The sequence below is a fragment of the Romboutsia sp. 1001285H_161024_C4 genome (assembly GCF_015550185.1).
Classification (GTDB): Bacteria; Bacillota; Clostridia; order Peptostreptococcales; family Peptostreptococcaceae; genus Romboutsia_C; species Romboutsia_C hominis.
This window is the reverse complement of record NZ_JADNAJ010000001.1, coordinates 346,029-529,833: the sequence shown is the minus strand read 5'-3', so window position 1 is coordinate 529,833 and position 183,805 is coordinate 346,029. Positions and strand designations below refer to the sequence as shown.

The 183,805-nt window shown below is 26.4% G+C and carries 199 protein-coding genes, 3 tRNA genes, 1 riboswitch and 1 other annotated feature (1 of these 204 running past the window's edge); of the genes, 59 read left to right on the top strand and 143 right to left on the bottom strand.

Annotated features, from left to right (window positions below; translation table 11 throughout):
• Positions 1–427 precede the first annotated feature (427 nt).
• The 5 genes from I1959_RS02755 to I1959_RS02735 all read right to left on the bottom strand — a co-directional run bounded on the left by I1959_RS02755 (position 428) and on the right by I1959_RS02735 (position 8,351).
• Positions 428–2,329 carry an ABC transporter ATP-binding protein gene (locus tag I1959_RS02755; protein WP_195237031.1) on the bottom strand — a complete coding sequence of 634 codons (1,902 nt, stop codon included), beginning with the start codon at positions 2,327–2,329 and terminating at the stop codon, positions 428–430.
• Positions 2,316–4,055, bottom strand: a complete 1,740-nt coding sequence (locus I1959_RS02750; protein ID WP_195237030.1) for an ABC transporter ATP-binding protein — start codon at positions 4,053–4,055, stop codon at positions 2,316–2,318. The genes I1959_RS02755 and I1959_RS02750 overlap by 14 nt, the downstream gene beginning before the upstream one ends.
• A gap of 164 nt (positions 4,056–4,219) precedes the next feature.
• Entirely contained in the window at positions 4,220–4,651 is a 432-nt protein-coding gene (locus I1959_RS02745) for a MarR family winged helix-turn-helix transcriptional regulator (protein ID WP_195237029.1), read from the bottom strand.
• Between the two features lie 332 nt (positions 4,652–4,983).
• Positions 4,984–6,420 carry a 6-phospho-beta-glucosidase gene (locus I1959_RS02740; RefSeq protein WP_195237028.1) on the bottom strand — a complete coding sequence of 479 codons (1,437 nt, stop codon included), beginning with the start codon at positions 6,418–6,420 and terminating at the stop codon, positions 4,984–4,986.
• 32 nt (positions 6,421–6,452) lie between these two features.
• Positions 6,453–8,351 carry a beta-glucoside-specific PTS transporter subunit IIABC gene (locus I1959_RS02735; RefSeq protein WP_195237027.1) on the bottom strand — a complete coding sequence of 633 codons (1,899 nt, stop codon included), beginning with the start codon at positions 8,349–8,351 and terminating at the stop codon, positions 6,453–6,455.
• 197 nt (positions 8,352–8,548) lie between these two features.
• Between I1959_RS02735 and I1959_RS02730 the strand changes: the two genes are divergently transcribed.
• Both I1959_RS02730 and I1959_RS02725 read left to right on the top strand, forming a co-directional pair.
• Positions 8,549–9,256 (top strand): GntR family transcriptional regulator, encoded by a 708-nt coding sequence (locus I1959_RS02730; RefSeq protein ID WP_195237026.1) that lies wholly within the window; start codon positions 8,549–8,551, stop codon positions 9,254–9,256.
• Between the two features lie 481 nt (positions 9,257–9,737).
• On the top strand, positions 9,738–10,427 hold the full coding sequence (locus tag I1959_RS02725; RefSeq protein WP_166505175.1) for a YoaK family protein: 690 nt from the start codon (positions 9,738–9,740) through the stop codon (positions 10,425–10,427).
• Between the two features lie 175 nt (positions 10,428–10,602).
• On the opposite strand, the gene I1959_RS02720 is transcribed toward I1959_RS02725, so the two are convergent.
• From I1959_RS02720 to I1959_RS02615, 24 genes are all read right to left on the bottom strand, one after another.
• On the bottom strand, positions 10,603–11,607 hold the full coding sequence (locus tag I1959_RS02720; protein ID WP_092926424.1) for a sugar kinase: 1,005 nt from the start codon (positions 11,605–11,607) through the stop codon (positions 10,603–10,605).
• Between the two features lie 4 nt (positions 11,608–11,611).
• Complete coding sequence (locus tag I1959_RS02715) at positions 11,612–12,256, bottom strand: bifunctional 2-keto-4-hydroxyglutarate aldolase/2-keto-3-deoxy-6-phosphogluconate aldolase (protein WP_195237025.1); 645 nt, start codon at positions 12,254–12,256, stop codon at positions 11,612–11,614.
• Between the two features lie 92 nt (positions 12,257–12,348).
• The gene (locus I1959_RS02710) at positions 12,349–13,722 is read right to left on the bottom strand and encodes a GntP family permease (protein ID WP_195237024.1); all 1,374 of its coding nucleotides are present in this window, start codon (positions 13,720–13,722) and stop codon (positions 12,349–12,351) included.
• A 31-nt stretch (positions 13,723–13,753) separates the two neighbouring features.
• The gene (gene ilvD / locus I1959_RS02705) at positions 13,754–15,469 is read right to left on the bottom strand and encodes a dihydroxy-acid dehydratase (protein ID WP_195237023.1); all 1,716 of its coding nucleotides are present in this window, start codon (positions 15,467–15,469) and stop codon (positions 13,754–13,756) included.
• A gap of 206 nt (positions 15,470–15,675) precedes the next feature.
• Positions 15,676–16,362 (bottom strand): FadR/GntR family transcriptional regulator, encoded by a 687-nt coding sequence (locus I1959_RS02700; protein WP_166505173.1) that lies wholly within the window; start codon positions 16,360–16,362, stop codon positions 15,676–15,678.
• An 859-nt stretch (positions 16,363–17,221) separates the two neighbouring features.
• Positions 17,222–17,599, bottom strand: a complete 378-nt coding sequence (locus tag I1959_RS02695; RefSeq protein WP_195237022.1) for a hypothetical protein — start codon at positions 17,597–17,599, stop codon at positions 17,222–17,224.
• 23 nt (positions 17,600–17,622) lie between these two features.
• Positions 17,623–18,252 carry an ABC transporter ATP-binding protein gene (locus I1959_RS02690; RefSeq protein WP_195237021.1) on the bottom strand — a complete coding sequence of 210 codons (630 nt, stop codon included), beginning with the start codon at positions 18,250–18,252 and terminating at the stop codon, positions 17,623–17,625.
• Positions 18,253–18,263: 11 nt separating this feature from the next.
• Positions 18,264–19,607: an ABC transporter permease gene (locus I1959_RS02685; RefSeq protein ID WP_195237020.1), complete on the bottom strand. Its 1,344-nt coding sequence runs from the start codon at positions 19,605–19,607 to the stop codon at positions 18,264–18,266.
• A gap of 171 nt (positions 19,608–19,778) precedes the next feature.
• The gene (locus I1959_RS02680; protein ID WP_195237019.1) at positions 19,779–21,230 is read right to left on the bottom strand and encodes a sensor histidine kinase; all 1,452 of its coding nucleotides are present in this window, start codon (positions 21,228–21,230) and stop codon (positions 19,779–19,781) included.
• Positions 21,227–21,895 (bottom strand): response regulator transcription factor, encoded by a 669-nt coding sequence (locus I1959_RS02675; RefSeq protein WP_330615153.1) that lies wholly within the window; start codon positions 21,893–21,895, stop codon positions 21,227–21,229. The genes I1959_RS02680 and I1959_RS02675 overlap by 4 nt, the downstream gene beginning before the upstream one ends.
• A gap of 77 nt (positions 21,896–21,972) precedes the next feature.
• Positions 21,973–22,857: a 4Fe-4S binding protein gene (locus I1959_RS02670; protein WP_195237017.1), complete on the bottom strand. Its 885-nt coding sequence runs from the start codon at positions 22,855–22,857 to the stop codon at positions 21,973–21,975.
• 9 nt (positions 22,858–22,866) lie between these two features.
• Positions 22,867–23,016: a CD1871A family CXXC motif-containing protein gene (locus I1959_RS15830; RefSeq protein ID WP_275890807.1), complete on the bottom strand. Its 150-nt coding sequence runs from the start codon at positions 23,014–23,016 to the stop codon at positions 22,867–22,869.
• Positions 23,009–23,578: a TlpA family protein disulfide reductase gene (locus tag I1959_RS02665; RefSeq protein WP_195237016.1), complete on the bottom strand. Its 570-nt coding sequence runs from the start codon at positions 23,576–23,578 to the stop codon at positions 23,009–23,011. Before I1959_RS02665 ends, I1959_RS15830 begins: the two co-directional genes overlap by 8 nt.
• A gap of 264 nt (positions 23,579–23,842) precedes the next feature.
• Positions 23,843–24,367 (bottom strand): dimethylarginine dimethylaminohydrolase family protein, encoded by a 525-nt coding sequence (locus tag I1959_RS02660; RefSeq protein ID WP_195237015.1) that lies wholly within the window; start codon positions 24,365–24,367, stop codon positions 23,843–23,845.
• 356 nt (positions 24,368–24,723) lie between these two features.
• Complete coding sequence (locus I1959_RS02655) at positions 24,724–26,115, bottom strand: PH domain-containing protein (protein ID WP_195237014.1); 1,392 nt, start codon at positions 26,113–26,115, stop codon at positions 24,724–24,726.
• 15 nt (positions 26,116–26,130) lie between these two features.
• Entirely contained in the window at positions 26,131–26,523 is a 393-nt protein-coding gene (locus tag I1959_RS02650; RefSeq protein WP_195237013.1) for a GntR family transcriptional regulator, read from the bottom strand.
• 669 nt (positions 26,524–27,192) lie between these two features.
• Positions 27,193–28,980: a DUF262 domain-containing protein gene (locus tag I1959_RS02645; protein ID WP_195237012.1), complete on the bottom strand. Its 1,788-nt coding sequence runs from the start codon at positions 28,978–28,980 to the stop codon at positions 27,193–27,195.
• A gap of 3 nt (positions 28,981–28,983) precedes the next feature.
• Positions 28,984–30,285, bottom strand: coding sequence for a DUF262 domain-containing protein (locus I1959_RS02640; RefSeq protein WP_195237011.1), 1,302 nt, complete (start codon positions 30,283–30,285; stop codon positions 28,984–28,986).
• A gap of 49 nt (positions 30,286–30,334) precedes the next feature.
• Positions 30,335–30,457, bottom strand: coding sequence for a hypothetical protein (locus I1959_RS15605; protein ID WP_279309982.1), 123 nt, complete (start codon positions 30,455–30,457; stop codon positions 30,335–30,337).
• 554 nt (positions 30,458–31,011) lie between these two features.
• Entirely contained in the window at positions 31,012–31,722 is a 711-nt protein-coding gene (locus I1959_RS02635) for an ATP-binding protein (protein WP_330615152.1), read from the bottom strand.
• Positions 31,682–32,560 carry a DnaD domain protein gene (locus I1959_RS15755; RefSeq protein WP_195237009.1) on the bottom strand — a complete coding sequence of 293 codons (879 nt, stop codon included), beginning with the start codon at positions 32,558–32,560 and terminating at the stop codon, positions 31,682–31,684. The genes I1959_RS02635 and I1959_RS15755 overlap by 41 nt, the downstream gene beginning before the upstream one ends.
• Positions 32,561–32,568: 8 nt before the next feature.
• Positions 32,569–32,958 (bottom strand): hypothetical protein, encoded by a 390-nt coding sequence (locus I1959_RS02625; protein ID WP_195237008.1) that lies wholly within the window; start codon positions 32,956–32,958, stop codon positions 32,569–32,571.
• A complete protein-coding gene (locus I1959_RS02620) occupies positions 32,933–33,748 on the bottom strand; it encodes a BRO family protein (protein ID WP_195237007.1) in 816 nt (271 codons plus the stop codon). The genes I1959_RS02625 and I1959_RS02620 overlap by 26 nt, the downstream gene beginning before the upstream one ends.
• Before the next feature lie 46 nt (positions 33,749–33,794).
• The gene (locus I1959_RS02615; RefSeq protein WP_092926452.1) at positions 33,795–33,995 is read right to left on the bottom strand and encodes a helix-turn-helix transcriptional regulator; all 201 of its coding nucleotides are present in this window, start codon (positions 33,993–33,995) and stop codon (positions 33,795–33,797) included.
• A 203-nt stretch (positions 33,996–34,198) separates the two neighbouring features.
• Between I1959_RS02615 and I1959_RS02610 the strand changes: the two genes are divergently transcribed.
• A complete protein-coding gene (locus I1959_RS02610; RefSeq protein ID WP_092926454.1) occupies positions 34,199–34,603 on the top strand; it encodes a helix-turn-helix domain-containing protein in 405 nt (134 codons plus the stop codon).
• Positions 34,604–34,625: 22 nt separating this feature from the next.
• Positions 34,626–35,063 carry an ImmA/IrrE family metallo-endopeptidase gene (locus I1959_RS02605; RefSeq protein WP_092926456.1) on the top strand — a complete coding sequence of 146 codons (438 nt, stop codon included), beginning with the start codon at positions 34,626–34,628 and terminating at the stop codon, positions 35,061–35,063.
• Positions 35,064–35,321: 258 nt separating this feature from the next.
• On the opposite strand, the gene I1959_RS02600 is transcribed toward I1959_RS02605, so the two are convergent.
• The 3 genes from I1959_RS02600 to I1959_RS02590 form a co-directional block, all read right to left on the bottom strand.
• A complete protein-coding gene (locus tag I1959_RS02600) occupies positions 35,322–35,801 on the bottom strand; it encodes a GNAT family N-acetyltransferase (protein ID WP_195237006.1) in 480 nt (159 codons plus the stop codon).
• A 128-nt stretch (positions 35,802–35,929) separates the two neighbouring features.
• Complete coding sequence (locus I1959_RS02595; protein ID WP_195237005.1) at positions 35,930–36,430, bottom strand: GNAT family N-acetyltransferase; 501 nt, start codon at positions 36,428–36,430, stop codon at positions 35,930–35,932.
• Between the two features lie 101 nt (positions 36,431–36,531).
• Complete coding sequence (locus I1959_RS02590; RefSeq protein WP_195237004.1) at positions 36,532–37,047, bottom strand: GNAT family N-acetyltransferase; 516 nt, start codon at positions 37,045–37,047, stop codon at positions 36,532–36,534.
• A gap of 248 nt (positions 37,048–37,295) precedes the next feature.
• Between I1959_RS02590 and I1959_RS02585 the strand changes: the two genes are divergently transcribed.
• Entirely contained in the window at positions 37,296–37,499 is a 204-nt protein-coding gene (locus I1959_RS02585) for a hypothetical protein (RefSeq protein WP_195237003.1), read from the top strand.
• An 18-nt stretch (positions 37,500–37,517) separates the two neighbouring features.
• On the top strand, positions 37,518–37,787 hold the full coding sequence (locus I1959_RS02580) for a hypothetical protein (RefSeq protein ID WP_195237002.1): 270 nt from the start codon (positions 37,518–37,520) through the stop codon (positions 37,785–37,787).
• Positions 37,788–38,006: 219 nt separating this feature from the next.
• Here I1959_RS02580 and I1959_RS02575 read toward each other — a convergent pair whose 3' ends face one another.
• From I1959_RS02575 to I1959_RS02550, 6 genes are all read right to left on the bottom strand, one after another.
• Complete coding sequence (locus I1959_RS02575; RefSeq protein ID WP_195237001.1) at positions 38,007–38,387, bottom strand: hypothetical protein; 381 nt, start codon at positions 38,385–38,387, stop codon at positions 38,007–38,009.
• Between the two features lie 601 nt (positions 38,388–38,988).
• Positions 38,989–40,179 carry a dicarboxylate/amino acid:cation symporter gene (locus tag I1959_RS02570; protein ID WP_092926460.1) on the bottom strand — a complete coding sequence of 397 codons (1,191 nt, stop codon included), beginning with the start codon at positions 40,177–40,179 and terminating at the stop codon, positions 38,989–38,991.
• Between the two features lie 209 nt (positions 40,180–40,388).
• Positions 40,389–40,589, bottom strand: a complete 201-nt coding sequence (locus tag I1959_RS02565; protein WP_166505150.1) for a hypothetical protein — start codon at positions 40,587–40,589, stop codon at positions 40,389–40,391.
• 356 nt (positions 40,590–40,945) lie between these two features.
• The gene (locus tag I1959_RS02560; RefSeq protein WP_195237000.1) at positions 40,946–41,584 is read right to left on the bottom strand and encodes a hypothetical protein; all 639 of its coding nucleotides are present in this window, start codon (positions 41,582–41,584) and stop codon (positions 40,946–40,948) included.
• Positions 41,585–41,811: 227 nt separating this feature from the next.
• On the bottom strand, positions 41,812–42,474 hold the full coding sequence (locus I1959_RS02555) for an HD domain-containing protein (RefSeq protein WP_195236999.1): 663 nt from the start codon (positions 42,472–42,474) through the stop codon (positions 41,812–41,814).
• Between the two features lie 114 nt (positions 42,475–42,588).
• Positions 42,589–43,209: a hypothetical protein gene (locus I1959_RS02550; protein WP_195236998.1), complete on the bottom strand. Its 621-nt coding sequence runs from the start codon at positions 43,207–43,209 to the stop codon at positions 42,589–42,591.
• Between the two features lie 270 nt (positions 43,210–43,479).
• On the opposite strand from I1959_RS02550, the gene I1959_RS02545 reads away from it, so the two are divergent.
• The 5 genes from I1959_RS02545 to I1959_RS02525 all read left to right on the top strand — a co-directional run bounded on the left by I1959_RS02545 (position 43,480) and on the right by I1959_RS02525 (position 45,414).
• Complete coding sequence (locus I1959_RS02545; RefSeq protein WP_166505147.1) at positions 43,480–43,809, top strand: PadR family transcriptional regulator; 330 nt, start codon at positions 43,480–43,482, stop codon at positions 43,807–43,809.
• Positions 43,806–44,426, top strand: a complete 621-nt coding sequence (locus tag I1959_RS02540) for a DUF2812 domain-containing protein (protein WP_195236997.1) — start codon at positions 43,806–43,808, stop codon at positions 44,424–44,426. Before I1959_RS02545 ends, I1959_RS02540 begins: the two co-directional genes overlap by 4 nt.
• Positions 44,427–44,699: 273 nt before the next feature.
• Positions 44,700–44,775 (top strand) — tRNA-Asn (locus I1959_RS02535).
• A gap of 244 nt (positions 44,776–45,019) precedes the next feature.
• Positions 45,020–45,095, top strand: a tRNA-Asn gene (locus I1959_RS02530).
• 243 nt (positions 45,096–45,338) lie between these two features.
• Positions 45,339–45,414: transfer RNA gene (locus I1959_RS02525), tRNA-Asn, on the top strand.
• A 264-nt stretch (positions 45,415–45,678) separates the two neighbouring features.
• On the opposite strand, the gene I1959_RS02520 is transcribed toward I1959_RS02525, so the two are convergent.
• The 4 genes from I1959_RS02520 to I1959_RS02505 form a co-directional block, all read right to left on the bottom strand.
• Positions 45,679–46,014, bottom strand: coding sequence for an SdpI family protein (locus tag I1959_RS02520; RefSeq protein ID WP_195236996.1), 336 nt, complete (start codon positions 46,012–46,014; stop codon positions 45,679–45,681).
• Between the two features lie 219 nt (positions 46,015–46,233).
• Positions 46,234–46,713, bottom strand: coding sequence for a hypothetical protein (locus tag I1959_RS02515; protein WP_166505144.1), 480 nt, complete (start codon positions 46,711–46,713; stop codon positions 46,234–46,236).
• Between the two features lie 553 nt (positions 46,714–47,266).
• On the bottom strand, positions 47,267–48,517 hold the full coding sequence (locus tag I1959_RS02510; protein ID WP_195236995.1) for an ABC transporter permease: 1,251 nt from the start codon (positions 48,515–48,517) through the stop codon (positions 47,267–47,269).
• Positions 48,517–49,431 carry an ABC transporter ATP-binding protein gene (locus I1959_RS02505; protein ID WP_195236994.1) on the bottom strand — a complete coding sequence of 305 codons (915 nt, stop codon included), beginning with the start codon at positions 49,429–49,431 and terminating at the stop codon, positions 48,517–48,519. Before I1959_RS02505 ends, I1959_RS02510 begins: the two co-directional genes overlap by 1 nt.
• 298 nt (positions 49,432–49,729) lie before the next feature.
• On the opposite strand from I1959_RS02505, the gene gltS reads away from it, so the two are divergent.
• From gltS to I1959_RS02485, 4 genes are all read left to right on the top strand, one after another.
• Positions 49,730–50,974 (top strand): sodium/glutamate symporter, encoded by a 1,245-nt coding sequence (gene gltS / locus I1959_RS02500; protein ID WP_330615151.1) that lies wholly within the window; start codon positions 49,730–49,732, stop codon positions 50,972–50,974.
• 188 nt (positions 50,975–51,162) lie between these two features.
• Positions 51,163–51,483 carry a hypothetical protein gene (locus I1959_RS02495; RefSeq protein WP_195236993.1) on the top strand — a complete coding sequence of 107 codons (321 nt, stop codon included), beginning with the start codon at positions 51,163–51,165 and terminating at the stop codon, positions 51,481–51,483.
• 121 nt (positions 51,484–51,604) lie between these two features.
• Positions 51,605–51,988, top strand: a complete 384-nt coding sequence (locus tag I1959_RS02490; protein ID WP_195236992.1) for a hypothetical protein — start codon at positions 51,605–51,607, stop codon at positions 51,986–51,988.
• Positions 51,989–52,200: 212 nt separating this feature from the next.
• Positions 52,201–52,680, top strand: coding sequence for a hypothetical protein (locus I1959_RS02485; protein WP_195236991.1), 480 nt, complete (start codon positions 52,201–52,203; stop codon positions 52,678–52,680).
• Between the two features lie 111 nt (positions 52,681–52,791).
• On the opposite strand, the gene I1959_RS02480 is transcribed toward I1959_RS02485, so the two are convergent.
• The 7 genes from I1959_RS02480 to I1959_RS02450 all read right to left on the bottom strand — a co-directional run bounded on the left by I1959_RS02480 (position 52,792) and on the right by I1959_RS02450 (position 57,445).
• Positions 52,792–53,220 (bottom strand): hypothetical protein, encoded by a 429-nt coding sequence (locus tag I1959_RS02480; RefSeq protein ID WP_195236990.1) that lies wholly within the window; start codon positions 53,218–53,220, stop codon positions 52,792–52,794.
• Positions 53,210–53,422, bottom strand: a complete 213-nt coding sequence (locus I1959_RS02475; RefSeq protein WP_195236989.1) for a helix-turn-helix transcriptional regulator — start codon at positions 53,420–53,422, stop codon at positions 53,210–53,212. Before I1959_RS02475 ends, I1959_RS02480 begins: the two co-directional genes overlap by 11 nt.
• 251 nt (positions 53,423–53,673) lie before the next feature.
• Complete coding sequence (locus I1959_RS02470; RefSeq protein WP_092926494.1) at positions 53,674–54,177, bottom strand: GNAT family N-acetyltransferase; 504 nt, start codon at positions 54,175–54,177, stop codon at positions 53,674–53,676.
• Positions 54,167–54,841, bottom strand: a complete 675-nt coding sequence (locus I1959_RS02465) for a YczE/YyaS/YitT family protein (RefSeq protein ID WP_092926496.1) — start codon at positions 54,839–54,841, stop codon at positions 54,167–54,169. The genes I1959_RS02470 and I1959_RS02465 overlap by 11 nt, the downstream gene beginning before the upstream one ends.
• Before the next feature lie 369 nt (positions 54,842–55,210).
• Positions 55,211–55,570, bottom strand: coding sequence for a hypothetical protein (locus tag I1959_RS02460; protein ID WP_195236988.1), 360 nt, complete (start codon positions 55,568–55,570; stop codon positions 55,211–55,213).
• A 186-nt stretch (positions 55,571–55,756) separates the two neighbouring features.
• Entirely contained in the window at positions 55,757–56,377 is a 621-nt protein-coding gene (locus I1959_RS02455) for a class I SAM-dependent methyltransferase (protein ID WP_195236987.1), read from the bottom strand.
• Positions 56,378–56,572: 195 nt separating this feature from the next.
• Complete coding sequence (locus I1959_RS02450; protein WP_195236986.1) at positions 56,573–57,445, bottom strand: hypothetical protein; 873 nt, start codon at positions 57,443–57,445, stop codon at positions 56,573–56,575.
• Between the two features lie 652 nt (positions 57,446–58,097).
• Between I1959_RS02450 and I1959_RS02445 the strand changes: the two genes are divergently transcribed.
• Both I1959_RS02445 and I1959_RS02440 read left to right on the top strand, forming a co-directional pair.
• Positions 58,098–58,946, top strand: coding sequence for a CPBP family intramembrane glutamic endopeptidase (locus tag I1959_RS02445; protein ID WP_195236985.1), 849 nt, complete (start codon positions 58,098–58,100; stop codon positions 58,944–58,946).
• A gap of 30 nt (positions 58,947–58,976) precedes the next feature.
• Complete coding sequence (locus I1959_RS02440; RefSeq protein WP_195236984.1) at positions 58,977–59,255, top strand: hypothetical protein; 279 nt, start codon at positions 58,977–58,979, stop codon at positions 59,253–59,255.
• Positions 59,256–59,431: 176 nt separating this feature from the next.
• Here I1959_RS02440 and I1959_RS02435 read toward each other — a convergent pair whose 3' ends face one another.
• The 10 genes from I1959_RS02435 to I1959_RS02385 all read right to left on the bottom strand — a co-directional run bounded on the left by I1959_RS02435 (position 59,432) and on the right by I1959_RS02385 (position 66,373).
• Entirely contained in the window at positions 59,432–59,644 is a 213-nt protein-coding gene (locus I1959_RS02435; RefSeq protein WP_092926504.1) for a hypothetical protein, read from the bottom strand.
• A gap of 165 nt (positions 59,645–59,809) precedes the next feature.
• On the bottom strand, positions 59,810–60,340 hold the full coding sequence (locus I1959_RS02430; protein WP_195236983.1) for a GNAT family N-acetyltransferase: 531 nt from the start codon (positions 60,338–60,340) through the stop codon (positions 59,810–59,812).
• Positions 60,341–60,643: 303 nt separating this feature from the next.
• On the bottom strand, positions 60,644–61,258 hold the full coding sequence (locus tag I1959_RS02425; RefSeq protein ID WP_195236982.1) for a hypothetical protein: 615 nt from the start codon (positions 61,256–61,258) through the stop codon (positions 60,644–60,646).
• Positions 61,259–61,354: 96 nt separating this feature from the next.
• Entirely contained in the window at positions 61,355–61,666 is a 312-nt protein-coding gene (locus I1959_RS02420) for a hypothetical protein (RefSeq protein WP_195236981.1), read from the bottom strand.
• 155 nt (positions 61,667–61,821) lie between these two features.
• Complete coding sequence (locus I1959_RS15750; protein WP_166505133.1) at positions 61,822–62,904, bottom strand: DUF4179 domain-containing protein; 1,083 nt, start codon at positions 62,902–62,904, stop codon at positions 61,822–61,824.
• Positions 62,905–63,447 (bottom strand): sigma-70 family RNA polymerase sigma factor, encoded by a 543-nt coding sequence (locus tag I1959_RS02410; RefSeq protein ID WP_166505132.1) that lies wholly within the window; start codon positions 63,445–63,447, stop codon positions 62,905–62,907.
• Positions 63,448–64,296: 849 nt separating this feature from the next.
• Positions 64,297–64,500: a helix-turn-helix transcriptional regulator gene (locus I1959_RS02400; RefSeq protein ID WP_166505131.1), complete on the bottom strand. Its 204-nt coding sequence runs from the start codon at positions 64,498–64,500 to the stop codon at positions 64,297–64,299.
• Between the two features lie 5 nt (positions 64,501–64,505).
• Complete coding sequence (locus tag I1959_RS02395) at positions 64,506–64,868, bottom strand: DUF3796 domain-containing protein (RefSeq protein ID WP_166505130.1); 363 nt, start codon at positions 64,866–64,868, stop codon at positions 64,506–64,508.
• A 206-nt stretch (positions 64,869–65,074) separates the two neighbouring features.
• Entirely contained in the window at positions 65,075–65,389 is a 315-nt protein-coding gene (locus I1959_RS02390) for a hypothetical protein (RefSeq protein ID WP_195236980.1), read from the bottom strand.
• A gap of 702 nt (positions 65,390–66,091) precedes the next feature.
• Positions 66,092–66,373 carry a Mor transcription activator family protein gene (locus I1959_RS02385; RefSeq protein ID WP_166505128.1) on the bottom strand — a complete coding sequence of 94 codons (282 nt, stop codon included), beginning with the start codon at positions 66,371–66,373 and terminating at the stop codon, positions 66,092–66,094.
• Between the two features lie 120 nt (positions 66,374–66,493).
• Here I1959_RS02385 and I1959_RS02380 point away from each other — a divergent pair, with 120 nt between their 5' ends.
• From I1959_RS02380 to I1959_RS15825, 3 genes are read left to right on the top strand one after another with little or no spacing between them, the layout of a single operon-like run.
• Positions 66,494–66,718, top strand: coding sequence for a DUF1659 domain-containing protein (locus I1959_RS02380; RefSeq protein ID WP_166505127.1), 225 nt, complete (start codon positions 66,494–66,496; stop codon positions 66,716–66,718).
• 29 nt (positions 66,719–66,747) lie between these two features.
• Positions 66,748–66,975, top strand: a complete 228-nt coding sequence (locus tag I1959_RS02375) for a DUF2922 domain-containing protein (protein ID WP_195236979.1) — start codon at positions 66,748–66,750, stop codon at positions 66,973–66,975.
• Between the two features lie 13 nt (positions 66,976–66,988).
• Complete coding sequence (locus I1959_RS15825) at positions 66,989–67,141, top strand: YvrJ family protein (RefSeq protein WP_195236978.1); 153 nt, start codon at positions 66,989–66,991, stop codon at positions 67,139–67,141.
• A 31-nt stretch (positions 67,142–67,172) separates the two neighbouring features.
• Here I1959_RS15825 and I1959_RS02365 read toward each other — a convergent pair whose 3' ends face one another.
• Positions 67,173–68,144, bottom strand: a complete 972-nt coding sequence (locus I1959_RS02365) for a hypothetical protein (RefSeq protein WP_195236977.1) — start codon at positions 68,142–68,144, stop codon at positions 67,173–67,175.
• Positions 68,145–68,401: 257 nt separating this feature from the next.
• On the opposite strand from I1959_RS02365, the gene I1959_RS02360 reads away from it, so the two are divergent.
• Complete coding sequence (locus I1959_RS02360) at positions 68,402–68,836, top strand: type II toxin-antitoxin system HicB family antitoxin (protein WP_092926524.1); 435 nt, start codon at positions 68,402–68,404, stop codon at positions 68,834–68,836.
• Positions 68,837–69,002: 166 nt separating this feature from the next.
• On the opposite strand, the gene I1959_RS02355 is transcribed toward I1959_RS02360, so the two are convergent.
• The 6 genes from I1959_RS02355 to licT all read right to left on the bottom strand — a co-directional run bounded on the left by I1959_RS02355 (position 69,003) and on the right by licT (position 74,173).
• The gene (locus I1959_RS02355) at positions 69,003–69,596 is read right to left on the bottom strand and encodes a GNAT family N-acetyltransferase (protein WP_195236976.1); all 594 of its coding nucleotides are present in this window, start codon (positions 69,594–69,596) and stop codon (positions 69,003–69,005) included.
• Between the two features lie 156 nt (positions 69,597–69,752).
• Complete coding sequence (locus I1959_RS02350; protein WP_195236975.1) at positions 69,753–69,941, bottom strand: hypothetical protein; 189 nt, start codon at positions 69,939–69,941, stop codon at positions 69,753–69,755.
• Positions 69,942–69,966: 25 nt separating this feature from the next.
• On the bottom strand, positions 69,967–70,167 hold the full coding sequence (locus I1959_RS02345) for a hypothetical protein (protein WP_195236974.1): 201 nt from the start codon (positions 70,165–70,167) through the stop codon (positions 69,967–69,969).
• Positions 70,168–70,293: 126 nt separating this feature from the next.
• A complete protein-coding gene (locus I1959_RS02340) occupies positions 70,294–71,640 on the bottom strand; it encodes a 6-phospho-alpha-glucosidase (protein WP_195236973.1) in 1,347 nt (448 codons plus the stop codon).
• 33 nt (positions 71,641–71,673) lie between these two features.
• On the bottom strand, positions 71,674–73,224 hold the full coding sequence (locus tag I1959_RS02335) for a PTS transporter subunit EIIC (protein ID WP_195236972.1): 1,551 nt from the start codon (positions 73,222–73,224) through the stop codon (positions 71,674–71,676).
• Positions 73,225–73,339: 115 nt separating this feature from the next.
• Positions 73,340–74,173, bottom strand: a complete 834-nt coding sequence (licT, locus tag I1959_RS02330; RefSeq protein WP_195236971.1) for a BglG family transcription antiterminator LicT — start codon at positions 74,171–74,173, stop codon at positions 73,340–73,342.
• Between the two features lie 421 nt (positions 74,174–74,594).
• Here licT and I1959_RS02325 point away from each other — a divergent pair, with 421 nt between their 5' ends.
• Positions 74,595–75,074, top strand: coding sequence for a PTS sugar transporter subunit IIA (locus tag I1959_RS02325; RefSeq protein ID WP_195236970.1), 480 nt, complete (start codon positions 74,595–74,597; stop codon positions 75,072–75,074).
• A 122-nt stretch (positions 75,075–75,196) separates the two neighbouring features.
• The gene (locus tag I1959_RS02320) at positions 75,197–76,159 is read left to right on the top strand and encodes an arsenic resistance protein (RefSeq protein WP_195236969.1); all 963 of its coding nucleotides are present in this window, start codon (positions 75,197–75,199) and stop codon (positions 76,157–76,159) included.
• A 177-nt stretch (positions 76,160–76,336) separates the two neighbouring features.
• Here I1959_RS02320 and I1959_RS02315 read toward each other — a convergent pair whose 3' ends face one another.
• Entirely contained in the window at positions 76,337–78,430 is a 2,094-nt protein-coding gene (locus I1959_RS02315; RefSeq protein WP_243239983.1) for an FtsX-like permease family protein, read from the bottom strand.
• A complete protein-coding gene (locus I1959_RS02310; RefSeq protein ID WP_195236967.1) occupies positions 78,423–79,178 on the bottom strand; it encodes an ABC transporter ATP-binding protein in 756 nt (251 codons plus the stop codon). Before I1959_RS02310 ends, I1959_RS02315 begins: the two co-directional genes overlap by 8 nt.
• A 136-nt stretch (positions 79,179–79,314) precedes the next feature.
• Between I1959_RS02310 and I1959_RS02305 the strand changes: the two genes are divergently transcribed.
• The 4 genes from I1959_RS02305 to I1959_RS02290 all read left to right on the top strand — a co-directional run bounded on the left by I1959_RS02305 (position 79,315) and on the right by I1959_RS02290 (position 82,850).
• On the top strand, positions 79,315–80,016 hold the full coding sequence (locus tag I1959_RS02305) for a LytR/AlgR family response regulator transcription factor (RefSeq protein ID WP_195236966.1): 702 nt from the start codon (positions 79,315–79,317) through the stop codon (positions 80,014–80,016).
• A gap of 8 nt (positions 80,017–80,024) precedes the next feature.
• Positions 80,025–81,296, top strand: a complete 1,272-nt coding sequence (locus tag I1959_RS02300) for a sensor histidine kinase (protein WP_195236965.1) — start codon at positions 80,025–80,027, stop codon at positions 81,294–81,296.
• Positions 81,297–81,681: 385 nt separating this feature from the next.
• Positions 81,682–82,395, top strand: coding sequence for an acyl-[acyl-carrier-protein] thioesterase (locus I1959_RS02295; protein WP_195236964.1), 714 nt, complete (start codon positions 81,682–81,684; stop codon positions 82,393–82,395).
• Positions 82,396–82,418: 23 nt separating this feature from the next.
• Positions 82,419–82,850, top strand: a complete 432-nt coding sequence (locus I1959_RS02290; RefSeq protein ID WP_195236963.1) for a hypothetical protein — start codon at positions 82,419–82,421, stop codon at positions 82,848–82,850.
• Positions 82,851–82,909: 59 nt separating this feature from the next.
• Here I1959_RS02290 and I1959_RS02285 read toward each other — a convergent pair whose 3' ends face one another.
• The 4 genes from I1959_RS02285 to I1959_RS02270 form a co-directional block, all read right to left on the bottom strand.
• Positions 82,910–83,443, bottom strand: a complete 534-nt coding sequence (locus tag I1959_RS02285; protein WP_195236962.1) for a permease — start codon at positions 83,441–83,443, stop codon at positions 82,910–82,912.
• Positions 83,440–83,919 carry a permease gene (locus I1959_RS02280; RefSeq protein WP_166505117.1) on the bottom strand — a complete coding sequence of 160 codons (480 nt, stop codon included), beginning with the start codon at positions 83,917–83,919 and terminating at the stop codon, positions 83,440–83,442. Before I1959_RS02280 ends, I1959_RS02285 begins: the two co-directional genes overlap by 4 nt.
• Before the next feature lie 94 nt (positions 83,920–84,013).
• The gene (locus I1959_RS02275; RefSeq protein WP_166505116.1) at positions 84,014–84,724 is read right to left on the bottom strand and encodes a tRNA threonylcarbamoyladenosine dehydratase; all 711 of its coding nucleotides are present in this window, start codon (positions 84,722–84,724) and stop codon (positions 84,014–84,016) included.
• Between the two features lie 88 nt (positions 84,725–84,812).
• Positions 84,813–86,048 (bottom strand): NupC/NupG family nucleoside CNT transporter, encoded by a 1,236-nt coding sequence (locus I1959_RS02270; RefSeq protein WP_195236961.1) that lies wholly within the window; start codon positions 86,046–86,048, stop codon positions 84,813–84,815.
• Between the two features lie 412 nt (positions 86,049–86,460).
• Here I1959_RS02270 and I1959_RS02265 point away from each other — a divergent pair, with 412 nt between their 5' ends.
• The 3 genes from I1959_RS02265 (at position 86,461) to I1959_RS02255 (ending at position 87,757) form a co-directional block, all read left to right on the top strand.
• The gene (locus I1959_RS02265; protein ID WP_092926550.1) at positions 86,461–86,673 is read left to right on the top strand and encodes a hypothetical protein; all 213 of its coding nucleotides are present in this window, start codon (positions 86,461–86,463) and stop codon (positions 86,671–86,673) included.
• Positions 86,674–86,773: 100 nt separating this feature from the next.
• On the top strand, positions 86,774–87,523 hold the full coding sequence (locus I1959_RS02260) for a DUF6873 family GME fold protein (RefSeq protein ID WP_166505115.1): 750 nt from the start codon (positions 86,774–86,776) through the stop codon (positions 87,521–87,523).
• Positions 87,524–87,544: 21 nt separating this feature from the next.
• Complete coding sequence (locus tag I1959_RS02255) at positions 87,545–87,757, top strand: hypothetical protein (protein ID WP_195236960.1); 213 nt, start codon at positions 87,545–87,547, stop codon at positions 87,755–87,757.
• 32 nt (positions 87,758–87,789) lie between these two features.
• Here the strand turns inward: I1959_RS02255 and I1959_RS02250 are convergent, their stop codons facing one another.
• The 3 genes from I1959_RS02250 to I1959_RS02240 are packed head-to-tail and all read right to left on the bottom strand — an operon-like array spanning position 87,790 to position 88,636.
• Positions 87,790–88,005 carry a hypothetical protein gene (locus I1959_RS02250; protein ID WP_166505114.1) on the bottom strand — a complete coding sequence of 72 codons (216 nt, stop codon included), beginning with the start codon at positions 88,003–88,005 and terminating at the stop codon, positions 87,790–87,792.
• A gap of 11 nt (positions 88,006–88,016) precedes the next feature.
• Positions 88,017–88,220: a helix-turn-helix transcriptional regulator gene (locus I1959_RS02245; protein ID WP_166505113.1), complete on the bottom strand. Its 204-nt coding sequence runs from the start codon at positions 88,218–88,220 to the stop codon at positions 88,017–88,019.
• A 14-nt stretch (positions 88,221–88,234) separates the two neighbouring features.
• Positions 88,235–88,636 (bottom strand): hypothetical protein, encoded by a 402-nt coding sequence (locus I1959_RS02240; RefSeq protein WP_166505112.1) that lies wholly within the window; start codon positions 88,634–88,636, stop codon positions 88,235–88,237.
• A 268-nt stretch (positions 88,637–88,904) separates the two neighbouring features.
• Between I1959_RS02240 and I1959_RS02235 the strand changes: the two genes are divergently transcribed.
• Both I1959_RS02235 and I1959_RS02230 read left to right on the top strand, forming a co-directional pair.
• A complete protein-coding gene (locus I1959_RS02235) occupies positions 88,905–89,624 on the top strand; it encodes an ABC transporter ATP-binding protein (RefSeq protein ID WP_195236959.1) in 720 nt (239 codons plus the stop codon).
• Entirely contained in the window at positions 89,621–90,733 is a 1,113-nt protein-coding gene (locus tag I1959_RS02230) for an ABC transporter permease (protein WP_195236958.1), read from the top strand. The genes I1959_RS02235 and I1959_RS02230 overlap by 4 nt, the downstream gene beginning before the upstream one ends.
• Before the next feature lie 58 nt (positions 90,734–90,791).
• On the opposite strand, the gene I1959_RS02225 is transcribed toward I1959_RS02230, so the two are convergent.
• Together I1959_RS02225 and I1959_RS02220 are read right to left on the bottom strand one after the other, a co-directional pair.
• Positions 90,792–91,664 carry a hypothetical protein gene (locus I1959_RS02225; protein ID WP_195236957.1) on the bottom strand — a complete coding sequence of 291 codons (873 nt, stop codon included), beginning with the start codon at positions 91,662–91,664 and terminating at the stop codon, positions 90,792–90,794.
• A 136-nt stretch (positions 91,665–91,800) separates the two neighbouring features.
• Entirely contained in the window at positions 91,801–92,610 is an 810-nt protein-coding gene (locus I1959_RS02220) for a transporter associated domain-containing protein (protein WP_166505108.1), read from the bottom strand.
• A 437-nt stretch (positions 92,611–93,047) separates the two neighbouring features.
• Here I1959_RS02220 and I1959_RS02215 point away from each other — a divergent pair, with 437 nt between their 5' ends.
• Positions 93,048–94,190, top strand: coding sequence for an AraC family transcriptional regulator (locus I1959_RS02215; RefSeq protein ID WP_092926564.1), 1,143 nt, complete (start codon positions 93,048–93,050; stop codon positions 94,188–94,190).
• Positions 94,191–94,280: 90 nt separating this feature from the next.
• Here I1959_RS02215 and I1959_RS02210 read toward each other — a convergent pair whose 3' ends face one another.
• The 9 genes from I1959_RS02210 to I1959_RS02170 all read right to left on the bottom strand — a co-directional run bounded on the left by I1959_RS02210 (position 94,281) and on the right by I1959_RS02170 (position 100,668).
• Complete coding sequence (locus I1959_RS02210) at positions 94,281–94,496, bottom strand: DUF3955 domain-containing protein (RefSeq protein WP_092926566.1); 216 nt, start codon at positions 94,494–94,496, stop codon at positions 94,281–94,283.
• A gap of 231 nt (positions 94,497–94,727) precedes the next feature.
• A complete protein-coding gene (locus I1959_RS02205) occupies positions 94,728–95,825 on the bottom strand; it encodes a DUF4179 domain-containing protein (protein ID WP_195236956.1) in 1,098 nt (365 codons plus the stop codon).
• Position 95,826: 1 nt separating this feature from the next.
• Complete coding sequence (locus I1959_RS02200) at positions 95,827–96,360, bottom strand: sigma-70 family RNA polymerase sigma factor (RefSeq protein WP_195236955.1); 534 nt, start codon at positions 96,358–96,360, stop codon at positions 95,827–95,829.
• A gap of 491 nt (positions 96,361–96,851) precedes the next feature.
• On the bottom strand, positions 96,852–97,418 hold the full coding sequence (locus tag I1959_RS02195) for a maltose acetyltransferase domain-containing protein (RefSeq protein ID WP_195236954.1): 567 nt from the start codon (positions 97,416–97,418) through the stop codon (positions 96,852–96,854).
• Positions 97,419–97,445: 27 nt separating this feature from the next.
• A complete protein-coding gene (locus tag I1959_RS02190; protein WP_195236953.1) occupies positions 97,446–97,967 on the bottom strand; it encodes a GNAT family N-acetyltransferase in 522 nt (173 codons plus the stop codon).
• 57 nt (positions 97,968–98,024) lie between these two features.
• Positions 98,025–98,861, bottom strand: a complete 837-nt coding sequence (locus I1959_RS02185) for a GNAT family N-acetyltransferase (RefSeq protein WP_195236952.1) — start codon at positions 98,859–98,861, stop codon at positions 98,025–98,027.
• A 284-nt stretch (positions 98,862–99,145) separates the two neighbouring features.
• Positions 99,146–99,418: a hypothetical protein gene (locus I1959_RS02180; protein ID WP_195236951.1), complete on the bottom strand. Its 273-nt coding sequence runs from the start codon at positions 99,416–99,418 to the stop codon at positions 99,146–99,148.
• Positions 99,419–99,608: 190 nt separating this feature from the next.
• Complete coding sequence (pfkB, locus tag I1959_RS02175) at positions 99,609–100,544, bottom strand: 1-phosphofructokinase (RefSeq protein ID WP_195236950.1); 936 nt, start codon at positions 100,542–100,544, stop codon at positions 99,609–99,611.
• Positions 100,522–100,668 carry a hypothetical protein gene (locus I1959_RS02170; protein WP_195236949.1) on the bottom strand — a complete coding sequence of 49 codons (147 nt, stop codon included), beginning with the start codon at positions 100,666–100,668 and terminating at the stop codon, positions 100,522–100,524. The genes pfkB and I1959_RS02170 overlap by 23 nt, the downstream gene beginning before the upstream one ends.
• Before the next feature lie 303 nt (positions 100,669–100,971).
• On the opposite strand from I1959_RS02170, the gene I1959_RS02165 reads away from it, so the two are divergent.
• Together I1959_RS02165 and I1959_RS02160 are read left to right on the top strand one after the other, a co-directional pair.
• Entirely contained in the window at positions 100,972–101,361 is a 390-nt protein-coding gene (locus tag I1959_RS02165) for a 4Fe-4S binding protein (protein ID WP_195236948.1), read from the top strand.
• 145 nt (positions 101,362–101,506) lie between these two features.
• Positions 101,507–102,637 carry an anaerobic sulfatase maturase gene (locus tag I1959_RS02160; RefSeq protein WP_195236947.1) on the top strand — a complete coding sequence of 377 codons (1,131 nt, stop codon included), beginning with the start codon at positions 101,507–101,509 and terminating at the stop codon, positions 102,635–102,637.
• A gap of 157 nt (positions 102,638–102,794) precedes the next feature.
• Here the strand turns inward: I1959_RS02160 and I1959_RS02155 are convergent, their stop codons facing one another.
• From I1959_RS02155 to I1959_RS02140, 4 genes are all read right to left on the bottom strand, one after another.
• Complete coding sequence (locus I1959_RS02155) at positions 102,795–102,959, bottom strand: DUF4177 domain-containing protein (RefSeq protein WP_141664391.1); 165 nt, start codon at positions 102,957–102,959, stop codon at positions 102,795–102,797.
• A 103-nt stretch (positions 102,960–103,062) separates the two neighbouring features.
• Positions 103,063–104,781, bottom strand: coding sequence for an ABC transporter ATP-binding protein (locus tag I1959_RS02150; RefSeq protein WP_195236946.1), 1,719 nt, complete (start codon positions 104,779–104,781; stop codon positions 103,063–103,065).
• Positions 104,782–105,073: 292 nt separating this feature from the next.
• Entirely contained in the window at positions 105,074–107,488 is a 2,415-nt protein-coding gene (locus tag I1959_RS02145) for an ABC transporter permease (RefSeq protein ID WP_195236945.1), read from the bottom strand.
• Entirely contained in the window at positions 107,479–108,165 is a 687-nt protein-coding gene (locus tag I1959_RS02140; RefSeq protein ID WP_330615150.1) for an ABC transporter ATP-binding protein, read from the bottom strand. Before I1959_RS02140 ends, I1959_RS02145 begins: the two co-directional genes overlap by 10 nt.
• A gap of 233 nt (positions 108,166–108,398) precedes the next feature.
• Here I1959_RS02140 and I1959_RS02135 point away from each other — a divergent pair, with 233 nt between their 5' ends.
• The gene (locus I1959_RS02135) at positions 108,399–109,004 is read left to right on the top strand and encodes a hypothetical protein (protein WP_195236944.1); all 606 of its coding nucleotides are present in this window, start codon (positions 108,399–108,401) and stop codon (positions 109,002–109,004) included.
• A gap of 126 nt (positions 109,005–109,130) precedes the next feature.
• Here the strand turns inward: I1959_RS02135 and I1959_RS02130 are convergent, their stop codons facing one another.
• Positions 109,131–109,352 (bottom strand): YdbC family protein, encoded by a 222-nt coding sequence (locus I1959_RS02130; protein WP_092926592.1) that lies wholly within the window; start codon positions 109,350–109,352, stop codon positions 109,131–109,133.
• A gap of 215 nt (positions 109,353–109,567) precedes the next feature.
• Between I1959_RS02130 and rbr the strand changes: the two genes are divergently transcribed.
• Positions 109,568–110,161: a rubrerythrin gene (gene rbr / locus I1959_RS02125; RefSeq protein WP_092926594.1), complete on the top strand. Its 594-nt coding sequence runs from the start codon at positions 109,568–109,570 to the stop codon at positions 110,159–110,161.
• Between the two features lie 31 nt (positions 110,162–110,192).
• On the opposite strand, the gene I1959_RS02120 is transcribed toward rbr, so the two are convergent.
• The gene (locus I1959_RS02120) at positions 110,193–110,726 is read right to left on the bottom strand and encodes a solute carrier organic anion transporter (RefSeq protein ID WP_166505099.1); all 534 of its coding nucleotides are present in this window, start codon (positions 110,724–110,726) and stop codon (positions 110,193–110,195) included.
• A 202-nt stretch (positions 110,727–110,928) separates the two neighbouring features.
• Between I1959_RS02120 and I1959_RS02115 the strand changes: the two genes are divergently transcribed.
• Entirely contained in the window at positions 110,929–111,345 is a 417-nt protein-coding gene (locus tag I1959_RS02115; RefSeq protein WP_195236943.1) for a hypothetical protein, read from the top strand.
• Between the two features lie 80 nt (positions 111,346–111,425).
• Here I1959_RS02115 and I1959_RS02110 read toward each other — a convergent pair whose 3' ends face one another.
• On the bottom strand, positions 111,426–112,829 hold the full coding sequence (locus I1959_RS02110; RefSeq protein ID WP_092926600.1) for a YfcC family protein: 1,404 nt from the start codon (positions 112,827–112,829) through the stop codon (positions 111,426–111,428).
• A gap of 179 nt (positions 112,830–113,008) precedes the next feature.
• Between I1959_RS02110 and I1959_RS02105 the strand changes: the two genes are divergently transcribed.
• The 4 genes from I1959_RS02105 (at position 113,009) to I1959_RS02090 (ending at position 115,885) form a co-directional block, all read left to right on the top strand.
• Positions 113,009–113,356 carry a DUF1622 domain-containing protein gene (locus tag I1959_RS02105; protein WP_166505096.1) on the top strand — a complete coding sequence of 116 codons (348 nt, stop codon included), beginning with the start codon at positions 113,009–113,011 and terminating at the stop codon, positions 113,354–113,356.
• An 85-nt stretch (positions 113,357–113,441) separates the two neighbouring features.
• Positions 113,442–113,701, top strand: a binding site (T-box leader).
• A gap of 93 nt (positions 113,702–113,794) precedes the next feature.
• Entirely contained in the window at positions 113,795–114,586 is a 792-nt protein-coding gene (locus I1959_RS02100) for an amino acid ABC transporter substrate-binding protein (protein ID WP_166505095.1), read from the top strand.
• Positions 114,587–114,603: 17 nt separating this feature from the next.
• Positions 114,604–115,215 carry an amino acid ABC transporter permease gene (locus I1959_RS02095; RefSeq protein WP_166505094.1) on the top strand — a complete coding sequence of 204 codons (612 nt, stop codon included), beginning with the start codon at positions 114,604–114,606 and terminating at the stop codon, positions 115,213–115,215.
• 10 nt (positions 115,216–115,225) lie between these two features.
• Positions 115,226–115,885 (top strand): amino acid ABC transporter ATP-binding protein, encoded by a 660-nt coding sequence (locus tag I1959_RS02090; RefSeq protein ID WP_092926608.1) that lies wholly within the window; start codon positions 115,226–115,228, stop codon positions 115,883–115,885.
• 131 nt (positions 115,886–116,016) lie between these two features.
• Here I1959_RS02090 and I1959_RS02085 read toward each other — a convergent pair whose 3' ends face one another.
• On the bottom strand, positions 116,017–116,427 hold the full coding sequence (locus I1959_RS02085; protein WP_166505093.1) for an FxLYD domain-containing protein: 411 nt from the start codon (positions 116,425–116,427) through the stop codon (positions 116,017–116,019).
• A gap of 261 nt (positions 116,428–116,688) precedes the next feature.
• Positions 116,689–117,663, bottom strand: a complete 975-nt coding sequence (locus tag I1959_RS02080) for a serine/threonine-protein kinase (protein ID WP_207733506.1) — start codon at positions 117,661–117,663, stop codon at positions 116,689–116,691.
• 113 nt (positions 117,664–117,776) lie between these two features.
• On the opposite strand from I1959_RS02080, the gene I1959_RS02075 reads away from it, so the two are divergent.
• Positions 117,777–119,072: an HdeD family acid-resistance protein gene (locus tag I1959_RS02075; RefSeq protein ID WP_195236942.1), complete on the top strand. Its 1,296-nt coding sequence runs from the start codon at positions 117,777–117,779 to the stop codon at positions 119,070–119,072.
• A gap of 15 nt (positions 119,073–119,087) precedes the next feature.
• Positions 119,088–119,522, top strand: coding sequence for an XRE family transcriptional regulator (locus I1959_RS02070; protein ID WP_195236941.1), 435 nt, complete (start codon positions 119,088–119,090; stop codon positions 119,520–119,522).
• Between the two features lie 78 nt (positions 119,523–119,600).
• On the opposite strand, the gene tlp is transcribed toward I1959_RS02070, so the two are convergent.
• Positions 119,601–119,828 carry a small acid-soluble spore protein Tlp gene (gene tlp / locus I1959_RS02065; RefSeq protein ID WP_166505089.1) on the bottom strand — a complete coding sequence of 76 codons (228 nt, stop codon included), beginning with the start codon at positions 119,826–119,828 and terminating at the stop codon, positions 119,601–119,603.
• A gap of 304 nt (positions 119,829–120,132) precedes the next feature.
• Positions 120,133–120,220: riboswitch (glycine riboswitch) on the top strand.
• Between the two features lie 225 nt (positions 120,221–120,445).
• Between tlp and I1959_RS02060 the strand changes: the two genes are divergently transcribed.
• Entirely contained in the window at positions 120,446–121,816 is a 1,371-nt protein-coding gene (locus I1959_RS02060; protein WP_195236940.1) for an alanine/glycine:cation symporter family protein, read from the top strand.
• A gap of 98 nt (positions 121,817–121,914) precedes the next feature.
• Here I1959_RS02060 and I1959_RS02055 read toward each other — a convergent pair whose 3' ends face one another.
• The 23 genes from I1959_RS02055 to I1959_RS01945 form a co-directional block, all read right to left on the bottom strand.
• A complete protein-coding gene (locus tag I1959_RS02055) occupies positions 121,915–122,898 on the bottom strand; it encodes a lipoate--protein ligase (protein ID WP_195236939.1) in 984 nt (327 codons plus the stop codon).
• 18 nt (positions 122,899–122,916) lie between these two features.
• Positions 122,917–123,774: a lipoyl synthase gene (lipA, locus tag I1959_RS02050; protein WP_092926624.1), complete on the bottom strand. Its 858-nt coding sequence runs from the start codon at positions 123,772–123,774 to the stop codon at positions 122,917–122,919.
• Positions 123,775–123,953: 179 nt separating this feature from the next.
• Positions 123,954–125,831, bottom strand: a complete 1,878-nt coding sequence (locus tag I1959_RS02045) for a tetratricopeptide repeat-containing diguanylate cyclase (RefSeq protein WP_176698696.1) — start codon at positions 125,829–125,831, stop codon at positions 123,954–123,956.
• Between the two features lie 185 nt (positions 125,832–126,016).
• Positions 126,017–126,793, bottom strand: coding sequence for a sulfite exporter TauE/SafE family protein (locus I1959_RS02040; protein ID WP_092926628.1), 777 nt, complete (start codon positions 126,791–126,793; stop codon positions 126,017–126,019).
• Positions 126,794–127,554: 761 nt separating this feature from the next.
• Positions 127,555–129,936 (bottom strand): PAS domain-containing sensor histidine kinase, encoded by a 2,382-nt coding sequence (locus tag I1959_RS02035; RefSeq protein WP_195236938.1) that lies wholly within the window; start codon positions 129,934–129,936, stop codon positions 127,555–127,557.
• A gap of 149 nt (positions 129,937–130,085) precedes the next feature.
• Positions 130,086–131,426, bottom strand: coding sequence for a uracil-xanthine permease family protein (locus tag I1959_RS02030; RefSeq protein WP_195236937.1), 1,341 nt, complete (start codon positions 131,424–131,426; stop codon positions 130,086–130,088).
• Between the two features lie 195 nt (positions 131,427–131,621).
• Positions 131,622–132,797 (bottom strand): MFS transporter, encoded by a 1,176-nt coding sequence (locus I1959_RS02025; protein WP_195236936.1) that lies wholly within the window; start codon positions 132,795–132,797, stop codon positions 131,622–131,624.
• Positions 132,798–133,047: 250 nt separating this feature from the next.
• Entirely contained in the window at positions 133,048–133,185 is a 138-nt protein-coding gene (locus tag I1959_RS02020; RefSeq protein ID WP_195236935.1) for a hypothetical protein, read from the bottom strand.
• A gap of 21 nt (positions 133,186–133,206) precedes the next feature.
• The gene (locus I1959_RS02015) at positions 133,207–133,383 is read right to left on the bottom strand and encodes a hypothetical protein (protein ID WP_176698698.1); all 177 of its coding nucleotides are present in this window, start codon (positions 133,381–133,383) and stop codon (positions 133,207–133,209) included.
• A 192-nt stretch (positions 133,384–133,575) separates the two neighbouring features.
• Positions 133,576–134,520, bottom strand: coding sequence for an L-lactate dehydrogenase (locus I1959_RS02010; RefSeq protein ID WP_195236934.1), 945 nt, complete (start codon positions 134,518–134,520; stop codon positions 133,576–133,578).
• Between the two features lie 205 nt (positions 134,521–134,725).
• A complete protein-coding gene (locus I1959_RS02005) occupies positions 134,726–135,580 on the bottom strand; it encodes a DUF4438 domain-containing protein (protein WP_092926638.1) in 855 nt (284 codons plus the stop codon).
• Positions 135,581–135,798: 218 nt separating this feature from the next.
• Entirely contained in the window at positions 135,799–137,238 is a 1,440-nt protein-coding gene (gene nagE / locus I1959_RS02000; protein ID WP_195236933.1) for an N-acetylglucosamine-specific PTS transporter subunit IIBC, read from the bottom strand.
• Between the two features lie 96 nt (positions 137,239–137,334).
• Positions 137,335–137,823: a PTS sugar transporter subunit IIA gene (locus tag I1959_RS01995; protein ID WP_092926642.1), complete on the bottom strand. Its 489-nt coding sequence runs from the start codon at positions 137,821–137,823 to the stop codon at positions 137,335–137,337.
• Positions 137,824–138,044: 221 nt separating this feature from the next.
• Entirely contained in the window at positions 138,045–138,641 is a 597-nt protein-coding gene (locus I1959_RS01990; protein WP_092926644.1) for a TIGR04100 family radical SAM protein, read from the bottom strand.
• 16 nt (positions 138,642–138,657) lie between these two features.
• Positions 138,658–139,179, bottom strand: coding sequence for a TIGR04002 family protein (locus I1959_RS01985; protein ID WP_092926646.1), 522 nt, complete (start codon positions 139,177–139,179; stop codon positions 138,658–138,660).
• Between the two features lie 157 nt (positions 139,180–139,336).
• Positions 139,337–139,546 carry a hypothetical protein gene (locus I1959_RS01980; protein ID WP_092926648.1) on the bottom strand — a complete coding sequence of 70 codons (210 nt, stop codon included), beginning with the start codon at positions 139,544–139,546 and terminating at the stop codon, positions 139,337–139,339.
• A 294-nt stretch (positions 139,547–139,840) separates the two neighbouring features.
• Positions 139,841–141,109 carry a sensor histidine kinase gene (locus tag I1959_RS01975; RefSeq protein WP_092926650.1) on the bottom strand — a complete coding sequence of 423 codons (1,269 nt, stop codon included), beginning with the start codon at positions 141,107–141,109 and terminating at the stop codon, positions 139,841–139,843.
• Complete coding sequence (locus tag I1959_RS01970; RefSeq protein ID WP_092926652.1) at positions 141,093–141,758, bottom strand: response regulator transcription factor; 666 nt, start codon at positions 141,756–141,758, stop codon at positions 141,093–141,095. Before I1959_RS01970 ends, I1959_RS01975 begins: the two co-directional genes overlap by 17 nt.
• 135 nt (positions 141,759–141,893) lie before the next feature.
• Complete coding sequence (locus tag I1959_RS01965) at positions 141,894–142,103, bottom strand: cold-shock protein (protein WP_092926654.1); 210 nt, start codon at positions 142,101–142,103, stop codon at positions 141,894–141,896.
• A 229-nt stretch (positions 142,104–142,332) separates the two neighbouring features.
• Entirely contained in the window at positions 142,333–144,828 is a 2,496-nt protein-coding gene (locus I1959_RS01960) for a heavy metal translocating P-type ATPase (protein ID WP_195236932.1), read from the bottom strand.
• A 275-nt stretch (positions 144,829–145,103) separates the two neighbouring features.
• On the bottom strand, positions 145,104–145,661 hold the full coding sequence (locus I1959_RS01955) for a hypothetical protein (RefSeq protein ID WP_195236931.1): 558 nt from the start codon (positions 145,659–145,661) through the stop codon (positions 145,104–145,106).
• An 80-nt stretch (positions 145,662–145,741) separates the two neighbouring features.
• Positions 145,742–146,416, bottom strand: a complete 675-nt coding sequence (locus I1959_RS01950; protein WP_092926660.1) for a hypothetical protein — start codon at positions 146,414–146,416, stop codon at positions 145,742–145,744.
• A gap of 124 nt (positions 146,417–146,540) precedes the next feature.
• Positions 146,541–147,212 carry a PspA/IM30 family protein gene (locus I1959_RS01945; protein WP_092926662.1) on the bottom strand — a complete coding sequence of 224 codons (672 nt, stop codon included), beginning with the start codon at positions 147,210–147,212 and terminating at the stop codon, positions 146,541–146,543.
• 225 nt (positions 147,213–147,437) lie between these two features.
• On the opposite strand from I1959_RS01945, the gene I1959_RS01940 reads away from it, so the two are divergent.
• Entirely contained in the window at positions 147,438–147,962 is a 525-nt protein-coding gene (locus I1959_RS01940) for a 2'-5' RNA ligase family protein (protein WP_092926664.1), read from the top strand.
• A 51-nt stretch (positions 147,963–148,013) separates the two neighbouring features.
• Here I1959_RS01940 and I1959_RS15595 read toward each other — a convergent pair whose 3' ends face one another.
• Positions 148,014–148,142 (bottom strand): hypothetical protein, encoded by a 129-nt coding sequence (locus I1959_RS15595; RefSeq protein ID WP_271891992.1) that lies wholly within the window; start codon positions 148,140–148,142, stop codon positions 148,014–148,016.
• Positions 148,143–148,597: 455 nt separating this feature from the next.
• Complete coding sequence (locus tag I1959_RS01935) at positions 148,598–148,789, bottom strand: DUF1450 domain-containing protein (RefSeq protein WP_092926666.1); 192 nt, start codon at positions 148,787–148,789, stop codon at positions 148,598–148,600.
• Positions 148,790–149,019: 230 nt separating this feature from the next.
• Here I1959_RS01935 and I1959_RS01930 point away from each other — a divergent pair, with 230 nt between their 5' ends.
• Together I1959_RS01930 and typA are read left to right on the top strand one after the other, a co-directional pair.
• Positions 149,020–149,628 carry an acetate uptake transporter gene (locus tag I1959_RS01930; RefSeq protein ID WP_092926668.1) on the top strand — a complete coding sequence of 203 codons (609 nt, stop codon included), beginning with the start codon at positions 149,020–149,022 and terminating at the stop codon, positions 149,626–149,628.
• A gap of 400 nt (positions 149,629–150,028) precedes the next feature.
• A complete protein-coding gene (gene typA / locus I1959_RS01925; protein ID WP_092926670.1) occupies positions 150,029–151,852 on the top strand; it encodes a translational GTPase TypA in 1,824 nt (607 codons plus the stop codon).
• 79 nt (positions 151,853–151,931) lie between these two features.
• Here typA and I1959_RS01920 read toward each other — a convergent pair whose 3' ends face one another.
• From I1959_RS01920 to I1959_RS01910, 3 genes are all read right to left on the bottom strand, one after another.
• A complete protein-coding gene (locus I1959_RS01920; protein WP_092926672.1) occupies positions 151,932–153,239 on the bottom strand; it encodes an APC family permease in 1,308 nt (435 codons plus the stop codon).
• 31 nt (positions 153,240–153,270) lie between these two features.
• On the bottom strand, positions 153,271–154,005 hold the full coding sequence (locus I1959_RS01915) for a gamma-glutamyl-gamma-aminobutyrate hydrolase family protein (protein ID WP_195236930.1): 735 nt from the start codon (positions 154,003–154,005) through the stop codon (positions 153,271–153,273).
• A 382-nt stretch (positions 154,006–154,387) separates the two neighbouring features.
• A complete protein-coding gene (locus tag I1959_RS01910; RefSeq protein ID WP_092926676.1) occupies positions 154,388–156,403 on the bottom strand; it encodes a sigma-54 interaction domain-containing protein in 2,016 nt (671 codons plus the stop codon).
• A gap of 588 nt (positions 156,404–156,991) precedes the next feature.
• Between I1959_RS01910 and I1959_RS01905 the strand changes: the two genes are divergently transcribed.
• Positions 156,992–158,047: an NAD(P)H-dependent flavin oxidoreductase gene (locus I1959_RS01905; protein ID WP_166506228.1), complete on the top strand. Its 1,056-nt coding sequence runs from the start codon at positions 156,992–156,994 to the stop codon at positions 158,045–158,047.
• 148 nt (positions 158,048–158,195) lie between these two features.
• Here I1959_RS01905 and I1959_RS01900 read toward each other — a convergent pair whose 3' ends face one another.
• Positions 158,196–159,326: an aldo/keto reductase gene (locus tag I1959_RS01900; RefSeq protein ID WP_195236929.1), complete on the bottom strand. Its 1,131-nt coding sequence runs from the start codon at positions 159,324–159,326 to the stop codon at positions 158,196–158,198.
• Positions 159,327–159,703: 377 nt separating this feature from the next.
• Here I1959_RS01900 and I1959_RS01895 point away from each other — a divergent pair, with 377 nt between their 5' ends.
• On the top strand, positions 159,704–160,639 hold the full coding sequence (locus I1959_RS01895) for a magnesium transporter CorA family protein (RefSeq protein WP_092926682.1): 936 nt from the start codon (positions 159,704–159,706) through the stop codon (positions 160,637–160,639).
• Positions 160,640–160,827: 188 nt separating this feature from the next.
• Positions 160,828–161,790 carry a calcium/sodium antiporter gene (locus tag I1959_RS01890; RefSeq protein ID WP_166505075.1) on the top strand — a complete coding sequence of 321 codons (963 nt, stop codon included), beginning with the start codon at positions 160,828–160,830 and terminating at the stop codon, positions 161,788–161,790.
• Between the two features lie 45 nt (positions 161,791–161,835).
• Here I1959_RS01890 and I1959_RS01885 read toward each other — a convergent pair whose 3' ends face one another.
• Positions 161,836–163,695, bottom strand: coding sequence for an SEL1-like repeat protein (locus I1959_RS01885; protein WP_195236928.1), 1,860 nt, complete (start codon positions 163,693–163,695; stop codon positions 161,836–161,838).
• A 291-nt stretch (positions 163,696–163,986) separates the two neighbouring features.
• Between I1959_RS01885 and I1959_RS01880 the strand changes: the two genes are divergently transcribed.
• Positions 163,987–164,133, top strand: a complete 147-nt coding sequence (locus tag I1959_RS01880; RefSeq protein WP_195236927.1) for a hypothetical protein — start codon at positions 163,987–163,989, stop codon at positions 164,131–164,133.
• 43 nt (positions 164,134–164,176) lie between these two features.
• Here I1959_RS01880 and I1959_RS01875 read toward each other — a convergent pair whose 3' ends face one another.
• The 3 genes from I1959_RS01875 to I1959_RS01865 all read right to left on the bottom strand — a co-directional run bounded on the left by I1959_RS01875 (position 164,177) and on the right by I1959_RS01865 (position 166,329).
• The gene (locus I1959_RS01875) at positions 164,177–164,404 is read right to left on the bottom strand and encodes a hypothetical protein (protein ID WP_195237128.1); all 228 of its coding nucleotides are present in this window, start codon (positions 164,402–164,404) and stop codon (positions 164,177–164,179) included.
• 107 nt (positions 164,405–164,511) lie between these two features.
• Positions 164,512–164,916: a hypothetical protein gene (locus tag I1959_RS01870; protein WP_092926688.1), complete on the bottom strand. Its 405-nt coding sequence runs from the start codon at positions 164,914–164,916 to the stop codon at positions 164,512–164,514.
• Positions 164,917–165,165: 249 nt separating this feature from the next.
• Positions 165,166–166,329: an AI-2E family transporter gene (locus tag I1959_RS01865; protein ID WP_092926690.1), complete on the bottom strand. Its 1,164-nt coding sequence runs from the start codon at positions 166,327–166,329 to the stop codon at positions 165,166–165,168.
• A gap of 482 nt (positions 166,330–166,811) precedes the next feature.
• On the opposite strand from I1959_RS01865, the gene I1959_RS01860 reads away from it, so the two are divergent.
• The 3 genes from I1959_RS01860 (at position 166,812) to I1959_RS01850 (ending at position 167,902) form a co-directional block, all read left to right on the top strand.
• Entirely contained in the window at positions 166,812–167,051 is a 240-nt protein-coding gene (locus I1959_RS01860) for a hypothetical protein (protein ID WP_092926692.1), read from the top strand.
• Positions 167,052–167,277: 226 nt separating this feature from the next.
• Positions 167,278–167,493: a hypothetical protein gene (locus I1959_RS01855; protein ID WP_092926694.1), complete on the top strand. Its 216-nt coding sequence runs from the start codon at positions 167,278–167,280 to the stop codon at positions 167,491–167,493.
• A gap of 232 nt (positions 167,494–167,725) precedes the next feature.
• Positions 167,726–167,902, top strand: coding sequence for a hypothetical protein (locus I1959_RS01850; protein WP_176698699.1), 177 nt, complete (start codon positions 167,726–167,728; stop codon positions 167,900–167,902).
• 76 nt (positions 167,903–167,978) lie between these two features.
• Here I1959_RS01850 and I1959_RS01845 read toward each other — a convergent pair whose 3' ends face one another.
• Complete coding sequence (locus tag I1959_RS01845; protein ID WP_195236926.1) at positions 167,979–169,076, bottom strand: hypothetical protein; 1,098 nt, start codon at positions 169,074–169,076, stop codon at positions 167,979–167,981.
• A gap of 249 nt (positions 169,077–169,325) precedes the next feature.
• Between I1959_RS01845 and I1959_RS01840 the strand changes: the two genes are divergently transcribed.
• Entirely contained in the window at positions 169,326–170,225 is a 900-nt protein-coding gene (locus tag I1959_RS01840) for a collagen-like protein (RefSeq protein ID WP_195236925.1), read from the top strand.
• Positions 170,226–170,252: 27 nt separating this feature from the next.
• On the opposite strand, the gene I1959_RS01835 is transcribed toward I1959_RS01840, so the two are convergent.
• The 5 genes from I1959_RS01835 to I1959_RS01815 form a co-directional block, all read right to left on the bottom strand.
• The gene (locus I1959_RS01835) at positions 170,253–170,561 is read right to left on the bottom strand and encodes a GIY-YIG nuclease family protein (RefSeq protein ID WP_092926701.1); all 309 of its coding nucleotides are present in this window, start codon (positions 170,559–170,561) and stop codon (positions 170,253–170,255) included.
• Between the two features lie 76 nt (positions 170,562–170,637).
• Positions 170,638–171,153: a serine O-acetyltransferase EpsC gene (epsC, locus tag I1959_RS01830; RefSeq protein ID WP_092926703.1), complete on the bottom strand. Its 516-nt coding sequence runs from the start codon at positions 171,151–171,153 to the stop codon at positions 170,638–170,640.
• 19 nt (positions 171,154–171,172) lie between these two features.
• Positions 171,173–172,072 (bottom strand): cysteine synthase A, encoded by a 900-nt coding sequence (cysK, locus tag I1959_RS01825; RefSeq protein ID WP_092926705.1) that lies wholly within the window; start codon positions 172,070–172,072, stop codon positions 171,173–171,175.
• A 189-nt stretch (positions 172,073–172,261) separates the two neighbouring features.
• The gene (locus I1959_RS01820) at positions 172,262–172,909 is read right to left on the bottom strand and encodes a C40 family peptidase (RefSeq protein ID WP_166505064.1); all 648 of its coding nucleotides are present in this window, start codon (positions 172,907–172,909) and stop codon (positions 172,262–172,264) included.
• A 90-nt stretch (positions 172,910–172,999) separates the two neighbouring features.
• Entirely contained in the window at positions 173,000–173,602 is a 603-nt protein-coding gene (locus I1959_RS01815; RefSeq protein WP_092926709.1) for an NUDIX hydrolase, read from the bottom strand.
• A gap of 151 nt (positions 173,603–173,753) precedes the next feature.
• On the opposite strand from I1959_RS01815, the gene I1959_RS01810 reads away from it, so the two are divergent.
• Positions 173,754–173,981: a DUF1294 domain-containing protein gene (locus I1959_RS01810; RefSeq protein WP_243239965.1), complete on the top strand. Its 228-nt coding sequence runs from the start codon at positions 173,754–173,756 to the stop codon at positions 173,979–173,981.
• A 46-nt stretch (positions 173,982–174,027) separates the two neighbouring features.
• Here the strand turns inward: I1959_RS01810 and I1959_RS01805 are convergent, their stop codons facing one another.
• On the bottom strand, positions 174,028–174,975 hold the full coding sequence (locus I1959_RS01805; RefSeq protein WP_092926713.1) for a polysaccharide deacetylase family protein: 948 nt from the start codon (positions 174,973–174,975) through the stop codon (positions 174,028–174,030).
• Positions 174,976–175,303: 328 nt separating this feature from the next.
• Here I1959_RS01805 and megL point away from each other — a divergent pair, with 328 nt between their 5' ends.
• Positions 175,304–176,497, top strand: a complete 1,194-nt coding sequence (gene megL / locus I1959_RS01800) for a methionine gamma-lyase (protein WP_166505063.1) — start codon at positions 175,304–175,306, stop codon at positions 176,495–176,497.
• Between the two features lie 62 nt (positions 176,498–176,559).
• Here the strand turns inward: megL and I1959_RS01795 are convergent, their stop codons facing one another.
• On the bottom strand, positions 176,560–177,474 hold the full coding sequence (locus tag I1959_RS01795) for a DNA-processing protein DprA (RefSeq protein ID WP_166505062.1): 915 nt from the start codon (positions 177,472–177,474) through the stop codon (positions 176,560–176,562).
• A 283-nt stretch (positions 177,475–177,757) separates the two neighbouring features.
• Between I1959_RS01795 and nhaC the strand changes: the two genes are divergently transcribed.
• Positions 177,758–179,164, top strand: coding sequence for a Na+/H+ antiporter NhaC (gene nhaC, locus I1959_RS01790; protein WP_092926719.1), 1,407 nt, complete (start codon positions 177,758–177,760; stop codon positions 179,162–179,164).
• Between the two features lie 35 nt (positions 179,165–179,199).
• Here nhaC and I1959_RS01785 read toward each other — a convergent pair whose 3' ends face one another.
• From I1959_RS01785 to thiD, 6 genes are all read right to left on the bottom strand, one after another.
• Entirely contained in the window at positions 179,200–180,855 is a 1,656-nt protein-coding gene (locus tag I1959_RS01785; RefSeq protein ID WP_166505061.1) for a sensor histidine kinase, read from the bottom strand.
• Positions 180,856–180,988: 133 nt separating this feature from the next.
• A complete protein-coding gene (gene thiE, locus I1959_RS01780; protein WP_092926723.1) occupies positions 180,989–181,603 on the bottom strand; it encodes a thiamine phosphate synthase in 615 nt (204 codons plus the stop codon).
• A gap of 29 nt (positions 181,604–181,632) precedes the next feature.
• Entirely contained in the window at positions 181,633–182,256 is a 624-nt protein-coding gene (gene thiT / locus I1959_RS01775) for an energy-coupled thiamine transporter ThiT (RefSeq protein WP_092926725.1), read from the bottom strand.
• Entirely contained in the window at positions 182,244–182,927 is a 684-nt protein-coding gene (gene tenA / locus I1959_RS01770; protein WP_166505059.1) for a thiaminase II, read from the bottom strand. The genes thiT and tenA overlap by 13 nt, the downstream gene beginning before the upstream one ends.
• Positions 182,927–183,712, bottom strand: a complete 786-nt coding sequence (gene thiM, locus I1959_RS01765; protein WP_195236924.1) for a hydroxyethylthiazole kinase — start codon at positions 183,710–183,712, stop codon at positions 182,927–182,929. Before thiM ends, tenA begins: the two co-directional genes overlap by 1 nt.
• Before the next feature lie 16 nt (positions 183,713–183,728).
• Positions 183,729–183,805: the final stretch of a bifunctional hydroxymethylpyrimidine kinase/phosphomethylpyrimidine kinase gene (thiD, locus tag I1959_RS01760; protein WP_092926731.1), read on the bottom strand. Its footprint extends 730 nt past the window's final position; only the last 77 of its 807 coding nucleotides appear in the window; its start codon lies beyond the right edge, outside the window; the stop codon is at positions 183,729–183,731.

Below are 183,805 nucleotides of genomic sequence, written 5' to 3'. Positions count from 1 at the left end.
CCATACAAATACCTCCATTAATAGAAAGTCTTTATTAGTAGCTTATTCTTATTGATATAAATATGTAAGTTGTCTTTTGCCTTTTTATCCTGTATTTTAATTTTCAAATATAGTAAGTTAAAATACTAAATGCTTTTAATCATACTAATAATTTATTTTTAAAGAACTATAATAATTTAAGGTATAATACATATATCATTAATAGTGATATTCACATATTAATATGTAAAAGTATATGAAAAATAATAATCAGATAAAAATTGCATTTAACACAACTATATGTACATTTAAATCTTTTATTATTAACGGTAATTTCACTGCTTAATTTAACCTTATTAAATACCCTCATAATTACCCATTTTGATATATATATCATTATCACATATAAAAAAATAGTGCTTAAATTTAATAAGCACTCTTAAAATATTTAACTTTGTTCAAGTAAACCAGTGTATAGTTCGTAGTAAACTCCTTTTTTATCAATTAACCTATCATGATTTCCTCTTTCAATAATTCTTCCTTGATCAAGAACCATAATAACATCTGAGTTTTTAATTGTAGATAATCTATGGGCAATAACAAATACTGTTCTTCCTTCCATAAGCTTATCCATACCCTCTTGAACAATTTTTTCTGTTCTTGTATCAATACTTGATGTCGCTTCATCTAGAATTAATACAGGAGGATTTGCAACTGCAGCTCTTGCAATTGCAAGTAATTGTCTTTGACCTTGTGATAAATTTCCACCATCTCCAGTCAAAATAGTATCATATCCATTTGGAAGGTGGTCTATAAAGTGGTCAGCATTTGCAAGTTTTGCAGCTGCTATTACTTCTTCATCAGTTGCGTCTAATTTACCGTATCTTATATTTTCCATAACCGTTCCAGTAAATAAATGTGTGTCTTGAAGAACTATTCCAAGTGATCTTCTTAAGTCATTCTTCTTAATCTTATTTATATTAATTCCATCATAACGAATCTTACCATCTTGAATATCATAGAATCTATTTATTAAGTTTGTAATTGTTGTTTTACCAGCTCCTGTTGCTCCTACAAAAGCAATCTTTTCTCCTGGTCTTGCATTAATTACAATATCATGAAGTATAATTTTTTCATAATTATAACCAAAATCTACTCCATCGAACTCTACGTGACCTTCAAGCTTTGTATATGTTGTTGTGCCTTCATCCTTGTGATAATGCCTCCAAGCCCAGATTCCTGTTCTTTCTTTAACTTCAGTAATTGTACCATCTTCATCTATCTTTGCATTTACAAGTTCAACATATCCGTCATCTTCTTCAGATTTTTCATCAAGTAATTCAAATATTCTTTCTGCACCAGCAAGTGCCATAATAACTGAGTTTAATTGCATTGATATTTGTGAAATTGGTTGATTAAATGATTTATTAAATTGTAGGAAAGAAGCAAGCCCACCTAATGTGAAATTACCAACACCTAAAATAGCAAGTAATGAACCAACCATTGCTGTAATAACATAACTTAAATGTCCCATGTTATTCATAATAGGCATTAAAATATTTGCAAACTTATTTGCATTATTTGCACTATCATTAAGTCCTTCATTTAATCTATTAAAGTCTTCAATACTTTTATGTTCATGACAGAAGACCTTAACTATTTTTTGACCTTCAATCATTTCTTCTATATATCCATTTAATGCACCAATATTCTTTTGTTGTGCCATAAAATACTCAGAACTTTTTCCAGCAATTTTTTTAGTTACAAACATCATTAATGAAACCATGATTAAAGTAATAATCGTAAGTGGAATATTTAAAATAATCATTGAAACTAAAACACTTACTACAGTAATTATTGATGATAAAAGCTGTGGTAAACTTTGGCTTATCATTTGACGTAAAGTATCTGTATCATTAGTATAAACACTCATAATATCTCCATGAGCATGAGTGTCAAAATACTTTATAGGAAGTGTTTCCATATGCTCAAATAAATCATCTCTTATTCTCTTTAAGGTCCCTTGAGAAACATTAACCATAATTCTGCTGAATGTCCATGTTGCTAAAACACCAACATAATATACTACTGCCATTTTCATAAGCATCATTAAAAGTGGTGTAAAGTTTACTTCTTTTTGATTTATAAATGGAAGTATATAATCATCAATAAGGTTTTTCAAAAACATTGTTCCAATAACACTTGCAATGGAACTTATTAATATACATGCTAATACTACAAAGCAGTGAATCTTGTAATTCTCAAATATATATCCTAAAAGTCTTTTAACACTCTTCATTGGATTTCTCATCTTAGCTTTTCCTGCCATTGGTTCTCTATTTGCTTTCATCCTTATCAGCTCCTTTCATCTGTGATTGATAAACATCACGATAAATATCACTATTAATAAGCAACTCTTCATGTGTTCCTATGGCATTAATAATACCTTCATCTAAAACAATAATCTTGTCTGCATCTTGAATTGATGAGACTCTTTGAGCAATTATTATCTTAGTTGTGTCAGGTATTTCATCTCTAAAGGCTTTTCTAATTAAAGAATCAGTTTTTGTATCAACAGCACTTGTTGAGTCATCTAAAATTAATATCTTAGGCTTTTTAAGAAGTGCTCTTGCAATACAAAGCCTTTGCTTTTGTCCTCCAGATACATTTGATCCACCTTGTTCAATATATGTGTCATATCCATCTGGGAATTTTGTTATAAACTCATCAGCTTGTGCTAGTTTACATGCTCTTATTAATTCTTCATCAGTAGCATTTTCATTACCCCAACGAAGATTTTCCTTTATAGTTCCTGAGAATAAAACATTCTTTTGAAGAACCATAGCCACTTCATCTCTTAAATATTCTAAGTCATACTCTCTTACATCAATTCCAGAAACCTTAACTGAACCTGTTGAGACATCATATAATCTTGGAATTAATTGAACAAGTGAAGATTTTGCGCTTCCTGTCCCCCCTAAAATACCAATAGTTTCTCCTGAGTTGATTTTTAAGTTAACATTACTTAATACATAGTTTTTGCTTTCTTTCTTATAAGAAAAATTAACATTATCAAATTCAATAGAACCATCTTTTATTTCTTTAATTGGATTTTCAGGATTTGCTATATCAGATTCTTCCTTAATAACTTCAACAATACGCTCTGCTGATGCCTTTGACATTGTAATCATAACAAACATCATAGAAATCATCATAAGGCTCATTAAAATATTAATAATATAAGTGAAAAAACTCATAAGTTCACCAGTAGTTAAGTTATTTGAAACAATCATCTTAGCACCAAGCCAAGATATTAACAGTATACAAGTATACATGGCAAATTGCATTGCTGGCATATTTAAAATAAGAACCTTCTCAGCTTTTACGAAAAGTTTGTAAACATTTGAACTAGCCTTATGGAATTTTTCAATTTCATAATCCTCTCTAACATAAGCCTTAACAACTCTAATTGCATTAACATTTTCTTGAACACTTGAATTTAAATCATCATACTTTTTAAATACATCTGTAAAAATAGGATGAACTGTTTTCATAATAAAATATAGTACCAGTGATAAAAATAATATTGCCCCTAAGAAAACACATGAAAGTTTTGGGCTTATACTAAAAGCCATAGCCATAGCCCCAATAAGCATAAGAGGAGCTCTTACACATGTTCTAATAATCATTTGATATGAGTTTTGAACATTTGTAACATCAGTTGTAAGCCTAGTTATAAGTCCTGCAGTTGAGAATTTATCAATATTTGAAAATGAAAACTCTTGAATATTATCAAACATTGCCTTTCTTAAATTCTTTGCAAAGCCTGCACTAGCACTTGCCGCATACTTTCCTGATAAAACACCAAAAGTTAAAGAAAGTGATGCAATAACAAACATTGATATCCCAATAAATAGAACCATTTTTATATTCTCATTTTCCACACCCTTATCTATAATTGCAGCCATAAGAAGTGGAATTATTATTTCCATAGCAACTTCTCCAACCATATAAAGTGGTGCTTTTAGAGAATCTTTTTTGTACTCCTTTACTTCATTTAGTAATGTCTTTAACATATATACCTCCCCTTATCAAATTTTCGTAAATTTAACTGTTTAATATAGAAACTATTTTGTCGAATTAATAATTTAAGTTATACTTAAGCTATCATTATTTGTTAGTACGCTAATTGTAAGCTTCCTAACAATGTATCCAAAACAAAACCGCTATATTTTGCGGTTTATTCTAAATTCTTCTTAATTTTTTTTGCTATTTTGAAGAATGTTTCTATTTCTTCATTAGTTAATCCACTTTCAATTAAGTTGTCAAGCTTCTCGACTCTTTCTGTTAATTCTTCTTGAGCCCTTATAGCTTTTTCAGTTAAAACTATTTTTTTTAATCTGGCATCCTCTACTACTGATTCTCTTATAATGTAGCCATTCTTTTCAAGTAATTGGAGTATTCCTGTTGCTGTTGAACGTCTGATCTTAAATTCTTTTTCTATATCCTTTTGAAATACATTGCTATATTGTGATTGAATATGAACATATTTAAGTATCCAACCTTGCATTCCAGTAAGATCATTAAACTCAAAAGGGCTTTCATTAATTTTTCGCTTTATAAGGTTACTTATGGTTTTAATTTCAAAACCTATTGTTTCTACCCTTTTCATATAATCACTCCAAACTTAAAATTATCATTTTAATATTATTATATAAATTAATTCTAATGTTTGTCAAATTCTATTTTATAAATATAGCTATTCTATAAAATCTTAACTAATTTATGTTTATATCTTTTCAAGACTTTCTTAGCATTAATAAAACAAACTACTTACCCTTCAATTACAAAAGTAATTTCAATACTTCTATACTAACGAGGAGATATAAAAAGACCGTCGTTCTATTTTTTAGCACGACAGCCCCTTTTCGTGGATTTTAATGGTTGAGACGATTCTTCATAATCATACCCACTATTTTTGTGGTACTAAAAATTTTTATTATCCTATAATTTTTCTCCACAAGAATCAATCACATCTTTGTACCAGAAATATGAATCTTTACATAATCTCTTCATAGTACCATTACCTTCATTATCACGGTCAACATATATCATACCGTATCTCTTTTTCATTTCTCCAGTAGTGAAAGATACTAAATCTATTATTCCCCATGGAGTATATCCCATTAATTCTACTCCATCATAGTTTACTGCTTTTTTCATTTCTTCTATGTGTTTACTTAAATAATCTATACGATAAGAATCGTGTATTTCTTCATTTTCTTCAACTATATCTATTGCTCCAAATCCATTTTCAACTATGAATAATGGAAGTTCATATCTATCATATAGACGGTTTAAAGTGTATCTTAAACCAACTGGGTCAATTGGCCAACCCCAGTCACTAGATTTTATATATGGGTTAGGTACTGAGTTTGATAATGCTCCGTTAACAGAACCTGAATTATCATTATTTACATCAGATTTTACAGCAGTAGACATGTAGTAACTAAATCCTATATAGTCTACAGTTCCAGCCTTTAATATTTCAACATCTCCTTCTTCCATTCCTATATCATAGCCTTGTCTTTCAAATTCTTTTAATGCATATCTTGGATAATGTCCACGTGCGTGCACATCTGGGAAGAAGAATCTTTGACGCATTGCTTCTTCTGCTGCCATTATATCATCTGGGTTACAAGAGTATGGATATATAGGTACATGAGAAACCATACATCCTATTTTAAATTCAGGATTTATTTTACGACCTATTATCACTGCCTTTGCACTTGCTAATAATTCATTATGTGCAACCTTGTATAATATAGCCTTTGGATCTTCTCCTGGCTCAACTGTTACTCCTGAATTTGTCCAAAAGAATAATGGATTATCCGTATCCATTTGATTGTTTATCTCATTGAAAGTCATCCAGTACTTAACTTTATCCTTATATCTCTTGAAACAAACCTCTGCAAAGTTAGCAAATAAATCTACTACTTTACGGTTTCTAAATCCGCCATATTCCTTAGCTATATGTAGTGGTATTTCAAAATGAGATAAAGTTATAACAGGCTCTATATTATACTTTAATAATTCATCAAATAAATCATCATAGAATTTTAAACCTTCTTCATTTGGAACTAATTCATCCCCCTTAGGGAATATTCTTGTCCATGCTATAGAAGTTCTTAAGCACTTAATTCCCATTCCAGCAAGTAATGCTACGTCTTCTTTATATCTATTATAAAAATCTATTGCTTCATGATTTGGATAGAATTTATCTGGCATAACTATTTCAGTTATTTCTCTAGGTACACCATGTGCCCCTGCAGTCATTACATCTACAACACTAGGACCTTTTCCTCCTGCGTTCCATCCACCTTCAAATTGATGGGCAGCAAATGCTCCACCCCATAAAAAATCTTTTGGTAATTGATTCATAGTTATCCTCCTGCATAAATATTTATTTGCGTTTACTTCTCTTTTATATTAATTATTGATTTTCCAAACTCTACTTCTTCATCTATGTATAATGCACATTCTTCATAAGTATCACTATTAGTTATTACTACTGGTGTAACTAATGAATATCCTGCTTTTTCTATTTCCTTTATATCAAATTCTAAAAGTAAATCTCCTTCTTTTACTGTCGAGTTAGCTTCTATTTTAAGATTGAATCCTACTCCATTCATTTTTACAGTATCCATACCTACATGAATTAATAATTCTACACCTTCTTCAGAGCGTAAACCTATTGCATGTTTAGTATCAGCTACAAATTCTACACTTCCATTAAATGGAGCGTATACTTTATTGTCCTTTGGCTCTATAGCTATACCTTTACCCATAGCTCCTGATGAAAATACTGGATCTTTTATATTTTCAAGGGCTATTACTTTACCTGTAATAGGATTTTTTATTTGTATCTCTTTTTTTAATTCTATTACTTCTTCTTTTTCTACTTCTTTTACTTCTTTAATTTTATCTTCTTTGCTTTTTTCTTCTTTTTCACCGATACCTATTATTTGGACAATTATTATTGCTCCGAAAAATGCTATAGCTGATCCTAATAACATACCCATTATTGAACTTGGATTATCAGCACTAATAGCATTAACTATTGTTAACATTCCTGGAAGTCCAGCATATACATAGTACGCAGTGTTAAATAAAGCTGCGACTACTGCACCTACTGCCCCTGCTATGCATCCAGCTATAAATGGTTTCTTAAACTTTAAGTTTACCCCATATATTGCTGGCTCTGTAATACCGAATATACCTGTTATACCTGCCGATAATGATATGTTCTTTGTTGCCATACTTCTAGATTTTATACATACTCCTACAACAGCTCCTACCTGTGCTATAACTGCCATTGTTTGGAATGCTTGGAATGTATCCATCCCATTCATCTCGAAGTTTGCTATATTCATTGGTGTAACTCCCCAATGAACTCCAAATATTACTACGATTTGCCATAACCCACCTATAACTGCAGCTGCAACTGTTGGTGCTATATTATATAAATAGTTGTATCCATTTGCTATAGCTGTAGCTACTCCATCTGATAAAGGTCCTATTACGATTATAGTAAGAGGAACCATAATTAGCATACATAAAAATGGTGTAAATAATGGCTTAACAGCATCCGGTAATTTCTTCTCTATAAATTTTTCTACATAAGACAATAACCATACTAAAAATAATGGAGGCAAAACTGATGAAGTATATGTTGTTTCAGCTAAACCAATTCCTAAAAATGTTACTGTTTCTCCACTAGCTATCCTTGATGCTATCTCTGCCCAACTCGGACTTACAAGTGCCGCACAACATGCTACTGCGATATATGGATTACACTTAAAATGCTTTGATGCTGTAATAGCTATGAATATTGGTAAAAATGTAAATGGTGTCCAAGACATAAAGCTTAATACTTCATATGTTCCTGTACTTGCAAAAGATGGGTTTACCATATTTATTAATATTAAACAACCTTGTAAAATACCTGCTGCAGCTAATATATATATAAATGGTGCAAATACAGCAGACATAGTTGCAATTACTCTATTTAATATACTTGTTTTTGGCTCCTCTTCATCATTTGAAGTATCTAAATTAGTTAAACTTGATAATTTATCAAATACTTTTCCTACATGCATTCCTATAACAACTTGGAACTGACCTCCAGTTTCTACTACTGTTATAACACCAGTAAGCTCTGAAACTTTTTTATCTGCATTTTTAGGAGTTTCTTTTAAAACTAGTCTAAGTCTAGTTGCGCATCTTGATGCTTTAATAACGTTTTCTTTTCCTCCAACGGCTTCTAATATATCTACCGCTAACTTTTCATAGTCACGAATACTATTTGACATAATATTTCCCCCTAAATTATTCTTTTCATCAAACACCATATGTACAATTATATTATATATTCATATTATAATTATACCGGTACAATTTTGTCAATATTTTTTTGAAAACATTTTCTCACATTCCCATTACCTTGGTTTTATTTATCATTTATGCTATACTTAGTAATAAAATAATTTGACTAGTAAAGGGTGTAAAAATGCTGAAATATCAACAAATAGCTAATAATATAGAAAAATATATTTACGATAATGATTTTTCTCAAGGGACAAAGCTACCTACCGTAGAAACTCTTGCTTCAGACTATCATGTAAGTAAAAGTACTATAGTTAAGGCTTTAGAATCCTTAGTTCTTAAAGGAATAGTTTATCAAGTTCAAGGTAGTGGAATATTTGTAAGAAGAAGAAACCGTACCGGTTATATAGACTTAAATGTAACTGCTGGATTCACTACTACTCTAAAAGATTTTAAAGTTACTTCAAAAGTATTAAACTTTGAAGTAATAAATCCAAGTGAAGAAATAGCCCAGTCGCTTGAATGTTCTACGGAAGATGAAGTTTATTCTATTAAAAGAATAAGATATATTGATAGTGAGATTATGTGCTATGAAGAGTCTTACTATAAGAAGAGCGTTGTACCATATTTAACTAAAGAAATTGCTGAAAAGTCTATATTTGAATATTTAGAGGCTGCTTTAGGATTGAATATAGGTTTTTCTGATAGATATGTTCATATAGATAAGTTAAGTGATGATGTAGCTAGTATACTTGAATTAAATTCTGGTGATCCTGCTATGACTGTTCTTGAACAGATATATTTATCATCTGGATTGACGTTTAACTTTACAAAATTGACTTATCATTACAAGCATACACAATTTTTCCTTCAATCTTCGCCAATAAAATAAAGAGTATTGAAAGTAAAATTTCAATACTCTTTATTTTATTCCATTAAATTTTTTCCATTTATATATTAATGTTATTTTTATTAACTTATTTCTAATGTATCTTCTGTTTAGTCAATACTATTGGTAGTCCAAAAAATAATTAAAAATATTTATTCATCTCAACAATCCTACTACCAATAGTCTCATCAATATTAATAAACTCATCAAAGCTATATATATTTTTTTACAATACCATGCTAGATTTACTCATACAAATACCTCCATTAATAGAAAGTCTTTATTAGTAGCTTATTCTTATTGATATAAATATGTAAGTTGTCTTTTGCCTTTTTATCCTGTATTTTAATTTTCAAATATCGTAAGTTAAAATACTAAATGATTTTAATCATACTAATAATTTATTTTTAAAGAACTATCATAATTTAGGGTATAATATATATATCATTAATAGTGATATTCACATGTCAAGAGGTAAAATTATATGAAAAATAATAAAATAAAACAGAAAGTCCCTCCTTGGGAAAAGCCTATATTTATAATGATAGTAACCATTGTTGGAGGGTATATGAATGGATATACCTACATTACAAGGCATCATATATTAGCTAATATGCACACTGCTAATATGTCTAAATTAGGAATTAACATAGCACTTGGTCAGTGGCAAGGTGCACTAAGCTACTTTATTCCAATTGTTGCTTGTATATTAGGTGCTGCATTTAGTGAACTAGTTAAAGCTCTACTTGTAATACATAAATTTAAAGGAGATTGGAGAAAACTAGCCCTAATCTTAGAAGCAATTGCACTATTCTTTATAGGACTTATACCTACTTCTTTCCCGGATATTATTGTTACTAATCTAGTTTCTTTTTTTATGGGATATCAGCTGTGTTTATTTAGAGAATGCCTTGGTATTGCATTTAACACAACTATATGTACAGGAAATATTAGAAATGTTGGTCAATTATTATATAGTGCATTAGACGAAAAAAGTAAAGATTCTATAAGAAAGTTAATTATTTTTACATGTCTTACTTTCTCTTTTGCATTAGGAGCTATTCCAGGTACTTTAATATCTATTGCTATAAGTACTAAGGCTGTATGGGTTTGTAGTTTTATATTATTAACACAAGCAGTTTGGATAAATATCTATGAATGTAGCGTTGTTTAATTTTATAAGAAACTCCCATACCCAAGAAATTCATCTTAGGCATGGGAGTAAAATTTACTTTTATTTAGTCATATAATCATTCTTCCATTGTCATCATACCATATATACAATAGTTATTTTTCAACTTTACTTTGCTATACAATAATACCCACGATTCTCTATATAAAAATATAGATTATCTAGCTATTTTTCCAGCTCCATATTGCATTAAGTTTTCTACATCATCTACATTAACTAAGTTTGCATCTCCATATATACTATGCTTTAAAACTGATGATGCGGTTGCAAATTCTACCAGGTACTCAGCTTCTTTATTATTTAATATAGAATATAGTATTCCAGCAGTTAAGGCATCCCCTCCACCTACTCTATCCACTATATCATCTATAATATATTCTTTAGATGTATAAAACTTTCCTTCAGTATAATAATTACACTGTAAAGTATTTACTGATACTGATTGTATAGTTCTTATGGATGAAAACATATGATTTATATTTGGATAAATCTTATTTATTTCATTATAATAATGACTTAACTTTTCATACTTATCTTCATATTCACAATTCATCTTTAATATATTTTCAGCATCTAATATCCCTGCTGATAGTATATTTACGAAAGGCAATATCTCTAATGTAGCTTGTCTTGCTTCTTCTATAGTCCAAAGCTTTGCTCTATAATTTGAGTCATAACTTACTAATATATTGTTCTTTTTACAATGCTTTAGTATATTCATAGTTAATTCTCTTAGTTCTTTAGATAAAGCTAAAGTTATTCCTGAAAAATGAAATAAATCTACATCTTCTAAAGCTTTTTCTATATCTAAATCAGTAACTTTCATATTACTAAATGCTGAGTTTGCTCTATCATAAATTACTTTTGATGCTCTATTTCCACTTCCTACTTCTAAAAAGTATATTCCCGTTCTTTCTTCACCTTTTTGAACTTGGCTAGTATTTACTCTATGGCTATTTAAATAATTTATGATTCCTTCTCCAATGTCATTATTAGAAACTTTTGTTATCATTTTTGTATCTATTCCAAACTTTGATAAAGATATTAAAACATTTGCTTCTCCTCCACCATAATTTGCATTATAGTTGTTTGTATTAGATATCATAAAACCTTTATTAGTTGCTAGTCTAAGCATTATTTCCCCAAATCCAGCTACTCTCATTTTATTATCCTCTTGCTTTGTTTAATTTTTCTATATATTTTTTGCATATTGATGTTATTTCATCAAATTTCCCTTCTTCTCCGATAGTATTTAACTCTCCACCTATTCCTACTAAATCAGCTCCAGCATTTATCCATACATCTAAGTTATCTATGTTAACGCCTCCAGTTACCATTACATTTGCATATGGAAGTGGTCCTTTTATAGCTTTTATATAGCTTGGTCCAAATGCACTTCCTGGGAATAATTTTATAACATCGACTCCACTTTCATGTGCTAAAACTATTTCATTTATAGTCATAACTCCTGGTATGTAAGCTACTTTATATCTATTACATAAAGTAGCAGTTTCTAAATTAAATGATGGTGATACTATATATTCAGCTCCTTGTAATATAGCAAGTCTCGCAGTTTCAGGATCTAGTACTGTTCCTGCTCCTATTACTACATCGTCTTGAGTTTTAAATTCTTCACTTAATTCACGTATTATTTCATTTGCAAATTTATTAGTATACGTTACTTCTATTGCTTTTACATTTCCTTTTATACAAGCTTTTGCAATGTTTATTCCTGTTTCTTTTGTATTTCCACGAACAACAGCAACTACGCCACACTCTTGTAGTGCTTTTAAAACTTTCATCTTTTTCATAATAAATTCCTCCGATTAAATTTATATATTTAAAAAGAGAATCTCAAATAATTATATATTAATTTTGAGATTCCCATTTATTTAAAAACTAATTACAAAAGACCTGGTAAAACGTTTTGGAATAAAGATAGTATAGATATAAATGCAAGTGCTGATAAACCTGCTATAAATCCACCTACTGTCCAACCTCTTATAGTGTCTTGAACTGATATTTTAAAGAATCTACTTATAGCCCAGAATCCTGAATCATTTGGAAGTGATAAACCTATTCCACCTGCACATATTGCTATTGCACATAATATAGGAGATACAGAACTTGCTGCTATTGTTCCACTTAATATAGATGCTGTTGTCATAAGCGCAACTGTTGTTGAACCTTGTGCACAACGTATAATTTGAGATATTAAGAAACAAAGTAGTAATATTGGTATACTAAATTGTGATAATGAACCAGCTATATAATCTGCTATTCCTGTTGCTTGTAAAACTTTTCCGAAAGCTCCACCTGCTCCAGTTATTAGTAATATAAGACCAATTTGGTCAGCTGCGTCATTCATAATATCAGATATACTTCTAGTTATATATGGTTTTGATATAAGCGCTGCATATATAACACCTATCAACATTGCAACATTTTTATCTCCTAAGAACTTAAATAAAGGTACTACCGAATTGTTCTCTCCTAATGCTAAAGGTACAAAACTACCTAAAAGTATAAGTATTATTGGAACTAATAATATTGATAAAGACTTCATAAAAGATGGCATAGGTCTAGTTTCTTTAGTTGCTTCTAATTCATCTTCTATCTCTTCTATATCTTCAAAAGTATAGAAATGTCCATTTTTCTTATCTTGCTTATCTAAAAACTTACCATATAATATACCACCTGTAATTGTTGCTACAAAAGCTGTTAAAATTGCATATACAAAGAATATTCCTACATCAATTCCTAAACTTTCTGAAACAACAAGTGGTGCTGGTGTAGGTATTACTAATGAATATGTACAAGTTGTTGCTACTGATATTGCACATGCAAATGTTACCATTGATATATTAGTTTTTTTAGATAAAACTCTTAACATAGGTGCAAACATTATATACACTACATCCCCAAATACTGGTATACCAGTTAAAAATCCTGATATAGCTATTGCTGCTGGACTATTTTTCTCACCAAACTTATTAAGTATTGCATTAGATATAGTTTCTATTGCTCCACATTCAAACATAAACTTTCCTAACATTACACCTAATCCAGTTACTATCCCAATTCCACTTAATGTAGATCCAAATCCACCTGAGATAGTAGAGGCTATATCTCCTATTGGCATTCCAACTAAAATAGATGTTACTAATGATGTTATTAATAATGCTATAAATGCATTAAGTCTAAACTTTATTATTGAAACTAGTAATATAGCGATTGCTAATAAAAATACACCTATTAATAATGGTCCAGTTAACATATTTTTCCCCCATTTTATAATTAATTTTTAATTATTTCATATATCCACCTAACATTGGATCAACTGCATTTTTAGAATATATGCTTAGTATTCCTGATTTGTATTTTTCCTCTTTAGGAACCCAATTTTTTCTACGTTCTTCAAATACTTTTTCAACTTCTTCTAAGCTACATTCCTTGCCATTAATTCCTATAACTTGTAACGTTCTACTTTGTATATCAATTTCTATTAAATCATTTTCACAAACTAAAGCTATTGGTCCCCCTACTGCAGCTTCTGGTGATATATGCCCTATTGCAGGACCTTTAGATGCTCCAGAAAATCTTCCATCTGTTAATAATGCTATACTCGCTGATAATTCTTCATCTGATGATATAGCTTCTGTTGTATAAAACATTTCAGGCATTCCACTTCCTTTTGGACCTTCATATCTTATGATAACTGCATCACCTGGCTTTATAGCTTTTGTTAATATTGCATTTATAGCTTCTTCTTCACTATCAAATGGTCTAGCTTTTAATATAGCTTTGTGCATTTCTTTTGGAACTGCAGAGTGCTTAACAACGGCTCCTTTTGGTGCTAGATTACCTCCAAGTATAGCTATTGCACCATTGTCACCTATTGGATTTGTATTTTTACGTATTACGTCTTCTCTTTTTAATCCAACTTTACTTAAATACTCATCACACTTTTCATAATACCCATTTGTTTTTAAATCTTCTAAGTTTTCACCTAATGTTTTTCCTGTAACTGTCATAACATCTAAATGTAAATAATCTTTTATTTCTTCCATTATTGCAGGAACTCCGCCAGCATAGTAGAAGTACTCTGCTGGCCATTTTCCAGCAGGTCTGATGTCTAGTAAGTACGGTATATTTCTATGTATTTTATCAAATTCATTTGCATCAAGGTCTATTCCAAATTCACGTGCAATTGCTGGTATGTGTAATAATGAATTAGTTGAACCTGAGATTGCTGCATGAATCATAATAGCGTTTTCAAAAGATTTATAAGTTACTATATCTCTTGGCTTTAAATTTAACTTAGCTAACTTAACAGCATAACGTCCTGCTTCTTTAGCTACATCTTCTAAATCTTTGCATGTTGCTGGCATTAAAGAACTTCCTGGTAACATTAATCCTAATGCTTCTGCCATAACTTGCATTGTTGAGGCTGTTCCCATAAATGAGCATGCACCACATGAAGGACATGCATTATGCTTGTAATATGTTAACTCTTCTTCTGTTATTTCTCCCCTTTGATACATAGCACTATACATTCCTATTTGCTCTAATGTAAGTAAATTAGGCCCAGCTTCCATAACACCACCAGTAACAACTATTGATGGGATATTTACTCTACCTATTGCCATTAAATGAGATGGAACACCCTTATCACAACTTGAGATAAATACTCCACCATCAAAAGGTGTTGCATTTGCATGTATTTCTATTAACGCTGCTAGTGTATCCCTTGATGCTAAAGAATAATTTATTCCATCATGGCCTTGTGCTTGACCATCACATATATCAGTTGCATAAAATCGAGAACCTTTTCCTCCAAGTTCATTAACACCTTTAATAGCTTGATTTACAAATATATCAAGATGTGCACTTCCTGGATGACTATCTCCAAAAGTACTTTCAATTATTATTTGTGGCTTAGATAAATCATCTACACTCCATCCCATACCTCTCCTTAAAGGATCCATTTCAGGAGCTATTTTTCTAACTTCTTGACTAATCATATCCTACTCTCCTTATTGGTTTTTATAATACGTCTGACGTCTTTCTTTACTTAATATTAACACGTCTGACGTATTTTTACAATATTTTATCTATTTTTTTCGTAAAAACTTTTTCCTAAGGTATTTAAGTAGTTTTAATCAGCATATAATTAAATATAAAAACAAAAATACATCCGATTAATCAGACGTATTTTTGTTTTATTTATTTAATTTTTTTCAGCTACTATCCTATTTATATTTCTACGGTTGTATGCTAAGTGAAGTAACATAGCATCATGTGCTTCATTTGCATTCTTATTTTTTATTGCATTTAAAATCTCTTTATGAGTTTCTATTGTTTCATTTTTTAATTGTGTATTTGTAACGTCTATAAATACTGCTATAGATTTATTTATTATTGGAACTAAACTTGTTGTTACTAAGTTTTTACTGCTTCTAGCTATTGCTGTATGAAATTCTATATCTTTTTCCATATGTGGTATTCCATTTAATATAAGTTCTTCAACTTCATCACATAATTTTGATAGCTCTTCTATATCTTCTTTAGTTGCATTTATAGCTGCTAAACTTGCTATTTTAGGCTCTATCATAAATCTTATTTCTAATAAGTCAACTGCTAGTTTTAGTTTGTCTTTTACAAACATTAATCCTAATGGATCATCTGCTACCCCACATTTTATAAATGTTCCTGAACCTCTTTTTATTTCTAGTATATTTCTTGATACTAATGCTTTTATCGCTTCTCTTATTGTACTTCTACCTACACCTAATTTATCTGCTAGTTCATATTCATTTGGTAATTTGTCTCCTATTTTTAGGTTTTCATCTACTATTAACTTTATTATTTTTTCTGAAGTTGTTTCTCCTAATGGTTTTGTTATTTCTTCCTTCATATTTTACTCCTCTTGTTTTTTGATATGTTTTTTGTAGAGTCTTTACGCTTAATTATGTAATTGCTTATTCTAAGTTTTTATGTCTCCTTATAAAATAAAAAACCACTTATCTATTAACCGTAGAAAAAGTGGTTTAAAGTTTTACTTTAAATTAAATAAAAATAATTTATACTAGAAATCACTACTCTACATGACTAGATTGTGATTTCTTTTTATTTTTCTTACAACTATATTATACTATATTAACTTTAAAAATAAATAGCAAATTTATTCATTCTATAAATTCTTTTTTAGTATAATTCACTACTATACAATTCATTTAATAATTTACTTTTAAAGTAGCTATTAGGATTTAGGCTATAATATATATGTCATTAATAGTGATATTCAATTAGCATAAGCAGTTTGGATAAATATCTATAAATTTAATGTGGTTTAATTTCATGAGAAACTCCCATACCTAAGAAATTCATCTTAGGCATGGGAGTTAAGTTCAATATAGATTAATTTTTAGTTATCTAACTCTGTCCATTTATTTAAAATTTTATTTTCAATTAATATATCTATAAGTAATATATGTCCATTAATTACACTTTCAATAATATGTTTTTCAAGTACATCATCTTCTATATAATCTAATATAGTTGTTACAAAGTATAGCTCATTATAGACTTCAATTTGTATTATTTATAATAACTAAAATAAAAAACGCATTGACAATTAAGTCAATACGTTTTTCGTGTATTTCAATGGTAAAGACGATCCTCATAAATCATATCTACTATTTTCTTAACTATTATTTATTTCTTGTATATGATCTTACATTCATTATTTATATGATTTATTAGCTTTTCATTTATTATTGAATGTTATCGCTTTTCAATTCATTTATAAAAGAATCTAAATCTTCCTCACCTCCTTCTATATTAATATCCTTTTCTACCTGATTATCTTCACTATTTGTCTCATACATTTTTAAGTTATCTAGCTTATATATAATATAACCTATCCCCCAAATAGCTATAGTATAAAATACATATGGCATAGATGCATTTATATAATAAGATACAACACTCATTAACTGTTCACTTATAACTAAACCATTGTTGTTTACAAGTCCCGAAATGTATATATATGAATTATATATACTAAATAATGTATATATAGCTGTAATTGAAGATATAACATATAATACTACAACTATAAAATTCTTATTTTGTTTACTATATTTTCTCATAATTAATCTTCCTTTTTATAAATTTAAATTTCTACTAAATCTCTATTTTTTAATCTTAATATCACATCAGCCTCTTTAGCCATGTCTTTGCTATGAGTTACAACAATTACACACTTTCCATGTTCATGTGCACTTGATTTTAATATTTCTACAATCTCACTTGCCGTATCACTATCTAGATTTCCAGTTGGCTCATCTGCTAATATTATAGGTGAATTAGCAACTAGTGCCCTTGCTATTGCAACACGTTGTTGTTGCCCTCCTGATAATTGTAAAACATTTCTATTTATCTCTTCTTCTTTTAGTCCAAGTACCTCTAAATCCATTTCGGTAGCTTTAGGGTTTACTATTTTTATATTTTCTAATGGTGTTAAATAATCTATTAAATTATAATTTTGAAAAACTAAAGATACATTATTTTTTCTATGGTATTCATATCCTTTTTCTTTTATATCTGTATTTTTGAATAAAATTTGACCTTTTTTAGGTTCATCTAATCCTGCTAATAAGGATAATAATGTACTTTTCCCAGCTCCTGATGTACCTAAAATTGTATAGAACTTACCTTGTTCAAACTCCATATTTATATTTTTTAATACATTTTTTCCATTTTTATATGAATAATCAATTTGATTTAATTTTAAAATAGACATATCCTTCACTCCTAACTCATTTTAGATAATATTTCTTTTGGTTTTAAACGTATTATAGATAATGATGATATAGCTACTGATGCAGTTATAACTGCTGATCCTACAGCCCATACATATACCATTTCTTTAGGAGTTATTTTAACTTCTATATCTTTTGATGTGTAAGTAAGCATCTTAGTGTCAGGGTCATTTCCTAAAGCAAATCCAGCTTCTTGTTTTATACTTTGTACAGTTTCATTTGCTGCCTTTTGCATTAATGAATCCCCAACATTTTGAGCTATTAATTGTCCTGAGAAATATGATAAACTAAATGCTAATACACTAATTATCAATAATTCGCTTATATATTGTGCTATTATCTTAAACTTTGAAACTCCAATAGATAATAATATTCCTGTTTCATGAATTCTTCCTTGAATCCAGAATGTTAATATTAGTGATAATATAACTACACCAATTACTGCACTTCCGATTAACATCATATTTACTATTTTATCCATTGTCTCAAATGACTTAGATAATGCAAGGAATATATCTCCGCTCTTGTCGATTCTTGCACCATTTAAGTTTATAGGTAATTGTTTTACCTTAGATATAACAGAATCTATATTAGTATTCTTATCTGCATAGAAACTTGTTGTATAAAATACATCATCATTATCTGTATATCCATAAAACTCTTGTATAGAATTATTATCAGTTAATAAATAATTTTCTATTAAATCTAAATAAGTACCTTCTCTTTCTGCTTCTTCTATTACATTATCAAATATACCAACAATTTCAAGTGTCATTTGATCTTGACCTTTTCCTGGAACTGCATGACTATCTCTTCCATGCATTTTATTTATAGTTAATTTATCGCCTATCTTTAAATTATTAAGTTTAGCTAAACTCTTATGTACTAGCACTTTGCCTTTATCTCCAGGCTTTATGTGCCTTCCTTCAACTAATTTAATACTCTTATTAACAAACTTAAGATCTGATTCTGTATTATCATTTCCAGTTGCTATAAAAGTTTTTTCTAATCCTTCATAGTCATATGGTGCTTCTTTAGTTGGCTTTACTTTTTTAAGCCCATCAATATTTCCTCCACCATCTATTGATGCATTATAGTTTTTAATGTCCTTAATTTTTAATATCTCTTCTATAGTTTTTCTTGAAATTCTTTGCGAATTTATACTAAAGAAGTTGCTTAACCCTGAGGTAGCATTCTCTTTTGCTATATTTGTAGCTTTTTTTACTGCTATACCACTTAATATAGCTGTAGCTATTGCAAATAATATAAATAGCATTATTAAACTTTTCTTCTTCTTTCTAGTTATATATAACCAAGCTCTCTTTAGTACGTCCATTATTTCTCCTCCTTAAATAATATTTCTTTTGTTTATAGCTAAATAATATAATTCCAATGTGAAACAAATATAAAATTAAATAACTAATCATGTGTATTTTATATATTTCTTCTTCTATTTATAAAAAAAGAACACTGCTAAGTGTTCTTTAATAGTTTCTATACGATTATATTATTTAAAAGTCATAGTAAATTTCATACCTGTTTCAGTAGCATCAAATGAATATGGTATATCTAATGTATTTAATATCTGTTTAACAATATATAGACCTAATCCATTTCCTCCAGTATTTTTATTTCTATCAAATTCCGCTCTATAAAAAGCTTCAAATATTCGCTCTAAATGTTCTTTTGAAATTGGATCACATTCATTTTCTATAATCAATGAATTGTTGTTAAAGTATATATTTATATTTTTTCCTGAATCTGTATAGTTTACTGCATTAGAAATAATATTTGATAAAGCTTTCTTTAATAAACTTTCATCTGTATTTATATTTAATGAATTAGAATAATCAACGCTCATGTTAATATTCTTATATTTTGCTGTGATTTTATATGGCTCTATAGTTTTCTCTAATACATTTTTTATGTTTATAATTTTATATTCACTATGCTCACTTAAAGTATTTAGCCTTGATGTATCTAGTATATCTTGAACCATGTTACTTAAATCAACCACTGCATCCTTACATTTAGGTAAATAAACCTCATGATTTTTATATTTCCCAATATTAAGCATCATATTTTCTAACATTATATGAATACTCATAAGAGGTGTCTTAAGTTCATGAGAAGCACTTCTTAAAAAATCTACTTTACTTTGCTCAGATTTACTTACATTTTCAATTTCTTGTTTTAAAGAATGTATAGTATTCCAAAGGGTTTTATATAAACTATTTATATTGGTTGCTAATAATTCTATTTCATCACCTGTATTTATATTACAATAAACATCTTTATTTAAGTCCTTCATTTCTTTTGTTATTTCACATATTTCTTTTATTGGATCAGTTATTATTTTTACATAAACATATGATGCAAATAGTGAAATAACTAAACTTATCCCTATAGAATATGGTAATATCATAAATACAACACTTCTAGCTTCTTTAAAAGACTGTAAATCCATTACAATTTTTACGGATCCATTTATATTATCTGATGTATTAAACTTTTTATTAGTAATTATTGAGTTGCCTTTTGCCTTTAAGTAATTAGCATTTTGTTTTATTTCATTAGGTAAATTATTTAGTCCTTCTGAGTTTATATCTTTTTCTACTTCAGGAATTATTAAAGATTTTTCATTAATTAATTCAGGCTCTATATACACATCAGCTTGCTTAATACCTTCAAATACGGAGGTTTCATCTTTTATAGTTAATGAAATATTAACATTATATCTATTAGCAAAATCTTTTGCTATACTCTTACTAGCATTTTCATCACTGTCTTTTAACTTTTCTATCAATTGCCTACTAATATTCTCTAAGTCTTGTTGCTTTTTATTAATATAAAATGTAGGTAATAGCATATATAGTAAAGTATGAGAGATAATAATTATTATCCCCATTAATATCATTGTAAATAAATAAGTTTTTTGAAATAGCTTTAATTTTTTCATATCTGCTCCTCAAACTTATATCCAATTCCTTTAACTGTTACAATACAGTCTATCAACAACTTCTTACGAAGGTTTTTAATATACACATCTATTACACGATCAGTTGGAGCTTCATCAATATCCCATAAATTATCTAATATTTGACCCCTAGTTAATACTTGATTTTTATATTTTAATAATAGCTCCAATAATTTAATTTCCTTTGGCTTTAAATCTACTGATTCTCCTTGCTTTTTTGCTGAAAAACCTAAGAAATCTACCTCTATATCTTTATACACCCATTTGTTTGTATTTTCTACATCTTGACTACGTCTTAATAGTGCCTCTATTCTTTTATGAAGTATTATTACAGAGAAAGGCTTAGTTATATAATCATCCGCCTTTTCATTAAAGCTCATAATTTGAGTATAATCATCGCTCATAGCAGTTAACATCATTACTGGCACATTACTTATTTCCCTAATTTGATTTAAAACACCAAATCCATTTAATTTTGGTAGCATTATATCTAATACTACTAAGTCAAATTTACTTCCCTTAAATAAATCAATTCCTTCTTGTCCATCTTCGGCTACCATAACTTCATATCCAACCTCAGATAAATATTCACTTATTCCTTCCCTTATATCTCTTTCATCTTCTACAATTAATATCTTTGCATTCACTTTTAATAACCTCATTATTATTTTAATTAATATAGACAAAACATAATCTAATATATTATACTTTCCATTAGCAAATTTTAAATATTTAACTTCTCATTTAAACCTTTAGATTTAGAAAAAGTAGTTGTTATTGCATTTTTAGGACATACGTCTATACACTTTCCACATCTTATACATTCTACACTATTTGGTGTCTCATGCACAATTACATTCATATCACATTTTTTATGGCATAAATTACATTTTGTGCATTTATTGTAGTCTATTTCATATCTATAAATAGAATATTTATTAAATAAACCATATATAGCTCCTAAAGGACATATATATTTACAAAATGGTCTGTATATCTTAATCGATAAAACAATAATACTTATTAAAATTAGCATTTTCCAAGCAAATAGAGGTCCTATTATACGTCTAAGTGAACTATTCATTGATATAAGTGGTATACCTGCAAGCAGTGTCCCAGAAGGACAAATTAATTTGCAAAACCATGGTTTACCATCACCTGAATAGTTAGATATGGATAATGGTAATATAATTACAAATACTACTAATATAATATATTTTAAAATCCTTAGATACTTATCATTAGGTACCTTTTTTATTTTCTTAATTCCGGGAATCTTATATAATAAATCCTGGACTAATCCAAATGGACATAGCCAACCGCATACAAATCTTCCGATAAATGCACCTATAATCATTAAAAATCCAATTATATAAAATGAAATTTTAAAATCTCTACTTCCAAGTACTGCTTGAAGAGATCCAATTGGACAAGATGCTATTGCACCTGGACATGAATAACAATTTAGCCCAGGTACACATAGTTTTTTACTATCCCCTTTATATATCTTACCATTCATATATCCTAGTAAGTAACCGTTAGTTAAAGCTGTAAATACAATTTGAAAAATTAGTCTAAAATTAGATTTTATTTTGATTATTAAATTCATAGCTATCCCCTACCCAATTCCTATGCATTCAAGACATATAATATTAGATTTTTTGGCTACAGTTAAGTGCTCACCTCTATGAATGCCAAGAAATAATGATAACATGCCTAAAGTTATTAAAGCTAAGCCAATTTTATTTTTTTTTATAAATTTACTCATTTACATCAACCTTTTTTAATACATCTTCTATTCTAGATTTCCATCCTTCATAATCATTAGAACCATCTATTTGATCTACAATATTGCCATCCTTGTCTATAAAAAATGTCGTAGGAAATGCATCTATATTTTTAAAAATATCATTTTCTAACATATTCTTTGACATAGTAATTTGTTGATAACTTGATTTAGATTTACTTAATATTTCCTCTACTACTGATTTTTCTTGTTCAGTTAATCCTACTCCTGACTCTAACAATAATCCTTTTATTGAAACACCTTTTTTCTCATACTCTTTATTTAATTTATCTAATATTGGAATTTCATCTATACAAGGGGTACACCCTGTATTCCATACATTAACTAATGTAAGTTTCTTTTCTGAGAAAATAGAACTATCTACTGTATTCCCATTAATATCTTTAGTCTTCATTTCTTTAAAAATATTACTAGATGAAATATTTTGATTACTATTTTCTGAATTTGTACATCCCACTATTAAAAATATAGTTATAGCTGATAATAATAGTGTAACTCCCTTTTTTAATTTACTTTTATTCATATATTCCCCTCCTAATATTTGTCTTTATAAATATTATAATGTTTTAATGTAAAACCAATATGAAATTAAATGCTTATCTTTATAAAATATAAATTTTTCCTTGTAAAATATTTTTCTATTTTCTATTACTAAATATATATATAATTACGCTAATATTATTAAAATAAAAAAAGATATTAGCAAATTACTAATAACTTTTTTTATTTCATACCCACGATTAAGTTTTTCTAAGTACAATTATTAAAATATTCATTTTATCACTGTTTAATATCTTAATAATGGCTGTGTACTACATCTAAATGATCCTCCTAAACTTCTTGAAATTTCAAAATCAATATATTCAACAGTTATCCCCTTACTAATTAGTTGTTTTCCTATATATTCAAACTCCGGATCTAAAATATATACTGAATCATTAACTGGCAATCCATTTACAGCTAATCTTGATACATCACTATAAGGCACTGATATCTTATCCCAATTTTTTAACTCCTCTGGAATACCATTTATTAAAGCTTCCTCACATACAATCATTAGTCCATCTTTTACCAAACTTAATGCGCAATCTAAATGTAGCACATTATTTTTTAATGGAACTTGAACTACATTATAACCAAAATGTCCTAAAAATGTTTTTAACCATCTATATCCATTGTCATTTGATGCTTGTCCTGAATTTCCTACAAAAACTGTTTTGTAAAGAACTAAAACATCTCCACCTTCTAAAAATGGTCCTAATTCTGAATTTAAACCTTCTGAAGTATCTACCATAGGTAATGATACATACATGGCATTACTAGAAAATGCAATAGTTTCTAAAATACTACGTATAGGTAAAATTTCTTTCCTTCTATGATATTATTTCCTATTGTAAAATAACTATCCATAATAACCTCCTTTTATAGTCTTTATATTTTTACATTATAAGCTATATATATTTTTCTAAGTTATTAGATTTGTAATGATTCTTAAATAAACTTTCATCATTATGTTATTATCTATACTATGAACATATAAATTTACCGCATAAACAAAGAGGAACGAATCGTTCCTCCTATCCATATATACTATAAATTATTTTGTAGTTTTATATTATTAGCACAAGCAGTTTTGATAAATATCTATGAATTTAATGTGGTTTAATTTTATAATTTTTCTATTAACCGATGATATATATCCATAGTCTCATTTTTAGTTTTTTCGTTATATATAAAATAGTTATTTTTCAATTTTACAATGATATATGGTTTACTATTATTGTAAATATATACTCTACACTTTCCATATTCTCTAGATTTAAAATTGCCTCTACAATATTCATCAGTGCCTATACCATTAGTTCTCAGTTTAAAACTAACTTCATCTACTAATTTAATATCTTCTATATCATTAACACTAAATTCATAATCATAATAAGGGTAATCAATACTTATACTTTCATTTGATATATTAATCTTATGATCAGTAAGTTCCATACTTGATAAATTAAAAAATAATGGTATAAAAATCACTGCATATATTATAAATCCTGAATAATATGATATTTTACCTTTTTTAGTAGCTAAGTTGTAAGTATATGTATTAAATCCAAATCTAGGATTTACTTTTGAGTTATAATCATTTTCATTATAATATTTATATCCATCTATCCAATACTCATCATCATCTGTATAAATAACTTCCTTATCTATTTTAAGTAACTCTTCTTCTAAACTTTTTATTCTATTATTAGTATAAATATATACTACAAAAGTAACTATAGCCCCTAAAATAGCTATAATAGTTATAACGTAATAACTTACATTAATAACTTCATAAATTACTAAATATGTAAACAAGAAAACTATACTTGAAGTTAAAGATGTAATAAACCAAGCAATTGAATTTAAATATTTTTCTTCTTTATTCAAAATATAATTAATATCACTATTTTTGCTATACACTTTTAATCTAAGCTTATTACTACCTCTAAATCCTACAAAATATAATAACGCTAATACAGCCATTAATATAACTGCTATAAAAGTTGCATACTTTAAATCTTCATCATATTTAACTATAGATATAATAAGTGGAATCAAAGATATACCAAAAGGTATAAGAATATACTTATTAGGTATAGGCATCTTATCTTTTAACCTACTAATTTTAGTATCCATACTTACAACTCTTTTTTCCCCAATAAACCATTCATTATCTTTCTTCAACTTTTTAAGCTTTCTATTCATATGTATATAAGGTTGCCTAACTAACCATTCTGCCGTAACTAAACTCCAAGCAAGCAAATATAAAACTGATAAAAGTTCCTTATTTATAAAAGCTATTGGCAATCCAGTTAATATAATTACTAAAGTAAATATATTTATTATTCTCTTGTAATCATCAATCATCTTTAAAACAGCATCATCACTTAAAGCTTGCGTTGGAAGAGTAACTCCAAACAATATATTTCTTCTTGGTTTAGCTGCACTCTTCATTGTAAAATAAACCACAATTGTAATCATAATAAATGCAGGCATTAAGATAAAATTCTTCATATATTTTCTTTCCCCCTATTTGCTATCTAAAGACACACATTTCATCAGACTAAATATATTCTCACACATATCCATAAACTCTTCTTTTTTTACCCCTTTGATACTTGCTTCTGATATAACCAAATTCAAGTCTTCTTCTAACTTTTCCTTAAACTCCAACTTTCCACCAGAAAGTAAGTTAACCTTAGCCCCATGCCTTCTATCAATTGTGATAAAACCTTCTCTTTTTAAAAGTCCGTAAGCCTTATTGACTGTCATAGGATTAATCCCTAAATCCTCAGCCATTTGTCTAACAGTAGGAATACCTTCTCCCTGAATAAATTCCCCCTTACCAATTCCTATTACAATCTCATTTCTAAGTTGTAAATAAATAGGAACTTCACTTTCAAAATTTAAATTAATAATCATCAAAACACCTCGATTTTAAAATAATTTTAAACTAAAACAAAGTATTATTTGTATTATATATAGTAATACAAATAATACTTTATTTCAATATTTTTCAAAATTAAAAAAGATATTGACTAAATATGGTCAATACCTTTTTCGTGGATTTCAATGATTAAGACGATTCACAAGAATCATACCCACAATTACATATAAGACTAATATTATTTCTCAATACAATAATGATACTTCTTAAGATAATTAGGTTAACATATTCTCTATTTTATCTCTAGTTATTACCTCTATCATTTCAAAATCCATCTCTTTTAATCTATTTTTGGTTCTACGACTAATCTTATCATAAGTTATAACATACATACCAAAATTTTATTATACTTTAGCAGATTAATCGCAGTTTATTAGGAATAAGTAGACTTTATTGATTGATTACACAATTTTAACCATCCTTACTACCTTCTCCACATGACAATAGAAATTGAGTCGATATCACAACCTATTTTAAGTGCATAAACGCCTTGTTTTTTACAAATTTTTCAATTATCTATTCGTGAGAATAAGTCGATTATACTTTTTAACGTTCTTGCTTCTTTTGAATATATCAAAACCATTCACTACTTTTCTGCAAAAATCATCCTTCTTCATATGTGTATTAATTTTAAAAATATCTTTCTATCCTTTATTTTTTAAAATGTTTATCATTTCATCTTTATGTCTATTCGCCTTTTCTTCTGTCCACTTCCCATCACCAATCCTTGTCATTTTTTCCATTATTTTTAATTTAAGACTTTGATTGATGATACTTGGATATGAGTTTATTTTTCCAGTAGGTGGTAAGTTAGAAAACTTAGAATTTCCAGATACCGTTATTAATGCTAGATTACCGAATCCATTCAAGTCGTCTTGTTCCCAACATTCTCCTTCGACCGGATGTTGCGGTTGGAAATGCTCTATGGAACTTCTAAACAAGAATTGCCAGTCATCTTGAAATGGTGATATGATTTCTTTTCCTTCATATGAATAACCATCACGATAAATTAAATAATCAAGATAAGAAAATACAATTCGTTCAACTCCAAAACCATTCTTGTTTTGGTAATCGGAATCAGCAACCTTGTTCTTACAATAATTTTCTAACAATTGAATAACGTCAGTTTCCTCATTTTCTAACAACTTAGATAAAATCACCGAGATCCAATGCATATTTTTTGGTGATGTATAAGTAATACGCAAACAAGATTGAAGTGTTCTTAGCTTCTTATTATCATTACCTTCATCACCCAATGTACCAACGTATTTGGGTTTATCGTTATTTTTCTTTTTATCACGATATTTTTCTAAACGTTGTAACGACCATTTACCCGTTTCTTTGTAATCTCTAGCAAACTCACGCTTTAACACATACTTGTCAAATATCACTCGACACTTCAATAGATGGAACAAGAAATCTTTTGCATTTTCAGATGTTGACCATGCCCATGATAAATTATTAAGGAAGTATTTATCATCAAGACTTGCATCTTCTTCTCCAAGTTTTCTCATTACCACATTAACTTGCAGTAAGAAGTTTGGAAATGAAATAGGTGATTCAAAACGCTCATTCTCATCTTCAGATTGCACGTTTGACACATTAATCATTTTATTTTCTTTCAAAATATCAATTAAAAAACTTTTATCTATTGATTTATTTTCTGCAGAGATTTTACTTTTTATAGAATCAAAATTCTTAATTGATTGACTTAGACTACTCCAGTCCTCAGTAAAAATTCTTCTTCGCACATCCACATTGAAATTCATTTGAACATATGAATTCATATCAGAACATTTTTCCCAAATCAACGCTGCTACATCTTTGTCGTGATCGCTTTCAAGCACTTCTAACAATTTAGCTTTAGCGATTTCATGAAGTTCCAACTGTTCTCCACGGGTATTCATAATTTCAAAGTAATGGTTTAAATCAATATTCTGAGGGACTTGTACTCGAATAAGAAAAACCCGTTTCAATTTTTGAGTAAATCTGCCTTTGTCGATATTTTTATTCTTGAAGTAGTTATCCACGATTTGAAAACCCTTTAAAATTTCTGGTGATGATAATTCTTCAATTAGTTCTTGATTACTACTATCGCTGACATAAGAAAGGGTACGATTTGATTTTTCACGTGCCTCAAATCGCAACGCTTCTTTCGAAAATACAATTCCTAAATATTTTTCAAGAAGATATAAAGTTGTTAATCGCTGCTGCCCATCAATCACTTCATAAACATTGTTATCCATTTGATTAACAATCAAATTCCCTAAGAAATAGTTTTTATTAAAACCGTCAATAGAGCTTTCAATATCTTCAATCAATTGTTCTATTTGCGTTTCACTCCATGCATAATTACGTTGATAAATCGGCACTAGGTAATTGATGTTGGCAAAAACATCTGATACCGGTATTATTTTTAAATCTTCAGTCATCTTCTACCACCCATTCCATTCACAAAGCAATTTATATACTGCTTTATATTTTTCTTTATTGTTATCATCAATATCTGGCTTTGTAAGCACAAGTAACTTCAACTCTTCTGGGTCAGTCATTTCGCTGATTGCAGAAAACATATCCAGTCCATAGTTTATTCGCTCATGCTGACCTTTTGCATATTTATTGATGGTCTGCGGATACACCGCATTCATTGTCAATCGCAATGAATAACTCCATGAATAAAGTTGCTGCATCACAGATTTGGTTAAACTCTCAAGACCAAACCTATCGGCAAAGAATAATAACGAACATTCATACAGTTGCATAATATAAACATCACCAGAACGCTTTCTTGGAACTTGATCATGGTCATGAAAGCGGTTAATTTGTTTTTGTATCTTTTCTAATAGTTTTCCGTAATGAAGCGTGTAATTAAAGAATCGTTTCCCGGCTATTAAGGGTTGTGTCAATTGGAATTGATTCAAAAACCTTGATGCAAGCAATTCATTACTACCATTAGCATTGAACTGTTCTACATACAGATTACTAGCTTTATGGTAAATTGCATAATTATAGATATTTACTCCCTTAATTCCTTTAAAAGAATCAATTTTACTTGAAGAATAACCTAAACCTTCTTTTCCTTTATACCATTGAGTCAGTGGGTACAAATAATTTCTAAATAAATCGTCTAAATCGTCTTGGTTCATGTTTTCCCAGCTATTTATAATTTTAATTTTCTGGTTTTCATCTTCACTATTCATTTCTCGCAAATGGTATGATTTCAACAAATCATGTGGTGCTAACTCTTTTCCACGAGAATTTTGTGAATCGAAGAACTGAAATGCCTCTTGCTCACTGTCTGTGACAATTTGAACTATGGTGCATTGATTCAAAAGATAATCTTTATATTTTTTAAATTCCTCATCAATTAATTCGTTAGCTCTTTTAGAAAGAACGCCAAAATTTGTGACAATAGCATCATTCGATAATTTGCTATATTTTTCTTTCAACAGCCTTTGTTTATCATCACCTAAGCAATAAAGCAGAATTGATAATGTAGTAAGCCTTTGTTGCCCATCAACAATATTATATTTTCCAGAACGTTCTTTATGTAAGATTATCGATCCAAGGCGGTATTCGTTAATTCCATTCTTAAACGCCTCATATGTATCAATAAATAAGGTATTACTTGACTTCACACTCCAACTATATGGTCGTTGATATGATGGCAATGCTAAATTTATATTAAGCAAGTCTTTTAATTTAGTTATTTTTAATTCATTTTCAATTAGTGCCATTATACTTCTCCTCGTGTTTTATATTAATACCATATCATATATTATTTACTTATAAACAATCACTAACTCTTTTGTTATTAGGTTTTTGTTCCTCAAATTTTATAGAAGAAAATAATGGGTCATATTTAAAATGATCCATGACAATACCTTCTGTTATCATTTCATTTGCCAATTATAATTCTCCTGTATATTCTAAAATAGTTTATAATTAATATATTAGCTACCTTTTAATTCTAAATTAATTATAATTCTACCATATCATATAACATCCCTTCAATTTTTATAATAATTAATGTAGAACTATTACTATTTTATTATTATCATACTTAAATATTAGTTTCTATTATTATAATTACCTACTTAAATTTCTCGCTGTGGCTTTGTTTGTTATGCTATCCAAAAAACATGTGATTTTCCAATAAATTTCTGAACATATTAAAAACACTCGCATCTAATGGAGACGAGGGGAGCCGAACCCCTGTCCGAAATTTAAATACATCTTATGTTAATGTTGATTCTACGTAAATGTTTGTCATTTATACAATAACAACCTTAACATAAGTAAATAACTATATTATCATATAAAATTACCAAAATTGATTTTTATCCCAAATATTACCACCATACCTAAAATCTATAAAATACCTCTAAAAATTAACTTAATAAATTCCAATTTCTAACCATTCCCATTTTACGCATAAACAAAGAGGAACGAATCGTTCCTCCTTATCCATATATCCTATAATTTAACCTCTTCCCCTTAACACTCACCAAGTAATCCTTACTCATCTCAATAATCCTACTACCAATAGCCTCATCAATTTCAACAAGCTCATCAAAACTCTTTTCTGTACTAACAATCATTGGCAAATTATTAAAATATCTTAAATTAACAATCTCAAATACAATATTTATATCACTTTTGCTAATACCACCCTTAAACAAATCATCAATAAGTAGTACCCTAGCCCTTTTATACCTACCAATAGCTTTTCTATAATACTCCTCATCCATAATATTTTGCTTAAGAGATATAATAACATCCCTATAAGGCATATACAAAACAACTACCCCACTATCCATCAAATCATTACTAATAGCTAGAGATAAATGAGTCTTGCCACTTCCTACTTGACCCATAAATATTATAGAGTTTTGTCTAGTCTTTTCTATATCTTTAAAGTTCTTTTTATAGCTTAAAGCCTTGGAATAAGCATCTATTGTCTGAACATCATAAGCATAATTAAAGTTTTTAAAAGTCTTTTTCCTAAATTCATCACTTATGCCACTATTTTTTAATATCTCCTCACACTCTCTTAAAGCCCTACATTCACAAGGTATAGCAGTATTATCTTCTATTATAAATTTTAAATCTCTACATTTAACACATCTATACTCATTGTAGGAGTCTTTGTATTTCTCTGATTTGTTCTTCACTTGGCTTTTGATATATTGACTCGTCTTCAATTTCTCTAATATATCTACTCTTTCCATTTTTCCTATCCCCTTTGTTTTTAGAACTTACTTCATAAACATTTAAATCTTTTAAGCTTCTTATATTGTTATCTATCCATTTATTTATAATGCCATTTATATATCCTTTATTAACATTTCCTCTATTAGTAGCTACTTCTATAGCCCTTTTAAATAATTCTATATCTATATTTTCACTTATATAAATTAGCCACTCACTAACTAATTGATTTATAATCCCTACATTTTCTTCATATAATTTAGCATACCTACCTACATCATTTACTTCTTCTTCTTTATATTCTTCTTTATCTTTTTCTTCTTCTTTTTCTTGTCTTATATTTTCATACGACTCGTTATACGTATGGTAGTACGAGTCGTCATTACTATACATATCAAACAAATCTTTTATTTCTTTTTTAGGTATACTCTCACTTACATATTTTATAAGTGATTTATCTTTTACTTCTTTTAGCTCTTTATTTATACAATCCATCATTGGCTTTCCAGTTCTATCTAGGTTGTACTTTCCCCAATTTTTAATGGCCAATTCTCTAGTTTCTTCATTATATCTTATAGTTTTGTATTTATTTATAAATATGTCCATTAAAGTATTTATAGTTTCAACAGAATAGCCTAGTTCAAAGGCTATCTGTTTTTTAGTTATTTTATATATTCCTATTTGAGTAGTGTTTGGATTGCTAAGAATATAGACCATAAATATTTTACATTCTGGAGTGTATTCTTCTAATACTTTATCATCTCTCCAAAACTGTGTATGTATCTTTCTAAATATTGCCACAACCTCACCTACTTCATTCTAAAAGTTCTAGATGTACTTGTTTTTGTATAATTTTTTATTATTTCTGGGTAATCTATTTTTAATTTTTTAGTATCTATACTATTTTTAATAACTTTTTTCCAAGTTATTTTTCTATCTTTACAAAATGCTGTTTCGTACTCTCTCATTTCACTTTGAATAATATGTTCTATTACCTTTTTTTCTTTTTCAAGCTTGTTTATATTATCTACTATGCTATTGTATTTTTCTATTTTCTCATATAGCCCATCATCTAGCACTACTACTTCATTTAAAGTATCTTTATAAGTTTCTTTTAAAAATTTCCCACACTCATCACTTCCAAATGGTAGGTTTACCTCTTTTTCTTTTTTCTTAATGAAATCTGTAAACTTTCTCATATCCAAATTCCTCCCCTATAATTTTTATAAAATATTTTTGACCCTTTCCTGTTATATAAGTAGTTACTTTTATCTTTTGACCATTATTTGTATTTACTACATACTGACGAGTTTTAAATAGTCCTTGTTCTACATACTTTTGCTTTGGTTGATTTTCATCTCCTTGATTCATAATATATCCATTTACTCTAAACCAATAAAAAAGTCTATTTCTTCCAATATCTATTCCTAGTGAATTTAACATTTTAGCAAATGCACCTATACTTATAGCATCTTCACATTCCCCTACTACTTGTCCTATTTTTATATATGGTTCAAAGTCTTTTATAGCTTTGTTTAGTGCTTTTACCTTTTCTTTTTCACCTTTTAATTTTTGAGCTAGTTTTAATAGAAATTCTGGATTTTTAAGTATTTCATCTACTGTTTCATCACTCATATATCCCCCATTTCTTCTTATGCTTGGTAAAATCTCTTCTACTACCCACTTTTCAAATTTCTTTGCACTAGGTAGTTTAGATTTTAATACTAGCCTATATAAATTTGCTTCATCTATAAATTTTTTATTTATATTTTTAGTTTTTAAACTTCCATCTTTATTTTTTCCAATTATTACTTTTGCCCTATAAATTGTCCCCATATCTTTATCACAATGATCTCTTATTGCTTTTCTAGGATTAGTATATCCTAGTATTTGTGCTACTTTAGTTGCTTCAAAGTATTCTTTGTTATTTTCAAATACTACACTTATTTCTCCATATTCACTACTTTTAAATACCTTTAAATCAAACATTTTATCCCCCATTTTTTAATTAAAATTTATTTCATATTTAGATAATTTATTTGTTACCTAAAAATATGCTTTCCACACTAACTCCAAGTATTTTAGCTAAATCTAATGCTTCATAAACTGTAAATGAGCTTTTCTCATTTTCTTTTTTTACATAAGTTACTTTTGACATATGTATAAGTTTAGCTATCTCCTTTTGTGTAAATCCTTTACTTACCCTTAACCCCTTTAAGTTTCTTTTATATCCCATATTTACTCCTTTATGTATTTTATGATTATTTTTATTTAAACTTTGGTAACTTCCCTTGATAATTTAATAGTATTACCCTTTAGGTAAAATATCAACATGTTTTTATCCAAAAGGTAAAAATATGGTAACAAGTTGTATTTTTAGATAATTTTGTTATACATTTGGACTACTTCTGCTATAATTAAATTAAGGTGGGTGAAAAAATGGAAACTTTATCTATGAGATTAAAAGCTTTAAGAAAAGAAAGAGGATTGACTCTTGAAGAGTTAGCTAAAGAATTAGATACCACTAAGGTAACTCTATCTAGATATGAAAATGGAATAAGAGAGCCAAAAGGTGAAACTTTAAATAAATTAGCAAATTATTTTAATGTTTCTACTGATTATTTGTTTGCTAGAACTGATGATAAAAACTACTTATCAGATGAAGGAATAGCTGATGTTAAATTAGAAATGGATAAAATGCTTAAAAAGATTGGAGCTCATGGTAGTTTAATGTTTGATGGTGAGCCTATGACTGATGAAGAACTAGATAGTTTCTTACAATCAATGGAAGTTGTTCTTACTTTAGCTAAGAAAAAGCAAGAGTCAAAACTAAGGGGAAAATAATTAATGTTATTGGGGAGATTTTATGAATGCTAAATATGAAGCTAAAAAGCTTATAAATAAATATAAAACTAATAATCCTTTTGAACTTATGGATTATTTAGATATAATATATTTTCGTTATCCTCTTAAAGGAAATCTTAGAGGGTATTATACTAAAGAATTTAATCAAAAGGTAATTTGTATTTCTAGTCGTCTTTGTGATGAGGAAGTTAACTTAGTAGCAGCCCATGAACTTGGTCATGCTATACTTCATGAAGATAAAAATATATTATTTATATCTAGAAATACACTTCAATCTAAGGATAAACTAGAAAAACAAGCTAATAAATTTGCTGCTGAAATACTTTTAGATGATAATATATTTAGTGAGTATTATGGTTATTCTTTAGAGGAAATTTCAAAGTGTGAATGTGTTTCTTATGAATTAGTTGAACATAAGTACAATAATCTTAATAAGTAAGTTTTTTAAATTTTAAAGAGGGCTAATTTTAGCCCTCTTTATATGTAATATACTTAAATATATTGTGTAATAAAATATCTATTTTAATTATTTAATATAAAAATAGGAGCATATTTATTTGCTCCCTTTATATTTTCAATATATTAATATTATTAATCCAATTAGCAAATTAGAATTTAAATTTTAAATATTACTTTAAATTCTTCACATACTACTTTTTATCTTTCTAATAAACTTGAAAATAATGTAATAAAGATATCATTCTACCCCTTTTGTATAAACATAAACTTCACTTTGTAATTTATCTATCCATTCATCATATATAAAACCTAAGTTAAGTAATAAATTTTTTGATGGGATATTTTCTTTTTTTGTCATTGCTATTATTTCACATTCCGGATATTTTTTTCTGATTACTGGAAGTATAGCTTTCAAAGACTCCTTTATATATCCTTGTCTAGAGTATATAGGATTAATAGTATATCCTATTGAAATAGTTTTTGCTTTCTTTATAATATAAATATCACCTAAAAGAGTATCTGTAATTCTATCACTAATAGCAAGTCTAATGCCTTTATTAATGTCTTTATTACCTAACAAATCTTTTCTATAATCATCTTTTGTTAAAGATTTCGTGCTTTGATATTTCATCCATTTTTTATTATTTCTATAAGACATAAATGACTCTAAATCATGTTCATTAAAATCTCGTAATATACATCTATCAGTTTCAATCATTATATACCTCACTTAAATTAAATTTCAAAGTGTAAATGTGTTTCTTATAAATTAGTTGAACATAAGTAAAACAATCTTAATAAGTAAATTTTTTATAATTTTATATATTAGCTCTCTTATCTTATAGTTTAATTATTATATAGTTTAGCCATAAAAAATTCATCTACATATTTACCATCTACAATCATTGCATTTTTCTTAACTCCTTCTATTTCAAATCCATTCTTTTCATAAAGATGTTTTGCTACGGTATTAGAACAAATTACACTTAATTCAAGCCTTGTAATATTATTTTTTCTAGCCCATATATCTAATTCAGAAAATAATTTACTTCCAATACCCTTACCTCTGAATTTTTCACGTATTCCAACAACAATATATCCAGTATGTTTAATTCTTTTTGGTACGCCTCTTTGAACAGAAAGAAAGCCAACTATATTTTCATCATCAGTAGCTACTAAAACTAAATTATCACCATTGATACTTTTTTCAATTATATTTTTTGCTATATTAATATCAGTAGGTCGTTCCCCAGGCTCAAACATCATAAATTTAGTTTCTTTATCTAAATTTAAAAGCATATCTAAATAATTGTTAGCATCTTTCATTTTTATCTTTCTAATCTCCATTTTTTACCCTCCATATCCCTTATTTTATATTGTAATAATTATAGCAAAACTTATAGTTAAACAAATGCTTACTAAACCAATGCTTTGTTGAACATATTTAATTATTTAAGAATTAAATTCAATATATTTAAATTACTCTCTTTACCTCCCATATTTACAGTTATTGATTTTATTTGCTGATATCCTAGGGATTTCCAAAATTTTAGACCTTTAGTATTTTGTTCTACTACTCCTATTCGAAGTGTGTCAGCTCCTTGTATTAAAGCATATTTATTAATTTCTTCATGAATAATTGTTCCTAGTTTTTTATTCCTTTCATTTGGTGAAAGTAAAAGTAAACCTATCATCCAAGTTCCATTATCAGGATAGTTTTTAAATATATCTACCATTCCAACTAATAAATCACATTTATTACATACTCCCAATGTTAATGAATCCTCTGATGTTTTTTTATCACTATATTCAAAAATACTGTCTACATCCTCATAAGTTGCATTTTTTCCACTGCACATAATATGATAATCAGAACATAAATCATATAAATTTTTGATTTCATCTCTGTTAGAAGAAGTTATAGGCTTAATTAAATATTCATCATCTAATATACCTTTTATCATAAAAAAATCCCCTTTAGATAATTAAAATCACTAAAAAATTATCAATTTAATTATAGCAGAAAGTGCATTTCCCAAAGTGTCCACTAAAACAGATATTTTTTTGGACACAAATAATGCTATAATAAAAACAAGTACGCAATTGTTATATAATGTGAAAATAATGGTACTTTTGATATTATATAGTTAAATAGAAATTCATGAGTTCTATTGTTTTAGCTCAAAAAATAAAGTTTAAACGGGGGATATCAATGAAAGATAATATAATATGTTCAAAATGTGATTCAACTAAAGTTGTAGAAATTAAAGATGGAGCTGGGATATACCATATACCGATTAATAAATTTAAAGTTGTATCGACATGCAGACGCGTTTGCTGTGATTGTGGGTATATTGATGAACGATGGGTTAGCAATAAAGAAAATTTAGAGCTTATTTATAATACTTATAAATAGGAATTTAGGGGGATTAGTATGATAACAATATTAAGTGTATCAGTGATAGTTTTGGGATTTTTACTTGTGGTTGCAACTATAAAAGAAAGACATGATAAAAAGGATGAAGGGGAATATAATAAAACTAATTTTTCCATAAATTTAATTAAAGGATTTTATTCTATAATAATAGGGTCATTGGAAATATTAAATATAATATCAGAAAGAAATTTTATTAATTTAATGATTCTACTTGCTGGTATAAATATTTTTATTGATTATAAAATTAAAAACCAACCAAATCGTTAAAATCAAAAGTCATAAAGATAAATTCCAATTTGTAGAATTGATTTAGTTAACAATATTAATATAATGCGAACAAAAGTAGGACTTATATCATTATTAAATATAATGTATACCCCTACTTTTTTGTTATTGAAATTGTTCGTAATATCAACATTGTATTAAAACATAGCCTATTATTTAATAACTATAATTTAAGTTATATAAAATTGAATATTTTATTTACTACTTTTTATTATTTTTATTGTTTTTATATGAACTAGTAAATTTTCTAACATCAAGTAATGTAAAAAATAAACCAGGTATTGAAAGTATAAGACCTAATTTATCTCCAGCAGCAAAGAAAACTAACAGTCCACCTGTAAGGCAAAAAATTCCAGTAAATCTAAAAAATAGGTTAAATCTCTTTAGCGTTTTTTCACTCATTGTATCCCATGCACTTCTATGAAAATAATTTACTGTTCCTGTTTGTGCATTTTTTTCTATATTGATTATTCTTTCTTCTTTTTTTATTCTTTGTTCTTCATTTATTTTTTGAATACCTTCTTTTAAATAAATTTTGGCATCATTAAGTTCTTGCTTCATTTCTTTTTTAGTTTTACCCATTAAAAATCTCCTTTAAATAAATTTATGTAAGTATAGCAATCTTAGATTATAAATACAATTAATTTTATTTTAAAAAATAATATTTAAATTGTAAAGCGTATTTTGAACAAATTGGTAAGTGACGAAAAAAATACTCAAGATTATAAGGTATTTACAGCACCTTTAGAAGTTAGATATACTTTCTAGTAGTACCCATACAAGTTTTTTTGTTGATTAAATAACCCATTATATACAAAGTTTATTTTAATTTTTGTTTCCTTATCTATGTATTCATGGGATTTTCGTCCTCTCTCTTTATCATACCAATATTCTTTATAATTAGATCCTAATATATCTGTAATTTGGTCTACATTTTCAAATTTAAATAAATAATTAATACTGATAATTTTCCTATAAATCTTAAATTAATATAAAAAATTCGCTTTGCTCATATCGCCAACGACTTCGTCCGTTGCTGAAAATGTCCTTTTTTACTTTCACGAAGTTATTGATATAACTTTACTTTATAACTTATCCATAGTTTTCTTAGGCGTAAAAAACAAGCCTTATACAAAAATACATCTAGTAAGGCTTGTTTATATTTATAAAATAATTAAATTAACTATAAATTAAAAGATTTATCATCACTCTTTATATTCTTCTTATCAGCAACCCCAGTAAGCATAAGAGTCAACGCACCATCTCCAACAACATTACAAGCTGTTCCAAAACTATCTTGAAGAGCAAATATAGTTAATATAAGAGCTGTTCCAGTTTCATTAAATCCAAGAACACTAGTTATCAAGCCAAGAGATGCCATAACTGTTCCCCCAGGAACACCAGGTGCACCTATTGCAAATACTCCAAGTAATAATATAAATAAAACCATATTCCCAACACTTGGAAGATGACCATAAAGAATTTGAGATACAACCATTACAAAGAATACTTCAGTTAAAACAGAACCACAAAGATGTATATTTGAACAAAGTGGAACAGAAAAATCTAATATATCTTTTCTTAAAACCTTAGACTTATTAGCACATTCTAGTGCTACAGGTAATGTTGCAGCAGAAGACATACTTCCAACAGCTGTTAAATAAGCTGGACCATAATATTTTATAACTTCCATTGGATTTTTTCCTGACATGATACCTGCAATAAGGTATAATACTGACATCCATATAAAGTGACCAATAAGTACAATAACTATAACCTTTAAGAATACTGGAAGATGATTAGTTATAGAACCTTCATATGCTAAACTAGCAAATGTTGTAGCTATAAAGAAAGGTAATATAGGTATTACAACTTTATTAACCAAGCTTAAAACTATATTTTGAAACTCATTTAGAAATTTTTCAACTAAGTCAGCTTTAGTCCAAGTTACAGCTAAACCAACTATTATAGATAAAAATAAAGCACTCATAACAGGCATTACTTGAGGTATGTCTAATTGAAAGATAAGTTCTGGTAATTCACGTAAAGACCCTGTAGTTGAAGCGATTGATAATTTTGGAATTAATATGTAACCAAATATTGCAGAAAATGCTGCTGCACCTACTGATGATATGTAAGCAAAACCAATTGCAAATCCTAATAATTGAGAAGCATTATGTCTTAATTTAGCTATGGATGGAGCTATAAATCCAATGATTATTAATGGAACTGAGAAGAATATAACCTGACCTAAAACGTATTTAAGAGTAACTATTACGTTCATTACGGACTCTGAAGATATAAATCCAACTATAAGACCAATAGTAACTGCTAGTACTAGCTTAAATATTAAGCTATCGAAAATCTTTTTCATAATAAATCCCCCTTTTAATATGAATAAAATTTTAAAATAAAATATTTAGTGTGACAAATTATTATCATCATCAACACAAATGATAGCAAACTAGTACTTAATATTCAACAAAATTTAAGTATTTCTATAATATTAAATCAGATACACAAAAACAGAGTAATAAATTTAGATTACTACCCTGTAAGCTCACAATATATTAAATAAATAAACTACTTAATTTTATCTAACTTATCAAAAAATATTGAAATCTCACCACAATTTGGACAAACAGTAGCCTTTACTTTTCCTTTTGTATCTGAAAAAACTCCACTTCCCTTTCCTAATAACACTGAAGCTTGAGCTGTAAAATTTTCAGTTTTCAACATATAATCTTCAACCATAGTTTCATTACATCTTAAACACTTTCTCATACTATCTCCTCCACAAAAAACATATTTTTGAGCATCATTTACTTTGTTTTGCCCTTTTTAAAATATATTTTAATCTATCATAAAATGTAAACTTATGATTACATTCAGTACAATTTACCACAATAGTTTCCCCTTTCAACCTTTTATTATAATATATAACAATTGTTAATTTAATTATAGCAGAACTTATAGTTAAACAACTGTCCACTAAAAGAAATAATTTGTTAATGATTTAGTATTTATATCTCCATATGCTTTTTAATATTTTATTTTTAACTATCTTAAATAATTACATGATAAATAAGCAATAAAAATAGCTAGACCTATGGGAATTACCCAATATCTAGCTATTTTAACTATATAAATAATCTGATTAAATATGCCAATACTATAGAAGTCATTAAACTATATATAGATCCCTTTGGGGTATCGTATAAAACAACTAATATAGTTATAAAAAACACTGTATTTATTATACTTGTAAAATCAAAATACCACATTCCTATACTAAAAGAACATAATATCATAACTGTAATTATACATACCTTAATCATAAATGGTACAATTCCATTTCCTTTAGCATACCAACAAACAAATGCCAATAACGGAGAAATAATTGTTACTGCATACCATATCATCATGTAATTCATCGGATTAAATCCTGCAAAAATAATACTATATATATGATAGCTAACACACATACCTAAAAAGAATAAAAATACATTAATGCCTGCTCGTAAAGGTGTATTACTAAAAATAGATATACATACTGCTATTAAAATCCATACTCCAAGTAAAGAGAATACATTTCCTAAATCGAGTATACCTAAAATATGTTGCCACCAAATACCATCATCTATAGCTAAAGTATCTAGCCATTTTGAAAAAGTTCCAAGTCCAATTCCAAGAAGAAAAATTATGATTGAATTTATTATCTTTTTTGAAGTCGTCAAATCATTCTTAGGAATTCTTATTCGCTCTAAAAATTTTATCACTGTCTAACTCACTTTCTTATGTAAATTCCTATTTATATATATTATTTGAAATGTTTCTTAAATGAGAACCCATAAGGATAAAAATATTTTAAATCCTCTATTAGTTTACTTTTTATGCTTATTTTTATTATATAAAAATAAGCCAACTCCAGCTATCAATATCCCAAATACTGCAATTGCCCCGTATGGAATTATAAAAAAATATGTAGTCATTTTTATCCTCCCCTTTACTTAACAACTTGTCCACTAAAATTCCATTCATCATAAAACTCATTTAAAAATGCTTCCATAAATTTATGTCTTTTTTCTGCTATTTCTTTTGCTGTATTTGTATTCATTAAATCCTTTAATTTTAATAATTTTTCATAAAAATGATTTATTGTATGATTTTGCGCATTTTTAACTTGATTTAAAGATTTAAAATCTATTGGTTTTATTGTTGGTTCATACATTAATTGATTTTTATTTCCTCCATATGCGAAGGTTCTAGCTATTCCTATAGCCCCTATAGCATCTAACCTATCAGCATCCTGAACTACTTTTCCTTCAATAGTATATTGTGTTGAATCAATAACTCCGCCTTTAAAGGACATAGTTTGTATTATTTTAATTATTTTTTTAAAAGAATCATCATCTATATTTATGGAGTTTAGAAAGTTTTCTGTAACTGTAGTGTTTGCATCATTGGTATTTGAAAATTTCCAGTCATCAATATCGTGTAATAATGCTGTCATCTCAACAATAAAAGAGTCTGCATTTTCTTTTTCTGCTAAATATTTAGCTAAGTTATATACCCTTTCTATGTGAAACCAATCATGTCCACTTCCTTCACCATATAGTTTGTTCCTTACAAACTTCTTAGTTTTCTCTATCATTAAAACCTTATTCATGTCTCTTACTCCTTCATTTAGTAATAAAATATATAACAATTGTTCTTCCAAGAAAATCTCCTCTAAAATGTATCTTATTTAAATTCTAATTATATTAAAATTGTTCAGTATTTATTATGCTAATTTAGTTAATTTTCTCATCCACCAATCCTTAGTTAAATAGATATATCCATTTGGAGTTATTACAATATATTCATCATTTACATCTAATACATCTGGTACCCCCGTATATACTATATCTATATAAAGATTAAATCCCTTAACTTTTCTATTTAATTCACATTCTAATTCATCTATATAATCACAAAATCTATTTTCTACCATAATTTCATAGTAAGAAATCGCACTTTTACCTCCAGCTTGCATATCCCACCACTCAATAAAGTATGGATATGCTTTTTTACAGCATTCCCTAAGCTCAATATATTCCAGCTCTAAAAAATTATTTACATTATATATTTCACTAACAAGCATACTCATTCTATTATGGTTAATATTATTACACCTTTCTTTTATAACTCCATTAAACCATAATTTCCACTGTGATTTTAGCTTTTCAATATGTAAATCATCAAAAACTAAATTTGATAGATTAGTTGGCCAAGGTGTATTCGATTCATTAAAGTTTTCATTATCAATTAAATTATACATACACCCAGTAAATATAATAAAGTTTAATAACTCATCCTTAGATGTTCTAATAGACCAAGATTCATTAGTATATTCACTTATCATTTTAAATACCCCCTTACTATTATTTTTTATTTCATGTTATACAATAATTGTAAACAAATAATCTACATAATTATACTATATGTTATAACTATTTGTATATTTCAACATAATTGACTTTAACTTGTTATCTTATATCTTTAAAATGATAATATACATAAGATTAATGCAAACCTTAATAAAGATATAATTTTATTGTCAATTATTACGTTTACTGATATAATTTTATTACAGTAAACGTAATAAAGGTTACTGTAATAAAGGAGAAATAAAATGAGAGATAATGTAAAAGGTGGTGCTTTAACAGAAACTACACTTTTTATTCTATTGGCACTATACAAGCCTAACCATGGCTATGGTATTATGCAATTTATAGAATTAAAAACAAGTGGTCGTTTATCATTAGGGGCTGGTACTCTTTATGGAGCCATTAATACTTTGTTAAAAAAAGGATGGATAGAGCCATACGAGAGTAAAGATGATAGTAGGAAAAAGGAGTATTTAATAACATCTAAAGGTAAAATCGTAGTTGAAAATGAAATTGCACGATTAAATGATGTTCTTAATATCTCTTTAAAAATAGTAGGGGATGATAAAATATGAAAAAAATAGTGTTTAAGTATTTCTTTGATTTTTTAGAGGGGCAAGAAAAATGGTTAAACCAAATGGCTAAACATGGATATAGACTTGTTAAGGTAGGAAAATTAACCTATGAGTTTGAAAAATGCAATCCATCAGAATATATATACTGTGTTGAATTTGTTGCTGATAAATCAAACTCTGAAATAAAAAAATATAAGAATTTTTTAGAAGATGATATTGGGTATAAGAGTTTTATAAAGAATATAAATATAAATTGGTCATTTGGAAAAATGAAATTTAGACCATGGAGTAATGGTGGTAAAATTTCAACTTCCCCAGGAAGTTTTAACAAAGAATTACTAATATTAGAAAAGCAAAATGATGGAATGGATTTTAACCTACACACAAGTAATGATGATTTAATAAAATATCTTACTCCAATACGAAATATGTATTTATTTACAACTATACTTCTTGCAATAATTACTTTTGTAAGTAAATACAAAGCTTCTAATCATTTATTATTAAATACTCTATTATGGGGATTAATTTTAATTACTCTATTTTTAGGAATACAAACTATAAAATACTTTAACTTAGTAAAGAAATATAAAAAAGATAAAAAGCTTTATGAATAATTCAGCATTAAAAGAGTTATATTATATAAGGTTTAAACTATATAGAATTAAATTTATCAGATAGCTATACCACCATGGCTAAATTAATTTTAGTTACTGTGATATAGCTACTTTTATTGTTTTTTCAACTTTTTCCACTTTCGTATTTTTATTCTAAGTTATTTAAATTCTTATATAAATAATTTAAAAAAATTATTAATAAAATTTAATAAACTGGTTAAAATAATAACTGTAACAGACAGGTAAAAATTTTCTACACTATCCAAAATATATGGGAGTATGGCTCAGTTGGTAGAGCAATTGACTGTTAATCAATGGGTCACAGGTTCGAGCCCTGTTATTCCCGCCACTTTAAAAACTCTTAGTTTTGGCTAAGAGTTTTTTATTTGGATATTTAAATATTTTATCAATTATATTATATAAAGAGTCAACAAAGTTTAATTAACATAATTCTCTTTTGTATATCACAGACTATTTATAAATATTTTATAATAGTTAAATAATTTTAAAAAAATATTAATAAAATTTAATAAACTGGTTAAAATAATAACTGTAACGGACAGGTTAAAATTTTTACCCCATCCAAAATATACGGGAGTATGGCTCAGTTGGTAGAGCAATTGACTGTTAATCAATGGGTCACAGGTTCGAGCCCTGTTATTCCCGCCACTTTAAAAACTCTTAGTTTTGGCTAAGAGTTTTTTATTTGGATATTTAAATATTTTATCAATTATATTATATAAAGGGTCACCAAAGTTTAATTAACATAATTCTCTTTTGTATATTACAGCTATTTATAAATATTTTATAATAGTTAAATAATTTTTAAAAAATATTAATAAAATTTAATAAACTGGTTAAAATAATAACTGTAACGGACAGGTGAAAATTTTCTACCTATCCAAAATATATGGGAGTATGGCTCAGTTGGTAGAGCAATTGACTGTTAATCAATGGGTCACAGGTTCGAGCCCTGTTATTCCCGCCACTTTAAAAACTCTTAGTTTTGGCTAAGAGTTTTTTTATTTGGCTATGTTTTAATAACAAAAAAGTAATTGTATACCTACTTATATACTCCTACTTTTTTATTCACATTTTTACAATGAATACCCATACAATCTTTCAGCCGCAAATTAGCTACCTCTTACCATTGTTTCACCAGTTTTAATTCTATCTTTATCATAAACATCCCATATTTCCATACTTTCACACCTTCAAAATATATATTTAATTATAATCTAACTATATAAACTTAACATGATTTTTTCTTTTCCTTATGTAAATGAATTTCTGTTGCTATTACAATAACCAAGAATACTGTAACAAATACAAACAACGATATACCCACTTCATTTTTTAAAGTAAAAAATCTATCTATGCAATAGAAAACTATAGTATATATAAACCCAAAAACTATACCTAGCTTTCCTGCATATTTATTAGCAATAACCCAATTAGTACCATTTTTACAAGAAGTCCATGTTTTATAGCCTGATGAATTAGGTCTTTCCCCCGCACCATATCTCATAATCAATCCTACAATTATCATTAATATACCTAGATAATATGAATGTTCAAAGTAATTCACATTATACCCCTCCTATTTTTCTACTTATATATAAATATATTATTTATTAAAACTTATCTTACTCTTAAAAATAAGAAATGTTTTACCTAAAAGATATCCAATTCCTATCGCTCCCATGCTAGGAAATAAGTATTTAAATAAAAATTCTATATTATGAATTACTAATTATTTAAACTTCTAGATTTCTTAATTCGTAATATAACAAAATTATAATCTAAATCAGAACTCATTTGATATCATACTTTTTACTTCTTCAATACTATGAAATTTCAAGTATTGATCTATAAAGAATTTATTTTCATCACTACTCAATATATAAACTTTATTATCTTTAATATTTTGAATATATCCTATTTTATTACCTATCCATAAATTATAACGATGGACTCTACTTGATACTCCCTCAATTTTATTATATAAAAATAAGGACATAGTATTTGTTGGTTTTCCTAATTTTCTAGCATTTTCTGAGTTTATATCTATACCATTTTTTCGTTTTGTGAAACAAACCCTAATGATATATTCTTCATCTTCTTTTGAGATATTTTCATTTTTATCAAGGTTAAGTGCACCAATACTTCCACTTATTACTGCTCCACCAAACTCTTCATTACTTTTTACAAATACTTTTATAACAATAAACATAATAATTATTATCAAACCTAATATTAGGATTATCTTGTTTTTCTTCGAATTCATTTTTCCCCCTTGTATAATACTGTATAGCCTATTATATAATTCATAATATATAACAATTTCTAATTAATCTTTTCGTATCTATGCAACCTATGAGGTAATAAATCAAACAAAGGAATAGTTATAAATAATATTAATATTTGCAGTTTAAATTTTAGCATAAAATCATTTAAAATAATGATATTATTAAATACAAATATATTTGACATAGTAATAATAAAAATATATATTCCCCTATATACATTTGCTTTAGATTTATAAATTGAGTTACATTTTGAACATTTCAAATGTCCTTCTAAACTAAAAAAATATTTTAATCTATCATAAAATTTAAACTTATGATTACATTCAGTACAATTTCTCACAATAATTTCCCCTTTCAATCTTTTATTGCAATATATAACAATTGTTAATTTAATTATGTCAAAACTAAAACTTAATAATATGTCCACTAAAGCAGATGATTTTATAAACAATACTATTACATAAAATTATATTTATCAAAATGTTATAAAGAAAAACTAGGCTTAAAGCCTAGTTTCTCATATTTTAATATTTACTTTTCACTTTTAAGCCACTTTAGGGCATTTTTAAGTTTTATTGGATTTCCATACATTAAAGTAGCCATTCTGTATATCTTAGCACCACCTATTCCTGCTAATACTGTTGATACTATTAATATTAATGCAGATATTATAAATTCTACTGATGTAACAGCTCCTGTTGCAACTCTTACTATCATTGTCATTGGAGATGCAAATGGTATGTATGAACAAACCTTTATTAGTGTACTATCTCCATTAGTTAATCCAAATATACTAATCATAAATACTACAATAAATATCATCATTATAGGTCCAACACTTGACCCTATGTCTTCTGTTTTTGATACTAAAGCTCCCAATGCACCAAATATGAATGAATAGAATAGGTAACCTAATATACCAAATATAGCAAATGTAGCTATTAATTCTGGTGGAATTTTAAATAAATTATCTAATATTCCATTCCACGCTTTACTATTTACCTTATATGCAATAAGTACTGATGACATTATTACTCCAACTTGTATTATACTTGCTATTGCACCTGCAATAACTTTACCAAATATCAAATTATTTGTATTTGTACTTGTAACTAATACTTCTATTGCTCTATTACTTTTTTCTGCAGTTATTCCCATGGCAATTAATTGACCATACATTAAAATCATCATATATATAACGAAAATTAATATGTAAGCATAAAAATAATTATTTGCACTATCTTTGCCTAATATCTCGACATTAGATGATATTTTGGTATTATAAATTGCATCTACCTTATTAAAATCTATTCCTTCCCTAGTAATTTTATTTTTTCTATACTCTTTTTGTAAAAGTTCATCAAATATATACTTATTTTCATCATTAAACTTAGTATTTTGAACAACATAATCATACTCAGTTGGATTTTTAACATTAAAACCTGCTTCTACATCTTTATTTTCAACTAACTTATCTAATTCATCTTTATTTTTTACCACTTTCCAATTTGAGTTTGGAAAATAAGTCTTTAACTCTTCTTTATTAGGAATAATATTCTTTTCATCATATATTGCAAAATTAGTTTTATTTTCTTCTGCAAGATCCTCTACTTTAGCTTCACCTTTATTTCCTATTGGCAATATAGATGACATATCTATAAAGTTAGGTAGGGATAATCCAATTATCATTACTAATGAAATTATTATAGTACTTATTATAAAAGATTTTTTATGAAAGTAGTTTCCAAGTTCAAATTTTAATACTGTGAAAAATTGTTTCATTACTCTTCACCTACTTTCTTTACAAATATATCTGTTAAATCTGGTTCATATACAGAAAACTTCTCTATATCTATATTTTCTTTTAATATACTTTCTAAAAGTTGTTTTTTCGTTGCATTTTCATTTAGCACTAGTATTAAATAATCCTTTTTAACTTCATCTACTATTACTAAATCCTTAAACTTATCTTTACATATAGATTCTAAATCATTTAATGTAAAATTCTCTGCACTTAGTATTAATCTATTGTTACCAAATTCTTTTTTTATTTCTTTAAGATTTCCACTCAGCACAATCTCACCTTTATTTAAAATAGCTATTTCTTCACAAAACTCTTCAACATAGCTCATTTGGTGGCTAGAAAATATTACTAGTTTATCTTGATTTATTAATTCTCTCACAGTATCTTTAAGTATCTGTGAATTAACTGGATCTAATCCACTAAATGGTTCATCAAGTATAACTATTTCTGGATCACATACTAATGTTTGTGCTAATTGAACCTTTTGCTGATTTCCTTTTGATAAACTCTCTAATGTTCTATTTGCATATTCTTCTATACCTAATTTTTCAAGCCATATCTTTGTACTTTCTTTTGCTCTCTTAGCATCTGCACCTCTTAACTGAGCTAAGTAAACTATCTGTTCTGTAACTTTCTTTTTAGGATATAATCCTCTTTCTTCTGGTAGGTACCCTATCTGGTAATCTCTTGGGTTAAACTTCTTTCCATCTATTAATACCTCTCCTGAATTAGCCTTGAAAACGTCCATTAATATACGAATTGTTGTAGTTTTTCCTGCACCATTTCTCCCTAATAGTCCAAGTGCCTTTCCACTTTCAACTGAAAAGGATATTCCATGTAATACTTCATTTTCTGAAAAACTTTTTCTTAGATCCTTCACTTCTAGCTTCATATTTTCTCCCCTCTTTAAAGATGTTATCTACTATATAGTATATTAACGATTATTTATATTCAACTATTTCCCTTAACAAATCTAATTCACTAAACACTTTATAATTTATCTATAAAATCTCTTAAGGTATCAGTTAAGTTGACTTTATCAATTTTTTATTGTAATATATAAAATAAGTTCCATGAATTTCAACATCTTCTACTCTCAATTATCAGAAAATAAAATCATAAGAATTTAAGTTTTTAAATTATTCATTATAATGTTTAAAATTTAAATTTATATTAAGGAGGGTAAACTTATGTTTCAATTTTCAAATGAATTAAAAATGATGACCCTAAATTTAGATATAATTCAAAGTATTGCATTTACTACTGCTGTACTTTTAATAGGGTCTTTTATAAAAAGTAAAATCTCTATATTAAATAAATACTGTATACCATCACCAGTTGTAGGAGGATTTTCTTTTGCAGTAATAGCCTTTATATTAAGGCAAACAGGAATAATTACGATAGTATTTGATACAACGCTACAAAATATATTAATGACAGCCTTCTTTACAACGGTTGGATTCACTGCAAGTATGAAAGTCTTAAGAAAAGGTGGAACACAAGTAATTAAGTTTTTAATTATATCAGTATTATTGATATTAGCTCAAAATATAGTTGGTGTTTTCTCTGCTAAGTTAATAGGTGTAGACCCACTATTAGGATTGGTTTCAAGTTCTGTTTCTATGACAGGTGGTCATGGAGCTTCTGGTGCATTTGGCCCTCTTCTTGAAGCAAATGGACTTAAAGGTGCTCTTAGTATAGCTATGGCCTGTGCTACATTTGGATTAGTATCTGGAAGTATTATAGGTGGTCCTCTTGCAAATAGATTAGTTCAAAAACATAAACTTCAACCAGAGGAAATAGAAGTAAAAGAAGAATTAGTATCAACAAACGTAAATGAAGAAGTATCATACAATGAAATATCTATAGGAAAACTTTCAGAAAGTAAATTGACAAGCTCAATTATACAAATAATAATAGCTATGGGACTTGGGACTATAGTATCAGGCTTATTTTCATATATAGGTATAACAATGCCATCTTATATAGGTTCTATGATTGTAGCAGCTATTATGAGAAATATTTCAGATGCAAAAGGGATACATAATGTATCAAGCAATGAATTAGAATGTATAGGTTCAATATGTTTATCATTATTTTTATCAATGGCTATGTGTAGCTTAAAATTATGGGAGCTTGTAGACCTAGCTATACCTATATTAATACTACTAACTTTACAGACATTATTAATGATACTATTTGCCTACTTTGTTACATTTAACGTTATGGGAAAAGATTACACAGCAGCAGTACTTGCAGCAGGACATTGTGGATTTGGTCTTGGAGCTACACCAAATGGAATAGCAAATATGGAATCTGTAACTTCTAAATATGGTCCAGCACCTAATGCATTTTTCATATTACCACTAGTTGGAGCATTATTTATAGAATTTATAAACTCAGCAGTTATAACGACTTTTATGAATCTACTATAAACATATTTATAAAAAATAGTGTATTTAAAATAATTGTATATTTATTTCAAATACATATAATAAAAACCGTATCACTTCTTGTGATACGGTTTTTCCTTTGTAATTCTAAATCACTAATTTATAATGTATAATTATATAGGATATATTGGAATTTCATATGAAAGTAAATGTATTAGGGGGAAAACATAATGTCATTTATAATTTTTGTAATATGGGCATATTTATCAACACTATTATTTAGTTTTTTATTTTATAAGTTAAATCATATCAAACCACAATTATTTCAAAGAGTACAAATAAAAATAAATAATTTAAGTGAAAAAAAGAAACGTAGATTAGGAATAATTGCAAATATATTATTTTTAATAATAATTTTTATTTTACCTATATTTAATGATAGTGATATTATAGCTGGTTTAATTATAGGTTTTTTATTTTCATTCAAGGATATATGTTTTAATAATAATGTTATTGAATATGCGTTAAAAGATCATAATGGGATAAAGTAATATATAAAACAATACAGAGTATAAAAAAATATCAAAATTGCCATTCTTTTTAGTTATTATAATAGGTGTAAATTATCATTTAATATATAACAATTATTTGGTTAATTAGGGGGGGAATATTATGGATAATGTTATTGATTTTAAATTGGTTTTTATATTTATGATTTTTATAATTATGTTTTTAGGGGATTATATATCAGAAAAGAAGTTTAAACCAAATAAAGCACTTCTAGAAGAAATTGAAGACTTAGAATTTTCAAGAAGATTTCGTATATTAACTATAATACTAATTATTGCGATACCGTTATCTTTAAATAAAAATACTTATTTTACTTTATTAATAATTATAGTAGCTTTAATAGCTGAATGGATTAGAATTAAATATGCTTTAAAATTTTTAAGTAATAAAGATGAAAGTGAAAGCACTAAAAAATATATATCAACTATGGCTATTTTTCAATGCGTATATGCGATAGCTTTAGCTTTGTATTTTATATTTTTTTAATAAAATTTTACTTATATAAAGATTGTATTAGGTATTATACCATTATTCATTAGTTTTTATAGAGTTAAAAAAGTATACACTAAGATAAATGATTTCATAAATACAAACAATATTATTACTTAAAATTATATTTAGAAACCATTAATAAGTTTTAAAATTTATATATATTTAATCTATACTTATATATAATAAAATATAAGGGGGTAATATTGATGAATATAGGGAATAAATGTAAAATAAAAGACATTTCAAAATGTTTAGTAGATGAATTTAAAGCTCAACAAATTACTAAAGAAGATCTTTTAAATTTAAGTGGAAATCTTTCTACGATTGAGTTAAATGACAATTCAATAATATATAAAATAAGTGATTTAGATTTTATTCAATCACTATTAAGTGAAAATGAAAAATCAGAAATACAAATAACTATAAAACATTTAAACGAAAATGTTGAAGATATAGATTGCTTATCATATGAATATCAAATAAGTACTGGAAAATTAATAATTATTGTTTTAGAAAGCGAAGATGGAGAAAATTTATCTAGTTTTACAATGGATGGAAATGGAGAACTATTATTTAATTATTTATCAAAATTTATTGGAGATGATATTGAAAAAATAGATAATCCTTTAGATGAAGTAATTGAAGAATTAAATCATTTTAAGCCTTATGGAAAATATTTTAAATAATATAAAAAGTAGATTTATTACTATAATAAATGCTATAAATTTTTACGCTATGTTTAAGTAAAATATTAAAAAATACAATGATTAAAAGGACCGTTATATGGTCCTTTTAAATTAGAATTCTTTATTATATTTATTTATAAGTAGTATCCATAAAATATATTTCAATAAGAAAACACCTAAAATAAGGAATACTAACCATGTTGGATATCCCATTATAATGCAAATATAAGCAATTAATAAAACAAACCAGTTAGAGATATCCCCTGCTTTAGCATTGGCTTTGTCTCTTATAAGTTCATTTCTTTCATCTTTATATTCTATTTCCATTTGCTTAGATTTACCAGGTATTTTTTCAATACGTTTAATCTTATATAGCGAACCTAAACCACCACCAATTAATCCAAACCCTAAGGCAAAAACTAATCCAAATAATCTTGAAATTATATCTCCTTTATCTACAAAAATTGATGCTAATAAACCTACGATTGCTAATACTACTCCTAATATTAGTATAATGAAACTCCTTTTTTTACTTAACATTATTATCCTCCTCTTCATATATAAATATCTCTTCAATTGACATATTAAAATATCGTGCAATTTTAAAAGCAAGAATAATCGAAGGATTATATCTTCCTTTTTCTAAAGAACTAATTGTTTGCCTAGAAACTTCTAATGCAGATGCTAGTTCTTCTTGGGTAATTTGCTTTTGTTTTCTAATTTCTTCTAATCTATTATTCATACTATAATGCACTCCTTCTTAACAGAATGTAAAGTTAACTTTCCATACTTTAATAGTATCATATTAAAATCAAATGTCAAGCTAACTTTACATTCGATATATTATATAATAGAAATATAAAAAAGTCATACACAAAAACATATTTATTTTCATGTACGACTTTTTTTAAATTTCTTTATTTTATAAAATTATTATCTAAACATAAATTTAGAAACTACTAAATAAATTGCCTAATTACCAAATAAATTAAACTACAACAATTTTTCAAAAGCTATTCTTTTACTTGAATCATCTACATATATTATTCCGCAATACTTAAATCCATTTTTCTTAAGTACCCTTTGCATAGGAATATTCTCTTCATGTGTATCAATTTTAATACTATGTACACCGCTATCTACACAAAGTTGTTCTACACATTTAATAATCTCAGTTGATAGACCTAACCCTTTGTGGTTATTACTTACAGCTACTCTATGGATAGCTGCATATTTATTGTTACTTAGCCACTTTCCATCATAGATAGATTCATACGTTGGCTCTCCTTTAAATGTTACCATTGAAGTAGCAACAACCTCACCATCTTTTTCTAGTACATAGCTTTCAACATTTTTTATATCCCCAATAATTGTATCTTCGTTTGGATAACCATTTTGCCATTGGTCTATTCCTTTATTTTTAAAGAATTCTTGGGCTTGATTGATAATTTTCATTATACTTTTTACATCATTTGTTTTTGATTTTCTAAACTTCACTAATATCCTCCTTGTCAGTTACGCATTCTTTAACAAATGCAAAACACTGTTTTATATCTTTATGATTTAAATTTTTAACATCAAAATTAAATACTTTATACATCATTTGAACACAGTAACCTATCCCAAATACAGTTAATAAAGTACCTAGTCCAACAGTCCCACCTAATATCCATCCAGTTATTAGAGCCAGACCTTCTATAAAAAATCTTATTATACTTACAGGCTTTGATGTAAGTTTTACTAAGACTACCATTAATCCATCTCTCGGACCACATCCCATTTCACACCCTATATATAAATAACTTCCTATTGCATTAACAAACATACTTCCTATCATAAGTAGTACGCCGTAAAATAAATTAGCACTTGTAGGAATTATATCTATATAGATTATTAAATCTATGAAACATCCAATCATAATCATATTTGCCAATGTTCCAAATCCTATTTTTATACCTAATATACTAACTATAATTACAATTAATAGACCGACAATTATACTTGCCTGACCGATTGTAAGGCCAACTAAATTAGACAAACCTTGATGAAAAACATCCCATGGACTCAAACCCAAATTTGATTTTATTAACAGTACAGTAGAAAGTGCACATAATAAAAAGCCTGATAACATTCTTAGAAAAAGCATTAATATTTTTTTCATAATTAATCTCCTAAAAAATAATAGCTGAACTTTAACTATTATTTTTAACTATTCTCCAATACCTTTTTAAATATATCTCTATGATATAATTATATTATAACTGTTTATATATATCATCATAATTAATTTTAATCTACTCTTTAAGTTCTTTATTTCCTTTTTCAAGTCTGTTTATTTTTCTTTTTAAACTTACTATAATAATTAAATGAATAGTATAATGAAAAATGACTAGATTTTGATGCACATTACCAAGTCTAGTCATTTTTATATATTTTATATTTTGAATTTAATAATCAAATAGTTTAGCATAGCTTTTAAATAAATATCTACTAAAACAGATGTTTTCGTGGACATTTAAAACAAATATTATTATTTATATTTATTTACTAATGAAGCATGCTTTAACATTCCCATTCCTACACCAAATATAATTCCTAGTATTGTAGATACTCCAATTGTAATCCAGAAATAATTTTTAAAATAAGTAAAGGCAAGAATAATGCCAATTACTACTCCTAAAGTAAGTCCTATTAGAGTAAATCCACCATAATAAAGCCCTATTATTTCATCCATTTGTGGATCTCTTGATAGATAATATTCCATATATTTATTTTTTAAATATTCTGATTCATCACTTTGACTATTTGATGCAAGATTAGTTTTTGCAATTTCTAGTGCTTCTTCCTTAGAGTGATCTTTTTCTATTAAGTCTGTCATATAATCACTCATATAAATTATGAAATCTTCCTGTATTTCTTTAGACTGTCTTGATGTTAATTTAAATACTTTAAACTAATTCTCTAAACATTATTAAAGATGGCTAACTTTAGTCCTCTTTATATAATTTATGCATAATAACTGCGCAAAAAAAGAGAAATAATTTTATTTCTCTCTTGGTACACAATATTAATTATTTTAATCAACCTCTAAAACACCTGCGCAGGAAGATATTTGTGTATATTTTGCATTAACATTATTTTTATATAATGATGGTATTATTTTTTCTTCAATCATATATATTTCATCTTCATCCCATTTATTTAAATTCTTACTTTTACATTCAATTAAGTTATCCTCTGTTTTAAACGCCACATCAGCAATTATTATCTTCCCATCTTCATTTAATAAATCCTTTAACTTAGATATAAATTCTACTTTTTTTTCATTATTTAAATGATGAATTGCATAAGAGGATATAATATAATCAAATTTTTCATGTGCTAATTCTGAAGGTATACCTAAATTAAAATCACTTTGTATAAAAAGTCCATTAGGCATCTTTTCCTTTGCTATATCTATCATTGCTTGTGAAAAATCAATTCCAAATATTTTTGCTCCATCTTCATATAATTTACTAGTTAATAGTCCAGTCCCAAAACCTACATCCAAAATTTTTTTTGATTCTTTGTTAATAATTGAATTATAAATATAATTTAATACATCATAGTAACCATCAAATGGATATTCATTTGAACTTTTTTCTACACTTTTATCATACTCCCTTGCCCATAAATCAAACCCCTTATTATCTAACAATCTATTTCCTCCCATTTTATCCATATAATTAATTTTCCGAATTTATAATAACTGTTAATTTAATTATATCAGAACTTATAGTTTGAGGTATGTGCACTAAAACATATAATTTCGTGATACAAGCAATACTATTAAGTAGCATTATATTAAACATTAATATTAATTACTTTTTTGTATACAACATTACCTATAAACTTACTTTTTACTTTGTACTACATCTTTAATCATAGTTTCCTGCTCTTTTAAATCTTTATTAATCATCGTAATTATTTTAGATTCTTTTTCTGCTTTATCTTCACTACAATATACATTTACTCCATTTGTAGGGCAATCATTTACAATTGAAGTAAAAAATATTTTATTTTCTTCTTTATTATATAAAATAGTAAGCCTAGATTTATCTTTTTCTAGAGTATAACAAGTAGTTACTCCATCCTTTGTGTCATGTTCTATATCCTCTGATTTTTCTCCTAGTATATTCTCTATGGCTTCAACACTTATGCTCTTCCCCTCTTCTACATATGGTGCTAATTCATAATACATATGATATATTTCATCAATTTCTTTTCCCTTTTTAATTAGATTAAAAAACTTTCTTTGTTCAGTTAAATTATCTGGATATAATACTGTCCCTAATATATATGTGTCTTCTTTTTGCTTAAAGTAATTTACTCCTATATATATTTCATTGTCTTCTTTTTTTAATTGATATGATATGAAATTTATATACTCTTCTTGATTATTCTCATTTTTTAAATATGATACCTCTAGCACTTCATTTTTATTTTCAAAGTTATATATATTCATTTTATTTCTATTTCCATTACCTTCATCTTCAGTTTTTCCATAAGTAAATGATTCATCTTTTTCTAAAATATTTTCAATATTTTTCACCAATTCATCTGAAGTAATTTTTTCTCCTTTTATATCATCCTCTATCATTTCAAAATACACTTGTTTTAAGCTTTTTATTTTCTTACCATCATTACCCTTCATATATACCATAACAATTCCTACTATTCCCAATAAAAAACATATCCTTAAGACAATATTTCTTTTTTTGTTCATGAATCTCCCCCTAGATTTAATAATTTTACTAGCTTTTATCTTTAATTATATTGTACTATCAATAGATTAATTTTCTATAATTTTATTTAAATCAAAACACCAATAATATTAAATTATGGTACATAATTATTTTACCTATTTTTAAAATTTAACTAGTTTATATGCACAAAAAAAGTATCTTAAAAATTAAGATACTTTTTTGAATACATAATTTGAATACATAATTAAGGGTTTAAGGATTTATTATAGTTTGGCTACTTCCTCACCAAAGTATATATATCCATTAAAGGAAATTGATTATCTTTATCAAACTTTCTAATTAAATGATAATATTTTTCAATTAATTTGTCAATATTTTTTTAAAATTTTTATCATTAAATTCTCTAATAAATCTACTAAATAAAATTTTGTTAATAATCTTATAACTATTATTAAAGAAGGCTAATTTTTGTCCTCTTTATATACAATATTCTATGCAAAAAAATACCCATTTAATTTCTTTAGCTAACTTAAATCAAAGTACTTTACTTCAAGTTTAATGAAACCATTTTGTAATAGGAAAACGATTAAATATTATGTATAATATAACTAAAGTTTGCAATTGTTATAAATTGTAAATAATATATGTGGGTAAATAATTTAAGGGGTGGAGATGTATAATTTAAAGCAAATATATAAAAATGAAATAAAAATTAAACCAATATCTTTATTAAAATCACTTTTTGCTATAGCTATATATATTTTAGTTCAAAATATAATAAGTTTGTTATCAGTTTTTATTAGTGTTTTAATAAATCCAAATATGTCTTTTGGAAATAATATTATACTTGTAATGATAGTAACAGTATCTATAAGTATAGCTATGGTAATATTGGCAGGGCATATATTTACCGAAAAAGGTAGTACTAAAATAAATAACAATAATTTTAAACCTAACAAGAAAGATTATTTACATATTTGTTTGATAATAATAGGGTATATTTTAATTAGAGAGGCTGTATTGTTTGAAGTATTAACACAGTTTGAAGGACCTATACCTGATGAAACTATTGATTTTATTATTGAAAATTCTAGTGGTATAGAATTTTTTATACTAAGTTTAATGTTATTTTTACAAACACTTATAGAAGCACCTATATTTGAAGAACTGTTTTTTAGGGGAATATTATTAAATGGATTTCTAAGTAAATATAAAATAAATCATAAAAAAGCTATAATATATTCTGCGATAATATTTGCTATTGCACATTTAAATATACCTCAAGGGGTAAATGCCTTTATATTAGGAGTAATACTAGGATATATTTATTATTATACAAAATCTATGAAACTATCTATTTTCGCTCATTTTATAAATAATTTAATTATATTTATACCAGTACCAAGTAATATAATATTTAAAATTGCATACATTTGTTTAGGATTATATTGTATTGTAAAAGGGCTGAGCTACATAAGGCAATTACAAGAAAAAAATAACAAGCTAGCTATAGATAATTAGTTATAAATTTACGTTTGGAGGTATTTTATCATGTTGTTATGGATTATGGTGTTTCTTGGTACTTTACTCTTTGTTGTGGGACTTTATTTTATTGTAAAAAATTATAAAGGTGGAAAATACATAAAAAAATATGGAGTAATTTCTTATATAGGGTTAGGCATAGCAGTTCTTGGAACAATATTATTAATGGAGCCTGTATTTACCAAGTTACCCCCAAATTTATCTGGAGTTGTACCAAGTTTTATATCTTTAGCTATTTTTATGATATCAGCTAAATTATTGCTAAAACCTACATTTTTAAAAAAATAATTACCAATTTATTGAGTAGATTAAATAAAGAATCTTAACATATTTAAACTAAAGTATATAAAAATGGCTAGACTTTTGATAATTCCAATAGTTCTAGCCATTTTTTTGCTTATTTATAATACAAAATTCTAATGAGGTCTGAATTTAATAAAAAAGACATTTATTATACTAATAAGTTATACATTATTTTTATTATCTTTTATTGCCCGTGTTAATTTACGTAAATTATCATTTATAGAAATTAATAATATTAGAATCAAAATACCTATAATTCCTGTGCCACCTGAATTATTTATACTATTATTTACATTATCTACACTATTTTGCAAATTAGATATTTCACTAGATATATCTTTAAGTTGCTCTATTATTTGATTTTGTTCTTCCACTGTCTATCTCCCCATACCCTTTTGTTAAAAATTTTAAAAATTACTTATATAGTTTTTGATATATAGTAATTGTTGCTTTTTTATATTATATACTCTTTAGAATTTTTTTCCAATAATTAAATAAATTAAATCTAGCCCTTATAAATTTAAACTAATTCAATAAATCTATTTTTGAATTAATGAAAATATTTCCACATCCAAAAAGACGCCTTCTTTAAATATACTTTGTCTAAGCATTCCCTCTTTTTTAAATCCAAGCTTTGTTAATAAGTTAGAAGATGAATTATTCCCTATAACAATTTCAGCTTCTATCCTGTGTAAATTTAAATCATAAAATGCATATCTAATTATTTCACTAACAGCTTCCATTCCATAGCCATTGTGCCAATAAGCACTATCTATATCATATCCTAAATTACATTTTTTGTTTTTAAAATCTATGCTATTATACCCTACTAACCCAATTAATTTATTATTTTCCTTAAAAACAATCCCCCATCTCATACCATTACCTTCTGAACTAGCTTTTAAAATTTTATCAATTAATACTTTAGCTTCATTTTCACATTTAAGTGATGTTTTTCCTAGATATTTAGTCACTTCGTCCTTTGATAGATAGTTAAATATATCTAATGAATCATTCTTTGATATGCTTCTTAACAATAATCGATTGGTTTCTAAATTCTTAAAATTCATATTCTAATCCCCTTATTAAAATATTAAGTCTACAATATTTCTTTTTTTATTCATAAATCCCATCCTAGATTTAATAATTTTACCAGTTTTACTCTTTAATCAAATGGCATGGTATATTTTTCTATATTTAGCATTGCAAAGTAAAGTCTTTGAAAAATAAAGTTAATATAGTTATTTCAAAGGATATACTCTTTTGTATATACAGCTATTCCAAAAATCTAAATTTCGGGATTAGTGATTAATTTTATGTATTAAGAATTATAATTAAATAAATATAGATTATCTGATTTATACTTAAACATTCTATTTTAGAGGTTTAGAATATATGTCTTTTAAATAGTTAAGCCTATCAAGCATTTTATTTAGATTTACTTCAACATTTTTTTGATTTTTCTTTCCTTCATAACCTAATTCTTTATTTACATCAAATTCATCATCTACTGCATCAGCATTAACTTTAATTGTTGCAGACATAACTTTCCATTTCCCATTTATTTTTGAAAGATATACTACATAATCATTTCCTGCCCCGGCTTCATTTGTTTTCCCAGTATTTTCATCTTTAAAAGAGTAATATTCCTCTATATAAACATTAACTTTTACACAGTTTCCAGAGCTCACAAAGTTTCCATAATCAAATTTAAAATTTTGAGAAAGTACTTTTTTATAATTTGTTTTATTATTAGTAGCTTTTACAGTATTTCTTGCTAATAGATATTTCTTTAATTGTTCATTTCCAACTGTTGAGAAATCATTCTTTCCTCCATTATAATTGTAATCATCTTTGATAAAAGTTTCCAATACTTCTGTTATAGAACTTCTTTCAAAAATAGCATGTTTATATACATATACACTAGAAATAAGAAAAATTGATAACCCTAGCAAAAGAATAAACCGTTTGTTTTTCGCCTTTATCATGTGATAACCTCCATATATATATAACTAGTCTTAAAGTAAAATTTTAAGACTACTTACTTTAGTTTCGGGGAATAATTATTTTATTTACTAAGTTTTTTAAACACCCGAGTTATATACAATAACATATAGCATAGGAATTGTTATATATGTGATTGCTATTAAGCAATAATGAATTACCATATTTATATTTTTATTTATTATCCAATATATTACTAATAAAAAGCAATATATTAAAAATACACCTGCTACCATTATAGGAATATTATATGGGTAATCATAAACTGTTGCCATTATAGGAACCACATATAGATTGTGGTCTATAATCCAATTAGGTACTGATACAGAGGATAGGGCTAAAATTCCTGCTATAATCCAATCTATCATCTTCCAGTCTTTATACTTACTCATTTCTGAATTCACTCCATTCAAGTTAGCTTATTTACTAATTTTACCATAAATAAATTCAATTCACAAAAAATGACTAGCAATTTCTAATCATGAAATTCTAGTCATTTTTGTGTTTTTTATGTATATTAACATATCTAAGAGAATAACTATTAAGTTTAATCAATATCTAATACAATAGCATCTTCTGTAAATAGTTTTGCTTTGTCATTAATATACACACAAGGTGTTATAATAATTTTTTTCTCATTACCTTTTAAATTAAATTCGTCACCAATATACCATTTTCCATTATTTAGTTGTCCGCCTGCGCCAGACCCTAGTTCTAATTCTTTTCCATTTTGATTTTTTACTATAAAACGAGGTTCACGTCTCTTATTAACACTAATATCAGTATATAAATCATAATTATATTTAACTTTAACTGATAGAGGAGATATTCTAATTTCTTCTATATCTAAATCGCCTTTATATACATCTTCGTCGATTTTAATTTTTTTATTTACTTTATGAACGTGAGTATCTTTAATTATATTCGATGCATTGATTTTGGTGTTGAATTCCCATTTTCCCGAACCAAGATTATACTCTTCTTTATCATTATAATAAAGATTGCTGATAGTCATCTTTAAATTATACTCCTTGCCAGATTCTATATTATCTAAAATTTCATATGAATTTTTATCTGTATTATTTATATCAGTATTTAGATCCCAGAAATTAATTTTTAATAACATATTTACTTTATTCTCCCCTTCGACCTTTTCATATTCTACTACACCACCACTTGGAGCTAATAATGGAATATTATCAATAGTAACAGTAGGAAGAGATGGATGTATCTTAGATGCATCTATATTTTTATCTTTTGGTTTAAAATTTGTATAGTCCATACTCATACTAACTAATATCTGTCCATCATCTATCATTAATTCACCTAAGCTAAATTTTAGTCCATTATCTTCAACAGTTTGCAACCCCTCAAATTTATATTTATCAAATATACTATCCTCTCTGCCTAGAAAAGATTCAATATGTTTTGTTATATTTTCTATATAAGCCCATGTTGTTTCACTATTTATAGCTATAGTTCCTACGATAAGAGCTACGGATAGTCCTGCTGCTATACTTTTTCTTTTACGTGATTTAATTCTCTTTTTTTCACTAAAAGCCTTATCTATAGCCTCATCTATAGCACAATCAAAATTACTCGGTATCTTTATATGATCTAATTTATTCACTTAGTTACCCTCCATTAATATCTTATATAGTTTTTCTTTACCTCGTCTTAGGTAAGTTTTAACTGTATTTTCATTAGTTTCAGTTATATCCGCGATTTCTTTTATAGTCATATCATAAAAATATTGAAGTATTATAGGGGTTTTAAATTTATCTTCTAATATGTCTATAGCATTATACAAATCAATTTTATCTTCTAATTTTTCATATGATATATCTTCAATTGATTCGAGTTTTTCAATATTATTAATAGTTCTGCCCTCATTTCGACTTCTATCGTTAACATTATTTATTAGTATTCTAGTAATCCATGTTTTAAAATAATCAGGATTTTTTAGTTTATGTATATTTATAACTGCTTTATATACTGTTTCTTGGCATACCTCTACAGCATCTTGTTCATTTTTTATGTATAAAAAAGCTGTTTTATATAAGTATTCTTTATGATCGTTTATAATTTTTTCAATTGCATCCCTATTTCCCCTCATAGCTTTTTCTACTATGAGCCTATATCTGTTATTATTTAGATCTTTAATAGTTTTCATTAGTAATAATTCTCCCTTATGTGTCCTTTATATTCCCTTTATTAGACGTAATAAGTGTATCAAAAGTTTCAGTTTTTTTAAAAGTCTTAAAACTTTTTTCTGTCACAAATTATAATTTAAAGACGTTATGTATAGTAAGAAATATTATTTCAAACAAATCAAGGAGTCAAGATCTATAAGAAAGAATATTTTAATTGTTAATTTACTTAAAATTATGTGTTTAATGAGTTTGTCAAGAATATAAAGAATTTTGAATGGAATCAAGTCTTGCAAGAGTTAATTTTCCGGATTATATGAACTTATTTTATCTGGTCAGTATGAATGTATAAAAATACGTAATTTTAATATAATACGAACAAGTATTAATTATCACAGGTAACTTTTTTTAAATGAACTCATTTTTTTATAGTGGTAATTAATGAGAAAAGAGTAAAATGACTAAAGGTTACTGTGTTTTCAATACCTATAGTCATTTTTATTTACTATTAATCACAAAATTATCTAACAGAGACAAATAATGAAATAAAGTAAGAGACAAGATAAATACAATTGATACAAATATAAATAAGGTTAAATTTTTAAGATGATTTATTTATATGTATTTGGAAAAATTAAAAAAATAGGCTATGTTTTAAGTCAATGTTGATATTAGGAACAATTTCAATAATAAAAAAATAGGGGTATACCAATTGGGTAACTCCTACTTTTCGTTCGCATTATATTAATATTATTCTTTAATATCTTCTACTGATATAAAACCAAATCCTTTTTCATTGTTAAACAATTTTACTATTCCGTTATTCATTAAAAATACACCTGTGAACCTATTTCTACGTTTCTCTAAATTTATTAAAATTCAAAAATAAATAATTCTTCAATGGGAGTATTTAACTCCCTTGAAATTCTAACAGCTAATTCAAGTGAAGGATTGTATTTTGCATTTTCTAAACGAGCTATAGTTTCTCTTCTAACACTAACTTTATTAGCTAATTCTTCTTGAGTTAACTCATTAAATTGACGATATTTCTTTAAATTACTAATAAACTTTGCCATATTTTTTACTTCCCTAAATCAAATTTGTAAGTTAAAAATGCCCATAAATTCATTGATATTGCAAAAGTAAGTGCTACTATTAATATTTGTAGTCTATAAAGTGTTAGTACATCTACTGTATATAACTGAATTAATACACTTGATACAATTGCTATAGCAAAACATGCAGGAAATACTATAGAAGCTGCTCTATGTTTATTGTAAATTAATCTCTCATCTTCACAATCACCTAGCTTGTACCACCAATAATTAGCTAATTGACCAAAGAAGGCAAAATATATAAGTCCTAGTGGGTCACCGTTTAATTCTTTAAAACCTAAAAATCCAAAAAGTGCAAAAAAAATTGAATACTTGTTTAACTCTTTCATAAATAAATCCCCCTTCATATATGTGATATATTTATATCTCTATATTACATATATATCACATTGATTTTTATATTATGACTAAAGTAAAAAATATATATTTTAATATTTGGCTATATTAGCCAACTTTGTGATAAATTATAGATAAAAAAAGATGTACCTTAGTTATTTCAATATATTAAAATACTAAGGTGCATCTTTTACTAAATTTAAGATTTTATTTTACAATATATAGAACAAACAATAGCATTTAGTGTAATTGTAATTACAAGAAGTAATGCTGATGCAAGTGCTACTGTACTTAAAGTATCCATCATTGCTGTCCAGTCCTCTATATTAACTAAATGACTTATGTAGAAAATTTGCATACATAATGAAATAGCACATGCACTAGCACTAGCTATAGAGAAAATACTCCAATTCTTATTAATAGACTTATTCTCCCTCATAAGATTAATTATTGGAAGTATAACAGCAATCACTCCAAATAGTAAGCTTCCCCTATTTAACAGACCATAACCCATAATGATATTTACCCCCTAGCTTTCTAACTTATGTATTTGTTTAACGAAAAATAATTGACGTTAAATTACAGTTACTAACTTTGGTTATATTATACATTTTATTGAATTATTTACCAAGTACAAAATAGTTCAAAGTTTTTTAGACAAAGGATACTTAAACTTTATATCTATTATTTATCAATTTAGTGTTCATTAAATAAGCTAGTTATTTATATTAATAAACAAATTAAATCTACATTACTTACTTTTTCTTTTTATTCTTCTTTATCTTATTCTTTTTCTTCTTCTTTTTCTTGTTCTATATTTTAATACGAGTCGTTTTAATTTTTTTCACTACTTGTTAACGATTGGTTATACGTATAGTGGTACGACTCGTTACAATTTTAAAACAAGTAAAACTTAGTATATAAATATAAAAAGGAAGGGATTACATGTTATTTTGAATCCCTTCCTTTATTAAATCTTAAACCTATTTTATTAGTCTCCAATAATTTTAATAAATACTTTATTATAAATTTACCTTATTAGTTAAAACATCATATCCTGTGTATGCTAACGCTAGTGCTCCAGTTAGTAGTCTTTCATGACCAAGTGGGGTTATTGTAGCATCTGCTAATTCTTTTTTCTTAATTTCAGTAATCCCAAGAGCTCTTAAATTTTCATTAAATAATAATTCTTTAATATAAATCCCCCTTTATTTAATTAGCTTTGTCTAATTAATTTAGCTGTTGTTATATCTTCTTTTAGTATTCTTTTTATATGAGTAACACTCATATTGTACTCTCTAGCTAAATTATTTACATTAAACCCATTGTATTTTTTTATAATCTCTCTATTTCTAGCATTTTTTATAGCGCTAGTATATGTTGGTATATAAATATTACTCCCTCCATACATTCTAGCTATTTCTAAAAACTTCTCCTTACCTACTATTTCAAGTAGCACCTCTAATCTTTCACTAACATCTTCATTTTTTATCTTCATATTCTCCTCCTAAACAAAATTTGTACACTTATGTTTTAACTACATGTGTTTAATCTTAAGTACTATCTAATTATAAGTAAGGGAAGTTACTTATAGTTTAAATTTAAAGGGGGAATGAAAATGGCAGTAACTATAACTAAAAATCCATCATATTTAAAGCTTAGATTTGATTGTGGAAAAGATGATGAAACTGGTAAAACAGTAGTAAGAACAAAGTCTTACTCAAATGTAAATCCAGATGCAACTGATCAAGATGTATATGACGTAGGGACTATATTATCATCACTTCAAAATCAAACATTACTTGAAGTGGCTAAAGTTGATAATAATACTTTATCAGCTTAGTATTAATTATAATTTTAAGGAGGTATGCTATGGAAATCAAGAAAAAATTAACTATGTCTTTTAAAACTTTATCTGGTAAAAAAATATCTATATCAGTTGATGACCCTAGAGAAAATTTAACTGAATCTGAAATAAAAACAGCTATGAATACTATATTATCTAAAAATATATTTAAGGTAAATGGTGAGGATTTAGATTCTTTAGTTGAGGCTAAAGTTGTTGAGACTGGCACTACTGAATACGATTTAGTATTATAATATAGGTGATATTATGGAATTTGATATACAAACTTTAATATCTGATATTGGTTTTCCTATCACTTTGTCTATGTATTTACTTATTAGAATTGAGGGAAAGTTATTAGATCTTACTGATAGTATTAATAATTTATCTAAAAATATATTAAGTATAAAAAAGGGATGAATTTCATCCCTTTTTATTATTTAAACAAATATTATTTTAATCCTTTTTTCTCTAAACATTTTTCAGGATTAATATATATTAATTCCCATTTACCATCTTTATTTTTCTTGTAATCAGCTATTTTTATATCAACACCATTAGTTAACTGATAAAATAAAACATAGTATTCATTGCCCTCTTTATCCTTAAAATAAACTCTCTTTTCATACCCTTCTTCCTTAACTTCTATATCACCACTAACTAAAGAACACCAATCTCCATACTCAATGGCAACAAGACTCTTTGCATCATATGACCACCCATGATATGGTGCACACAAATAGTTTTCAGCTGTATATTTTATATCTTTAATTTTATAATATCCATTTTCTTTATCTAAATAAATATATCCATAATAATATGCAAATAATCCCTTTTGCTCCTTAGAACCTTCTATTACTTCTAGTTCAACAAAGTACTTAATTTCATTAGGATTATTTTCACTTGGTGGAACTTCATTTAGCTTTATTAAATTAATATGTAGCTTGTTTTCAAATGATTTTAAATAATCTTTATATGAATATTTTTCTTTATAAGAGTCTGATAAAAAGTTATATGAAACAGGATAAGGACCCTTTGCTTCACCTAATGTGCCACATCCAGTGTTTGTACCTTTAGTAGGATTTGCTGCCTCTCTTAAAACGCTAAAATAGTTTATTATAGTATCCCTTGGAGTTTCTAAAAGCTTTTTAGGTAATTTTACATCAGAAGGTTTGCCATTATAGATATCGTAAAGTGAAGTTTCTATTCTATCGTTTAATATAGGCATATTAGATGGTCTAAAAAATCTTTCTAGGCTATGATGTTCTTCACTATTATCAACATCATGTTCATCTTCTACTTTTCTTTCTTTTATATATTTTCCACCTAGTGTTAATTTATCATGTTTTCCTTCACATATTCCTATTATAGGTGTGCTTATTAGTGCTATTGTAATTAAAAATATGACTTTGATTTTAAACATAGCTGTCCTCTTTTCATTTCTTAGTAAGTTCATTACTATGTTTAACAAATAGAATTAAATTTATTATTAAATTTATAAAAATAAATAAATCACAAATAAAAATATAATTATTTATATATCGGATTATTTTATATTTACCTATTTACACGTATTTAAATACGTATTATTATATATATAGTAATAGATTAAATTAATTATCTTAAACCTATTTTTCTTTATATTAACAAACCAATTATTATCAAAGGAGAAAATAAAAAATGAAAAAAGATTTTTATACTTATATAGCCGTAGTATCTTTAGAAAAAGATGATTCACGTCCTAATGAATATTATGCAGCATATGTCCCAAATTTCGGTGAAGTATATACAGATGGTGAAAACTTAGAAGAACTCTTAAAAAATATAACTGAATGCTTAGAATTTGGAATATATGGAAGAGAAAAAGACAATGAAGATTTACCAGATCCAATAAATCCTATTGAATATAAAGATAAGTTAAATGATAATGAGTTTTTAATGTCTGTAAATGCAATAATGCCTAGAGTGAGAAAGGCTTTTGATAATATATCTATAAAGAAAACTTTAACTATTCCACAATGGTTAAATATAGAGGCTATGAAACAAAATTTAAATTTTTCTCAAATACTACAAGATGCTTTAAAAAAAGAACTTGGAATAGTAGAAAAATATTAATATTTAAATAATTTTTAAAAATATATTAACTATTTTTATTATACTTTTTATAAAATTTATGATATAATATCAAATGTCAATTTTAATACAGATTCCTTTCTGTGTTAAGTTTGTTTTCTGTGTTAAGCTGGTAGGATTTTTTCCTACCAGCTTTTTATTTTTCCTGTTATATTAATTCTTCAACTCTTTCAAATTTAAGTATGTCACTTTTTAAATTATCCCAATCTTTTTTTAATAAATCCATATACATTACATCTGCAAACTTACCATATCGACTATCAAAATAAGCCTCTCTAATTATACCAATTTCTTTAAAGCCTAATTTTCTATATAATTGTTGTGCTCTTTTATTATCACTCATAGTAGTCAGCTCTATTTTATTTATATTTAAGAATTTGAACATAAAATCTATAAAGTGATATAAAGCATCTACTCCATTACCTTTACCTTGCTCTTCAATATTGCATATTTTTATGCCTAACTCAGCTTTCTGATTCCTACTATCCCAATTACAGTAATTTATTTCCCCTATCGGAACCAAAGTATCTTTTTTACAAATAATAAATCTTTTAGAATTTGGAAACATTGTTGTATCTTCAATATCTTTTAAAATGCTCTTCTTTATTGATTCCTTACTCTGTAAAGTTCCAAATACATGAGTAGCATGTTCCATAATATCTCCATCATTCCACCATTTATATAAGTATTCTTCATCTCCTAGTTCCAATTGTCTTATTATTAAATTTTTGCTATTAATCACTTTGCTTATCCCCTTTTAATAAAAATTTTATAATAAACACTACTACATAAAATTTTACATATTAATTTAATATCCTTTAATAACTTATAAGAAAATTAGTGTACATAAAAATAGATGTTTTCGTGAACATTCATATTTATAACCTTTTTACACTCTTTATTTATTATCTAATTTACTAAGTATTAGTTGAGTACAATAAATTATGGTAAATATTATAGTTGCAAACATTGATACATATATCCCAAGCTCTCCTAATACAGAATTTAAAACCATATTTACAACAAACAAACATACCAAAACTATACCTATAGTAATTAATAATGAATATAGTATTTTTTTATCCAAACTATCACCCCTTATCTCCTATTTACTATCCATCGCCATAGTAATCAGCAAAGTATAAAATTCCTTTTTTTACTACTTTATAATTACTAAGTATCCCTTGGGTTGCTTTTTCTACTGGTGGATTAGTTAACGTATAACATTTTGCCTTTTGACTTTCTAAAAACTCTTTGTCTATTTTGTTGTGAAATTCATCATCAACTATATCTGTCGTAATGGCTTCTATCAAATATCCCCTGCAATTTTTGAATACTTATATTATAGCTTAATATTAGTATAATACATTTAAAAAACAACATCTCTTTTAAACATATAAAATAAAAAAGGGAATGAAATACATTCCCTTTTTTATCTATTATTTTAATGTTGGCCAGAAATCTTTATTAGCTTCTATCATATCATCTAATATAGCTTTTGCAGTATGAGCAGAACCTATAGTCTTATTAACTATAAATGCCTCTAATACTTTTTGGTAAGAACCAGTTATAGCTCCCTCTACTAATAATTTTTCTGAAGCTAATTGTTCTTCTATTAATCCTTTATAAAAATCTCCTATTGGCTCTCTAGATATAACTTGTGGACCATCCTTTGTTATATATGCTGGCACTTCAACCATAGCATCATATGGTAAGTTTGGTATAGTTCCTTTATTTTCTACTATTACTAAGAACTTTTTACCTGTATCATTTTTAAGTGCAACAGCTAAGTCCATTATAAAGTTACCATGTTCACCATGATAGAATGTCTTTTTATCCATTTCCCCTGTTTCTAAATACTTTTCAACACCTTTAAATAAATTAGACTCTCTTCCATCCATTACCTCATTTGCTCTAGTTCTGTCTTTGTTAGACTGAGATACTACAAGATCTGATAATAAGTAGTATTGAAGATAACTATTTGGGAAATACTCAGGCATTAATTCAACCATTGTTTTCATATTAGCCCAAGTTTTTAACCAAGAAGCATCATTGTGTCTTATTCCAGCTTCTTTTGCTTGTTCTATCTTTTGTATTATATCTTTTGATAATAATGTTCCATTTTCAATTACATAGTCTTTTGCCTCTTTAAGTATATCCCTTCCTTGATACTCTAACTTTGTAAACCATCCAAAGTGGTTAAGTCCAAAGTAATCATACTCCATTTCATGAGCATTTATATCTAGACATTGTCCTATTTGGTCAAGTATAGCTATTGGCATATCACATATATTTATTATTCTTGCATCTGGTCTTAATCTTCTACAAGCTTCTGATACTATTGCAGCTGGATTTGAGTAGTTTAATATCCAGTGATCTTTTTTAGCATATTTATTTGCATAGTCTATAACTTCTATCATTGGGAATATTGTTCTAAGTCCATATGCAAGACCACCAGCTCCACAAGTTTCTTGACCTACACATCCATGCTTTAAAGGTATTTTTTCATCTTGTTCTCTAAGTGCATATTTCCCAACTCTCATTTGAGCAAATATAAAGTCTGCATCTTTAAATGCTTCTTCTGGTTCATTTGATAATGTTAATTTAGTATCTACATTACACTCTTTTATTATATAATCAACTATTACCCCTACTTTATCTTGTCTTTCTTTATCTATATCATATAAAACTACTTCATCAACTTTTAAATCCTTATTTCTAAGTACTATTGATTTTACTATTCCTGGAGTAAATGTACTTCCCCCACCTACTATTGTTATTTTCATATTTAATTCCTCCCTTTATATTAATTTAATACATTAGCTTGCTTTTATTGTTTGTAAGTATTTATCCACTAATTGTCTTACAGATGATACTTGAAGACCAAATATTATTTGGATATTTTTACCCTTTTTAACTATTCCACTATTTTCAACCTTGTTTATTAAATCATCTTTTATTAAAGATTCATCCTTTATTTCAACTCTTAATCTAGTAAAGCAATTATCAACATTTACAATATTATCTATTCCACCTAATCCATCAACTATATAAGATACATCTATATCATTATCTACTTGATTTAGCTTTTCTTCTTTACTTTCTTTTTTATCTTCTCTTCCTGGAGTTTTTAGATTTAATTTATTTATTAATACTCTAAATAAAGCGTAGTAAAGACCAAGTTGAGCTATACCAACTGCAAAGAAAATTGGCCAGTTAGTTTTATCTACTCCTGCTGCTAAGTTCATTATTATTACATTTATTATTCCGCCCCCAGCAATTGAAGTAACATCTAAAATGTATAAAACAGCAAGTGCTAAACCTGTAAGTAAAGCATGTACTACTAAAAGTATTGGTGCAGCAAATAAAAATGCAAATTCAAGTGGTTCTGTTATACCAACAAGTACTGAAGTTATTGTAGCTGGAAGTAATATTGATTTTACTTTTTGCTTATTTTCAGGCTTTGCACAATGATACATTGCAAGAGAAGCACCAACTAATCCAAACATCTTAGATATTGATGTTGCTTGATATATTATAGATGTTGAGAATTTCGTAATTTCTGGATTATTCATTTCCATCATTGCTATTGGCATTGCACCTGCATATATTTTACCACCAACTTCTACAACTCCACCTAAGTCACTAAATAAAAGTGGTGTGTATACTAAGTGATGAAGACCTGTTGGTACTAATATTCTATCTAAGAATCCATAAGTAAACATTCCAAGTGCTCCTGAATCTGATATAAATCCAGTTGTTTTAGATATTACCCCTTGAATTGATGGCCATACAAATGTCAAACCTACCCCTAAAAATATTGCTATTGGTATAAGTGTTACTAATGTAAACTTTGTACCTGAGTACATCTGCATTGCACCTTTAAATTCTTTATCACAAGTTCTGTTATATACAAATCCTACTAAACATCCTATTAATATTCCTATAAATACTCCCGTATCTAATACTTGAACTCCTAAAACTAATGCTTGTCCTGAACCCATAAGATTTTGAGGGTCTACTAATTTCCCCATCATACTTAACATTGTGTTCATTGATTTTAGATATGTAAAATATATCATTAATGATATAAGTGCTGCTCTATGCTTGTCTTTTTTAGCATATGCTGAAGCTATTCCTATTGCAAATATAATACCTAAGTTTTCTATTATAAACATCATAGATGAATATAATATATTCCCTAACATTTGAAATGGTGCAGCTTTTAGAAATGGTATAAAATTACTTATAGTAGGATTTACTATTAAAACACCAAATGTAGTTATTAGACCTACTATAGCTAAATACATAAGTGGCTGTACCATAGCCTTTGAAAAACCTTCTGTTATCTTAAGAATTTTTTCTTTCATATTTTAGTCCCCCTAATTTTATTTTCATAAATAAATAAGGCAAGAACCAAACTACAACTATCTAAAGTCATAATCTAGGTCTTGCCTTATTTAAAAGTAACAATCCATCGTATTATTAATTTTTACTACTTACTTTTTTTATATGTAATATTAAATATATTATTTCCTGCTTTGAAAGGGTATAATTAAATGATCGTTCTGTGTATTTAGATATTTTATCTACACAATTTTTTTCTTCTTTATACTTACTTACAATCATATTATATATATCGTCATCTTCTAATTTTAGCTGTTCTTTTTTAAATACTCTTTGAGAAAAGAACTTTAAATGAGTTACTAGCCTTATATAATCAAGTGAATCTTCATTGAAATCTAAATTAAAATGAGTTTTTATAATTTTTAATATATCCTTTGTTAATATAGTTATATTCATAGTGTTATACATTTCTTCTCCAAGAGATGCATTAACTATATGAAGTGCTATAAATGCTGCTTCATCCTCAGGAAGTTCTATGTCTAACTTATCTTTAATTAAATTAATAGACCACTGTCCTAATCTATATTCATCTTTGTATAATGTTTTAATTTCCCAAATCATAGGATTTTGAAGTACAATATTTTCTTTAAATCTATCTACTGCAAATACTATATGATCTGTTAAAAGTACATATATAGATGAATTTAATTTTTTCCCTAATACATCTTGAGCATGCTTTACTATTTCCTCTGTTATTAAAAGATACTCACTTGGTGTATTTTCTAATAGTTCTATTAATTTTTGATTTTTTGAAGGATTATCCATAGTAAATATTTTTTCTATATTATCTTTGTCTATAAGGTCCCCTGGCTTTTTTTTAAAACCTATACCCCTTCCCATAACAACTGCTTCTTTATTTTTGGAATCAAGTACGGTTACAACATTGTTATTAACAATCTTGTCTATAATCATATTTTACCCCCTAATTCATAAGTCTATAAACTCGGATGTCTTTTAACTATATAACATTTATCATTAAAATAAAAAAATCTATACCAAGTCTAACGTAATATCGCGACTCAATATAGGTTTTGCCTTCTAAAAGTAACAATCCTTTTTCGTATTTTAACTTTTTATTATGTCTATATTATATATGCCACAGGAAAACATTGTCAATATATTTTTATAGAATTTTCTTAAATTTATTTTTATTTATTCAATTGACAATTTTTACATATATTTGCTAGAATCTAAATAAACGTGTTACTGTTAAATCAGGCATAAGTTTATTTGATAAACTTATGCCTTTTTTTATTATTAAATAAAATAATATATATTTTTTATAAATTATAATATGAAAGGATGGTGAGGTTCCTACTTTAGGAACTAACTTATGTTTAGTATATTTAAAAAGAAAAATTTGGCTTTAAAAGCACCTATATCAGGGAAAGTTATAGATTTATGTAATGTTCCAGATGAAGTTTTTTCAAATAAAATGTTAGGGGATGGAGTTGCTATTGATACTACTGGAGATGTTGTAGTTGCTCCTTGTGATGGTACAATTGAACTTATAATGGATACTAATCATGCTTTTGCTATGAAAAGTAATGATGGTTTAGAATTGTTAGTTCATGTTGGTATTGATACAGTTACTTTAAAAGGACAAGGATTTAAACTTTTACGTAAAGTTGGTGATAAAGTTACTGCTGGTACTCCTATTTTAGAGCTTGATAGACAAATTTTTATTGATAATAATATATCTTTAATTACTCCAGTAATAATTACTAATAATGATGCATTAAAAGAACTTAATTCTATGATTGGATTAGATGTTAAACATGGTGATGATAATATAATTGAATATAAACTTTAGATAAAGAGGAACGAATCGTTCCTCTTTTATTTTCCCATTTTTTATATTTTAATTCTTCTTAATAAACAGTTGCAATTGATAATAAATATCTATAAAATTGTAAATATATAAGGAGGTTTAAAATGGACAATATTAATAAATTTCAAAGTTTGATTATATTATTGATGGTTTTAATAGGAATAATACTCGGGCAAATAAATATTATACAAACCTATTCTGAATATTTAATTATGCCTTCTTTGATAATAATGTTATTTTTAGTATTTATACAAATACCATTAAAAGATATTACAAAATCATTTAAAAATATAAAGTTTACATTAACAGCAATACTTATAAATTTTGTATGGACACCTATTTTAATATTTTTTTTAGGGAAATTTTTCTTACAAAATAGTCCAGAGCTTTTAATTGGATTTATAATGCTTATGGTAACACCTTGTACTGATTGGTATTTAATATTTACAGCTATAGCAAAAGGTAATGTTGCATTAGGAGCATCAATTTTACCACTAAACTTTATGCTTCAATTACTACTGCTTCCTGTGTATGTATTTTTAATTGGAGGCTCAAGTGTAAACATAGATGCATTAAGCCTTACTCAAGGAATGGTTGTAAGCTTATTTATACCTCTTTTATTAGCTACTATTTTTAGAAAAATTACAATTAATAAAAAAGGTTTAAGTTATTTTGAAGAAAATATATCTCCAAAGGCTTGTGATTACCAAGGTTATTTTTTAAATTTAGCAATAATTTCAATGTTTGCATCTCAAGGTAAAGTATTACTTAAAAATCCTCAAGTACTTTTACAGCTTTTACTACCAGTACTACTATTTTTTATAATTAACTTAGTTATTGGACAAGTTGTTGGTAGAAAAATAAAATTAAGTAAAGAGGATAATGTTGCTTTAAGCTTAACTACTTTAGCTAGAAACTCACCTATAGCACTTGCAATAGCAGTTTCAGCTTTTCCTAATGAGCCTTTAATATCATTAGCGCTTATAATAGGACCTTTAATAGAATTGCCTGTGTTATTTCTAGTGTCTAAAATATTATTAAATATTAATTATGTTAAACAAACATAATATAAAAATAACTGTACCTTATGTATTTAAACACTTTAAAATCTCAGGTACAGTTATTTTTTAAATTTTATATTATAGTTTATAATAATAAAATTTACTAATAGTTTTATATTTTCTTTAATTAATATATTAATCATTCAAATAGTTATATAGGCAAGCATAAATATAAACTGCTAGCTAAATTTTAGCTATCTTTTTAACTTTTTCAAGAGAAAACTTATATATTATAAACATAAATAATATTACTAGTAAAATTATTCCTAATCCTACAATAAGAGCTAAAAACTCTCCTTGTGATATATTTCCTCCACTATTTCCGTAGAATATAGTAAGATATATCATATATGTAAAAATACTTCCTATTACTGTTGGATATATAAATACCTTAGCTAATTGCTTTTTAATATTTTTTTCAATATATTTTTTGTTTGCTCCAAGCTTTTTAATATCTGAAAATAGCTGTTTATTATCAAGTCCAATAGTTACTGCTCTAGTATAAGCTATTATTGCCGTTGATGCTAAACATATTATTGCTATATAAATGAATAACATAATAAACACAGCCATATTCTTAAGTAAATCTTGTTTATCTAAAGGTTTAAACATAGGATAATACTTCCACTCATTAAAAAGTTGATTATTATCTGAAGAAAGTTCTAACTTGATATCATAATCATACTCTTCTCCATTTTTTTGTGCTAACATTTTTTCATACTCATCGAAAGAAGTAGATACTGCTACATCTTTTGAACTTCTATTTATAATTTCTTCTTTTAAAGCTTTAGCAAATTCATAAGTTTCATTAGGATTTATAACATTAAATAACACAAACTTCTCGTATTGTTCTTTTGGTAATCCTTTTGAAAGTCTTAAATAATCTTTATCTGATATTACATACTTTCCTTGATGTTCTTTCGCAAAAGGTCTAAAAGAAACTGTTCCTGCAAATTTTATTTTCTCAGATTCACCTGTTACTGGATGAGTTATTGCATCTAAATCATTAAATTTTGACCAAATGCTTTCAGATTCTCCATCAGCTATAACTTTATAATACTCACCTTTAGAAACATCAATATTTTGTCCTGATACTTTATTAAAATCACTTTCTTTGAAAAACTCATTATACTGCATCTTTTCTACATACTCATTTTTAAGCATATTATTTTCATCATAATCTCTATAATATCCATTTGTAATAAGTGAAATAGCATCTACCTCATAGTAGTCTGTTATAGAAACATTATTCTCCTTAGAAAGAGAATATATTTCTTCTTTATTTATTTGATTTTCATTTCCTTTATAGTAAAAAGCATAATCTATAGGATTGTTTTTTATATCTACTAAAAGACCAGTCATCGCTGTAGGTGTATAAAATGCTGCAAACACTCCTCCTGCAATTAAAAATGTTATTACACACATGTTCCTAACTGTCTGTTTTCCTGAAAATCTCATCATATTTGTTGATATAATATTTTTATAATACTTTTTAGGATTTTTTCCTTTTTTGCTATAGATTATTGCGTGAGTTAATACCATATAAAGACCTAAAAATGATAATAAATACATAACATTCCATATAGATGGCATAATATATCCTATTGTTTCTACTATTATATTTGGAACACCATATCCTAAAAACAATCCACTTATAACTAATATCCAGCCAACTACACCAGTCCAAGGTTTAATATCTTTTACAACTTCAGACTTTCTTTGTTCATAGATAATATCCATAATATTGCTTCTTTTTATAAACTTAGCACCATTTATAAATATACATAATGTTACAAAAATACAAAACCCAACTCCAAATATAAGTCCTGTAGCTCCAAACTTATATGCCATTTCTTTTGTATCTATAATAAATATCTGAAAAACTTTCCATATTATATAAGAAACAGGAATACTAAGAACCACCCCAACTATTAAACATATAGGAATAATAAGTATAAGTTCTTTTAATAAAACTTTCTTAAGCTTTGATTTTCTTTCTCCTAATGCCATTAAAATTCCAAACTCACGACTTTTATATTTATAGAATAAAGAGGATGCATAAGTTGTAAATACAGCACATCCAATAATTGCTATGGAAAATATCATATAACCTTGTTTTCTACTATCTCCTCCTGATGGTAAGATGTTCATTACTGTTGGGCTAAAAAACATTAATGCATATGAAGTAACTAATAAAACCGATAAAGTTATACAAAAAGCAAGCATATAATAATTTTTTATGCTGTTTTTTCTAAGCTTTGATATAACATTATTCATTGTCACTATCATCACCTCCTAGTTTTTTAAGTGTATCTAGGAGTCTATCCATAAATTCAATTCTATTTGTAGTTTTAGTAAGCTCTGTATACACTTCACCATCTTTAAGAACTATAACTCTATCACAAAATGATGCTGCAAAACTATCGTGAGTTACCATAAATACAGTTGCACCTAATTCTTTTTTTGCTTGAACAAACGAATCTATAACGGCTCTACACGATTTACTATCTAAGTTTCCAGTTGGTTCATCTGCTAAAATAATATATGGTTTATTAATAAGAGCTCTTGCAACAGCGCTACGTTGTTTTTCTCCTCCTGATATTTCTGCTGGATATTTATTTTTAATATGTGAAATACCAAAAGTAGTACAAAGCTTATTTGCTAGTACTTCCATTTTAGTAACATCTTTATCTGCTATAATTTGTGGTAAACAAATATTTTCTATTACACTTAATCCATCTAATAACATAAAGTCCTGAAAAACAAAGCCTAACTTTTGATTTCTTATATCCGCTAAACTTTCTTCATTTAATCCTGATATATTTTCTCCTCCAAGTAATATTTCACCTTTTTCAAAAGGCACAAAGCAAGAAATACAATTTAAAAGTGTAGTTTTTCCACTTCCTGACGGCCCCATAACGGCTACAAACTCTCCTTTTTTCACATCAAAAGATATATTTTTTAATACATCATAATTTACATTTCCTGTTTTATAACTTTTATATAAATTCTTAACTTTAAGCATAATCTTCCCTCCTAATATTTTATAATTTAATTGTATATTTTTATTAAGGACTTAAAAACTATACCAAATGTAATCTTTTGCAGTGATATTGTAATTTTTGGTATGCTATAATAAAAAAATAGGGGGAATAATTTTTATGCTTAAAATTGCAATATGTGATGATGAAAAATCTCAAATTAATTTACTAAAAAATATATTATCAATACATTTAGATTTAAAGGGGTTAGATTATAAAATCTATGAATTTGATTGTGGAGAAAGTCTTATTAATTCAATTACTAAAGAAAATTATGATATTATATTTTCGGATATAGAAATGAAAGATCTAAATGGAATAGATACTGCAAAAAACATTAGATTACACAATAAAAAATCTATAATTATATTTGTTACATCATATCCTGATTTTGTTTTCCAAGGATATGAAGTTAAGGCATTTAACTATATATTAAAGCCTTATAAACCAGAAAAAATAGGACAAGTTTTAAACTCTGCTCTTGAAGAATTAGATGAAATTCAAGATAAGTTTTATATTGTAGAATCTAAATCTAAAACTGAAAAAATAAACTTAAGTAATACCTATTATTTTACTAGCGATAAGCGTAAGGTAAATGCAGTTACTTTTACGGAAACTATAGATTTTTATGATAAACTAGACAATCTTGAAAAAAATCTGCCTTCATTTTTCGTAAGAATTCATCAACGTTATCTTATTAATATCAATCATGTATCTTCAGTAGAATCTAGTAGTTTAGTTATAAATAAAGAAACATTACCTATAAGTCGTGGTAGATATAATTCATTTATGATTGAGTTTGCAAAAACAATGCTAAGGTAGGTACTTTTATGTATGATATAATTTACAATCTTACAACTTTAATACTTTGTGCAGTAACAAGCTACTATTTTTATAAGGTTATAGCAAATTTTTCATCAGTTAAAGATAATAAATATGCTAAATTTGCTTCTATACTTGGAGCTTATCTTATTCCAAATGTAATTATATATACTTCAGATATTGTTAATGTTTTTTATACTATGATTGGTTTTATTTTAATAATGGTTGTTTTTTATAAATCTAGCTATATTAAAAATATTTCTGCTGTAATGATTTTTTATCCTATTGTAGTATCTATAAATTTAATGGCCAATGACTTTTGTGCTAAGGTTTATATTTATTTAGGTGAAACTTTATGGATGGATTATTTTGCTCAAACACTAGAAATGTGTATTATTTCATTTTCTTGGTTTTTAATTTACCATTTTTCTAAAGACAAGCTAAGTAATATAGGTAGATATATTGATATAAAAACATGGATTATGATAGATATTATATGCTTAGCACCTTTTATTTCCATAATAACAACAATTATAAATACACCTTTAGGAAAAGAATATCAAGCATATCCCATAGCAATTGCATGTATAATTACTAGCTTGAGTATGATATTTCTTATTGAGTATATAGTTAAAAATGTTAAAAATCGCCTTGAAAATCAAAACCTAAAACTAGAATATAGCTACTATAGAGAGCTTGAAGAAAATCAAAAAAAGGTAAGAAAGCTACATCACGATATGAATAACCACTTATCTGTAATATATTCATTTTTAGAATATTATAATTTAGAAGGTGCAAAAGATTATTTTAATGAACTTTCAGATAAGTTTAATGTAAGTAATAGAGTGTTTTGTAAAAATAGTATTGTAAATGCAGTTATAAATTCAAAATACAATTTAGCAATACAAAATCAAATTGATTGTTTTTTTAATATTGATATAGACGAGATGCTTCCTTTAGAAGATATTGACCTTTGTTCTATTTTTTCAAATACACTTGATAATGCTATTGAGGCTTCTTTAAAGTTAAGTGATATTTCGCAGAGAAAAATATCTTTGAAAGCTCGCTGCAATAAAGGTTATTTTAGTTACTCTATTTCTAATAATTATAATGGTATTATTAAATTTAAAAATGGTAAATATAACTCTACTAAGTTAGATTCAAATATGCATGGATTTGGGATTGAAAACATAGATGATATTGTAAAAAAATATAGTGGCACGCTTAATATCACTTATTCTGAGTGTGAATTTAATTTATTGGCAATTATTAAAATTTAAATACTAAATTAACTCCCACATTATAAGTTAAAACTTGTTTGTGAAAGCTAATTATTCATAAAAAAGGAGGAACAAATCGTTCCTCCTTAGCTTTTATATCTATATAAAATACATATTAAGTTTAATAGTTTCAATGCTACCATAAACTTCATTAATAGCTTTATCAACATCTTATTTATTGAAACCTACGAAAAAACCTTATTTTTATTTCTCAAACAACATCTTATTGAATTAACTATACTTAATAATAAAATTTACAAATTTAATGAAATCATTTTGTGATTGGAAGGTAATTGAATATTATGTATAATACTACTTAGGTCACAATTATTATAATGTGAAATTAAGCTAGAAATAGATATATTAAATAGAAAGGTGAATATTTATGATATACTGCAGTAACTATAAAATTGGTTTAGAAGATATAGGAATAAATAATGAAGCGACTAATAAAGCACTTCTTACAATAATGGAAGACGTAGCAGGGCTTCACAGTGCATCTGTAGGCTATGGAGTTTTAGAAATAGAAACTAAAAAGAGAGTATGGATGCTTTTGGATTGGAAGGTGAAGGTCATAAAAAGACCTAAATATAATGATGATATAAAGGCAGAAACATGGTCAAGAAAAGTAGAAAGACTCTATGCATATCGTGATTTTCAGCTTAAGGATAAAGAAGGAAATATAATTGCAATTGGAACATCAAGATGGATATTTGTTGATACAGATAGAAGGAGACCAGTAAGACTTACAGCAGATATTGCAGATTTATATGAATCAGAAACAGATAAAAATGTATTTCCAGAAAAAATAGAAGATATTGAATGTGAAGATTACCTTTTCAAAAAGGACTACTATATTCAAAGAAGAGACATTGATATAAATGAACATATGCATAATTTAAGCTATCTAGATATGGCCTATGAAATTTTACCAGAGGATATTTATAAGAATAAAGTTTTTGACAATATAAGAATAGTATACAAAAAAGAAATATTATATGGCGAAAAGATTGAATGTTATTATGAAGAGCAAAACAATAAGCATATTATTACAGCAAAGACCGAAGATAAGATAAATGCTATAATAGAATTGTCATAGAAACATAATAGAAAGGACTTAAAATGGAAATCTATTTACCAAAAATAATAGCTAATTCACCAACTAAGCTACCTATACTTGAGAAAACAATACTTTACTATATAATAGACAAAGCCTTTAAATCTAAAAATGAAAATACTAAAAATTTAAGCTTAGAAATTAATATAAATGAAATAATAGAAATTATAAAAAATACATCAATAGAATGTATTGATGTAGTATTTCAAACTAAACAAGCTATAAATAATCTTAAAAACATAAAGTTAAGTTTAGTAGATAATGGTTTTCATATAAAGCTTAAACCAATTGAAAATATCTCTTTATACGCTTCAACAGTTTATGTTGACTTAAATCCAATAGTTATAGAATATTTAGACCAAATCCTATTTGGAAACTACATTAAATTTGACCTACTTAAAAATTCTATAGTTAATAAAACTAAAACCTTTATATAAAATTTTATATTAAAATAAAAATACCAAATATAATCATAAATATATTTGGTATTTTTATTTTAACATTCTACTCTCTTTTTAAAAAAAGTTTTTTTATTGTATAAGTAATCAACCAAATAACCCATAACAATAACTCCAACTATATCAATTACAAGTCTAACAAGAGTAAACTCATATCCAATAGCACTTATTTCAAATGTCAACGTAGAAATCTTAACAACACACCAAGCATTTAAAAATATAATTATATTTGAAAACCTAACTCCTTTATCCATAAGAACTTTGGCAAAAGGAAATGCTGCATACATAGGACCTGCTGCAAAACAAGCTAAAGCAAAAGATAAAAATATACCAAGTAGCCCTGATTTATTTCCCATATACTTAATAAAATACTCTCTAGGAACCCACTCTTCCAAAAGAGAAAGTAAAATCATAACCCCTGGAAGTATCCCTAACATTTGTAAAATACTAGATTTTACGTTACTAAAAATACTAGCCCCCAAATTATTATTAAAAAAATATATAAATATGCAAATAATAAATCCAATAAGTACATATTTATATCTATTTAAAATAAATTTTATATTTATCATCCTAAAATTCCCCCTACAAAAGAAGCTACTACAAAAGCAAATAAAAATGCTACAACATTTCTATAAAAAGCAGCCTTCTTTCCTATAAATTTTGATTCTAGTGGAAGTGTTAGTATTCCAACCATAGTAGAAGTTGATATAAATGCTGCTACTTGTGCATATCCAGCCCCACTTTTAAGTAGAGAATCCCCCACTGAAAAAGCTACAAATGTAGGCATCATAGTAACTGCACCTATAACTGATGATATAGTTGTTCCAATAAATTTTGATTCTTCGCCAATAAGCTTTGATATAGACTCTGTGTCTAATACAGATAAGATTATAGCAATTATAATTACAATAAGAAAAAATTGAGGCATTATCGCTTCTAATGATTTCACACCTTTTACAAAAGCACTTTTTGTTTTTTTTGAATCTCTTATAAATGAAAAAATAAATAAAATAATACACATTAAATAAATAATAAAATTAATCAAACATACTCCCCCCGTAGCCATGCTATAATTAGAATTTAATTATAATATGCAATATTTATTATCATTGCCACTTAAAGAAATTATAGAAAAAATTCTATTTATTATTTAACAAATCTCTAACAACTTCAGATGCTATAATAAGACCTCCAGAAGATGACATAAAAGATATACTTCCAGGAATTATTCTATGACCATCTGATATTTTTTCTTTTAACTCTAAAGGGTTTTCACTTGAAAAAACTACTTTTAAATGATCAATATTTCTGTCCCTTAATTCTTTTCTTACTACTTTAGCTAGAGGACAAGTATGAGTTTTTGAAATATCACTTACTTCTATTTTTGTTGGATCTAATTTATTGCCCATACCCATAGAACTAATTATTGGTATATTTCTTTTTTTACACTCTTCTATTAAATGAATTTTAGATGATACCATATCTATTGCATCTACTACATAATCATAATCATCATTAATTATTTCTTTGCTAGTATCTTTATTAAATATAGTATTTATAGCTTTTATATTTAAGTTTTTATTTATATCTAAAAGCCTTTCTTTTACTACTTCTACTTTGTCTTTGCCTAATTTTGAGTTAAGCCCTGGTAGTTGCCTATTAAAATCACTTTCACAAACTTTAGCATAATCTACTATAGTTATATTTCCTATTCCAGCTCTTACTAAAGCTTCTACACAAAAGCTTCCTACTCCCCCTACTCCTATAACTAGAATATTTGAATTTTTAAGTTTCTCTAATCCATCTTCACCTATTAAAATGGCTGTTCTTTTTATAAATTTATTTTCCATTTTAACTCTCCTTTTTATTTATATCTTAATTAGTATAACAAAAAAAGAAGGAACGATTCGTTCCTCCTTAATAATCTTATTTATTTAATTATATAGCTATTATTAATCCAACTACTAATGCACTTAGTACACTAACGAAGAATCCACCTAACATTCCTTTGAATGCTAATTTAGCTAATAAACTTCTCTTTTCTGGACAGAAAACTGATATTCCTGATATACATATACCCATACTTGATATATTAGCAAATCCACAAAGAGATATTGCCATCATAAGACCAGTTCTGTAGTCTAAGTTTGGTAACATTGTACCCAATTGTCCAAAAGCAACGAATTCATTTAATACTAACTTACTTCCTAAAAGCTGAGAAGCTGTTAATATCTTGTCTGTAGGAAGACCCATTAATGCTCCTATTGGTGCAAATATATATGATAATATTTGTTCTAATGATAATCCTACAACTCCTAATATACCATTAACAAGTGCAACTAAAGCTATTATAGCTATAAGTGAAGCACCTATACCTAATGCCATTTGAAGCCCGTCATTAGCACCTTGAGATATTGCAGATATAAGGTTTGGATTATCCCCTTTATTATCTATGCTTATTTCTTCTTTAGAACCTTCATGTTCATGACCCTTAGCTACAAATTCATGTTCAACTTCTGTTTCTGGAAGTATTATCTTAGATACTATTATACTTCCAAGTGGCACTAATGCTCCACCTATAAGTAAGTATTCCATAGGTATTCCAAGACCTGCATATCCCATTAAAACAGTTGCAGACATACTACCCATACCAGATACTAAAACTAACATTATTTCACTTTTAGTCATTCCTGATAAGTACTTTGAAACTAATATTGGAGATTCAGTTTGTCCTAAGAACATATTAGCAACAGCAACGAAACTTTCTACTTTAGAAGTTCCAAGTACTTTACCTATAACCCCACCTATTGCTTTAACAACAGCTCCTATTATACCTAAGTAGTATAATGCAGCTACTAACGCTGATATAAATATTATGTTACCTAAAACTTGTATACCAAATATCATTCCTGTTGGAGCACCTGAATCTGCTAGTGGCCCAAATACAAATGATAAACCTTCAAATCCATAACTTAAAGTAGCAGTTACTACATCAGATACCTTTTGTAGTGCAGCTCTTCCAAGTGGGAATTTTACCAGTAAAAATGCTAGGATAAATTGTATTATAAATGCTTTAGCTATCATCTTTTTATTTATTGCTTTTTTATCAGATGATAATAGATACAATATTCCTAACAAAATAATTATGCCTAGTGCATTTATTAGTATTGTCATATTTTCTCGCCCTCTACTTTTGTTTAATTTCTGATAAATTTAGTTTATTTATCTAGTCTAAGTATTTATAATATGCACTTCTTAAAAATTAAATATTAGAAGCCTTGCCCCACACATATCATTTTTCAATACTTTTCGACAATTAACAAAACTTTATTTACCAATATAATTAAAATGTAAATGTTATTTTTCTTTAATATTATAACCTTTTCTTATTTATTATGACAAGACTTTTATTTTATTTATTAATTATTTATTTACATTTTTATATATATTACCCATTTGTATATATATTACCCATTTTTAATCTTTATATTATCTAAATTTATAACAATTTAATCTAAGTATTAGTATAAAATATATTAGCTTGCATATACTTTTAATATATAATTTATTATCAAAGGAGTATAAAATGAAAAAAAACTCTAACAAAAAACATGATAATTTATCATTTTTAAATCATTTTGATGACCAATACAATCAAATAATAGATAATAACGACGTTTTTGAAAGTTCTGATAGTGAAACTACTGATTTAATAAATTTTAGAGTAATAAATACAAATAACTCTTATCCATCTCAAGATCCTAATATTTATGAAAGTAATAGTGAAGATAACAAATAATAAAGTTACTTAAAAGGCATGTAAAAACATGCCTTTTAATATTGTAAAATATTAAATTTTTATGATAAGCTAAAATTATTATATATTTAGGAGAAAATTTATGAAATTTATAAAAGATTCTTTTATAGTTAATGACTATGTTAAATTAGCAATAGTAGACAAAAGAATTACTCCTACTATGGAGAAAAATTTAAGAGCTAGAGGTATAGATTTAATAAAAACAATTGGATGTAAAAATTCTTATGATGCTATAAAGTTTCATCCAGATATAAGTATATTTAAATTAAATGATGAAAATATAGTTGTATCTCCTGATGTCTATGATTATTATAATGATAAATTAAAAAAGTATAACTTTAATGTCATAAAAGGAAATCTACCTATAGAAAGTAAATATCCAAACAATATACAATACAATGTTTGCTTGTTTGGAAAGTATGCTATTCATAATTTTGATTATACAGACAAAAACATTTTAAAGTACATAAAAGAAAATAATCTTACTATGATTAATGTAAATCAAGGATATACAAAATGTTCAGTATGTATTGTTGATGAAAATTCTATTATAACTTCAGATGAAGGTATATATAAAGAAGTAATAAAACACAATATTGATTGTTTACTTATATCTAAAGGAAATATTGATTTATTTAATATGAATTATGGATTTATAGGTGGATGTAGCGGACTTATATCTCATAAAGAATTAGCTTTTTACGGTAATATCAAGCTTCACCCTGATTATGATAAAATTTATGATTTTGTTAAATCTAAAAATAAAGAAATTATTTCTTTAAGTGATGAAAAATTATTAGACTTAGGCTCTTTAATACCTATTATGTACTAAATTTTGAAAGGTGTGACATATTTGAGCGTTGATAAATTAAAAATAACCTTTAATAATGGCTTTACTAAAATAGTAGAAAGAAATAACATTAAAAACTTTAATGCCCTACTTGATTGGATGGACAAATTTAATTCTAATCAATATATAAGTTTACTTACTGTCTCTGGATTTGAACTTGGTAGTTCTATATCTTTAGATAAAAATAATATAAAATCTATAGAAATAATAGATTAATAAAAAGAGGACTTAAAAGTCCTCTCTTTTATTTATTTAATTATAAAAGATATTATACCTATAACTATACATAAAACTCCACCTAAAAATTGTCCTAGCCCAGATGCTTCTCCCATTAATATTAAATTAAATATGTTTTTACCTGTTTGGCTTTTTCCAAAAAATGCATCATCAGTTTTCATTCTATGTATTCCCCAAAGTGTTAAAATTATTCCAAAAATTATAAATGCTATTCTCATTATTTTCATTTCTCCATTTCTTATTTGTCCCCATCATCAAATATAAATGCTTCTTCAATCGATAAATCAAAAACTGAAGCAATTCTATATGCAAGTAAAACAGATGGGTTATATTTTTGTTTTTCTAAAGATATTATTGTTCTCGAAGATACATATACCTTATCAGCTAATTCTTGTTGTGTTAATCCATGTTCTAACCGTAATTCTTTTACTCTATTCCTCACCAAATCACTCCTAATTAAATCCTACTATTATAATATTTTCTAGCTAAAAATTCAGTGACCATAAAAGATATTATTATAATTAATAAAGCATTATCAGTTTGAATTTTGACCCAGTTTGAAATGAACATAGTAAGTAGGATTATAGCTATTAAAACCCTTAAAGTAAATTTAGCAACTTTACCATCTATTAAGTCATCTCTTTCATCGTACTTTCTTGAAAATTCTTTATCTATTTCTTCTTTATTTACTTGATATTTAATGTTAGAAGCAATAGATAATATAAAAAGAATTCCACCTATAATTGCGGTTAAATATCCAAAATTTACTTCTATAGATGAATTAATTACCATTTCGATAATTCCCATTAGAATAATTATTACTGATATAATAACACGTTGTATAAATTTATCCTCCAAATAGTTCACCTCTAAATATTATAATATTTAATTTTCATGTGAAGTTTATTTCACATGAAGTTAACTTCATATTACATATTTTGTAGAAAAATGTCAATACTTATTTCTCATTTGGAATAACTTACATAAATATATATTATTTTAAATTAAACTTATAAATTTATTTTTATATGAAAATTTTAATTATCCTTAAGTTTTCTAACTTTATTGTAATTGTAGTATAATCATTAATAAGCACAGTACATACTAAAATAGAAAGGAGTATTTTATGAATATTGTTGAAGTTTCAAATATATCTAAGAAACTATCTAAATCTATAATTTTAGATGATTTAAGCTTAGATATAAAAAAAGGTGAAATAGTTGGTCTTATAGGACCTTCTGGTGCTGGTAAAACGACTTTTGTTAAAGCTATAATAGGTATGGAAAAAATAGATAGCGGATTTATAAAAGTATTTAATAAACCCATTCCTAATTTAGATGTATTACAAAACATAGGATATATGGCACAGTCAGATGCTTTATATGAAGATTTAAGTGCAAAAGAAAATTTAGATTTCTTTGGAAAAATATTTGGATTAAATAAATCTAAAATAAAAGAAAGAATAGATTATACTTCAAAATTAGTTAATCTTGAAAATCACCTTTCTAAAAAAGTTAAAAGTTTTTCAGGAGGTATGAAAAGAAGACTATCACTTGCTATATCTCTAATTCAAGACCCTGCTCTTTTAATATTAGATGAACCTACTGTAGGTATAGACCCTCGCCTTAGATTTGATATATGGAATGAGCTTTATAACTTAAAAAATGAAGGAAAATCTATAATAGTAACAACTCACGTTATGGATGAAGCAGTAAAATGTGATAGATTAGCTTTAATAAGGGACGGTAAAATAATTGCTACTGGTACTCCTAATCATTTAATAAAAGAATTTGAAGTTAATACTATAGAAGAAATATTTTTAAAATTAGGAGGTGAAACTAAATGAGAGTTAAAGCATTAGCAATTAGAATTATAAAACAAACTATAAACGATAAAAGAACCCTAGCTCTTATGATGTTTGCACCTCTTATAGTTATGTCTTTAGTATATTTTTTATTTAATTCAAGTAAAGATGTAAAACTAAATATAGGTGTTTATAATACTAATAGTGAATTTAATGATAACTTAAAGGAAACAGATTTAAATATACTAAATTATTCAAATAAGGATAATATAAAAGATAAAATATTAAAAGATGATTTAAGCGCATTTATATATTTAGATGATAATACTTTAAATGTTACTTATGAAAATAGTTCTCCTCAAAATAGTAAACAGATAGAAGCTAAGATAAATGCTACATTAGCAAAAGACGAAATGATTAATATTAAAAATTCACTTAGCTCATATCAAAAGCAATTTGCCTTTTCTAAAAATACACATAACTTAAGCACTAACTTATATATTAGCAAAGTATCTGTTAAAAATAACTATATATATGGAGATAAAAATTTATCTTACTTTGATACTTTAAACCCTATACTAATTGGATTTTTTGTATTCTTCTTTGTATTTTTAGTATCAGGTATATCTCTTTTAAAGGAAAGAACTTCAGGTACATTAGACAAACTGCTTTCTACTCCAATTAAAAGAAGTGAGATTATAAGAGGTTACTTACTAGGTTATGGATTATTCTCAGTTATACAAACTATAATTTTAGTACTATTTTCTGTATATATACTAAATATAAAAATAGTTGGAAGTGTATTTTTAGTAATAATTATAAATATATTAATAGCCTTTGTAGCATTAACTTTAGGTGTTTTAATGTCTACTTTTGCAAATTCAGAATTTCAGATGATGCAATTTATACCAATTATAATAGTTCCTCAAATATTTTTTACAGGAATAATTCCAGTAGAATCTATGGCTAATTGGTTACAAGTTTTATCTAGATTTACACCATTATACTATGGTTCTAATGCACTTAGTGGTGTAGTCCTAAAAGGATATACCTTTAATGATATATATATGGATATAATTATATTGCTACTATTTGCTATAATACTTTCATTATTAAATATAGTAGGTCTAAAAAGATATAGAAAAATATAAAATTAATTTTTTAATCAAATAAAGCGTACCTTATAAAATTATAAGGTACGCTTTATTTTTAGTCTACTCTTCTAAATTTAAATCTAGTTCTTTCATCAGCATTTACTGCCCTTGCTACTAGTCTAGCATCATTTTCTCTAACTCTAACAAAGTATCCATTAGGTGCCCTTAATACATATTCTCTATCACCTGTTCTATATATTGTAAACTCTGTAGCTCCTCTTCTATCAGTATCTGCAATTAAAAAATCTCTATTATCTACTCTTACGAAACTTCCTCCTGCTTCTCTTATTCTTGCTTTATTACCATCTATTATAAGTCTAAATGTATCACCGCTATTAGCATTTTGAGCTGTTGCATATAAAAAAACATCTCTACCAATTACTACAAATTTATCGTCAAATACTGACTTTATCTTTACTCTTGACCTTTCATTACCACTATCAGGCTGTGGCTTTGACTTTAGTTGTTGTTGTTGCTGTGGTTGTGGTTGCGGTGGCATGCTTGGTAAACCAACTTGTCCTGGGGATCCTCCTTGAAATTGTTGATTTGTTCCTTGATTTTGGGATCCCCCTGGAAATTGTTGATTTACGCCTTGATTTTGAGATCCTCCTGGAAATTGTTGATTTGTTCCTTGATTTTGAGATCCCCCTTGAAATTGCTGATTTGTTCCTTGATTTTGAGCCCCTCCTGGAAACTGTTGATTTGTTCCTTGATTTTGAGATCCTCCTGGAAATTGTTGATTTGTTCCTTGATTTTGGGACCCACCTGGAAATTGTTGATTTGTTCCTTGATTTTGAGATCCTCCTGGAAATTGTTGATTTGTTCCTTGATTTTGAGACCCACCTGGAAATTGTTGATTTGTTCCTTGCCCTTGTAAAGATTTATTATTCATATTATTTTTATTCATATTGTCATTATTTAATTGCATGTAAAATCCCCCTAGTTGATTTTTTTATTTTGTATATGTATATGACAATATATAATTAAAAGTTACTCTATTATGTATATCAAATAGATACTATTATTTTTTATAATATTATAAAAAGGTGTAGAATAATCTACACCTATAATATACTTATTTGAATATCTTCTATTCTTCTTTTATTAATTCTTATTAATTTAAGAATTAACTTCCCTAAATTAATCTGTATGTCTTCGTTCTCATTTGGAATCTTTCCTAGCTGATTTATAATATAACCATTTAAGGTGTCATAATCTCCTTCTTCAATGTTAACATTAAATATTTCGTTAAAGTCACTTACACTTAATACTCCTTTAACCATAAAGTTGTTGTCATCTATCTTCTTGATTTTATCATGGTGTAAATCACTTTTGTCATAAGTTATACCCTTGATCTCACAGATTAAATCTTCCATACTTACTATGCCTGAAAATGCTCCATATTCATCTATTAATATAAATAAATTATCATTTTGTGAATCTATTGAATTGAATAATTCACTTACATTTTTAGTTTCTGGTATGAAACATGGTTTATGAAGAATCTTTCTTATGTCTATATTTTTAAATCCTTCTTTTCTAGCCTCAATCATTAAATCTTTTACATGTAAGACTCCTATTATATTGTCTACATATTCTTCGTATACAGGTATTTTCGAATAATTTATTATAGATATATCATCTAATATAGTATCTATATTTTCATTTACATCTATTAAAAATGCATCTTTACTTGATACCATAATTTCTCTAGCTACTTTATCGTTTAATTCAAACTTACTATCTACAGCTAGATTATCTAATTCATTATTTTCTTTTTTACCTGTTATAATGTGAATAATATTATTTATAAAGTCCTTCACATTTTTAAAAATTGATTGTAAGATGGTCCTTTCGGGTTCAGGTTCTAACATACTCATATCTCCTTTAAATATAAATTTTTAAATGATTTTATCACAGTTAATTATATAAGTCAATTTACCTATAGTATATACTATGACTTATGTCTGTATAAGTTGTTAGACAAATATTTACTACGTCTATACTTATATCTTATAATTTTATTTTATATTAAAATTAAATATTTTAAAACCAATTTTTATAAAATTTACTTTGAACTTTTATTCATATATTTTACTTAATAAATTCACTTTAGGATTGTTTCATCCTACAAAAATAATTCATTATACATTTTTTACTTTTATACCCTAATTTACTTAGAATAAACATTTTCCTTTACAACTTTTTTAATAAATACACTTTTATTTATCTTAATTTACATACCATATTAAATAGTATAAAATTATATTAGGGGAAAATTTTAACACATTAAACTTTTTAGGGGGTATCCATGTTCATAAAAACTACTAATCCTGCCTTTAAAAATTTTGGGGAACTAGTTTGTGAAAATTTAGATAGAGATTTTTCAAAAGATATAAATATAAAAAATAAAAGTATTAAGAAATTAAAATTAACATCTGATAACTCTACCTTTTTAAAAGTAAATAAAGGTGTTGTTATGATACTAGTTTCATTAGATGGAAAAGATATAAAATCTTTTATAATAAATAGGATAATTAACTTAAAAAAAGGAATATATTTCAATTTAATATCAATTTCAGATGAAAGTGAAATAAGCATAATATCTAAAGATGAATTTAAGTCTATAAATCTAAAAGAAGAATATACTTATACTAAAATTTCATCTTCCCTTAATATTGATCAAATTTATACTAAGTTTTATCAAGAAAAGGGGACTAACTATTCTTTTGCTGGTGAATCTCACCCTTATTGGGAGCTTACATATGTTGATAAAGGAAACCTATCTACTAATGTAGATGGTAAAGAATATAATTTAAAACAAGGCGATCTCATATTTTATGCTCCATTTCAATTTCATACTCAAGCTACTTCAGATAATATTAGCTCTTACTTAACTATTAACTTTAAAATGGACTCTAATGACTATGAAGTACTTTGTAATAAAGTATTTACTTTAGAAAGAGAATCCTACAATATTATAAGTAAACTTATAGAAGAACTTTCAAACGACGATATATACTCCAATGATTTATCTATTTGTTACTTAAAACAGCTTATTATACATACTGCCAGGCTAAAAAATACCTACTTTCAATCTAAACCAACGACTCACATGCGACAAACTTATGAAAACAGCTTATTAAATGAAATACTTTCATTTATAGATGAACATATATACGAAAAATTATCTATAAATACATTATGTAGTCATTTTTGTATAAGTCCATCTATGATACACTCATTATTTAAAAAGAATATGGATAATACTGTAAAAAATTATATAAATGAATTAAAATTATCAAAAAGTAAAGAACTTATTAAAAACACTTCTTATACTATTAGTGAAATATCTGAGATGCTTGGGTTTTCTTCTATTCACTATTTTTCTAAAAAATTTAAGACATCATTTGGTATTTCTCCAACTGAATACTCAAAGTCAATATATGATTAACCTCATTTTTATTAATTCTAAACAATTTTATACTTAACATAAATTCTATATATATGAAAAAGCTGGCTTATATGCCAGCTTTTAATTTATCTATTGATTACATTTTGATCTTTTAAAATAATTTAATCCTACTCTAACTAATACTCCTATTATTCCTATAAATAAAAATAGATATCCTATAGGTATTAAGAAAAATGGCTCTACTAAAGTACCATCTGGTGCTACTTCACTTCCTATAAAATTAAAACTTACAAAACATCCTATACTTATAATAAATGGTATTAAATTTAAAATATATTTTTTCATATTTCCTCCATACACGATACATAATTATTGTTTTTCGATAAATAGATTATATAATACATAAAGATATATTCCAATACTTTTTTATTGTTTTTCGATATTTTTTTATTACATATTTGCAATTATATTATCTAAAATATTTATATAACCTTATTAAAAATTCACAAAAGTTTAATAAAAATAAATAATACCAATGACTATTAATAATCATTGGTATTATTAAAAAATATTAATTTAAGGAATATCTATTTCTATTTTTTCATCTTCAAAATATTTAGTATTATTTTCCGAATAGATTACAGGAATTATGGTAATCTTCTTTTCGCTACCTTTACGTTCAAAATTATGGTATATACCATTTCCATTTGAATTACCAATTCCCCCACCAAATAATCTATTTCCACTTTCATCTTTTACAGAGACATCTGCATTATGTATTAAGGATGTTACATTGGACTGATCTCCTTCTAATTGTGTTTTAATATTCACTGAAGTAGGAGAAATTCTTACTTGATCAATTTTAAATTTAACTCCTTTACCTATATCTATAACTTTGTTAATATCGACAATTTTTAAATCACTAGATATATTAGAACTATTTATAGTTGTATTAAACTCCCAATTGCCAAAACTTTTACTTAATAACCTTCCTTTTTCAGTCTTTGATTCCCCTATATCAAAATCTTTAAATTTAATTTTTAAATTATAATCTTTATTTTTTTCTAGATTATCAAGTATCTCAAAGTCAGTATCCACAAGTCCATCTCCGTCAGTGTCAATACTAGTTAAATTAACAGTATATAAAAACTCTTTTTTATTTTCAGCTCTTAAATCTCTTTGCATGATTCCCCCACCTTGACCAGGGAAAGACATATTTCCTATAGTTACTATTGGTATATCTGGTATAAAATCTTTTTTATTAATGCCATACTCTTTAAAATCAAAATTAGTATAATCCATACTTAAACTTATAATTAATTGTCTATCATCAAGCATTACATCTCCTAGATTAAGAACTAATCCATTATCTTCTATTGATTGATTCCCTTCAAATTTGTACTTCTCAAATTCACCATAATCTCTATCTAGGAAAGATTCAATATGATTTACTAATCTATCAATATATGCCCATGTAGTTTCATTAGTTAGAGCCACAGAGCCTAGTATAAGTGTTGCTGATATACTTGCTGCTATTAATTTTTTATTTACTTGTTTTCTTGACTTTAACTTAGATTTCATTATATTTTTCATTTTTTCGTTATCAGCTTTTACTTCATCATATCTATCAAATTGAATTTTTTCATTATTTAATACTTTATATTTATCTATCATATTATTTTCCTCCGTCATTTAATAAAGCTTTTCTTATTTTTGCCTTACCCCTAGATAATTTACTATGTATACTTGAAATAGCTAACTTTTTATCATTTGCTATATCTACTACACTTTCATCATCTAGATAATATCGTCTAAATATTTCTTTGTCTTCTTCTGATAAGAAGTTTAATGTCTCATTTAATTCCTCTTGAATTTCTACCTTTAGTAAATTTTTGTCTATATAATATGTTTGTTCATCTAAACTAGATGTCTCTATCTTATTTAGATATTTTCTTTTGTAGTCAATTGCTTTATATTTAGCTATTGCACATATCCAGTTTTTAAAAGAATTTTTATCTTTTTCAAAGCCGTCTATATTATCCCAAATGGCTAGTAAAGTATCACTAACACATTCTTCTTCATAATTAATAAGTGTACCTAAATGATATCTAACTACCGAGGTAATAAGAGTATTGTACTGGTCTATTAAAATTTCCATTCCTTTTTGATTTTTCTTTTTTATATATTTAATCATTAATTTGTCTTGCAAGTTACTTCCTCCTAACTATAAAAGCTTTTACACTAATTAATTCGTAAATTAAATTAAAAAACTTGCATGTTTAAATATTTTTTTATTTTATTGTTTATTTATTATATAATCAAAATATTGACACCAACTAAATTACTCTAGCAAAATCAATACATTTAGCAGTGCCATAAACTATTAATTTATAAAATTTATCACAAAGAACTTTATACCAAATGATTTATAGATACGCAAGTGTAAGTAAAAAACACAAGGATGTATTATTGATTTTTATACAGATAAGTCACTTAGAAAAGAAGTTTAAAATATTTTAAATAAAAAGTTGATATTTTTGGAAGGCATTTATTTGAAGGTTATAATTAATAATATATAACTAAAAATGTACATAAATTAACACCAACTAATATCAGGATAAATTCTATGATATTACTTGGTATTACTTATCTTTAATAAAGTTTTATAGTTTTTGAAAAATATTTTAGAATAGATATTTACTATAAATATTTTATAATTTTAGCAGGATTTCCACCTACTACTACATTATCCAAAACATCTTTTACAACTACAGCTCCAGCTGCAACCACTACATTATCACCAATTGTTACCCCAGGTGCTATAACTGAATTTCCACCAAGCCAAACATTATTTCCAATAGTAACTGGCTTACCATATTCTAAGCCAGATATTCTTAATTCTGCATCTAATGGATGAGTTGCAGTATATATGCATACTCTTGGAGCCATCATACAATTGTCTCCTATTGTTACTTTACAAACGTCTAATATAATGCAATCATAATTTGCAAAGAAATTTTCTCCTACATAAATATTGTATCCATAGTCACAACGGAAAGTAGGTTTTACACAAAAATTTTCACCTGTTTTTCCAAATAGAGATTTTAATATTTCACTTTTATTTATATCTGAAGAATTGTTAAATTCTCTAAGAATGCTTTGAGCTTTCTCATGTTCTTTTTCTAATTCACTATCTAAGGCACAATAGAGTTCTCCTGATAACATTTTTTCTTTTTCTGTTTTTTGATGTATTATTTTCTCCTTCATTGCAAATATCTCCCTAACTAATTTTGATTATAAATTTATCTGTTTTTCCATTCTTATATCACTATACCAATTTCCATTGTAATACACAAAGTTTTCAGATTTTCCTATTGCTCTATATCCATTTTTCTTATAAAAATTTATAGCTTTAGTATTGTATTCAAACACTCCTAACTCTATTTTATTTTTACCTAACTTCATTACCTTATCTTCTAATAGCTTCATTACTTTTAGTCCTATACCCCTACATTTATTATCTCCTACACATATACTAATCCAAGCAGTATCATCACATTCATTAAATAACATTTTAAAATTTGTATCAATAGTTACAAATCCAACCTTTCTATCATTTTTAACTATCATGTATGTATGCTTGTATTCATTTATTCTAGTTCCTTCTATTAATTCCTCTAATGTTATATCTTCTATTTCTCCTTCTTTAAAATTTGGTCTAAGTAAATACTTTATACTGTTGTCATTATTCCATTTTTGTATTAATTTAAAATCATCTATATCTTTATGCGTTATCTTTTTTAATTCTACACCCATTAATTTTTCCCCCTTTATACAAATAAAGTATATAGATTAATCTATATACTTTTACTTCTATTCTTTATAAACATAATACAAACAATCATTTTCAAAATTAGTTAATGACTCATATTTGTTTTCTTTTAACTTACTTATTAATTCATCACTTGGATTATGTATATATATTTCAGCTTCACTATAGTTTTCTTTTAATAAATAATAATTTACACAGTCATTAATACCTTCAAAAGTATTATCTATACATATTATAGAAGGATTTCCTTTTACTTTAACTATACATCTATGACCATTTACTATTACTAAAGAATTACTTTTAACTAACTCCTCATATATTTCTTTACATAAATTAAAATAAGTAAATCCATAAGTTATTCTATTTTTATTTTTCTTAAAATAATCTAAGTTTTTAAATTCTTCATATGATATATCCCATTTTTCAATATTAATATCATTTATATTTTTATTATAATTATCATTTTCTTTAAATACTACCAGACAACTATCTTCTAAATAAAAATTCTTTGCCTTCATCATATTTATGCTAGCTACAGTATCTTTATGAGTGCACATTGCTATATTAGTTATCTTATTGTTTCTTAAATCTTCTCTTGCTAAATTAAACAGCATATCGCAAATTGCATGTGCATATTGTCTCCCTCTATAATCAACATGTACTCTAAGCCCTTCAAGCCACCCTTGTCCATCTATTAGAATACTATATTTTCCTACTGCTACCACCTTATCATCTACAACTAGCCCTAAAAAACACCCATCTTTTTCATCTACCCATTTGTGAAATACACTAGGTAAATAATCATTTCCTCCCCAAATATTTCTTGATATATCCACTATATCGTCATAGTCTTCATGTGTAAGTATTTTATAATTCATTTTTTCACCCTTTTTACTTCTTTGTTTTAATAAAATTGATTTATTTTAATTATACATCTTATTTACTTATTATTAATACATAAATATATTTTATCCTAGGAGGAACGTTTCGTTCCTCCTTCTTTAATCATGAAAATGTGTCCACGATTTTATAAATACTTATATATTATTTTAACTACTTCACAAGGCTTTATATATTCTTAAAATTAAATAAACAATAAAAAAGAGCAGTAATTTTAATCTTACTACTCCTAATATAATAATTTTATTTAAATAGATAAATATTACTCCTCAATATTTTTATATAAAGTATATCCACTCATCAATATCCCTAATCCACCTATAAAAGAAAAAATAAATCCACCTGTTCTAAAATTATCTATATTAGATTTAACAATCATTTCATATTGAGATGTTTCCATTCCTCCACCACTAGCTTGAATTGCATCATATCCCATTTTTAGCCCTATAGATGTCGATAAAAATATTAATATCATACCGATAATAAACGAAATTACCATACACTTTAATGAACCAATTAAAAATTTATTTTTCATACTTCCCCCTTAGTTTAATATTGACTGCTAATTTAATTATAACACACAACATTTTTAACGCATATTCATTCAAACAGAGGTTTTGTATTTATATTATTTTATAATTAAAAAAGCTATAAAATTTAGTATCTTCCCTAATTTTATAGCTTTTTAACTTATTTTAATTTTTAGTTTACATAACCTAATTATATTAGATTTTACTATACTCTAATACTTCTATTTCTTTAAATAACTTTTCAACTTCATTTACATCTATAAATCCAGTTTTAATATTCATAGCATTAGACATTCCACAAGCATTAGATAACCTTAGACAGTCCTTTAATGAATAATCATTTAATAATCCATATGCAAATCCTGCTATTGATGAATCTCCACTACCAACTGTATTTTCTATTTTTATACTTGGTATTTTTACTTCATATATACTATCCTTATTTACAAGAATCATCCCATCTTTGCCCATAGATATACATATATTTTCTATATTATATCTTAATAATTTATAAGCTTCTTTTATAGCATCTTCTTTATTATTTATATTACACTTACATAAAGCCTCTAGTTCATCTATATTAGGTTTTATCATATATATATGACTATTTATTGCACTTTCAAGGTATTTACCGCTAGTATCTAATATAAATTTTATATTTTTAATCCTACATATTTCTCCTAACAATCCATAGTAATCAATTGGCAATCCTTTAGGTAAACTTCCACTAGCTACTAGTATCTTAGTTTCTTCTAATATATTTTCTAGATGTCTTTCAAACTTTATCATGTCGTTTTCTTCTACTGTAGGACCACTTTCAAGTATTTCTGTACTTACTTTATTTTTATCTATTATATTTAAACAAACTCTAGTTTCACCATCTATTTTTATAAATTCATCTCTAAGACCAATCTTTTTTATTTCATCCTTTATATAAAGGCCATTGTATCCACCTACAAAGCCCATACATATGGGATTATGCCCTAATTGATTTAGTACTCTAGCTACATTTATACCTTTTCCACCTGCACTTTTTTTAACATCACCTGACCTTTGAACCTTTCCTATTTCAAAAGTTTCTAATTTGTAAAGTGTATCTATTGATGGATTAAATGTTATAACTGTTATCATAATCTTTATCCTCACTTTTACACATTTTAATTTTATTTACTACCACATCATACATTACTTTCTTTGTAGTCATTCTTTTTTGTTCTCTTAGTCGCATTTGCTGTATTAAATCCACTACGTTCATTTAATATATTAATTTATATACCTAATAAATTACTCTTTACTTTTTCCATAATTATTTCTTCCTTTTATGATTACACTAATATTATATAAATTTACTTTATTTATGTATTTGTAATTTCATTTGATTAATTTGTTATTTTCTTTTTCATATTTAATATATTTTTCATATTGTTGTTCTAAAATTTTTAAGTTTTATAAATTATTTTACTTGTCATAATTTCAAATTGATTTTTATAAGTATTTGTCCTACACTTAACTTGAATACAGTTAGCAATACAATCTAAATTTTTAGGGGGAAAAGGGAATGAAAAAATTAGTTGTTACAGACAGATCTCTATGTCAAAATTGCTTAGCTTGTGAAATGACTTGCTCAAATGCATTTTATAAGCATTATGGATTAAACACTCCATGTATAAAAATAGGATTAAAGAAAGATGATTCTTTAGATGTTAAGGCATGTAATCAATGTGGTCTATGTGCTAAAAAATGTCCTCAAGGAGCAATAACTCAAAATCCTAAAGGTGTTTATATGATTAATAAGAAAAAATGTAATGGTTGCCTTACTTGTGTTGATGCCTGTCCTAAAGGCATAATAGCAAAAGTAGATGATAAGCCTGTGCCATCTAAATGTATAGTTTGTGGACTTTGTGTTGATGCTTGTCCTATGGGAATTCTTGAGATTAAAGAAGGTTAATTTTATAATAAAATACATCAATAACCCCTGTTTAATATAAAAACAGGGGTTATTGATGTATTTTATATTTAATAAATATTCTTTTTTAATATATAATAGTTATTAATAACAGATATACAATTTTATCTACCTAAAGGGGGATTTTATGAATCATTTAACAATTTTAATAAAGCCTAGTTCTAGTGCTTGTAATTTAGATTGTAAATATTGTTTTTATAAAGATATATCAAAAAATAGGGATGTTTATACTAATGATTTTATGGATATTTCTACACTAGAAAATATAGTAAAAAATGCTTTAAGTAAAAATGTAGATTATATAAACTTTATATTTCAAGGTGGAGAGCCTACTTTAGTAGGCATTGATTTTTATAAAAAGCTTATAACATTACAAAATAAATATAACAATAATAATATTAATATTGTAAATTCTATTCAAACTAATGGTATAAATATAGATGATGAATTTGCGATTTTCTTTAAAGAAAACGATTTTTTAGTTGAAATATCACTAGATGGTTTAAAAGAAACTCACGATTTATATAGGACATATAAAAATGGCTCTTCCACTTTTGATGAGGTTATATCAGCTATTAATATATTAAAAAAATATAAGGTTAATTTTAATATACTATCTGTTGTAACTAAAGAAAGCGCTAAAAATATAGATGAGATTTATGAGTATTTTAAATCTAATGATTTTCCATATATACAATTTATACCCTATATAAAAAACTTCGAGATAGATAATCAAAATAAATATATAGAAAATGAGTTTAAAAATTACTTAGACACTACTAGTTTTTATATATTTTTAGATAAATTATTTAATCTTTGGTATAAAGATATTAAAAACGGTAAGTTTGTAGAAATAAGAAACTTTATGGATTATATAACTGTTCTTAAAGGATATAATCCAACTAGCTGTGGTATGAATGGATTTTGCAGTCTTAATATAGTTATTGAATCCAATGGTGATGTTTATCCTTGTGACTTATACTGCTTTGATTATTGGAAATTAGGTAACATTAATAAAGATTCTTTAGACGAACTTATGGCTTCTTCTAAGGCATTAGAATTTTTAAATCGTTCTTTATACATACATAATACTTGTAAAAAATGTAAGTACTTTAAGCTTTGCGGTGGTGGATGTAGACGTAACCTAGAGCCTTTTGTTGATAATATACCTTCTTTTAATTATCAATGTAAAGCCATCAAACAATTTTTAGATAAAAACTTAAATAAATTAGTATCTATATCTAATATGTTTGATTGAATATAGTTTTATTTAAAAATTTTAAAATTTAAATATATAAAAATGTATCCTATGTAAGTAGATAATTTAAAAACTACTCTATAGGGTACATTTTTTTAATTTACTTATACATTAATTTTTACATATTTAATTAGGCTAATATATTTTATAGATTATTTTAATCTTCATCTTCTATTTTTATCTTTTTGCTAAGATAGTGCCAAGAGTTCCAAACAGATACTAACTTCCATCCATCACTTCCATATTTATTTAATATTTCAGCTGTCTTTTTAGCATTTTCATTTATTACTACACATTTATATTCATATGTTTTTTTGCTCATAAAAAACCCCCTTAAATATACTCTTATAATTGATATATTTAAGAGGGTTATAATATATGCTATTTTTACAAATTTTTAAGTTAATTTTGTTTGCTTAAATTGTCTATGTTATTTTATTTTTGTTATCATCACTTTGTATATAATATAAGCTATAAAAATATCCTTTAAGGTCGATTAATTCTTTAAAGCTTCCTTTTTCTATAACCCTTCCTTCTTTCATAACTATTATCTCATCATAATTTATTAATATATTTTTTATAAGCTTGTGAGTTACAACTATCATCGTTAAATCATTAAGACTTAACAGTGATGTTTCTAAGTTATAAGCAGTTTCATTATCTAATGCAGATGTAGACTCATCTAGTATAAGTATCTGTGTATTATTTATAAGGGCTCTGGCTATAGCAATTCTTTGTTTTTCTCCACCTGATAACTTATTTCCATTTTCTCCAACATGTGACTCTATTCCATTTTCAAGTTTATTTATAAGAGGTAATATCCCTGACCTTTTACAACTTTCTAACACTTGTTCATCGCTATAATTTGCAAATAATTTTATATTTTCCTTTATAGAATCATCAAACATAAATACATTTTGTTGTATCATTGATATATTTTTATATAAATCTAAACTGTATATTTCTTTTAAATCTTTATTATCAAAATTTATACTTCCTTCATAGTCTGTATAATACCTCATAAGTAATTTTATTAAAGTACTTTTACCGCATCCACTTTCTCCAACTATTGCATACTTTTTATTTTTCTCAAAAGTTAAATTTATATTATCTAAAGCTTTTCTATCACTAGTATATGAGTAATTAAGGTTTTTAACTTCTATAGAATTTTCAAACTCATTAAGCTTAACTTCTTCTATACTTTCATTGGATGTTTCAAGTATTTCTTCTATTTTATCTGCTATAAGAGATACTGATTTTATTTGATTTATGAGAGATATACTTGTTTTAACTAGAGATACTATATGAGTACTTAATTGTATTATTATTATGGCAGTACCTACTGATATACTTTTTTTATACATTAAATACCCACCTAAAATTAATACTCCTAGGTATATAGTTACACTAAAAGATAGAGAAAATCCTTTTATTATTGCTTCAAGTATTGCATATCTTCTTTTACTACTTTCTACTTTAATCGAACTCTCTTTAAATATTTTATTTATCTTATTACTTATATTAAAGCCTTTTATAACTTCAAATCCTGTAAATAAATCTTTCGTTAATGAAGTTATTTCTTCTAGATTTTTTGAGTATTCATTCTTTTCTATAACTAACTTCTTAGATAAAGCATTTGGTATTATAAATCCAAGTGCTCCAAATACTGCTATAAATACAACTGTAGATGGACTTATAAAAAATAATACTCCTAATGATATTGTAAAAGATATTAATGATGATATTATTAAAAATATATTATTTAAAAAATTATCTTCTATCATTTTTACATCATTGTATAATACTGATATGTACTTACCACTGTTATCTAGTGAAAAGTCTTTTATATCTTTATTTATTACTTTAGAAAATATATCACATCTTAAGTAATTTACTGTATTTTTTATATATTTAGACATTACAAGACCATCTAAATACTCTGTTATAAACATTATAATTATTAATCCAATTGTTGCCACTATTATTGGTATAAATTTATTTACATCCCCACTTGCAAATATGTCTACTATAAATCCCATCATAAAATCAAAACATATACTAGCTAATGCTACTAAAGATATCGTAGCTATTCTTGTAAAAAACTGCCCTTTGTATTTTAAAGCATATTTCAAAAGCATTTTCATAACTATTTCTCCTAATATTAACAATCAATTTTTAACTTATCTAAACTATTTAAATTTAAACTTCAATATAAAAACTGTAGTTTAGACTACAGTTTTTATATATCTATATTATTTAATAGTTCTTTACTCCATCCTGAAGTTATACTAGATATCACTCCTATTTCTTTAACTATATCGTATTTTATACTTGCCATAATTCACATCTTTACCTTTATTATACAATGATTATACCACAAAAATGATTGTATAATACTTATACAAACAGTATATTGTTATATGGAATTTGTGTAATTTATTGCTCACTACAAGATTTTAAAACTTCCTGTAATGATATTTTTTCTATTTTTTTCTTAGCTGCATATGTTCCTAGCATAAATATAAATAATATTATAATTAAGCCAACTATGCCTTGCCATATTTCAAATTCAAATGGCATAACCATTCCAAACTCACTAGCTAGGTATCTAATGCCAAATCCTAACCCAAGTACAGTTATTGGTATACTTACAATATATGAAATTATAGAATAAACTAGGTAACTACTTAACATCATAGAATTAACTTCTTTTTTAGAATATCCCATTACTTTAAGTAAAGATATTGAATAATAATTATCTTCTACAGTCATAGTTGTAAGCACATATAAAACTATAACAGCTATAAATACTGCAGTAATTATCATTGAATATATAGCTACTTTTACAAATCCTTGCATTGATTTTGTTTGTTCTAATATATCATATTTATTTATAACTGATAAATAATCACCTTTATCCAATTTATCTTTTGAATATACACCAGTATAAAAATCATCTTTATCTATATTTTTAAATACTTCATCTTTAGTTATTATATTACTTAAATTCTTTCTATCCATATATACTTTAGGCTCTCCATAATCCCTAGATATTCCTACTATCTTTTCTTTATATACTTTATCATTTATAGTTATATTTATAGTTTCACCATTTTTTACTCCATAAGTTAAGTAAAAACTATTATTTACTACAATACCATCTTTTAATTCTTTAGTTATATCATTAATTTTTTTATCATATATTTTATGTAATTTATTATCACTGTCTATTCCAGTAATGTTTATATTGTCTTCTTTGTATATGCCATTAGGTAAACTTATAAATTTCTCATCATCATTGTTAAGCTTTGGATATTCTTTAGACATATCGACAATTCCCTCATATATATATCCTACTGATTTATAATAATCTACACTCATTTTATCAAAGAAATCAGACATCATAAGACTCATTATTATAAGCATTGATGAAAATACTATTCCTAAGAAAAATACTATAAATTTATTAGTATTTGCAAGTATAAATGAGTATTTAAATTTTGTTTGAGGTTTAGCATTTTTTAATAATTTACTAACTAATTTATTAAGTTTTCCTACCTTTTCATTATCACTTGATTTTATAAGGTTTATTGCCTTTTTAGAAAGCATCTTATTTATAAGTATAGTTGACAGTCCTATTATAACTACTAATGGTACTACTATTGCTACTAATAATACACTTAAATTAGTTTTTATTTCTCCACTAGGTATTAAATAAAACTCTAAGTAAAAATTACTCATATATGGTGCTGTATATACCCCTAATATATATCCAATAAGTAAAAGTGGTAAAGATATTATTGTTAGTATCATTATATATGGTTTAAGTATTTCATATTTTGAATATCCTAGTGCTTTTAAAACTCCTATTTGAGTTTTTTCATTTTTAACTATTCTATAAGTTATCATAAGTACTATTAAAACAGCTATTGTACTAATACTTACACTTATACCTATAGTCATAGCTTGACCGCCCTTTATTTCTTCATATATTGCTCCACTTTTCATTTGATTTTTTGTAAGTACTATACTAGTTATATACTTTAAATCATTTTTATCCTTATATGTTTTAATAATATCTTCATTGAAGTTTTTTAAGCTTTCTTCATTATTAGAAACTCCAGATAAATAAAAATCTTCTTTTCCCTTTATACTTTCATATTCTGTATTATTTACTAATCCTAAAGTCATTTTAGAATTATCTATATTAAAATCTGTTCCACTTATAGGCAGTGTATTATCTGCAAACAATACAAACCCTGTTATAATGTAATTCTTTCCGTTTATGTCAATACTATCGCCTATATCTAAGTTATTTTTCTTAGCATATATATTAGTTACTGCTATTTCATTATCTAATTTAGGCTTATTTCCTTTTTCTATATATGATAGGTTTATATTTTTACTATCTTTAAATAATGTTATCTTATTACTTTTACCATTATTTTTAAAGTTTACTTCTTTGTAAGATCTATTTTCTAATTTAAAACCTTTATAATCTTTTTCAAATGCATTTATTCTATTTTCTATTATCTTATTATAAATATTAATATCTGACTTTTTTATATCACTTAATGTATATATAAGCATACTACTTGCTTTCATTTTTTCTTTATCTGATAAATTATTAATATCAAATTCTGTTAAACCATTTATCATACTTATAGAAAAATCTTCTTGATTAGTTTCATTAATAAAATTTTCCAAAGGTGTTTTTAAGCTATCAATAGCATAAAACATGGTTGTATATAAAAAAGAACTAAGTGCTATTATTATACCTATGGCAAGAATTTGTAATTTCTTTTTCTTAAATGTATTTAAAGTATTTTTAAATAAAACTCTTACCCCCATTTTATTTCACTTGCCTTTCTTTTTTTGGTATTTAAGATTTCTTCGACTATTTTTCCTGAATTCATTTTTATTACTCTATCAGCCATAAATGCAATATTTGGGTTATGAGTTATAACTACTGTTGTTGTTTTAAATCTTTCATTCATATTTTGTATCATTTCTAATACTTGCTTTCCAGTTTCTTCATCTAATGCACCAGTTGGTTCATCACAAAACATTATCTTTGGATTTTTAGCTATACTTCTAGCTATAGAAACTCTTTGCTGTTGCCCACCACTTAATTGGTATGGATATTTATCTTTTTCATTTTTCATACTTACTGCATCTAACACTTCATCAATATTTAATGGATTTTTTCCTATACTTGAACCTATTTCAATATTTTCTTTTACTGTAAGATTTTGAAGTAGATTATACTGTTGGAATATAAACCCTAAATTATTTCTTCTAAATTTTGTAAGCTTATCTTCATTGTAATCACTTATTTTTTCATCATTATAATAGATTTCTCCACTACTTGGTGTATCTAATCCACTTATAACATTTAACATTGTACTTTTTCCACTACCACTTGGACCTAGTATAACTATAAATTCACTATCCTTAATTTCTATATTTATATCTTTTAATGCTACTGTTTCAACTTCTCCACTTTTATAAATTTTCCCTACATTCACTAATCTAATAGACATGACAAAGCCCTTTCATTTTTAAATTTTTTATAATTAATTATACTCATACATTTTTAAGTACTTTTAATAAAGTTATTATATATTTATATTCTCAAATTTTATTATATAAAACATCATGTATAACTTTAAACATTAAAATTATTAAATAATAAAAATCACATTTAATGCTTTGTTCATATGCTATATTAGACGCTAAAAATTACTAAATTTCAAAGGAGGTGTTTGGTATATCATACTACCAAGACAATGAATATAATTGCAGCTGCTTATCAAAATATAGTATAGTTGGAGCTAATTCTTTAGATATTGATGTTGACTACTGTGAGCCTGAAATAAGATCAGACATTGTTATGCCTGAGTACAAATCAGTTAGACTTTGGGGGCAAATAGTAAATCATAAAGGAGTGCCAGTAGAAAATGCCTTAGTAAAATTGTTAGGAGTTGAATGTTATGACGATCAAATTTACTATAAAGGAATAGCTCATACTATAAGCGATTGTGAAGGATTTTATCAATTTGATTTATCTGACTATGAAGATAAGTATTCTAGTTTCAAATTATTAGTAAACAAGGCTACTTATGATTCAGAAAAAGTAGTATCACTTGAATCTAACAACTGTGATTCTTGCTGTAACCAAAATTACTTCGATGATTGCTCTAAGTGTGATATTTCATCATTTAGTTCTCTAAACTATTACCCTAGAAAATTTTCTACTTCTTATGAAATAAAAAATAATTATAACTGCATATATAAAAAAAATCACAACTGCAAAAACAGGATAACTTGTAACAAAAAACATGCTAAAAATATCTCCAAAAGCTAGTTTGCTTTTGGAGGTATTTTTTGTGTATAAAATGCTATCTTAAATCCATCATAAAATAAAAATATATAAATATGCTAAGTTATCTAAGTTTTTACTTCAATATAAAAAATATATAAACTAAAATTTCTATATATCCATATTATTTAATAATTCTTTAAGAGATTTTAATTCCTCTGCTGTTAAAGTTATTCCTTTTCCCATTTTTTCATGTTCTGATGACCAATCTCTTAAATCATACTTAGGTTCCCTATTGTTCCAACTTATAATATTTAATTCTTTTTTCCACCCTGAAGTTGTAGTTGATATTATCCCTACCTCTTTTACTATATCATATTTTATACTTGACATGATTTCACCTCTTTATGTTTGTATATATAGTAATTATACCACGAAAAGTTTTATATAAAACTTTAATAAATAATTTAACAAATGCTTTAATTTACTTAATTTTTATTAAAAATATCAATCTTTATTAATTAAAAGTTATTAAATTACTATAAATGTATATTTTATTTATTTTGGTAAATAATCCTAATAGCAATATTTTATTAAAGGAGTATAATATGAGTTTATTAAAAGATAGTAGAACAAAAGAAAATTTAATGAGGGCTTTCGCTGGAGAAAGTCAAGCTAGAAACAGATATACATTTGGAGAAAGTTTAGCTAAAAAGCAAAATTTATATGTAGTTCAAAAAGTATTTAATTATACAGCAGAACAAGAAAAAGCTCATGCTTGGGTTTTTTATAATCATCTAAAAGAACTTTCTGGCTCTTCTATAACTATAGATGCTGGATATCCTGTTGAAGTATATGACGATTTAATTAAAACATTAAAAGATTCTCAACATAATGAATACGAAGAATGGGATAAAGTTTACAAAGAATTTGCTAAAACAGCTCGTGAAGAAGGTTTCTTAGAGGTAGCTAATAGTTTTGAGAAAATATCTGAAATAGAAAAAATTCATGGAGATAGATTTGGAAGATTTGCTAGTGACCTTGAAAACAATACTCTATTTAAAAAAGATACTGAAGAAAAGTGGATTTGCTTAAACTGTGGTCATGTTCATACAGGTACTAAAGCTCCAATGGCTTGCCCAGTTTGTTCATATCCACAAGGATATTTTATATTATATTCTAATTCACCATTTGAAAATTAATAAAAATCCCTAGTTATTCTAGGGATTTTTATTATCTACAATTACATACACATTTACAATTTAAGTTACACCCGCAGTTATGATCATTTGAATTACACCCACAGCTATGATTATTCGAGTTACATTCACAGTTATGACCATTTGAGCTACATCCATCATTCTCTTCATGACAATTTTTATGACATTCATCACTTTGTTTCATAAGTCTTCGAGCTTCACACATTAACTCTTCACCCTCATTTGATATTCTTCTACAATCATTCCATAATCTACGAGCTCTTTCACATTCTTCCATAGCTTGTCTTTTTAATTCCTCTGCTCTTCTTTCTGATTGTTGTGCTTGTTGTGCAGCTTGATTTGCTCTATTTATTCTTTCATTCGCTTCATCACATTTTCTTTGAGCTAAACATTTAAGTCTTCTACATTCTGAGCAATCAATATCATGATCACATTTACATTTATGATTTTTTTCACACTCTTTTTTATTTATATTTATGCCTTTACAACAAAAATTTTTATGACATCCACAATTATGCTTTTTATAATTTCCTTTTTTGCATACCATAATATCCACCCTTTTTTTTTATTAGACATGATATATTAAATATCATCTTCTTAATAATATATATATGCAGTCTTCTACAAAATGTGAGTTAACTTTTATAAATACTTATATTTTTTTGTACTTAATAACTAATTATATAGAGGAAACTCTATATATTATAAAGAATACTTATATAATCTTTTAATTTGGAGGTTTTTATATTATGAGAAAGTTATTTATGGCTTTTTTATTATTTTCATTAAGTATGTATTTAATAGGTTTTAATTCTTTTGATAATAATATAGACCCTAATTTGAAATTTGAATTTTTAGGTTATATAAATGATAATAATTGCACAAAAATAAATATAAGATTAAAAAATGAATTGAACGATGAATTTATAGATCCAGATATTAGCTTAATATTAAGCGATAAATACGAAAAACAATATAGCTATACTATAAAATCTAAAGATATAAATAATATTACTCCAAATAGTTATGTAGATTTAGAATTTGTTTTTGAAAATAAATTCAATTTAGAAAAGTATAACCTCAAAGATGGAAATGTAATATTTAAATCTTTTATAAAAGATAAGTCTCCTTCAAATTCTATTAGTATGCTTTTTAGTATAAATTAGGTATAAAGTAAAATATGAGATAGTTATAGTATAATTTAAAACACTACTATCACTATCTCATATTTATTAAATATTTTTAATTATAATAACATCATCCCTATTGATAATATAATAGCTGATGATATATATATACAAATGATTATCTTACTTGCAAACTTAACCCATGTACTATATTCAACCTTTGCTATAGCAAGTCCCCCCATTATAACTCCAGATGTTGGTGTTATAAGATTTACAAGTCCGCATCCAGCACCAAGAGTTGATATAATTAATTCTGATGGAAATCCTAAACTTTTTGCTAATGGTCCAAATATAGGCATTGATACACTAGCTAAGCCTGATGTAGAAGGTATTAAAAATGATAAACCTATATATATTAAAAATGCTATGTTTATAAATAATATAGGTGACATTCCACTTAATGCATGTGATGCATTATTAAGAACATAAACATCAAGTCCTGTACTACTCATTATAACAGATACTCCTCTTGATATACCTATTATAAGCGCAACTCCTACCATCTCAGATGCTCCGTCTATTATAGCTGAAACTATTTCTTTTTCTTTTAATCCATATACTACACCAATTACAATAGCCATTAATGTATACCATGTAGCAAGTTCTGAAAACCACCAGTTTCCAAGTGCATTACCTGTTAAAAAGTCAGTATGCTTAAATATAGTTATTCCAAACTTTTCCCAAGGAATAACTCCACATATCATAACTACAAATGATAATCCAAATAAAGCTAATACTATTTTTCTCTTAGTTGTAAATTCTAAAGTCTCTTTTTTTGAATTTATAAATGCACTTTTAGCTGATTCTACTTCTTCTTTTGATAATAAAGTTGCATTAGGATTTTCTTTAACCTTTTTAGCATGCTTCATAACAAAGTATATAGATATTAATAGTGATGACAACCAAAGTGCTGCTCCAATTCCCATAACTACCGCTTGATTAACTTCAACTCCAACACCTTTAAGAGAATCTATACTTATTGAAACCACAAATGGGTTTACAGTTGAACCTAAAACTCCACATCCAGCACCAAATAATATAGTAGCAACTGCTGTTAAAGAATCAAATCCAGCAGCTAACATAGTAGCTGTTATTAATGCATAAAAGGCTAATGTTTCTTCTGACATACCAAAGCAAGTTCCACCTAATGAAAATGTAAACATTAGTATTGGTATTAATATAAATTCTTTCCCATTTAGCTTTTTTACTATTGAACCTATTCCTGCATCAAGTGCCCCTGTTTTTGCTACAACACCTAAAAATCCACCCATTAAAAGCACATATAAAGATACATCTATAGCATCTTTTAATCCTTTTATAGGAGACATTACAACGTCTGATATCCCTGCTTTATTAACCTGTGGTATAAACTGTGTAATTATACCTATTACTATAATTATAGAAAACAATATAGTATATGCAGTAGGCAGGTTAAACTTCTTTTTGTCAGTTTGTCTTCCCATAACTTCCTCCGTATATTTTTTTTCTAAAATAGTTATAGCATACTTAATAATAAATTAAAATACTTTACTTTTAAATTTATGTTATATTCAGTAGTTTTTTTTTATATTTTGTCATATCTAATTAGTAATAAGTTTTTATATTTTACACAACCTATATTTATATAATTTATTTAAAGGATATGGTTAATTTGGATTTTAAAAATATTTTAGAAAAATTAATAATTATTTTACAAGGTTTATCTACAATAGTAATAATATGGGGTATAGCAATTCAATTTGCTTTATGGTTAAAATCAGAAATTGTATCTAAGACTAGAAAGACTGCTGTTGAAAATGTTACTACCATCAAAAACTTTTTGGGCACATACATACTATTTGGCTTAGAAATTCTAATAGGTGCAGATATTATAGAATCAATACTAGACCCTAGCCTTAATCATATATTAGGCCTTGCTGCCATAGTTATAATAAGGACAATTATCTCTTATTTCTTAAATAAAGAAATTGAATATATTAATAAAAACTAATATATTAATTTTTAGTATTAAAAAAAAATATTGACATAAATAAAAAATAGATTTATTATTTAAAACAATAAAGTTAATTACATAACTAAATGCAATGATAAGAAATAGTAAAAGTAAGTATCTTTAACAGAGAGTTACCGGTTGGTGAGAGGTGCAATTGATTTTACTTTGAACACATCTTTAAGCAGAGCACCGAAAAGATATCTTAGTAGGCTGTTTCCGGATTCCCTGCACCCGTTATAGTGCTAGAGTATAAACAATTTATTTGTCGTACTCAAAGAGGTTAGTGTCGTGAGGCATTAATAAATAGAGGTGGAACCACGTGAGTTAACTCCCGTCCTCTAGCAATAGCTAGAGGCGGGAGTTTTTTTAGTTTATTTCCTTATGCGCGCAAAGAAATACACTTAAAAAATTAAATTTACTATAAGGAGATATTATATGAAAAATATATTAAAAAAATTTAGTTTAATGATATTAATTATAATCCCTCTAATATTAATTGGAGGTTGTGAGAAAAAATTTACTAATTATAAAAATAATAATCAAGATAATACAGTAGTTATAGGGTATGACAATACCTTTGTACCTATGGGTTTTTTAGATGAAAATAATGAAGTTGTAGGATTTGATATAGACCTTGCTAAAGAAGTTTTCTCTAGGCTTAATATGAATGTAAAATTTCAAAATATAGATTGGAGCATGAAAGATACAGAGCTAGACTCTGGTAATATAGATGCTTTATGGAATGGTTATACACTAACAGAAGAAAGAAAGAAAAAAGTAGAGTACTCTAATCCTTATCTAACTAACAAACAAGTTATAGTTACCTTAGATAATTCTTCTATAAAAAATAAATCTGATTTAAAAGGAAAGTTGCTAGGAACTCAACAAGGTAGTGCTGGTTTTGATGTTATAGAAAAAGATACTAATATAGTTAATAACTTACAGGATAAAACACCTATACTTTATGATAGCTTTGACAATGCATTTAGAGACTTAGAGTTTGGTAGAGTTGATGCAGTTGTAGCTGATGAAGTATTAGCAAAGTATTATATAAGCAATTCAAATAAACAAAATTTTGTTATCTTAAAGGATAACTTTGGAGAGGAAAGCTTTGTTATCGGATTTAAAAAAGGAAATACTTCACTTTCCAATAAAGTCAATAAAGCTTTAACTGAAGTTAAAGAAGATAAAACTTTCGATAAAATTTATAAAAAATGGTTTAACTAGATTTAGGAGGATTTAATATGTTACAAGGATTAAAAATAGTGTTTATTGTATTTATGCTAACACTTATAATATCAATACCTCTAGGTATAATTATTTGCACATTAAGATTATCTAAAAACAATATTTTAAATGGTATTTCAAAATTTTATATATTAATCTTTAGAGGTACTCCACTTTTATTACAACTAATATTTATATTCTACGGACTTCCTCTTTTAGGAATTGTATTTGATAGATTTACAGTAGCAATACTTGCCTTTTCTCTAAACTATAGTGCATATTTTGCAGAAATATTTAGAGGAGGCATAGAGTCAATAGATAAAGGTCAATATGAAGCCTCTTTAGTACTTGGATTTGACAGATTAACAACTTATAAAAAAATAATAGTACCCCAAGTAGTAAAAAGTATTTTAGCTCCAATGTCTAATGAAGTTATAACATTAATAAAAGATACATCTTTAGTTTATATATTAGGACTTAACGATATACTAAGACTTGCTCAGATAGCTTCTAATAGAACTTTAAGTTTAATTCCTCTACTTGAGGTTTGTCTTATATATTTAGGATTAATTTTCATACTAAGTAGTGTCTTTAAAGCTTTAGAAAATAAGTATTCATATTATAGATAGGAGTTTTTATATGTTAGAAATAAAAAATTTAAATAAATCATTTGGTAAAAATAAAATATTAAATAATATATCATTTAATATAAATAAAGGTGAAATTGGAGTTTTACTTGGAAAATCCGGTGCTGGTAAAACAACTTTACTTAGATGTATATGTGGACTAGAAGATTTTGATAGTGGAAGTATTGTAATAGATAAAACCACTATGAAAAGCTCTATGGATATACTAAAGTTAAAAGGTCAAATTGGAATGGTATTTCAAAATTTTAATTTATTTCCACATATGTCTGTACTTGAAAACATTACCTGTGCATTAGTTAATGTACTAGGTCAAAGTGAGAAAGAAGCTTTAGAAAAAGCTACTAGTATTTTAGATTTAGTTAACTTAAAAGATAAACTAAATTCATATCCGTTTGAACTATCTGGTGGACAAAAACAAAGAGTAGCAATCGCTCGTGCAATAGCCCTATCCCCAAAGATATTATGCTTTGATGAACCTACATCTGCACTAGACCTAGAATCTATAGAGGATATAATAAATATCATGTATAAGTTAAAAGAAAATGGTATGACTATTTTAATAATTACTCATGACTTAGATTTTGCAAATAAAATTTCCGATAAAAGCATAACTATAAAAAATGGATTAGTTGATAATTTAGCCATACTTTAATAAAAAATTTCCTTCACTTGAACTACGTATAGGCAAAGTGTTTCATATCACCGACAACTACTTCCGTTAATCAAGTTTAGCATTTAGTATTAAAAAAAGTATATCTTAACAATTGTTAAGATATACTTTCCTTAAAATGCAGTATTCGTAGCAATTATTTCGTAGCTATCAAAATCATCTTTTTCACATAATATTTCAACTTTTCTTTTTTCTCCTGGTGCTATATCACTTTCATTAGTAAAAGATTTTTCTATAACAGTACCATCTTTTCCTAATAGCTTATAATCAAACTGAACATAATCTATCATTTCATTACTTGTATTTTCAAAAACTCCAACTATTTTAGTCATGTAATCTTCTTTTTTTATTTCCCAAGTAATATTTTTAGCCATCTCTTCTATTTTCTTATTTTCTTTTTCTGATTGTGATTGTGTTTCTTCTATAGCATGGTTAACACTAGATGCACCTTGTGCAAGCATTAGAGCGCAACCTCCTATTATAACTACAAATCCTATTATAACTCCTAGTAAAACTTTTTTCATAAATAACCTCCATAATAACTATTTCATTATTTATTATAAAGTTTATTTATAGCCTATTGGTATGCTCATAGCATACAACTACCCTACAATATAAGTTAATGGTATACCTAGGCTCCAAAATATTATATTAGAATATAGTACATATCCAAGTATCTTTATATGTAATTTATTACTTTTTATAATTGGTAACTTGTTTTTTATATCTAGAAAATTAGTATATAATAAAAAATACATTAAAAGCATTATTACTACTATTAAGTTTTATATTAATTCACCAATGCTACTTACAACAAATAGTCCTATTATTAAAAATATATAAAATACTGTAGATAGTGTCATATTGATCCTATTTCCATTTCTAAACCCTGGTATATACTTAGATTTTAACCTAGTGTTTTTATTAATTTTTTTAGTTTTAATATTTATAGGTTTACTACTATCTTCATTTATAATTTTTTCTTTTAATTTATATCCTATTTTGTTTATATTTTTTTCTTTACTGGCTTGTGTTTTATAAATTAATTTTATTAAATCACTCTTTAGTGCTGATACATCTTGATACCTATCATCTGGAGATATCTTAGTACATTTCTTTATAACATTTTCCAATAACCCTTTATTTTCAACTTCTTTTATATGCTTTCCTGTAGTTAGCACATTCATCATAATACCCAATGAGTATATATCGCTTCTACAATCACTTTGTTCAAATCCAAATTGTTCAGGAGATGCATAACCTTTAGTTCCTAGTAAAATTGTATCCATATTTTCTCCATATTTATAATTTCTAGATATATCAAAATCAATAAGCTTTAATACATTATCATTACTTATCATTATATTAGATGGCTTAATATCTCTATGTATTATTGGTGGATTTAGATTATGTAATATATTTAATATGTCACATAAAGATATTATATAATTTATAACTTCTATTTCTTCTAAATGATCTGTTTCTTTTAATTTTTCATGAAGAGTTTTACCATTTACAAACTCCTCTATTACTACCAACTTATTGTCTATTTCAAATACTTCATATATTTTAGACATATTTTCACTTTTTATATTCTTTAAAGCATAGTATACATCTTTATTACATTCTTTTAATAATCTTTTTATATATAATTTGTTTTTTATATTATTATGAACAAGTATTACTTCACTTTTACTACTTTTATGTATTGTTTTTAATTCTTCATATAAAGACAACTCTAGTTCTGCTTCTAAATTCAAATTTAATCCCTCTTTATCTACATTTTTCAGTAAAAATTATATCATACATAAATACTATTTTGTTAAACTTCTAATTTAATGATAATATTATACTATCTATAAGGAGGTTTTATATGAACGTAAAAACTATATCCCCTTTTTCTATATTATCAAAATCTATAATTTTATTTATACTAGGACTTATTATGTTATTTAGCTCTGATTTTATAGGGCGTATAACAACTGATATGATACTAACTTTTTTATTAGTTATAGGTGCATTATCTATGCTAACTTATATTTTTAACAAAGAAAAGCGCCATATAAGTACACTAGTTGAAGGTATTCTTTGTATTTCTCTTGGGCTTTTTATTAAATATAATCCTGTTTTTTTAACGGTATCTATTATAAGAATAATAGGTCTGTATGCATTATTAAGTTTTGTAGGTAGAATTACTGCAGCTATTATTTTATACAAAAACAATGTAAAAGAATGTATAAGGGGCTTTATTTTTAGCTTAATATCATTAGGATTTGGTGTTGTTTTATTATTTTATCCACTAGATTATATATCTATAGTAGATAAAATATGCAGTATATATGTAATACTAATATCTCTTACACTTTTTTCTGATTTTTTAAGGGAGATTTTAGATATTAATACCTTTAAATCTAATTTAAAAAGGAGATTTAGGATTACACTACCAATAGTTTATGCAGCATTTATACCTCAACATCTATTAGACAAAATTAATAATTTTATCAAGGTAAATCCTAATAATAAAGTTTTAGTTGAAAGTAGTGACTATGATAATCTAATAGATAACTCTTTTTCAACAATAGATATATTTATTCATCTAGCTCCTGATTGTGCTAATGGATTTGGTCATGTTGATATATCTTTTGATGGAATAACTTATTCATATGGAACTTATGATAGTAGTTCTAATAGATTATTTACACTTGTTAGCGATGGTGTTTTATTAGAAGCTGATACTAAAAAATATATTAATTTTATAAATTCTAAATGCAATCGTTCTCTAATAGGGTTTACTTTAGCATTAAATAAAATTCAACATAATGCTATTAAAGATAAAATATCATCTATTAAAAACAATTGTATTCACTGGGAATGTAATTCAAAGAAAGATCCATTTAAGGAGTATACTGATGAAACAAATCTAATGTTTTTAGATACTAATTGTAAATTTTATAAATTCAAATCTGGGTATTTTAAAACATACTTTACTCTAACAGCAAATTGCGTAAGACTTGCAGATACTATCGTAGGTTCTATAGGTTTAGATTTAATAGCAATAAATGGTATAATAACACCTGGTACTTATTATAATTATTTAGATAATTTATTTAAAAGAAAAAATACTATAGTTGTAAAAAAACAACTTTATATGAAACAATCTTCTATATAAATTGGAGGTAATAGCTTGAATAATGAAACAATAGAGTTAATGAGCGTTTTAAAAAATATAAAAGATGAAAGCTGCTTAGATGAGTATCTAGTAGATATCTATGATAAATATAAAGGCTTAGAGTTCAAAACATTTTTTGAAGATATTTTAAAACATAAACAAATTACTAAAAGTGAACTTATAAAAAATGCTCGTATAGATAGAACTTATGGTTATCAAATTTTAAATGGAAGTAAAAAACCTAGTCGCGATAAAGTTATCAAACTTTGTATCGGAGCAAGTCTAGATATTAAAGAAACTAATAAAGCTTTAAGACTTGCAGATTGTGGTGAGCTATATTCTAAAAATTTAAGAGATGCTGTAATTATATTTGGTGTAAACAAAGGAATCGGTATTCTAAAATTAAATGAACTTTTATACGATAGAGGTTTGGCTTGTTTAGATGATTAATATTTTAAAAGGTAATAAGTTTATGTTAGTACATACTTATTACCTTTTTTATGTCTAACTATAAATTATATATTTTAATTATCTATACTCATTTTTATTTACATTAGCTTCTTCTTTTATTTCACTACGCATATTACTAAGAGATTCCTCTCTTCTTTTATTTTTTTCCTCTAATTTTCTTCTTTCTTCAGGATTATCTACTTTTTCAATCATTTCATTTGCTAATCTAATATTTTTTAGAGTATGATTTATATTACATTGTATTTTCTCAACATTGTCTCTTCTATCGTCTGGATTTGGTTTCATTTTATATCTCCTTTTAATTAATTTTCATTAGTTATATTGTTCAATAAACATATTTTTATTCTAGTTTGATTAAGTCAAAAAATATATATTGTAGAAATTATCCTAAGATTTTAAATATCTAGTTTATATAGCTAAAGTTTTTAATTTTATTTTTTTTGATTTGACATTTGATATTTTTTTTTGTACTATTATAGCAAATGCAATAACAAATCAATACCCGATTGAAGCTTTATAGAAGAGATGTCATTTTGACACACCGAAGGAGTCGCACTCTCAGGTACTTTTATAAGTAGGACTGTAAAGCTTAGGGAACTCTGGAGAGACCTATATAGGCGCCGAAGGGGCAAGGCAATTTTGCTCAATCTCTCAGGCAAAAGGACAGGGATTATGTACTATACTTACTTTTTGTATAGTTTTATAGTTGTAGTTTATCCAGAGCTAAGTCTTAAGACTTGGCTTTTTTTATTCAAGCAATTATTATTCTTATTATTTAGAAAATTAAAAATTTCTAAATATCTTATCTTCCTGTCAATTAATTCATTTTCCTTTATTGATTTATTAAGGCATAAAATTCACTTCGCTTAAAAAATAAGCGAATATATAAGGAGTGTATTTTTATGAATTTAATTGATGTTTTATCTCAAATTAACTCATTTATATGGGGACCACCTTTACTAATACTATTAGTTGGTACTGGTATATTATTTACTTTTAAACTTGGATTTTTACAAATAACTAAATTACCTACTGCTTTAAAATTAATATTTAAATCAGAAAATAATGGTAGTGGAGATATTTCAAGCTTTAGCGCTTTATGCACTGCTCTTGCTGCTACAGTTGGTACTGGAAATATAGTTGGTGTTGCTACTGCTCTAAAAATAGGAGGTCCTGGTGCATTATTTTGGATGTGGGTTGCAGCATTTTTTGGAATGGCTACTAAATATGCTGAAGGAGTACTTGCTATAAAGTATAGAACTAAAAATGAAAAAAACGAAATTTCTGGTGGTCCTATGTACTATATAGTAAATGGTATGGGATCTAAGTATAAACCTCTTGCTATTTTCTTTGCTATAAGTGGTATTTTAGTTGCTCTTTTAGGTATAGGTACATTTACTCAAGTTAATTCTATAACTGATTCTATTAATGGAAGTTTTGGAATTAATCCTAAAATAACTGGAATTATATTAACATTAATTGTAGCCTTAGTTATATTTGGAGGTATTAAAAATATTTCAAAAGTAGCATCTACAGTAGTTCCATTTATGTCTTTTGTATATATACTAATGTGCTTTTTAATTATTTTAGGCTCATTTAATAAAATACCATCTACATTTATCTTAATACTAAAAAGTGCTTTTACACCTACATCTTCTATAGGTGGATTTATGGGAGCTAGTGTATCTATGGCTATTAGAAATGGTATTGCTCGAGGTGTATTTTCTAATGAATCTGGACTTGGTAGTGCTCCAATTGCAGCAGCTGCTGCTAAAACTAATCATCTAGCTGAGCAAGGTCTTATATCTATGACTGGGACATTTATAGATAGTTTGATAATCTGTTCTCTTACTGGATTTTCTCTTATATTATCTGGTGTATGGAAAGGAGATTTAAATGGTGCTCTTATGACTCAAAGTGCATTTGAAAGTGTTCTTCCACATATTGGACCTTTATTTTTAACTATTAGTTTAAGTTTATTTGCTTTTACTACTATACTTGGTTGGTGTTATTATGGAGAAAGATGTTTTGAGTTTTTATTTGGTATTAAGTTTATAAGCGCTTACAGGGTTGTCTTTGTTTTAATGATACTTATTGGGTCATTTTTAAAACTTGAAATGGTTTGGATAATTGCGGATATTGTTAATGCTCTTATGGCTATACCTAACCTTATAGCTCTAATTTATCTTACTCCTGTAGTTATAGCTGAAACTAATACCTATATGAATTATTTAAAATTAAAAAAAGAAGATTCTTATGCTATTAATATATAAATAAATTACATTAATAACTTATATTTTATATATGTTATTTTAAATATAAAACCTGTATCAATATTATTGATACAGGTTTTTTATTATTATATCTAAAATTATATTATACATTCTATAAGTTCTTCTTTGTTCACTCTATAGAAATACTTATTTATATCAATATTTTCTAATATATCTAATATATCTTTTTTATTATATCTACATCCACATAGTAAACTTGATATATCCTCTATTTCGCCCTCTCCAAAAAAGTCTCCATTTATCTTGCATTCTTTTATTATGCCTTTATCTACATTAATCCTAAATTCTACCTTTCCTCCATCTAATCTTTTTCCTTTAGTGATTTCAAATTTAGGAGATTTACCGTAGTTCCATTCCCAAGTTTCAAATTTTTCTTTAGCTATTTCTTCTACTCTCTTTATATCTTCTTTTGTTAAATTATAAACTCCACTAGATTCTTTAAGTAAACTCTCTAGCATTATATCTTTAAACTTTAAACTATCCATATCTTCCTTTAAATAGTTTTTAAGATTTGCAACCCTATCTTTAACTGATTTTATTCCTTTAGATATTATCTTATCTTCAGCTATAGTTATACTTCTTACCATTTCCTCTATGTTAGTGTCAAATAGTATAGAACCATGGTGTAATTTACATCCATTTTTAACACATTGTGCATTTCCAGAGAATTTTTTGCCATCTACTAATAAATCATTTCTACTATTAAAGTATGCATCTATTCCTTGACTTTTTAATGCCTCAATAATTGGTGTTGTAAATGTTTTAAAGTCTATTCCATTTCCATTATAGTTTTTAGTTATAAAGCTAAATTGCCATCCATTCATATCCGTATATATGGTTCCGCCACCTGTTATACGTCTAACTACATTTATATTATTATTTTTTACATAATCTTCATTAATTTCTTCTATTGTATTTTGGAATTTTCCTATCATAAGTGTTGGATTTGTTCTCCAAAACATAAATATAACATCATCTTTTAAGTCTTTCTCATTTATAAGATAATACTCTAGTGCAAAATTAAAGTATGGATTAGTTGAATTATTTTCTACATATATCATGGTTTTATCCCCTTTTGTCTATTTAATAGCTTCTTGTGCATTATACGAACTTCTAACTAAAGGACTACTTGCTATATACTTAAATCCTTTCTCTACTCCAACCACTCTATATTCTTCAAATTTTTCTGGTGTTACGTATTCATAAACTTCTATGTGTTTGTTTGATGGTCTTAGATATTGACCTATTGTAAATATGTCGCATCCTACCTTAAGTACATCATCCATAACCTTAAATACTTCTTCATCACTTTCACTAAGGCCAACCATTATACCAGTTTTTGTTAATATGTGAGGTGCTACTTCCTTTACATATTTTAAAACATCTATACTTCTTTCATATATTGCTTCTGGACGAACTGTATCATATAATCTTTCTACAGTTTCGACATTATGATTTATTACATCAGGATTTGCTTTTATAACTATATCTAAATTTTCTTTGATACCTTTTAAATCTGGTATTAGCACTTCTACAGTAGTATCTGGATTTAAACTCTTCACAGCTTCTATAGTTTTTGCAAAGTGACTAGCTCCACAATCCTCTAAATCATCTCTTGTTACACTTGTTATAACTGCATGAGATAATCCTAGTTCTTTTACTGCTTTTGCTACATTTTCTGGTTCATTTATATCAAGATTTTGAGGTTTACCATTAGTTACATTACAAAACCTACAATTTCTAGTGCATTGACTTCCCATTATCATAAATGTAGCTGTTCTTTTTTTATAGCATTCACCTAAATTAGGGCATTTTGCTTCTTTACATACTGTATTTAATGATAACTGTTCCATCATAACTTCAATCTCTTTTATAGATTGACGTTCATAATTTACTCTTAGCCACTTTGGCTTTCTTCTTACTTTTGTTTTTTCCATATAATCCCCCTGATAAACGTTTATCATATACCTTTCTTTATACAATATTAGATATTAACATATAAATTCCTTCATACTTATTCAAATTTTAAATAAAAGCCCTTAAAACATTAATATCATTTTAAGGGCTTTTATTTAAAATTTAATATAATTTTTATAATTAAAAGTTCATTACTTTTTTAATTATATATACTATATCTATTTCTTCCATTATTTTTAGACTCATACAATGCCTTGTCTGCTTTATCTATTGCTAAATATATATCTTCTTTCATATTTTTCTTTTTAGTATATATACCTATACTTGTAGTTACTATGTCATTAACTAATGAATACTTATGTTCTATTGCCTTATTTTTTATATCTTTTTGTATTTTTTCTACTATTTCTATGGCTTCATTTTCACTAGTGTCCTCTAGTATAATAACTATTTCTTCACCTCCAAATCTTATTCCTATCCCTTTCTTTCTAATATTCATAAGAACTGAATTTGATACTTCTTTTATTACTTTATCTCCTTCTATATGTCCATAATTATCATTATATTTCTTAAAGTAGTCTATATCTAGTAATACTATAGAAATTTCCTTTTCTTCTAGTTTCTTTATATTTCTCTGTTCATAATCATCTAGATATCTCCTATTATAAAGACCTGTCATACTATCTTGATAGTGTAATTTTTTTAATGCTTTCACACGAACTATTCTTGCTATTAAAATAATAATTAATATTACTACTATACATGTCATAATTAATACTTTTATTTGTTCGTTTTTCTCTTTCTCTTTTAATACTTCATTTTCATATGCCTTTATTGAATATTCAATATAATCATTTTTTATAATTTCATCTAAAGATTCTTTCTTTTCTTTTAGTATTTCATTGTATTTTTTATATGATTCTAGATCTCCTATTTTACTGTATATTTCAGCTATATCAGAATAGATATCAATTTCTATATATTTAGCACCTTCATTTTTTAGCTTTAGTATTTTATTATATATATCTAAAGCTTCTTTATAATTTCCTTCTTCTTTTAATATACTTGCATATGATAATCCTAAGAAAATATCTTTATGAATAAAATATTCTACTTTATCTTCTTTTAATAACTCTGAACCTTTTTTTATATATTTTTTAGCTTCTTCATAATTTCCTTTATGTATATTTATATTGGCTATATTATAATTTAGAAGAATTTCTACATCATCTTGTTCATTTTTATCTAGATATTTTATATATTTTTTTGTCTCATTTACTACATCACTACATTTATCGTAATCACCGATACTTAAGTATGCATGCATCTGATTTATATATGTATTTACCTTTGCTTCTGCATTGTTTAATTTATTTGGTATTTTTATATTTATTGCCATATCATACCAATCTATAGCTTCTTTATGCAGACCTAATTCATATACTATATTACCTATAAAAGTATATGCTTTAGCTTCATACACACCAGCTTTATCTATATTTGGATGTTTCTTTGCTAAATTTATAACATCTAAATAATTATATATAGCTTTGCCATACTTTCTATCCATAGTATATATTATAGCTAAATTTCCCCTTAATGCCATTTTAGTCTCTATATCTAAATTGCTAGTTTCTTCTATATATGATTTTAGTAATTTTATTGATTCATCCTTAGTTTTTGCATTATAACTTAATGGAAATATTACTTCCCAAACTACATTACTATTATTTTTATATGACTTATCTTCCTTTATATATGTAATTGCCTTCTTAGCATTAGTTATTAAATTTTCACTTTTGCCTTCTTCTAAAAGACAATTATTTAAAAGTATATAATTGTATACTTTTAAAAATGTATCCTTAGAATTTTTTATATCCTTTTTGGCTAATTCAAAATTTTTTATTGCACTTTTATAATCATTTATACTATAGTCTATATAACCTTGTATAAAGTAATATTCACTGTCTTTTACTTCATCCTTTAAATTAGCCCTAACTTTATTTATATAGTTTTTTTCTAATTCCTTTTTATTATATGTACTCTCTATACTATCTATTATGATATCTTTACTCAAATTACTATCATTTAGTTTTTGTGCATATACACTATTATTTTTTATTGATACACAAATTATAAATAAAATGGTAAAGAGTAAAAAAATACTTTTTATATTTTTTATCATTATATTTTTTCCCCTCATTTTCTTACTTAGATATTTTTTGATATTAACAATTATTTGGTTATTAAATATATATTTAACTATTTTTTTATTAAATTGTACAAATTAAAACACATAATAATTAACATAGTATATGTAAAAAGATTTTTTATATTGTTTTTCTTCATCTTTCCTAATAAATAACTTCCTATAAATCCTCCCATAATACCACCTACAACCATGAAAGGAAGTACCTCTAAGTTATATACACTAAATCCTTCTGATAAAAACACCGATAAAAGTTTAGACCCTTGTGAAAAAAATATTATAAATATAGAATGTATAGAGCTTTCCTTACTTCCCATACCTAATATATACATTAATGCAATTACATTTATCGGTCCTCCACCTATTCCTAAAAATGAAGAAATTATACCTAATATAATACCTATCAATGCACAAAATCCTATATTATTAACTCTAAAACCTTTAATTTTACCTTCATTAATATATAAAATTAAAACTACACCCATAAGTATAAATAATGTAGTTGATTGTATTTTTTGGCCTAGTAAATTGTTGTTTAAAGCCGCTAAAAATAAGGTAAATAAATTTTTACCTAATATCCCACCTATTATAGAACCTATTGCTAGAGATATAGTTCTCTTTCCATCTAATTTAACTTTATTTTTTATGCTTTTTAATAAAGCTACTATTGACATAGAAAACACAGTAAAGCTAGATAATATACTTATCGTACTTATATCATAATTTCCTAATGTATCAAGTACTGGCTTTATTATAACTCCTCCACCAATTCCTGATATTGCACCAATAGTCGTCGCTATTATTCCTACTAAAAAATATATGATATTCATTAATTCCCCTCCCTTATGCAAAATATCTTAATTTATGGTCTATAGTCATATTTTATCATAGTATTATTTATTTTTTATGATAAGTTTATAATACCATTTCAATGAATCCTTTGATTTTAGCCAATCTGTATTATTATTTATCTTCATCTTTTTTCATATTTTTAAATTAATCTTATCTTATTAATTCTTGCAGTTTTTACAAAAAGTACATATAGCAATTCAATCGCTTTAGCTGTATCATTTATAACCCCTCTTATTATGGGCAGCGCATTCTTCTTTTTATTTAAAGGAAGTAAATTTTGTTGTTCCTATGAAAGTAGCAATTCATTTGAAAGATAGGTAAGTTAACTTTGTGTAATATGTCTAATACATTGATGTTTAAAAAATACAAACTACAAAAACTTAATAAATTAAATAATATTGCTATATAATTATAATCATGTTTATTTACTGCATCTAAAAAAGTAGATATATCAAATATTTTTTATTACTTGATATATCTACTTTTTTTAAGATTCTATACATTACTTTTTGTAAATTAAAGCATATAAGATGTATATTTTATATTCTTTAATTATTATCAGTAAACTCCATATTCCATTTATTTTCTATCTAATTTACTATAAATACATTTATAGTCTGCGTAAGCAACTATACAAAGCATCGATAATAATAATATAATTCAAAAAAGGTTTTCACTTTAGCTAGTGAAAACCTTCATGGTTTATAATTAATTATTCATTAATTTATTATATATATTTTTAAATATTATATATATCTGAAAACTCTATATTACACTTTTCTATTTGTGAATCTCTTAAATTTTTATCTAATATAGTTACTTCTTCATCTTCAATTAAAGATACAGGTATTTCAAATATAAATTCACTTCCTATATTTAATTCACTTTCTACCCTTATAGAACCTCCATGCATTTCTACTAAAGATTTAACTAAGGATAAACCAATTCCACTACCTTCTCTTCTTTTTATTAGTGCATCATTTACTTGTCCAAATCTATCAAATATAATTCCTATTTTATCCTTAGGTATTCCAGTCCCATTATCTTTTACAGATACTATTACCTTTTTACCATCTGATTTTAAACTTACTATTATTTCTCCATATTCTCCTGTATATTTTATTGCATTTGATAATAAGTTTAGCATAACCCTCTCTATTTTATCAGGGTCACATGCTAATATTTCACACTCTGTATCAGTATCAAATATTAAATTTATATTTTTACACTCTACATAATTTACAACTGATAGAGTTATATCCTCTATTATATTAACTATATTATTATTAGAAAGTTGTAATTCATAGTATCCTGTTTCTATTTTACTTATATCTATAAGATTATTTACAAGTCTTAAAAGTCTATAAGAATTTTGCTTTATTGTACTTATATGATTAATAAGTTTTTCAGTAGTTATGCTATTTTTATATATACTTTGATTTAATAACTGCATGCTCCCAAGTATTATATTAAGTGGAGTTTTAAATTCATGTGATATATTAGAGAAAAATTCATTTTTCATACTCTCTATTTCAATAGCTTTTTCTAGTTTTTTAGTTTGTTCTTCAACATACATTTCTTTTGTTATATCTCTTCCTGTAACTAAAAAATGATTTTCTTCCTCTACATACTTGCTACCTATATGTAACCATATATATTTACCATTTTTGTTTAAATATCTATACTTAACATTTTTTCTAAATTTAGAACCTTTTTTAAAATCTTTAACTGGTAATACCTTTTTCATATCTTCAGGATGTAGTAAATTTTTTAAATTAATATTTATTAATTCTTCTTCTGTCCATCCTAATACTTCACTCCATTTTGAGTTTGCTTTTTTAAAATATCCATTTTCATCTATAACCCCTACTAAATCAACTGCTGTTTCTAAAAACAATGCCAATTCTCTTTCTGTATTGCTTCTTTTTTTATTTTCTATTTTTATTTCATTAGTGAGTTTTAAGTTTTTGATTAATATAGCCATCTGACCACATATAGCTTTTATAAAATTACTTTGGTCATATTCTGGTGGTTTATTATCATATTTATAATATATAGTTAATATGCCTATAATGTCATCTCTTAATTTTATTTTATAAGTTCCTATGTATTTCACTCCATCATTTTCCATTTTTTTACATATATCTATATGGCTTACTTCATTTATATCCCTTAAGCCATCTGACATATTATTAAAAATTTCCAACTCTATTGTATCTTTACCTAGCTTTATTATACCTTCATGCTGTGATACAACAGAATAACCTCTTCTTATATATGATTTTAATTCTTTTTTATCTTTATCATACAACCATATAGATATTCCATCAATACTTAAGTATTTTAAGAGCTCATAACAACCATTTTCTAATAATCCTTTTATATCACGATTAGATCTATTTAAAATATTATTCAAAGTTGATACTTGATTGTGGTTATTAAATACCTGCTTTTCTATCTTTTTTCTCAAACTTATATCCCTTGTAGCTCCTACCGTATAAATTACATCTTCATTTTCACCAAGTATAGGTGCCTTATACGATTCAAACTCTTTGCTTATTCCATTTACTATTATAGCTTCTTCAAGTAGCCTTGGCTTTTTTGTATTTATTACCTCTTCATCTACCTCTTTATATAAATGTGCATATTCATCTTTAAAATTATCTATATCATAATTTCCTATCATATTTTCTTTTTCTTTGTTGGCAAGACTTGCTAGATATCTATTTGAGTATAAATATTTACCATCTATATTCTTAATCCATAATCCTATCGGTATACTATCTAGTAAATTATCTAAGTCTTCTATTGTATATGATTTGCTTATTTCTTTACATAATATAAAAATTACTTCTTTTTCTTCAAAAAAATCTATTATTATATCACAGTTAAATTTGACAATGTCTTTTGTCTTTCTATAAAACAACAAATCTATATTTTCTTCTTTTTTTATACAATCAATATCTTCTATATTATATAAAATATTATTTATATTATTTTGTATTATATCCTCTTGTTTATACCCTAATTTTTCTAATAATACTTCATTACAAAATAATATATCTCCTTTATTATTTATAATTATTATATTCTCATTTAATTTATTAAATATCCTTTTCATCGGTATATTTCCCCCTGTTATATCTTTCCCTATTATAATTATATATAACTTATACCTAAATTTAAATAAAATTTTAACACATATATATAAAGTTTTTTATAAAAAAATAGCTATTTTTACATATAAAAATAACTATCTTTTATTTTGTATTAAGATATTTGACCTTCTAATTTAACTTCTAATTCTACAGATTTTTCTTCTTTTGGAAGTACTATATTTAAAACTACTGCTATAATTGCAACTAATACAAGTCCTGAATCTCCAAATATTAATTGTATAGATTCTGGCATATTAGAAAGAACTCCTGGAACAAATGATAATCCAACGCCAACTCCTAATGAAAGTGCTACTATTGTGCTATTTCTATTATTAAGAGGCTCACTAGTTATAAGCTTTATCCCACTAACTGCAATCATTGCAAACATCATTACACTAGCTCCACCTAATACACTTGAAGGCATTAAAGATATTATTGCTCCAAATTTTGGAAATACTGCTGCTAATATTAAAAATACTGCACCTGTTGCTACTACATTTCTATTTATAACTTTAGTCATGGCTATAATCCCTACATTTTGGCCAAACGAAGTATTTGGAAGTACACTAAACATTGCCCCTATAACACTTCCTATACCATCTGCCATAACTCCACCTGCTATTTCTTTATCAGTAGCATCTCTTCCTATCCCTGAATGGGCTATTGATGTTATATCCCCTACTGTCTCAACAGCTGAAACTATAAATACACAAGCTACTGCAAATATTGCGTCTAGATGGAATTCAAACCCGAATGTAAACGGCATTGGAACAGATATCATAGACATCTGAGATAGTTGCGAAAAATCTATCTTTCCCATTGGTATTGCTACTATATATCCAACTATAAGTCCTATAAGTATTGATGCTAAACTAGTTATCCCTTTAGTATATTGATTAAAAATTAATACAGTTAGTAAAACTACTGTTCCTAATATAAGATTTGATATTGAACCAAAGTCACTAGCTCCTACTCCACCTGCAAAATAATTTATACCTGTTGGAAGCAAAGATATACCCATAGCTAAAACTACTGTCCCTGTTACCACTGACGGGAAAAATCTCCTTAATTTTTTCATACTTTGACCAAACATTACTTCTATAAGCCCACCTACTAGACATGCTCCAAGTATCGTTTCATATCCATACTTAGCACCTATTGCTGTAAGTACTGGTACAAACCCAAAACTAGTTCCCATAACTATTGGTAACCTTGCTCCAAATGGACCAACTTTATAACATTGTATTAATGTTACTATTCCAGATACAAACATAGCACATTGTATTAAAGAAGTTTTATCAGCTAATGACAAGTTAAGTATATTAGAAATTATTATAAGTGGTGTAACATTTCCAACAAACATCGCGAGTATATGCTGAAGACCTAAGGGTATAGCTTCTGTTAATTTTGGCTTACCATCTAGTTGATAAATAACCGAACTTTGATTCTTCATTTTATATTTCCTCCCCTATGAAACCGATTATTATTCCACAAATTTATTTAATAATTCGTATTTATAGGTTAATTATAGCATAACAGTATTTTTTTTCAATAATTTATGAACTTTTTTTAAATTTTATCTATTTAAGTACGATTTAATAAGTACTTTATTCTTAATATTCATATTAATTTCTATTTTTTATACTAGTTATTCTTCATTTATTTCTAATTTAAGTTTTTTTAATATTAAAAGTCCGAATGCTCCTATAAAAGAAGCCAACATAACTACTATCCACCCTATAGATATAGAGCTTGAATCTATAATTTTCCCCATTATCATAGGTCCCATTGCATATCCCATTCCAGTAATTAATGGTATTACAGAACTTATCCTTCCCCTATGAGATATAGGAGTATTGTTCGCTATAAAAGCCGAACTATTAATAGCTATTAAAACTTCGCCTATAGTTAATAATATTATTGCTAGGAAAAATAATGGCATCACTTTTGAAAAACTAACCACTAAAAAACATAACCCATATAAAATTCCTCCTATAGACATAATGTTCATAGATTTATATTTTTTAGTTTTACTAGTGAGTATAGGAGTTAATATAATTACTATAAATCCATTTAATCCTCCTAATAATCCATACAATCTTGCCCCATCCTCTCCAAATATTTCTCCCATTTGAAGAGGAAGAGAAAATCCCCATTGAGAATATGAAAATTGATATAATAGCATTATAATAGGAAATGCTATTAGTATAGGTCTTTTAATTAATACTTTTAAAGTAGAAAAATCTTTATATTCATCATTATATATTTCTTTTGACTCTATTACATTGCTTTTTTTAATTTTTGTTGGCTCTTTTACATAAAATATAAATAGTGTTAAGGCTATTAAGGTAGTTATAGCATCTCCTATAAATATTAAAAATAAATAATCTTTATATAAAAATCCACCAAGTATTGGACCTATAGAAAAACCAATATTCACTCCCATATACAATAGTGAGTATGATTCTTTTCTATTTCCTTCATTAGTTAAATCTGCATTTAACGCATCATAAGCAGGTGATGATATTGAATAAAAACATGATGATAATATCATTATCTTAGCTGTTAATACAGTAGTATCCATAAGCCCACATATAATTAACATAAGTGCACCTAAAGCTTGAAATGTTATTATAACTTTTCTTCTTCCAATCGTATCACTTAACTTTCCTCCAATTATCATACATGGAGCCTGAAATACTGCAAGCATTGTCACAAATTGACCGGCTTCAAAAGCTGACATTCCTATTTTTTGTGTAAGTATCAATGACATAAGAGGATGTACAAAAGAACCTATACTATTTACTATTTTACCTATAAACAATATGTATATCTCTTTTGGGAGTCCTTTATATGTATTAAGTAATTTATTAATAATAATCCCCCCTAAACTCTATTACCTCATTCATTAATAATTAATATTAGTATTTCTATTTATATTTTTCAATAATTTATATATCTAAATGCGCCTACTTAAATAATTTATTCAAATAAAATAGTAGGTTATTTAATATAAATATTAATTAACCTACTATTTTATAACTATATTATTGTGTTACTAATTTAATTATCACTTACTTTTTATTATCGTCTTCTTTTTCTAATTCATTTATATTCTCAGCTATTTCTTTTATAGAGGAACTATTTGAAAGTATATATTTTGCATACTCAATTGCGTCTTTATAATGTCCATTTGAAAATTTATTCTCCATTAGTTTCCTCCTAAATTTAATTTAACATGGTGGGAAATGATGTTTTTTAGCTAATCTTTCGCCTACTATGTCACCTATTTTTTTATTAGTACTTATTTCTTTTGCAATTTCCATTCTATTTTTATTTTCTTTTAATAACTTATCCATATGTGGATTATTATCTGACCTTCCTTCATTTACTTTAACTTCTTTTTTCATAACTTTATCCTTTCTTTTAAATTGTGCTTACTTTTAAGTTATCCATATATTGAAGTTTTATTATTATAAGTTTTTTTATATTTTAGATAAATTTGTTTAAACTAATACTCTAAATATTTCATATACTATTACATAACTATAAATAATTAAAAGCGCTACTTAAAATTAAGTAGCGCTTTTAATTATTTATTTTTATAAGTCTAATTTTTTTATATTTTCTTTCATTATCTTTATAGAGTCATTTAACTTTTCTTTTTCTGTAGCATCAAGTGGTAAATGTATCACTTCTCTTACTCCATCTTTATTTACTATACTTGGAACTGCTATATACACGTCTTCATTTCCATATTCTCCATTTAAATATGATGATACTGTAAGTACTGTATTTTCATTTTCAAGTATAGCTTTAGTTATCTTAGTTAAAGCCATTCCTATACCATAATATGTCGACTTTTTACAATCAATTATTTTATAAGCTATATTTCTAACTTCATCTTCTATTTTTTCTAAATCATCAAAATCTATATTCTTATCTTTTCTAGATGCTATTTGATATATTGGTTGTAATCCACAAAGTGCATAACTCCAAGCTACAAATTGAGAATCTCCATGTTCACCCATTACATATGCATTTATATCTTTAGGATTTACATTTAATATTTCACCTAATGTATATCTAAGTCTAGCTGAATCTAGTGTCGTTCCTGATCCTATGACTTTCGATTTATCATAACCAGATAATTTCCATGATACATAAGTCATTATATCAACTGGATTTGTAGCTATTAATAATATTCCTTTAAAGCCTGTCTTTTTTATTTCTCCTATTATAGACTTCATTATTTTTGTATTTTTATGTAATAAGTCTAATCTTGTCTCTCCTTCATTTTGTATAGCACCTGCTGTTATGCATATTATGTAGGCATCACTACAATCGCTATAATCCCCTGCATATATCTTCATTTTTCTTGGTGCAAAGCTAAGTCCATGATTTAAATCAATAGCTTCTCCTTCAGCTCTTTTTTTATCTAAATCTATAAGTACTAATTCTTCGCATGTTCCTTGGTTCACCATTGAATAAGCATAGCTCATTCCCACCATTCCTGTTCCTACTATTACAACTTTACTTTTATTCATTTGGCCCCTCCTAGTTAGTCTTTTCATATTATATACCATTTTTTGCAAATTTTAAATCTTTAAAATTGTTTTTATAATAGATTTCACTTTTTTGGATATACATATTCTCATATATTAAAATAAAATATTTATTTTTTAGTAACTATAGATATACTTACTTTTAACTCAAAAAAAGGTCTTCTATTTAAATAGAAGACCTTTTTTTTTATTTCATATAATTTTTTATATTAGCATTTTCATCTATAATACCTTCTATAGTGTCATCTTTACAAGTCATTATAACTGTTACCCCTGGCCCATGACCTGATTTCACACAATCACTATGAACTACAACTCCTATACTTACAGCACCTTTTAAATATCCTACACCATATGTGTTATCACAATCTTGAAGTAATACTAAATCACCAAATTTTAACTTATCAAGCCCTAATCTCTTTATTTCTTCCATATCAGCTGTCATTATGTCATAATCACCATCTGTAGCAGCACTTTTAGAACCTATACCAGACCCCATTAAATATGCTGGAACTTTTCCTACAACATTAACTTTAAGCTTTCCATTTTCTTCTTTTATGTTTAATTTTTCAAATAAATTAGGATCTATATTCATTATGTGTACATTTTCATAATTATTTAACTTAAGCCCTTGTCCATATGCTTTTACCATTATTTTATCATCGATTGCTAAATCTTCTAAAGTTTCATCATCGAAATATATTAACACATGGTCTATACCTCCATGCATGCCTGTTACATATCCCTTTTTACCTTTAGCATCCCCTGATACTATTTTAGCTTCATTTCCAATACATGCAAATGTCATTAATGCTGCATTTTCTGAACTATTTTCATTTCTTATAGATACACCTGGCTCTACATGGTCACCTGCCCAATTAAAAACACTATCACCAACAGATACATTATATGATATTCCACCTGTTGCTGGAAGTATCATAGGTTTTCCATCATAACTTATTCTATAGTTTCCACCTATTGGATGATGAATTTTACCTTGTACTGACCATTTAACTACATGTTCTTTATTAGTATTTAACATATATCCCCCTACTATTTTTAGATAATTTTTATTTTCATTTATTTTATATTATAGCTATATTTTGGTAAAAGTTGAACAACAAAAATTGACTTTACTCATACTACCTACACTTTTTCTTAGTATTCACTAAGAAAAACCTTCGCTTAAATCTTTTAAAATTAATAGAATTTAAAATTCACTATATTATAAATAAGGATACCTAAGTTTAGATATCCTTATTATTTTCTAAGACTTTCATTTATTCCATCAGCTACGAATTCAACTTTCGTACCAACTATAACTTGAGCACTAGTCTTGTTTAATTTAACAACACCTTTTGCCCCCAATAATTTTAAACCTCTTTCATTCATTTTATCAGTATCAACTAATTCTAGTCTTAGGCGAGTTGCACAGTTTTCTACCTTAATTATATTATCATCTCCACCTAGATATTCTATATATTTTCTAGATAATTCATCTTCACTAGTTACTGCTACTTCACTATTTTGTATTGGATTTGAACTAAGTTCATCATCATCTTCTCTACCTGGAGTTGGTAAGTCTAGCTTAACTATTAAGAAGTAAAATACTACAAAGTATAAAGCACCAATTCCAAGTCCTACTAGTAATATATATATTGGATTAGTAGCTAAATTAAAGTTTAGTAAATAGTCTATCGCTCCTGCTGAAAATGTAAATCCATGAAGTACTCCTAGAGAATCTGTAATAAACATAGATATTGCTGTAAGTATTGCATGAGCTACTAATAATGCTGGTGATAAAAATATAAATAAAAATTCAAGTGGCTCTGTAACACCTGTTAATAAAGCTGTAAGTCCTAAAGAAAAAAGCATACCTGCTACTGCTTTTTTCTTTTCTTTCTTAGCTGCACAGTATATAGCAAATGCTATTGCTGGTAAACCAAACATCATTACTGGGAAAAATCCTGCCATAAAGTGTCCTGCTGTAGGATCTCCTGCAAAGAATCTGTTTAAATCTCCTGTTGTCCCATTAAAGTTTCCTAATTGGAACCAGAAGAATGAATTAAATACATGATGAAGTCCCATTGGTATTAATAGACGATTAAAGAATCCATATAATGCTGCTCCCATAGCTCCAAACCCTGCTATAGCTGCTGATATATCTCCTAAAAAAGCTTGAATACTAGGCCAAACTATAGCTAAAGGTATAGCTACTATAGCTGATATTAATCCAGACATTATAGGAACTGCTCTTCTTCCACCAAAGAATGCTAAAAATTCTGGCAGTTGAACTTTTCTATATCTATTATATGATAATCCACCTATTAAACCTGCTAGTATACCTCCTAAAAATGATATATTTAATGTTGATGCTATTTCTGGTGCAAAATTTATACCCCAGTATTTAGTAGTAACATTAGTTAAAGTTAAATAAGATATAACACCTGCTAGAGCTGATGCACCATTTTGATCATCAGATAAGCCAACTGCAACTCCTAGTGCAAATAATAATGGTAAATTATCAAATAATGCAGACCCTGCTGCTCCAAAAAATGGAAGTACTTGAGACATAAATGGCACTGCATACAATGCTTTTATTACATCAGGTTGTCCAATTCTTAGCATAATACCTGCTATTGGTAGTGCCGCTATAGGTAACATAAGTGATTTACCTATACGCTGTAAAAATTTAAGCATATAATTTCCTCCTGTTGATGTCATTATTTATTTTAATTTAATTTTATTACATATAAAAGGTCCTTAGATATATCTAAAGACCCCCCTATTTGTTAGTTATTTAACTATTTCTATTCTATTTTCTTCTTTAGCTTCTACAGCACCTGTTACAATTTTTACAGACTGTCCATCTTCTAAACTAGTAAATATTATAGGACTTATATCCGATGTTGCATTATTTTTTATAAAGTCAACATCCATTTTCATTATTTTATCTCCTGCTTTAACTTTATCTCCAACATTTGTGAATATCTCGAAACCTTCACCTTTTAAATTCACTGTATCTATTCCTAAATGTATAAGTAATTCTAAACCATCATCAGTTTTTAACCCCATAGCATGTTTAGTATCAAATATCATCTCAACTGTTGCATCTACTGGTGATACTATAACCCCATCATTTGACTTTATAGCAAATCCATCTCCCATAATCTTGTTGGAAAATACCTCATCTGGTACATATGATAACTCTAATATTTCACCATTTGTAGGCGATAATATAATACTGCTTTTATTTTTCTTTTTGAAGATATCAAATATTCCCATTGCTCTTTGCTCCTGTTCTTTTGTTAATTTAATTTTCTTTTTAGTTGTAGTTTACCATAAATACCGTCAAATTTTATACTTTTTTTATATTTTTTTTACTTTTTATGAAATATTCCCCATTGAATTTAAATTTATATTTTAATACTTATTTATTATTATATATACTAAAAAACTATAAAAATAAATTTATTTTTATAGTTTTTTAGTGTACTCTAAGTATTTTAATTTTTATTTCTTACTTTTAAATCTATTCCAAGCTTATTTGCTAACACTTTTGACATTTCTATTTCTTCTTGCGATATTTCATCTACAACGGAAAAAGCTACTTCACTTATATACTCTTTACATTCTTTTGCAAAATTTATCATATATTCAAATGATACTTCCCCGTATTTAGGTCTTGTAACCTTTGTATAAACCTCTTTATTTGGAGCATTTAAGCTAATTGATATAGAATCTATATTATCCTTTAATAGTATTGCTGTTTTCTTTTTATGAATCAAATCACTTAAACCATTGGTATTAACCCTAACTTTTACATTACTTTTTTCTTTTATAAACTTACTAATTTCTATTACTTCGTCTAGTCTAACTAAGGGTTCTCCATATCCACAAAATACAACTTCATTATAATCGCTTAAATTATAATTTTTAAAAGCTTCCTTTATTTCGTCAATACTTGGTTCATGTTCTAGCCATAAACTTCCACTTTTTTCAATTTCATCCTTCTCATCTCTTATACAAAATATACATCTACATGGACATTTATTAGTTAAGTTTACATAAAGACTATCACCTATTGTATATAATATATTCATATCTATCTCCTTTTTATTAAAATTTTTTCTTTATTTCTAATTTATCAAAAGTACTTCCAATTAATAAAAACACTATAAAGCTTCCTATTGGTTGTACAAAACCTACAAGAGACAATACAAATGCACCTACAAATGTACCTGATATAATTCCCCCTGCTATCATATATAAAAACCATCCTACAAATCCCGCAATAAAGCTTCCTATTATATTTCTTTTAGTTATTATTTTTTCGCTATTTGAGCTTATAAATAATACTAATATTGGCTTTATTATTATTGTTGGTATTAGCCATATAGCTGCACCACTAACTAAATCTGCCATTCCAGCTCCTATTGCTGCACAAATCATTGCGTAAGGAGTAGGAAGTATAGCTGCTGCTAAATATATAAATGAATCCCCTATATGAACATACCCTCCATTAGCTCCTACTGGAATATGTAATATATATGCTGTTGTTAAACAAACTAGTGCGGCAAATAAAGATGATGTCACTAAAAATTTTGTTTTAGTTTTACTTACTTCATTCATTCTATCCATAATTATTCCTCCACTTTTAATGAATCCTAATTAAATATTACTACCTAACCCATACAATTTCCATATATGGATCTTAAATATATAATAAATATAAAATGTAATGATACAATTTTATTTAAATATTAAAAGAGCTAAATAATTTAGCTCTTTTAGGTATTTATTTATGTTCTTTTTCCATTTGTTTTTTTAAATTTTTAGCAAATTTTTTTTCTTTATATCTTTCCATTCCATCTTCCACTTGATTTTCCATATTAGCCATAAATCCTAGTACATTTTCTTTTACATCTTCTGCTTTTTCTTTAGCTCCATCAAGTCTTTTTTCCATATCATTTTTCATATTATTCATATAATTTTTCATAGTAGTCATATATCCTCCTTTATTTATATTATTTTTTGCATTTTATTAAAAATTATTACTTTCTTTTTTTGTACAAAATCTAATTTATTATTTTATAAATTATACATTTTACTTACAATTAAAAATATCCCCTATATAAAATATAGGGGATATAAATAATGGCAACCCATAGGAGGATGTGAGGGAGTGTTGCCATTATTTTAGGGTATTATATTATGGTTTTTAAGCTAGTCTTTCTATACTTATATATTAACTTTTTAATATGAATTTAATATGAGTTTTAAGTGAATGAACTTTGAAAGTTTAATTAAACTCTATAGTAAATATTACTGAATTCTCTTTATTTTTTATGTTATGCTTAAATCCATGACTTTGAAGTATTTTACTAACTAAATATAACCCTAGCCCACTTCCTCCAGTTTTTCTAGATCTTGATTTTTCTACTCTAAAAAATGGCTTAAATATCTCATTTAGATATTTTTTATCTATAGTAATGCCTGTATTTTCGACTTCTAAATATATTTTTGAATCAGTTTTTCTTCTAGCAATTTTTACACTTTTAGTGTACAGCTTCACTATTATAGTTTCTTTATTTGGTGAATATTTTATAGCATTGTTTATTATATTACTTATTGCTTTTTTTATTCTATCTTCATCACATTTTACATACAAATCTTTTTCTATATCTATTACTGTATTTAAATTTTTATCTTCTATTAAAAATGCTTGTCTTTTTATTATATTTTCAACCATATTGCTTAAATTAACAGTATCTAAAGTCAAATCAGTTTCTAATATTTCACATTTTGATACTTCTATCATCTCATTTACCAATTCTTTTAACTCTTGTGTAGTATCATATGATTTTTCTAAATATAAATCTCTATCTTTATATTTCCCTATATTATAAATCATACCTTCTAGTTGTCCACTTATTATAGTTATTGGCGTTTTTAGTTCATGAGATATAGTAGCTATAAATTCTTTTCTTTTATTTTCAGCTTCTCTTTCAGTTTCTATTATATCTATCAAAGGTTTAGTTATTACTTTTGTATATATGTATGCACCTATTATAGCTATTAATATAGCTACCCCTATAATATATGGCATAAGATTTCTTATAACCTCAGTAGCTTCATCTATAGGCTGAAGCGGCATTACTATACTTAAATTATATGGGAGTATTGAATCTTTAGTATATATAGTAATATTCTTAGGGTATTCTCTACTATTATTTATTATATATTTACTATGATTAAGTATTAATAATTCTGTTCTACCATAAATTCTTCTTCCACTTTGGTTAGTTAAAAGAACAGATAGATTTTGACTCGCTTCTAGTTGATGTAGCTTCTCTTTTAATTCATCCGTTGTATAAAATACTGATTCTTTCTTAAGTCGTGCTACACTTTTTTCGAAATTCCCTATTTTATACTCATAATAATATGTTGGTAATAAAAAATATAAGATTAGGTATATTATTATAGCTAATGCTAGTAATAACCCTGTTGTTATTGTAAATAGTTTATACTTTATATTTAATTTTTCCCATTTACTAAATATCTTTTTCAAGAGTATATCCTATACCTTTTACTGTTTTTATATATGGTAATACTATTTTTTTTCTTATATTTTTTATATGTGCATCAACTATTCTTGTATCTCCATAATAGTCATATCCCCATATACTATCTAATAAACTTTCTCTAGTTACCACTTGTGGATATTTTTCTATTAAAGTCTTAAGTATATTAAATTCCTTTAAAGTAAGTTCTATAGTTTCTTCTTTTATTTGTGCTGTATACGTATTTAAATCTAATTTTAAGTCTTCAAAGATTAAACAGTCACTACTAGTTTGTGATGTCCTTCTAAGCACTGCTTCTACTCTTTTTATAAGTAACTTAAATGAAAAAGGCTTTGTTATATAATCATCACACTCTAAATCAAACCCTTTTATCTGATCTGATTCGTCAGTTAATGCTGTTAAAAATATTATAGGTACATTTGAATTTTTTCTAATCATTTTACATACTGAATGTCCATCTAAATTTGGCATCATAATATCAAGTATTATTAAATCATATTCTTTTTCCTTAAACTTTTGTATACCTTCTACTCCATCATTAGCTGAGTCTATTTTATATCCCTTAGAACCTAAAAACTCAACTATGAGTTCTTGTATATCTGAATCATCTTCAATAACTAATATAGATTCACTCATTTTATCAACTCCATTTGATCTTTATTTATATTTAATTTTATCATAATTAATTTATAACTATATGAATTTTTTATGAAGTATATAATTTTTTCCGTAATTAAAAATAAGGAACTATCAATTGATAGTTCCTTATTTTTATAATTTGTGTACATTTATAGCTGACATTCCTTTTGGAGCCTCTACCATATCAAAGCTAACTTCTTCACCTTCATGTAAATTCTTTTCATCATTTTCTTCTTTTATATTTGTAAAGTGAACAAATACGTCTTCACCAGTATCACAAGTTATAAAACCATATCCTTTTACACTATTAAACCACTTTACTACACCGTTGAACTTTGCCATTTTGTCTACTCCTTTAATATTATTTTAATTAATAATATTATTTCTTTACTTATATATTTTATACTATTAACTATTTAAAGTTCATCTTGTTTTGATTTACTAATACCAAATAATAGCTTGTCTAATTTATAAACTTTATTTTCATCACTTTGAACTATTTTAAATTAATTTTTTATATTTCTATATTTTTATAAACTAAAAAAGAGTTACTTTAAGTAACTCTTTTTTATTATTTATATGTTTTAAAATTTTTTAGTCTAAGTGCATTACTTACTACTGATACTGAACTTAAACTCATCGCTGCTGCTGCAAACATTGGATTTAGTAGCGGTCCTCCGAATATATAAAGTAGCCCTGCTGCTATTGGTATTCCTATTGTATTGTATCCAAATGCCCAGAATAAGTTTTCTTTTATATTCTTAATTGTCTCATTACTTAATTTTATTGCATTACATACATCAATTAAATCGCTTTTCATTAAAACAATATCTGCAGATTCCATAGCCACATCTGTTCCATTTCCTATAGCTATACCTACATTAGCTTGAGCTAGTGCTGGTGCATCATTTATACCATCTCCAACCATAGCTACAAACTTACCTTCATTTTGAAGATTTTTAACCACATTTGATTTATCTTGAGGTAATACTTCTGATACTACTATATCTATTCCAACTTCTCTAGCTATAGCATTGGCAGTCTTTTTATTATCTCCTGTTACCATAGCTACTTTTATTCCCATTTCATGTAGTTTTTCTACTGCTTTTTTACTATTTTCTTTAACAGTATCAGCTACTGCTATTATTCCAGCTATCTTATTTTCTATAGCTATATACATAGGTGTTTTTCCTTCTTGTGCTAACTTATCAGATTTTTTATGTAGAGATTCTAGGCTTATATCTCTACTTTCCATTAATCTTTTATTACCAAGTAATATATTTTTATTATCTATGTTTACTTCTATACCATGTCCTGGTATAGCTTTAAAGTTTTTGACTTCTACAAATTTTATTCCTATTTCTTCACCATACTTAACTATAGCTTCCCCTAATGGATGTTCTGATGTTTTTTCTGCACTTGCAGCTATTTGTATTATAGATTTTTCATCTATATCATCAGTTACTATAACATCTGTTACTTTTGGCTTACCTTCTGTTATAGTTCCTGTTTTATCAAATATTACAGTATCTACTTTATGTGCAAGTTCTAAAGCTTCTCCACCTTTTATAAGTATTCCATTTTCTGCCCCTTTTCCTGTACCAACCATTATAGCTGTTGGTGTTGCAAGTCCTAATGCACATGGACAAGCTATAACTAATACAGATATAAATATTGTTAAGACAAACTCTAAATCTTTATTTCCAAATAAAGCCCAAGCTGCTGCTGACACTATAGCTATTATTATAACAACTGGTACAAAATATCCTGACACAGTATCTGCAAGTTTTGCAATTGGTGCTTTTTTGCCCTGTGCATCTTCCACTAATTTTATAATTTGAGATAAGGCTGTATCACTACCTACTTTTTCTGCTTTAAATTTTATACTTCCATGTTTGTTTATACTAGCTCCAGTTACCTTATCACCAATATTTTTTTCAACAGGTATACTTTCTCCTGTAAGCATTGATTCATCTACTGATGTATTACCATCTACCACAACACCATCTACTGGTATCTTGCTACCTGGTTTTACTATTATTATATCTCCAACTTCAACTTCATCTATTGGTACTTCAATTTCTTTATCATCTTTTAATATAAGCGCAGTTTTTGGTTGAAGTCCCATAAGTTTTTTTATTGCTTCGCTAGTTTTTCCTTTTGATCTTGATTCTAAATATTTCCCAAGTAATATTAGAGCAATTATTATTCCTGCACTTTCATAGTATAACTGATGATGTCCGTGAGACATTTGACCATTATAAGTTGCTATTTTAAATGTTGTATATACACTATATAAAAATGCTGCTGATGTACCTATTGCAACTAGAGAATCCATATTAGGACTTTTTGTTAGTAATGCTTTAAATCCATTTACATAAAATTTGTACCCAGCTCCCATTACAGGTATAACAAGTAACATTTGAATTAGTGCATAATTTAAAGGGTTTGTGTTAGGATTTATTATGCTTGGTACTGGTAATGGACCAAAAGGTTTTGTTATCATAGGCCCCATTGCTACATAAAATAGCGGTATAGAAAATCCTACAGCTATTATAAACTTAGTAAATAAAGTTTTCATTTCTTTTTCTTTTCTTAATTTATCTTCATCTATTTGATTTTTATCTTTATTATTCTCTAATACTTCATATCCTGACTTTTTAATAGCTTCTTCTAATTTAGATAATTTAATCTTGCTTGGATCATAACTTATTGATGCTATTTCTGTAGCTATATTCACACTTGAACTTTCTACTCCATCTAATTTCTTAGTAGCTCTTTCAACAGCTTTTGCACATGCTGCACATGTCATTCCACTAATTTTTAAATCAACCTTTTTATATGTTGTATCTTCTAATATATCATATCCTGATTTTTGTATAGCTTTTTTAAAGTCTTCAAAACCAACTTTACTATCATCGTATACTATTTCTAACTTTTCTGTCACCATGTTTATACTCTGACTTTGTACTCCATCTAGCTTTTTGACGGCTCTTTCAACAGCTTTTGCACATGCTGCACAAGTCATTCCTGTGACTTTATACGTTTTTGTAATTATATTACCCATGTCATTTGGCTCCTTTATTTTTTAATTATATTTTTTCTATACCCTGTATAGGTATATTAAAACATTTTTATAAGTCTATAAATTTTTAAGTGTTATCACTTAACAAATAAAAAATATACTTTCCTAATATCATAATAATTTCCTCTTATACTTAAAATATCCATTTTATAACCTATTTTTTATCAATACTTTTATACTAAAAAATCCTTATCTGTAAAAAAATAACCTATGTATAGACTTATTATCTACCATAGGTTGTTTTTTCTTTACTAATATTAATCTCCGTCTCTTCTATTTTTTATAAAATCTATTGCTATATATAACACTACTACTATAGTTAATATAACTACTAGCTTTACTATCCACGAACTCATTGAAAAACTATAAAACATTCTTCCAAAAGGACTAAATCCTCCGCTATAATATCCTCCTCCAAATATAGGCCTACTTGATTTAGGCTCATCATAGTCATAATATTTTTTATTGGTATTAGAATTATTTTCATTACTTTCATTTTTAGGCTTTGTAGAAAAACTTCCTGAGTCTGGTTTTATAGTGCTATTTGATTTGCTATCTGTTTTACTGTCTATATTGCTGTTATCACTTGGCTTAGTCGTAAAGCCTCCTGAATCTGGCTTTATAGTACTTTGTGATTTGCTACTTTTACTGCTCTTTAAGCTACTACTTGGTTTACTAGAAAAACTACCAGAACTTGGCTTTATACTCTTTGGCTTAGAGTAACTTTTACTAGAACTACTTGAATGAAAAGAGCTCCTACTTCTTGAGTAAGCTACTTCACCTAAATCTTTCCCATAGGCCTCTGATTTTATCATTGAGAGTGAATTAAATGTAACTAAAAACGTAAATAAAGCTACTAATAATAGGGGAAATAATCTTAACTTATTTTTCTTCACTATACTGTAAGCCCTAGTTCTATAAATTTATTATTAAGTCTTATAAGTTCATCTTGACTATCATCAACTATTACAGAATCATAATTTTCTTCCCCTTTAAATTTAGAGTATCTTAATAAATGTTGATTATCATAGTCTTTTGAATCAATTAAATATACATATCTAAATATATTGCTATCACTTTTTTCTATTAAGTATCCTGCTACATTAAATATTATTTCTTTATTACCATCGTATAAAGTCACAGTTTCCTTTGTTTTAGTAAATGCATCAGTTTTTTTATCACATCCATATACATATTCTTCTTCTCTACAATTTAAACAAGAATTAACCATACAATTTGATGCACAATTTATACACTTACATTTGCTACACTTTTGTAGTTTATCTATATCCCTTTTTTTATCTATAGTTAAATAATTATTAATTTTTGATTCTATATCATCACTTTTACTGAATAATTTTTTAAAAAAGCCTTTATCTTTTTTACTTTCACTTTCTAATCTATCTAAAAAGTCCATATAATCTTTTAATGTTTCAACTTTATTTATAAATGTTCTTTTATTTAATTCATTTTCATCTAACATTTGTCTTAAGTCATCATAAGAAAACATTATATCTGAGTAAATCTTTTTATATTTGTCTTTTTCGCTTTGTATTATTTCATTTGCCATAACTTTGCACCCCTTACATTAACTAATAAAAAAAATTTGCTTCGTCTATATAACCAACTTTTATGATTTGGTATTTAAACGAAGCATTCATCTACAAATATTTAAATAGATTAATATAATCTACTTATTTTTTCATTTGTTCTTTTATTCTTTCTAATTCTTTAGCTACTTCATCATCAACTGATGGAGAACTACTTATATATTCATCTAAAAGTTCATCTTCGTCTTTAGGTTTTAAATCTTCTAATGCTTTACCATAGCTTTCCTTTTGAGCAACTTTCTTTTCTAGTTCATCTAAGTTTATACCATGATCATCATTTAAACCAGCTAATGTCTCATTTATATCATTATTTATTTCAGCAACATCAAGTCTTGTAGCTAATTCTTGCTTTTTAGATTTCATTTTAGATATTTCTATTTCTAAGTCTGATATTTTATTTTTTACAAGTTGTATTTTTTCATCTTGTTCTTTTATTCTAGCTTCTGTTTGAGTTAATTTTCCTTGAAGTTCTAATTTTTGTTTTACAAAGTTTTGCGCTTTTTCATTGTCTTCCTTTTGTATAGCAACTTTAGTGGCTTCTTCATATTTATCTATTTTTTCTTGTATATCTTTTTTCTCATTTCTAATTCCATCTACTGATGCTATAAAGTTTGCACATTGTTTTTTAGCATCTTGTAATAACTTTTCTTTTTTAGTTATAGATAGTTCTAACATTTCAATTGGATTTTCATGCTTATCTAACGCTTTGTTAGCCTTTGCATCCACTATATTTTTTAGTCTTTTAAAAAAGCTCATTTTTCATCCCATCCTTTTATTATTGTGATTATACATTGATAATCATAACCTTATAATATATTGTATATTTATATATAACATGTGTCTATACTATAATTGGTATAAATACTGTAACCTTTTAACTTAATATATAAATATATGTTGTATTTCATTTTATAATATTTATATGAATTCTTTATGAAATATTTGTTAAAAATTAGTATAAATATACTTGGAGGTAAACATTTGAGATATGTAATAGTTAGTGTTTTAAAAAAAGATGCAGGCAAATTTAATAACACTTTAAGAAAAGATGTCTTTGATAAGTTTGGTGTTAAATCTTCTAAACTGCCTGCTCACTTTACTATAAAATCCCCTTTTGAAAGTGATGATATTTCGCAATTAGAAAAAACATTAAATATATTTTCTAATTCTAATGATGCTACACCTTATGAAATCCATGGATATGATCATTTTGATGATCGAGTTATATATATGAAAGTTTTTATGAGTAATGATGCTAAATTTGTTCATGATAAACTTATAGATGAACTTTCCTCTATAAATTATATAAACTTTGATAGCCATGATGGTAAGGATAAAATATTCCATGTTACAATAAGTTCTAAAAAAATAAGAAGTAAGTTTAATGAACTGTGGGATTATGTAAATAATATCCCTTGTGATTTCTATTGCAGTTTTGATAATATTTCAATATATAAGTGGATAGATAATAATTGGATACTTCACAAAGAATATATTCTCAAATAAATATATTTTTATATAAAATTCCCCTTTAAAAAATAAAGGGGAATTTTATAATTATATACAGTTTCTAATTTTTGGACCACCAACTCTATCTACTTCACTACTTTCGTATAAGTTTACTATCGTATTAAATCCTTTTGATATCTTAAAATATATATTATCTATTGATAGATTTATATTCATTCTTGCATTTTAATTTTGTAGTACTACAAATTGATCAACATTTGAAGTTTTAGTGGAGCTACATCCTACCAACATAAGTGACGAGATAAATGTAATTCCAAGAACTGTTTTTGCCTTCTTTGTTCATATTACCCACACTAATATTTCCCATGTTTTTGTTTTAATTTATATTGTATATTTATAGATAGATTTTTTTATCGATTTTCTGAATTATATATATTAATTAATTTATATATATCCCTTTCCTTTTATATATGATAAAAAATTTACTTCGCCTAAGCGACGTGTCAGAGAAACACTTCGTGTCGCCAATGACTTCATCAGTTGCTCAAAATATCTTTTTTTCGATCAACTAAACTTATTGGTATTACTTGACTACAATAATTATACACAGTTTTTAAAGTATCATAATTTCCTTAAGCATAAAAAATACCATGATTAATCATGGTATTTTTTTATTTTTTTATCATATCAAATAGCTCTTTTTCTGTTTGCTTTATAACAAGATTTCCATCAATCTTAGCTACAGCCTCTTTTGAATACATTCTACAAACACCTATACATCCTGTACTTACATTTTCTTCTCCAGCTATTTCTTTTAATTTATTAACATCAACGTTTGAGCAATATGGACACACTCTAATCATTTTCATTCTCCTTATTTAATTAATTATTTTAAATTATTATTACCCTATAAAAATATACAGTAAACATTTGTATATTTTTATAAATTTTATTCAATTTGAATTTTTTTGAATTTTCTCTTGCGTTTTTGTCAATAAAGATGTTATTATAGTTTAGTCTTTGTTATGAATAAAGTATATTGTATACAAAGATGAACTTATATAATTATAAATAAATTTTTTTGGAGGAAATCATGAACGAAACTAAAGTTAAAGTTGTAACTGCTGATCCTTCAGCATTAGGGCTTTTTGGATTAGCAATGATAACATTAGTTGCATCATCTCAAAAGTTAGGATTAACTTCTGGTGTATCTTTTGTTATCCCATGGGCAATATTTTTAGGAGCATCTGCCCAATTAATGGCAAGTATAAACGATTTTAAACATAACAATACATTTGGAGCTACTGCATTTGGTGGATATGCATTTTTCTGGTACTCAGTTGGATTAGTATGGTTAATTCAAAATGGAGTATTTGGACAAGCTTTAGCTTCTACTATAGATGTTAAGCAATTAGGTTTTGCATACTTAGGTTACCTAATATTTACTTTATATATGACTATAGGTGCAATGGAGACACATAAAGTATTATTTATAATATTTGTACTTATAGACTGCTTATTTATAGGGCTTACTTTAAGTTCATTCGGTATAATGTCAGAAGCAACTCATACATTTGCTGCATACTCAGAAATGCTTATAGCAGTATTCTCATTCTATGGTTCTGCTGCTTCAGTACTGAATGCTCATTTTGGAAGAGTATTTTTACCTGTTGGTAAGCCATTTGGAATATTCAAAAAATAATTTAATATTAACTAAGATTTTTAAATTTATATTATAATAATTTTTAGACATATTTTAGACATTAAAATCCTACCTATATAAATAGGTAGGATTTTTTCATTTAATTAATATTTTTTATTTGTATTTATTGATTTCCTCATTGTTATTTTCATTAAACTAAAAAATGCAATCTAAATTCTATTCAAAATTTTTAATACATATCTACCCTTTACCACAAACATTTTCCCTTAGATAAAAAAACTAACTTTTATTTTTTATCTTTAAAATTAACTTTAAATTATTTTTTTTTACATAAAATATATTCATTGTTATACTTTTATTTTAAGTTTTAGTATCTTGTATACACAGTTATACTGTGCTATACTAAATAAGTTATTTTAATGCGAAAGGAGCATATTCAATGTCAAAAAACAAAATAATAAACATAGCGGTTATAGCCCACGTTGATGCTGGTAAGTCAACTTTAGTTGATGCTTTCTTACATCAATCTGGAACATTTAGAGATAATGAAGTAGTTAAAGACTGTGTAATGGATAGTAATGACCTTGAAGCAGAAAGAGGTATAACAATATATTCTAAAAACTGTTCTATAAACTATAAGGACTACAAGATAAATATAGTAGATACACCAGGACATAGTGACTTCTCTTCTGAAGTTGAACGTGTTATAAAGACTGTTGATACAGTTATATTACTAGTTGATGCTAGTGAAGGACCAATGCCTCAAACAAGATTCGTTTTACAAAAATCTTTAGAAGCTGGACTTAGACCAATACTTTTCATAAACAAGATAGACAAGCAAGATCAAAGAGCTGAAGAAGTTGTTGATGAAGTATTTGACTTATTCGTTGACTTAAACGCAACTGATGAGCAATGTGAATTCCCAATAATATACGGTATAGCTAAACAAGGTATAGCTAAGAAAGAAATGGACGATGAAAGTACTAACTTAGCTCCATTATTTGAAACTGTTGTTGAACATGTTGAAGCATACCCTGATTACAGTGAAGAACCTCTTCAATTACAAATATCTGCACTTGCTTATGATGACTATGTAGGTAGACTTGGAATCGGTAGAGTTTACAAAGGAACTATAAAAAATGGTTCTCAAGTTTCTATATGTAAAGCTGATGGTTCAGTAGCTAAAGGAAGAATATCTAAGCTTACAGTTTATGAAGGATTAAACCAAGTTGAAAAAGATGAAGCTTATGCTGGAGATATAGTTGTTATAGCTGGTATAAGTGATATATCTATAGGTGAAACTATATGTGATAGTGACAATCCAATTCCAATGGAAATGATACACATAGAAGAACCTACTTTATCTATGAACTTCTTAGTTAATGACTCTCCATTCTGCGGAAAAAGTGGTAAGTTCGTAACTACAAGACACTTAAAAGATAGATTAGACAAAGAATTAGAAGTTAATGTTGGTCTTAAAGTTGAGCCATTAGACACAACTGATGGATACAGAGTATCAGGACGTGGAGAGCTTCACTTATCTATCCTTTTAGAAAACATGAGACGTGAAGGATACGAAATAGGTGTTTCTAAACCAGAAGTTTTATTTATAAAAGAAGATGGTAAGTTATTAGAGCCAATGGAAAGAGTTATAGTTAACTGTCCAGAAGTTTACTCAGGAACTGTAATAAATAAATTAAACCTAAGAAAAGCAATGATGGAAGCTATGGAAATAGAAGGTGACTATGTTAAAATAACATTCATCGCTCCAACAAGAGGATTACTTGGATACAGAAGTGAATTCATAAACGATACTCGTGGAGAAGGTTCTTTAGTTAGATCATTTGAGAGATATGAAGAACATAAAGGTGAAATACCTGGAAGAACTAACGGAGTTTTAATAGCTCAAACAGCTGGTACTACTATGGCTTATGCTCTTAATGCATTAAGCGAAAGAGCTCAAATGTTTGTTGACCCTGCTGTTGAAGTTTACGAAGGTATGATAATAGGTATGAACTCTAGAAAAGATGACATGACTGTTAACCCTTGTAAAAATAAGAAATTAACTAACGTTCGTGCTTCTGGTACTGATGAAGCAGTTAAGTTACAAGCTGCTAGAACATTCACATTAGAAGAAGCTTTAGAATTTATAGAAGATGATGAGTTAGTTGAAATAACTCCAGATGCTATAAGACTTAGAAAGAAATTCTTAAATGAGCATGATAGATTAAAATACAACAAATCTAGACAAGCTAATAAATAGTTTATAAAAAGAACACTTTAGTAATTCTCTAAAGTGTTCTTTTTTATATTTCTAAAATATTAATTCTAGATACTATTTATTATTCAACATTTTTAACTTTATACACTTTAGTCATATAGAAATAGAATGGTACAGCTATTAGTAATCCACCTAGTCCCCATACTATCTTCATAGGGTCACTAATTCCTGCTTCTATTAATAGCCATAAACTAATTAATACTGCAAATATTGGTACAAATGCTCCACCTGGTATTCTAAATCTTACTTGCTTATCTTTATATTTCTTTCTAAATACTAATACTGCTATACATGTTGGTATATATTGTATAAATCTAGATATAACACTTATTTGTAATAAAAATTTAAATGAACCTGACCAAGCTATTAAAAGAGTTCCAACAACTGTTATTATTATTGCTATATATGGAGCACCTTTTTTATTATTTTTAGCTATGCACTTTGGAACTAATCCTTGTTCAGCTAATGCAACCCCTGATCTTGGTGTTAAGAAAGATGCTGCTATATTTATACCACCAACAGATATTACTGTTCCTATTGTTATTATATAAGTTCCAATATTACCTACCATTGATTTAGCTGCATCTGCTACAGGTGTTGCTGCTCCACTTAACTTAGGACCTAATACACCAACACTTATAGCTAAAACAAACACATATACAATTGATACTATTGCCATCACTGTAATTAAAGCTTTTGGAACGTTTTCCCTAGGATTTTCCATATCCTTTGCTGCAACTGCCAAAGATTCAAATCCTGTAAATGCATAAAATAATGATATTGCAGCTGCAACAAATGCTGTTGTTGTAGCTTCACCAGATGGTACAATTACAAACGGTTTAAAGTTACCACCTTTTACAAAGAAAATTCCTACAACTATAAAGAATATTAATGGAACAAGTTTACCTATAGTTATTATATCATTTAAAACTTTTGATGCTTGTACACCCATTATGTTTACTATTCCAAGACCTATTAATACTACACCTATTATAACATTTTTAGTAAATGGATCTGCTGCTTGAGGCCAAACAGTAGAAATCGTTATTGCAAAAAAGTTTGCCATAGCTGCCCAAGCTATCATACCTATAGCCCACTTCATAAATCCAACTTCAAAACCTATAAATTGACCAAACGCTTCCTTAGCATAAAGATATGGTCCACCATTTTCATCAAACCAACTTCCTGCCTCAGCAAAACAAAGCGCTATAGATACTGCAAGTACTGTACAAAATACTAGTACAACAATACTTGCAGGTCCTATCATTTTATATGCCTCTCCTGGCAATCCAAATATACCTGAACCTATGATTGAGTTAATGCCTAGAAGTACTATACTCCAAAAACCTAATTTTTTACTACTTTCCATAGTCTTCCTCCACCAAAATATATATTTATAATTATTTAGTTGCTTCTGTTATTAATGCCTTAAATAGCTTTTGCATGATAGGATAATCCTTTGTCATCATTTCTGGATGCCATTGAATTCCTAATACAAATTCTTCTCCTTCTTTTTCTATAGCTTCAATTACTCCATCTTTAGATTCTGCACAAACTATATATCCATTAGCTAACTCATTTACAGATAAATGGTGAAAACTATTAACATGTATCTCACTTTCTCCTAATATATTATGTAACTTCGTACCTTCTCTTATTATGGCTGTATGTGTAGCTACATTTGATAAATGACCTTGATTATGCTTTATATAACATCCATCTATTAGAGATAAGTCTTGATATAAGCTACCTCCTTCACATACATTTATAACTTGTTCTCCTCTACATATACCTAAAATTGGCTTCTTCATTTCTAAGGCATATTTTAATAATTTAAAATCATAAGCATCTCTTTTAGGTAGTATTCCACCTAATTTTTGATGTGGTTCTTCTCCCCAATTTAAGGGATTTACATCATGCCCTCCAGATAAAATAAGAGCATCTATATTTTTTACTTGTTCTCTTATTATTTCATCATTATAAACCATTGGAACTATGTAAGGTACACCCCCACACATAGCGACTGATTGAACATAGTCATTATTTACATATGCTCTTTCGTATCCTGGAAACATTCCTCCTTCATCTATTATAAGGCTACCTGATATACCTACTATAGGCTTTTTGTTTGTCATAAATTAATGCACTCCAATTCTTCTATTATTTTTAGATTATAACTATAATCTTTTGTACATCAATTACTTTAAGCAAACACTATGCCAAATTTGTATTTTATTTTTTTATATTTAGATATTTTGTATAATTTTTAAGTCCATTAACTTAATATATTTTTTAATTTTATACATTTTCAGATGTTCTTCTAATAAAGGTATACACTCATTTTATGAGTTAATTTAGTCTAGTTTCATGAATATTTTCAATAGAAAAATAGCAATAATCATAAAAATTTTTTCAATATTTGTTTTAGGAAAACTTTTACTTTACTTATTAAATAATACATAATGTTAAAATATATTTATAGGTTAAATAGGCAGTTAAATCTGCCTACTTAACTGCCTATTTTAATAACTTAAGCACCTCTATTCCCTTTTGACTTAATTCGCTTCCTTTCCTACCACTTTTTGATACTACAATATTTCTTCCTTTTAATACTTCTAATATATGTCTAATTTCACCTTCACTTATTAGTATATCTTCTTTTATAAGTTCTTTAAGTATAGCACTTCTTCCTAATGATTTATTTAAGTCATTATGATTTTTGATACATTTCATTACCTTTACTGTCTTTTCTAAAGATGTTCTATTTTTTATATAATCTATATCTTTTTTATAATCCTTTTTTATATTAGTTAGATTATGAGGTAAATCATTTGTAGTAACTTCATCTTTTGATGCCATAGTATCTATATACATAGCTGTATTTCTTAACTCTCTTATATTACCTGGCCAATCATAATCATTTATTATAATTTTTACATCTTCACTTACCTTAATTTTTCTTTTTATAAAATGTTTAAGCATCATATCTATATCTTCTTTTCTCTCTCTAAGTGGAGGTATGTGTATAGGTAATACATTTATTCTATAATATAAATCTGCCCTAAACTTTTCTTCTTTTATCATTTTAAGCAAATCTCTATTTGTTGCTGCTATTACTCTAACATCAATATCTATTACGCTTTGTCCTCCAACTGGCATAATTTGATTTTCTTGAAGTACTCTAAGTAACTTTGTTTGAAGATACATAGGCATATCCCCTATTTCATCTAAAAATATAGTTCCATTATGAGCTTGTTCAAATAGTCCTTTTTTACCACCTTTTAATGCACCAGTAAATGCTCCTTCTTCGTATCCAAATAACTCACTTTCTAATAAATTTTCAGGCATAGCAGCACAGTTTATAGCTATAAAAGGTTGTTTACTTCTATTTGAATCATTATGTATAGACTGAGCTAACAACTCTTTTCCAGTTCCACTTTCACCAGTTATTAAAACTGTATAATCTGATTTAGATATCTTTCTGGCTAACTTTTTTGTATTTTCCATATTTATAGAATTAGTTTTAATATCATCAAAAGTATATCTAGCTACTTGACCTTTATCTTTAAGAACTTTACTTAAATTTTGTTCTAATTTTTTTATATAAGTTACCTCTTGTATACAAAAATATGACCCTATATTTTTACCAAAGCTATTTATTGTGTGCTTGTTTATTGTTATATACTTATCTTTATATTTAATAACATTATCATCTTTTGTCTTATCTTTATTTAATATATCTTTTAATTCTTTATCATCTAAATTTTTAATGTTTTTACCTATTATATCTTCTTTTATATCTAAAATATTTTTCACACTTTCATTAAGGACTTTTATAATACCTTCATTTGAAAGTAATATCATACCATTTTTAGATAACTTTATAATAGATTTTAGCTCATCATTTTCTACTGTAAGATTTTTATAGGTATGATTTATTCCTGAATGTATACTAATAACTTCTTCAGAGTATTTTATTAGTCTTTGTGTTACTTCTTTTTCATCGATTTTTAGTTTGGTTATTATTTGTAGAAATGTAGATATGTCTATAAATCTATGCCCTATATCAATTACTTCTTCTATATAATCAGGAACTAAGTGTGTTTCACCAGGAGTTACACAAACTTTAATATCCTTGTATTCTTTTTCTTTATCATAGGGAATTAAATTTAAGTGATTTATACCTATGTGGTATAGCATGGATATAGTTTCAAGTATTGTTTCCTTGTTATCGTTTACAACTAACACATCTATATTTTTAGGTAGTGAAAACAGTCTGTATATATCTTTTTGCTTTACACTTCTATTTATTATTATTATTTTCTTGCTATCATCTATATAATTTTTTAGTTTTATAGACCTATCTCTAAGCATGACAAGAATTATATCATCATCGATTTTTTGACCTTTTTGTAGATTATTAAAAAAATAATTGTTTATTTTTAATTTGTCTTTGAATATCATCTTTATATTGTTGTTTAAAAAGACCTCTAATGTGGATAATCCATCTGTAACTATACCTATTGTTTTCATATTAAGTCTCCCTTTTTACTTTGTATTATATATTTTTTAATTTTTGTTATCTAATTATCCACTATTATATCTAATTTATACTTAATTTGTCTTTTATAAAAAAGAAGTTTGCTATTTTTATAGCAAACTTCTTTTTTATGTTTATTCTATATCTATTTAATATTTTATTTTATGTCGTCTATTGGTTTATATCATCTAGTATGTGATTCTCGCTTAAACATGATAAGAATGTTAATCCATACATAACACAAACTATTACTGCTGTTATAAGTATTATACCCATATCTATCACTCCTTTGCTTATATTATATCTTTAATATATGAAGTATTTATGAATTTATTTTGAAATTTCATGTATATTCATTAGTTTTTCCTATTTTTTACTATGTATACATTATAGTACTTTTTTATTATTTATTTATAGTTTAAATATTGTAACCTTTTTAAATTTTTATAATATATCATTATACAATATCTTTATTTTTCTAAAAATTTACTTGTTATTTTCTTACAATTTATTATATAATATTATTAGTACCTGGTATTAATATTTGATATAATTTTTTTTATATTAAGGAGGCGTTTTTTATTAAAGCATTAAAAATTGGAGATTTAATAGCTAAAGTTCCTATAATACAAGGTGGAATGGGTATAGGAGTATCTAGATCTTCCCTTGCAGCTGCTGTAAGTCGTGCTGGTGGTATAGGAGTTATATCTGGCGTACAAATTGGCTATGATGAAAAAGATTTTGAATATAACCCTCTAAGAGCTAACTTATCGGCCCTTAGAAGTCATATAATAAAAGCTAAAGAAAATTCTAATAAAGGAATAATAGGTGTTAATCTAATGGTAGCTATGAACTACTACGAAGAACATGTAAAGGAAGCTATTTCCTCTGGTGTTGACCTTATAATATCTGGGGCTGGTCTTCCTATTAAATTGCCTTCTTTAATTAAAGGCTCTAAAGTAAAAATTGCACCAATAGTCTCAACTGCTAAAGCTTGTAGTGTTATCCTAAAAATGTGGGACAAAAAAGACAAAACTACAGCTGATTTAATAATAGTTGAAGGTCCAAAAGCTGGAGGTCATTTAGGTTACAAAAAAAGTGAACTAGAAAATATAGATAGCATTAATTATGATAAAGAATTTGTAGATATACTAAAAATTACCAAAGCTTATAGTGTTAAATATAATAAAGAAATACCAGTGGTAGCCGCTGGCGGCATATTCAGTGCTGATGATGTTTTAAAATATATAAATCTAGGTGCTAGTGGTGTACAAGTAGGTACAAAATTTGTTGCAACTTATGAGTGTGATGCATCTTATGAATTTAAACAAACCTATATAAATTCTACTAAAGACAATATAAATTTAGTTGTAAGTCCAGTTGGAATGCCTGGTCGTGCAATACACAATAAATTTATAGAACGTAATTCTATATCATCACCTAAAATAACTAAATGCTATAATTGTTTAATTCCTTGTAATCCTAAAACTACTCCTTATTGTATATCAGAAGCTCTTATAAATGCAGTAAAAGGAGATGTTGATAATGGATTGCTATTTTGTGGTGAAAATGCCTACAAAGTAGATAAATTATCTTCTGTTGATGAGGTTATAAGAGAATTAACTTCTAAGTTATAGATAATTAAATTTTAGCTTTAATTGTATTTAAATGCTCTTACACTCCTAAATCTAGGGCTATTTCCTAATTCTAAAGCTAAAAATTTAAAATAAAAATAGACTAACATATGTTAGTCTATTTTTATTTTCTAAAACTAATATATTTTTATCATTTAAATGTATCTTTAACTTCTTTTAACTTTTCTATTATATTTATATGTTGAGGACATTTCTCTTCACATAATCCACATTCTACACATTTTTTTGCATCATTTCCCGACCCTACTAAAAACATATTGTATTGTTCTTTATTTTTTCCTATATCATTAAACATGAATGCATTATTTAATAATTCAAAGCAGTTTGGTATTTTAACACTGTTTGGACATGGTATACAATATTTACATCCAGTACAATTTACTCTTATTTTGGATTTAAACATATCTCTAAGCTCTTTTATCATTTCTTTTTCATATTTACTCATAGATTCTTTTATACCTTCCTTAGAAGCTATATTTATATTCTCTACAACTTGTTCTAAACTTGACATTCCACTTAAAACTACATCTATCTCTTTCTTATCATATAAAAACTTAAAAGTCCATCCTACAGCATTTCTACTAGTTAAGCTATTATTAATTATATTTGTTATATCACTAGATAAATTATTTACTAATGCTCCTCCTCGAAGCGGTTCCATTATAACTATACCTAATCCTTTTTCTCGAGCATACATAAGTCCATCTGTACCTGCCTGATAATCTTCATCTATGTAATTATACTGTATCTGGGCAAATTCCCAGTCATAGTCATCTACTATTTCTTTAAATACATCTAATGTATCATGAAATGAAAAACCAATATGTTTTACTATTCCTCTTTCTTTTATATCTTTTATAAAATCAAATAACCCATTTTCCTTTAATCTAGTATAATCTTTCTTATTTAGATTATGTATTAAATAAAAGTCTATATAGTCAGTTTGTAATTTTTCTAATTGTTCATATATATATTTATACATATCTTCTCTTTTATTTACTAGCCATGAAGGTAGCTTTGTCGCTAATTTAACCTTTTCTCTATATCCATCTTTTAATACTTCTCCTACAAATATTTCACTTTCTCCATTATGATATGGGTATGCTGTATCTATATAATTTATACCGTTATCTATTGCATATATAAGCATTTCCCTTGATTTTTTCTTGTCTATTTTATTATCCTTTAATGGAAACCTCATACACCCAAATCCTAATATAGACACTTTTTCACCAGTATTTCCGATTTCTCTATATCTCATATTACTTCCTCCCCCTCTAAAAATATTATCTACTTATATTATATTTAATAATTTTTCCTATATATTACAATTTTTTATTATTAATCAAATAAATCATGCTATATTCTTTATTTTTTTAATATATTTTTAACTGAAAACTTGATTTATGTTTGATAACAAGGTATCCTATTTAAAGGATATAAAATTTTTAATATTATTTTTAATAGGAGAGTGATGGAAAATGGATCAAAGTCCTTTGGGGGATATTGATTTAAAAAGCATCACTTATTATTATCTTTTAAATGGCTAATTTACTTATCTTCTTATATAAATCAGTCATTTAATTAATAATACTAAGTGATAAGATTTATATAAAATTGAATAAAGGATGTGTTGCCATGATAAGATACTATAAGACTATTGACAACAAATTAGAAAAGTTAAATTCATTTGAAAATGGCTGTTGGATAAATCTTGTTGAACCTAATCAAAATGAAATAAGTGAGATAGTTGATTTATTAAATATAGATGAAGATAGTGTAAGATCTGCTCTTGATGAGGAGGAACGCTCTAGAATAGATGTCGAAGATAATCATACACTTATACTTATTGATATCCCAGTTGATGAAAGTGATGTAAATTCAACTCATTATACTACTATTCCTATTGGTATAATAATGTGTGAAAATGCAATACTTACTGTATGTTCTGCTCAAACTAAAATTATAAATGATTTTATTGTAGGCCATATAAAAGAATTTTACACTTATAAAAAAACTAGGTTTATACTTCAAATTCTTCATAAAAATGCTAGTTATTATTTATATTATCTAAGAAAAATAAATAAAATAACTACCGTTATAGAAAAAGAAGTTACTAAATCTATGAAAAATAAAGAACTTATACAGCTTCTAGAACTTGAAAAATCATTAGTTTATTTTTCTACTTCTTTAAAAGCTATAGAACTAGTTTTAAATAAAATGGTTCGTACTACTAGTATAAAAAAATACTCTGACGATGAAGATTTGCTAGAAGATGTTATAGTTGAAAATAAACAGGCTTTAGAGATGGCCACTATATATGGAGATATATTAAGTAGAATTATGGATGCTTTTAGTGCTATTATTAGTAATAATCAAAATAATGTTATGCAGTTTTTAACATCTGTTACTCTTATAACTACTATACCTACTATTGTATCTGGTTTCTTTGGAATGAACGTTGGAGGTATTCCTTATGCAAATCATATTAATGGATTTTGGATTGTAATGGTTATTACTGCTTTAATTTGCTTAGTTGTTACATTCTTTATGTCTAGAAATAAGCTATTATAATATAACAATTAATTTTAATATATTCTATAATATAATTTTCATATATTATAGAACCCTTGTAAAATAACTTGATTAACAAGTTTTTTATAAATCAAGACCTTCGAGGCAGACATGCTCTACCTTGGAGGTTTTTTATTATAAAGTTGCGTGAACTTATATTTACTTATTTATTTTTGGGAGGTAATTGTATGAATTACATATTACTAATTTTCGGTTTTTTACTGCTTATAAAAGGGGCTATCTACTTTGTTGACGGTTCATCAGATATTGCCACTATACTAAAAATTCCTCCAATTTTAATTGGACTTACTATTGTAGCTTTTGGTACATCATTACCTGAAGTTTCAGTTAGTATAATAGCTTCTATAGATAATCAAAATGGTTTATCTCTAGGAAATATTATTGGCTCTAATATATTTAATATATTGATGGTTTTAGGTACAACTGCTTTTATTAAAAATTTACAGGTTAGAAAATCAATAGTAAAAAAGGAGATGCCAATACTTATAATTACCTCTATGATAGCTTTATACTTGTCAATAGACTTAACTATAAGTCGTATTGATGGTATGATACTTTTATTGTTATTTTTACTATTTTTATATGATATGATAAAAGAAGCATTAAGAAATAGAAACTTGTCACTAAAAGAAAGTTATGAATTTTTAGAAGCAAATACAAATATAGCCTCTATATCTATAGATAATTCTTTAGCTAAGTCTTTATTAATTTCAGGAGTTGGTCTTATAGCTATTATAATTGGTGGGAAAATGGTTGTAAGTTGTGCAACTAATATAGCTTATTCCTTTGGCGTAAGTGATCACTTAATTGGTATCTCAGTTGTAGCACTTGGTACTTCTTTACCAGAATTTATTACATCTGTTATTGCAGCCACTAAAGGTGAAAACGATATTGCTGTTGGGAATGTAATTGGTTCTAATATATTTAATATTTTATTTATTTTAGGTGCATCAGCATTTATCTCTCCTTTATCTCTAGAGCCTGCACTAATATTGGATAGTATATTTATGATATGCGCTATAATACTTTCTTATATATTTGTTGTTCAAGATAAAGAAATAACAAAGTACGAAAGTTTATTTTTAATAACTACATATTTTATATATATGATATATTTAGTTTCAAGGTAAAAATACCTCAAAGTAATATATTTTACTTTGAGGTATTTTCTTCTATTATTTATCTATTATCATTTCTTCTAATGGTTTTTCAAATTGTAATTTTAAATTCTCATCTTTTTCTAATATATATATTGGTACATACTCTTCTTCTTCCTCATTTAAATCAATTTCTTTAAATGGCGGAGTAAGTACTTCATCAAAGTTTATGCTCAGATCTGGCATTGTCTTTAATATTTGCTTAGAATTATCATATTCTTCTTCTGCTAGACTTTTATACATATCTAAACTTTTCTTATAATATATACCAGCTAGCATGTATTCACATTTTTTATTTCCTAAATTAAAACCTTCTTTATAGTATTTTTTAGCTTCTTCATCTTCATTTAATTTTAAACTTAATTGCCCTAAGTTATATATAGATTCTTCGCACTTTTGGTTTCTAGCCTTTTCGTACCAATACTTTGAATTTGTATAGTCTTTATAGAAAATATCATATATAAGACCTAGCATGTGTTGTGAATATATATTTGAATCATTCGCTGGTGTTTCAAACATTTTCTTTGCTTCTTCATAATTTTCTTCTGCAAAGTATATTCTACCTAAATGTATTCTTGAATTTATGTGATTTTTTAATATGGCAATATTAAAATACTTCTTAGCATTTTCTATATCATTATTAGCTTCATATATACATCCTGCTTTATAGCTAGATTCTACATCTTGATTTTCACTAGCTCTTTTATACCACATTAAAGCTTTCTCAAAATCACACTTATCTTCATATATCTTCCCAAGCTTAACTTGACATGATAACTTATTTTCTATTTTTCTATAACAAGATATGGCACTGTCTATATCATTTATCTTATGATATAAATCACCCATATTCTCAATAGATTCTATTAATCCTACTTCTATACATTCCTCATAATACTTTTTCGCTGTTTCATAATCCTCTTCTTCAAAATATAAACCTGCTAAATTATTTTTAGCTTCTATTATATCTGAATTTGATGCTATCTCATAATACTTTTTAGCATTTTCTATATCATTATTTCTATTATATAAGTTTCCTAATCTATAGCTTGCTAAAGCACATCCATTTTTTATACTTTCTTCATAATACTCTATAGCATTTTTATCATCTTCATCTCTATCATATATATATGCCAATCTATATTGAGACTTTGTACAACCTTTGTCAGCACTTTTTATATAATATCTTTCGGCCTCTTCAAATTCTTCATTAATCTCCATTATAAGGCCTATATTAAAACATCCTTTTAAATTTCCTACTTTATGTAAATGTTTATATAAGCTTATTGCTGACTTATCATCACCATCTATATAGTTTATTATCGCTAAATTATACTTAGATTCTTCATTTAATAATACTGAACCCTTCTTATAATATTCAATAGATTCTTCTTTTTTTCCTAATTTTTCATAAAGTATACCTAGATTAAAGCAAGCTAAACCAAAATTACCTTTAGCTGCTTCTTTTAACCACTTTTCACATCTTATATAATCTTTAAGCTTATAATGAACAACTCCTAAATTGTTTTGAGCTTGTAAATCTCCTAAAGTAGCCAATTTTTCATACCAATAAAGTGAATATTCATAAGCATTAGATATAAAATATATATTGCCTAGATTAAGAGCAGCTTCTTCTTGTCCATTCCTAAATGCCATAGAATACCACTTTTCTGCTTCATTGTATTGACCTCTAGATTCAAATATATTACCTAATGCATATTGAGATTTTACATATCCTTCTTCTGCAGATTTTATATATACTTCTATAGCTTTATCTATTTTACCCATTTTCTCAAGCAAACTTGCTTTAGTATGATGTATTGCTGGGTCTTTTGGAATATTTTTTATATTTTGTATTGAAAATTTTGTACTTCTCATATTTAACTCCCTATTTAAACTTTACTTTTATTTTAGTAATCTGTTTTAATAATTATATATTATATAACAAACTTACAATTTTTAGCTAATTTTTTGTCTTTCTGTAATAATATTGTAATAGTAGATATATTTAATTAATTTTTATGTAGTATATAGCCATGCATACTAATATCTTATATAATTTATGTATAAATGATATTTATTATGAGTTTAAGTGGCTTGTTCATTTATGTATTAACATTATAATGCTTTTTAATAAATATTTATAACTTAGTAAGTAGGAGTGATTTTATGAATATAGATTTAATTTTTAAAATAGTTATGGCTATTGTATTAATTGGTATTACTATAAAAGCAATTAAGTTTTTAGGTGGATTAGTCTTTAAGATAGCACTTGTGCTATTTATAATACTTTTAGTTTATAGAATGTTTATCTAAAATAGAAAATACCCCACTTGATTTACTTTAAGTGGGGTATTTTCTATTTTAATGTTTTTAAATCTATATATGCTTCAATTTGAGGTATATACAACATATGATTTACTTTTATATGTGTATTACCAAATTCCTTAAGTTCTTTTCCTTCTTTATCTTTAGTTATTTTGTATCTTACAACTTCATTACCTTCATTTATACTTGCATTAAAAAACATTCCTTCATACTGCTTAAATCTAAAATTAAAATTATCTCTTGTAAGTTTTATAGTTATTTCTGCCATAACTCTTCCTTTCTTTATATATTTTAATTTTGTCTTATTATATCATAATTATAAATCATAAAAAAGAGCCATCTAATATTAGATAGCTCTTTTTTATATTAAAAATATAGCTCTTTAATCTTCATAGCATCATTTGTCCAACCATTGTTTTTACGTATTAATTTTAAATTTTTACCTTTACTTACTAATATTGTAACTAACTCTTCTTTCCCCTTTTCTTCTACAATAAAATCCTCAACATTTTTTAAGGGTATCTTTGATAAATTGTTTACCTCGGATAATCCCCCTAATGGTACATGATATATTCCTTCTAAGTATAAATTTTTATCTGTTAATGTAACTATGTATTCATTAACGATTTCTCCTGCTGCAACTAGTGATTGACTCGCTACAAACATATTGGTTAAAAAATTTAATACTAATTCAGTATTGCTTACTTTCCTATAACACTTCATACTAGCTCTTACTATTTCGTTGTCTTCTAATTCTAACTCCCTACTCATAAGACTTTTCCTCCTAATGATGTGATTATTATGATTAATAATTTATAGCTAAGTACTCTTATATAAAATAAGCTTTTCCTCCATTATACAATGTATAATTGACTCAATCAAGTAAATTATTTTTTTATGTATATTTATATTCTTTTTGTCAATAATATAAATGTTATTACGTTACTCTCAGAATTTATAACATTTAAGAGGCTGTTGCAAAATGATTAGATTTAATCATTCTACAACAGCCTCTTTGCATTACATATATTTTTCTGTATCTTCTGGCAGCCCTTTTTTCTTTAATCTATATTCCACTATCTCTTTTACTATAGAGTATAGCCAAGCAAATAAAGGAACGCCTATTATCATTCCAACTAATCCTAATAACTTTCCTGCTACTAATAATGAGAATAATATCCAAAATGCTGATATTCCTATTGAATCTCCTAATATCTTAGGTCCTATTACATTACCATCTAATTGTTGTATAATAATTATTATTAATATAAACCATAATGCTTTAATTGGAGATACAAACATTATTATTATAACTGAAGGTATAGCTCCAAAGAACGGCCCAAAGAATGGTATTATGTTAGTTATACCTATTATTACTGATATAAGTAATGTATATGGCATTTTAAATATTGTAAGTACAATGAAAGTTAATACACCTATTATAGCTGAATCTATTATCTTTCCACTTAAAAACTTACCAAATGTATCATTAGCTCTATTTGTTAACTCAATAGCTTTGTCAGCACGTGCTTTATTAAATATCGCATAAGTTACTTTTTTGCTAAGTCCACAGAACTTTTCCTTATCTATTAACATATAAATAGATATTATTAAGCCTAATACTATATTCCAAACACCTGATGCAGTAGTTTTTAACATGCCTCCAAGTACCGGAATTAAATTAGATATTATTTTTATAGTATAGTCTATAAATTCGTTCCACTTACCTACAGCTATAGTCATATATTCATTGTTTAAATCTATATTTTTAGTTAGACTTTCTATGAATACAGTTACATTATTTACATATGTTGGTATGTCATTAACAAGTCCTACCACACTGTCTACTAACTGTGGTAACACAAATTGTATAAATAAATAAAGTATTATAAAAGCTGTTGTGTAAGTTAATAATAAACTTATAGCTCTTTTACCTTTTTGTTTCATGTTTTTAATTGAATCAAACACTAAAATTTTTTCTTCAAAAAATACTAGTATAAAGTTAAGTAAATATGCTATTACAAATCCTATAACAAAAGGTTGTAATGTTGACATAACCCAACTTAAGTTTTCAGTAAATGCTGGTAGTTTGTCTAATATATTAAAAAACAATAAACTACAGCATATAACTATAATCGCATACACCGATATAGTAGTATATTTGTTATTCCATTCAACTTTCATTTACTTTGTGATTCCTCCTAATTAAATTTACCTTCTAATAGATGATTATTTTTTACCTATCATATAATTATAACCAATATAACATATTTATTGTCAATAAATTGATATATTTAATATGAATTTATCTTCATATTAAAATTTAATCTTAACTACATAGTGTTTCATCTTTGTCTGTTTTAGTAAGACCACTTATATATTTTAATATTATTGATTTACCCACATCATTTATTCCAAGTAATGCTGTTATCTTTCCTTTTTATATATTTTCGTTTTATGTTGAAATACAATAAATTCGACTTTTGCTTTTTTACTAAGCTTAATTTATATATTAGTAATTTGTTAAATACTTTTTGTATAATTTTAAATATTTTTGTCGAAATTAGTAACTTTTTCTGTATTTAGTACATATTATTTATTAGATATATGAAAATATATCTTTTGATTTAAATCTTAAATAATAAAAATATAGTGGAGGTTTTAATATGTTTGGAAACGACTTTAATGGATTTGGAAGAAATAATGGTTTTTGTGATGATAACTTTTTAATAATATTACTTTTATTACTTTGTAACGATGGATTTGGCTGCGGTCACGGTAGAGGCCATGATGGAGACAATTGTGAAGATAACAATAGAAGATGTAATAATAACGAATTCTTTATATTTATAATAATCATTTTATTCTTCTGTAATAAAAAAGGACATGGTAATTGCTTAAGATAATGTAAGTTATAATATATATTAATTAACAAAAGGCACCTATTATAGGTGCCTCATTTATATATATATTTATTTTTTATTTAAATTAATTACATAATTCATTAATTTACTCCAATCACTTTGTCGAAATTAGTAACTTTTTCTGTGTTTTATACATATTATTTATTAGATATATGAAAATATATCTTTTAATTTAAATCTTAAGTAAAAATATAATGGAGGTTTTAATATGTTTGGAAATAATATTTTTTGTAATGATAATTTTTTAATAATATTACTTTTATTACTTTGTAACGATGGATTGGACTGCGATCATCATAATGAATGTAATCACCATAATGAATGTGATCACCATGATAAATGCAACGATAGAAATGTATTCTTTATATTTATAATAATAATTCTTTTATTCTGCTGTAACAAAAAAAGACATGATCATTGTTAAGATAATATAACTTATAATATCTATTAATTAAAAAAAGGCTCCTATTATATCATAGGTGCCTTTTATATACAATTTTTTATATTTTTAATTGATTTAATTACATAACTAATTCACTCTATTTTTTTGTCGAAATTAGTAACTTTTCCTGTATTTAGTACATATTATTTATTAGATATAAAAAATTATATCTTTTAATTTAAATCTTAAGTAAAAATATAATGGAGGTTTTAATATGTTTGGAAAAAATAATTGTTTTTGTGATGATAACTTTTTAATAATATTACTTTTATTACTTTGTAACAATGGATTTAACTGCGACTTCGACTGCGATGATAATAATAAATGCTTTATATTTATAATAATAATCCTTTTATTCTTCTGTAACAAAAAAGGACATGATCATTGCTAAGATAATATAACTTATAATATATATTAATTAATAAAAGACACCTATAATATTATAGGTGTCTTATTTATATATGCAATTATTTTTTAGATATCTTTTTTATCATTCCCATAATTTCTTCCATAGACTTTCCTTCTACTTCTTGCTTTAGTTTATTTATATCTATGTCTTCTAATATATTACTTATATCATTATTCATATTTGGTTTGCTTTTATCATTTTGTACATTATCAAAATCTATATTTGATGCTATTTTTTTAGCCATTTCTACAATTTCTTCCATAGACTTTCCTTCTACTTCTTGCTTTAGTTTATTTATATCTGCATCTTCTAATATATCACTTACATCATTATTCACATTTGATTTATTTTCTTCATTTTGTCTATTATCGAAGTTTATACTTGATGATACTTTTTTAGCCATTTCTATAATTTCTTCCATAGATTTTCCTTCTACTTCTTGTTTTAATTCATCTATATTTACGCTTTCTAGTATTCTTTTTAAATTTTCATTTATATCTTCATTATTTTTATTACTTTTTTCATTTCCATAATCTGGTTCCATTTTTGATATTCCTCCATTCATTAGTTTTATAATTTCGCCAATTGAATTATTATTACTTTCGTTTAGTTTATAATCACTCATTAACATATTTGATAATAAACCATCTAATACATTTACACCTTCTAAATTAGATTTTGAATATATATTTTCATCTAAACTCATTATGGTTAATGGATTAATTTTATTATTATTAATATATTGTAGTAATAATTCTACCAACTTGTTTGTGTTAATTTTCTTGCCTGACTTTTTGTTGTGCTCTTCTCCTTTATGATTTTTATTACCATTAATTCTAGTATTGTTATGCAAGCCTGTTGCTTTATATCTATTGCTACTCTCGATTGACTTTTTATTGTTCTCTTTTTCTTCTTTATCATTTTGATTTACATTACTTTTAGTACTGTTATTTGATTCGGTTACTTCGCAGTTATCACTACTCTCGTCTGACTTTTTATTATATTTTTCTTCTTCTTTACAATTTTTGTTGTACTTTCTTTCAACACTCTTGTTCAAATTGTAAAAAGGAGATCTTTTAGAAATGCTATCCATTAACATATAATCTTCATAGTCTTCATAACCTTCTATTCTATTATTTTTCTCTTCAGAGTTCACAAAATAAGCCTCCTTTTATTAATTAAAGTATCTATACGACACCTTACATCATTATATGTATTAAATTTCTTAAGGGTGACTTATTTAAAATGCTTGATAAAATGAATATCTCTTATATTTTCCCATCACTTATTGTATATATATTTTACTTATTTTGGTGACTTATTGTTTCCTTTTAAATGTTTTTATCATATATGTATATTATGTAGTATTACTACTAAATTAAAATATTTGACATGGGGTGTTTGTATGCATAAAGATTGTATGAATAAAACTAAGAAGTGTAAAAAGTACTATGATTTAGATGATTGCCATTGTGAAAAAGAATATAAAAAAGATAAGGGTGCAAATTTAAAAATGTCCCCTATGTTTGTATATCCTGTCGATTTGTGCAACTGTGAAATATTTCATATATTATGTAATTGTATAGGAAGGATTGTTGGATTAAAGTTAGTAGATAATAATTGTATATTAAGACTTTGTATATGTGATGTAAATAGTTGCGGAGTTGTTGGTAAAACTCCATCCGGTAAGGGACCTATATACGTAAAACTTAATGCCATTCAATATATAGATTTTGGTAAAGAAACCTATGTTAATCCTCTATGTGGTACAAATTTGAGTATAGGTGTACAAGTACCTAAGGGTGAAATGGGACCTATGGGGCCTGCTGGTCCTAAAGGCGCTAAAGGTGAAATGGGACCTATGGGACCTGCTGGACCTAAAGGCGCTAAAGGCGAAATGGGACCTATGGGACCTGCTGGTCCTAAAGGTGAAATGGGACCTATGGGACCTTCTGGACCTAAAGGTGAGATGGGACCTATGGGACCTTCTGGATCTAAAGGTGAAATGGGATCTATGGGACCTGCTGGTCCTAAAGGTGAAATGGGACCTATGGGACCTTCTGGACCTAAAGGTGAGATGGGACCTATGGGACCTTCTGGATCTAAAGGTGAAATGGGATCTATGGGACCTGCTGGTCCTAAAGGTGAAATGGGATCTATGGGACCTACTGGTCCTAAAGGTGAAATGGGGCCTATGGGACCTGCTGGACCTAAAGGTGAAATGGGACCTAAAGGATATGAAGCTCCTGGTAAAAAAGTAAAAGAAAAATATATGCCTCCTAAGAAGATCCCTTATAAAAATTAATATAAAATATATAAAGAGGAAGCTTGATTATTTTAAAGCTTCCTCTTTATATATTTTATATTCTTCTTTATCTTCTAATTCATTTACAAACTCTTCATTATTTTCTATTAGCCAAAGCTTTTTATTTCTAGAAAGTTTTTTTATATAACTTTCTAATTTCATGGCTTTACTTTTCGTATCACTTACAAAACATACTTCTAGTTTTAAAAAACCTCTTGATCTTGTGTATTTAGAATTTATACCTTTTTCGTGTTCTTTCATACGTCTTATTACATCAGTTGTGTATCCTGTATATAAAGAATTATCTCTACATCTTATTATATATGTAAAATGCATAAAATCATCCATCCTTAATTTTTAACTTTATAATATATAATAACATGTTTTAGATATATTATGTTACTTTTTGAGATTATCTTATCTTTACAACTTTACCAGGTATTCCAACAACTGTAGCTCCATTTGGTACATCTTTTAAAACAACTGCATTTGATCCTATTTTTGAATTTGATCCTATATTGATAGGACCTAAAACTTTGGCTCCTGCCCCAATTATTACATTATCACCAACAGTTGGATGTCTTTTTCCCTTTTCTTTTCCTGTTCCACCTAAAGTTGTTCCATGATATATAGTTACTCTACTTCCAACCTCAGCAGTTTCTCCAATAACTACCCCCATACCATGATCTATAAGTATTCCTCCACCTAATTTAGCCCCAGGATGTATTTCTATACCTGTTAAAAATCTTGAGATTTGTGATACTAACCTTGCTAAAAAAAATCTCTTATGTCTATATAAAAAATGAGAAATACTATGCCCTATCCTTGCATGTATAGATGGATAAAGTAAAAATACCTCTGTTTTGCTTCTTGCTGCTGGATCATTCTCCATTATATACTCAATATCTGCTTTAATTTTCTCAAACATATAATCATCCCTCTATGATTTAATTAAATATATTCAAAGACATATATTTATCTAACCCATCTGGTGATACTGTAACTATTTTCTTATTAGGAAATCTCTTTGATAATTCTAGTGCACCATAAACATTTGCACCTGATGATATTCCTACTAATATCCCTTCTTTTTTAGCCATTAATCTTACTCCTTCATAGGCCTCTTCATCACTTACTGTAATAACCTCATCTACTATACTATCGTCATAATTTTTAGGTATAAATCCTGCTCCTATACCTTGAATTTTATGAGGTCCTTTAATATTTTTAGATATTACAGGTGAACTTTTTGGCTCTAATGCTACCACCTTAATGTCTTTATTTTTTTCTTTTAGGTATCTTCCTATTCCTGTCAATGTTCCTCCTGTCCCTACACCACAAACAAAAATGTCTATATCTTTAACATCATTTAATATTTCAACTGCTGTTGTATTGTAATGAGCATATGGATTATCTTCATTTTCAAATTGATTTAAACTTATATAGTTTTCATTATTTTCTATTAACTCTTTAGCTTTATTTATAGCACCATCCATACCTAGCTTGCCATCTGTTAATATTAATTTGGCACCATAACATTTCATAAGTGTCCTTCTTTCTTCACTCATAGTGTCTGGCATTACTATTATAACTTCGTATCCTTTTAAAGCTCCTACCATTGATAGAGCTATACCTGTATTCCCACTTGTAGCTTCTACCAATACACTTCCATTTTTTAATATATTTCTTTCTTCTAGCCCTTTTATCATATTTAAAACAGCTCTATCTTTTATACTTCCTCCTGGGTTGTATTTTTCTAGTTTTACATATATATTTTTATTACCTATATTGTTAAGTTTTATCATAGGAGTATTTCCTATTGTAGATAGTATATTTTCATTAATCATAATTTGCTCCTTATATTTTAGTATTTATTTCTATTATTTTATAATATATAAATATAAATCCCATAAATATATATATTTATACTATAAAAAAAATCACTTACTTAATCTTAAGAATATCTGCCTATAAAATAAGTTAAGCTATATCATAAACTTATGATACATATTAACTTATTTTATAGGTAATTAATTCTATGGTCTTCTGGCTCCTCTATAGTGTTTTTCGTAATAACCTGTTAGTTTAGATTTTTTAACTCCATCTTTTGGATTAGATGCATGTATAAATTCACCATTTCCTACATACATTCCCACATGACTAACTCTGCCTTTATTCATAGTATCGAAAAATATTAAATCTCCGACTTGTAAATCCTTTTTGTCAATAGCTTTGCCAAACTTACTTTGTTCATAGGATACTCGAGGTATATCTTTACCTAGTGCATTTTTATAAACATATTGAACTAGCCCAGAACAATCAAAAGATTTTGGTCCTGTTGCCCCCCATACATATGGCTTTCCTATTTGGCTTTCTAGCAATTTTATTGCATCATCCATCTTATTATTACTTTTTTGAGCATTATTTATATTACTACTATTATTAACTTTACTTACGTTAACATTACTTAAAAGTGTATCTAAACCATTAAGTTTATTTTGATTCTCATTACTACAGCTACAACTACAGCTACATGTTGGACTATCATTAAGTATACTATTAAATGTACTTTGTAATACAAAATCAAATACATTTGAATTATTGTTTGTACAAGCTTTATTTTTTGAATTAGATTTGCTTATAGCATTTAAAAGCTCTATCATAACTATTTGGTTAACATTCATACTAAATCTCCCTACTTACTTATATATAAAAAACCGTACATTAAATAATACGGTTATCATATATATATATTTAGTATTTATATAATATAATTAATGAAATAGTTTTTCACCTAAGTTTATAAACATTTGAAGTAGTAGATATGATTTTATATCTATTTTTTCTCTTCCGTTTATTATTTCTTTAGCTTCTTCCTTTGATACTAAAAATGCTTCTATATCTTCATCTTCTTCTAAAAATTCTTTACTTAAATTGCCATCACATAAACAATATACAAATGCTACTGATTCATCAGTCATTCCTGGAGATAAATATAATTTATCATTACTATTTATATTATTTATACTTATAAGTTCTAGACCTGTTTCCTCTTTTAATTCTCTTTTTACCGCTTTTTCTATACCCTCTTCATTATCCACAAGTCCTGCTGGAAGTTCATATATATAACTATTTATAGGTACTCTAAATTGTTTTATAAGTACTAACTTCTTTTCGCTTTTATGATATGCTGCTATTACTACTGCATCTATTTTATCTTCTTTATCGTTTATATATATTTCCTTTAAATTATTTTCATCTTTTCTTGATGCTACCATCCAGTGTCTTATGTCATTATTTTTATTTTCATATTCAACATCATAAAGCCCTACAAATTTAGTTTTAACTAATGTGGTTACATCTTTTATTTTAGTCATGTTTTACACTTCCTTTTTATTTATTCTATGTTAATATTATACTAATGTATAATATATTTTTATAGTATATAAGTTATTATATTCATTTACGATTATTAATATTTTAATTAAAAAGAAAGGATTATATATGGAAAATTTATTTTTATTTTATATGTTAATTATAAATATAGCTTCTTTTTATTCAATGTATATAGATAAGAAAAAGGCCATAAATCATGAATATAGAATAAGCGAAAATACTCTTATGATGCTATCATTAGTAGGTGGCAGTTTAGGTATATTAATTGGAATGTATAGATTCCACCATAAAACGCAAAAAAACAAGTTTAAAATAGGAGTTCCAATAATTTTAATTATTCAGATGCTAATTTTAACATAATAAAAAAGCCTACAAGGTAATAAATACCTGTAGGCTTTTTATAAAATTAAGATAATGTTTTAAATTCATATCCATTTGATTTGAAATATTCTATTATTTGAGGTAATGCTTTTGCAGTAGCTTCTTTTCCATATGTATCATGCATTAATACAACTACCATTTCTTTACCTTGTGCTGTCTTTTTAGCATATTCTACTAATTGAGCTGGAGTTTTTCTTCCACCTTCTGCATCTCCACTTAAAGCATTCCAGTCTATAGATGCCATTTTATTTTCGTTTAAATACTGATCTAATGGTTCCATACCTTTCCATGACATATGTCCACCTGGACATCTTATAACTCTTGTTGAGAAGTTTGGACCTAAAGTATCCTTTAATATCTTATCAGTTTTTGCAAAGTCACCTTTAAAATTATCTAAATTTAAAACTCTATTAGGATAAAGTATTTTATAATCATGGCTATAAGAGTGATTAGCTATTGCATGACCCTTATCAAATTCTTCTTTTATAAGTTCTTTAGCTTTTGATCCGCCACGTTCAATATTTTCTCCTGTTAAGAAAAATGTTGCTTTAACTCCGTACTCATCTAATATTTTTAATATTTGTGGAGTAACTGTTGTTGATGTTCCATCATCAAAAGTTAAAAATACTACTTTTTCTCCATTGTTGCTATAATCGTATTTCTTTAATTTGTCAGCCACTTTTAATGCATCATAAGTATATTTTTTACCTTCATGATTAACTCCGACCATTCTCTTTTTAGCTTCTTCTTCTTCTTTACGCTTCTTCTCAGCTGCTAATCTTTCTGCCTCAGCCTTTTTTTGCATTTCAATTTTTTCTTGCTTTTGTTCAGCTATAAATGATGCTGTCGCTCCGACTAACTTATAGCCTCCAAATATTATGACTATTGATGCTACTGAAACTAATGCTACTTTTTTAACATCAACGCGACCTTTTTTCTTAGAACCAAAGTTTATATTGTTCTTTTTCGGCATAAAAAATTCCCCCGTTCTGTCTTTTATTGTCTATAATTGTTCTACATTTAATTATATAGCACTTATTTGTAAAAAACCACATGATAAAATTTACAATTTTGTATCCAACTATTTTATACTAATGGTTTTTAATTTATCAAATAATGGTATCTAATTTCTTTAATTTTCATTATATCTAAATATTTTAAATTATAGAAATCTTACTATTTTATTCCATATTGTTTACAAGAATTTTTTTTAGTGTTATATTGATGTTGAAAACTTAACAAAACGTTTTCAAGAAAATTGTAAGACACTACTATTTAATCAAATTTAGGAGGGAATTACTATGGAAAACTTAAGAGGGAAAAAATTTGCTACAAAAGCTATTCACGGAGGACATCATAAAGATCCAGTATCTGGTGCTTTAACTACACCAATATTCCAAACATCAACTTTTGTATTTGATAGTGCTGAACAAGGTGGTAGAAGATTTGCTCTTGAAGAAGGTGGATACATATATTCTAGATTAGGAAATCCTACAAATTCTCAATTAGAAGAGAAAATGGCTTTACTTGAAAATGGAGAAGCTTGTATGTCAACAGCTTCTGGAATAGGTGCTATAAGTTCTGCTCTTTGGACTGCTTTAAAAGCAGGAGATCATGTTGTTGCTTCAAAAACATTATACGGTTGTACATTTGCATTACTAAATCATGGTATAAGTAGATATGGTGTAGATGTAACTTTCGTAGATGCATCTAATATAGATGAAGTTAAATCTGCTATGAGAGAAAATACTAGAGTTGTTTATTTAGAAACTCCAGCAAATCCAGATTTAAAGATAATGGATATTGAAACTATATCTAATATTGCACATGAAGTTAAAAATTGTATAGTCATAGTAGATAATACATTCTGTACTCCATACATACAAAGACCTCTAGAATTAGGTGCAGATGTAGTTGTTCATTCAGCTACTAAATACTTAAACGGTCACGGAGATGTTATAGCTGGTTTTGTAGTTGGTAAACAAGACTTTATAAATCAAGTAAGATTATTTGGAGTTAAAGATATGACTGGTGCTGTTTTAAGCCCATTCGATGCTTATTTAATACTTAGAGGTATGAAAACTTTACAAATTAGAATGGATAGACATACTCAAAATGCTATGAAAGTTGCAGAATTTTTAGAAACTCATGAAAATGTTATAAAAGTAAATTATCCAGGACTTAAAAGCTTCCCTCAATATGAACTAGCTAAAAAACAAATGGATATGCCTGGTGGTATGATAGCCTTTGAAGTTAAGGGTGGATTAGAAGCAGGTAAGAAATTATTAAATTCTTTAGAATTATGCACTCTTGCTGTTAGTTTAGGGGACTGTGAAACATTAATTCAACATCCAGCTTCAATGACTCATTCTCCATATACTCCAGAAGAAAGAGCTGCAGCAGGAATTTCAGATGGATTAATTAGAATATCTGTTGGATTAGAGGATTGTGATGATATAATAGCAGATTTAAAACAAGGTCTTGATAGACTATAGTAATTTTTCTTTAATATAACTAGAGAGGTAAACGCCCTCTCTAGTTTTTATTTAGATAACTTTTATAATTTAAATACTAGTTGCTTACCATTATCTATATAATTTTTATTACCATTTTCTATTTTTTCTTTAAGCTTATTTATATCACATTCATCATTTATAACTATACAATTTTTATTATCTATAATCTCTACATTTCGCTTAATATTTATACAAGATAAAATCCTATTTTGATTTATGCAAAAATTAATGGTATGATTTGTACCAGAATTTTCATTTGTCTCACATACTATTAAAGCATTGCTTAATCCACTTTGAAGTCTATTCCTTCTTATAAAATTGCTTTTATGTATATTACTTCCTAATGGATATTCGCTTACTAAGCACCCTTTATTATCTACTATATCATTTGCTAACTTTACATTACTTTTAGGATATATATTATCTAAAGGACATGGTAAAACCGCTACTGTACTTCCAAATGCATCTAAGCAACCTTTATGTGCTTGTTCATCACAACCTTTAGCTAGTCCACTTATAATACTATATCCATCTTTCCCTAGTAAATAGGCCATATTGTAAGATGACTTTAGCCCTTTTACACTAGCTTTTCTACTTCCTATTATAGCTATTGATTTATTATTTGTCATAGCACTATAATTTCCTTTATAAAAAAGTAATAATGGTCTATCATTTATATGTCTTAACTTTTCAGGATAGCTACTTTCTAGTATGCTTACAATTTTTATATTTTGTTTTATACAAGATTCTTTAATTTTATATGTTTTATTAATAGCTATTTTTATATCATCTAACGTATATATTCGTTTTGTTTTACCTTTCAAATTTGCCTCTTCCAGTAAATGTAAAATCTCTTTTTCATTATGTTTTGTACTTTTGCTAATATGTAGTATGTATTCTATTGTTTTATTTCCTATGTATTTTAAATTAAGCAGCGTAAGAATTAAATCATTCATATCTTTCTCCTGATTTATCGTTTTAATTAGTTTAACCAATCTAAATAGTAATTTTTGCTTTTCAGCAAATTTTTTTGCATAGTTGCTTATTTTTTTGCAATAACGCGTTTTATATTTTTATAATTTTTTTAATTTTTAGATAATTTTCTAATTAATTACATATATAATACTTTTTTATTTATTATCATATACATCTGGCATATTATTTGCTTTATTTAATTGTAATCATATTTTTATTTACTTCTAGTGAAAATTATAAATTTCTAAGGGGGACTTTTATTTTATGAGTAAAAGAGAAAAAAAGCAAGCTACCTTAGTTGATGCATTAATACCAATTGTATGTTTAGCTTTATTTCTAGGTATATCTATATTTAAATACGGAGCTTCTCCTCATGTTCCTTTAATCGGTGGAGCTATAGTCGCTGGCTTAGTAGCTGTTTACAGACTTGGATTTGAGTGGAGCGAATTAGAGGAAAGCATGTTTTCTTCTATAAAAATGGCCATGCAGGCTATTCTTATCATAATGATAATAGGTGTGCTTATTGGAACTTGGATAATTAGTGGTGTTGTTCCATCTATGATTTATTGGGGATTAAAAATCTTATCTCCAGGAATATTCTTAGCAGCTACTACTATTATCTGTGGTATAGTTTCTTTAGCTACTGGTTCATCATGGAGTACTATGGGAACTGTTGGAGTTGCTCTTTTAGGTATTGGGCAAGGTCTTCAAATTCCAGCACCTATAGTTGCAGGAGCAATAATATCAGGTGCTTATTTTGGAGATAAACTTTCTCCTCTATCAGATACAACAAACTTAGCTCCTGCTATGGCTGGTGCTACTTTATTTGAACATATAAATTATATGCTTTATTCAACTATACCTTCTCTTTTAATATGCCTTGTACTTTACAGTATAATAGGTATGAGATATGGAGGACAAGAATTAGACATGTCTAATATTAATTTAATAAGAGATACTTTGGCTAGTTCATTTAATACTCTATCACCTATATTATTTATACCTCCAATAGTGGTTATTGGTCTGGTAATATTTAAAGTTCCTGCTATACCTGGGCTTATATTTGGTGCTATTTTAGGATTTGTATTTGCTATAGTATTTCAAGGTGCATCAGTTGGAGATATAATAAGTGCAGCTCATACTGGTTTTGTTTCTAATACTGGTGTTGCAGAAGTTGATGAATTATTATCTAAAGGCGGATTAATGAATATGATGAGTACTGTTTCTTTAACAATATCTGCTCTAGCTTTAGGTGGAATACTTGAAAAAACTGGTATGTTAGAGGCTTTAGCTTCAGCTTTACTTAAATTTGCAAAAGGTACATTTGGAGTTGTTTTTTCAACTATGGTTACATGTGTAATGACTAATACAGTAGCTGGTGAACAGTATTTATCTATAGTTATACCTGGAAGAATGTTTAAAGATGAATACGCAAAAAGAGGTCTTCATCCTAAAATGCTATCAAGAGCGCTTGAAGATAGTGGGACTATGAGTTCTGCCTTAGTTCCTTGGAATACATGTGGAGCTTACATCTATGGTACATTAGGAGTTAGTACTTTTGCCTATCTTCCATATGCATTCTTAAACTTAATAAATCCTATTGTTTCACTATTTTTGATAGCAATTAAATTTAAAATAGCTACAATCCCTAAAAAAGAAGTAAATAAATAAAATACTAAAAAATAAAAGCATCCATATGGATGCTTTTATCTATATATATCAGAAAATTCTATATTACACATTTCAATCTTACTATTTTCTGATATAAATTTCTTTATATTTGTTTTGCTTTTTACTAACTTGCTTGGTAAATAAAATTCAAACTTACTACCTTTTCCTACCTCACTTTTTACACTTATATCTCCGCCATGAAGATTTACTAAAGATTTAACTAGTGATAAACCTATTCCACTACCTTCATAACTACTTGCTATATTACTCTTTACCTGTGTAAATCTTTCAAATATACTTTGTAATTTATTACTATCTATACCTTCTCCATTATCACAAACAGATATATACACTCTATCTCCTTTGCTTTCTACATTCACATAAATACATCCATTAATACTTGTATGTTTAATAGAATTAGATAATAAATTTAAAAGTATTCTTTCTATTTTTTCTGGATCAAATGCAAGTATCATTTCCTCACAGTTTGTATCAAATACCAAATCAATTTGTTTATTTTTAGCATAAGGAGTTACAGATAAACTTATCTCTTCTACTACATTTACTATATTATAGTTTCCAAGCTCTAATTCATAATATCCTGCATCTATTTTTGTTATATCTATGATATTATTTACCAATCTTAGTATCCTATATAGGTTTTGCTTAAATAATTTAATATAATTTTCTAAATCTATCTTATCATTAAATTTTATATTTTCTTTTACTATATTAATATCTATTAACTGTATTATTCCAAGCATAATATTAAGCGGTGTCTTAAATTCATGGGATATATTTGCGAAAAATTCATTTTTCATTGACTCTAAATATATATTTTGCTCTAATTTTTGCCTAGCTTCTACATCTTCTTTTTCTTTATCTATATCTCTTACAGAAAATGCTATGATATCTCTTTCTTTTATATATTTTAAGTGCCATCTCAGCCATTTATAGCTATTATCTTTACATATCATTTTATTTTCTATTACCTTTACATTTCCATCCTTTAAACTTAAGATATTTAAAAATTCTTCTTTATGATCATCATATATTTTATCTATTATACTAGTTGATGTTAATTCTTCTTCATTAAATCCTGTTATTTTATTACATTCTTTTGTAAAAAGTTTAATGTAAGCATTTCTATCTATAGCTCCTATTACATCTGCAGATATACTTAAGAATACCTCCAAATCCTTTTTTATAAATTCTACTTTTTTTATTTCATCTATAAAGTTAATTATAGTACCTTCTAAATCTATATTTTCTAAGATTTTATATATATCGCTGTCTTTTTTTATTTCATCTAAAATAGCACTCATATCATATATTAATTTCTCTGAATTTTTAAACTCCCTTTTTCTATTGTTATCTATATTAATTACCATATTATCTATATTATTGTCAGTTATATCTCTTACTAATATATATGTACCATTATCTTTCGTTTTAGTTATATTAGTGCTTAATTCAAATTCTCCATTTGATGTATTTAGTTTTATACCTATATCGAAGTAGTTTTTAAACTCTAATTTTTCTATTTTTACTTTACTACTTATATCTATGTTTAAGGAATTAATGTCTTTTTCATTTATATACTCTAATAACTTATTGTTACAAAATATTATATTAAAATCTTTATCTAATATAAATATACTATCACTCAAATTATTAAAAAACTCTTTCATTCTTATCTCCCCCAAATATAACCCTTAATAAGTATCTACACTTTTAGGCAATTTCCTTGAATTGTATTACCTTTTTAGAGTTTAATTTATAATAAAAAAGAAGATACTTTTAAAAGCATCTTCTTTTTTTATATTATATAACATCCATAAATTTTTTAGTTTGACCATATATATCATCATATTTTAATATCTCTGATACTATTGCATATCCATCTATATTTTCATTTTTTAAAGCAGATATATTAGATAGATTTATACCACCAATACATACTATTGGTATATCTATATTTTCTTTTATACTTCTTAATTCTTCTATACTCACATGTTTTGCATCCAATTTAGTAGTTGTAGTAAACATTGATCCTACACCTATATAATCTGCACCATCATTTTTTGCCTTAAGTGATAATTCTAAATTTTGAGTAGATACCCCAATTATCTTATCATTCCCTATTAAATGTCTAACTTCACTACATGGTATATCACTTTGTCCTATATGAACACCGTCTGCACCTACTAACATTGCTATATCTACTCTATCATTTATTATAAAAATTGCATTATATTTTTTTGTAAGTTCTCTTAATTTATAAGCTTTTTCTAAAAATTCTTTTCCTGATGCTTTTTTCTCTCTTAATTGAACTGTTTTTACGCCTGCTTTTAATGCTTCTTCTATAGACTCATAAAAATCTCTACCTTTTAAAATATCTGAGTCTGTAACTAAATATAATTTTAATTTTTCTCTCATCTTTATCTCCTATATTAATTTTTTAGTATTTATTGGCTAATTGATATATTTAAAACCTTACTAAACCTCTTTATAGGTATAAATAATATTAATATGCTAGTTAATAATCCTTCTACACCTGCACTTGATATATTATATACACATGAATATACTATAGGATTCATTCCTTTAGGTGCATATTGTGCAAAATATAATACTCCTGATATTATATACATTAAAACACTAAGGCTAGTTGCTAATATGCATCCTGCAAATATATTAAGTTTTTTATCTCTTCCAAATATTCCTGCTAACCCTAGTACCATCATTGGAAGTATATAATCTAATAAAAACTGAGCTGGATGTATTATTGTTGGTCCACTTATTAACTTTATTAAAGCAAAAACTAAACCTGCAGTTATCCCAACTTCTTTACCGTAAAGTATAGCAAGTAGCATTGTAGGTAACATTGAAAATAAAGTTATTCCCCCGCCTTGAGGATATTTTATAAATTGAATCATAGAAAGTATATAAGACATTGCTGAAAACATACCGATTAGTACTATTTCTTTTGTGCTTAATTTTCTATTTTTCATATCTTTTAGATACAAGCAAAACCATCCTATACTAACGATTAATATAACTATTCCTAATATATTATTTAAACTAGACATAAGTCTCCCTCCTTAGTTTCTTTATAGGCCATATTCCAAAATTCTAATTCATGTAAACTTGATTTTATAAATATTTCTTTTAAGTTTTCTCTTTCTTCATTACTTATATCTCTACATAAATAGTTAACATAATCTAACCACTCCCTTAGATTCTCGTCAAATTTTCCTTCAGAGTACATATCTATCCATTCTTTGTAGTAATTTCCTTCTAATGTCTCTTTGTAATTATCTAGTAGATAGTGTCCTATATAATTATAGCTCCAGTTACAAGGCATTGTAGAGATTACAATTTCTCTTAAATTTCCTTTTAAGGCTATAGCTTGCATATAACTAGTATAATTATCTGTTGTTATTTCATATTTACATGTTTCTGCTATTTTTGGTGGTACTCCTAATTTGTTCATATAACTAACATGTACTGCTGTTTCATATTCTATCGATGCACTTATGGCTCTACTGAAAAAGTTCATTTCCTCTATAGTCTTTGACTTTATTAAGCACATTGCAAATACTTTACCAAATTCTTTAAGGTATAAATAATCTTGTACTAAATAATTTTTAAATTTCTCTTTAGGTAAAGTACCTTCTCCTAGTTCTTTTATAAATGGATGTTCTAAGTATTCTTGCCATATATTTTTAACTTCTTCAAATAAATAATCTGTAAATTTCATTATATAACCTCAACCTTTCCAAATTTATTTAGCTTTTCTTCATCTAGGTCATATATATTATTCATAAGCTCAACTTTGAAGTCTCCTATAGATATATTTTCTTTATCAGCTAGCTGTCCGCATAAACTCATCGTCATTATCCCCATAGAGATAGCCTCTAAAGTTTTATCACTACTCCCAAGATATGATCCCATTAAGCTAGCACACATACACCCTGTACCAGTTATATACTTTAACTTAGGTGTTCCATTATATATTTTAATTATTCTATTTCCATCAGTTACACTATCTACTTTTCCAGTTGCACAAACTACACATTCTAATTTGTTAGCAATCTTTTTTATAGCCTCATCAATATTTTTGTCATCATCAAAAGAGTCAACACCCTTGCCTTTAACATCAAATCCACCTATATATTTAATCTCAGCTACATTTCCTTTTATTGCAGTAAATCTTACTTCATTTAATAATCTTTTTACAAAATTTGCCCTAGTTTTTGTAGCAAATACCCCTACTGGGTCAAGTACAACAGGTTTATTGTACTTATTGGCCATTTTACCTGCTTGTAAAAATAATTCTAAGTTAGAAGATTTCATAGTACCTATATTTATAACCACTGCACTTGCTACCTGAACAATCTCTTCTACTTCTTCATATGAAAAACTCATTAAAGGACTCGCTCCTAGTGCCAATGTTATATTAGCACAATCATTTATAGTTACTTCATTAGTATAATGAAGTACTAATGGATTAATTTCTTTAACTTTATTTATTAAACTATACATATTCTCTACCCCAATACTATATTTTCTTATTTTCTATTTCATAGAAATGATGAACAGGTCCTACTCCACTTCCTATATCAAAACTATATCTTA

Excerpts from the sequence above, each read along its gene's own strand:
- I1959_RS02755 (WP_195237031.1), bottom strand. The coding sequence starts at position 2,329 with ATGAAAGCAAATAGAGAACCAATGGCAGGAAAAGCTAAGATGAGAAAT.
- I1959_RS02750 (WP_195237030.1), bottom strand. The coding sequence starts at position 4,055 with ATGTTAAAGACATTACTAAATGAAGTAAAGGAGTACAAAAAAGATTCT.
- I1959_RS02745 (WP_195237029.1), bottom strand. The coding sequence starts at position 4,651 with ATGAAAAGGGTAGAAACAATAGGTTTTGAAATTAAAACCATAAGTAAC.
- I1959_RS02740 (WP_195237028.1), bottom strand. The coding sequence starts at position 6,420 with ATGAATCAATTACCAAAAGATTTTTTATGGGGTGGAGCATTTGCTGCC.
- I1959_RS02735 (WP_195237027.1), bottom strand. The coding sequence starts at position 8,351 with ATGTCAAATAGTATTCGTGACTATGAAAAGTTAGCGGTAGATATATTA.
- I1959_RS02730 (WP_195237026.1), top strand. The coding sequence starts at position 8,549 with ATGCTGAAATATCAACAAATAGCTAATAATATAGAAAAATATATTTAC.
- I1959_RS02725 (WP_166505175.1), top strand. The coding sequence starts at position 9,738 with ATGAAAAATAATAAAATAAAACAGAAAGTCCCTCCTTGGGAAAAGCCT.
- I1959_RS02720 (WP_092926424.1), bottom strand. The coding sequence starts at position 11,607 with ATGAGAGTAGCTGGATTTGGGGAAATAATGCTTAGACTAGCAACTAAT.
- I1959_RS02715 (WP_195237025.1), bottom strand. The coding sequence starts at position 12,256 with ATGAAAAAGATGAAAGTTTTAAAAGCACTACAAGAGTGTGGCGTAGTT.
- I1959_RS02710 (WP_195237024.1), bottom strand. The coding sequence starts at position 13,722 with ATGTTAACTGGACCATTATTAATAGGTGTATTTTTATTAGCAATCGCT.
- ilvD (WP_195237023.1), bottom strand. The coding sequence starts at position 15,469 with ATGATTAGTCAAGAAGTTAGAAAAATAGCTCCTGAAATGGATCCTTTA.
- I1959_RS02700 (WP_166505173.1), bottom strand. The coding sequence starts at position 16,362 with ATGAAGGAAGAAATAACAAAACCATTAGGAGAAACAACTTCAGAAAAA.
- I1959_RS02695 (WP_195237022.1), bottom strand. The coding sequence starts at position 17,599 with ATGAGAAAATATAGTAAACAAAATAAGAATTTTATAGTTGTAGTATTA.
- I1959_RS02690 (WP_195237021.1), bottom strand. The coding sequence starts at position 18,252 with ATGTCTATTTTAAAATTAAATCAAATTGATTATTCATATAAAAATGGA.
- I1959_RS02685 (WP_195237020.1), bottom strand. The coding sequence starts at position 19,607 with ATGGACGTACTAAAGAGAGCTTGGTTATATATAACTAGAAAGAAGAAG.
- I1959_RS02680 (WP_195237019.1), bottom strand. The coding sequence starts at position 21,230 with ATGAAAAAATTAAAGCTATTTCAAAAAACTTATTTATTTACAATGATA.
- I1959_RS02670 (WP_195237017.1), bottom strand. The coding sequence starts at position 22,857 with ATGAATTTAATAATCAAAATAAAATCTAATTTTAGACTAATTTTTCAA.
- I1959_RS15830 (WP_275890807.1), bottom strand. The coding sequence starts at position 23,016 with ATGAGTAAATTTATAAAAAAAAATAAAATTGGCTTAGCTTTAATAACT.
- I1959_RS02665 (WP_195237016.1), bottom strand. The coding sequence starts at position 23,578 with ATGAATAAAAGTAAATTAAAAAAGGGAGTTACACTATTATTATCAGCT.
- I1959_RS02660 (WP_195237015.1), bottom strand. The coding sequence starts at position 24,367 with ATGTATGTATCATTACCTATGGTAGATACTTCAGAAGGTTTAAATTCA.
- I1959_RS02655 (WP_195237014.1), bottom strand. The coding sequence starts at position 26,115 with ATGAAGAATTTTATCTTAATGCCTGCATTTATTATGATTACAATTGTG.
- I1959_RS02650 (WP_195237013.1), bottom strand. The coding sequence starts at position 26,523 with ATGATTATTAATTTAAATTTTGAAAGTGAAGTTCCTATTTATTTACAA.
- I1959_RS02645 (WP_195237012.1), bottom strand. The coding sequence starts at position 28,980 with ATGACTGAAGATTTAAAAATAATACCGGTATCAGATGTTTTTGCCAAC.
- I1959_RS02640 (WP_195237011.1), bottom strand. The coding sequence starts at position 30,285 with ATGGCACTAATTGAAAATGAATTAAAAATAACTAAATTAAAAGACTTG.
- I1959_RS02625 (WP_195237008.1), bottom strand. The coding sequence starts at position 32,958 with ATGAGAAAGTTTACAGATTTCATTAAGAAAAAAGAAAAAGAGGTAAAC.
- I1959_RS02620 (WP_195237007.1), bottom strand. The coding sequence starts at position 33,748 with ATGTTTGATTTAAAGGTATTTAAAAGTAGTGAATATGGAGAAATAAGT.
- I1959_RS02615 (WP_092926452.1), bottom strand. The coding sequence starts at position 33,995 with ATGGGATATAAAAGAAACTTAAAGGGGTTAAGGGTAAGTAAAGGATTT.
- I1959_RS02610 (WP_092926454.1), top strand. The coding sequence starts at position 34,199 with ATGGAAACTTTATCTATGAGATTAAAAGCTTTAAGAAAAGAAAGAGGA.
- I1959_RS02605 (WP_092926456.1), top strand. The coding sequence starts at position 34,626 with ATGAATGCTAAATATGAAGCTAAAAAGCTTATAAATAAATATAAAACT.
- I1959_RS02600 (WP_195237006.1), bottom strand. The coding sequence starts at position 35,801 with ATGATTGAAACTGATAGATGTATATTACGAGATTTTAATGAACATGAT.
- I1959_RS02595 (WP_195237005.1), bottom strand. The coding sequence starts at position 36,430 with ATGGAGATTAGAAAGATAAAAATGAAAGATGCTAACAATTATTTAGAT.
- I1959_RS02590 (WP_195237004.1), bottom strand. The coding sequence starts at position 37,047 with ATGATAAAAGGTATATTAGATGATGAATATTTAATTAAGCCTATAACT.
- I1959_RS02585 (WP_195237003.1), top strand. The coding sequence starts at position 37,296 with ATGAAAGATAATATAATATGTTCAAAATGTGATTCAACTAAAGTTGTA.
- I1959_RS02580 (WP_195237002.1), top strand. The coding sequence starts at position 37,518 with ATGATAACAATATTAAGTGTATCAGTGATAGTTTTGGGATTTTTACTT.
- I1959_RS02575 (WP_195237001.1), bottom strand. The coding sequence starts at position 38,387 with ATGGGTAAAACTAAAAAAGAAATGAAGCAAGAACTTAATGATGCCAAA.
- I1959_RS02570 (WP_092926460.1), bottom strand. The coding sequence starts at position 40,179 with ATGAAAAAGATTTTCGATAGCTTAATATTTAAGCTAGTACTAGCAGTT.
- I1959_RS02565 (WP_166505150.1), bottom strand. The coding sequence starts at position 40,589 with ATGAGAAAGTGTTTAAGATGTAATGAAACTATGGTTGAAGATTATATG.
- I1959_RS02555 (WP_195236999.1), bottom strand. The coding sequence starts at position 42,474 with ATGAATAAGGTTTTAATGATAGAGAAAACTAAGAAGTTTGTAAGGAAC.
- I1959_RS02550 (WP_195236998.1), bottom strand. The coding sequence starts at position 43,209 with ATGATAAGTGAATATACTAATGAATCTTGGTCTATTAGAACATCTAAG.
- I1959_RS02545 (WP_166505147.1), top strand. The coding sequence starts at position 43,480 with ATGAGAGATAATGTAAAAGGTGGTGCTTTAACAGAAACTACACTTTTT.
- I1959_RS02540 (WP_195236997.1), top strand. The coding sequence starts at position 43,806 with ATGAAAAAAATAGTGTTTAAGTATTTCTTTGATTTTTTAGAGGGGCAA.
- I1959_RS02515 (WP_166505144.1), bottom strand. The coding sequence starts at position 46,713 with ATGAATTCGAAGAAAAACAAGATAATCCTAATATTAGGTTTGATAATA.
- I1959_RS02510 (WP_195236995.1), bottom strand. The coding sequence starts at position 48,517 with ATGAAACAATTTTTCACAGTATTAAAATTTGAACTTGGAAACTACTTT.
- I1959_RS02505 (WP_195236994.1), bottom strand. The coding sequence starts at position 49,431 with ATGAAGCTAGAAGTGAAGGATCTAAGAAAAAGTTTTTCAGAAAATGAA.
- gltS (WP_330615151.1), top strand. The coding sequence starts at position 49,730 with ATGTTTCAATTTTCAAATGAATTAAAAATGATGACCCTAAATTTAGAT.
- I1959_RS02495 (WP_195236993.1), top strand. The coding sequence starts at position 51,163 with ATGTCATTTATAATTTTTGTAATATGGGCATATTTATCAACACTATTA.
- I1959_RS02490 (WP_195236992.1), top strand. The coding sequence starts at position 51,605 with ATGGATAATGTTATTGATTTTAAATTGGTTTTTATATTTATGATTTTT.
- I1959_RS02485 (WP_195236991.1), top strand. The coding sequence starts at position 52,201 with ATGAATATAGGGAATAAATGTAAAATAAAAGACATTTCAAAATGTTTA.
- I1959_RS02480 (WP_195236990.1), bottom strand. The coding sequence starts at position 53,220 with ATGTTAAGTAAAAAAAGGAGTTTCATTATACTAATATTAGGAGTAGTA.
- I1959_RS02475 (WP_195236989.1), bottom strand. The coding sequence starts at position 53,422 with ATGAATAATAGATTAGAAGAAATTAGAAAACAAAAGCAAATTACCCAA.
- I1959_RS02465 (WP_092926496.1), bottom strand. The coding sequence starts at position 54,841 with ATGAAAAAAATATTAATGCTTTTTCTAAGAATGTTATCAGGCTTTTTA.
- I1959_RS02460 (WP_195236988.1), bottom strand. The coding sequence starts at position 55,570 with ATGAGTGATTATATGACAGACTTAATAGAAAAAGATCACTCTAAGGAA.
- I1959_RS02450 (WP_195236986.1), bottom strand. The coding sequence starts at position 57,445 with ATGAACAAAAAAAGAAATATTGTCTTAAGGATATGTTTTTTATTGGGA.
- I1959_RS02445 (WP_195236985.1), top strand. The coding sequence starts at position 58,098 with ATGTATAATTTAAAGCAAATATATAAAAATGAAATAAAAATTAAACCA.
- I1959_RS02440 (WP_195236984.1), top strand. The coding sequence starts at position 58,977 with ATGTTGTTATGGATTATGGTGTTTCTTGGTACTTTACTCTTTGTTGTG.
- I1959_RS02430 (WP_195236983.1), bottom strand. The coding sequence starts at position 60,340 with ATGAATTTTAAGAATTTAGAAACCAATCGATTATTGTTAAGAAGCATA.
- I1959_RS02425 (WP_195236982.1), bottom strand. The coding sequence starts at position 61,258 with ATGATAAAGGCGAAAAACAAACGGTTTATTCTTTTGCTAGGGTTATCA.
- I1959_RS02420 (WP_195236981.1), bottom strand. The coding sequence starts at position 61,666 with ATGAGTAAGTATAAAGACTGGAAGATGATAGATTGGATTATAGCAGGA.
- I1959_RS02410 (WP_166505132.1), bottom strand. The coding sequence starts at position 63,447 with ATGAAAACTATTAAAGATCTAAATAATAACAGATATAGGCTCATAGTA.
- I1959_RS02400 (WP_166505131.1), bottom strand. The coding sequence starts at position 64,500 with ATGGCAAAGTTTATTAGTAATTTAAAGAAATATCGTCAATTTAATGAG.
- I1959_RS02395 (WP_166505130.1), bottom strand. The coding sequence starts at position 64,868 with ATGAAAGAGTTAAACAAGTATTCAATTTTTTTTGCACTTTTTGGATTT.
- I1959_RS02390 (WP_195236980.1), bottom strand. The coding sequence starts at position 65,389 with ATGGGTTATGGTCTGTTAAATAGGGGAAGCTTACTATTTGGAGTGATT.
- I1959_RS02385 (WP_166505128.1), bottom strand. The coding sequence starts at position 66,373 with ATGAAGATAAAAAATGAAGATGTTAGTGAAAGATTAGAGGTGCTACTT.
- I1959_RS02380 (WP_166505127.1), top strand. The coding sequence starts at position 66,494 with ATGGCAGTAACTATAACTAAAAATCCATCATATTTAAAGCTTAGATTT.
- I1959_RS02375 (WP_195236979.1), top strand. The coding sequence starts at position 66,748 with ATGGAAATCAAGAAAAAATTAACTATGTCTTTTAAAACTTTATCTGGT.
- I1959_RS15825 (WP_195236978.1), top strand. The coding sequence starts at position 66,989 with ATGGAATTTGATATACAAACTTTAATATCTGATATTGGTTTTCCTATC.
- I1959_RS02365 (WP_195236977.1), bottom strand. The coding sequence starts at position 68,144 with ATGTTTAAAATCAAAGTCATATTTTTAATTACAATAGCACTAATAAGC.
- I1959_RS02360 (WP_092926524.1), top strand. The coding sequence starts at position 68,402 with ATGAAAAAAGATTTTTATACTTATATAGCCGTAGTATCTTTAGAAAAA.
- I1959_RS02340 (WP_195236973.1), bottom strand. The coding sequence starts at position 71,640 with ATGAAAATAACAATAGTAGGTGGGGGAAGTACATTTACTCCAGGAATA.
- I1959_RS02335 (WP_195236972.1), bottom strand. The coding sequence starts at position 73,224 with ATGAAAGAAAAAATTCTTAAGATAACAGAAGGTTTTTCAAAGGCTATG.
- licT (WP_195236971.1), bottom strand. The coding sequence starts at position 74,173 with ATGATTATAGACAAGATTGTTAATAACAATGTTGTAACCGTACTTGAT.
- I1959_RS02325 (WP_195236970.1), top strand. The coding sequence starts at position 74,595 with ATGTTTAGTATATTTAAAAAGAAAAATTTGGCTTTAAAAGCACCTATA.
- I1959_RS02320 (WP_195236969.1), top strand. The coding sequence starts at position 75,197 with ATGGACAATATTAATAAATTTCAAAGTTTGATTATATTATTGATGGTT.
- I1959_RS02315 (WP_243239983.1), bottom strand. The coding sequence starts at position 78,430 with ATGAATAATGTTATATCAAAGCTTAGAAAAAACAGCATAAAAAATTAT.
- I1959_RS02310 (WP_195236967.1), bottom strand. The coding sequence starts at position 79,178 with ATGCTTAAAGTTAAGAATTTATATAAAAGTTATAAAACAGGAAATGTA.
- I1959_RS02305 (WP_195236966.1), top strand. The coding sequence starts at position 79,315 with ATGCTTAAAATTGCAATATGTGATGATGAAAAATCTCAAATTAATTTA.
- I1959_RS02300 (WP_195236965.1), top strand. The coding sequence starts at position 80,025 with ATGTATGATATAATTTACAATCTTACAACTTTAATACTTTGTGCAGTA.
- I1959_RS02295 (WP_195236964.1), top strand. The coding sequence starts at position 81,682 with ATGATATACTGCAGTAACTATAAAATTGGTTTAGAAGATATAGGAATA.
- I1959_RS02290 (WP_195236963.1), top strand. The coding sequence starts at position 82,419 with ATGGAAATCTATTTACCAAAAATAATAGCTAATTCACCAACTAAGCTA.
- I1959_RS02285 (WP_195236962.1), bottom strand. The coding sequence starts at position 83,443 with ATGATAAATATAAAATTTATTTTAAATAGATATAAATATGTACTTATT.
- I1959_RS02275 (WP_166505116.1), bottom strand. The coding sequence starts at position 84,724 with ATGGAAAATAAATTTATAAAAAGAACAGCCATTTTAATAGGTGAAGAT.
- I1959_RS02270 (WP_195236961.1), bottom strand. The coding sequence starts at position 86,048 with ATGACAATACTAATAAATGCACTAGGCATAATTATTTTGTTAGGAATA.
- I1959_RS02265 (WP_092926550.1), top strand. The coding sequence starts at position 86,461 with ATGAAAAAAAACTCTAACAAAAAACATGATAATTTATCATTTTTAAAT.
- I1959_RS02260 (WP_166505115.1), top strand. The coding sequence starts at position 86,774 with ATGAAATTTATAAAAGATTCTTTTATAGTTAATGACTATGTTAAATTA.
- I1959_RS02250 (WP_166505114.1), bottom strand. The coding sequence starts at position 88,005 with ATGAAAATAATGAGAATAGCATTTATAATTTTTGGAATAATTTTAACA.
- I1959_RS02235 (WP_195236959.1), top strand. The coding sequence starts at position 88,905 with ATGAATATTGTTGAAGTTTCAAATATATCTAAGAAACTATCTAAATCT.
- I1959_RS02230 (WP_195236958.1), top strand. The coding sequence starts at position 89,621 with ATGAGAGTTAAAGCATTAGCAATTAGAATTATAAAACAAACTATAAAC.
- I1959_RS02225 (WP_195236957.1), bottom strand. The coding sequence starts at position 91,664 with ATGCAATTAAATAATGACAATATGAATAAAAATAATATGAATAATAAA.
- I1959_RS02220 (WP_166505108.1), bottom strand. The coding sequence starts at position 92,610 with ATGTTAGAACCTGAACCCGAAAGGACCATCTTACAATCAATTTTTAAA.
- I1959_RS02215 (WP_092926564.1), top strand. The coding sequence starts at position 93,048 with ATGTTCATAAAAACTACTAATCCTGCCTTTAAAAATTTTGGGGAACTA.
- I1959_RS02210 (WP_092926566.1), bottom strand. The coding sequence starts at position 94,496 with ATGAAAAAATATATTTTAAATTTAATACCATTTATTATAAGTATAGGA.
- I1959_RS02205 (WP_195236956.1), bottom strand. The coding sequence starts at position 95,825 with ATGATAGATAAATATAAAGTATTAAATAATGAAAAAATTCAATTTGAT.
- I1959_RS02195 (WP_195236954.1), bottom strand. The coding sequence starts at position 97,418 with ATGAAGGAGAAAATAATACATCAAAAAACAGAAAAAGAAAAAATGTTA.
- I1959_RS02190 (WP_195236953.1), bottom strand. The coding sequence starts at position 97,967 with ATGGGTGTAGAATTAAAAAAGATAACGCATAAAGATATAGATGATTTT.
- I1959_RS02185 (WP_195236952.1), bottom strand. The coding sequence starts at position 98,861 with ATGAATTATAAAATACTTACACATGAAGACTATGACGATATAGTGGAT.
- I1959_RS02180 (WP_195236951.1), bottom strand. The coding sequence starts at position 99,418 with ATGAAAAATAAATTTTTAATTGGTTCATTAAAGTGTATGGTAATTTCG.
- pfkB (WP_195236950.1), bottom strand. The coding sequence starts at position 100,544 with ATGATAACAGTTATAACATTTAATCCATCAATAGATACACTTTACAAA.
- I1959_RS02170 (WP_195236949.1), bottom strand. The coding sequence starts at position 100,668 with ATGAACGTAGTGGATTTAATACAGCAAATGCGACTAAGAGAACAAAAA.
- I1959_RS02165 (WP_195236948.1), top strand. The coding sequence starts at position 100,972 with ATGAAAAAATTAGTTGTTACAGACAGATCTCTATGTCAAAATTGCTTA.
- I1959_RS02160 (WP_195236947.1), top strand. The coding sequence starts at position 101,507 with ATGAATCATTTAACAATTTTAATAAAGCCTAGTTCTAGTGCTTGTAAT.
- I1959_RS02155 (WP_141664391.1), bottom strand. The coding sequence starts at position 102,959 with ATGAGCAAAAAAACATATGAATATAAATGTGTAGTAATAAATGAAAAT.
- I1959_RS02150 (WP_195236946.1), bottom strand. The coding sequence starts at position 104,781 with ATGAAAATGCTTTTGAAATATGCTTTAAAATACAAAGGGCAGTTTTTT.
- I1959_RS02145 (WP_195236945.1), bottom strand. The coding sequence starts at position 107,488 with ATGGGGGTAAGAGTTTTATTTAAAAATACTTTAAATACATTTAAGAAA.
- I1959_RS02130 (WP_092926592.1), bottom strand. The coding sequence starts at position 109,352 with ATGTCAAGTATAAAATATGATATAGTAAAAGAGGTAGGGATAATATCA.
- rbr (WP_092926594.1), top strand. The coding sequence starts at position 109,568 with ATGAGTTTATTAAAAGATAGTAGAACAAAAGAAAATTTAATGAGGGCT.
- I1959_RS02120 (WP_166505099.1), bottom strand. The coding sequence starts at position 110,726 with ATGGTATGCAAAAAAGGAAATTATAAAAAGCATAATTGTGGATGTCAT.
- I1959_RS02115 (WP_195236943.1), top strand. The coding sequence starts at position 110,929 with ATGAGAAAGTTATTTATGGCTTTTTTATTATTTTCATTAAGTATGTAT.
- I1959_RS02110 (WP_092926600.1), bottom strand. The coding sequence starts at position 112,829 with ATGGGAAGACAAACTGACAAAAAGAAGTTTAACCTGCCTACTGCATAT.
- I1959_RS02105 (WP_166505096.1), top strand. The coding sequence starts at position 113,009 with ATGGTTAATTTGGATTTTAAAAATATTTTAGAAAAATTAATAATTATT.
- I1959_RS02100 (WP_166505095.1), top strand. The coding sequence starts at position 113,795 with ATGAAAAATATATTAAAAAAATTTAGTTTAATGATATTAATTATAATC.
- I1959_RS02095 (WP_166505094.1), top strand. The coding sequence starts at position 114,604 with ATGTTACAAGGATTAAAAATAGTGTTTATTGTATTTATGCTAACACTT.
- I1959_RS02090 (WP_092926608.1), top strand. The coding sequence starts at position 115,226 with ATGTTAGAAATAAAAAATTTAAATAAATCATTTGGTAAAAATAAAATA.
- I1959_RS02085 (WP_166505093.1), bottom strand. The coding sequence starts at position 116,427 with ATGAAAAAAGTTTTACTAGGAGTTATAATAGGATTTGTAGTTATAATA.
- I1959_RS02075 (WP_195236942.1), top strand. The coding sequence starts at position 117,777 with ATGAACGTAAAAACTATATCCCCTTTTTCTATATTATCAAAATCTATA.
- tlp (WP_166505089.1), bottom strand. The coding sequence starts at position 119,828 with ATGAAACCAAATCCAGACGATAGAAGAGACAATGTTGAGAAAATACAA.
- I1959_RS02060 (WP_195236940.1), top strand. The coding sequence starts at position 120,446 with ATGAATTTAATTGATGTTTTATCTCAAATTAACTCATTTATATGGGGA.
- I1959_RS02055 (WP_195236939.1), bottom strand. The coding sequence starts at position 122,898 with ATGATATATGTAGAAAATAATTCAACTAATCCATACTTTAATTTTGCA.
- lipA (WP_092926624.1), bottom strand. The coding sequence starts at position 123,774 with ATGGAAAAAACAAAAGTAAGAAGAAAGCCAAAGTGGCTAAGAGTAAAT.
- I1959_RS02040 (WP_092926628.1), bottom strand. The coding sequence starts at position 126,793 with ATGAATATCATATATTTTTTAGTAGGAATAATAGCGACGACTATTGGT.
- I1959_RS02035 (WP_195236938.1), bottom strand. The coding sequence starts at position 129,936 with ATGAAAAGGATATTTAATAAATTAAATGAGAATATAATAATTATAAAT.
- I1959_RS02030 (WP_195236937.1), bottom strand. The coding sequence starts at position 131,426 with ATGAAGAATCAAAGTTCGGTTATTTATCAACTAGATGGTAAGCCAAAA.
- I1959_RS02020 (WP_195236935.1), bottom strand. The coding sequence starts at position 133,185 with ATGGAGAATAAATTTTCAAATGGACATTATAAAGACGCAATTGAGTAT.
- I1959_RS02015 (WP_176698698.1), bottom strand. The coding sequence starts at position 133,383 with ATGAAAAAAGAAGTTAAAGTAAATGAAGGAAGGTCAGATAATAATCCA.
- I1959_RS02010 (WP_195236934.1), bottom strand. The coding sequence starts at position 134,520 with ATGAATAAAAGTAAAGTTGTAATAGTAGGAACAGGAATGGTGGGAATG.
- I1959_RS02005 (WP_092926638.1), bottom strand. The coding sequence starts at position 135,580 with ATGTTAAATACTAATAAAGAACATGTAGTTAAATGGTCAGTACAAGGT.
- nagE (WP_195236933.1), bottom strand. The coding sequence starts at position 137,238 with ATGCTTAAATTTTTACAGCGTATAGGTAAATCACTTATGTTACCTATA.
- I1959_RS01995 (WP_092926642.1), bottom strand. The coding sequence starts at position 137,823 with ATGGGAATATTTGATATCTTCAAAAAGAAAAATAAAAGCAGTATTATA.
- I1959_RS01990 (WP_092926644.1), bottom strand. The coding sequence starts at position 138,641 with ATGAATATATTATATACAATAGGTGATAGTCTTTATGTAAACTTAACT.
- I1959_RS01985 (WP_092926646.1), bottom strand. The coding sequence starts at position 139,179 with ATGGATAGAATGAATGAAGTAAGTAAAACTAAAACAAAATTTTTAGTG.
- I1959_RS01980 (WP_092926648.1), bottom strand. The coding sequence starts at position 139,546 with ATGACTACTATGAAAAATTATATGAATAATATGAAAAATGATATGGAA.
- I1959_RS01970 (WP_092926652.1), bottom strand. The coding sequence starts at position 141,758 with ATGAGTGAATCTATATTAGTTATTGAAGATGATTCAGATATACAAGAA.
- I1959_RS01965 (WP_092926654.1), bottom strand. The coding sequence starts at position 142,103 with ATGGCAAAGTTCAACGGTGTAGTAAAGTGGTTTAATAGTGTAAAAGGA.
- I1959_RS01960 (WP_195236932.1), bottom strand. The coding sequence starts at position 144,828 with ATGGGTAATATAATTACAAAAACGTATAAAGTCACAGGAATGACTTGT.
- I1959_RS01955 (WP_195236931.1), bottom strand. The coding sequence starts at position 145,661 with ATGATAAAATCAGAGGCCTATGGGAAAGATTTAGGTGAAGTAGCTTAC.
- I1959_RS01950 (WP_092926660.1), bottom strand. The coding sequence starts at position 146,416 with ATGGCAAATGAAATAATACAAAGCGAAAAAGACAAATATAAAAAGATT.
- I1959_RS01945 (WP_092926662.1), bottom strand. The coding sequence starts at position 147,212 with ATGAGCTTTTTTAAAAGACTAAAAAATATAGTGGATGCAAAGGCTAAC.
- I1959_RS15595 (WP_271891992.1), bottom strand. The coding sequence starts at position 148,142 with ATGAATATAAATCTATCAATAGATAATATATATTTTAAGATATCAAAA.
- I1959_RS01935 (WP_092926666.1), bottom strand. The coding sequence starts at position 148,789 with ATGATTAGAGTGTGTCCATATTGCTCAAACGTTGATGTTAATAAATTA.
- I1959_RS01930 (WP_092926668.1), top strand. The coding sequence starts at position 149,020 with ATGAACGAAACTAAAGTTAAAGTTGTAACTGCTGATCCTTCAGCATTA.
- typA (WP_092926670.1), top strand. The coding sequence starts at position 150,029 with ATGTCAAAAAACAAAATAATAAACATAGCGGTTATAGCCCACGTTGAT.
- I1959_RS01920 (WP_092926672.1), bottom strand. The coding sequence starts at position 153,239 with ATGGAAAGTAGTAAAAAATTAGGTTTTTGGAGTATAGTACTTCTAGGC.
- I1959_RS01915 (WP_195236930.1), bottom strand. The coding sequence starts at position 154,005 with ATGACAAACAAAAAGCCTATAGTAGGTATATCAGGTAGCCTTATAATA.
- I1959_RS01910 (WP_092926676.1), bottom strand. The coding sequence starts at position 156,403 with ATGAAAACAATAGGTATAGTTACAGATGGATTATCCACATTAGAGGTC.
- I1959_RS01900 (WP_195236929.1), bottom strand. The coding sequence starts at position 159,326 with ATGAGATATAGAGAAATCGGAAATACTGGTGAAAAAGTGTCTATATTA.
- I1959_RS01895 (WP_092926682.1), top strand. The coding sequence starts at position 159,704 with ATGATAAGATACTATAAGACTATTGACAACAAATTAGAAAAGTTAAAT.
- I1959_RS01890 (WP_166505075.1), top strand. The coding sequence starts at position 160,828 with ATGAATTACATATTACTAATTTTCGGTTTTTTACTGCTTATAAAAGGG.
- I1959_RS01885 (WP_195236928.1), bottom strand. The coding sequence starts at position 163,695 with ATGAGAAGTACAAAATTTTCAATACAAAATATAAAAAATATTCCAAAA.
- I1959_RS01880 (WP_195236927.1), top strand. The coding sequence starts at position 163,987 with ATGAATATAGATTTAATTTTTAAAATAGTTATGGCTATTGTATTAATT.
- I1959_RS01870 (WP_092926688.1), bottom strand. The coding sequence starts at position 164,916 with ATGAGTAGGGAGTTAGAATTAGAAGACAACGAAATAGTAAGAGCTAGT.
- I1959_RS01865 (WP_092926690.1), bottom strand. The coding sequence starts at position 166,329 with ATGAAAGTTGAATGGAATAACAAATATACTACTATATCGGTGTATGCG.
- I1959_RS01860 (WP_092926692.1), top strand. The coding sequence starts at position 166,812 with ATGTTTGGAAACGACTTTAATGGATTTGGAAGAAATAATGGTTTTTGT.
- I1959_RS01855 (WP_092926694.1), top strand. The coding sequence starts at position 167,278 with ATGTTTGGAAATAATATTTTTTGTAATGATAATTTTTTAATAATATTA.
- I1959_RS01850 (WP_176698699.1), top strand. The coding sequence starts at position 167,726 with ATGTTTGGAAAAAATAATTGTTTTTGTGATGATAACTTTTTAATAATA.
- I1959_RS01840 (WP_195236925.1), top strand. The coding sequence starts at position 169,326 with ATGCATAAAGATTGTATGAATAAAACTAAGAAGTGTAAAAAGTACTAT.
- I1959_RS01835 (WP_092926701.1), bottom strand. The coding sequence starts at position 170,561 with ATGCATTTTACATATATAATAAGATGTAGAGATAATTCTTTATATACA.
- epsC (WP_092926703.1), bottom strand. The coding sequence starts at position 171,153 with ATGTTTGAGAAAATTAAAGCAGATATTGAGTATATAATGGAGAATGAT.
- cysK (WP_092926705.1), bottom strand. The coding sequence starts at position 172,072 with ATGATTAATGAAAATATACTATCTACAATAGGAAATACTCCTATGATA.
- I1959_RS01820 (WP_166505064.1), bottom strand. The coding sequence starts at position 172,909 with ATGAATGTTAACCAAATAGTTATGATAGAGCTTTTAAATGCTATAAGC.
- I1959_RS01815 (WP_092926709.1), bottom strand. The coding sequence starts at position 173,602 with ATGACTAAAATAAAAGATGTAACCACATTAGTTAAAACTAAATTTGTA.
- I1959_RS01810 (WP_243239965.1), top strand. The coding sequence starts at position 173,754 with ATGTTAATTATAAATATAGCTTCTTTTTATTCAATGTATATAGATAAG.
- I1959_RS01805 (WP_092926713.1), bottom strand. The coding sequence starts at position 174,975 with ATGCCGAAAAAGAACAATATAAACTTTGGTTCTAAGAAAAAAGGTCGC.
- megL (WP_166505063.1), top strand. The coding sequence starts at position 175,304 with ATGGAAAACTTAAGAGGGAAAAAATTTGCTACAAAAGCTATTCACGGA.
- I1959_RS01795 (WP_166505062.1), bottom strand. The coding sequence starts at position 177,474 with ATGAATGATTTAATTCTTACGCTGCTTAATTTAAAATACATAGGAAAT.
- nhaC (WP_092926719.1), top strand. The coding sequence starts at position 177,758 with ATGAGTAAAAGAGAAAAAAAGCAAGCTACCTTAGTTGATGCATTAATA.
- I1959_RS01785 (WP_166505061.1), bottom strand. The coding sequence starts at position 180,855 with ATGAAAGAGTTTTTTAATAATTTGAGTGATAGTATATTTATATTAGAT.
- thiE (WP_092926723.1), bottom strand. The coding sequence starts at position 181,603 with ATGAGAGAAAAATTAAAATTATATTTAGTTACAGACTCAGATATTTTA.
- thiT (WP_092926725.1), bottom strand. The coding sequence starts at position 182,256 with ATGTCTAGTTTAAATAATATATTAGGAATAGTTATATTAATCGTTAGT.
- tenA (WP_166505059.1), bottom strand. The coding sequence starts at position 182,927 with ATGAAATTTACAGATTATTTATTTGAAGAAGTTAAAAATATATGGCAA.
- thiM (WP_195236924.1), bottom strand. The coding sequence starts at position 183,712 with ATGTATAGTTTAATAAATAAAGTTAAAGAAATTAATCCATTAGTACTT.